The sequence below is a fragment of the Croceifilum oryzae genome (genome assembly GCF_030814315.1).
Lineage (GTDB): Bacteria > Bacillota > Bacilli > Thermoactinomycetales > Thermoactinomycetaceae > Baia > Baia oryzae.
The window spans coordinates 1-230,686 of record NZ_JAUSUV010000005.1 but is presented as its reverse complement, the minus strand read 5'-3'; the positions used below and the strand labels follow the sequence as shown (position 1 = coordinate 230,686).

The 230,686-nt window shown below is 41.7% G+C and carries 202 protein-coding genes, 1 tRNA gene, 6 pseudogenes, 2 riboswitches and 2 other annotated features (1 of these 213 cut by a window edge); of the genes and pseudogenes, 72 read left to right on the top strand and 137 right to left on the bottom strand.

Annotation, left to right across the window (positions count from 1 at the left end; translation table 11 throughout):
• From J2Z48_RS07140 to hemL, 8 genes are all read right to left on the bottom strand, one after another.
• Positions 1 to 980: the 5' portion of a cytochrome P450 gene (locus J2Z48_RS07140; protein ID WP_307252200.1), read on the bottom strand. It extends 247 nt beyond the left edge of the window; only the first 980 of its 1,227 coding nucleotides appear in the window; its start codon is at positions 978 to 980; its stop codon lies beyond the left edge, outside the window.
• 144 nt (positions 981 to 1,124) lie between these two features.
• Positions 1,125 to 2,507, bottom strand: coding sequence for a UDP-N-acetylmuramate--L-alanine ligase (murC, locus tag J2Z48_RS07135; protein WP_307252198.1), 1,383 nt, complete (start codon positions 2,505 to 2,507; stop codon positions 1,125 to 1,127).
• A gap of 25 nt (positions 2,508 to 2,532) precedes the next feature.
• Positions 2,533 to 3,837 carry a bifunctional folylpolyglutamate synthase/dihydrofolate synthase gene (locus tag J2Z48_RS07130; RefSeq protein WP_307252196.1) on the bottom strand — a complete coding sequence of 435 codons (1,305 nt, stop codon included), beginning with the start codon at positions 3,835 to 3,837 and terminating at the stop codon, positions 2,533 to 2,535.
• Positions 3,838 to 3,998: 161 nt separating this feature from the next.
• Positions 3,999 to 6,650, bottom strand: coding sequence for a valine--tRNA ligase (locus tag J2Z48_RS07125; protein WP_307252193.1), 2,652 nt, complete (start codon positions 6,648 to 6,650; stop codon positions 3,999 to 4,001).
• 39 nt (positions 6,651 to 6,689) lie between these two features.
• Positions 6,690 to 6,943: a binding site (T-box leader), on the bottom strand.
• A 77-nt stretch (positions 6,944 to 7,020) separates the two neighbouring features.
• Entirely contained in the window at positions 7,021 to 7,182 is a 162-nt protein-coding gene (locus tag J2Z48_RS07120; protein WP_307252190.1) for a hypothetical protein, read from the bottom strand.
• 392 nt (positions 7,183 to 7,574) lie between these two features.
• On the bottom strand, positions 7,575 to 8,798 hold the full coding sequence (locus tag J2Z48_RS07115) for a YutH/CotS family kinase-like spore coat protein (protein WP_307252187.1): 1,224 nt from the start codon (positions 8,796 to 8,798) through the stop codon (positions 7,575 to 7,577).
• Between the two features lie 40 nt (positions 8,799 to 8,838).
• Positions 8,839 to 9,819, bottom strand: a complete 981-nt coding sequence (locus J2Z48_RS07110) for a LysM peptidoglycan-binding domain-containing protein (protein ID WP_307252184.1) — start codon at positions 9,817 to 9,819, stop codon at positions 8,839 to 8,841.
• A 169-nt stretch (positions 9,820 to 9,988) separates the two neighbouring features.
• On the bottom strand, positions 9,989 to 11,275 hold the full coding sequence (gene hemL, locus J2Z48_RS07105) for a glutamate-1-semialdehyde 2,1-aminomutase (protein ID WP_370872903.1): 1,287 nt from the start codon (positions 11,273 to 11,275) through the stop codon (positions 9,989 to 9,991).
• Between the two features lie 201 nt (positions 11,276 to 11,476).
• On the opposite strand from hemL, the gene J2Z48_RS07100 reads away from it, so the two are divergent.
• Positions 11,477 to 11,845, top strand: a complete 369-nt coding sequence (locus tag J2Z48_RS07100; protein WP_307252182.1) for a hypothetical protein — start codon at positions 11,477 to 11,479, stop codon at positions 11,843 to 11,845.
• A 51-nt stretch (positions 11,846 to 11,896) separates the two neighbouring features.
• Here the strand turns inward: J2Z48_RS07100 and hemB are convergent, their stop codons facing one another.
• The 5 genes from hemB to hemA form a co-directional block, all read right to left on the bottom strand.
• Positions 11,897 to 12,883 (bottom strand): porphobilinogen synthase, encoded by a 987-nt coding sequence (hemB, locus tag J2Z48_RS07095; RefSeq protein WP_307252179.1) that lies wholly within the window; start codon positions 12,881 to 12,883, stop codon positions 11,897 to 11,899.
• A gap of 326 nt (positions 12,884 to 13,209) precedes the next feature.
• Positions 13,210 to 14,028, bottom strand: a complete 819-nt coding sequence (locus J2Z48_RS07090; RefSeq protein WP_307252177.1) for a uroporphyrinogen-III synthase — start codon at positions 14,026 to 14,028, stop codon at positions 13,210 to 13,212.
• Between the two features lie 15 nt (positions 14,029 to 14,043).
• Complete coding sequence (hemC, locus tag J2Z48_RS07085) at positions 14,044 to 14,958, bottom strand: hydroxymethylbilane synthase (protein ID WP_307252175.1); 915 nt, start codon at positions 14,956 to 14,958, stop codon at positions 14,044 to 14,046.
• Positions 14,959 to 14,986: 28 nt separating this feature from the next.
• Complete coding sequence (ccsA, locus tag J2Z48_RS07080) at positions 14,987 to 15,796, bottom strand: cytochrome c biogenesis protein CcsA (RefSeq protein WP_307252173.1); 810 nt, start codon at positions 15,794 to 15,796, stop codon at positions 14,987 to 14,989.
• Positions 15,797 to 15,819: 23 nt separating this feature from the next.
• Entirely contained in the window at positions 15,820 to 17,172 is a 1,353-nt protein-coding gene (gene hemA / locus J2Z48_RS07075; RefSeq protein WP_307252171.1) for a glutamyl-tRNA reductase, read from the bottom strand.
• A 335-nt stretch (positions 17,173 to 17,507) separates the two neighbouring features.
• On the opposite strand from hemA, the gene J2Z48_RS07070 reads away from it, so the two are divergent.
• Together J2Z48_RS07070 and map are read left to right on the top strand one after the other, a co-directional pair.
• On the top strand, positions 17,508 to 17,978 hold the full coding sequence (locus tag J2Z48_RS07070; RefSeq protein ID WP_307252169.1) for a hypothetical protein: 471 nt from the start codon (positions 17,508 to 17,510) through the stop codon (positions 17,976 to 17,978).
• A 14-nt stretch (positions 17,979 to 17,992) separates the two neighbouring features.
• Positions 17,993 to 18,751, top strand: a complete 759-nt coding sequence (gene map, locus J2Z48_RS07065) for a type I methionyl aminopeptidase (protein ID WP_307252167.1) — start codon at positions 17,993 to 17,995, stop codon at positions 18,749 to 18,751.
• Between the two features lie 43 nt (positions 18,752 to 18,794).
• Here map and J2Z48_RS07060 read toward each other — a convergent pair whose 3' ends face one another.
• The 10 genes from J2Z48_RS07060 to tig all read right to left on the bottom strand — a co-directional run bounded on the left by J2Z48_RS07060 (position 18,795) and on the right by tig (position 31,360).
• Positions 18,795 to 19,565 carry an ABC transporter permease gene (locus J2Z48_RS07060; protein WP_307252166.1) on the bottom strand — a complete coding sequence of 257 codons (771 nt, stop codon included), beginning with the start codon at positions 19,563 to 19,565 and terminating at the stop codon, positions 18,795 to 18,797.
• Entirely contained in the window at positions 19,558 to 20,493 is a 936-nt protein-coding gene (locus tag J2Z48_RS07055) for an ABC transporter ATP-binding protein (RefSeq protein WP_307252165.1), read from the bottom strand. The genes J2Z48_RS07060 and J2Z48_RS07055 overlap by 8 nt, the downstream gene beginning before the upstream one ends.
• A 13-nt stretch (positions 20,494 to 20,506) precedes the next feature.
• Positions 20,507 to 21,607 (bottom strand): D-alanine--D-alanine ligase, encoded by a 1,101-nt coding sequence (locus tag J2Z48_RS07050; RefSeq protein WP_307252164.1) that lies wholly within the window; start codon positions 21,605 to 21,607, stop codon positions 20,507 to 20,509.
• Positions 21,608 to 21,979: 372 nt separating this feature from the next.
• On the bottom strand, positions 21,980 to 22,597 hold the full coding sequence (gene yihA / locus J2Z48_RS07045) for a ribosome biogenesis GTP-binding protein YihA/YsxC (RefSeq protein ID WP_307252162.1): 618 nt from the start codon (positions 22,595 to 22,597) through the stop codon (positions 21,980 to 21,982).
• Positions 22,584 to 24,920 (bottom strand): endopeptidase La, encoded by a 2,337-nt coding sequence (gene lon, locus J2Z48_RS07040; RefSeq protein ID WP_307252161.1) that lies wholly within the window; start codon positions 24,918 to 24,920, stop codon positions 22,584 to 22,586. The genes yihA and lon overlap by 14 nt, the downstream gene beginning before the upstream one ends.
• Positions 24,921 to 25,078: 158 nt before the next feature.
• A complete protein-coding gene (gene lonB / locus J2Z48_RS07035; RefSeq protein ID WP_307252160.1) occupies positions 25,079 to 26,761 on the bottom strand; it encodes an ATP-dependent protease LonB in 1,683 nt (560 codons plus the stop codon).
• Between the two features lie 61 nt (positions 26,762 to 26,822).
• Positions 26,823 to 27,962, bottom strand: a complete 1,140-nt coding sequence (locus J2Z48_RS07030) for a lipid II:glycine glycyltransferase FemX (protein ID WP_307252159.1) — start codon at positions 27,960 to 27,962, stop codon at positions 26,823 to 26,825.
• Positions 27,963 to 28,114: 152 nt separating this feature from the next.
• The gene (gene clpX / locus J2Z48_RS07025; RefSeq protein ID WP_307252158.1) at positions 28,115 to 29,383 is read right to left on the bottom strand and encodes an ATP-dependent protease ATP-binding subunit ClpX; all 1,269 of its coding nucleotides are present in this window, start codon (positions 29,381 to 29,383) and stop codon (positions 28,115 to 28,117) included.
• A gap of 22 nt (positions 29,384 to 29,405) precedes the next feature.
• A complete protein-coding gene (gene clpP / locus J2Z48_RS07020; protein ID WP_307252157.1) occupies positions 29,406 to 29,984 on the bottom strand; it encodes an ATP-dependent Clp endopeptidase proteolytic subunit ClpP in 579 nt (192 codons plus the stop codon).
• An 83-nt stretch (positions 29,985 to 30,067) separates the two neighbouring features.
• On the bottom strand, positions 30,068 to 31,360 hold the full coding sequence (gene tig, locus J2Z48_RS07015; protein WP_307252275.1) for a trigger factor: 1,293 nt from the start codon (positions 31,358 to 31,360) through the stop codon (positions 30,068 to 30,070).
• Positions 31,361 to 31,758: 398 nt separating this feature from the next.
• Between tig and J2Z48_RS07010 the strand changes: the two genes are divergently transcribed.
• The 4 genes from J2Z48_RS07010 to J2Z48_RS06995 all read left to right on the top strand — a co-directional run bounded on the left by J2Z48_RS07010 (position 31,759) and on the right by J2Z48_RS06995 (position 35,885).
• Positions 31,759 to 31,986 carry a hypothetical protein gene (locus J2Z48_RS07010; protein WP_307252156.1) on the top strand — a complete coding sequence of 76 codons (228 nt, stop codon included), beginning with the start codon at positions 31,759 to 31,761 and terminating at the stop codon, positions 31,984 to 31,986.
• Positions 31,987 to 32,109: 123 nt separating this feature from the next.
• On the top strand, positions 32,110 to 33,213 hold the full coding sequence (locus tag J2Z48_RS07005; RefSeq protein ID WP_307252155.1) for a GerAB/ArcD/ProY family transporter: 1,104 nt from the start codon (positions 32,110 to 32,112) through the stop codon (positions 33,211 to 33,213).
• 6 nt (positions 33,214 to 33,219) lie between these two features.
• Positions 33,220 to 34,749, top strand: a complete 1,530-nt coding sequence (locus J2Z48_RS07000) for a spore germination protein (protein WP_307252154.1) — start codon at positions 33,220 to 33,222, stop codon at positions 34,747 to 34,749.
• Complete coding sequence (locus J2Z48_RS06995) at positions 34,746 to 35,885, top strand: Ger(x)C family spore germination protein (RefSeq protein ID WP_307252153.1); 1,140 nt, start codon at positions 34,746 to 34,748, stop codon at positions 35,883 to 35,885. The genes J2Z48_RS07000 and J2Z48_RS06995 overlap by 4 nt, the downstream gene beginning before the upstream one ends.
• A gap of 94 nt (positions 35,886 to 35,979) precedes the next feature.
• Here the strand turns inward: J2Z48_RS06995 and J2Z48_RS06990 are convergent, their stop codons facing one another.
• Positions 35,980 to 36,918 (bottom strand): pyridoxal-phosphate dependent enzyme, encoded by a 939-nt coding sequence (locus J2Z48_RS06990; RefSeq protein ID WP_307252151.1) that lies wholly within the window; start codon positions 36,916 to 36,918, stop codon positions 35,980 to 35,982.
• A 189-nt stretch (positions 36,919 to 37,107) separates the two neighbouring features.
• Between J2Z48_RS06990 and J2Z48_RS06985 the strand changes: the two genes are divergently transcribed.
• The 4 genes from J2Z48_RS06985 (at position 37,108) to J2Z48_RS06970 (ending at position 39,614) form a co-directional block, all read left to right on the top strand.
• Positions 37,108 to 37,464 carry a PadR family transcriptional regulator gene (locus tag J2Z48_RS06985; RefSeq protein ID WP_307252150.1) on the top strand — a complete coding sequence of 119 codons (357 nt, stop codon included), beginning with the start codon at positions 37,108 to 37,110 and terminating at the stop codon, positions 37,462 to 37,464.
• Positions 37,448 to 38,116 (top strand): permease prefix domain 1-containing protein, encoded by a 669-nt coding sequence (locus J2Z48_RS06980; RefSeq protein ID WP_307252148.1) that lies wholly within the window; start codon positions 37,448 to 37,450, stop codon positions 38,114 to 38,116. Before J2Z48_RS06985 ends, J2Z48_RS06980 begins: the two co-directional genes overlap by 17 nt.
• A 72-nt stretch (positions 38,117 to 38,188) precedes the next feature.
• Positions 38,189 to 38,890 carry a TraR/DksA C4-type zinc finger protein gene (locus tag J2Z48_RS06975; protein ID WP_307252146.1) on the top strand — a complete coding sequence of 234 codons (702 nt, stop codon included), beginning with the start codon at positions 38,189 to 38,191 and terminating at the stop codon, positions 38,888 to 38,890.
• A 184-nt stretch (positions 38,891 to 39,074) separates the two neighbouring features.
• Positions 39,075 to 39,614 carry a hypothetical protein gene (locus J2Z48_RS06970; protein WP_307252144.1) on the top strand — a complete coding sequence of 180 codons (540 nt, stop codon included), beginning with the start codon at positions 39,075 to 39,077 and terminating at the stop codon, positions 39,612 to 39,614.
• Between the two features lie 107 nt (positions 39,615 to 39,721).
• On the opposite strand, the gene J2Z48_RS06965 is transcribed toward J2Z48_RS06970, so the two are convergent.
• The gene (locus J2Z48_RS06965) at positions 39,722 to 39,940 is read right to left on the bottom strand and encodes an endonuclease V (protein ID WP_307252142.1); all 219 of its coding nucleotides are present in this window, start codon (positions 39,938 to 39,940) and stop codon (positions 39,722 to 39,724) included.
• 61 nt (positions 39,941 to 40,001) lie between these two features.
• Positions 40,002 to 40,212: a binding site (T-box leader), on the top strand.
• Between the two features lie 39 nt (positions 40,213 to 40,251).
• Here J2Z48_RS06965 and argS point away from each other — a divergent pair.
• A complete protein-coding gene (argS, locus tag J2Z48_RS06960; protein ID WP_307252141.1) occupies positions 40,252 to 41,931 on the top strand; it encodes an arginine--tRNA ligase in 1,680 nt (559 codons plus the stop codon).
• A 653-nt stretch (positions 41,932 to 42,584) separates the two neighbouring features.
• Here argS and J2Z48_RS06955 read toward each other — a convergent pair.
• The 11 genes from J2Z48_RS06955 to murG form a co-directional block, all read right to left on the bottom strand.
• A tRNA-Arg gene (locus tag J2Z48_RS06955) sits at positions 42,585 to 42,661 on the bottom strand.
• A 90-nt stretch (positions 42,662 to 42,751) separates the two neighbouring features.
• Positions 42,752 to 43,261 carry a metallophosphoesterase family protein gene (locus tag J2Z48_RS06950; protein ID WP_307252139.1) on the bottom strand — a complete coding sequence of 170 codons (510 nt, stop codon included), beginning with the start codon at positions 43,259 to 43,261 and terminating at the stop codon, positions 42,752 to 42,754.
• A gap of 286 nt (positions 43,262 to 43,547) precedes the next feature.
• Positions 43,548 to 44,171, bottom strand: a complete 624-nt coding sequence (locus tag J2Z48_RS06945; protein WP_307252137.1) for an XTP/dITP diphosphatase — start codon at positions 44,169 to 44,171, stop codon at positions 43,548 to 43,550.
• A 1-nt stretch (position 44,172) separates the two neighbouring features.
• Positions 44,173 to 44,916, bottom strand: coding sequence for a ribonuclease PH (gene rph, locus J2Z48_RS06940; RefSeq protein WP_307252136.1), 744 nt, complete (start codon positions 44,914 to 44,916; stop codon positions 44,173 to 44,175).
• 119 nt (positions 44,917 to 45,035) lie between these two features.
• Positions 45,036 to 46,106, bottom strand: a complete 1,071-nt coding sequence (locus J2Z48_RS06935) for a GerMN domain-containing protein (RefSeq protein ID WP_307252134.1) — start codon at positions 46,104 to 46,106, stop codon at positions 45,036 to 45,038.
• A 115-nt stretch (positions 46,107 to 46,221) separates the two neighbouring features.
• Complete coding sequence (gene racE, locus J2Z48_RS06930) at positions 46,222 to 47,055, bottom strand: glutamate racemase (RefSeq protein ID WP_307252133.1); 834 nt, start codon at positions 47,053 to 47,055, stop codon at positions 46,222 to 46,224.
• 103 nt (positions 47,056 to 47,158) lie between these two features.
• A complete protein-coding gene (locus J2Z48_RS06925) occupies positions 47,159 to 47,602 on the bottom strand; it encodes a MarR family winged helix-turn-helix transcriptional regulator (RefSeq protein WP_307252132.1) in 444 nt (147 codons plus the stop codon).
• 185 nt (positions 47,603 to 47,787) lie between these two features.
• Positions 47,788 to 48,078: a DUF2642 domain-containing protein gene (locus J2Z48_RS06920; RefSeq protein ID WP_307252130.1), complete on the bottom strand. Its 291-nt coding sequence runs from the start codon at positions 48,076 to 48,078 to the stop codon at positions 47,788 to 47,790.
• A gap of 103 nt (positions 48,079 to 48,181) precedes the next feature.
• Complete coding sequence (locus J2Z48_RS06915; RefSeq protein ID WP_307252128.1) at positions 48,182 to 49,186, bottom strand: agmatinase family protein; 1,005 nt, start codon at positions 49,184 to 49,186, stop codon at positions 48,182 to 48,184.
• Positions 49,183 to 49,935, bottom strand: a complete 753-nt coding sequence (locus tag J2Z48_RS06910; RefSeq protein ID WP_307252126.1) for a hypothetical protein — start codon at positions 49,933 to 49,935, stop codon at positions 49,183 to 49,185. The genes J2Z48_RS06915 and J2Z48_RS06910 overlap by 4 nt, the downstream gene beginning before the upstream one ends.
• A 39-nt stretch (positions 49,936 to 49,974) precedes the next feature.
• A complete protein-coding gene (murG, locus tag J2Z48_RS06905; protein WP_307252124.1) occupies positions 49,975 to 51,048 on the bottom strand; it encodes an undecaprenyldiphospho-muramoylpentapeptide beta-N-acetylglucosaminyltransferase in 1,074 nt (357 codons plus the stop codon).
• Between the two features lie 485 nt (positions 51,049 to 51,533).
• Here murG and pabB point away from each other — a divergent pair, with 485 nt between their 5' ends.
• On the top strand, positions 51,534 to 53,237 hold the full coding sequence (gene pabB, locus J2Z48_RS06900; protein WP_307252122.1) for an aminodeoxychorismate synthase component I: 1,704 nt from the start codon (positions 51,534 to 51,536) through the stop codon (positions 53,235 to 53,237).
• Positions 53,238 to 53,461: 224 nt separating this feature from the next.
• Here the strand turns inward: pabB and J2Z48_RS06895 are convergent, their stop codons facing one another.
• Complete coding sequence (locus tag J2Z48_RS06895) at positions 53,462 to 53,764, bottom strand: hypothetical protein (protein ID WP_307252120.1); 303 nt, start codon at positions 53,762 to 53,764, stop codon at positions 53,462 to 53,464.
• Between the two features lie 239 nt (positions 53,765 to 54,003).
• Here J2Z48_RS06895 and J2Z48_RS06890 point away from each other — a divergent pair, with 239 nt between their 5' ends.
• Entirely contained in the window at positions 54,004 to 55,326 is a 1,323-nt protein-coding gene (locus J2Z48_RS06890) for a tetratricopeptide repeat protein (RefSeq protein WP_307252118.1), read from the top strand.
• 261 nt (positions 55,327 to 55,587) lie between these two features.
• Here the strand turns inward: J2Z48_RS06890 and pstB are convergent, their stop codons facing one another.
• The 4 genes from pstB to J2Z48_RS06870 form a co-directional block, all read right to left on the bottom strand.
• Positions 55,588 to 56,340: a phosphate ABC transporter ATP-binding protein PstB gene (gene pstB, locus J2Z48_RS06885; protein WP_307252116.1), complete on the bottom strand. Its 753-nt coding sequence runs from the start codon at positions 56,338 to 56,340 to the stop codon at positions 55,588 to 55,590.
• Positions 56,341 to 56,351: 11 nt separating this feature from the next.
• Positions 56,352 to 57,209, bottom strand: a complete 858-nt coding sequence (gene pstA, locus J2Z48_RS06880) for a phosphate ABC transporter permease PstA (RefSeq protein WP_307252114.1) — start codon at positions 57,207 to 57,209, stop codon at positions 56,352 to 56,354.
• Positions 57,209 to 58,081, bottom strand: coding sequence for a phosphate ABC transporter permease subunit PstC (gene pstC, locus J2Z48_RS06875; RefSeq protein WP_307252272.1), 873 nt, complete (start codon positions 58,079 to 58,081; stop codon positions 57,209 to 57,211). The genes pstA and pstC overlap by 1 nt, the downstream gene beginning before the upstream one ends.
• 162 nt (positions 58,082 to 58,243) lie before the next feature.
• Positions 58,244 to 59,179: a PstS family phosphate ABC transporter substrate-binding protein gene (locus J2Z48_RS06870; protein WP_307252112.1), complete on the bottom strand. Its 936-nt coding sequence runs from the start codon at positions 59,177 to 59,179 to the stop codon at positions 58,244 to 58,246.
• Between the two features lie 195 nt (positions 59,180 to 59,374).
• Here J2Z48_RS06870 and J2Z48_RS06865 point away from each other — a divergent pair, with 195 nt between their 5' ends.
• The 4 genes from J2Z48_RS06865 to J2Z48_RS06850 all read left to right on the top strand — a co-directional run bounded on the left by J2Z48_RS06865 (position 59,375) and on the right by J2Z48_RS06850 (position 63,057).
• Positions 59,375 to 60,028, top strand: coding sequence for a DUF4004 family protein (locus tag J2Z48_RS06865; protein ID WP_307252110.1), 654 nt, complete (start codon positions 59,375 to 59,377; stop codon positions 60,026 to 60,028).
• Positions 60,025 to 60,738, top strand: a complete 714-nt coding sequence (locus J2Z48_RS06860) for a hypothetical protein (RefSeq protein ID WP_307252108.1) — start codon at positions 60,025 to 60,027, stop codon at positions 60,736 to 60,738. The genes J2Z48_RS06865 and J2Z48_RS06860 overlap by 4 nt, the downstream gene beginning before the upstream one ends.
• A gap of 184 nt (positions 60,739 to 60,922) precedes the next feature.
• Positions 60,923 to 61,354 carry a MarR family winged helix-turn-helix transcriptional regulator gene (locus tag J2Z48_RS06855; protein WP_307252106.1) on the top strand — a complete coding sequence of 144 codons (432 nt, stop codon included), beginning with the start codon at positions 60,923 to 60,925 and terminating at the stop codon, positions 61,352 to 61,354.
• 68 nt (positions 61,355 to 61,422) lie between these two features.
• Positions 61,423 to 63,057, top strand: coding sequence for an MDR family MFS transporter (locus tag J2Z48_RS06850; RefSeq protein ID WP_307252104.1), 1,635 nt, complete (start codon positions 61,423 to 61,425; stop codon positions 63,055 to 63,057).
• Between the two features lie 121 nt (positions 63,058 to 63,178).
• Here J2Z48_RS06850 and cshA read toward each other — a convergent pair whose 3' ends face one another.
• From cshA to J2Z48_RS06810, 7 genes are all read right to left on the bottom strand, one after another.
• Positions 63,179 to 64,831: a degradosome RNA helicase CshA gene (cshA, locus tag J2Z48_RS06845; RefSeq protein WP_307252102.1), complete on the bottom strand. Its 1,653-nt coding sequence runs from the start codon at positions 64,829 to 64,831 to the stop codon at positions 63,179 to 63,181.
• A gap of 197 nt (positions 64,832 to 65,028) precedes the next feature.
• A complete protein-coding gene (locus J2Z48_RS15740) occupies positions 65,029 to 66,423 on the bottom strand; it encodes a peptidoglycan DD-metalloendopeptidase family protein (RefSeq protein ID WP_370872897.1) in 1,395 nt (464 codons plus the stop codon).
• Complete coding sequence (locus J2Z48_RS06830; RefSeq protein WP_307252100.1) at positions 66,390 to 66,959, bottom strand: hypothetical protein; 570 nt, start codon at positions 66,957 to 66,959, stop codon at positions 66,390 to 66,392. Before J2Z48_RS06830 ends, J2Z48_RS15740 begins: the two co-directional genes overlap by 34 nt.
• Positions 66,952 to 68,730, bottom strand: coding sequence for a hypothetical protein (locus tag J2Z48_RS06825; RefSeq protein WP_307252098.1), 1,779 nt, complete (start codon positions 68,728 to 68,730; stop codon positions 66,952 to 66,954). Before J2Z48_RS06825 ends, J2Z48_RS06830 begins: the two co-directional genes overlap by 8 nt.
• 187 nt (positions 68,731 to 68,917) lie before the next feature.
• Positions 68,918 to 71,257: an RNA polymerase recycling motor HelD gene (gene helD / locus J2Z48_RS06820; RefSeq protein ID WP_307252095.1), complete on the bottom strand. Its 2,340-nt coding sequence runs from the start codon at positions 71,255 to 71,257 to the stop codon at positions 68,918 to 68,920.
• 279 nt (positions 71,258 to 71,536) lie between these two features.
• Positions 71,537 to 72,310, bottom strand: a complete 774-nt coding sequence (locus J2Z48_RS06815; RefSeq protein WP_307252092.1) for an ABC transporter ATP-binding protein — start codon at positions 72,308 to 72,310, stop codon at positions 71,537 to 71,539.
• Between the two features lie 192 nt (positions 72,311 to 72,502).
• Positions 72,503 to 74,557 (bottom strand): serine hydrolase domain-containing protein, encoded by a 2,055-nt coding sequence (locus J2Z48_RS06810; RefSeq protein ID WP_370872896.1) that lies wholly within the window; start codon positions 74,555 to 74,557, stop codon positions 72,503 to 72,505.
• 245 nt (positions 74,558 to 74,802) lie between these two features.
• Between J2Z48_RS06810 and J2Z48_RS06805 the strand changes: the two genes are divergently transcribed.
• On the top strand, positions 74,803 to 75,318 hold the full coding sequence (locus J2Z48_RS06805; protein ID WP_307252089.1) for a GNAT family N-acetyltransferase: 516 nt from the start codon (positions 74,803 to 74,805) through the stop codon (positions 75,316 to 75,318).
• Positions 75,319 to 75,523: 205 nt separating this feature from the next.
• On the opposite strand, the gene J2Z48_RS06800 is transcribed toward J2Z48_RS06805, so the two are convergent.
• The 4 genes from J2Z48_RS06800 to J2Z48_RS06785 all read right to left on the bottom strand — a co-directional run bounded on the left by J2Z48_RS06800 (position 75,524) and on the right by J2Z48_RS06785 (position 81,139).
• A complete protein-coding gene (locus J2Z48_RS06800; protein WP_307252084.1) occupies positions 75,524 to 77,488 on the bottom strand; it encodes a S8 family serine peptidase in 1,965 nt (654 codons plus the stop codon).
• A gap of 169 nt (positions 77,489 to 77,657) precedes the next feature.
• A complete protein-coding gene (locus tag J2Z48_RS06795) occupies positions 77,658 to 78,140 on the bottom strand; it encodes a dihydrofolate reductase (RefSeq protein ID WP_307252081.1) in 483 nt (160 codons plus the stop codon).
• Positions 78,140 to 78,976: a thymidylate synthase gene (gene thyA, locus J2Z48_RS06790; protein ID WP_307252079.1), complete on the bottom strand. Its 837-nt coding sequence runs from the start codon at positions 78,974 to 78,976 to the stop codon at positions 78,140 to 78,142. Before thyA ends, J2Z48_RS06795 begins: the two co-directional genes overlap by 1 nt.
• Before the next feature lie 372 nt (positions 78,977 to 79,348).
• Positions 79,349 to 81,139, bottom strand: a complete 1,791-nt coding sequence (locus J2Z48_RS06785) for a M3 family oligoendopeptidase (protein WP_307252077.1) — start codon at positions 81,137 to 81,139, stop codon at positions 79,349 to 79,351.
• Between the two features lie 164 nt (positions 81,140 to 81,303).
• Positions 81,304 to 81,472: riboswitch (SAM riboswitch) on the top strand.
• A gap of 86 nt (positions 81,473 to 81,558) precedes the next feature.
• Here J2Z48_RS06785 and metH point away from each other — a divergent pair.
• Both metH and J2Z48_RS06775 read left to right on the top strand, forming a co-directional pair.
• The gene (gene metH, locus J2Z48_RS06780; protein ID WP_307252074.1) at positions 81,559 to 85,017 is read left to right on the top strand and encodes a methionine synthase; all 3,459 of its coding nucleotides are present in this window, start codon (positions 81,559 to 81,561) and stop codon (positions 85,015 to 85,017) included.
• A gap of 15 nt (positions 85,018 to 85,032) precedes the next feature.
• Positions 85,033 to 86,889, top strand: coding sequence for a bifunctional homocysteine S-methyltransferase/methylenetetrahydrofolate reductase (locus J2Z48_RS06775; protein WP_307252072.1), 1,857 nt, complete (start codon positions 85,033 to 85,035; stop codon positions 86,887 to 86,889).
• 92 nt (positions 86,890 to 86,981) lie between these two features.
• On the opposite strand, the gene J2Z48_RS06770 is transcribed toward J2Z48_RS06775, so the two are convergent.
• From J2Z48_RS06770 to J2Z48_RS06755, 4 genes are all read right to left on the bottom strand, one after another.
• Positions 86,982 to 88,886, bottom strand: coding sequence for a DUF7948 domain-containing protein (locus J2Z48_RS06770; RefSeq protein WP_307252070.1), 1,905 nt, complete (start codon positions 88,884 to 88,886; stop codon positions 86,982 to 86,984).
• Positions 88,887 to 89,055: 169 nt separating this feature from the next.
• A complete protein-coding gene (locus tag J2Z48_RS06765; RefSeq protein WP_307252067.1) occupies positions 89,056 to 90,180 on the bottom strand; it encodes an RNA-guided endonuclease InsQ/TnpB family protein in 1,125 nt (374 codons plus the stop codon).
• A complete protein-coding gene (locus J2Z48_RS06760) occupies positions 90,173 to 90,778 on the bottom strand; it encodes an IS607 family transposase (protein ID WP_307252065.1) in 606 nt (201 codons plus the stop codon). Before J2Z48_RS06760 ends, J2Z48_RS06765 begins: the two co-directional genes overlap by 8 nt.
• A gap of 327 nt (positions 90,779 to 91,105) precedes the next feature.
• Positions 91,106 to 91,921, bottom strand: a complete 816-nt coding sequence (locus J2Z48_RS06755; RefSeq protein ID WP_307252063.1) for a squalene/phytoene synthase family protein — start codon at positions 91,919 to 91,921, stop codon at positions 91,106 to 91,108.
• 148 nt (positions 91,922 to 92,069) lie between these two features.
• Here J2Z48_RS06755 and J2Z48_RS06750 point away from each other — a divergent pair, with 148 nt between their 5' ends.
• The 5 genes from J2Z48_RS06750 (at position 92,070) to J2Z48_RS06730 (ending at position 98,573) form a co-directional block, all read left to right on the top strand.
• Positions 92,070 to 92,771 (top strand): response regulator transcription factor, encoded by a 702-nt coding sequence (locus J2Z48_RS06750; RefSeq protein ID WP_307252061.1) that lies wholly within the window; start codon positions 92,070 to 92,072, stop codon positions 92,769 to 92,771.
• Positions 92,768 to 93,754: a sensor histidine kinase gene (locus tag J2Z48_RS06745; protein ID WP_307252059.1), complete on the top strand. Its 987-nt coding sequence runs from the start codon at positions 92,768 to 92,770 to the stop codon at positions 93,752 to 93,754. Before J2Z48_RS06750 ends, J2Z48_RS06745 begins: the two co-directional genes overlap by 4 nt.
• A gap of 160 nt (positions 93,755 to 93,914) precedes the next feature.
• Positions 93,915 to 94,679: an ABC transporter ATP-binding protein gene (locus J2Z48_RS06740; RefSeq protein WP_370872894.1), complete on the top strand. Its 765-nt coding sequence runs from the start codon at positions 93,915 to 93,917 to the stop codon at positions 94,677 to 94,679.
• Positions 94,654 to 96,615 (top strand): ABC transporter permease, encoded by a 1,962-nt coding sequence (locus J2Z48_RS06735; RefSeq protein WP_307252053.1) that lies wholly within the window; start codon positions 94,654 to 94,656, stop codon positions 96,613 to 96,615. Before J2Z48_RS06740 ends, J2Z48_RS06735 begins: the two co-directional genes overlap by 26 nt.
• 29 nt (positions 96,616 to 96,644) lie before the next feature.
• Positions 96,645 to 98,573, top strand: coding sequence for an ABC transporter permease (locus J2Z48_RS06730; protein WP_307252051.1), 1,929 nt, complete (start codon positions 96,645 to 96,647; stop codon positions 98,571 to 98,573).
• A 75-nt stretch (positions 98,574 to 98,648) separates the two neighbouring features.
• Here J2Z48_RS06730 and phnE (J2Z48_RS06725) read toward each other — a convergent pair whose 3' ends face one another.
• The 4 genes from phnE (J2Z48_RS06725) to J2Z48_RS06710 form a co-directional block, all read right to left on the bottom strand.
• On the bottom strand, positions 98,649 to 99,455 hold the full coding sequence (gene phnE / locus J2Z48_RS06725) for a phosphonate ABC transporter, permease protein PhnE (RefSeq protein WP_307252049.1): 807 nt from the start codon (positions 99,453 to 99,455) through the stop codon (positions 98,649 to 98,651).
• Complete coding sequence (gene phnE, locus J2Z48_RS06720; protein WP_307252047.1) at positions 99,452 to 100,234, bottom strand: phosphonate ABC transporter, permease protein PhnE; 783 nt, start codon at positions 100,232 to 100,234, stop codon at positions 99,452 to 99,454. Before phnE (J2Z48_RS06720) ends, phnE (J2Z48_RS06725) begins: the two co-directional genes overlap by 4 nt.
• Positions 100,235 to 100,251: 17 nt before the next feature.
• The gene (phnC, locus tag J2Z48_RS06715) at positions 100,252 to 101,004 is read right to left on the bottom strand and encodes a phosphonate ABC transporter ATP-binding protein (RefSeq protein ID WP_307252045.1); all 753 of its coding nucleotides are present in this window, start codon (positions 101,002 to 101,004) and stop codon (positions 100,252 to 100,254) included.
• Between the two features lie 91 nt (positions 101,005 to 101,095).
• Positions 101,096 to 101,998, bottom strand: coding sequence for a phosphate/phosphite/phosphonate ABC transporter substrate-binding protein (locus J2Z48_RS06710; protein WP_307252042.1), 903 nt, complete (start codon positions 101,996 to 101,998; stop codon positions 101,096 to 101,098).
• A 155-nt stretch (positions 101,999 to 102,153) separates the two neighbouring features.
• On the opposite strand from J2Z48_RS06710, the gene J2Z48_RS06705 reads away from it, so the two are divergent.
• A complete protein-coding gene (locus tag J2Z48_RS06705; protein ID WP_307252039.1) occupies positions 102,154 to 103,743 on the top strand; it encodes a bifunctional metallophosphatase/5'-nucleotidase in 1,590 nt (529 codons plus the stop codon).
• Positions 103,744 to 103,941: 198 nt separating this feature from the next.
• Here J2Z48_RS06705 and J2Z48_RS06700 read toward each other — a convergent pair whose 3' ends face one another.
• Entirely contained in the window at positions 103,942 to 104,433 is a 492-nt protein-coding gene (locus tag J2Z48_RS06700; protein ID WP_307252038.1) for a DinB family protein, read from the bottom strand.
• Between the two features lie 23 nt (positions 104,434 to 104,456).
• A complete protein-coding gene (locus tag J2Z48_RS06695; RefSeq protein WP_307252036.1) occupies positions 104,457 to 105,299 on the bottom strand; it encodes an MBL fold metallo-hydrolase in 843 nt (280 codons plus the stop codon).
• Between the two features lie 423 nt (positions 105,300 to 105,722).
• Between J2Z48_RS06695 and J2Z48_RS15735 the strand changes: the two genes are divergently transcribed.
• Positions 105,723 to 107,603 carry a S8 family serine peptidase gene (locus tag J2Z48_RS15735; protein WP_370872892.1) on the top strand — a complete coding sequence of 627 codons (1,881 nt, stop codon included), beginning with the start codon at positions 105,723 to 105,725 and terminating at the stop codon, positions 107,601 to 107,603.
• Between the two features lie 77 nt (positions 107,604 to 107,680).
• Here J2Z48_RS15735 and J2Z48_RS06680 read toward each other — a convergent pair whose 3' ends face one another.
• Positions 107,681 to 108,064, bottom strand: coding sequence for a MerR family transcriptional regulator (locus J2Z48_RS06680; protein ID WP_307252035.1), 384 nt, complete (start codon positions 108,062 to 108,064; stop codon positions 107,681 to 107,683).
• Positions 108,065 to 108,250: 186 nt separating this feature from the next.
• On the opposite strand from J2Z48_RS06680, the gene J2Z48_RS06675 reads away from it, so the two are divergent.
• Complete coding sequence (locus J2Z48_RS06675) at positions 108,251 to 108,994, top strand: SDR family oxidoreductase (RefSeq protein WP_307252031.1); 744 nt, start codon at positions 108,251 to 108,253, stop codon at positions 108,992 to 108,994.
• Between the two features lie 49 nt (positions 108,995 to 109,043).
• A complete protein-coding gene (locus J2Z48_RS06670) occupies positions 109,044 to 109,220 on the top strand; it encodes a hypothetical protein (protein ID WP_307252029.1) in 177 nt (58 codons plus the stop codon).
• Positions 109,221 to 109,434: 214 nt separating this feature from the next.
• Here J2Z48_RS06670 and J2Z48_RS06665 read toward each other — a convergent pair whose 3' ends face one another.
• Positions 109,435 to 110,802: a helix-turn-helix domain-containing protein gene (locus tag J2Z48_RS06665; protein ID WP_307252027.1), complete on the bottom strand. Its 1,368-nt coding sequence runs from the start codon at positions 110,800 to 110,802 to the stop codon at positions 109,435 to 109,437.
• 244 nt (positions 110,803 to 111,046) lie between these two features.
• Here J2Z48_RS06665 and J2Z48_RS06660 point away from each other — a divergent pair, with 244 nt between their 5' ends.
• The 4 genes and pseudogenes from J2Z48_RS06660 to J2Z48_RS06645 all read left to right on the top strand — a co-directional run bounded on the left by J2Z48_RS06660 (position 111,047) and on the right by J2Z48_RS06645 (position 113,578).
• The gene (locus J2Z48_RS06660; RefSeq protein WP_307252025.1) at positions 111,047 to 111,328 is read left to right on the top strand and encodes a hypothetical protein; all 282 of its coding nucleotides are present in this window, start codon (positions 111,047 to 111,049) and stop codon (positions 111,326 to 111,328) included.
• Positions 111,329 to 111,954: 626 nt separating this feature from the next.
• A pseudogene (locus J2Z48_RS06655) lies at positions 111,955 to 112,200 on the top strand (matrixin family metalloprotease); the annotation flags it as partial.
• An 18-nt stretch (positions 112,201 to 112,218) separates the two neighbouring features.
• On the top strand, positions 112,219 to 112,902 hold the full coding sequence (locus J2Z48_RS06650; protein WP_307252022.1) for a hypothetical protein: 684 nt from the start codon (positions 112,219 to 112,221) through the stop codon (positions 112,900 to 112,902).
• An 82-nt stretch (positions 112,903 to 112,984) separates the two neighbouring features.
• Complete coding sequence (locus J2Z48_RS06645; protein ID WP_307252019.1) at positions 112,985 to 113,578, top strand: hypothetical protein; 594 nt, start codon at positions 112,985 to 112,987, stop codon at positions 113,576 to 113,578.
• 65 nt (positions 113,579 to 113,643) lie between these two features.
• Here the strand turns inward: J2Z48_RS06645 and J2Z48_RS06640 are convergent, their stop codons facing one another.
• The 4 genes from J2Z48_RS06640 to J2Z48_RS06625 form a co-directional block, all read right to left on the bottom strand.
• On the bottom strand, positions 113,644 to 114,051 hold the full coding sequence (locus J2Z48_RS06640; RefSeq protein WP_307252017.1) for a hotdog fold thioesterase: 408 nt from the start codon (positions 114,049 to 114,051) through the stop codon (positions 113,644 to 113,646).
• 375 nt (positions 114,052 to 114,426) lie between these two features.
• A complete protein-coding gene (locus J2Z48_RS06635; protein ID WP_307252014.1) occupies positions 114,427 to 116,196 on the bottom strand; it encodes an ABC transporter ATP-binding protein in 1,770 nt (589 codons plus the stop codon).
• 65 nt (positions 116,197 to 116,261) lie between these two features.
• Positions 116,262 to 117,506: an FAD-dependent monooxygenase gene (locus J2Z48_RS06630; protein WP_307252012.1), complete on the bottom strand. Its 1,245-nt coding sequence runs from the start codon at positions 117,504 to 117,506 to the stop codon at positions 116,262 to 116,264.
• A 34-nt stretch (positions 117,507 to 117,540) separates the two neighbouring features.
• On the bottom strand, positions 117,541 to 118,503 hold the full coding sequence (locus tag J2Z48_RS06625; RefSeq protein WP_307252011.1) for a hypothetical protein: 963 nt from the start codon (positions 118,501 to 118,503) through the stop codon (positions 117,541 to 117,543).
• Between the two features lie 179 nt (positions 118,504 to 118,682).
• Between J2Z48_RS06625 and J2Z48_RS06620 the strand changes: the two genes are divergently transcribed.
• Positions 118,683 to 120,596, top strand: coding sequence for an ABC transporter permease (locus J2Z48_RS06620; protein ID WP_307252010.1), 1,914 nt, complete (start codon positions 118,683 to 118,685; stop codon positions 120,594 to 120,596).
• A 77-nt stretch (positions 120,597 to 120,673) separates the two neighbouring features.
• Here the strand turns inward: J2Z48_RS06620 and J2Z48_RS06615 are convergent, their stop codons facing one another.
• Positions 120,674 to 121,258: a DUF3238 domain-containing protein gene (locus J2Z48_RS06615; protein ID WP_307252007.1), complete on the bottom strand. Its 585-nt coding sequence runs from the start codon at positions 121,256 to 121,258 to the stop codon at positions 120,674 to 120,676.
• Between the two features lie 129 nt (positions 121,259 to 121,387).
• On the opposite strand from J2Z48_RS06615, the gene J2Z48_RS06610 reads away from it, so the two are divergent.
• On the top strand, positions 121,388 to 121,810 hold the full coding sequence (locus J2Z48_RS06610) for a MarR family winged helix-turn-helix transcriptional regulator (RefSeq protein WP_307252004.1): 423 nt from the start codon (positions 121,388 to 121,390) through the stop codon (positions 121,808 to 121,810).
• Between the two features lie 39 nt (positions 121,811 to 121,849).
• Here J2Z48_RS06610 and J2Z48_RS06605 read toward each other — a convergent pair whose 3' ends face one another.
• Positions 121,850 to 122,578: a MerR family transcriptional regulator gene (locus tag J2Z48_RS06605; protein WP_307252001.1), complete on the bottom strand. Its 729-nt coding sequence runs from the start codon at positions 122,576 to 122,578 to the stop codon at positions 121,850 to 121,852.
• A 109-nt stretch (positions 122,579 to 122,687) separates the two neighbouring features.
• Between J2Z48_RS06605 and J2Z48_RS06600 the strand changes: the two genes are divergently transcribed.
• A complete protein-coding gene (locus tag J2Z48_RS06600) occupies positions 122,688 to 123,317 on the top strand; it encodes a DUF2238 domain-containing protein (protein ID WP_307251999.1) in 630 nt (209 codons plus the stop codon).
• On the opposite strand, the gene J2Z48_RS06595 is transcribed toward J2Z48_RS06600, so the two are convergent.
• From J2Z48_RS06595 to J2Z48_RS06560, 8 genes and pseudogenes are all read right to left on the bottom strand, one after another.
• Positions 123,286 to 124,131 carry a 1,4-dihydroxy-6-naphtoate synthase gene (locus J2Z48_RS06595; protein WP_307251995.1) on the bottom strand — a complete coding sequence of 282 codons (846 nt, stop codon included), beginning with the start codon at positions 124,129 to 124,131 and terminating at the stop codon, positions 123,286 to 123,288. The genes J2Z48_RS06600 and J2Z48_RS06595 overlap by 32 nt on opposite strands.
• A gap of 3 nt (positions 124,132 to 124,134) precedes the next feature.
• Positions 124,135 to 124,791 (bottom strand): futalosine hydrolase, encoded by a 657-nt coding sequence (locus J2Z48_RS06590; RefSeq protein ID WP_307251993.1) that lies wholly within the window; start codon positions 124,789 to 124,791, stop codon positions 124,135 to 124,137.
• A 226-nt stretch (positions 124,792 to 125,017) separates the two neighbouring features.
• Positions 125,018 to 125,788 (bottom strand): annotated as a pseudogene (locus tag J2Z48_RS06585) (TylF/MycF family methyltransferase); the annotation flags it as partial.
• 98 nt (positions 125,789 to 125,886) lie between these two features.
• Positions 125,887 to 126,804 carry an O-fucosyltransferase family protein gene (locus tag J2Z48_RS06580; RefSeq protein WP_307251990.1) on the bottom strand — a complete coding sequence of 306 codons (918 nt, stop codon included), beginning with the start codon at positions 126,802 to 126,804 and terminating at the stop codon, positions 125,887 to 125,889.
• 144 nt (positions 126,805 to 126,948) lie between these two features.
• Positions 126,949 to 127,044, bottom strand: a pseudogene (locus J2Z48_RS06575) (helix-turn-helix domain-containing protein); the annotation flags it as partial.
• A gap of 65 nt (positions 127,045 to 127,109) precedes the next feature.
• Positions 127,110 to 127,775 (bottom strand): hypothetical protein, encoded by a 666-nt coding sequence (locus tag J2Z48_RS06570; RefSeq protein WP_307251987.1) that lies wholly within the window; start codon positions 127,773 to 127,775, stop codon positions 127,110 to 127,112.
• Between the two features lie 110 nt (positions 127,776 to 127,885).
• Entirely contained in the window at positions 127,886 to 129,352 is a 1,467-nt protein-coding gene (locus J2Z48_RS06565; protein ID WP_307251985.1) for a recombinase family protein, read from the bottom strand.
• On the bottom strand, positions 129,345 to 129,530 hold the full coding sequence (locus J2Z48_RS06560) for a hypothetical protein (protein ID WP_307251983.1): 186 nt from the start codon (positions 129,528 to 129,530) through the stop codon (positions 129,345 to 129,347). The genes J2Z48_RS06565 and J2Z48_RS06560 overlap by 8 nt, the downstream gene beginning before the upstream one ends.
• A 155-nt stretch (positions 129,531 to 129,685) precedes the next feature.
• On the opposite strand from J2Z48_RS06560, the gene J2Z48_RS06555 reads away from it, so the two are divergent.
• Positions 129,686 to 129,844: a hypothetical protein gene (locus J2Z48_RS06555; protein ID WP_307251981.1), complete on the top strand. Its 159-nt coding sequence runs from the start codon at positions 129,686 to 129,688 to the stop codon at positions 129,842 to 129,844.
• 66 nt (positions 129,845 to 129,910) lie between these two features.
• On the opposite strand, the gene J2Z48_RS06550 is transcribed toward J2Z48_RS06555, so the two are convergent.
• Positions 129,911 to 130,741 (bottom strand): undecaprenyl-diphosphate phosphatase, encoded by an 831-nt coding sequence (locus tag J2Z48_RS06550; RefSeq protein ID WP_307251979.1) that lies wholly within the window; start codon positions 130,739 to 130,741, stop codon positions 129,911 to 129,913.
• Between the two features lie 160 nt (positions 130,742 to 130,901).
• On the opposite strand from J2Z48_RS06550, the gene J2Z48_RS06545 reads away from it, so the two are divergent.
• Positions 130,902 to 131,402, top strand: a complete 501-nt coding sequence (locus tag J2Z48_RS06545; RefSeq protein ID WP_307251977.1) for a GNAT family N-acetyltransferase — start codon at positions 130,902 to 130,904, stop codon at positions 131,400 to 131,402.
• Between the two features lie 58 nt (positions 131,403 to 131,460).
• On the opposite strand, the gene J2Z48_RS06540 is transcribed toward J2Z48_RS06545, so the two are convergent.
• From J2Z48_RS06540 to J2Z48_RS06525, 4 genes and pseudogenes are all read right to left on the bottom strand, one after another.
• Positions 131,461 to 132,519, bottom strand: coding sequence for a monodechloroaminopyrrolnitrin synthase PrnB family protein (locus J2Z48_RS06540; RefSeq protein WP_307251975.1), 1,059 nt, complete (start codon positions 132,517 to 132,519; stop codon positions 131,461 to 131,463).
• Between the two features lie 106 nt (positions 132,520 to 132,625).
• Positions 132,626 to 132,727 (bottom strand): annotated as a pseudogene (locus tag J2Z48_RS06535) (phosphotransferase enzyme family protein); the annotation flags it as partial.
• A 59-nt stretch (positions 132,728 to 132,786) separates the two neighbouring features.
• Positions 132,787 to 132,984 carry a helix-turn-helix domain-containing protein gene (locus J2Z48_RS06530; protein ID WP_307251973.1) on the bottom strand — a complete coding sequence of 66 codons (198 nt, stop codon included), beginning with the start codon at positions 132,982 to 132,984 and terminating at the stop codon, positions 132,787 to 132,789.
• A gap of 240 nt (positions 132,985 to 133,224) precedes the next feature.
• Complete coding sequence (locus J2Z48_RS06525) at positions 133,225 to 134,400, bottom strand: GNAT family N-acetyltransferase (RefSeq protein ID WP_307251971.1); 1,176 nt, start codon at positions 134,398 to 134,400, stop codon at positions 133,225 to 133,227.
• A gap of 315 nt (positions 134,401 to 134,715) precedes the next feature.
• Between J2Z48_RS06525 and J2Z48_RS06520 the strand changes: the two genes are divergently transcribed.
• Positions 134,716 to 135,378, top strand: coding sequence for a CatA-like O-acetyltransferase (locus J2Z48_RS06520; protein WP_307251969.1), 663 nt, complete (start codon positions 134,716 to 134,718; stop codon positions 135,376 to 135,378).
• 493 nt (positions 135,379 to 135,871) lie between these two features.
• On the opposite strand, the gene J2Z48_RS06515 is transcribed toward J2Z48_RS06520, so the two are convergent.
• Complete coding sequence (locus J2Z48_RS06515; protein WP_307251967.1) at positions 135,872 to 137,068, bottom strand: M24 family metallopeptidase; 1,197 nt, start codon at positions 137,066 to 137,068, stop codon at positions 135,872 to 135,874.
• Positions 137,069 to 137,262: 194 nt separating this feature from the next.
• Here J2Z48_RS06515 and J2Z48_RS06510 point away from each other — a divergent pair, with 194 nt between their 5' ends.
• The gene (locus J2Z48_RS06510) at positions 137,263 to 138,831 is read left to right on the top strand and encodes an alkaline phosphatase family protein (protein ID WP_307251965.1); all 1,569 of its coding nucleotides are present in this window, start codon (positions 137,263 to 137,265) and stop codon (positions 138,829 to 138,831) included.
• A 20-nt stretch (positions 138,832 to 138,851) separates the two neighbouring features.
• On the opposite strand, the gene J2Z48_RS06505 is transcribed toward J2Z48_RS06510, so the two are convergent.
• Positions 138,852 to 140,267: an amidase gene (locus J2Z48_RS06505; protein ID WP_307251964.1), complete on the bottom strand. Its 1,416-nt coding sequence runs from the start codon at positions 140,265 to 140,267 to the stop codon at positions 138,852 to 138,854.
• A 164-nt stretch (positions 140,268 to 140,431) separates the two neighbouring features.
• On the opposite strand from J2Z48_RS06505, the gene J2Z48_RS06500 reads away from it, so the two are divergent.
• From J2Z48_RS06500 to lepB, 6 genes are all read left to right on the top strand, one after another.
• A complete protein-coding gene (locus tag J2Z48_RS06500; RefSeq protein ID WP_307251962.1) occupies positions 140,432 to 141,142 on the top strand; it encodes a hypothetical protein in 711 nt (236 codons plus the stop codon).
• A 165-nt stretch (positions 141,143 to 141,307) separates the two neighbouring features.
• A complete protein-coding gene (locus tag J2Z48_RS06495) occupies positions 141,308 to 141,613 on the top strand; it encodes a winged helix-turn-helix transcriptional regulator (RefSeq protein WP_307251959.1) in 306 nt (101 codons plus the stop codon).
• A 60-nt stretch (positions 141,614 to 141,673) separates the two neighbouring features.
• Positions 141,674 to 141,922 (top strand): DNA alkylation repair protein, encoded by a 249-nt coding sequence (locus J2Z48_RS06490; RefSeq protein ID WP_072335347.1) that lies wholly within the window; start codon positions 141,674 to 141,676, stop codon positions 141,920 to 141,922.
• A 162-nt stretch (positions 141,923 to 142,084) separates the two neighbouring features.
• Positions 142,085 to 143,629, top strand: a complete 1,545-nt coding sequence (locus J2Z48_RS06485; RefSeq protein WP_307252266.1) for a fumarate hydratase — start codon at positions 142,085 to 142,087, stop codon at positions 143,627 to 143,629.
• A gap of 131 nt (positions 143,630 to 143,760) precedes the next feature.
• Positions 143,761 to 144,660 (top strand): DUF1002 domain-containing protein, encoded by a 900-nt coding sequence (locus J2Z48_RS06480; RefSeq protein ID WP_307251953.1) that lies wholly within the window; start codon positions 143,761 to 143,763, stop codon positions 144,658 to 144,660.
• 138 nt (positions 144,661 to 144,798) lie between these two features.
• Complete coding sequence (gene lepB, locus J2Z48_RS06475; protein WP_307251950.1) at positions 144,799 to 145,368, top strand: signal peptidase I; 570 nt, start codon at positions 144,799 to 144,801, stop codon at positions 145,366 to 145,368.
• A 578-nt stretch (positions 145,369 to 145,946) separates the two neighbouring features.
• On the opposite strand, the gene J2Z48_RS06470 is transcribed toward lepB, so the two are convergent.
• Positions 145,947 to 146,666 carry a YebC/PmpR family DNA-binding transcriptional regulator gene (locus J2Z48_RS06470; protein ID WP_307251947.1) on the bottom strand — a complete coding sequence of 240 codons (720 nt, stop codon included), beginning with the start codon at positions 146,664 to 146,666 and terminating at the stop codon, positions 145,947 to 145,949.
• A 203-nt stretch (positions 146,667 to 146,869) separates the two neighbouring features.
• Between J2Z48_RS06470 and J2Z48_RS06465 the strand changes: the two genes are divergently transcribed.
• Positions 146,870 to 147,640 carry a YidC/Oxa1 family membrane protein insertase gene (locus tag J2Z48_RS06465; RefSeq protein WP_307251945.1) on the top strand — a complete coding sequence of 257 codons (771 nt, stop codon included), beginning with the start codon at positions 146,870 to 146,872 and terminating at the stop codon, positions 147,638 to 147,640.
• 60 nt (positions 147,641 to 147,700) lie between these two features.
• Here the strand turns inward: J2Z48_RS06465 and sdhB are convergent, their stop codons facing one another.
• The 3 genes from sdhB to J2Z48_RS06450 are packed head-to-tail and all read right to left on the bottom strand — an operon-like array spanning position 147,701 to position 150,881.
• Positions 147,701 to 148,453 carry a succinate dehydrogenase iron-sulfur subunit gene (sdhB, locus tag J2Z48_RS06460; RefSeq protein WP_307251942.1) on the bottom strand — a complete coding sequence of 251 codons (753 nt, stop codon included), beginning with the start codon at positions 148,451 to 148,453 and terminating at the stop codon, positions 147,701 to 147,703.
• Entirely contained in the window at positions 148,450 to 150,213 is a 1,764-nt protein-coding gene (sdhA, locus tag J2Z48_RS06455; protein ID WP_307251941.1) for a succinate dehydrogenase flavoprotein subunit, read from the bottom strand. Before sdhA ends, sdhB begins: the two co-directional genes overlap by 4 nt.
• A 17-nt stretch (positions 150,214 to 150,230) precedes the next feature.
• The gene (locus tag J2Z48_RS06450; protein WP_307251939.1) at positions 150,231 to 150,881 is read right to left on the bottom strand and encodes a succinate dehydrogenase cytochrome b558 subunit; all 651 of its coding nucleotides are present in this window, start codon (positions 150,879 to 150,881) and stop codon (positions 150,231 to 150,233) included.
• A 200-nt stretch (positions 150,882 to 151,081) separates the two neighbouring features.
• Here J2Z48_RS06450 and tatA point away from each other — a divergent pair, with 200 nt between their 5' ends.
• Positions 151,082 to 151,252, top strand: a complete 171-nt coding sequence (tatA, locus tag J2Z48_RS06445; protein WP_307251938.1) for a twin-arginine translocase TatA/TatE family subunit — start codon at positions 151,082 to 151,084, stop codon at positions 151,250 to 151,252.
• Between the two features lie 28 nt (positions 151,253 to 151,280).
• Here the strand turns inward: tatA and J2Z48_RS06440 are convergent, their stop codons facing one another.
• The 3 genes from J2Z48_RS06440 to J2Z48_RS06430 are packed head-to-tail and all read right to left on the bottom strand — an operon-like array spanning position 151,281 to position 153,839.
• The gene (locus J2Z48_RS06440) at positions 151,281 to 151,553 is read right to left on the bottom strand and encodes a hypothetical protein (RefSeq protein ID WP_307251936.1); all 273 of its coding nucleotides are present in this window, start codon (positions 151,551 to 151,553) and stop codon (positions 151,281 to 151,283) included.
• 45 nt (positions 151,554 to 151,598) lie between these two features.
• Positions 151,599 to 153,095 (bottom strand): phytoene desaturase family protein, encoded by a 1,497-nt coding sequence (locus J2Z48_RS06435; RefSeq protein WP_307251934.1) that lies wholly within the window; start codon positions 153,093 to 153,095, stop codon positions 151,599 to 151,601.
• A gap of 24 nt (positions 153,096 to 153,119) precedes the next feature.
• Positions 153,120 to 153,839 carry a lysophospholipid acyltransferase family protein gene (locus J2Z48_RS06430; protein ID WP_307251931.1) on the bottom strand — a complete coding sequence of 240 codons (720 nt, stop codon included), beginning with the start codon at positions 153,837 to 153,839 and terminating at the stop codon, positions 153,120 to 153,122.
• A gap of 306 nt (positions 153,840 to 154,145) precedes the next feature.
• Between J2Z48_RS06430 and J2Z48_RS06425 the strand changes: the two genes are divergently transcribed.
• Together J2Z48_RS06425 and J2Z48_RS06420 are read left to right on the top strand one after the other, a co-directional pair.
• Positions 154,146 to 154,709: a DUF4309 domain-containing protein gene (locus tag J2Z48_RS06425; RefSeq protein WP_307251929.1), complete on the top strand. Its 564-nt coding sequence runs from the start codon at positions 154,146 to 154,148 to the stop codon at positions 154,707 to 154,709.
• Positions 154,710 to 154,755: 46 nt separating this feature from the next.
• Positions 154,756 to 155,322, top strand: coding sequence for a DUF4309 domain-containing protein (locus J2Z48_RS06420; protein ID WP_307251927.1), 567 nt, complete (start codon positions 154,756 to 154,758; stop codon positions 155,320 to 155,322).
• Between the two features lie 83 nt (positions 155,323 to 155,405).
• Here J2Z48_RS06420 and J2Z48_RS06415 read toward each other — a convergent pair whose 3' ends face one another.
• From J2Z48_RS06415 to J2Z48_RS06390, 6 genes are all read right to left on the bottom strand, one after another.
• Positions 155,406 to 156,569 (bottom strand): sugar ABC transporter permease, encoded by a 1,164-nt coding sequence (locus J2Z48_RS06415; RefSeq protein ID WP_307251925.1) that lies wholly within the window; start codon positions 156,567 to 156,569, stop codon positions 155,406 to 155,408.
• The gene (locus tag J2Z48_RS06410; protein ID WP_307251923.1) at positions 156,566 to 158,089 is read right to left on the bottom strand and encodes a xylose ABC transporter ATP-binding protein; all 1,524 of its coding nucleotides are present in this window, start codon (positions 158,087 to 158,089) and stop codon (positions 156,566 to 156,568) included. The genes J2Z48_RS06415 and J2Z48_RS06410 overlap by 4 nt, the downstream gene beginning before the upstream one ends.
• Before the next feature lie 228 nt (positions 158,090 to 158,317).
• A complete protein-coding gene (gene xylF / locus J2Z48_RS06405) occupies positions 158,318 to 159,364 on the bottom strand; it encodes a D-xylose ABC transporter substrate-binding protein (protein WP_307251921.1) in 1,047 nt (348 codons plus the stop codon).
• 114 nt (positions 159,365 to 159,478) lie between these two features.
• Entirely contained in the window at positions 159,479 to 161,032 is a 1,554-nt protein-coding gene (locus J2Z48_RS06400; RefSeq protein ID WP_307251919.1) for a response regulator, read from the bottom strand.
• Positions 161,007 to 162,476 carry a sensor histidine kinase gene (locus tag J2Z48_RS06395; protein WP_307251918.1) on the bottom strand — a complete coding sequence of 490 codons (1,470 nt, stop codon included), beginning with the start codon at positions 162,474 to 162,476 and terminating at the stop codon, positions 161,007 to 161,009. Before J2Z48_RS06395 ends, J2Z48_RS06400 begins: the two co-directional genes overlap by 26 nt.
• The gene (locus J2Z48_RS06390) at positions 162,463 to 163,470 is read right to left on the bottom strand and encodes a sugar ABC transporter substrate-binding protein (protein WP_307251917.1); all 1,008 of its coding nucleotides are present in this window, start codon (positions 163,468 to 163,470) and stop codon (positions 162,463 to 162,465) included. The genes J2Z48_RS06395 and J2Z48_RS06390 overlap by 14 nt, the downstream gene beginning before the upstream one ends.
• A gap of 165 nt (positions 163,471 to 163,635) precedes the next feature.
• Here J2Z48_RS06390 and J2Z48_RS06385 point away from each other — a divergent pair, with 165 nt between their 5' ends.
• Entirely contained in the window at positions 163,636 to 164,166 is a 531-nt protein-coding gene (locus J2Z48_RS06385) for a hypothetical protein (RefSeq protein WP_307251916.1), read from the top strand.
• 22 nt (positions 164,167 to 164,188) lie between these two features.
• On the opposite strand, the gene uvrC is transcribed toward J2Z48_RS06385, so the two are convergent.
• Positions 164,189 to 166,015, bottom strand: a complete 1,827-nt coding sequence (gene uvrC / locus J2Z48_RS06380) for an excinuclease ABC subunit UvrC (RefSeq protein ID WP_442342007.1) — start codon at positions 166,013 to 166,015, stop codon at positions 164,189 to 164,191.
• Positions 166,016 to 166,224: 209 nt separating this feature from the next.
• Between uvrC and J2Z48_RS06375 the strand changes: the two genes are divergently transcribed.
• From J2Z48_RS06375 to J2Z48_RS06360, 4 genes are all read left to right on the top strand, one after another.
• Entirely contained in the window at positions 166,225 to 167,160 is a 936-nt protein-coding gene (locus J2Z48_RS06375; protein ID WP_307251912.1) for a hypothetical protein, read from the top strand.
• Between the two features lie 376 nt (positions 167,161 to 167,536).
• A complete protein-coding gene (locus J2Z48_RS06370) occupies positions 167,537 to 168,616 on the top strand; it encodes an efflux RND transporter periplasmic adaptor subunit (RefSeq protein ID WP_307251911.1) in 1,080 nt (359 codons plus the stop codon).
• Positions 168,613 to 169,314, top strand: a complete 702-nt coding sequence (locus J2Z48_RS06365; RefSeq protein ID WP_307251909.1) for an ABC transporter ATP-binding protein — start codon at positions 168,613 to 168,615, stop codon at positions 169,312 to 169,314. Before J2Z48_RS06370 ends, J2Z48_RS06365 begins: the two co-directional genes overlap by 4 nt.
• The gene (locus J2Z48_RS06360) at positions 169,311 to 170,513 is read left to right on the top strand and encodes an ABC transporter permease (protein WP_307251907.1); all 1,203 of its coding nucleotides are present in this window, start codon (positions 169,311 to 169,313) and stop codon (positions 170,511 to 170,513) included. The genes J2Z48_RS06365 and J2Z48_RS06360 overlap by 4 nt, the downstream gene beginning before the upstream one ends.
• A 90-nt stretch (positions 170,514 to 170,603) precedes the next feature.
• Here the strand turns inward: J2Z48_RS06360 and J2Z48_RS06355 are convergent, their stop codons facing one another.
• From J2Z48_RS06355 to J2Z48_RS06340, 4 genes are all read right to left on the bottom strand, one after another.
• On the bottom strand, positions 170,604 to 170,765 hold the full coding sequence (locus J2Z48_RS06355) for a hypothetical protein (RefSeq protein WP_165873732.1): 162 nt from the start codon (positions 170,763 to 170,765) through the stop codon (positions 170,604 to 170,606).
• 70 nt (positions 170,766 to 170,835) lie between these two features.
• Positions 170,836 to 172,260, bottom strand: a complete 1,425-nt coding sequence (locus J2Z48_RS06350) for an NAD(P)/FAD-dependent oxidoreductase (protein WP_307251905.1) — start codon at positions 172,258 to 172,260, stop codon at positions 170,836 to 170,838.
• Between the two features lie 204 nt (positions 172,261 to 172,464).
• Complete coding sequence (trxA, locus tag J2Z48_RS06345) at positions 172,465 to 172,779, bottom strand: thioredoxin (RefSeq protein WP_307251903.1); 315 nt, start codon at positions 172,777 to 172,779, stop codon at positions 172,465 to 172,467.
• Positions 172,780 to 173,030: 251 nt separating this feature from the next.
• Positions 173,031 to 173,975: a DMT family transporter gene (locus J2Z48_RS06340; RefSeq protein ID WP_307251899.1), complete on the bottom strand. Its 945-nt coding sequence runs from the start codon at positions 173,973 to 173,975 to the stop codon at positions 173,031 to 173,033.
• Positions 173,976 to 174,335: 360 nt separating this feature from the next.
• Here J2Z48_RS06340 and J2Z48_RS06335 point away from each other — a divergent pair, with 360 nt between their 5' ends.
• From J2Z48_RS06335 to purK, 3 genes are all read left to right on the top strand, one after another.
• On the top strand, positions 174,336 to 174,581 hold the full coding sequence (locus tag J2Z48_RS06335) for a MerR family transcriptional regulator (protein ID WP_307251896.1): 246 nt from the start codon (positions 174,336 to 174,338) through the stop codon (positions 174,579 to 174,581).
• 147 nt (positions 174,582 to 174,728) lie between these two features.
• Positions 174,729 to 176,066: a type I glutamate--ammonia ligase gene (glnA, locus tag J2Z48_RS06330; protein ID WP_370872891.1), complete on the top strand. Its 1,338-nt coding sequence runs from the start codon at positions 174,729 to 174,731 to the stop codon at positions 176,064 to 176,066.
• A 327-nt stretch (positions 176,067 to 176,393) separates the two neighbouring features.
• Positions 176,394 to 177,656, top strand: a complete 1,263-nt coding sequence (purK, locus tag J2Z48_RS06325; protein ID WP_307251895.1) for a 5-(carboxyamino)imidazole ribonucleotide synthase — start codon at positions 176,394 to 176,396, stop codon at positions 177,654 to 177,656.
• Between the two features lie 528 nt (positions 177,657 to 178,184).
• On the opposite strand, the gene J2Z48_RS06320 is transcribed toward purK, so the two are convergent.
• From J2Z48_RS06320 to J2Z48_RS06290, 7 genes are all read right to left on the bottom strand, one after another.
• A complete protein-coding gene (locus tag J2Z48_RS06320) occupies positions 178,185 to 178,676 on the bottom strand; it encodes a hypothetical protein (RefSeq protein ID WP_307251892.1) in 492 nt (163 codons plus the stop codon).
• A 159-nt stretch (positions 178,677 to 178,835) separates the two neighbouring features.
• Positions 178,836 to 179,243, bottom strand: coding sequence for a hypothetical protein (locus J2Z48_RS06315; RefSeq protein WP_307251889.1), 408 nt, complete (start codon positions 179,241 to 179,243; stop codon positions 178,836 to 178,838).
• Positions 179,244 to 179,419: 176 nt separating this feature from the next.
• Positions 179,420 to 179,950 (bottom strand): class IV adenylate cyclase, encoded by a 531-nt coding sequence (locus J2Z48_RS06310; RefSeq protein ID WP_307251886.1) that lies wholly within the window; start codon positions 179,948 to 179,950, stop codon positions 179,420 to 179,422.
• 107 nt (positions 179,951 to 180,057) lie between these two features.
• Positions 180,058 to 181,044, bottom strand: a complete 987-nt coding sequence (locus J2Z48_RS06305; RefSeq protein ID WP_307251884.1) for an electron transfer flavoprotein subunit alpha/FixB family protein — start codon at positions 181,042 to 181,044, stop codon at positions 180,058 to 180,060.
• Positions 181,045 to 181,062: 18 nt separating this feature from the next.
• Complete coding sequence (locus J2Z48_RS06300; protein ID WP_307251882.1) at positions 181,063 to 181,842, bottom strand: electron transfer flavoprotein subunit beta/FixA family protein; 780 nt, start codon at positions 181,840 to 181,842, stop codon at positions 181,063 to 181,065.
• A 34-nt stretch (positions 181,843 to 181,876) separates the two neighbouring features.
• A complete protein-coding gene (gene fadR, locus J2Z48_RS06295; RefSeq protein WP_307251880.1) occupies positions 181,877 to 182,476 on the bottom strand; it encodes a fatty acid metabolism transcriptional regulator FadR in 600 nt (199 codons plus the stop codon).
• Between the two features lie 147 nt (positions 182,477 to 182,623).
• Positions 182,624 to 184,330, bottom strand: a complete 1,707-nt coding sequence (locus J2Z48_RS06290) for a long-chain-fatty-acid--CoA ligase (protein WP_307251878.1) — start codon at positions 184,328 to 184,330, stop codon at positions 182,624 to 182,626.
• Between the two features lie 218 nt (positions 184,331 to 184,548).
• On the opposite strand from J2Z48_RS06290, the gene J2Z48_RS06285 reads away from it, so the two are divergent.
• A complete protein-coding gene (locus J2Z48_RS06285; RefSeq protein WP_307251875.1) occupies positions 184,549 to 185,802 on the top strand; it encodes a BaiN/RdsA family NAD(P)/FAD-dependent oxidoreductase in 1,254 nt (417 codons plus the stop codon).
• A gap of 39 nt (positions 185,803 to 185,841) precedes the next feature.
• On the top strand, positions 185,842 to 187,239 hold the full coding sequence (locus tag J2Z48_RS06280; RefSeq protein WP_307251874.1) for an RsmB/NOP family class I SAM-dependent RNA methyltransferase: 1,398 nt from the start codon (positions 185,842 to 185,844) through the stop codon (positions 187,237 to 187,239).
• A 96-nt stretch (positions 187,240 to 187,335) separates the two neighbouring features.
• Here the strand turns inward: J2Z48_RS06280 and J2Z48_RS06275 are convergent, their stop codons facing one another.
• Positions 187,336 to 188,517: a multidrug effflux MFS transporter gene (locus tag J2Z48_RS06275; protein WP_307251872.1), complete on the bottom strand. Its 1,182-nt coding sequence runs from the start codon at positions 188,515 to 188,517 to the stop codon at positions 187,336 to 187,338.
• 221 nt (positions 188,518 to 188,738) lie between these two features.
• Between J2Z48_RS06275 and J2Z48_RS06270 the strand changes: the two genes are divergently transcribed.
• On the top strand, positions 188,739 to 188,939 hold the full coding sequence (locus J2Z48_RS06270; protein WP_307251870.1) for a hypothetical protein: 201 nt from the start codon (positions 188,739 to 188,741) through the stop codon (positions 188,937 to 188,939).
• Between the two features lie 70 nt (positions 188,940 to 189,009).
• On the opposite strand, the gene J2Z48_RS06265 is transcribed toward J2Z48_RS06270, so the two are convergent.
• The 6 genes from J2Z48_RS06265 to kimA all read right to left on the bottom strand — a co-directional run bounded on the left by J2Z48_RS06265 (position 189,010) and on the right by kimA (position 196,102).
• Positions 189,010 to 190,293, bottom strand: a complete 1,284-nt coding sequence (locus tag J2Z48_RS06265) for an MFS transporter (protein ID WP_307251869.1) — start codon at positions 190,291 to 190,293, stop codon at positions 189,010 to 189,012.
• 99 nt (positions 190,294 to 190,392) lie between these two features.
• On the bottom strand, positions 190,393 to 190,986 hold the full coding sequence (locus tag J2Z48_RS06260; protein ID WP_307251867.1) for a TetR/AcrR family transcriptional regulator: 594 nt from the start codon (positions 190,984 to 190,986) through the stop codon (positions 190,393 to 190,395).
• A gap of 137 nt (positions 190,987 to 191,123) precedes the next feature.
• The gene (locus J2Z48_RS06255; RefSeq protein ID WP_307251865.1) at positions 191,124 to 192,698 is read right to left on the bottom strand and encodes a M2 family metallopeptidase; all 1,575 of its coding nucleotides are present in this window, start codon (positions 192,696 to 192,698) and stop codon (positions 191,124 to 191,126) included.
• A gap of 26 nt (positions 192,699 to 192,724) precedes the next feature.
• Positions 192,725 to 193,732, bottom strand: a complete 1,008-nt coding sequence (locus J2Z48_RS06250; protein ID WP_307251862.1) for an aromatic acid exporter family protein — start codon at positions 193,730 to 193,732, stop codon at positions 192,725 to 192,727.
• Positions 193,733 to 193,889: 157 nt separating this feature from the next.
• Entirely contained in the window at positions 193,890 to 194,204 is a 315-nt protein-coding gene (locus tag J2Z48_RS06245) for a YbjQ family protein (protein ID WP_307251860.1), read from the bottom strand.
• 68 nt (positions 194,205 to 194,272) lie between these two features.
• A complete protein-coding gene (gene kimA / locus J2Z48_RS06240) occupies positions 194,273 to 196,102 on the bottom strand; it encodes a potassium transporter KimA (RefSeq protein ID WP_307251857.1) in 1,830 nt (609 codons plus the stop codon).
• 8 nt (positions 196,103 to 196,110) lie between these two features.
• Positions 196,111 to 196,249: riboswitch (cyclic di-AMP (ydaO/yuaA leader) on the bottom strand.
• 152 nt (positions 196,250 to 196,401) lie between these two features.
• Between kimA and J2Z48_RS06235 the strand changes: the two genes are divergently transcribed.
• Positions 196,402 to 196,983 carry a GNAT family N-acetyltransferase gene (locus J2Z48_RS06235; RefSeq protein ID WP_370872890.1) on the top strand — a complete coding sequence of 194 codons (582 nt, stop codon included), beginning with the start codon at positions 196,402 to 196,404 and terminating at the stop codon, positions 196,981 to 196,983.
• 154 nt (positions 196,984 to 197,137) lie between these two features.
• Here the strand turns inward: J2Z48_RS06235 and J2Z48_RS06230 are convergent, their stop codons facing one another.
• Positions 197,138 to 199,492 (bottom strand): endonuclease MutS2, encoded by a 2,355-nt coding sequence (locus tag J2Z48_RS06230; protein ID WP_307251855.1) that lies wholly within the window; start codon positions 199,490 to 199,492, stop codon positions 197,138 to 197,140.
• 188 nt (positions 199,493 to 199,680) lie between these two features.
• Between J2Z48_RS06230 and J2Z48_RS06225 the strand changes: the two genes are divergently transcribed.
• Both J2Z48_RS06225 and J2Z48_RS06220 read left to right on the top strand, forming a co-directional pair.
• Entirely contained in the window at positions 199,681 to 200,019 is a 339-nt protein-coding gene (locus J2Z48_RS06225; RefSeq protein WP_307251852.1) for a phage holin family protein, read from the top strand.
• A gap of 99 nt (positions 200,020 to 200,118) precedes the next feature.
• Positions 200,119 to 200,568: a 2-thiouracil desulfurase family protein gene (locus tag J2Z48_RS06220; RefSeq protein ID WP_307251851.1), complete on the top strand. Its 450-nt coding sequence runs from the start codon at positions 200,119 to 200,121 to the stop codon at positions 200,566 to 200,568.
• On the opposite strand, the gene J2Z48_RS06215 is transcribed toward J2Z48_RS06220, so the two are convergent.
• Positions 200,559 to 201,296: a hypothetical protein gene (locus tag J2Z48_RS06215; protein WP_307251849.1), complete on the bottom strand. Its 738-nt coding sequence runs from the start codon at positions 201,294 to 201,296 to the stop codon at positions 200,559 to 200,561. The genes J2Z48_RS06220 and J2Z48_RS06215 overlap by 10 nt on opposite strands.
• Positions 201,297 to 201,621: 325 nt before the next feature.
• Here J2Z48_RS06215 and J2Z48_RS06210 point away from each other — a divergent pair, with 325 nt between their 5' ends.
• A complete protein-coding gene (locus J2Z48_RS06210; RefSeq protein WP_307251848.1) occupies positions 201,622 to 203,298 on the top strand; it encodes a DNA cytosine methyltransferase in 1,677 nt (558 codons plus the stop codon).
• Here J2Z48_RS06210 and J2Z48_RS06205 read toward each other — a convergent pair.
• The 13 genes from J2Z48_RS06205 to J2Z48_RS06145 form a co-directional block, all read right to left on the bottom strand.
• Entirely contained in the window at positions 203,295 to 205,067 is a 1,773-nt protein-coding gene (locus tag J2Z48_RS06205; RefSeq protein WP_307251847.1) for an AIPR family protein, read from the bottom strand. The two genes, J2Z48_RS06210 and J2Z48_RS06205, sit on opposite strands and share 4 nt — an antisense overlap.
• A complete protein-coding gene (locus J2Z48_RS06200) occupies positions 205,064 to 206,113 on the bottom strand; it encodes a PD-(D/E)XK motif protein (RefSeq protein WP_307251846.1) in 1,050 nt (349 codons plus the stop codon). Before J2Z48_RS06200 ends, J2Z48_RS06205 begins: the two co-directional genes overlap by 4 nt.
• Positions 206,110 to 208,851: a Z1 domain-containing protein gene (locus J2Z48_RS06195; protein ID WP_307251844.1), complete on the bottom strand. Its 2,742-nt coding sequence runs from the start codon at positions 208,849 to 208,851 to the stop codon at positions 206,110 to 206,112. The genes J2Z48_RS06200 and J2Z48_RS06195 overlap by 4 nt, the downstream gene beginning before the upstream one ends.
• A gap of 1 nt (position 208,852) precedes the next feature.
• Entirely contained in the window at positions 208,853 to 210,340 is a 1,488-nt protein-coding gene (locus J2Z48_RS06190; protein WP_307251842.1) for an ATP-binding protein, read from the bottom strand.
• A 147-nt stretch (positions 210,341 to 210,487) separates the two neighbouring features.
• The gene (polX, locus tag J2Z48_RS06185) at positions 210,488 to 212,236 is read right to left on the bottom strand and encodes a DNA polymerase/3'-5' exonuclease PolX (protein ID WP_307251841.1); all 1,749 of its coding nucleotides are present in this window, start codon (positions 212,234 to 212,236) and stop codon (positions 210,488 to 210,490) included.
• A gap of 143 nt (positions 212,237 to 212,379) precedes the next feature.
• The gene (locus J2Z48_RS06180; RefSeq protein ID WP_307251840.1) at positions 212,380 to 212,691 is read right to left on the bottom strand and encodes an alpha-helical endospore appendage domain-containing protein; all 312 of its coding nucleotides are present in this window, start codon (positions 212,689 to 212,691) and stop codon (positions 212,380 to 212,382) included.
• Between the two features lie 130 nt (positions 212,692 to 212,821).
• Positions 212,822 to 213,124 carry an alpha-helical endospore appendage domain-containing protein gene (locus J2Z48_RS06175; protein ID WP_307251839.1) on the bottom strand — a complete coding sequence of 101 codons (303 nt, stop codon included), beginning with the start codon at positions 213,122 to 213,124 and terminating at the stop codon, positions 212,822 to 212,824.
• 199 nt (positions 213,125 to 213,323) lie between these two features.
• Complete coding sequence (locus J2Z48_RS06170) at positions 213,324 to 213,833, bottom strand: alpha-helical endospore appendage domain-containing protein (RefSeq protein ID WP_307251838.1); 510 nt, start codon at positions 213,831 to 213,833, stop codon at positions 213,324 to 213,326.
• An 88-nt stretch (positions 213,834 to 213,921) separates the two neighbouring features.
• Entirely contained in the window at positions 213,922 to 215,016 is a 1,095-nt protein-coding gene (locus J2Z48_RS06165) for a tetratricopeptide repeat-containing glycosyltransferase family 2 protein (protein ID WP_307251837.1), read from the bottom strand.
• A gap of 34 nt (positions 215,017 to 215,050) precedes the next feature.
• The gene (locus J2Z48_RS06160; protein WP_307251835.1) at positions 215,051 to 216,409 is read right to left on the bottom strand and encodes a glycosyltransferase; all 1,359 of its coding nucleotides are present in this window, start codon (positions 216,407 to 216,409) and stop codon (positions 215,051 to 215,053) included.
• Complete coding sequence (locus tag J2Z48_RS06155) at positions 216,396 to 217,562, bottom strand: glycosyltransferase family 2 protein (RefSeq protein WP_307251833.1); 1,167 nt, start codon at positions 217,560 to 217,562, stop codon at positions 216,396 to 216,398. Before J2Z48_RS06155 ends, J2Z48_RS06160 begins: the two co-directional genes overlap by 14 nt.
• Before the next feature lie 28 nt (positions 217,563 to 217,590).
• A complete protein-coding gene (locus J2Z48_RS06150) occupies positions 217,591 to 218,625 on the bottom strand; it encodes a hypothetical protein (protein ID WP_307251830.1) in 1,035 nt (344 codons plus the stop codon).
• A 5-nt stretch (positions 218,626 to 218,630) separates the two neighbouring features.
• On the bottom strand, positions 218,631 to 219,056 hold the full coding sequence (locus J2Z48_RS06145) for an alpha-helical endospore appendage domain-containing protein (RefSeq protein ID WP_307251828.1): 426 nt from the start codon (positions 219,054 to 219,056) through the stop codon (positions 218,631 to 218,633).
• A 155-nt stretch (positions 219,057 to 219,211) separates the two neighbouring features.
• Between J2Z48_RS06145 and J2Z48_RS06140 the strand changes: the two genes are divergently transcribed.
• On the top strand, positions 219,212 to 219,571 hold the full coding sequence (locus J2Z48_RS06140) for an alpha-helical endospore appendage domain-containing protein (RefSeq protein ID WP_307251826.1): 360 nt from the start codon (positions 219,212 to 219,214) through the stop codon (positions 219,569 to 219,571).
• 96 nt (positions 219,572 to 219,667) lie between these two features.
• On the opposite strand, the gene J2Z48_RS06135 is transcribed toward J2Z48_RS06140, so the two are convergent.
• On the bottom strand, positions 219,668 to 220,759 hold the full coding sequence (locus tag J2Z48_RS06135) for a tetratricopeptide repeat-containing glycosyltransferase family 2 protein (protein ID WP_307251824.1): 1,092 nt from the start codon (positions 220,757 to 220,759) through the stop codon (positions 219,668 to 219,670).
• Between the two features lie 188 nt (positions 220,760 to 220,947).
• On the opposite strand from J2Z48_RS06135, the gene J2Z48_RS06130 reads away from it, so the two are divergent.
• Complete coding sequence (locus J2Z48_RS06130) at positions 220,948 to 222,309, top strand: glycosyltransferase (RefSeq protein ID WP_307251822.1); 1,362 nt, start codon at positions 220,948 to 220,950, stop codon at positions 222,307 to 222,309.
• Positions 222,310 to 222,577: 268 nt separating this feature from the next.
• The gene (locus tag J2Z48_RS06125) at positions 222,578 to 223,588 is read left to right on the top strand and encodes an ETX/MTX2 family pore-forming toxin (RefSeq protein ID WP_307251820.1); all 1,011 of its coding nucleotides are present in this window, start codon (positions 222,578 to 222,580) and stop codon (positions 223,586 to 223,588) included.
• Positions 223,589 to 223,698: 110 nt separating this feature from the next.
• On the opposite strand, the gene J2Z48_RS06120 is transcribed toward J2Z48_RS06125, so the two are convergent.
• The 4 genes from J2Z48_RS06120 to J2Z48_RS06105 all read right to left on the bottom strand — a co-directional run bounded on the left by J2Z48_RS06120 (position 223,699) and on the right by J2Z48_RS06105 (position 228,438).
• Positions 223,699 to 225,153 carry a BglG family transcription antiterminator gene (locus J2Z48_RS06120; protein ID WP_307251818.1) on the bottom strand — a complete coding sequence of 485 codons (1,455 nt, stop codon included), beginning with the start codon at positions 225,151 to 225,153 and terminating at the stop codon, positions 223,699 to 223,701.
• Positions 225,154 to 225,396: 243 nt separating this feature from the next.
• On the bottom strand, positions 225,397 to 226,266 hold the full coding sequence (locus J2Z48_RS06115; protein ID WP_307251817.1) for a glycosyltransferase family 2 protein: 870 nt from the start codon (positions 226,264 to 226,266) through the stop codon (positions 225,397 to 225,399).
• Positions 226,259 to 226,915: an acetyltransferase gene (locus J2Z48_RS06110; RefSeq protein WP_307251815.1), complete on the bottom strand. Its 657-nt coding sequence runs from the start codon at positions 226,913 to 226,915 to the stop codon at positions 226,259 to 226,261. The genes J2Z48_RS06115 and J2Z48_RS06110 overlap by 8 nt, the downstream gene beginning before the upstream one ends.
• Positions 226,912 to 228,438, bottom strand: a complete 1,527-nt coding sequence (locus J2Z48_RS06105) for a glycosyltransferase (RefSeq protein ID WP_307251814.1) — start codon at positions 228,436 to 228,438, stop codon at positions 226,912 to 226,914. The genes J2Z48_RS06110 and J2Z48_RS06105 overlap by 4 nt, the downstream gene beginning before the upstream one ends.
• Positions 228,439 to 228,656: 218 nt before the next feature.
• Between J2Z48_RS06105 and J2Z48_RS15820 the strand changes: the two are divergent.
• The 3 genes and pseudogenes from J2Z48_RS15820 to J2Z48_RS06095 form a co-directional block, all read left to right on the top strand.
• Positions 228,657 to 228,926 (top strand): annotated as a pseudogene (locus J2Z48_RS15820) (alpha-helical endospore appendage domain-containing protein); the annotation flags it as partial.
• A 91-nt stretch (positions 228,927 to 229,017) separates the two neighbouring features.
• Positions 229,018 to 229,161 carry a hypothetical protein gene (locus J2Z48_RS06100; RefSeq protein WP_307251813.1) on the top strand — a complete coding sequence of 48 codons (144 nt, stop codon included), beginning with the start codon at positions 229,018 to 229,020 and terminating at the stop codon, positions 229,159 to 229,161.
• A gap of 57 nt (positions 229,162 to 229,218) precedes the next feature.
• Positions 229,219 to 230,686: pseudogene (locus tag J2Z48_RS06095) on the top strand (hypothetical protein); the annotation flags it as partial.

The window sequence follows — 230,686 nt, the reverse complement described above, 5'->3', positions numbered from 1 at the left end:
TGAGATTCGTCACGATTTGCGGAGGCGATCCAAGCAACCACCATCTGTCCTTGTTTCATCTGATGCCCAAAAACGTCGGTATCTTGAGCTACTCTGCGATCCATGGTGACCAAGAATCGAAAACGGAGTACTTCTTCGACTAGCTTGGGGACCAGTGACACGTCTTTACGTAGCTCTTGGTAAATCCCTGGTTTGTCAAATAACATGGAGTAAAATATGTTTGAAATGAGCGTGGTCGTGGTTTCATTTCCGGCACCTAGTAATCCAATCCCTGATTTCACCACTTCTTCATCTGTTAATTTTTCACCCTCTAACTCCGCTTGAACTAGGTCAGAGAGAATATCGTTTGCAGGGTTGCGCCGCTTTTCTAACACAATCGGATATAAGTATTCTTCAAACTCCTTCATCGCTTGTACTTTTTTGGCCGCGATATCATCAAATAACTCCTTGGCGTAAGGGAGAAAGAGGATGTTAGACCACGCTTTAAATAGCTCTCGATCTTTTGAAGGAACTCCGAGCAAATCTGCAATCACAATGATTGGCAGTGGTATCGCAAGTTTTTCTACAATATCGACTGTCGTTTGACCTTCTAACCCGGCAACTAGTTCATTTGCCAGGGATTGAATTCGCGGCTTCCATTCGTTAATGCTTCGTGGTGTAAATGCTTTTGAGAGCAATGCACGGCGACTGCGGTGTTGCGGAGGATCACAGCTGTTTACATTATTTCGTTCATCATTTCGATTACGGGGTATCGGAATTAAGCTTCGTTCTCTTTTATTCGAAAATAACGCATGATCAAATAGCACACGCTTCACATGGTCATATAAAAAAACATTCCATACTTCTTGTTCTGGGTCATAAAAAACGGGACTCTTTTCGCGCATTTCTTTGTACCATGCGTAAGGTTCCCATTGTTCTTCCTTCGATTTTAATTTGGTTATCTCTTGCAAAAGGATGGCTTTACGTATTGATGCTTCCATAAGAAAAACCCCCTCACATTTATTTTACTTACTTAACTAATTATAGCATAACGAATGTAGAAATATTATACTATCTAATTAATATTCAATTATTTTTTGCAGAAAAAAAGCACTATCCAATAGATAGCACTTTCTTACGCATGATTACTGTTCAAATCGCTTATGTAGCTCTGGAACCAAGCCATGAGACACGCGCCAAATGTCACCTGCGCCCATGGTGATTACCAATGTTTCCGGCTGAACTGATTCCGCAAGGTAGGCGATAATCTCATCAATAGATGCCATAAACCGGGTATTTGGATTACTATTTTCGACAATCAGCTTTGCTAAACGCTCTGCCGATACGCCCGGAATCGGCTTTTCCCCTACTGGAGCATACAGTGTATGAATAATCACTTCATCCGCTTCTCCGAAGGCTTCGCTAAATTCCTGCATCAGATGGTAGGTACGGGAATATCGTTGGGGCTGAAACACACAAACGATCTTTTTACCAGAAGCTTTCGCACCTTTGAGCGTCGTGATAATCTCTGTTGGGTGATGAGCATAGTCATCTACAACTAAGACATCATTTACTTCATCAATCATCTGGAAACGTCGTTTTGCTCCCTGACACTCCGAGAGGGCCGCGGCTGCTTGTTCAAAAGCTACTCCCAGTTCGAGGGATGTAATCATAACCGCAAGTGCATTGGCGATATTATGCCGTCCTGGAACGCGAATCGTCACGTCGCCCAGCTCATGACCTTGATGAACAACAGTAAAGGTGATCGCACAGAACTTCTCACGAATATTTACTGCACGATACTCGGCATCCGGATGGTCAATTCCATACGTAATGTACTTTCCTTTTACGCGCTCCGCCATGCTTCTTACATGCTCATCATCCCAACATAAGATGGCTGCTCCCTCTGGACGTACCTGACTCAAAAACTCCCGATACGCTTGTTTCAAGTTTTCAAAGTCACCTTGGTAGTGTTCAAGATGGTCCGGCTCAATATTGGTCACGACAGCGATATGCGGGAAGTATTCGAGGAAGGAACCATCACTTTCATCCGCTTCTGCTACAACAAATTTACTTTCGCCAGCCTTAGCATTACTTTTTAATCCAACTACTTCTCCACCGATGATGTATGTTGGATCTTGGCCACAGATCTCAAGGGTTTGCGCAATCAAGGAAGACGTCGTTGTCTTGCCATGCGCTCCGGCCACAGCGACCCCGGTTTGATCATTTAACAAACGTGCCAACATCTGCGCACGATGGATCACTTCAATTCCTTGTCGCCTTGCTTCTTCAATCTCTGCGTTATCTTGAGCGATGCTGGTAGAGTATACGATTAGCTCCGCACCGTTTACATTTTCTGCTTGATGGCCCATCGTTACTTCCGCACCGCGCTCTATTAACCTCTCTACTAAAGAGTTCGCCGCAACATCAGAGCCAGACACAGGAAAGCCCATATCGAGTAGGACGCGTGCAATTGCACTCATACCGTACCCACCGATCCCAATAAAATGTACTCTTTTTTTCTCCACTTGGGTCACCAACCTTTTCTACATTTTATGATCTTACAAAATAAGGGCGTACTTCTGAAATGAGATATAAGGAACCTGTAATGACGATCACATCGTCCGGATTTGCTTGATTCATCGCTGATTGAACCGCATCCAATGACTTTTCGAATGCTTGAATCGAGCCAGTGAAATAAGGTGTTAACAAGGTAGCTAACTCATGTGCTTTACGTGAACGTGGAAAGTTTGGGATTTCCGTTACCATGATTTCATGTGCTATATCCACAATGGGTTGGTATATGTCCATTTCTTTATCTTGTAGGGAAGCCAACACAAAGCGGATTTTTTGATGTGGATATGCTTGCGTAAGAGATTTTACTAGCGACTGAATCCCATCTTGATTATGGGCACCGTCTAGTATTACCAACGGTTGGTCCTGTACTTTCTCCATACGCCCAGGCCAACGAACCGTTTCAAGTCCTGCTCTAATGTGGGCTTCTTCCACTACTGTTATGTACCTGCGCCGAAGAATGTCAATCGTCATAAGTGCCGTTGCCGCATTTTGAAACTGATGAATCCCTTGTAAATCAAGAGAAAGGTTCGTCAGTCTCTCATAGGGACTCGTAAAAGAAAACATTTGCTTATGAGCTGTGCATTCTTCTATTTCATAGGAAAACTGTTTATGTAATTGGTAAATGGTAGCCGACTCACTTTGCGCAACCTGATGAATCACGAGTTTCGCATCTTCATCTTCCACGCTACATACAAGTGGAACTCCGCGCTTAATGATCCCTGCTTTTTCGCGAGCGATATCTGGTAACGTGGAGCCTAAAAACTCCTTATGATCATATCCGATGCTCGTAATGACCGATACCAGCGGGTGTACTACATTGGTTGAATCCCAGCGTCCACCCAGTCCAGTCTCCCAGACCACGAACCAAGGGCAAGCCTCTAACGCAAAGTAGCAGATCGCCACAAGTGTCCAAAATTCAAAAGGAGATGGAGCATTTCCTTGCGCGACTAATTCTTCTAGATGAGGAAGCAACGTATTGCTCCACTGGACAAAGGATACCTCGGAAATGCCCATGCCATCTACTTGAATTCGTTCGTTCCACTCTAAAATATGTGGAGATAAAAATACTCCGACCGAGTAGTCACCCTCCCGCAAGATAGAAGTGATCATAGCACCCGTGGAGCCTTTTCCGTTCGTACCTGCAATGTGAATCCATTTGCACCGACGCTCTGGATGTCCGAGTTTCTCCAGTACCCACTCCATACGCTCCAAGCCCGGTTGAATCCCCATTACACAATGCTGATCCATCCAGTCATGAACTTCTTTGGCTACTTTAAACAACTCTTTCGCTTCCTTCCTCTTAGATCTTTGCACGCTCAGCATTGATCTATACTCAGTCCATTTTGCAACGGAATATACGTTTCGTCAACAGAAGGAACAGGGTAGGAAACCGATCCTACCCTTCTTCCCTTATTGCCGATGAAGCTCTGTTTGTAAGTTGTTTATTGCTGTAATTCGTTTAAACGTACTTGCACCTTTTCACGTTTTTCGAGGTAGTCTTTCTCTTTTCTCTTTTCTTCTTCCACTACATGATCAGGAGCTTTGCTTACAAATCCTTGGTTAGAGAGTTTCTTCCGAACTCGATCCACCTCAGAATTTAGCGTAGTTAGCTCTTTTTTCAACCGATCGATTTCTTGATCGATGTCAATCAGACCAGCAAGTGGAATAAAGATTTCCGCTCCTGTTACAACAGCACTCATCGTCTTCTCTGATGTCTCGGCAGTCGTGGAAATCGTTAATTTTTCTGTTTTACAGAAATGGCGAATGAACGATTCTCCTTGTAAAAGGAGTTTTTCGGTTGATGCATCGCTTGGACGAATGATCAATTCAATCATCTTGCTCAGTGCCACATTTGCCTCAGCACGGATATTTCGAACGTTTCGGATTACCTCAATCAACAAAGCGATTTCCTCTTTCGCTTCAGGGAATCGTAGCTCAGCTTGTTCTTCTGGCCACTTCGCCGTAACGATGCTTTGTCCCTCATGAGGGATTTGTTGCCAGATTTCCTCCGTAACGAACGGAATCATCGGATGCATGAGACGAAGAATCTGATCTAGAACGTGGCAGAGAACGGATTGAGCTGTTTTCTTTGCCGCTTCGTCATCGCCATATAAATGCAATTTTGCTAGTTCGATATACCAATCACAGAAGTCGTCCCAAACGAATTCGTATAAAGCACGACCTGCTTCGTTTAATTGGTACGATTCTAGATATCCGGTAACCAGGCCGATGGTTTCCTGTAGACGAGTCAGAATCCATTTATCTGCTGTACCTAGATTACCTGATAGATCAATATCTTGAACTTGGAAATCTCCTAGGTTCATAAGCACAAAACGGCTTGCATTCCAAATCTTATTGATGAAGTTTCTCGCTTGCTCTACACGCTCGATACGGAAACGCAAATCTTGCCCAGGAGTGGAGCCTGTGGATACCATAAAGCGCATCGCATCCGCGCCATACTGCTCGATTACTTCAAGCGGATCCACACCATTTCCTAAGGACTTAGACATTTTCACGCCGTTTGCATCCCGAACTAATCCGTGAATCAATACATCTTGGAATGGTTTCTGATCTGTAAATTCAAGGGCAGTGAAAATCATACGTGCTACCCAAGGGTAGAGAATATCATGCCCGGTAACTAAAACACTGTTAGGGAAATAACGCTCTACATCAGCCGTTTTTTCAGGCCAACCCATCGTGGAAAATGGCCAGAGTGCCGAGCTAAACCAAGTATCCAGCACATCATCATCCTGACGGATATCGGTGCCCTTACATGACTGACACTGAGTCGGGTCTTCATACGTTACCGTCATCTCTCCGCAGCTATCACAGTACCAAACTGGAATACGATGTCCCCACCATAATTGACGAGAGATACACCAATCGTGAATGTTTTCAATCCAGCGAACGTATTGATGTTCAAAGCGCTCCGGAACAAACGTTACCTTATCCTCACTCTGCTGAAGCTGAATCGCCCGTTCAGCAAGAGGTTTCATCTTCACGAACCACTGGGTAGATAGATACGGCTCGACAACCGCATCGGAGCGCTCACTATGCCCTACTGAGTGAATATGCTCTTCAATCTCTACCATTACGCCTGATTCTTGTAGATCTTTCGTGAGCTGTTTTCGACATGCAAAACGATCCATGCCTTGGTATTTTTCTGCATTTTCATTCATGGTTCCCGATTCATCCATCACCACAATTTGTGGTAAGTCATGACGGAGACCCATTTCAAAGTCATTTAGATCGTGGGCAGGTGTAATTTTCACAGCTCCTGTTCCAAACTCTCGATCTACATACTCATCCGCGATAACGGGGATTTCACGCCTTGTGATCGGTAAGATCAGCATTTTCCCGATCATATTTTGGTAACGCTCATCCTCAGGATGAACAGCAACTGCTGTATCGCCGAGCATCGTCTCAGGTCTTGTGGTAGCTACTTGAATGTAACCAGAACCATCTTTCAACTGATAACGCATGTGGTGTAGTGCACCTTTGATCTCTTTATGAATTACTTCTACATCAGAGAGCGCTGTACGTTGTGCTGGGTCCCAGTTAATGATTCGTTTACCGCGATAGATTAACCCTTTGTTAAACATATCCACGAACACTTTGCGAACCGCTTGAGATAAACCTTCATCTAAGGTAAAGCGTTCTCTTGAATAATCCATCGAGAAGCCCATTTTGCTCCATTGTTCACGAATCGTTTTCGAGTAGTGATCCTTCCATTCCCATGACTTTTCTAAAAATGCTTCCCGACCGAGATCGTGGCGGCTAATCCCTTCTTCGCGCAGTTTAGCTTCCACTTTCGCTTGAGTCGCAATTCCTGCGTGGTCCATGCCTGGTAGCCATAGGGTATCGTATCCCTGCATCCGCTTCATCCGAATCAACACATCTTGTAGTGTAAAGTCTAGGGCGTGACCCATGTGTAGCATCCCCGTAACGTTAGGGGGTGGCAAAATGATACTGTAGGCCGGACTATTTTGATCGCCTGAAGGTCGAAACAACTCATGTTCTAACCAAAATTGGTATCTTTTTTGTTCTACGGATTTCGGGTCATACTTCGTAGACATTTGCATTTCTTTTTCCATAAACTCAGCTCCTTTAAAAAATAAAAAACCCTTCATCCATCAAAGGACGAAAGGGTTGTTTTTCGCGGTACCACCTTTGTTCATAAGCATAGTATCCAAGCTTATGCACTTAGGGCCTGTTAACGGATTGGCTTCCGGTCTACCTTACTTGTGGCATGTACAAATAACCATCTGTTCAGGCAAACAGCTTTCGGGCGACGTTCGATCTAGGTTCCTTAGGAAATCTCTCAGCCGGTGGATTTCCTTCTCTGATAGGTAGTGCTAGATCTACTCTTCCCGGTCATAGCTTGTCGATATGAATCTTTTGTACAATATTCTAACGTGAAGTCAAAGGTGAGTCAAATGATATATCTATAAATTCATCATTATATTATCCATGTATTCCAAAGGTATGCTTCACGTGATCGATCATGCCTTCTGGGTTCGCTAGAAAGGTAAACAACAACATTACACTTAGTAGCATAAACGCTAAAAATCCGATAAATAAGGCTCCACGATAAAATTTGGAAGCAAACGTCTTAACAAAACTCAAAATGGAATCTCCTCCCACAAAAAACTGGTACGTACATTTTAACATATTTCTTATTCTCTACGTTTTCCTTGTCCATGTCTAGACAAACCACAAAATCTACACAATATTGGTTCATATGGTATTCAACCAGTACATTTTATGACAAACTGCATATCTTATCGGATATACAAGCAAAGTTTCCCTAAGGAAACATTGTAAGCAGAGACCACAATTAGTACAACAAAAAGTTTTTTCACCACAAATATAGAACAGGAGGAGACATGATGTGGGAAGCACTTTTTCTAGCTCTCTCCCTCTCTCTACCCGCCAAATTTATTCGTCGCGCAGTGGATCGCAGGTCAAAAGAGAAATAGAGAATGAAGGAAAAGAAAAACCCCGGGGATTCCCAAGGTTTAGTCTCTATCAATGTCTTCTGGATCTATAGCCGGCTCAGTTTCACCTTGTGAAGACGGCTTCGTTTCCATTGTCGCCTTTGTTTCTTTTATTGGTTTTGTTTCCTTTATTGGCTTTGTAGCCTTCGTTGGCTTTGTTCCCCTTGTTGCCTTTGGCGATGTTTTCGCCGCTGACTTCGTTGACTTTTTAGCTGATTTCGTACGTTCTGTTTGGGGTTCGGTCTTCCATAATCGTTTCACCACATCAAATAGCGCATGCATCTGCTGTATTTTGTTTTCTAATTGAACCACAGCATCACTTTCACTCATGATTCTCGGCTTATCATAATACTTATGCGCGAGGCGCAATACGTTCTCCGGATAGGAGAGGAAAATGGATAGTAGTTTCTTTTCTTTCGGACTGAGTGGATTTTCAGACTCATACACTTCTATTAAATGCTGAATTTCTTCAGGGTCCATGTTTCTATGTTGGAAACGACGTAAAAATACTGCTAGATCGCGGACAGGAGAATCGATTTCCGCATCATCAAAGTCAATCCAATAAAATTGCTCATCATCGCGAACCACATTGGACGGGTGTAGGTGCCCATGACATAAAGTATATCTAGGAGGCACACCCGATTCAGCCTCTACGAAGCGTTCCAATCCCTTAATCGCAAATGTAAACAATCGGTCTACCAAATCAATTTGTCCTACGTATACTTTATCAAAAGGAGACTTATATTCTCGATTTTGCACGATTTCCTGATATTCGCTTAATTTAGCTTGATAGCCTTTCCATCTGTCAATCTGCTCTTGCTCTACCTGCTTCGTTCGATCTACATGTTCGCTTACAAGTGGTTCTGCTTGTTTGTGGAAAATCGCCAATGAACGCACAAGTACTTCCGGATTATAGTCGAATTCTTGCGGTTCCTGAGGTTGTGTCCAAGGGGTTAGATACCAACATTTCCCCTCATGCTCGACAAATGTTTCGTTCTGCTCCGTCTTCTGGCACGAAAGTAGATTGGGATAACCTGAATCATGAATCTGATCCGTAATATCATGAATCAAAGCCAGTGTATCCGCTGATTGAGAAGTCGATTTAAGAGCAAACCATCTCTCCCCATCAAATACCTGCCACACGTTTCGTGGCCCTTTTTGAACATGTTGGGGCTTAAAGCGAAACTGTTTACATACCTGTTTAATGACGGAACGTTCGTCCCGATTATTTTTTTCTTGATTCACATCTTCCCTCTCCTTCTTAGGAGGTTACAATCAGATTTCCTTAATCTGTACTTGGGATACAAACAATCTGCCCTTCTTCTAGTTGCTCGGAGTTCAAGTGGTTACAGTGTTTGATTCGAGAAGAAGATACTTGATATCGATCCGCCAAAGAATCAACCGATTCTTCTTTTTGGATAATGACGAGGCGCATCGCTGTAAAGGTTTCTGGTTTTTTCCCTACTAACCAATAGGACCATTCATTTACATTCTTTTCAGACTCATCTAGCTCAAACTCATCTGGTCCCAGATCTGGGTCCCCTCTTCCATCCATCATTTCAAGATCGTTTGCCGCAAAACGCCGCTCTAATTCTGGCTGTCTCGCTTCGTCTGGAAAAGGATAGATGTACTCTTCTTCTGGTTCGTATTCGGGCTGCATCGTCGGACGTCTTTCATTCCGATATCTCGATCTGGATGCTTCTCTTTCTAACTCATATGGATTCTGACGATCTTCTATGTCTGGATGATAGTGAGTAAATAACTCTTGTTCAGAGAAATTGTCTTCTTCTGACACTTCACGCTCTGATTGTCCGGATTGTGCTTGGAAGAACGGTTGATTCTCCTCTAGCATCTCATCTTCTTGATGCGTTTGCGGTGAATGTTTTCCGGATGAAACTCCATCAATGAATAAAATCGCTTCAATCTGCAATTCAAACGGAGACATAATTTGATAATCAAATGATTCTACTTCTGCTGATACATTGCCAATATCAGCCCGATCTGCGGGTAGCGTAATTTCCACAGGGATTACATACGAAATGCCCTCTGGTTCCTCTGCTATGGATACTTCCGAATCATCTGACTCACCTACATAGCTTCCGTTTAAGCGCAGGTAGCCTTGAATCCTCACATGGTGACCTTCATCTAATATCTGTACATCTGGAAATAAGTCCAATTCAAGTACACGAACAATGCCGAGTTGTTGTGGATGCAGGCTCACTTTTTCTGAGATATCAAAACGAAGTTGGTTATATTGATTTTCCACTTTTCTAAATTCCCTCCCCAAACAATCTGTCCATACCAAGAATGGAATGTTACTGTATCTATATGCGACACTCTTTGCTATATACCGATTTTCGGGTGGGGAGTTATTTTCATAGAAAATAGACTAGGATTGGATCTCCTAGTCTATTACAGCTTGCTTTTCTATTTCACTAGAGTTGTTTTAACGCATTTCGATTTGCCTCAATCGTACGGGCAATTTCTTCTTCCGAGTGAGCTGTGGAGACAAACATCCCTTCAAACTGGGAAGGAGGTAAAAATACGCCTTCCTCTAACATCAAGCGGAAGTACTTCGCAAATCGCTCTGTATCTGCTGTTTTCGCTTGATCATACGAGGTTACTTTTTCGCCTGTAAAGAACAGACCCACCATGGAACCCACACGGTTGATATGGTACGGGATACCGATCTCTTCTGCATTTTTACGGATTCCTTCCGCTAGACGAGCTCCTTTTTTATCTAGCTCATCGTATGCTTCTGGCGTCATCTGCTCAAGCGTGGCAATCCCTGCTGCCATCGCTAGAGGATTCCCAGACAGAGTTCCTGCTTGATAGACAGGACCTACTGGGGCTACCATCTCCATGATCTCGCGCTTCCCACCGTATGCACCAACTGGCAAACCACCGCCGATCACTTTCCCCATCGTGGTTAGATCAGGAGTAATATGGTAGAGTCCTTGTGCAGAGTGGTATCCTACACGGAACCCTGTCATCACTTCATCAAAAATCAGTACGATGCCGTATTGATCACTCAAGGAACGTAACCCCTCTAAAAACCCTGGAGCAGGTGGCACTACACCCATATTCCCTGCAATCGGCTCTAAAATAATGGCGGCAATATCATCGCCAAATTTTTCACAAGCCAATGCTACGCTCTCTAAGTCATTATAAGGCACCGTAAGAGTGTGTTCAGCCGTTTGTTCCAACACGCCCGGGCTATCTGGAAGACCTAGTGTGGCGACACCCGATCCTGCTTTAATCAGCAAACTATCTGAGTGTCCATGATAACTACCTTCAAACTTCAAGATCTTGCTACGTTTCGTGTAAGCACGAGCAAGACGCAAAGCACTCATGGTTGCTTCTGTACCCGAATTCACCATGCGAACCACTTCTACCGAAGGCATCCGTTCGACGACCATCTGAGCCATCTGAGTCTCCAGTTCCGTTGGAGCACCAAAACTAGTCCCTTTTTCTGCTGTATCCTTAATAGCTTGTACAACCGTGGGATTCGCATGTCCTAAGATGAGTGGACCCCAAGAGCAGATGTAATCGATGTATTCGTTTCCGTCTACATCAGTCACCCTTGACCCTTTTCCTTGTCCAATGTATACAGGATTCATCTTCACTGATTTAAAGGCACGAACAGGGCTATTTACACCACCTGGGATGATCTTAACTGCTTCTTGAAAGTGACGGATGGAGCGTTCAAATTTCTTCTTGATCTTCTTCACTCCCTCTCTTGTTGTCTTATGTAGAACCATACTTCTTAGTATTGTAACGCAAATAGGATAAAAACACACCTATTCACTATGATTTCGTCATTTCACGCACGTTTTTTGTAATAATTTGGGATTAAATAAGAGGTTATTTCATTTTTAGGTCGAATTTTGTACTCTACAGCAGATTGGAAGGAGTCCACAACGATGGATGAGTACAAATCCATATTAAATAAAATCTTAGAAGCTGTGCAGATTCACCATGCAAAGTTCGATAGTTTGGAGCTTCGCATGGCTAGGATAGAAGGCAAGATTGACGGACTTGAGATGCGCTTAACGAATGTGGAGGAGCGCTTAACGAATGTGGAAGAGCGCCTGACGAACGTGGAAATTCGCCTTACTGACGTAGAGGAGCGCCTCACTGACGTAGAAGAAAGCGTAAAAATCCTTAAGGGAGAGTTCAGCGAGCATCAAGTACGACTAGAGCGCTTTGAAGTAAGCCAACAAATTCTCGCCCAGAAAATATTTGCCCATGATACTGATATCCTGCACATGAAAAAAAGATTTTTCTCATAAAACGAAGCCCCTAGGTCAAATGCCTGGGGCTTCGTCTCGTTAAGAGAATACCTACACTGTATAGCTTCCTTCTTTTATCCAACGCGCTACATCCTTAGCATGGTATGTTAGGATCAGCTCAGCCCCAGCACGTTTAAAGCCGACTAACATTTCCATGACCACTTTTTGCTCGTCAATCCAGCCATTTAGTGAGGCTGCTTTGATCATGGAGTATTCCCCACTTACATTGTAAGCTACTACAGGTAAATCAAAATTTTCCTTTACCCGATAGATCACATCTAAGTAGGCAAGTCCTGGTTTCACCATTAATAGATCCGCGCCTTCCATCACATCAGAAGTTGCTTCTCGCATCGCTTCTCGCGTATTGGCTGGATCCATCTGATAGGTACGACGATCTCCGAAAGAAGGAGTCGAATGGGCCGCATCTCGGAACGGACCGTAGAAACTAGAAGCATATTTTACCGCATAGGACAGAATCGGAATATGCGGAAAGCCTGTTTCATCTAATCCTTGACGAATAGCCGCTACAAATCCATCCATCATGTTAGACGGTGCAATCATATCAGCTCCTGCCTCTGCTTGAGAAACGGCTGTTTGTACTAATAGTTCCAATGCTTTATCATTCAAGATTTCGCCATCTTCAACCGGTCCACAATGACCATGGTCTGTATATTGGCATAAACATGTATCGGCAATTACATACAATTCTGGAGCTTCTTGCTTAATGAAGCGGATCGCTTTTTGTACGATTCCATGTTCATGATATGCCTCACTTCCGCAGGAATCTTTGGTGCTAGGCACTCCAAAGACAATCACAGAAGGTAAACCCAATTCGACGATTTCATTTAATTCATTTTTCAATTGATCGAGCGAAAAGTGAAATACTCCGGGCATGGAAGGGATTTCTTGTTTGATGTTTTCGCCTTCTACGATGAAGATAGGGTAAATTAGGTCGCTTGTATGTACATGATTTTCGCGGATCATGCGGCGAATTTGTTGGTTAGCACGAAGACGGCGATGGCGTGAAAAGGTGTTCATGTGTGGATCCTCCTGTGGCTTTTTATTCTAAATGTTAAACTCTATGATTTAAAAAGATCAAAACCTAGGCTTGTTGAGTGGCGCAGTCCCGGGGCATGTATCGATCCACAGCTCAAATAATGAGCCTGCGAGGATCTGTGCGAGTTTTGCACCTGCCCGAGCGAAGGATGGCGAAGCGGACTTCCCTACATCTTCCCAGGATTGGTATTGAGCCGTGATCGAACAGATTCTCCTGCCCTCGATCACGAATAGATGAATGAGATAAATAATCGATATAACTGGATTTAATAGCGCTAATAAACAAAAGTCATCAGCTTATTGCTAGATTACTTTGCTATTTTTAATACTGCCTGTACCAGTCCCTCTATCGTATATGGCTCAGCGATGGCAGCAACGTTTAACCCTAGCTTCCTGGCTGCGTCGGCTGTAACAGGACCGATGCAGGCGAGCTGAGTAGTGGATAGTAAGGCTTGTACATCTGGACGTATGGACTGCATGACTTTGACGAAGTTTTGTACGGTGGAAGAGCTAGTAAATGTGATGATATCAAGTAGCCCTTGTTCAAGATAACGGGCAACTCCTTCAGCATCCCCAGTATCTAACTGAGTCTCATACAAATCGACTTCCACGACCGTACATCCTACTTGTCTAAGCGCAATCGGTAGTATTTCCCGGGCAAGGTTGCCACGTGGTAATAACACCTTTTGACCAGGCTTTACCATTCGTAACAGTTGCTCAATCAAATCTTCTGCTCGAAACGTAAGGGGAACTAAATCTACTTGTACCCCCTTAGCTTCAATGACTTGAACGGTTTTAGGTCCAACTGCGGCAATTCTACACCTGCCGATCTCACGAATATCCAGTTGCAACTCACGAAGTCTTTGGAAGAAAAACTCGGCTCCATTCACACTGGTTAGCACGATCCAATCAAAATCAGCGACTTCCTGCAAAGCAGCATCAATCTGACTTAAATCAGAAGGCATCACCATACGAATCATCGGCATCTCGATAGGTTCGCCGCCTAAGTCTGCTATTTTTTTCACCAGCCCACTGCTCTGACTACGAGCACGTGTCACTAAGACTCGTCGTCCGGAGAGTGGTTTCTGCTCCAACATAGGTAGATGTTCTTGAATCGAATCATTCATCTAGAACTACCCCTCTCACACCGAAACGGAAGCCAATAGCTCATCTGCCCCTAATTCAATTAATCGATTCGCAAGCTCTCGGCCCATCTTCATTTCGTTTTTACCAATAATGGTATCGGCAATCATTTTCTTACCGGTCGGATCGCCTACTAATCCTTTTAGGTGTACTTGTCCTTCGCAAATCTGAGCATATGCCGCTATAGGTAGATGGCAACCGCCATTGAAAGCTTGAAGAAATGCCCGCTCTGCACGTACTGCCCTAGCTGTCTCTTCATGATTGATTTTCGCTAATAAAGCACGAATTTCACGGTCATCTTCTCGACATTGAATCGCAAGCGCACCTTGCCCAACTGCTGGTAACATCGTCTTAACGGAAATCAATTCTGCGATATCCTCTTGCCAAGAAATCCGATTCAAACCAGCCGTCGCTAGGATGATGGCATCAAATTGGCCATCGTTCATCTTCTGTACACGAGTATCAATATTGCCGCGAATCGACTCCACTCGTAAATCAGGACGAATCGCTAAAACCTGTGCTTGTCTACGCAAACTGCTCGTCCCAACGATAGCACCGGAAGGCAATTCCTCGAGTGTGGACCCGTCTCGCGATAAGAAGCAATCCCTCACATCTTCCCGAACTGGAACTGCACCAATCGTCAGTCCTTCCGGCATTTCAGCAGGTAGATCTTTCATACTATGAACCGCTAAGTCAATTTCTCCGTTTAAAAGGGCACTTTCGATCTCTTTGACAAATAGACCCTTCCCGCCTACTTTGGATAAGGTCACGTCGAGGATTTTATCCCCTTTGGTTACGATTTTTTCTAATTCAACTGTAAGGTTCGGTTCCATCTCTTTTAAACGATCTATCACCCAATTGGTCTGGGTCATCGCAAGTTTACTTTTTCGTGTGCCGACTACGATGGTTCTCATAGCGCGTAAGCCTCCTGTTCCAAACCCTCTAGACCCAATGGTGAAAGCTCCATCTAGAGAGTAGTACGTTCCCGATCATAACCAGTATGGCAACTAAATTCCACCAAGCTAATCGCTTTCCCTGCCACCCCACCCGACGCCACTGCCATAAAATCAGGCTGTACACTATCAATGTGAGAAGGGAAGCGATCATTTTCGGATCTATCCAGACAGATGGCTGGACGACCTGAATCGCCCAAATCCCACCGAGTAGAAGCGAAACAGCCAGACAGGGAAGCCCTACAATGAGAGAACCTGTTGAAAAACGCTGTAAGCTGCCTAGACTCGGGAGTTGCGTAAGGAAACGATTCCATTGTTTCTTTTTCAATAAAAAACTTGCTATATAGTATAAAAAAGCACTAATGCTTGATAACGAAAAGGCAACATAGCCGATGATAGCGAGAGAAATGTGGACAAAAATCAGCTCTGAAACCATAATCACTTCTTTTTGAAATGGCACACCTCGTACAAAAAACAACTGCACCGCTAACACAATCAGACCAACAGAGCTAATCGTCATGAAAAATATATCGAGCTTTACGATATGTTGATAATATAATGCAAACGAAATAAGAGCCCATGTATAAAGGAGGATCGGATCAATCTCCGAAATCTGTGGCCACGTTCGCCATATTTCCATCCCGATCAAAGACAGCTCAATTCCCCAAACCATAAATAAAAGCGCAGATGAAGCGATCGTTGCCCTTGGATTTGGCTTAATTAAACCAGCAAATCCAAATAGTAAACTGAGCATATAGGAATAGATTAGAAAGTCATATAACCAACGTTCAGCAAGCAAATCCCCTCATCCCCTTTCCTGTGTTATGAGGAGATCGAAATCGTTGTTCTGAGAGTCTCCGCTACATCCGCTTCTGTTGCTTTTTTTTCGCACGTATCCCCTGTTTTTTGGAGTTCATTTTCCAATGCAAAGAGATGGACAAACAAGTCCAATGCCTCTTCTTTTTGAGGCGTTACGGCCAGTTCTTTCATCCTCACAATGGGATCACGTAGCATCTGATTAATAATGCTTTTCGTGTGCTTATTTAGCACTCGACGCTGGTGCTCTGTCAACTCAGGAAGCTTCCGTTCGATCCGTAACAACGCCTCTTCTTGAATGGAAATCGCTTTTTCACGAAGGGCTGTAATCAGAGGAACAACGCCAAGTGTTTGCAACCATTCGTGAAATTTATCACACTCAAGCTGAATCCAAGCCAACACTTTATCTGCCTCTTGGTGACGCAATTTCATATTTGCCTCTACAATGCCATGTAAATCATCAATATCATAGAGGAATACTTGATCTAATTCATGAACACTTGGTTCAATATCCCGCGGTACTGCGATGTCGATGATAAATAAAGGAGTACGCCGATTCTCTACCACAGGTGCGATCATCTCTTTGGTAACGACAGCCTCTTTCGCTCCCGTTGAGGAGACAACTATATCCGCCTCCACTAGAGATGGTAGAAGCTGATCCCATGGACGTGCTTCACCATGAAAACGATTTGCTAACTCTTCCGCTTTGGCTAACGTGCGATTAATCACAATCACACGGGCGGCTCCATTGGAAGCAAAATGTTTGGCAGTCAGTTCCGTCATCTTCCCAGCACCTACTAGTAAAATCGTCTGGTTTTGGAAGGATGAAAATAGCTTTTTACCCAGTTCTACTGCTGCATAGCTCACCGAAACCGCATTTTGGCCGATTTCCGTTTCGGAGTGCACTTTCTTTCCAAATGTAACAGCTTGTTTAAAGAGCATATTAAATACCGTACCTGTCGTACCAATCTCTTGGGCCTGTAAAAAGGCCGTTTTCATTTGACCTAAGATTTGCGTTTCACCAATCACGAGTGAATCTAATCCACACACAACTCGAAATAAATGATGCACAGCCTCTTGATCCTGTTTTATATATAGATGTTCTTGAAATTCTTCTTTCGGTATGCGAAACCAACTCTCCAAAAATGCCTTGGAGTAGTACTCTCCAGTATGAAGTTGATCCACTACTACATATAACTCCATGCGGTTACATGTACTAATGATCACACATTCTAGAATACTTTTCATATCTCGCAAGCTTCTTAAAGCCATGGCAAGACGATCTTCTTGAAAAACGAGTCGCTCTCGTAACTCCACAGAAGCTGTCTTATGACTAAATCCAATTGTCAGTATATGCATGATCTATTTCACTCCAATCTCTACAACTTCCCATTTAACAGAAGAAGAGATCATAAAACCATTCAAAACGTTCATAAAAACCAAGACATATTATAACATACAGCGCTTCAAATCTCTCTTCATTTCCTGTGAACATTTTGAGCATCAACACAAGTAGACTACACAACCCGATCCGAAAAGACCCTTTTGCACCTATTCTTTATACATTATTTTTCCAATAAATACTAATTCTATGCAGTCTCTTTTCTGCTCGAAGCCTCCTCTTATACTCTAGCAAGTAAAAAATTGTGATAAGATAGGAAGATAAATTCTAATACGTCAGAGGAGAGTTTCCCATGCAAAAAAAAGCCATTGGATTCATCTTGGTTTTAGCTGGTGGGCTATCACTCGTCATCGAAACGAGAACAGCAGCTATTAACACCTTGATTACATGGCCTTTTCTATTATTCCTTTTAGGTTCCATTTTGGTATTTATTTCTTTTTTGCAAAAACAGTCCCAATTAACTGTAATTGGCGGAATTATTGCGGCAATCGGCTTATCCGTATGGGGATTCCGATATGTTCCCAGCTGGCCTAGACATTGGAGCATTTTGATGTTGATGGTCGGGGTTGTAGTTTTTTTACAATACATGCAGAATAAGAATAATATGACTCTCATGATTTCCATCGTCTTATGCCTAGCAGGTTTTTTTGCCAATCCGGTTGTTGCGGATATTTCTTTATTTGCCCCGATTGCGCATACACTAAATACATACTGGCCGATACTCATAGTTGGATTGGGACTCATGTTTATCATGAAGAGATAAGGATGTGATTGAGATTGAACCAACTCATCAAAATAAAAACCCCCGAACAAATTGAACGAATGCGGCGTGCGGGTATCATACTTGCTTCTTGCCATAGACAGATAGCGAAACTTATCAAGCCCGGAATTAGCACGTGGGAGATCGATGAATTTGTAGAGCAATATCTCACAGAACACGGGGCTACTCCCGAACAAAAGGGATATATGGGTTACAAATACGCTACCTGTGCATCCATAAACGATGAAGTGTGCCATGGGTTTCCACGAAAAACGAAGCTTCTGGAAGGAGACATCGTTACCATTGATATGGTAGTAAACCTCGATGGTTGGCTCGCAGACTCTGCTTGGTCCTATGCCGTGGGGAAGATTTCACCCGATGCAAAGCGACTTCTTAAACTGACAAAGGAATCCCTCTATCGCGGAATTGAAAAAGCACAGATTGGCAATCGCATCGGGGACATCTCCCATGCTATCCAAACGTTTGCAGAAGCGAATGGTTTATCCGTGGTACGCCCCTTTATCGGTCATGGAATCGGAAGTAAGATGCACGAAGTCCCCGAAGTCCCACACTTTGGTCCCGCTGGTAAAGGTCCTATCATCCAAGAAGGCATGACCTTTACCATTGAACCTATGCTGAATTTAGGCAAACATCATGTACAACTCATGAGCGACGGCTGGACAGCTAAAACAGTAGATGGTAGCTTATCAGCTCAGTATGAGCATACCCTTGCCATTACGGCTAAAGGGCCCATTATTTTAACGGATCAAGGCTAACAAAAGGCGAAGTCAAATAGAGACTTCGCCTTTTGTTTCTATACTAAGCCGTAACATCCCGCTTCTGAAACACCCAGAAACTAACAATGAGAAAGAGGATTAGATGCACCAATAAGACGCTACCCGAAGCAATGAATGGCTTATAGACCCCGAACATATGCAATTCACCACCGTGCATATACCCTTCTGTAACATTGGAATTGGCAAAAATCGTAAACTGAAACCATGTTGCCTGAATGGTATTCATAGAAGCCAAGAAAGAGCCCACATAATAAGCCACGATCGTTACACCAAAAGCTGCACTTTGAATCCGAAATAAAGTTGCAACCATAAATGCCATAGTTGAAAAAACCATAATTTCATAATAAGACACAACTAATAGTTCAGGAACAGAAAACCATTTTCCCGAATCTGTCTCGATTCCATAACTAGGGATATTACTGAGCATAGAAATGAGAAACCCTATAAGCCCGATTAATTCAATCAATATAATAGTAAACATCTGTACTGTAAGCCATTTGGCAAGCAAAATTTTCCAACGACTACGCGATCGAATTAATAATAACTTGATCGTCCCTTCTGAATACTCTGATGCTACAATGCCGCCTGCTACCGTAATGGCAAAAATGGCTATTAAAAATCGAAAGGAAACAATTAACTGAGGGTAATCACCCGAACTAAATTCACTCCATGGCTCGTATGAAAGTGTAAGTACAAGAAATAATAGAAGACCTGCACCCATCATAATCCATGTACTTAAACGACGGTATAACTTTATATTTTCATTCATAATGAGTCTCCAAACCTTATTCAACTGTTCTCCCTCCTGTCATCTGTAAAAATTGGTCTTCTAACGACTCCTCTACTATTTGAATTTCAAATACATCTATATCATTTTGGACTAATCGTTTATTTAATTTAGGTATCTCCACTACAGGAAGCGTAATTACAAATCCATTTTGATCAAACTCTACAGCATAGTCAGGATATGTGTGTGAGAGTAAATCACGAACTTCTTCCGCGGCAGAAGACAACTTAAACCTCACTTTACGAGTCGTGCCTTCAGTTTCCTCCTCTTCATGGCTGGAAATCTGCTTCGTCCCAATGATCTTTCCATTTTGAATAATGACGATCTGATCACACAACAGCTCCATCTCAGATAACAAGTGACTAGAGACAAGGATCGCTAAATCATGTTGATCCGCTAGCTCTTGTAAATGACTTCGGAGCTCTTTGATTCCAGCAGGATCTAAACCATTATTCAGTTCATCTAAAATCAGGACGCTCGGTTTATGTAACAATGCTTGCGCCAAACCCAATCGTTGTCTCATTCCGAGTGAGTAGGTTTTTACCTTCTCATGAATTTTTCCCTCTAGACGAACCATTTTCACTACTTCATCGATTCTTTCAAGAGGAATATCATCGCTCATTCGCCAAAACAATTCCAAATTTTGATATCCCGTTAGATGTTTGTATAATTCTGGATTTTCTACGATGGCACCTACATGACGAAGTGCCATCTCCAATTCTCGTTCTATATGATGGTTTTGAATCACAATGTCACCGCTAGTTGGCTTCATCAAACCAACTAACATCCGAATAGTAGTCGTCTTACCAGCACCATTTGGTCCTAAGAAACCTACAATCTCACCCGGATACAGTTCAAAGGAACATTGATCGATAATGGTTTTATCTTTGATGACTTTGGTCAGATTCTCAATCTTTACCACTGCCTGCTTCATTTCTATCCCTCTTTTACTCATCCAGACTGGTTATCAAGGATTGCTTCTCATCATAACGTTCAATAGCTAATTGAACCAAACGGTCAACTAACTCTGAGTATGGAAGGCCTGTCTCTTGCCACATGACAGGGTACATACTAAACGGTGTAAATCCTGGTAGCGTATTAATCTCGTTAATTAGAATTTCCCCGTTATCTTTGCGAAGGAAGAAGTCTACACGAGATAAGCCTGCACAATCCAAAGCTTGATATGATTTTATGGCCATTTCTCGGATTTGTTTCGTCTGTTCTTCGGTAAGTTTGGCTGGAATCTCCATCGCAGACTTACCATCGATGTATTTTGCTTGGTAGTCATAAAAATCACCGGATGAAATGATCTCACCGGGTAGAGAAGCTTGTGGGTCATCATTTCCAAGCACGGCTACCTCGATTTCACGGGCGGGAATAAACTCTTCGACCAACACCTTGCGATCATAAAGATAAGCCAACTCCATCGCTTTCTCTAACTCACTGCGATCATTTGCCTTCGAGATTCCTACGCTTGAGCCTAAGTTAGCAGGCTTCACAAAACAAGGATAGCCGAGCTTCTCTTCGATCTCATCGAGAACTGCTTCCTTCTGCTTAAAGAAGCGACTACGCAGATAATAAACATATCCACCCTGTGGTAAACCTGCTGAAGCAAATACCATCTTCGCCATAACCTTATCCATCGCTACAGCCGATGCGAGAACCCCTGCCCCCACATAAGGCACATTTGCCATCTCAAACATTCCTTGAATCGTTCCATCTTCCCCATATGTACCATGTAAAACCGGAAACACAACATCCACAAACTCATTCGTCAGTGCAGGTAATTGCTTTCCTTTAGCAATATTCGTAACAGCTGGCAATTGAGATTGTAGTTGATCCAGCTTCTCAGCACCTAGACTCTCTTCTAACGCTGGAAAAGAAGTCGTTCCAACCTGCCATTCTCCCTCTCTCGTAATCCCGATAGGAAGCACTTCATATTTCTCTAAGTCCATCGCCTTCATCACCGAAGCCGCGCTAATCAACGACACCTCATGCTCTCCCGACTTTCCACCATAAACGACAGCCACTCGCAACTTCTTCTGCATGTTTCATCCCCAGCCTTTCTTTATGTAGTTTTAATTTATTTATCCATCAAATTCATCTATCCGTTTTACAGAAGTTTATAAGTAAGTCCAAATCTTTTCATCTTAATCCCCTCAACAAAAGGCTTGTTCATTAACCAGTAAATGAGAATGTACTAGGGGCAATGTATCTGACCACTGCGATGTTAGTAAGCCTGCTTAGCGCAGTCCTTCGAAGCAAGGGCGTTTTGTGGCAATGTTTGAGCGTTCTTTGCGAGTTTTGGCCACTTGCCCGAAGCATCGATAGACGAAGCGGACTTGCTTTTCACATCTTCGCAGGCTTACTATTTGAGCTGTGGTCAGATACATGCCCCGGGACATCCATACCTAGCTTAATTAATCAACAGACCCAATCCCTACATCCTCACCATCACTCACACGCCTCATAATCTCTCCCCAAAGCTCATCTCTCCCCACCTTCGTCTCCGAAGAGAAAAGAATCACCGGATCACTCGGCAAAACATTCAACGTTTGCTTAACTACTTTCAAATGCTTCTGCCAATGACCCTTGGTAATCTTGTCCGCTTTCGTCGCAACAATGATAACAGGGATATTATGATGCTTTAAAAATCGATACATCGAGACATCATCCTGCGATGGAGCATGGCGTAAATCAACGATCTGGATAACCGATCGTAACGGCTCACGCTTAGTGAAATAAGACTCCAACATTCGTCCCCATGCAGCACGCTGTACCTTGGAAACTTTAGCATATCCATAGCCAGGTACATCTGCAAACATCACCTTATTATTCACCGAGAAAAAATTAATCGTTTGTGTCTTCCCTGGTTTCGAGCTGGTATGAGCCATTTTCTTTCGATTAATCATGGCATTGATCAAAGATGATTTACCAACGTTGGAACGCCCAGCCAGAGCAATTTCTGGCAGGGCGTCTTCTGGATATTGACTTAATTTAACTCCACTTGTTATAAAATTCACTTCAATTATCTTCATTAGGATCCCTCACAAGCGCGATTTTCAACACTTCATCCATGTGTGAAACCGCAGTAAACGTTAACCCTTTCTTAACGCTCTCTGGTATTTCGGCAATATCTTTTTCATTATCTTTTGGAATGATGATATGGGTCATGCCCGCTCGGTGTGCACCTAGGGCCTTCTCTTTCAATCCACCAATCGGTAGCACCCGCCCACGCAAAGTCACTTCACCCGTCATCGCCACAAATCGTGAAACCGGGATATTGGTCAAAGCAGAAACCAAAGCAGTCGCCATTGTAATACCTGCAGACGGACCATCTTTCGGAGTCGCTCCTTCCGGCACATGAATATGAATATCATTCTTCTCATGAAAATCAGCTTCCACACCTAGCTCGTTCGATCGTGAGCGGATGTAGCTAAAGGCAGCTTGAGCGGATTCCTTCATCACATCGCCTAATTGACCGGTCAGAGTGAGACGCCCTTTTCCTGGATATAACGAAACCTCTACTGCCAATGTATCGCCACCGACTTCTGTCCAGGCAAGACCCGTTGCGACGCCCACTTGGTCTGCATCTTCTGCTCGGCCAAAACGGAATCTCTCTGTTCCCAGATACTGTTCCAAATTTTTAGGTGTGATGACCACTTTCTTCTTCTCACCCGCTACAAGTTGCTTCGCAGCCTTACGACAAAGCGTACCCACCGTCCGCTCTAAATTGCGCACGCCAGCTTCTCTCGTATAGTTACGAATCAGCTTTATAATGGTATCACCATGAAGTTGTAACTTCTCTCGGGATAGTCCGTGGTCTTTCAATTGTTTCGGATATAAATATTTTTTCGCAATCTGCTCTTTTTCCACCTCTGTATAGCCGGAAATCGTAATAAGCTCCATCCGATCTAATAAAGGTCTTGGAATCGTACTGATTGAATTGGCTGTTGTGATAAACATCACTTTGGATAAGTCATAAGGAACTTCCAAATAATGATCACTAAAAGTAGAATTTTGATGTGGATCCAGTACTTCTAGTAAAGCGGCACCTGGATCTCCACGGAAGTCCATAGCCATCTTATCAATCTCATCCAGAAGAAACACAGGATTGCTAGAACCTGCTGTCTTCATCCCTTGAATGATCCGACCCGGCATGGCCCCTACGTAAGTACGACGATGTCCACGAATCTCCGCTTCATCACGAACTCCGCCTAAGGATATACGGACAAATTTGCGGTCTAGAGCTCTGGCTACAGAGCGAGCGAGCGACGTTTTCCCTACCCCAGGTGGTCCAACTAGACAAAGGATCGGCCCCTTCATCTCATTCACCATCTTTTGAACAGCTAGGTACTCTAAAACGCGTTCCTTCACTTTTTCTAAGCCATAATGATCTTCATCTAGCACTTTTTCTGCTTTTAACAAGTCCAAATCATCTTCTGTAAATGAATTCCATGGGACATCCAATAACCATTCGATATAAGTGCGAATCACTCCGCCTTCTGCCGAAGAAGTAGGAATTTTTTCGAGTCGATCTAATTCCTTCTCCACTTTTTCTAGAACGTCAGGAGGAAGATCGGCTTCTTCCATCTGGTCACGAAGCTCTTCAATTTCCCCAGCGCGGCCTTCTTTTTCACCTAGTTCTTTTTGAATCGCTTTCATCTGCTCACGGAGATAATATTCTTTTTGCGTTTTCTCCATTTGACGTTTTACACGACTACTTATTTTTTTCTCTAATTCAAGAACTTCTTTTTCATTATGGAGGAATCCAAGCAATTTCTCTAAACGAGCCTTCACATTGGCTTCTTGTAAGATTTCTTGTTTATCAGCCATCCGAATTGGAAGGTGTGAAGCAACCAAATCAGCCAAGCGGCCTGGTTCTTCGATATCTGATACAACCGAATGGGTCTCGGCCGATATTTTCTTTGTTAGACGTAAGTATTGTTCAAAATAATCGAGAACCGATCTCATAAGTGCTTGTAAATCAACACTTTCTTCTACCTCGTCCTCTATGGTGATGACCGATGCCTGTAAATACTCATCTTCATCTTCCAAACTCATCAGTCGAGCCCGTTCTAATCCTTCAACTAACACACGAATAGTACCATTCGGTAGCTTCAACATCTGTCTAACTTTGGCAACAGTACCAATATCATAAAGATCCTCGCGAGTAGGGTCCTCTAATTGAGCATCCTTTTGTGTAATCAGGAGGATTTGACTATCTTCCACCATAGCCTGCTCTAAAGCTTGGATCGATTTCTCCCTTCCCACGTCCAAATGAATTACCATACTTGGATATACCAGTAATCCTCGGAGTGGTAGAAGCGGCAGGTTACGTTCCTCTTCTTTTCCAGCCATAAATGCACCTCCACTTGCTGTCTGTACAAGGCACCAAACTTTGTACGATTTTATCCTATTCGATTTCTTTTGTCTATGACAAAGCAAAAGCCGGTACTCCCGAGTATTTCTTAGCACCGACTTTATACCCCATTCATCCAAAAAAGCGACCTATCTTCTTAAAAGGCAGACGTTGTCCAGATCCCTTGAGGATTGGGCAGAATCAAGGATTCCGTTTCTTCTTGGACAACTGGCTGAAGCGCATGCTGGAACACTTCTTCTAAGAGTTGGACAGGGATTACCTCAACCCCTTCCATTCTCTCTAAAATATCCTGCATATTCTCCAGAGGAATGATTACTTTCTTCGCCCCTGCATGCATCGCTGCTTCAACTTTCGCGATCACACCGCCAATTGGTTTTACCTTCCCATGAATCGAGATCTCTCCCGTCATGGCTACTTCGTTACTAATTGGAATTTCCTTAACGGCTGAGTAAATCGCCGTGGCGATAGTGATACCCGCCGATGGACCATCGATGGGCGTTCCACCTGGAAAGTTAATATGAAGATGGTATTCATCCGGATTAATATCGGTGCTTCGCAAAACCGTAATGACATTTTCTACCGAACCACGGGCCATACTTTTACGCCTTATGGTTCTTCCGCCACCGCCCATTTCTTCTTCGTCCACTACACCTGTAATTTGAAGCGAACCCTTTTCTCCCGGAGCCACAGGAGTAGAAGTAACTTCCACTTCTAAGATCAGTCCCATATTCGGTCCATGCACCGCAAGACCCGTTGCCAATCCCACTTTCGAGAATTCAGGCATCCTACCGTCTGGGCGCGGGCTTAACTGGCTACTATGAACCACCCACTCCACATCTGCCTTTGTAATCATACCACGACCCTCTGTCATCGCGACACTAACTGCCGTTTGCACCAGATTGACTGCATCCCGCCCATTCATAGCATAACGAGTAATCACTTGAACCGCATCTGGATGATATGCGAAGCAGACCCGCTCCAATGCTTGCGTTGCCACTCGTTCAATCTCGCCAGCAAGCAGAGGACGGAAAAATATTTCCACACAACGGGAACGAATTGCAGCCGGAATCTCTTGAGGTGTACGAGTCGTTGCTCCAATCAGTCGAAAATCAGCTGGTAACCCATTTTGAAAAATATCATGGATGTGGCTCGGTGTGTTTGAGTCTTCTGAGCTATAGTAAGCACTTTCTAAAAATACCTTGCGATCTTCTAATACCTTCAATAGCTTATTCATTTGAATCGGATGAAGCTCCCCAATTTCATCAATAAACAATAATCCGCCATGGGCTTTCGTCACCGCACCTGGTTTAGGCTGTGGAATCCCTGCCATCCCCATGGCTCCTGCACCTTGATAAATCGGATCATGCACACTACCGATTAGTGGATCAGCAATTCCTCGCTCGTCAAAACGAGCAGTAGTCGCATCCATCTCCACAAATTTAGATTGTTCTCCAAACGGAGAGCAGGCAAGTCCCTTCGCTGCTTCCAATATCACACGTGCAGCAGCCGTCTTTCCTATCCCTGGAGGTCCATAAATAATGACATGTTGAGGATTCGGTCCGCAAATAGCCGCCTTGAGCGCTTTTATTCCATCTGTTTGCCCCACTATCTCTTCCAAACTAGCCGGTCTTGTCTTCTCTGCAAGCGGAACCGTAAGCTTCAATCTACGTAGTTTTGCTAATTTCTCCAGTTCTTTTCGTGATTCACGATCAACCGCACTTTTGCTCGTTTGTTGATTCCGTAACAAGTTCCAAAAATAAACACCAATAATAATTGAAAACACAATTTGTAATACCATCAGCAAAGCAGTAAAACTCATACTCGTCCATTCCTTCCCTGTTTTACATACAGTTAGTATGACCGTGGAAGGAAAGGGATATTTACCTTTTTTTCATATACATATCAAAAGCCCAGTGAAGCATTGGTATTACTGGATAATCCCACTCACCCATCAGTTCACATGCATCACCTGCATACCCTAATCGGAAACGTAACATTTCAAATAGAGGATCTTTATCGTTGAGCTTCGTGCTAATTCCTCGGAAATCATACATTTGATCGCCTCGTTCATAGCTATCTGCAATCATCTTCCAACGCAACAAATAACTCGCAGGATGATCTGACTTCCCTAATTTGGCGCTATATATTTCTTCCGTATGTCCTCTTACATGAATCGCTAAACACGCAGCTAGTAATTGTTTATCTTGAACTGCCATATAGAGACGAATCCGTTCGGGACACTCCTGCCGAAGTGCTCGAAACATCTTTTCAAAATATGTACTTTGTCTTGCCTGCGTCTGTTCTTGTTGTGCCGTATGTGCTAGAAGATGGTAGAAATCTTCAAAATCTTGTTCCGTTCCAACTCGTACTTCTACCCCTTCCCACTCAGCTTGATTAATTTTCTTCTGCCAAAGCGGATCGAATTCGGAGAACAGGTCGTCCAATGACTTTCCGGACAACCGCAAACGAAACACATATTGTGGTTGAACCGAATCAAAACTATCAACAACTGTGTTTTGTTGCCATCCCATTTCATTTAACTCTTGTTGGATAAATTCAACACTGTTAAAAGTGGTGTCCGAAACCAAGTCTGTAAATCGTTTGTTTTTTATGCCATGGGTTTGGTACTCGAATATTCCTTCTTTAATGGAGTGACTTGACCAGGTTCGCTTAATTAAAGGTGGGTCCATCTTCACACTAAAAACATGTCGACTTTTTAAGTGTGTAAATAAGGGAGCAAACCAATCCTCTAACTTATAATCCTGTGAAAACCAATCAATCAGTGGTCCGCGAGGTATGTATGCTAAATATTTATTGATTCCAGGAACTTTCCGATATAAGACTACAGCAGCACCTACCAGATGCGCGTCTTTCGAATACCATCCCAACAATTCACTCGACCATCTCATCTCTGTCTTTAAATCAGCCCATGATGGATACTGTAAAAAGTTCCGATAAGGATGACTATCTGCAAACTTCACAAATCGCTTCCGATCGACTAACGAAATCTTCAACAACACGAGGTACCGTCCTTTCAAAGAGGATAACTTTTATAGATTCATTTGCTAATTAGTGAACTATCTATATTTATGTAAACTATTTTAACATAAAAAAAAAGAAAGATGTCAGAAAGAAAGCACCCACCTAAAGGCAGATGCTTCTATCACATACGTTATGCACTTTCTTCTTTTTTCTTGCTAGACTTCCCATCTTTAACGGTGTATAAGGTAGGCTTCGTCTTATCGATAACCGTCTCTTTTGTGATCGTACACTTCTCAACATCTTCGCGAGAAGGTAATTCGAACATCACATCAAGCATGATCGATTCGATGATAGCCCGAAGACCTCGCGCACCTGTTTTCCGCTTAATCGCTTCTTCTGCGATGGCCTGAAGTGCGTCTTGATCAAACTCTAATTTCACCTGATCTAGCTCTAGTAGCTTCGCGTACTGCTTCACTAAAGCATTTTTAGGCTCTGTTAAAATTTGAACCAAAGCACCTTCGTCTAGCGGCTCTAAGGTAGAGATCATCGGCAAGCGACCGACAAACTCAGGGATGAGTCCGAACTTTAATAGATCCTCCGGAAGGGATAAACGCAAGTATTCACCTGGCTTCAAATCTTCTACTTTCTCTTGATCTGTTCCAAAGCCGATTACTTTTTTCCCGATCCGACGCTTAATGATTTGCTCTAAGCCATCGAAAGCACCACCACAAATAAATAACACATTGCTTGTGTCAATCTGGATGAACTCCTGATGAGGATGCTTCCGACCACCTTGTGGAGGTACGCTAGCAACTGTACCTTCTAAAATCTTCAAAAGTGCCTGCTGAACACCTTCACCCGACACATCACGTGTAATGGAAGGATTTTCAGACTTACGAGCAACTTTATCAATCTCATCTATGTAGATAATCCCTCGTTCTGCCTTCTCCACATCATAGTCAGCAGCTTGAATTAACTTGAGTAAGATATTTTCCACATCTTCCCCAACATACCCTGCTTCCGTAAGTGAAGTTGCATCCGCAATCGCAAAAGGCACATTGAGAATACGAGCCAATGTTTGAGCTAGCAAAGTTTTTCCGCTACCTGTAGGCCCGATCATCAGAATGTTACTCTTTGATAGCTCTACATCATCTGACTTTTGAGAACTATTTACTCGCTTGTAATGGTTATAAACCGCTACAGAGAGCGCCTTCTTCGCTTGATCTTGCCCAATTACGTATTGATCTAGAATCTCACGAATTTCGAGGGGCTTCGGAAGATTCTTGAGGTCAACTTCTTCTTCACTTCCAAGCTCTTCCTCTACAATCTCATTACAAAGCTCGATACACTCATCGCAGATATAAACACCTGGACCTGCTACCAGCTTACGAACTTGATCCTGAGATTTCCCACAAAAGGAGCACTTTAGCTGTCCTTTTTCTTCGTTAAACTTAAACATCCAGATCACCCCTTTCTGATGATTACCGGGTGATTACCTCGTCTACCAAGCCATACTCTTTGGCTTCTTGAGCATCCATGAAGTAATCGCGGTCGGTATCCCGTGCGATTCGTTCGATTGGTTGTCCGGTTTGAACCGACAAGATCTGGTTAATTTGTCTCCGTGAACGCAAAATCCAGTCTGCATGAATCTTTATGTCTGAAGCTTGACCACGCGCTCCACCAAGAGGCTGATGAATCATCACTTCACTATTCGGGAGAGCAAAACGTTTTCCTTTTGCTCCAGCTGTGAGAAGAAATGCACCCATACTTGCCGCTAGTCCAATGCACATCGTAGATACATCGGGCTTGATGAAGTTCATCGTGTCAAAAATTGCCATTCCAGCGGTTATCGAACCACCAGGAGAGTTTATGTACAAATGAATATCTTTTTCTGGATCTTCTGCTGCTAAAAATAGGAGTTGAGCTACTACCAGATTTGATACATCGTCGTCAATCTCCGTACCCAAAAAGACAATGCGATCTTTGAGGAGACGAGAGTATATGTCATACGAACGTTCACCACGGTTCGATTGTTCTACAACCATCGGTACGACAGGCACAGTGTCCACCTCTCTTATATGTATTCTTATTTAGAAAACAAGGCACGTATGCACTGCGCCTTGTTTTCCTCTCCCTAATTCCATTATGCCGTAACTTTGCTGTTCAATACAAGTAGGTCCACAGCTTTCTTCAAACGCAACTGCGAGCGAACTTGTTCGATGCTACCTTGAGCTTCTAAAAGTGTACGGATTTCTGCTGCATCACGCTTCATTTCTTCAGCCATGATTGCAATTTCTTGATCGATATCTTCTTCACTTACTTCGATATTTTCAGCTTTTGCTACTGCTTCTACAACAAGATCAGCACGTACTTTCTTCTCAGCATCCGCTTTAAATTGCTCTTTCAATGTCTCTACGGATTGTCCAGTGAACTGAGTGTAGAGCTCCAAATTCAATCCTTGGTAGGAAAGATTTTGTTCGAAGTTACGAAGCATTTGATCCACTTCACCGTCAACCATAACAGATGGAACTTCTACTTCTGCGTTTTCAGAAGCTAAGTCTACTACCGAAGTACGGATATAGTTTTCTTTATCCTTCTCAGCACGATCAGCCATGTTTTTCTCTACATCTGCTTGTAATTCAGCAAGTGTTTCGAAGTCGCTTACATCTTGTGCAAAGTCATCGTTCAACTCTGGTAAGTTTTGGCGTTTCATTTCATGTAGTTTCACGCGGAAAGTAGCTGCTTTTCCAGCTAGATCAACTGCATGATACTCTTCTGGGAATGTAACTTCAACATCCTTTTCTTCACCAAGACCCATGCCCACAACTTGATCTTCGAAGCCTGGGATGAAAGAGTTTGAACCGATATCAAGAGAGTATTGCTCCCCTTTACCACCTTCGAAAGCCACACCATCCACAAAGCCTTCAAAGTCAATAACTGTACGGTCGCCTTGTGCTACAGTGCCTTCTTCAACTGGCTCCCAAACCGCTTGTTGTTTTTGCATACGAGTCAATTCTTCTGTTACCGCTTCAGCTTTTACAGAGAAGTCTTTTTCTGCTACTTCAAGACCTTTGTAGTCGCCTAGTTTTACTTCTGGTTTCACAACAACTGTTGCTTTGAAGATAAGGGCTTGGCCTTGCTCCAATTGTTCGATATCCACCTCTGGACGATCTACTGGTTCAATTCCTGTTTCTGCTACTGCTGCTTCATACGCTTCTGGCAATAAAATATCAAGTGCATCTTGATAGAGAGATTCTACACCAAAACGTTGTTCGAACAGAGCACGAGGCACCTTCCCTTTACGGAATCCAGGTACATTCGCTTTCTTTACTACTTTTTTAAAAGCTTGGTCCAGACCTTCTGCAACCTTTGTAGAATCTACTTCTACCGTAAGTACTACCTTATTTGCTTCTACTTTTTCAAAACTTGCTTTCATCATTAGCAACCTCCTGCAATCTATTAAGTAAGGAATCACTTTTCCTTGGCATGCCGCTTCTGTATGCAACGCAACCACTATATTATATGGCACAAAACCCCTTTTTTGCAACAGAATCTGATGGCGAACTCCCTACTCTCTCATAGTGAATCTATTCTACTACAGAAACCAAGCCCTGAGAAGGCAGAGCTACTCTAATGACCCTTGATCGAATTTCGAAAAATTTTCACTCCGAAAACCTCTCACTTAATAGTATAATGAATGCATATGAATTAAGTAGATAATCTGGTTAAAAAGGAGTGATTCCCATTAAACGCCCATCCAGCAAACCAACTTCTAACTTCGAAACAGTAGATTTAGAGCTCACTCTTCTACAAGATGAGCCTGAGGAGGAAATCATGATACAACCCACTCAATCCGTACAACAAACTCTATCCAAGGGTGATTCAAAAGAGAAAATCCATGAAAAGATTAAGCATGCTTTAGCTCTCATCGATCAAAGCTTTGGAACAAGCGTACAATTATATGTAAAAGATGAAACAGGAAACAAAGATCTAATGAAGCAATTACTTCACATTGAACAAGAACTACGTGACATTCAAAAATTAGTAGATGAAACAAAATAGAACGATACATACATAAAAAACCTTCGATCGGTACATCCGAAATCGAAGGTTTTTTATGTATATAAATAAAATTTACCATTTTAACAAATGATAAAGGCATCATCTAATGAGGAGATGTCGTGCATGGATCGCCAAAATTCCATTTCTATCGTTCATATGTCCATGATAGGTCTCGTCGCAATTGGATTCAAAAGTCATGTCCTTGTAATCCCACCACTCATTCAAACAGCAGGCAGAGACTCTTGGATGACTCCTATCATCATCCTTGCTGTAGCTTTGCTATGGGCACCTCTATTACTGTATATACATAAAAAAACACAAGATCAAAACCAATCATTGTTCCTTTGGCTGAGAAGTCATATCGGAAAAATCCCTACCTATATCATTTCAACCCTTATTCTGCTCGAATGTATGTCCATTGTCTCTTTTGCCTTGAACGATACCATTGTTTGGACTAGTATATCCTACCTCCCATCCACACCTAATTATTTCCTTACAGTGATATTGGCAACTACCTCTTTTTACTTAGCTCTCAAAGGACTACGAACTCTCGCCGTCGTCAATTTTGTGCTGATCTTTGCCATTGTTGCATTCGGTTTTTTCGTCAGCATTAGTAACCTACAAGTAAAAAACTACTCATTACTCATGCCTTTTTTAGAAAATGGAATAAGACCCGTTTTAAAAGGAACGGTCTATCCAGCTTCTGGCATAGTCGAAATGGTTATCTTTATTTTGCTTCAACATAAGGTCAAAAAACCATTAAAATACAAACACCTTGCGTGGAATATCGTCCTCCTATCTTCCTTAGCAATCGGACCTCTTATGGGAGCGATCATTGAGTTTGGCCCGAAGGAAGCAGCACGCCTACGATACCCAGCATTTGAAGAGTGGGGACTTGTTCAGCTTTCGGAATTCATTGGGCACCTTGACTTTTTATCTATTTATCAGTGGCTATCAGGGGCCTTTATCCGGATCTCCTTATACCTGATTATCATTTCAGAGCTTTTCCCACTGCAAAAGAAAACCACACGAAAATATATCATGCTTGGCGTCATCACACTTTCCACGATTCTCGTTTGCATAGGAGCAAGCGATACTATATTTTACAAATGGGAAAAAATACTATTTCTTCCCTTAACAGCTTATATCTTTTTTTCAATCTCTCTTATATTAGGGGTAAGTGTATGGCTGGGTAGTAAAAAGTCTAAGAAGAAAGCTCAGGGGTGATTTCATATGAAATTTAGTTTTAGAAAAAAGCAAACCAAAAATAAAGCCCTTAGCGATCTATTAACGGACTCCCATCCAAAACAAGAGCCCCTTAATGAAAGCACCTTACGTAAACTATTTCAGAAATGTCCCGATGTTCACTTTCAAGAGTATCAATTTAGAGAACCTGCTCAACGGATTCTACTCATCTTTTGCTCCGGCATGGTGGATCAAGATAAAGTAAATCAGCTGTTACTAGATCGCATCAATCAATTTTTACATACACTAGAACCTCACGACGAAATTACGGATTCTCTTATACAAGAAGCGTTACATGTACCCAATGTTCAAGAAGTCCACCTTGCTAGTGAAGTCATATCTGAGGTATTTTCTGGGAAATCACTACTCTACTTTGAAAATACAGATTACCTTTTTTCGACTAATCTATCGAAACAACCGCAACGTAACCCTGAAGAAAGCAAAATGGAAGTAACGATTAAGGGGCCACGTGATAACTTTATTGAAGATCTCACGACCAATATCGCACTCGTTCGCAAACGCCTCAAAACCAATTCCATGTGTGTCGAATTTTTCGAAGTGGGAAGGCGTAGTAAAACAACGATCTCTCTTCTATACATGGATGATATCGCTAATCCAGATTTACTCGAAAACATCCGAAAAAAAATTGATGCAATCGATATTGATGCCATTTATGGTGGAAATCAGCTTATGGAGTTAATCGAAGATAACGGGAATCTCTTCCCACTCCATAACTATACGGGTAGACCAGATTTTGTCGTTCAATCCCTTTTGAGCGGGAGAGTTGTGATCCTGCTCGATGGTGTTGCGTATGCCATCATTATTCCATCTAATATCTTATTACAGTTAAAAACAGCAGAGGATAGCGAATACACAGCTATATACAGTTCCTTAGCAAGATTTCTTCGATTTATAGGAGTTTTCATAGCCACACTTCTCCCATCATTTTGGGTAGCTGTAACCGGATTCCATCAAAACCAAATTCCTTTTGCCTTATTGACCACTATTATTGAGTCACGAATGGGAGTCCCCTTACCTATCCCACTAGAAGCTCTCTTGATGTTGATTTTGTTTGAATTATTTCGTGAAGCTGGCTTACGACTTCCGATTGCGATCGGTCAAACATTAAGTGTAGTAGGTGGACTTATCATCGGCGATGCCGCCATTCAAGCAGGTCTAACGAGCCCCGTAACCGTAGTCGTCATCGCCGTTTCGACCATAGCTACCTTTACTCTTGTGAACCAGTCTATCATCGGTGCAATCAGCATCTTACGCGTTCTTTCTCTCATCTTGGCATCCATTTTTGGTTTATTTGGCTTCTGCCTTTCGTTCTTCTTCATTTTGATTTACTTGGCCAGTCTACAAACGTTTGGCTATCCTTATTTAGACATCGCGACTCGGGCGAGCTTTTCTCATTTCATGAAATCGTTATTCCGTCTCCCCACCAATAAATACATTAGTCGTCCACAGGAGTTTAGCCCCAAAGACCCGACAAGAAAAGGAAGCGACAAAGGATGAAAAAGAAATTATGTCTCATGATGGTTCTCCTCTTGTTATTCCCACTAACACTTACGGGTTGTTGGGATCTAAATGAGCCTGAGCAAATGGTATATGCCAACGGGCTGGGTGTTGATTTTAAAGATGGCGTTTATACCGTCTACTCCCAACTGTTTGATCTCGGAACGTCTGGAAAATCAGATCAAGCCCGTCCCTCCAGCCCCCACGGGGAGATCATCTGGGGAGAAGGACGAGACGTGGATGAGGCCGTTTTTAATGTCTATAAATCAAGTGATCGAAAAATATTTTGGGGTCATCTCTCTTTTGTCATTATGACAGAATCGGCTATCAAGCATGGAGGGCAACAGGAGCTTGTAGACATGCTGGACCGTTTCGTGGAAATTCGTTACCATCTATGGTTTTATGTTAGCCATGCACCTATTAGGGATCTTCTCGTAGCATCCAATTATCCATCTAGTTTAGATAATCCCAAAACGATCTTTGAGCAGGGCTCATTTGTGAAGCCCGTTACCATGCGAGAAGTGATTATTAAACTAGATGAACCGGGACATGAGGCAATTATCCCGACGGTTAGCATTACGCCGAATCGGATTGAAGAGAAAGAAGAAGTTACATCTGGTATTCGCCTTCACGGGGTTACCATTATCACAAATCATGGGTATAAAGGATTTTTAACCGAGGACGAAGGAGTTGGGCTTAGATGGCTAACCAATAAAACCAAACGTGGACAGATTTCCATACACAAAGATGGAAAGCCAGCCGCATCCATTATCGTCCAAAAGCTAGACACAGATATCGTTCCATCTGTCAAAGGAAACCAAGTACAATTTGATATTAAAATCAAGGGAACGGCCGTTGTAAGTGCACTCTATCAAAAAGTAGATCTTGATTTTTTAAATAAAGAGATCGCCAACAAAGTAGAAGAAGAAGTCATGCTAACCTACAAGGAATCGATGAAGTTTGATACAGATATTTATCGACTTTCTGAAAAGCTGTACCGATCAGACGTAAAGTCATGGAAAAAAATTGCACAGAATGGAAAGCTCCCACTAACCAAAGACTCCATTCATTCTATGGAAGCAAAAATCGATCTCCATTACACCAATCAGTTGCATCTGATCCCTTCATTAGAATAGGGCACGTATCTGCCCGATGGATTCCACTCTATCAGATATAAAAGACGGACTCCTTTAGGGAATCCGTCTTTTTATATTGGTTACATCCCGCCTCTTATAATTCTACATTCCCACCACTGAGAATGACTCCAATACAACTTCCTTTCTCTATCTGAAATTTGCGGAACATAACAGCAGCCAAAGCAACTGCGCTTGATGGCTCGATAACGATCTTTAAACGAATCATCGCAAATCGCATCGCAACTTCGATCTCCTCTTCCGATACCGTCACCACTTCGTGAACCATCTGCTGGATAATCGGGAAATTCCTCTCCCCTACCTGCTGGGTTCTAAGTCCATCTGCGATCGTATTGGGTGGATCGATTCGAACCCTTTCCCCTTGAAGCATCGACATCCTTACATCATCGGCCCCTTCAGGCTCCACACCATGAATCTTCACACGTGGGTTCATGCCTTTTCCTGCAAGAGCTGTCCCCGATATCAGCCCTCCACCACCTACAGGGGTAACCAAATGCTCTAGAAACGGATGCTCCTGCATTAACTCATAGGCTGCTGTTCCAGCTCCTGCAATAACATCAGGATGATCAAACGGCGGGATAATCGCCATCCCGTGTTCCTCCGAATACTGAGATGCAATCACTTCTCGGCTTTCCTTATGACGATCAAAAAAGAGCACATTCCCTCCGTAATTTTGCACAGCCTCTATTTTTATATCAGGGGTATCATTTGGCATCACAATGGTCGCTTGTACATCAAGGATTTTACACGCAAGAGCTACTCCCTGTGCATGATTCCCTGAAGAAAACGCAATCACACCTCGCTTTTTTTCCTCCTCTGATAATTTACTTAACGCATTATAAGCACCTCGAAATTTAAAGGCTCCACCTCGTTGGAAATTTTCACATTTTAAATAGACTTGTTGCCGAGATAATTCATTTAACACTCTAGAAGTTAGTACAGGGGTACGATTGGCTACTCCACGGAGTCGTTCGACTGCATCAATAATGTCGTGGAAAATGATCGATTTATTCATTCGACCCGCTCCTTTGGTAGATTTATTTATTATTTTATCTGAACCGAATCGAAAGGGGAATGAATTTATATTCATCTTATCTTGTTGACAAACTAAGATAAGATGTCTCTTACACATATACATGTTAGAGAAATTACTTTGACAGACATATATATGTGTGTTACATTGTATATCGCGAGGTGAATAACTATGGGTAAAACAATATCAACGGATCTGATTCGAGGCCATACAAGTACCATCATTTTAAATGTGCTTCAGCAAGGGGATAGTTACGGATATGAGATTTATCAAAAGATCATCCAGCTTAGCGATCATAGATACGAACTAAAGGAAGCAACGCTATACTCCGCCTTTCGAAGATTAGAGCAGGACGGATATATAAGCTCCTATTGGGGTGATGAAACACAAGGCGGCAGGCGGAAATATTACCGAATTACAGATTCCGGTAGAGATTTTCATAAACAAAGCAAAGATGAGTGGAACATAGCCAAGGAAATTTTAAATCAATTAATCGAAGGAGTGATTGATCTTGAAGATTCGAAATAAAACACTCGATCATAAGATACAGGAATACCTAGATCGCCAATTTGAAGAGATCAAAGAGACACAACACCTCTTTGAGACTAAAGAAGAGTTATTTATGAATCTAAAAGAGCGGTCAATGGATTTAATCAAAAATGGTAAAGAAGAAGAGGAAGCTTTTCAGGAGGCTATCGTTTCAATGGGGAATTTAAGTAGTTTAGCTGAAGAAATGCGCCAATATGGAGAAGATCCAGTCAAACAATCTATTTATTCCCGATCGCAAGAGCGAGTTTCCACCATGGGAATTGTGATAGGAGTACTATTAACGATTTTTGGTTTTTGTAACTCTGCAATGGTGTTTTTTATGAGCCGTCCACTTAATGTCGTAGTAGGTTCTGGCTTCCTATTCATTATGCTTGGGATATCGCTCATCACCTATAGCGTGCTCACAAGAGAAACCCAATCCCGATTTGCTATGAACAAAATCCGTGCATTGCTTTATACAGTTGCCATCAGTACCATTATATTCGGTTTTTTTACATCCGCTTTTAGCTACAGTAGTACCAGAAAAGTATATGTCGCCATTGCTGCTTGTATGGTCTTTGTACTAATTGGAGTAGGTATGTACTTGTACCTAATGCTTACCGAAAAAAGTCGCCTGAAAGAAAATAAATAAGGTACAAATTACATGCTTTTGCCTTCCTTCGCACATTCTAATCCTAACAAGTGTGAGGGAAGGTTTTTTGATATGATAAACAACCAACAGAAAAAACAACTTCAAGGGCTTCTAGAACAAGAACAGTTAGAATTACAAAAGCGATTCGAAGAGCATGAGCACTACGGATTAGAAAATTCAATGAATGAATCAATCGGTGAATTATCCGGTTATGACAATCATCCAGCCGATCTGGGATCAGAGCTATTTGAGCGATCCAAAGACTTAAGCTTACATGATATGGACGAGCACCATTTGCAAGATATCCAAAATGCCTTATCACGCCTAGAATCCGGAGATTACGGTCAGTGCGCCGTATGCCATCAAGAGATTCCGTTTGAACGTTTAGAAGCCGTTCCATGGACCAAATATTGTGTCGAACACCAGCCTGAGCAACATTCCTCCATCCGTCGACCTATCGAAGAACAAGTACTTCACTCACCCGAGCATACATTTTTAGATCAGACTGACTATAACGCCTTTGACGGAGAAGACGCATGGCAAGCAGTCGAACAATACGGTACATCCAACCCACCCGATTTCTTTCGAAATGGAGAAGATTACAACAGTCTATATGTAAACAACGATGAACAACGCGGATATGTCGATTTAGTCGAAGCAGTCGCAATTACCGATATCACGGGACACGTAACCGGATTTGCCGAGATCACTCACAACGATGCCTATCGTAAGCTGGAACAAGAAGAAGCTGGATATGATGATGAATGGATGTAGGAAAGCTCCTACTCCATGAATTAAAGCCCACATTCCCCCTGACCATTTTTGGAGCCAAACCAAACATGGTCAGGGGGAATAGACCTAGCTAATGAAAACATTTGCAAGTAACTGTAGTATGAACCTACACTCAACCATGTTATCATCAATCCTGTTTGTTAACTTATACAGGAGTGGATGATACATGAAAGCAAAACGTTTTATAGCAGGATTAATCGCTTGTAGCGGAATGTTCACTGGAATGGGGCTGACTCTTCCTTCGTCAACCTATGCTGCTACCAACACGGCGACAGCTTCTCTCTCCCAAGATCCTAAAGCAGATGAATATACCGTGATATCGAATGCGGTAACTGAAAACTATTTTTTGGATTCAACTAATAGTAAACCATTGGCTTTCTTTACACCAAAGAATCCAAATGGCTCTGAGGATCCGTTCCCAGTTCGTCTTAGAATTACAACAAGCCATTTAGACGTAGGCACACGGAAGGCTTCTCGTTGGCAAATGTTCAGAGAAGTAACAAAAGAACCAAAATCCGTTATTAATCTTTCTCCGAATTATATGGTAGGAAATGGAGAAACGAAAGAATATATCGTGGTGGTAAGACCAGGTAAATTAACCTACCTAAATGCTAATAAGCTGACGGGGATCGAAGGTAAAATTACGGGTACGATCACGATTGACTATATAAAGTTTAAAGACGAAGAGCCTGCAGCAAAAAAATAAGGTTAGTGGACAACGACTCACCATTTTGAAGTGGTGAGTCGTTGTTTAGTTAAGAAGCCAATAAACTACATTTATCCCATTTTGTTTCCTTATTCCCCTTCCTTGACTTAACCACATAATAAACGAACGCCAAAACACTCGATATTACATATCAACTCTAGTGATTTACCATCTAAAATGACAACTGCTGCGACAAGTGTATCTTTATGATCACAATAAGCAACATCAACACCAGCGATGTACTGAATATTGTTAAGTTGATCATTTGTAGTTACTAGTTTTGATAAACTTTCTTGAATTTCCAAAGCTGATTTTTCATCTAACAATAAGGGGGAATCCTTTACTTCCCTATTTATATCTGATAAGATGCTGTTACAATTTGATACTGTTAAATCAAAGACTGAGAGAGTAAATAGAAGGGCTTTTTCCAGCGAGCTAGGGACGTTGCGAGCCTAGTAAACACCTTCATTGAACCGCACTCATGAGTTGTTACGTTGAACTACAGTAGGCGTATCCGGGAATCATCCCGTTATCGATAGAGTGGCAATTTATTTATGTTGCAACTGGAGTGGTACCACGGGAAAAACTCGTCTCCTTTATGGAGATGGGTTTTTTATTTATTTAGGGAGGAATGACGATGGATATTAAAAAGATGGTACTTCAAGCACTTGAGCAAACATTAAAAGATCATTGGACTGACACCGAATTCACAGTAGAAAAGCCCAAAAACCCTGACTTTGGCGATTACGCAATCCCATGCTTTCATTGGGCCAAATCATTCAAGCGATCCCCACAGGATATTGCACAACAATTAACTCCAGCTATTCACCATCCTCTCTTTTCAAAGGTGACAGCCGTAGGTCCTTACATCAACGTTTTTCTAGATAAGACCTATGTCAGCAAAGAAATCATCCATCAAATCATCACATTAAAGGAAGCATTCGGCTCTAATTCAGATGGTCAAGGAAGCAATGTAACCATCGATCTATCTGCCCCGAATATCGCAAAACCATTCTCCATGGGACACCTTCGATCGACCGTCATTGGTAATGCCATTGCGAATCTAGCAGAAAAGAACGGGTATACCCCTATCCGTATCAACCATTTAGGCGATTGGGGTACTCAATTCGGAAAATTGATCGTTGCCTATCTGAAATGGGGTAGCGAAGAACGTGTAAAAGAACAACCCATTTCAGAACTCCTAAGCCTGTACATAAAATTCCATGATGAAGCTGAGAAACATCCTGAGTTAGTCGACGAAGGTCGTCGTTACTTCAAAATGCTCGAAGATGGAGATCCGCAAACTCGTTACCTTTGGAACTGGTTTCGGGAAGAATCCTTACAAGAATTCTTTCGCATCTACGATTTACTAGGTGTCTCATTTGACCACATACAAGGGGAAGCATTTTATAACGATAAAATGGATGAAGTTGTCGAAATCCTCAATAGGAAAGGACTACTTGAATTAAGCGAGGGTGCACTTGTGGTAAAACTAGATGAATACGATTTCCCACCTTGCCTCATTCAAAAATCAGATGGAGCCACCATCTACGCCACTCGTGATCTTGCCACTGCCTTATTTCGGAAACGGAACTTTGACTTTGCTCGATCTTTGTACGTAGTCGGAAGTGAACAATCCTTGCATTTTAAGCAAGTAAAACTAGCCCTTCGTAAAGCTGATTTCAAATGGGAACATGAAATGGTTCATATTCCTTTTGGGATGATGCTACAAGATGGTAAGAAAATGTCTACAAGAAAAGGTAGAATTGTATTGTTAGAAGAGGTTCTAAACGAAGCAATCGATCTCGCACATCAAATTATTAGCGAGAAGAATCCTACCCTCGAAAACAAAGACGAAGTGGCCAAACAAATCGGGATTGGAGCCGTTATCTTCCAAGACTTGAAAAACTTCCGAACCAACGATGTTGATTTCTCTTTTGAACAGATGCTTAATTTTGATGGAGAAACAGGGCCATATTTGCAATATACCCATGCCCGTTGTCACTCACTGTTGCGTAAAGCCGGAAGCTTCATTCCTGAAACAAGTTACCCTATCACTGAACAGGAGGCATGGATCATCATCTCCCACTTAACTCGTTTTGATGAAGTAGTGAAACAAGCTTGGGAGGATTATGATCCATCGAAAATAGCTCGGTATGCATTAGATCTAGCACGTCATTTTAATAGCTACTATGCAAAAGTACGAATTCTAGATTCAGAAGATCGAGATGCGCGTTTGAGCCTAGTGTATGCTGTGGCGACTGTGATTGAAGAATGTTTAAGAGTCTTAGGCATTAAGTCTCCACCATCAATGTAAAAAGTAGAGGATCTCTTCATCCAGTTTCACTTCGCTCGTCTATCAAGTTTACTCTCAATTCCTCCAATCCTCAGCCCCTTCTCTTCTTGTGAATCGTAAATCCACAAAATGAGAAGGGATCACACCAAGACATTCCTATTCTTTTTTGAGACATGGATTTTAAAATATTCTCGTTTTTTCCTTTTCATAACTTACGATCATAGTATTTCACTAGAGTACATAGGCATATTACTAGGATAATTCCTTTAAGACAAAAAAGTCCTCCAGAAAGGAGGAATAGTATGATCACTTTGATGATCCTAACTATTATAGCCAAACTCGCTGTTAAGTTATTGAATAAAAACCGGGTCATATTAATTATTATCATGAAAAAAAATTGGATCCCAGCGCGAAAGTAGTTATTGTATTACTCTCGTGTTTTTATTTACGTGTATAACAAAATAAAGAATTGACTCCTAAACACTATATGACCAGAGTTTGTGCTATATGTAGACACAAACTTACTAAATATCGTTATCTCCTTCAACAACAAAACTCCGTTTAACCAAATACTGCTAAATCACTACCTACTTAGTCGTTCTTTTCACAACAAAAAAACCTACACCATTTTTGGAATAGGTTTTTTCTATGTAAGGGTCTAACCCCAATTTCATTGGCATCCCAGGAGCGATTCGAACGCCCGACCGACGGCTTAGAAGGCCGTTGCTCTATCCAGCTGAGCTACTGGGACACAGTTATGATTCCATTCGCAAGTAAGTATGATTATACAGGGTTAACGGCTACCGTGTCAACGAAAAAGTGAAGAAAATAGGCTATTTCTTCACTTTTTCAATTGATAAGTTCCACCGCGTTCATTAATCTGAGTACCATCTACTTGGTGGTAGGTGACCTGGATCTGCTGATCTGTACCGATCGACAACACCGAATAAGTAGGGTACGCAAAGCCTCTCGCCTGCTTGATGCTTCCCGGATTAATGTACAGCCGTTCGTCCACTTGATCGCATACTGGATAATGAGAATGCCCGAAGCAAACGATCTGCGCATCTTTTTCCTCAGCCCGATATTTGAGCGGTAAACCAGATTGGCTCACTCGAAACAGATGCCCATGTGTGACATAGAAACGTAATCCATCTACTTCATACGTATCCTCTTCAGGAACCCGCTCCCAATCACAATTGCCTCGCACCACCGTTAAAGGCACATCAGGTAGCTCGATCAAATCCGTACAAAAGTCACCACAATGGATCGTATGATCCGGCTTCTCTCGTTCAATAATTTGTTGAAGTAAATCTTTCTTTCCATGAGAGTCACTTGTGATTAAGATCTTCATTCCAACTATCCCATCTCTCGTAAAAAATATCAGGGCTGTTAAATGGAATAAGGGTAATGTATCTAACCACTGCGATGTTAGTAAGCCTACTTAGCGTAGTCCTTCGAAGCAAGGGCGTTTTGTGCCAATGCCCCGCGCTCTTTGCTAGTTTTGCCACTTGCCCAAAGCATCGATAGACGGAGCCGGACTTACTTTTCCACATCCTCGCAGGCTTACTATTTGAGCTTTGGTCAGATACATGCCCCGATGCCATCTAGTACCGTACCTACCTAATTAATCAACACCTCTACGAAAACGAATACGTCTCCTTCAAAAGCTCAACCAACTTCTTCGTCGCAATCGAACGATGACTAATCGCTCTCTTTTCCTCACTACGTAACTCCGCCATCGTTTGCTCACGCTCCGGCATATAGAAAACAGGATCATAACCAAATCCATTTTCCCCTCTAGGCTCATGAGCAACGACGCCATGACATTCTCCCCGCACAAACTTAGACTCTTCTCCCGGTACAGAGAGTGCCATCACACATACATAGTAAGCCCCACGATCCGAACCAGAAATCGACTCCATCTCGTGAAGCATTTTTTGAACATTTTGCTGGTCGGTGCTTCCCACTCCTGCATACCTGGCTGAGTACACACCCGGCGCTCCGTCCAAAGCAGGAACCACGATTCCCGAGTCATCGGAAAGAACTGGTTGCCCTAGCCAACGAGAGATCGTTTCCGACTTTTTTATTGCATTTCCTTCAAACGTATCTTGATCCTCTATTATTTCAGGCGCATCAAGGAACTCATCTAATCCTTTAACCCCAATCCCCAGCTCTTGCTCAAACAAATCACGAAACTCTTTTAGTTTATGCTGATTTTGGGATGCAATCAGTACGTAAGGATATTGCCATGCTTTTTTCATCTTATACTCCAACTCCAACGTAAGAAGCATGTTCACCGAGCGCATCCTTCTGTAGTTGAATGAGTTCTGCGATCCCTGCTTTGCCTACCTCTAATAGTTCCATAAGCTGTTCACTACTAAACGGATTTGATTCGCCTGTACCTTGAATCTCTACGAACTTACCTTGCCCTGTCATAATAAGGTTCATATCAACGACAGCGCTCGAATCTTCTTCATAACACAGATCGAGGCGAACGTCTTTTCCGACCACTCCAACACTGGTAGCAGCTAGGAAATCCTTAATAGGAAACTTGGAAATCGTGCCCGCTTGTTTCAGTTTCGCTAATGCATCTACTAACGCCACAAAAGCTCCTGTAATCGCAGCGGTACGTGTCCCACCATCTGCTTGAATCACATCGCAGTCGATCCAGATCGTACGCTCACCAAGCGCCTTTAGATCAATAACCGAGCGCAATGTACGTCCAATTAGACGCTGGATCTCCATCGTTCTGCCACCCAGTTTCCCCTTGCTCGCTTCACGGATCGTACGTTGTTGAGTAGCTCGAGGTAACATCGAATATTCGGCTGTAATCCATCCCTTGCCCGAATTTCGTAGAAACGGCGGAACCTTCTCTTCTATAGATGCCGTACAGATCACGCGAGTATCCCCCACGCTAATCAATACGGAACCTTCAGCCGATTTTATGTATGGACGAATGATTTCCACTGGTCTTAGTTGATTATTTTCTCGTCTGTCTAATCTCAACAGCATATCCCTCCAAATCCTAGATTTCTCTAGTATAGCATAATCAAATGGTACGCTCACAAAAAAGAGGATGCTCCGGCTTACAAAGAAACCAAGCATCCCCCCTGATTTTATGTTACTCACATCGAAACTGCATTAATCTTCTCCGGGCGACTAACAGGCTCCGAAAGTTTCTCTCCCTTAGTCATCGTACTCGTACTATCCTTCCCGTTCACTAGAAACTTCACTGTTTTCGCAGCTGTATTTTCCGTTAGAGAAAGGACAATCATATCAATCGCATTTTGAGAGCCCTTGTTTTGCGCACTAAACTGTAAGAGTTGTTCTCCGAGGTCGGCCGTGACGGTGTCTCCTTTTAGGGCGACATTATTTACCGTTAACGTACTATCAATAGCGCTAAGTAGCTTCGATTCTAATTCCGGTCCTCTAACTAGTTCTTGAAGAGCCGATTTCGCACGGTTGTCCGCACGGTTAATCATCCGGGTAACCGGAACATAATAGATCGTACGATCCTCTGACTGAGCCATGAAATACAGGGTAACAGGCATGCTTTGGGACATATCGACTCCCTTAGCCACTTCTAAGTTGATCCCATCTTGACGGGAAAGCCCTTGTGTTTTCATCTTACTTTTTGCTGCGTACGGCTTACCTTCCACGTTTAGATTAACCGTTTTTGCATTTCCAAATTGAGTAACCGTCCACGTAATCGCACTAAAGATGTGCTCCTCTTTCTTGGCATCATACTTGGTAAATTCTTTACTAAAATCAACGGTTGCGACTCCATCTTTTAGTTGTACGCCCTTGATCTTGGTTCCTTTCGGGAGTGCACCTTGGAAACCTTTAGGGACCATTGATTTTGCTTGATCTTCTACTAGATAAGATAATGCTTCACTGCTATCTTTTAGCTCTTTTGAAAGTGTATAGGGCACCACATAACCCGAGTCGGTTAAGAAATACAGTTCAGAACCTTTCACGGCTTTTTTATCCTCTTTTTTCTGGCTGGTTTTATTCTCTTTATCCTCCGATTTCGGATCCGCTGGCGGTGTTGTGGTTACGACACTAGACGCTTGTTCCATTTTCTTAGCCGCATCGGCTGGCGGTGGATCGACGGGTGCTATTGCATCTTTATCTTTACCCATACATCCAACCAATAAAAACGGTACGATTAGGGCTGCACATAATTTTTTATTCATCTTTCGTTCCTCCTACAGGACAAGTATTGATATATGTATACGAGGAGGAACTGTTTTTAGGACAACTATTTTCAAAAAGAAAAAAGCCCATGATATGACCTATATCATGAACTCTTTACGGCATTCGAACTTCTTTTGATGGAAAATGAATCAGATCAGATGATAACTTTACATGTTCCACTCGAACAATCTGACCTAACCAATCTTGCGCAATGGCTTGGAACGATCGTGGATCTCCTGTAGTAAAAAAACGATGAAATGATTTTCGCTCCGATAGAAGCTCTTGATATTGCAAAATGGTACTTAACTCCACAGCTGTCTCCTCTGCCGAGCTAATTAATTCAACGTGCTCAGGAAGTACCTTCTTAAAAGAAGATGTCAACAATGGATAGTGCGTACAACCTAAAATCAATGAATCATATTCTTTCTGCTCAAATGGACGAAGAGCTTGTTCCACAACCTGATCGGCAAGTGAAGTATTTCGCCCACCACTTTCGACTAAAGGAACTAATGTAGGACACGCCAAGCTGTGCACGGTGAGGTCTGGATTGAGTCGCTTGAGTGCATGCTCATAAGCTTTACTCTGAATGGTACCAACTGTACCGATCACTCCAATTTCTCCCAGCTGAGATGCTTTAATCGCAGCCCTTGAACCCGGCTCAATCACTCCGAGCACAGGGAGCTTGATATGCTTCTGCACCTCAACTAACGCAGCAGCCGTCGCAGTATTACAAGCAATGACAATGGCTTTAAGTGGGTATTGGAGAAGATAGTCTATGATCTCAAAAGTGAATTGGCGTACTTCTTCTGTTGATCGAGGTCCGTATGGACAACGAAGAGTATCACCAAAGTAGTAAACCGTCTCTTTGGGTAGTTGCCTCATGATTTCTTTGGCAACGGTAAGCCCCCCTACTCCAGAATCCAAAACTCCAATCACATTACGATCCATAGTCCCACCTCCTTTTTACAGTTCCCTTAAAGTATCATGATATGATCGATAATGCTAGTCTGCTCAAATATATGCAATAAAAAGGACCCCTTTTCGCAAGGGGTTAGACTTTCATTTTATCAAATAAAACCTGTAGGTAGTCTCTCATAATTATAGCGCTTTCATTCGTTTCATTTTCTAATACTTGTGCCAAATAGGCTCTACGTGCTGCTAAAACCTCATTAATTACCTCTTTACCGTATTCCAAGAGACGAATGCGAACCACACGGCGATCCTTCTCATCACGGATTCGTGCAACCAACTTGTTCTTCTCCATCCGGTCAATCAAATCGGTCATCGTACTACAAGCGAGATACATCTTGTTACTAAGATCCCCAATCGTTAGATCTCCCTCTTCATTTAACCAAAGCAAGGCATTTAATTGGGGTGGAGTAATGGGGAAATTGTGTAAAATTTCACGCCCATGGCGCTTTACAATCACACTAATTTCGCGTAATAGACGTTCAATCTCGTTGACAGTCTCGGGTGTAATAGAATGTTCTTTCATAAGGCTCCCCTTAATATTATATTCCGGCTCTAACTGCAAGTCATTGCTTGCAAGAGCTACGACTATTTTAACAAAAGATCATCCTACTTACGAGAGATTTAAGTTTCCAAAGCAAAAGCTCCCCTACAAATGAGGGAAGCTCTTGCTTTAGAGACTGAGATTTTTTACATTCAAGCAAGTCATTATTAGCACTTTGGCTCAGGCATAACAACACAAACCGTTTGCAGACGAATGTAGCATACACATTGACCTTCACAAATCACAAGATGATCGCGTTTTACTTTTAGTAATTCGCCTCTGTATTTTCCGCAAGTTGTGGTGATACATACTTTTCGTCCACACAGACATCTTAAAGCCTCGTATAGGTATGGTTCTACTATCTCCATCCGGCTATAACCGTGTACCTGTTCCATCGGCTTCTTCGGCATTGGCATTGGTCTGTATGGTTCCCGCTTTACATCATAATTGTTTTCCATGGACATATCCTCCCCTATGTTTAATCACATTCATGTTATGTGACTAGGGTACATCTGGACTGGGATAATGCCCATTTTTCGCAAAATTTTTTTAAAAAGCTTCCTATAGTATCTCTTGCTTCTTCCGTATACAAAAGCCACTCAAAAAAGTCATCATCGTATGGACCGCTGCTCTTACCGTCATCTCAGCAACATCTTTTCTTGGATCCACACATACGATGTCCATTGCTTTTACCAATGGATGTTGTGCTGCTTCATAGATAGCAGAGAATAGCTCATCTGTCCGCATCCCACCTACTGTCGCAGCGGCAACACCTGGTGCATAGGCTATATCGAGAACGTCCATATCCACCGTCAAATAAATCGTATCCACTTCTTGTTCGAGTTGCTTTAAGGCACGCTGAATAGTTTCCACCATCCCAGCCATACGCGCTTCTCGTAGCGGAATATAGTGTACACCTTTTAACTGAGCATAATCTCGCAACGATTTCGTATTATAAAATCCATGTAAGCCGATATTCCAGACATCTGAGCCCTTTATCGCTTGGTTCTCAATTAAATTACGGATCACAGTACCATTACTAGGTCCGCTGGTAAGAGGACGAAGATCAAAATGCGTATCTAATTGCAAAATCCCAATTCGCTCGCCAGGATGCGCCCGTTTCCATCCCTTCACGAGTGGAGCGGTAATCGAATGATCTCCGCCAACTGTAATCGGGAACGTCTGCGGAAATTGCTTACGTAGCAAGGTCATAGCCTCTTCAATTCGCTGATGATTGATTCCAATATCAGTCGTATGCTGAATCACATCCCCCACATCTACTATACGAAGAGGGGATAAATCAAGATCATAATCTACATGATACGGAACAAAATATTTCCACATTCTACGAAAAGCTTCTGGATGCTCACTCGCAGCTGAAGCACTGATGGAAGATCTTGATAGCGGAACGCCTAGCAATGTGACATCCCAATTTTGCGCTTGGGATAAGTCCATCCAATCTTCGTTCTTGCGAGAAAAAATCCAATCACTGACACGCTCCACCGTATCCGTTTCTCTCCAATGAAAAGGTGGTATCTCGACTACTTCCGAAAGTTGATGTTTCAATTATGTCTCTCCTCATTTGGTCCCATTGTAGTTGGATTTAAAGGGTCTGAGCCCTGTCCCCATGCGGGAGGATATGGATCTGCGCGATTTTTTCGCTTCTTTATAAACCAGATAATTCCCACTATCAAAACAATCCCTATTATACCAAGTGTCACGATAACCCATAGATTGATCACCGAAACTTGTACTTGGATCGGCTTTTTATTTTTCAAGTCCCATACTAACGTGCCATCATCTTCAACTCGATCCGCATTATGAGAGTCTGGTTTTACAGGCAACGTTAACTTGAACTTGGAGTTTATCATCCCAGCAAGCTCTCCAGCATTACTGAATGCCGTCCCCATTTCCTGCTTATTTAACTGGTATGTAGTAAACAGAAGGCCGTTCTCTTTTACAAACTTTACACCTTCAGAGTTAGAATCTCCCTCTCCCATTAAGGCCCACTCTTTTGGATTCGCTACATCTTGAATATTCTTGGTAAAAGCAAAGCCATATTGACCAGCTTGATCCGTTATTTTTTTCTGAAAGCCTTTCTTCTCAAGCTCTTTAAACGGACCCTCTTCCTCGGACCCTACTGCTTCTTTCAATTTACCCCATACTTGTTTATCCGTTGTCATGACCTTAAGTTGAAATGTGCCTGTCCCATCACGGTTGACGGTGGCATGAAGATCTGCATCCACACAGCCGACTAACGCGAACATCATCAAGACTAATATAAAAAGAAGCCGAAATTGTCTCCCGATCCGCATGAAAATACCTTCCCTTTCTTACTACTTATTAACGAACTCCTACTTAGCAAACGACTGAATCATCTCGGTCACTTCGCGAGCCGTACAGGTCAACTTTTTTGCTTTCATGTTTTCAATAAGCTGATCCCGCTTCGCCCAAGTGCTCATGACCGCGTCTAAAAAGGTATCGTTGGCTAAATCTTCTTCCATTAACACTTCAGCAATCCCCTGTTTCGCGAATAAACTCGCATTTAAAATCTGATCCCCACGACTTGCCGCACGTGATAACGGAATCAAAAGCATGGGTTTATGTAAAGACGCAAATTCAAAAATAGAGTTAGACCCTGCACGTGAAACAACTAGATCAGACATCGCCAGCAGGTCAGGCAATTCCCAGCTCACATATTCAAATTGTCTGTAACCAGGTTTCCGTAGTAACGATTTATCCATAGCGCCTTTTCCTGTGATATGTACGATCTGGTAGGTTTGTAATAATGCATCGAGATTCTCTCTGACCACTTGATTGATCTTCTGGGAGCCCATACTTCCACCCATCACTAACAAGACAGGTTTACTCGACACAAAATCGCACAGGATAAGCCCTCTTTTGCGATCCCCACTAAATAATTCCTCACGGACAACTGCCCCTAGATATTCACCCTTACTTCCTTTAATATGTTTCTTTGTCTCTTCAAACGTGGTACAAACCTTACTCGCAAATGGCATCGCAATCTTATTTGCTAAGCCTGGTGTTAGATCGGACTCATGAATAATAATCGGCACCCGATTCATCCAACCACCCAATACAACTGGCACAGAAACAAATCCGCCTTTTGAGAAAATTACATTGGGTTTGAGTTTTCGTATCTTTCGGTACGCCTCCCAAATCCCTTGCAACACTTTAAACGGATCTTTTATGTTTTTCAAATCAAAATAACGACGAAGCTTCCCCGTTGTCACAGGTTCATATGGAACATTCTCCAACTTTCCAATTAGCTCCCGCTCAATCCCATCATGAGAACCAATGTAAGAAACCTCCCACTCATCTTCCTGAAACTTCGGAATCAGTGCCAAGTTAACCGTCACATGCCCCGCCGTTCCACCGCCCGTAAACAGCACCTTTTTTTTCTTCATAATTCTCTTAGATTCCTCTCGTAAATATAAGACGTAGAATAATTGGACACACAGAACAAAGGCGTCCATTGAATGCATCTACTGTAGCACAAAAAAAATTCCAATGTAAGATCTCATAGGAAGAAGCAATGAAATGTATACAAATCAGATCAAACGTACACTATTAATAACTCTTATTCAAACACAATTGTTATATGGAGTAATCCCGGGGGCAGATACATTGCCCCTAATTCACTTCTAAATTTACTGGCTTAATTAACAGGTTTGGTTTGAGTAGGTGTGTTTGATGGTGACTGTGGGCAGATACATGCCCCGGGATTACTCCAAACATCTGCCCCAACTAACACCTATACCAAACAAATCAACGCCCATTTTGTGATATACTCATCCCTAATAAATCTATTCTCACTCTCATCCTAAACCAATGTAAGGTGTGACTCATCCTGACACATTCATCCCCACAACTTTTATTTGAGTTTCCCGATTTGCACGGAAAAAGCAAGCCCCTAACCTTTTTAAATCCTACTCACATCGTAACCGCCTATTCATTAGAAGAAATCAATCCTGCCCTTCATCAGCTTCAGAATTATCTGCAAGCAGGATTCTATGTAGCAGGCTGGCTTTCCTATGAAGCTGGAGCCGTCTTCGTATCAAGCGATATCAACCATACGAGTGAAGTTCCTTATCTGTGGTTTGGCGTGTATGACAAGCCCTTAGAAGGAGACTTCTTACATCGACCGCTCCATCCCGTTCGTCATCTTCCCTGGCAATCTACCATTTCCAAAGAGCAGTATCATCAAGGGATTCAGACGATTAAAGAGGAGATTGCGAAGGGCAATACCTACCAAGTGAACTATACCCTTCGAGTAGAAAGTCCATGGAACCATCCAGATCCACTCGCTTTTTATCGACAGTTAACAGATGTACAGCAAGCATCTTATACATCCTATATCGATACGGGACGCTTTCAAGTTCTCTCTGCGTCTCCAGAGTTGTTCTTCCGAATTGACCAATCAACGATCACAACTAGACCGATGAAAGGAACGATGGCTAGAGGGAGAAATCCAGAGGAAGACCATCAAAACAAAGAATGGCTCGCAAAGTCTGAAAAAAATCGAGCAGAAAACGTCATGATTGTGGATTTACTTCGTAACGATCTTGGAAAAATCGCCCTGCAAGGTACGGTTGAGGTCCCAGCGTTATTTTCAATTGAAACCTACCCAACTCTATTTCAAATGACATCTACGATTACGGCTAAACTAGATAAAGGGGCTACACCTCTAGAGATTTTCCAAGCCTTATTTCCATGTGGCTCTATCACAGGTGCTCCGAAAAGAAGTACGATGCAGATTATCGATACAATCGAAGAAACCCCGCGCAATGTATACTGTGGAGCCATCGGATTCTGGACTCCTAAAGGGGATGCAATCTTTAATGTTCCCATTCGTACCGTTCTGATCGATCAAGAAAAACAGCTTGCTACCTACGGGGTCGGTGGGGGGATTACGTGGGACTCTACTGCTGAAGAAGAGTATGAGGAAGTCCTCATGAAAACGGCCATTCTCCAAAAAGCAACTCCACCCTTCCAATTAATAGAAAGCATCTTATTAAAAGAAGGGCACTATTGGCTAGCTGATTTACACGAAAAACGAATCTCTTATTCTGCTAAAACCTTAGGCTTCCCGTGTGATCTATCGATCTATCAAACCCATTTAACACAGTTTGCTCTTCAGCATCCTCATGAGCATTGGAAAGTTAGAATTACCTTAGATCATCTCGGTCATTGGGAGATAACAGGGGAATCAATCCAGCCCATATTAGAATCACAATCAATTGGACTAGCTACTACTCCCATCTCTCGAAACCATCCCTATCTCTATCACAAGACAACCGAGCGAGCGATCTATCAGTTTCATAAACAAACAAAACCAGACTTATATGATGTACTACTATGGAATGAGCAGGGTGAGCTAACCGAATTCACGACTGGTAATCTCGTTCTTGAAATGGATGGTATTCACTACACTCCCCCCATTTCTTCCGGTCTCTTAAACGGCACTTTCAGGCAACAACTTGTCCAAACGGAACAAGTGATAGAGAAAGTGTTGTATAAAGACGATTTGGTTAACGCTACCCAAGTCTGGCTCATTAATAGTGTCCGTGGCTGGGTGCCTATTCATTTGGAGTAGAAAAATCACCCTAGTGTAGTGTAGCTGAACAAAGCCAACTGCTCATGATCACATGAAAGTTGGCTTTGCTCATATTTATCGTAACTTGGAAAACCTTCTCACCATGTACAAACATTTCATACTCCGTGATAAAAACTCAGAATAAAATGAAAAATGTATAGCGGGTTTCCCAAAGGTATTTTCAGTTCTTCAGTTTCTGCTTTCTTTTTGTGATAAATCATGACTTAAGCAAAAATATCGTAGAATCTTCCTGAGTAAATGTGAATTCCATCATCAAGGTCAACTTGCATAAAATCAAGGAACGTAAACTCTACTTCTTGACCATTGCCCAAATGCATCTTCAGTCTTCTCGCTCTTGTATTGACAGGATTATCGACAGAACACGTGAGTGTCATTTCATCCTCGTCCTTGTGGATCGATGGGTAGACATATTCGGCTTTCAGTACCTCCACTTGAGCCCAACGTTTCAAACCATACAAAATCGGTTCTACTTCACTCGCTTTTCCTTTAATCTTCACTTCTACCACAATTCGATCTCCTTTCACAATTTGTTATATTTCGTAGCGACAAGTCCATCATGCCATAGTATAATTATTTTGACCAATAATGAAAATTCTGTAAGAAATATAGATTAGGAACATTTCCTCACTCTTACACTATCTAAAAAAGTCTTTCAGAGTGAAAATGAAGCAAATAGATGAAACTTAACCTTTTGAACATTAAAATCATAAAATACGACAAGAAATTTTTTTCGGGAGGAACTGACATGAAAGAGTATATCTATATTCATGCAGAGCTAGGAAAACAGATCCGTTTAGCACGTAAAAAAAAGAGTTTGCGACAAGAAGATCTAGCAGACGACTTAATTTCCACTGGAACCATCAGTAAAATTGAGTGCGGCTCTCATCATATCGGTAAAGAAAAACTTCAATATCTGTGCGATAAACTAGAGATCGGCTTTGATACTCTCTTACATACAGAAGAACGCCAGGAACAGCAACAGCAGCACTTAAACGATCAAATCGTGATGATGGGCATCGAAATGAAGGGAACCATCGATCCGGAACTTAGCTGGGAAGAGATTCGTACGCTGAAGTACACCAAAGATGACCATCGAATCTGCAACGTTACCTATCTACGTGGAAGATATTATGAGTATAAGAAAAAATGGGATTATGCTCGGCTAAACTACCAGCAGTGCATCGCTCTTCTCGATCAACACAAAGAACTGCATCCTACCAATCTAGCGTCCATTTGCTATTATGCATTGGGTAGAACGTATTATCTTGATAATCAAGTAGAAGAAGCGTTGCAACATACCATAGCCGCTGAACAATGCTTCCATCCGAATGGTGACAAAGCACATATGATCCATTTCTTCAAAATTGCAAAAGCCATCTACTTAGAGCGGCTCAATGTAACAGAGGAAGCCTATGTTATTATCAACGAATTATGGGAGCAGAAAGAGCAAATTGATAGTAGCGAGGTATTGTTAAATTTGTACGAGGTACGAGCCCGTCTCTTTAACAGAATGGAGCATTACGACAAGGCTATTGAGTGTGCGTTAGTTGGCATTGAAAAGGCAAAATACAACTATGCCTACGATCGCCTTTGTGAGCTATGGACCGTACTCGGCGATGGTTTGACGAAAAAAGGAGTGTGGTCAGATGCAGAATATGCATATGGTTGCTCTCTTCAATTGGAAAGCAAGTTAAAGAAAAAACAGCCCATTGTGGTAGCCAATACCAAACTGGGCCTTCTCCATTTAAATCGTGGGAATATCGCTGAAGCTGAGGAAGTCCTAAAAAGAGCGGTAACTCTTGCTTCTTCGACAACAGATGCGATGGATTATGTCGAGGCCCTCATCATATATGGAGAATGTCAGTACGTTCAAAAAAAATATCCAAAGGCAATTGAATGGTGGGAAAAAGCCCTAAAAATAGCGGAAGATAAAGGGTTATCTAAGCATAAGCGAAGAATCCTGATGAAACTCGCAAATGTATGCGCAAATTATGACAAAAAAAAATATCAATTTTATATTGACAAATTCTTACGAATCTCCGTACAATTAGAGACAAGTAAACAGTAAGTATAAAATTTTCCAGTTGTACAAAATGCTGTTTATGTCAAAGAAGGAATTTGTTTGACAAATCATGCCAATTACGCACTGATTTTTCGTCAAATTCTGTTATTTCTATCATCTATTTTACCAATAGGAGTTGATGGACATGTTGTTCACTTTCGGTGACCCACCATTAGAGTAGAATATTCAGATCTATTTAAATAGGTCTTTTAAAAAAAGGATTTGCTCATCCTCCCCATTTGTAGGACAAGCAAATCCTTATTTCTCTTATCCAAAACGACCTGCAATATAATCCTCTGTCCTTTGATCAGAAGGTGTATGAAATATTTTTTCCGTCGTATCAAATTCGATTATTTCTCCTTGTAAAAAAAAGGCCGTATCATCTGAAATTCTAGCCGCTTGTTGCATATTATGCGTTACAATGACAATCGTATACTGTTTACGTAACTCTCCGATTAGCTCTTCAATCTTAGCCGTTGAAATCGGATCAAGCGCTGAAGTCGGTTCGTCCATCAGCAAAATTTGAGGATTTACGGCCAAAGCCCGCGCGATACAAAGGCGCTGTTGTTGTCCACCCGATAATCCATAAGCTGGCTTTTTTAAAATATCCTTTACCTCTTCCCAAAGGGCTGCTGCTTTCAGACTCTGTTCAACGACCTCATCTAGCTCTTTTCGATCCCGCATCCCGTGAATCCTCCTACCAAACGCGACATTATCATAAATACTTTTGGGAAATGGGTTTGGCTGTTGAAAAACCATCCCGATGTTTTTACGCAGATTTTCCACATTTACATCTGCATGGTAGATGTTTTGCTCCGCTACTAAAATTTCTCCCTCAATGTGTACACCTTGAATCATGTCATTCATTCGATTTAAGGTTCGTAAAAAGGTAGACTTTCCGCAACCCGATGGACCGATTAACGCTGTAATCGACCTCTCGTTAATCTCACCCGTAATATTTTTCAAAGCGTGATGTTTATCATAATATAGGTCAACATTTTTCATTTGGATGATAGACATAGATAGACCTCCTAGTATCGCTTTTGATATTTATTTCGTAAGTAAACTGCCAATAGATTCATTGTAAGAAGGACAACTAAAAGAACAATAATTCCAGCCGCCGCAATCGCTCTAAAATCATCTTGCGGGCGAGAAGTCCAGTTGAAAATTTGGATAGGTAACACGGTAAATGGATCCATTGGAGATGCTGGAACAAAAGCGACAAACGTAAGAGCTCCTACTACGACAAGGGGGGCTGTTTCACCAATCGCACGAGATAAAGCTAAAATGACACCTGTTAAGATATTGGGAAGCGCAGTTGGGATTACTACACGGCTAATAGTCTGCCATTTGGAAGCACCTAGTGCATAAGAAGCATTTCTCATATGTTGCGGAACGCTGCGAATGGCTTCTTGTGAAGATACGACAATAATGGGTAAAACGAGTAACGACATGGTAAAAACTCCTGCCAGTACAGCCTGTCCTAGCATGAGCCCCTGGACAAATACGGCTAATCCTAAGATCCCGTAGACAATCGATGGGACCCCAGCGAGATTATGAATATTCACTTGAATTAAACGTGTAAACCAACTCTTCTTCGTATACTCCTCTAAATAAAGCGCTGTCCCCACTCCTAGGAAGAAAGCAATCGGACCCGTTAGTAGGACAATCCAGATGCTCCCGACCAAAGCCGCCGCCACTCCTGCTTTTGCTGGGAAACGCGAAGAAAAGTTAGTAAAGAAATCCCAATTTAGCCACCCTGCACCATCCGCCACGATCCGATAGAGGAGTACACCTAAGAACGCAATTCCAAATAAGGTAGCGCAGAGGAAAGCTATTTTTGCAAAACGATCCGTTATTTTTCGAATTCTCCAATTCCCTTGCCCCATCAATACTCCTCCTTAAATCGTCTCTTCAACCACTGGGCAATCAAATTAATGAGGAAAGTTAAAATAAATAAAGTCATTCCAACCGCAAATATGGTTTTATATTCAATCGAGCCATGTTGGATATCACCTAAGCTCACTTGGACGATATATGCCGTCATCGTTTGCACGCTCTCCAACGGATTCAGCGTCAATTTCGGAGTTGCACCAGCCGCAATCGTCACAATCATCGTCTCCCCAATCGCGCGTGAGATCGCAAGTACAAAAGAAGAGATAATCCCAGAGAATGCCGCCGGAACCACGACTTTCCTCGCTACCTCTAATCTTGTTGCACCTAGAGAATAAGCTCCGTTTCGCAATGATTTCGGAACGGATACCATCGCATCTTCACTAAGTGATGCCACCATCGGCAAAATCATGATTCCTACCACGATACTGGCACTCAAGGCATTGAAAACTCCCATGTCTGGAGAGATCACGCGAAGAAGCGGAGTAACAAAGGTTAACGCAAAATATCCATAGACGATCGTGGGAATTCCCGCCAATACTTCTAAGATAGGCTTTATCACTCTTCTAACCCGATCGTCTGCATATTCACTCAAATAGATGGCTGTCATTAATCCTAACGGTAACGCGACAAGCGACGCACCTAACGTAATCAGAACAGATCCACTTAAGAGCGCTAAGATTCCAAAATGCTCTGGTTTAAATAGCGGGGTCCATTTCGTATCTGTCAAAAAAGCGAGCAGTGAAACGTCTTTAAAAAAGGAGAGTGTCTCTACTAACAAAACCGCCACGATCCCAATCGTCGTCAAGATCGAAACCATGGCACAAAGGAATAAAATGGACTTAACGACAAAATCCTCTCGATTCATCCGTTTCTTTTGGACAATCCCTGAGGTTTTTTTCTGCGACTGATTTTGGGTTGAACGATTCCTTGCATTTTTTAATACCGCTTCATTCATCTTCGTACCCACCTCCTTAGGAATAGAAATGTGACGCCTTGGATTGACGCCACATTCTTCCTTGCTATTCGATTAATTTACTTTACTCAATCCAGCTTGGTATTCTTCTTTCTTCAGCGGTACATAATGGACAGCTTTTGTAAGCTCTTCGGCATTCTCGACGTAGTACTTCACAAAGGATTTTACTTCTGGTTTTTGGAGTGAAGTTTTACTTACATAGATGAATAAAGGCCTAGAAAGAGGCTTGTAAGAACCATCTTTAATCGTTTCCATAGTAGGCGATACAGTCTTTCCATTACCTGTCTCAATCGGTACTAGTTTTAATTCCTTCGCGTTCTCCTCATAGTAAGAGAATCCGAAGTAACCTAGACTGTTTTTATCTCCTTTTACTCCCGTTACTAAGACATTATCGTCTTCGCTCTGGTTATAATCAGGGCGACTCTTCTTCGCTTCACCTACAATGGCTTCCGTGAAATACTCAAATGTACCCGAATCCGTTCCAGGACCATATAATTTAATGGGTTCCGCTGGCCAGTTAGGTCGAATATCCTTCCATGTCTTCACTTTGCTGTTTGGTTCCCAGATTTTCTTTAACTCAGCTACTGTTAATTTATCCACCCATGTGTTTGCTTTGTTTACCACAATCGAGATGCCATCATATGCGATCGGAATCTCTACGTAATCCACCTTATTGCTAGTCGCCTGTGTTTTTTCTGCATCTTTAATCGTGCGTGATGCATTGCTAATATCAAGATCCCCTGCTACAAACTTCTTAAAGCCACCACCTGTACCGGATACTCCAACAGTTACCTTTACATTTGGATTCGCTTTTTGAAATTCTTCAGCCACCGCTTCAGTGATCGGAAACACCGTACTCGATCCATCTATCTTGATACTACCTGACGCTTTCGTTGCACCTGCGTCTTTAGCTCCCTGACCACAACCTGTTAATGTGGAAACCGTTAATGCCACCGCAACAAAAGCCAAGCCTAGTTTCTTCAAACTCATGGATGAGCCTCCTAAAAGAGATTAATTATTCACAAGCACATCCTAACAAGTCACTTTTGATATATTATTATGGAATTGTAAATGTTTATTAAGAACTACAAAGGAGCTTGTCCCCGTGACGAAATCAGTATCACCTTAAAAAAAATTGCATAACGTAACAGTGTTATGTTACATTGTTTTTAGGAGGGGAATCGTATGGAACAAGAACTGATTTCGAAGAAAGATTTACTTCATGAAGCTGATATCTCGTACGGACAACTTTATCGATGGAAACGAAAGCAACTCATACCGGAAGAGTGGTTTATACGTAAATCTACATTTACTGGGCAAGAAACGTTTTTCCCTAGAGAGAAAATTCTGGAGCGGATCGAAAAGATCAAACAACATAAAGACGACCTCTCTCTAGACAACTTGGCACAGCTTTTTACAAAAAAAGTAGATGAAGAGCCTCATTTCCAAAACATCTCCTTATCTCACTTACTTTCGAGTGAAATGATCTCACAGGCAACCCAAGATCTCTGTCAGCTTGAATTAACCAATGTAGACATTCTCCCGTATCCACAAGCTTTTACGCTATTTGTGATCGAGGAAATATTATCGTCTGGTTCTTGTTCATTAGAAGAAGCAAAATTGATTCTAACTTTGCTTCGTGATCAGGAAGAAGGTTTCATTCATAAGCCGTTTGCCCTGTTTGTAACGCGTAAGTTGGGCGTGGCTACCGCTATCTTGCTCCATCAACACGATGAGGTTTATTTTGACTCCGCTAGTAAGATCATCACGAATTTATCTCTAGATGAGTTACAAGAACGATTTAAACAAAAATTACTTACACACGGAGGGATCTCATGAATACAGAACGAAAACCACGATTATCCATTAGTGGAGCGGCAACGGTTGACGGAGGAAAATATCAAGAAGTAAAAATTGCGGGACAAGGCACGATCAACGAAGATCTAGATACGATCCAATTAACAGTGAATGGTCACTTGGAAGGTCTCCGAGATATAGTCGCCGAATCGATGACTGTAAATGGGAGATTGGTAACACAAAGAGATTTATCCGCCAAAAAAGCTCGGGTAAACGGACTCGTCAAAGTATGGGGTGATTTACACACACCTCAACTGCGAATCCACGGAGAAGTGGTCGGTAAGAAAAATCTAACTAGCGAATCCATTCATATCTATGGCTCCCTAAAACTAGACGGCGACTGTAATACAGATTCGTTTACAGGAAAAGCGCAGTTTCAAATAGATGGATTATTAAATGCAGACCAAATTGACATTGGTTTATATGGAAGCAGCTCTGCCAAGGAGATCGGCGGGGAGAAAATCATTATTAAAAAAGGGAGAAAATGGGATAAACTCCTTCCTTGGCTACAATCTGAGCTAAAAGTGGAATGTATTGAAGGAGATTATATTGAACTAGAAAATACACAGGCCAAGATTGTCCGTGGAAAGCAGATTATCATTGGTAAAGATTGCACCATTGATCGGATCGAATATCAAGACTCCTATACTGCTCACACCGATTCCAAAGTAGGAGAAGCTGTAAAAATATAGTCCATATGGAAGAAGAGTCTCATGTATGATCGAGACTCTTTTTTTGCTTTTTACATAAACAAATTCTCATTATGGAAAAATACTACTTGACCAAATGGAGTTACGCTTATAATATATTTAAATGCAGTTAATCATTAGTGATACTGAATAGTTATATATATATAATTAAATGGAGGTCGTAATATTGAGCCACACGGAACTTCAATTGGATCGGATTTTGAAGTCCCTATCTGTCTTTATGGATAAGATTCGATCAGAGATGACCCATTTCAAAGATTTAAACCTAACGACCCCCCAATTTCACGTTCTGAAATACCTCTTAACAAAAGGTCCTACGAAAGTGAAAGAGTTAGCAGAAAAAATGGATGTCAAACCGAGCGCGATAACAGTTATGATCGATCGCTTAATTCAAAATAATTACGTAGTACGTCATCATGACTCTGATGATCGGAGAGTGATCTATATTAGTGTAACGGATGATGGCAAGAGGGTTCTTCAAACCATTAAAAAAAGGCACAAAGCCACCCTACAACGGTATTTAGTTCATCTAGATAAACAAGAACTAGAAGCCTTTGCCGACACATTTGAAAAGCTCTCCGAACTACCAACCCAATAAAAAATGATCAGAAGTAGCTAAAAACGGCATACTTTGATCAAATGACTCATATGAAACGAGGTTATCCAATGGAAACTGAACTGGAACAAAAAAACTCACATGAACAAGGAAAGAATGGCTTATTAATCGCCGGGTTAATTATTGCTATGCTATTTGCTGCATTAGACGGAACGATCGTCGGGACAGCTATGCCCCGCATCGTAGGAGAGCTAGGTGGGCTTAGTTTAATGACCTGGCTAACCACCGCCTACATGTTAACATCAACCGCCGTTGTCCCGATCGCAGGTAAGCTTGCTGACTTACTGGGTCGTCGTGCTATTTATGTTACCGGGTTAATCATCTTCATGGTTGGTTCTGCCCTATCTGGTTTATCACAGACAATGGAGCAATTAATCATTTTCCGTGCGATCCAAGGGATTGGCGGAGGCGTCATGATGCCGATGGCTATGATTATCATCGGGGATTTATTTTCTGGTAGAGAACGTGCGAAATGGCAAGGGATTTTTGGTGGATTGTATGGTCTATCCTCCATACTCGGTCCCCAAGTCGGTGGATGGATTGTCGACTACATGTCGTGGGAATGGGTTTTCTACATTAACCTCCCAGTCGGCATTCTAGCTACTATCTTCATCGCTCTCGGTTTGAAAAAGCATAAAGTCTCAGGACCGATTTACTTTGATATCCCTGGGATGCTGACGATGATCATCGGGGTTGTCAGTTTACTATTAGCCCTAACATTTGGTGGAAAAGATTATGCATGGGGATCATGGCAGACGTTAAGCTTATTTGCACTCGCTCTGGTCTCTCTTATTGCCTTTGTCTTGATTGAATTACGTTCAAAAGACCCTATTTTACCGGTCCGCTATTTCCGAAATCGTGCATTTGTCACACTGAACGGAATCGGTTTCTTCATGGCAGTAGGTATGTTTGGGGCTGTTATGTTCGTCCCTCTCTTCATGCAAGGGGTAGTGGGTGTAAGCGCCACGGATTCCGGAACCATCATGACTCCGATGATGATCACGATGATCATTACGAGTATTCTCGGAGGACAATTGGTCCAGAAAATCGGGATGAAGCCTCAAATTTACGCAGGCATGCTCATTATGGCCATCGGCTTTGGACTATTGATGACCATGAATCTAGAGACGACGAAATGGATCGCTACCGGTTACATGATGATCATTGGCCTCGGAATTGGTCTGGTCATGCCTTTATTAACACTTGGATTACAAGAAAGCTTCTCCAAAGATGAGCTAGGGGTAGTTACTTCTTCCAGCCAGTTCTTCCGTCAAATCGGGGGGACATTTGGGATGACCATCTTGGGTGCTGTAATGAATGCGAGAACCTCTGATTTACTCAAATCAAACCTGGTTCCCACTTTAGAAAAGCTACCTGCTGGAGCTCATGATTTTGTAACAAACATGGAAGCAATGATCTCTAAGGATGCTCAGAGCATTTACTCCATGCTATTTAGCCCGGAAGCACTTAACAAGATTCCAAAACCGATCTTGGATTCGATTGTTCCCATCATGAAGAGTTCCATGGTCGAATCACTGCATTCCGTCTTCTTGTGGGGGCTCGTATTCATCGTACTTGGTGGTCTTATCACCTTCTTCCTGCCAAAAATTAAGCTTTCTAATGAAGCACGAAGCAAAAAACAAGAAGAGAACTCCATTAAAGTAGATCCCGAGCCTGTGAAGTAATCGATCATCCGAAAAAAGTCAGCTTTCCATTAGGAGAGTTGGCTTTTTTCATATACTCAAACTACATAAAAAAACAACCAACTCCTCTATCAAGGAATTGGTTGTCTCTATTAAACAAAGACTATCTCGATTTCACTTTGCCACGATCAGATCCCCCGCGTTTGCCACCGCCAGAGAACTTACCGCCACCTTTGCTACTACCTTTAAAGCCGCCTTTGCTGCTTCCACCCTTACTGCTACCGCCTCTGTAGCCACCTTTGTCGCCGCCTTCACTTCGAGAGCGGTTCGATGAAGAGGAACGTCGATCCCCAGAAGAAGAACCTTCTGAGAAACTACCTTCATTATAGCTAAAGCGATTGCGATCGTTTCTTGGCTTACCACCGAATGAACGATCTCCGCCACCACGGCGATCTCCACCACCGCCACGACGACCACCGCCACCACCACGACGCATTGAGTAATGATCATCGCTGATTTGGACTGGTGTTTTATCTGGTTCTCTGGTCAACAGTTTTAGAGCCGCTGATAGTAAGGTCACCGAATCGTTGGACTCTAATAGCGCTTCTGCTGATTCGATATAAGAAGTAATCTCTTCCTCTTTCTCAGCAATCTCAAGGAGACGTTGTACCGCTAATCTTTGTTGGCCTTCCACCACTTCATGAATCGTCGGAACCGACAAGCGGTTCATCTTACGCTTCGTTTGTTGTTCAATCATACGAAGATGATCCATTTCACGGAAGCTAGCAAACGTAATCGCCATTCCTTCTTTCCCAGCACGGCCTGTACGCCCGATTCGGTGAACATAGCTTTCTGAGTCTTGAGGGATATCAAAGTTATAGACATGGGTAACGCCCGAGATATCCAAACCACGTGCTGCTACGTCGGTGGCAACCATGATATCAATCGTTCCTTCTTTGAAACGACGAATCACTGTATCACGACGTGCTTGAGAGAGATCCCCATGGATGCCTTCGGCGGAGTAGCCACGTTTGGTTAATCCCTCTGTAATTTCGTCTACACGCTTCTTAGTGCGTCCAAAGATAATCGCTAACTCTGGAGATTGAATATCAAGCAGATTACATAATGAATCAAACTTTTGTTTGGGTGCTAGTTCGATATAGTACTGTTCGATACTAGGCATGGTTACTTCTTTTGCTTTGATCTTGATCTCTACAGGATCAATCATAAATTTAGATGCCAAGTTACGGATACGTGGAGGCATCGTTGCAGAGAATAAAAGAGTTTGACGCTCAGACGGACATTCTGATAAAATCGCTTCAATCTCTTCCACAAAGCCCATTTGCAACATCTCATCAGCTTCATCCAACACAACCATAGATAGGTTTTGCAGACGAATCGTACGGCGACGCATATGGTCTTGCATACGACCTGGCGTAGCTACGATAATTTGTGGATGCTTCTTAAGAGAACGAATTTGACGATCGATCTCTTGACCACCATAAATCGGGAGTGCGCGCACTTTTTTTGATTGACCTACTCTATTTAACTCTTCCGCTACTTGAATCGCCAATTCACGAGTAGGAGTCAGGATCAAGGCCTGTACGTTTCCGGAATCAAGGTCCATTTTTTCTACGATTGGAATACCAAATGCCGCAGTCTTCCCCGTCCCAGTTTGTGCTTGGCCTAACACATCTCGACCCGCGAGTGAGACTGGAATCGTTTCTGTTTGGATAGGAGTTGCCTCTTCAAACCCCATCTGATGTACTGCTTGCAATAGCTCGGCACTTAGACCGAGTTCACTAAACTTTGCCAAGGATTAATAATCCCCTTTCAATTTACCATATATTCATACGAGCTTATTAGTTTCTAGTTTTAGATATCGTCCGCTCTTATACTTCCTAGAAGCTAAGAAGTTGTATACAATGTATCATAATAACACAGTTATAGTACTGAATGGAAAAGAAAGATGTAGAACCACTTATTTTTCCCTCAAATGAGAGCCCTACTCATTTACACTTTCTTCCCAATATACTGCATCGGGTCCTTTGGAGTTCCATTTATATGAATCTCAAAATGCAAATGCGGCCCCGTCGAATTCCCATCGCTCCCCATACTTGCTATGCGCTGGCCTTTTTTCACCTGATCTCCTACTTTCACCAGAATATCGCCAGCATACATATGCGCATACAGAGAAGAAAGCCCATTCCCATGATCAATGACCAAATAATGTCCATACCCACCAGGATCTGATTTTACGGATGTAACTTTTCCGTCTAGCACACTATAAACAGGAGTTCCTTTTCGGTTCGCAATATCAATCCCTTTATGCGATCTCCCCCAACGTGGGCCAAATCGGGATGTTACCGTTCCTTCACACGGCCAGATCATCCCCACCGATGTATGAGTCTCACTCATCTCCGTCGAAGGACTTGTTGAACCCGCCTCTTTGGTTGGTTTGGCTTCATTTGAAGTAATCTTCCAAACTTCTTGTTCATAAGCCTTCGCTTGATTCTCTACTCTTTCGATAAAAGCCCAATTGGATTGAATGGAGTAGGCCGCACAGGTCAGCGAACCTCGATTCGGAGTATGCATTGCTAGCTCTTTCATACACTTATTGGAGTCACCCGCTTGATCCATCTTAACGCGTGCTTCTTTTAAACGGTTAGCTAACTCTTCAATCTCCTTTTTTTGAGCCTCTTCCTTAGATAAGGTTCCCTTTCCTCCATACTCCTTATACAATCCAGGAACTTTTTTTACATAGTTTTGTGTTTCTTTGAAGGGAGGAACTCCTTTATGCTTTTCCACATTTCCCTCTCCTGCATTATAAGCGGCTAACGCTAACTCCAGATTCCCATTGTACTTTGTTAATAGCCGGGAGATCATCTCCGTTCCCGCCATCACATTGGAAAGGGGATCTAGACAAGTCGTATCAGGATCAAGGCTAAATGCTTTACAGTTTACCGGCATTAGCTGCATAAGACCACGCGCTCCAGCGGATGATTTTGCTTTCGGATTCCAATTACTCTCCTGCTGGATAATAGCACGAATGAGCGCTGGATCTACTGAAAACTTTTGAGCTGCTGATCCGATCTCCATCTCAAATTTACTTACTCGTGGAAGCATCACTTCTTTCGTCTTAGGAAGATTTTGATCTAAGGCAGCTAAATATGCCCAAGGAAGCTGATGTCGATCGGCGATTTCTTTATATAAAAGCATTAAAGCAGGATCGATTCCAAATGATCGGGCCGTTTCTGTTTCTTTTAATCGAGCGATAACCGAATAAATAGTAACGCTTGTAATCGTTATGAAAGTGATGAAAGGAATTACGATGAGTGAGCAAATGATGATCCATTTCCATGATGGTTTCTTGATCAAGGCGATTCGTCGATGGATACTACTTTCCATATTCCTTCCACCTTTCTCACCTGAATCTGAACGATGCCTTCTACTTTCTCACCCCGAAGCACACCTGCAACCAAAAAGCTCCAATGATCTGTATCCAACGGACGAATCGATACCACCTTGATTTTCTTCCAAGACACAGGCTCGAGTGGCAAGTCTAAATTTCCATGCATCGATTGGTAAACAGGCGTTGTGACCCATTGTGAGAGCTTCTGTAGGCGTTCTTCATTTGACTTCATCGGTTGATGAAGAATCGAAAAAACCTGGCCTGCTACTTTCCCAGCTTCTTTCTGCACGTTGTGATCTTGACTCAGATCAATCACAACATCTAGCTCAAATGGAGAATCGATCAGAAGCTTGGATGCTTCCTTGGATTGTTCTTTTAAAGGAGCGGAGCTAGGGGTTTGTTGGTTTAACCACCAACCTCTCACCATGGCCACGAGACTGATTAAAACGATCAGAGCAGTTAGTATCAAGACAAAAGGAGCCCTGTTTGAAGCTCCTTTTTGTCGCTTACTCTTTGTCCCGTGCTCATTCATCTATATGCCTCTGTGGAGGTGCCTCAGATAAAGAATCTTGCTTGCGAATGGCCTGTTTCTTTTTCCACTGCTTAATTCGAGCTCCCATGCTGGAGCTTTTTCGAGCACTCCTTAAAGCGATAACAGAAGTCCCTTCACTAGTCATGACAGGAAGATTAATCTTCTCTTCCCTCGTACCACGATTCCAATGGGCTCGTACATTTTTCCAAAGAGTGATCCAATTCGGCTGTGAAATCTCAATTCCAACTAAGCTTTGAAGTTGTACTTGGATTTCTTTCATGATCTTCCAAACAGCTAAAAAGCTAGCTAAAACCAAAACATTGCGCATCAAAAAGGTGACTAGGTAAGAAAATTCACCATCATCCGTTATGGGAATTCCTTGGATGACAATAAACAAGGTAATCGCGATTCCCAAAAGGGCGGCAAATAAAACTCTCATAAAGAGTGCATATAAGATCTGCCACAACCATCTAGTCACATCGCGTAAGCTTCTTCCCGGGATAGTAGAAAACACAACAGGCACCAACAACAACAGCACCCTACCAATCGCCAAGAAAAACCAGTGGAGAAGCTTCCAACTAAATAAGAATAATAAAATGGCAAAACTGATACCCACTAACAAGATAAAAAAGCTATACCCGAAGCGCTTCATAACCCCTGCGCTCGTCACCATTTTAAATTCCTCAGACTGGGCAATTCCCTTTTCAACATCTACATATTTCGTACCTGTTTGTTGATTGGTATCTTCGTTATAGCCTGTAAACCATTCTTTCCGTTTTGAATCAACATCTCCGCCATAACTAAACAGTTGACCAATATTCTTCTGACCAGCTTCTACTGATCCAAACTGAAGGACAAGATATGGTTTATAGTAAAACTCAGCCCATAGGGCAGAGGAGACTTTTTGAATCGCCTCTTTTTTTGTTTTTTCTACTTGCTCCTTTGTGGGCTTTGAAGCGCTTTTGTCTTTCTCTGGAGTGAGAGACAAGAAGCCAGCTAATGTATAATCACTCGCTTTGCCTGTAATATTACTTACCTGCGATACAACTGCTGGAATCTGAGTAAAAAAGTAAGAAGCACACGTCAAAATAAGTAGGTTCCGAAAGAGTAATGACACTCCTTCTTGATTACGACGACGAAGAAACTTCCATAACGCTACTAAGACCACGAGACCCACTAACCACGGGAAGAGCCCTCCCCATAAGAAAGAGTCAGATTTGCCCAATACATCCTTCATCGAACCCGTCATATTCGTCATAAGCTCTAAACGATAGCTAAACGTTAGTATGTAGATAACGGCATAGATGAAGATTGTATATCCGTACCAGACTAAATTAAGAAAAAAAGTGAATCCCTGTTGGAACCCTTCTTGAAACAAGCTACTTGTATCATTAGCACTTACTTTTTTCCCTATGTAGTCAAATTTGAAATACGTGGACGGACATTCTGCAAATTCACCCGTAGGTTCTTTACAAGCATTGGGAACATTCGTCGAAGGGGTTGGTGTCGATATTGATGAATCTGGAGTCGTTTGGGTTGCTGGGCTTGTTGGAGTTGCCGGGGTCGCGGGACTTGTTGGAGTCGTTGAACTCGCTGGAGTTGCTGGACTGGCCCCCCCTGAAGAAGGACTTGGAGGATTCTTAGACTCCGTAGCCGGCTTGTCCGTCTGTGCAAAACCATAACCTACATCCAAAAAAGAAACTGCAAATAACATCAAAATCGGGAGAAGTAAGAGGATTCCCAAACCTACGAACTTTCTTTTTTGCTTCACTGGATCACCTCTCAGATACTTCTAACTATCTTATTCATCTTAAATACTATGATTAAAATAGGAAACATAAACATTGTACAAATTGGAGATATTTTTACAATATCACTAAAGAAATGGAAACAAAAGAGTCAAAAATGAGAAAATAAAAAAACACTGCCCGAAAACAGTGTTTTATCGCCACTCTTCCCTATTCATTACAATGTGATCTTTTATATAAATCCTTATTCACTCCAGCCAAAAACCGACTTACTTCGCCTAGGCTACATAGGTACAGCTCATGCATAGCCCTAGTACAAGCTGTATAAAAAAGCTTCCTCTCCTCGTCCCGATGATAGCATCGATCGGAAGCATCATACAGAATCACAGCATCAAACTCAATCCCTTTTGATAAATAAGTGGGAATGATAATGATCCCTTGTGCAAAGGATAGCGTAGCTTTCTTAATCAAGGAGACTGGAATTTCATCTTGAAGCTTCTCAAATACTTGTTCACATTCTTGGTGATCTTTACAAATAATCGCAATGGACTTATGTCCTCGTTCCTGAAGTTCCGTAATCCATTGGTAAATCTGTTGATGATGCTCTTGTTCATCCGAAACCTGCGTTAAAGTAGGCAGTCTACCAGGTCGATCAAATGGCTCGATCTTCTCCCCACCGTTTAACAATTGCTGGGTAAACTCCCCAATCTGCTTCGTCGAACGATAACTCTTCGTTAAAACGAATTTCTCAATATGTTCCCCTTCAAATAAGGCACTGATCGGCTCAAAGCCTACTCCATCCTCTGTATGTGCGTAGATGGATTGATTCAGGTCTCCTAGAATCGTCATCTTGCTCCGCGGAAATAGTCGGCGTAGAAAGGCATATTGGAACAGAGAATAGTCTTGCGATTCATCAATAAAGACATGACGAATCTTCGTGTTGATTTGGAAGCCTTGGAGAAGCGCTTTAAAATAAACATATGGAGTCGCATCTTCATAAGGCAAGGTTTTACTATCTAATCGTTCCACTGTCTGTTCCGCAATATCCTGGAACTTCGAACTGAGCTCTCGCTTGGTAAATAGTTGTCGATATGTCCCTAATGCATCAACAAAAGTAAAGTTCTCAATTCCTTTTCGGAGTGGCTTGGTCAAATCCCGTAGCAACAACTGGGCAAGTAATGTACGCTCCCGATCAAAGTCATCAAACGTAGAGTCAGTAAAGCCTTTTTCCTTCTGCAAGCGTTGGTGCACCCGATAGTACGCCTCGTTATCGAGTAATTCAATCTCTTCATCCACCCAATCTGCTTTACGCTCACTCACTTCAAACTGGCGCAACTGCTTTTGAAGCCACTCCGCAGTCAATTTCAATCGATTGGGAATCGGCAACTTCCGCTCATAAGCATAAAAATGCTTTTCTATATCCGACTTCGATACTATGATTTGATCTCGGAACGCTAGGTCCTGGAACTGCAAATCTTTTTGACCCAGTTGCTCCATATATTGCTCCATAAGCTCTAAAAATGACATACTCGCTTTCCAGCGAATCCCCGCCATCCGGGTTTGGTAGCCAGCTTGATTCGTTTGCGATAATGTGTACTCCATTAAGCTAAACGGATCCTCCACCTCCAAGTCCCCTCCAACTTGGTGCTCTAAATACTCTTGGAATGTGGTTTGTTGCATGTTTTCTTCTCCCAAATCAGGTAACACCGTTGCAATGTAACTATTAAACATCGCATTGGGAGAGAAGAGTAGAATTTGGTCCGCACTCAAAGTATCTCGATGCCGATACAGTAAATAGGCGACTCGTTGTAGGGCCGCAGACGTTTTCCCACTGCCCGCCGCACCTTGGACAATGAGAAGCTTACTTTTTTCATCTCGAATAATCTGGTTTTGCTCACGTTGGATCGTTCCCACAATGCTTTTCATTTGCGAATCCGAATTTCGACCTAACACTTCTTGAAGCAATTCGTCCCCAATCGTAACCCCTGTATCAAACATACTTTGGATTTGTCCACGACGAATCAAAAATTGCCTTTTCAGCTCCATATCGCCTGAAATCCGTCCATCTAAAGTCTGATAACCAGCCGGACCCGGCGTATAATCATAGTACATGCTGGAAATCGGAGCTCGCCAATCGTAGATGAGGAATTCATCGATTTCATCATCATAGAAAGAAGCGATCCCGATATAGATTGCCTCTGTCTCTTGCGTCACGCCACCTTCTGTTTCGCGAAAATCAATTCGTCCAAAATAGGGATTATCCTGAAGGCGACGAAGAATTTTCCCCTGTTTATGCATGAGACGATGAGATCTCTCCCGCTCAGACAAAACCTCTGCTTGCTGTTTCATACTAGCCGCCGTTTCAATCGCATCGTCCGGTCCCTCAAAGTTAACGGAAACATCTTCCCAAAATCGATTTCGAATATCCACAATCTCTGAGCGCACTCCGCCAGCCTCTTCACTTAGAGATTGATCCTTCTTTCTCACTTTCTCTGTCACTCGTTCTACTCTATCTTGCTCTTGATTCCATTCAGGATGATTCTTCTTCATAACATCCCTCCAAAAAAAGTTTGTGATAAACAGTTGACAACTCCATTTTTAACTGATAAGATATAATAGAGTAAAACCATAGTAAAATGATTAATCCAATTTATTGGCATTTCTCATTTTACTATGGTTTTAGTTGTGAATCAAGATTTATATTTAGCACAAAGAGTCCTGCCCTTCATCATCAGGCAGGACTCTTTGCGTATGGATTGTCGGGTCTTTAGCTAATCGAAGGTGCTACTTAGGAATTAAGCAGAGTACGCACGTGCATTTCGTTTGACATTATGAAACGCGAACGGACGAAAGTTCAGATGCAGATCCCCCTAACAACGACAACATGTCAATCATTTCTTGGAAAAATGTGTGTCGATTCTTTCCCTGAACAATCTGATTTACTAACTCCCCATCCTTAATAAAGACAACACGATGACAATAACTCGCAGCTAGTGCATCATGGGTAACGAGCATCGTAGTCGTTTGATCCGTTCGATTGATTTCCGCCATCATTTCCATCACGTTACGCGCTGATTTCGAATCTAAGTTTCCTGTTGGTTCATCCGCAAGTAGTAATGAAGGTGAATGGATAATGGCACGAGCGATGGCTACGCGTTGACGTTGGCCTCCCGATACCTCATATATTCTCTTCTTCAATATATCGGTAATAGAGAGCTTCTCCGCTACCTCTTCTAACTTCCGATTCATCTCCCGAAACCCATTGGTATCTAAGGTAAGCGGCAGAACAATATTCTCACCGATCGTTAACGTATCGAGCAAATTATAGTCTTGGAAGACAAAACCTAACTCCCGACGACGAAAAACAGCCAGATCATTTTTCTTTAAACGAAAGGGTTGTTTTCCATTAATATATACCTCTCCTGATGTTGGAGCATCAATGGTGGAGACCATATTAAGCAAAGTTGTCTTCCCGCTTCCCGACGGTCCCATAATCCCAACAAACTCGCCTTTTTCCACCGTGAGATTCATATTTGATAACGCTTCATATATGACTTTTCCAGTATAAACTTTGGTTAGGCCGTCCACTTTTAGCATATCCATTGCTACGCCTCTCTTCCTACTACATAATGGATTACTTTAGCAAATGGATTCAGGTGAATCTAACGTTTTAGCTTACTCTATCTTACAATTTTGTAATATTTCTTTTAAAAACAAAAAAATGGGATCCATCTAGTTGCGGATATCGCAATTTGTATGGGAAATGGCTGAGAGTCAGTTGACTAATACGAAGTATTAAGCACTTATTGTTATTGTAAATTTCGATCCTGGCACGCCGGCAAATACGATCGTCCCACTCTTAGGCAGAGCCACTTTGTTATTGCCGCTGACGATGGAATAATGGAGGGGATACTCTCCCTTTTCATCATATACTGCAAAAGAGCCTTGCTGTGGAAGCTTGACCGTCATTAATTTGCCTTCAGTCCCTGACGGGATGGTGAACCATTGGGCATGTCCATTCGCCGGAACTGTCACCCTGAACTGAGTCTCCACACCGATCCGTTTTACATACATTTCGCTTACAAGTATCTGCTCGTTTAGCCTCAAATATTCGATACCGTTTTCCATGTAGAATTGGGCTTCGATCGTATCCCTACCTGATAACCCTGGGATCTGGATCTGACTCACCGCCGTATTCGGACCCGTAATCTTTTTATCCTGCCAATAGCCTCGAAGACCATCTGTTAGGCTAATCTGGATGGACAGGTTCCCAAAAAAATAAGATTCGGACGTGTATTTTTCATTCACGATATAGTACTTAGCGTGTTCTCGCTTTGCCCAATATTGGATCGTCTCCTCAGGGAGCACGTTCTCTTCCAATTTCTCCGCTTCATATCCTGAAAAAGCTAACTGTCCAAACCCTGGCAATGATTCATAACTTCTTTTCCACAAATACGTGCGTCCGTTCCTCTCGGTAACGAAGCTAATCTTGGAGGTTCCTCCCTCATTGATAAAGCTTCCATCCGAAGTATACCAATACTTCGTCTCCACATCCGCTGGAATAGACAGCCCTCCATCTTTATTGATCTCTATCCGGAATTGCCGATCATTGCTGGCGTAATATCCTGCTTGCTTCAATACGTCTTGAGGTATCTGGGTCTTTATGGGCTTGCCGAATGATTTGTTTGACTTGATACTCTCGATTTCTCCCTTCTCCTTAAGTGTTTGTAGCAGCAATTCACTTGCCAGCAGTTGATTCGTTACACTATTACCGCCGGATGATAACACAGCAGTTGCCACCTTTTTCTCAGGCAACACGATCAAAGAAGCAGCATATAATGACAAGTCCCCACCCTTGCTCAAGCCCTTTATTCCATAATCATGGAATGGGTACATCTTCACACTGTCCCAACCCAGACCGTAATTACTACAATCATCAACGTCTTCCGGCCAAATGCCTCTCTTGTATTCCTCCTGCTCCATCGCCTGAATCGATTTTTTAGAAAGAATATAGTTGGCTTGTCCCATAAATATTTGCGAGAATCGCACCATATCTTCTGCCGTGGAAAAAATCCCTCCTGAGGCGATCGCATTCACAAAACTATTGGGAAGCTGTCTTGGATATTCCGGAACATGTAAATCAGGAAACTTTTTTCCTTTCAAATCGTCCTGTGGCGTCTTTGTATCACTCATCTGCAAATATTCTGTAAAATAAAGATGTATAAACGAAGTAAAGCTCATGCAGCTGACTCTCTCAACAAGAATCTCAGCCAGTGTAAAGCTACTATTGCTGTACACCGAGAATGCTCCGGGGTCCGCCTTCAGGGTCTGCTCAGATAATATCTGCAGAAATGTATCATGGGCATACGTATCATTGTCTCCGAACAAAGTTTCATTCGTAGATCCAGTACCTCGTAGACCGGAGGAGTGATTCAATAGCATGCGCGGAGTAATGTACTTATATCGTCCGTCCTTCATCTTGAAATCGGTTACATACTGGACGACGGGGGTATTGAGATCGATTTTCCCTTCATCTACCAATCTCATGACGGCAGCGGAACCAAATACTTTGCTGACTGAGGCGATACCGTACAATGTATCATGGGTCACTGGCTGATCGAGCTTACCAATCTGTCCAGACAATGTGATGTTTCCATTGTCAATCAGCGCATACTGTACACTAGATGTTTCAGTGGAATCGAGTAGCAATCGAGCCTTCTCAGCAGCCATTTTTCCTAATATATGTTTGTTCACTATTTTTCCCCCTTCTCGTTCTGGTTGATCAATAGAACTTACTTTGGATGTACAGAAAATCGCTCCCTGTACCTCTATACTATTCAAGCAGATCATTTTCAACTATCGAGGTCGATTACATGAACATTACTTATTTGTAAGGTTGATTACATAGTAGTAAGCCTATGAGTAGTAATGGAACCAAAATTGGGAATAAGCATTACTGACAATAAAGTACTCAAGGATAGAGGAAAAGCGAAAAAAGAAGTTCCTTTCAAAAGCTTACTATACCTTTTTTGGGGGGTTGGGCAAAAACACCTGATATGTTTATAATACTTACAGGAAGGTAGGTGCAATTGCTTTTGAAAATCCTTGATACAGAACGTCTCATCCTTCGCTTTCAAACCACCGAGGATGCCGAATTTATCCTAGAACTTGTGAATGATCCCTCTTGGTTGAAATTTATAGGTGACCGAGGAGTTCGAACCATCGAAGACGCAAAGAATGATATATTAAACGGACCGATTCAAATGTATAAGAAGAAACTTGGTTTAGGATTTCTGTTAGTAGAGCGTAAAGAGGATCAAGCCCCTATCGGGATTTGTGGTCTCATTAAAAGAGAGTCCCTAGAAGATATCGATATCGGATTTGCCTTTCTCCCCCAGTATCGAGGAAAAGGATATGCCTATGAAGCTGCCGCAAGCGTAATGGCATATGGAAAAGATACATTAGGGCTAAGTCGCATCGTAGCAATCACTAGACAAGAAAATCATCATTCTATTAAACTCCTAGAAAAGTTGGGGTTGCAGTTTGAACAATTGATTCAACTGCCCAATAATCCGGAAGAAATCGTTCTATTAGCATGGAACAGACAATAAATATAACAAGCTCCCTCTATAGTTAAAAAATAAATAAATGAATGTAAGTTTACACAGCATGACGATCACTCGTTCACTTTAGAACGGGTGTTTTTTAATTGGTCCAACCCTTTCTTAAGAGATATTTTTATATAAAACCCCAACTATCTGTACGTACAGATAGTTGGGGTTGAGAAAGAATCCATTATTTTTGGATACCATCTGTTCAATCAATCGTTAATGGGATTGACTGTTGATAGGATCGCTTATTAAATTGCGTCTGGAGAATTAATTCATATGTTCCCTTTGGAATCTTTTTGTTATGGATATCGACTCCATTCCATCGAAACTGTTGATAGCCTCTTGGCGCATGATTTTTTTCCATTAAAATAGCCGAAATGGGCTGATTATCAGCCGTTTGACCTTTAATCGAAATCGTTAACTTTTCAGCAGAAAAGGGAGTATAGTACTCTACTACATACGGAAGATTCTTCGTGGACATTTCATACTCTCCGTATATCGTCCCAAAAGAATAATCTTTCGGATCTACTACTGCTAGATAAGGAATACTTATTTGCTTTTTCCCTTGCACGAGAGAAATCGTCCCGACATGCTTGCTAATCGGTAGAGAAGTGTCCACTTTAAATTTCACTGGAACGGTCACTGTGTCATGGGCAGGAATCGTAATAGAGTCAGGTATTTGAATTTCGGCTTTTCCTTCCAACAACTGATTTTTGGCAACGAAGGTTTGGCTATGATTCGATACATTTTTGATTTTCAATGATTGTGTAATAGTCTGAATACCCGTATTAGAATTCAAAAATCCAAAGCTCAAATTATTCGTTAAGGGTAGTATCTCTGCTTTCAAAGCTTCTGTGATATCAATTTGCCCTGACCCTTGAACGAATGGACTTGCAAACTGATTATTTCGATCCTTAACCAGCTTTGCGGTACTAGCGAGGGCTCCTCGTATCTCAGATGGGGACCAGTCAGGATGTGCTTGCTTCAATAATGCGGCTGCACCGGCTACATAGGGAGAAGCCATACTTGTTCCCGATATCGTTTCATACCCTTTGTCCGGACCATCGGCCATATCCATTGGGAATGTACTTTTAATTTTTGTTCCTGGGGCAGCGAAATCCGGTTTAATCTGCCAAGACCCTACGGTAGGACCACTCGAACTATTCGAGGCGATTCGTTCTTCCTTATCCTCCAAGACCGTAATTACTTTCTGCTCCTTACCCGCTTTCTCTAATAATTGGACTTCTTTTTCCCTAGTAAAAAAATCTTCAGGCACTTTATTGTCTGTAGTGGCTCTTTTACTACTTAGGCCCGCGTCTTGTTTCTTTTGTTCCTGGCTTCCACTTGTCGTTAAAAGGATTGCCGCGACACTCTTCTTTCTAAGATCTGGTAATAATTGGGATTGGTGCTTGTCATCTATGTTAGCTACTACCATCTTATCTGCTAGATCTTGCTTTTGGATGGTATCTAACGTAAGAGTGGATAAATGGATCGTAGGGTACTTACCTGGTTTTGGATTTGAAGAATCACTATCCAGCCCGAACTCGATATCTTGTGATCCACCGGGAACACTCATCATCGTCCGACTTATTCCCTTTTGTTTCACATTTCCTACGGTAATCGCCTCAGGTGTACTAGCCAAGCTGGTGATCATCCACGGATCCGATCCAGCATTTCCAGCTGCTGTTACAACGGTGATATTCTTATCGATCGCTTTTTGAATGGCTTTATTGATGGGTGTATCGGTTCCATAGTAAGGAATCCCCAACGATATGTTGATCACTTCTGCACCATCCGTGATGGCTCGATCAATCGCTCTGACTATTTCGTTGGTACCACCTTTCGATCCATCCCATGCACGATACACGAGTAGCGAAGCTTCTGGAGCGACTCCTTTTATTTTCCCATTTGCGGCAATGATACCCGCTACATGGGTCCCGTGTCCCGCCGTATCCTCTGGATTATCATCGTTGTCAACGAAATCATATCCTCCTAGATAATTCTTCCTTAAATCTGGATGATCCTTATCGATTCCAGAGTCAATTACCGCTACTTTTACTCCCTTTCCCGTAAACTCTTGGGGCGTATCTTGGATTTTGGCATGACTATAAGAGCTTATACAAGTTATAGCCATCGTTAAGCTAAGAGATGCAACGATGCTTTTTTTCATCTTTCTACAATCCTCTCCACTATGATTTTAAATCCATCTTAGCAGTCAGGATCTTCTAAACAATTGAATTAGCTTACAGAAACCTTACAATTATTTAAGCTTTCTCATACAGGGGTCATAGTATAAAAAAGAGCCTTATCCTCATCTAGATAAGACTCTCTTGGTTTCACTATTTCACTTTTTCATAGATATAGAAAGTACAATCATATGCGTTTTTATCATCTTTCGCATGATGCTTTCGAGAGACTTCTTCCCACTCCCCGGGCAGATCAGGTAAATAGGTATCCCCTTCAAACTCATGCTCAATCACCGTAATATAAGCTCTTGAAAGATACGGGGCAAATAGTCGATAGATTTGCTCTCCACCAAACACAAATGCAGGCTTATCGAATGAGATGTTCATCGCCTCTTCAAATGTCATCACTTCACAGTCAGGAATGACAAGGTCTTTCTCCCTTGACAGGATGATGTTTCGACGATTAGGCAGAGCTCGTCCGATGGAGTCGTATGTTTTTCTTCCCATGAGGACGGGATGCCCAGTGGTTAATTCTTTGACATTGCGTAAGTCAATCGGCATCGTTCTGCCCCAAGGCATTCCTCCGTCATTTCCAATGACTCCGTTTAAACTTCTAGCAGCAATTAGATAAAACATTATTCAGCCACCTCCAACCTCAATGTTGGACCATGCTGGTAATCGATTAATTGGAAGTCATCGATGGTAAAGTCATAGAAATTCTTGATTTCTGGGTTTAACCATAGCGTAGGTGCCGGATACTCCGGAAGGGAAAGCTGTTCCTCTGCTGATTCGATATGGCGGTCGTACAAATGAGCATCGTCGATATGGAAATGTATATTTCCGATCTCGATTCCGGTCACTTGAGCCACCATCCGTTGGAGGACATAATATTGGAAGTAGTTAAAGGGTCCGCCTACTAAAATATCATTGCTCCGAATCTTAACAGAGAGATGTAATTTACTGCCTTTTACCATCCAATGCGTAGACCACACACACGGTTGCAACGCCATATCATCTAGGTCTTGGATATCCCATAACGTGGTCATAATCCGCCGAGAACTAGGGTTATGGCGCAGCGTATGTAACAAGTAATCCACTTGGTCCACGAGAGTGCCGTTCACCTCACGACATTTTTTTCCCAATTGATAGCCATACGCCTTCCCAATCGTTCCATCTTCCCGCTTCCACTTCGACCAGATCCCTACCCCTTGTTTTTCGAGATTGTCAACGTTGTTGTCCTTATCTCTCCAAATCCAGAGGAGTTCACGAATCGCCGTTTTCCACGCTACCTTTTTCGTTGTAAGAATCGGGACTTCCTGATTCTCAAAGAGGAGACTCGGATTCATGACACTTTTGCTGTAGGCTGATTCTCCATCATCCCACTTAGTCCTTACGTCTTGATCCGTATCCCATAGGCCGTTATCGAGAATATCTTGAACGAGTTGATTGTAAATTTGATCTGCTTGACTCAATGTAAAACGTCCTTTCACTCTAGGTCGGGGTTGTTGATTGGCTGTTTATTAAGTTATTAGGTATCGAGGGCAGAAGAGTCTGTTCGATTACGGCGATGTTAGCGATCCTACTTAGCGTAGCAATCCATAGTGTAGGGCGCTTTTGGTGCAATATGTTTGAGCGTTCTTTGCGAGTTTTGCACCTGCCCTAGCGAAGGTTGGCGAAGCGGGCATCCCTACTTCCTCGCAGGATCGGTATTGAGCAGTGATCGAACCGACTCGCCCGCCCCCCCCCGATTATCGTTAATCAACAAACTCGCCCCTTTTCTACCACTATCATACTCCCTGACAGGTATAGAAAAAAGGGCGAGCTTATCTGTTAACTATTTCCTCTTATTCATTCGTAAGAGCCAAGAACTCTTCCACATCAGCCGCTACTAAATCAAGAGCATCTTGCCAGAAGTCCGGCTTCGTGAGGTCAACTCCGAGATGGCGAGAAGCTAATTCTTCTACGCTCATGCTAGCGGTATCTTTCAATAGGGAGTCGTATTTATCAGCAAAAGATGGACCTTCTGCTAGTGCACGGGCATAGATTCCGGTAGAGAATAGGTAACCGAATGTATATGGGAAGTTATAGAAAGGTACATCAGTTCCGTAGAAATGAAGTTTAGAAGCCCAGAAAGTTGGATTATACTCACCGAGTAGATTGATAAAAGCATCTTTCTGTGCTTGCTCCATTAATTCGTTTAGGGAATCTTTGCTTACGGGACCGTTTTTACGAGCCGCGTAGAACTTCGTTTCAAACAAGAAGCGTGCATGGATATTCATACAAAACGCGATAGCCGATTGGATTTTCTCCGCTAAGAGGGCTACTTTTTCCTCTTTATCGGTCGCTTTGGTGATCGCTGCATCGATGACGATCATTTCGGCAAAGGTCGAAGCCGTCTCCGCTACATTCATCGCGTATCGTTGCGCTAACATAGGCAAGTCTTTCATCACATATGTATGATATCCGTGACCTAATTCATGAGCCAATGTGGACACACATCCAGGCGTCCCAGCAAATGTCATAAAAATACGAGATTCACCTTTATTATTTTCTGGGAAGTCGGTCATGAAGCCACCTGGGCGTTTTCCAGGACGATCTTCTGCCTCGATCCAGCGATCCTCAAAGTTCATCTTTGCAAACTCAGCCATTTGAGGGTTAAATTGCTGGAACTGCTCGGTAATAAACGTAGCCGCTTCATCAAAGCTTACTTTGCTACTACCAGCTGGTAGAGGTGCGTCTACATCGTACCAACTTAACTTGTCCACGCCAATTATCTTCGCCTTGCGTTCAAAGAACGGGGTCAAACGATGCTTGTTTTGACTAATGGTTTCCCACATGGTAGTAAGGGTTTCTTCTGACATACGATTCATCTCGAGTGGTTCTTTTAAGATACTATCCCATTTACGGTGTTTGTATAGAGCAAGACGATATCCAGCTAGATTGTTTAAAGCGAGAGCGATCAATTCGGATTCATTCGTCCATGCCGCTTCCCATCTCTCGAAAACGTCTTTGCGAACTTCACGATCTGGACTTTGGAAGCGTGTAAACATCTGCCCGACAGATAGCTTCTTCTCTTCTCCATCTTCTTCAAATGGAATTTCCATACGGCCTACAACCGAGCTATACACATCGCTCCATGCATGATAGCCACTTACACTCAAGTCGCCTACCAATTCTTCCATCGCCGGATTCAATTTATCTAGAGAAGCTTTGCGCTTTTCTGCCAAGTTAAATGCGATTCTTTCGATCTTGGCATCGCTGATCAAAGCGGTAAAGCTTTCATCAGACAGCTTGGCTAGCCCTGCTTCTAAAACAGTGGAAGCGGCCAATAAATCAGCATGAATCGCTTGAACGTGACCTCCCAAGTTTTTAGCTTTATCATCTTTTACATTGGCAGAAGTTAAACAGTCAACGAATGAATATGCTTGTAAGGTTGAACTCATCAGCTTTTGATAACGAGCTAATAGATCGTGCCAAACCTCTACTCCTGCGTCTTCTTTCATCGATTCCAATTCTTTTTTTAATGCTGGAATTTCGCTTTTTAATTGTTCCAATAGTTCCGCAAATGCAGACGAAGAACTACCACCTTCAAAAAACACATCCAAATCCCAATTCATTTCATATTTTTGAGTCATGAATAAAATAACCCCCACCCGAATATTTTTGATATAGAAACATCTTAAACCCATTGTAAACCTTTCATAGGGAAAGTGCACTATCTATGCCTAATATGTTGACATCTATTTAAAAACTACATATACTAAAAAGGCAAAGTTTTCCCAAAATTAAAAACCGAATATTCTTATCCAGAGCGGCGGAGGGACTGGCCCGATGATGCCCGGCAACCAATTGAATGCTTACGATTTGATCCAACTTGTTGATAAGCCTTATTTATCGACAACTCGATCAGAGCAGTAAGCTTTGATAAGGTGCTAATTCCTGCAGAGAAATTCTCTGAGAGATGAGATCCCAGGATGTTGCTTACTCAACGCCTTTCATCGATCAGAGATGAGAGGCGTTTTATGATGCGATCGATTCCAGAGAGGAGCTAACGATGGTGAAAAGTGAACGACCTACTTTATCCGAACAGTTACAGCACAAAATTTTGATTCTAGATGGTGCGATGGGCACGGTACTACAACAAGCTAATTTGACCGCAGAAGATTTTGGAGGAGAGAGTTACGACGGGTGTAACGAAATGTTAAACCTGACCCGTCCTGATCTGATTCATTGGGTACATGATTCCTATTTTGAAGCGGGAGCAGACATAGTCGAGACCAATACATTTGGTGCTACCTCAGTCGTTCTAGCTGAATATGATTTACAAGATAAAACAGACGAGATTAATCGAGAAGCCGTACGGGTTGCTGTGGAGGCACGAGATAAATGGTCCACGCCAGAGTGGCCTCGCTATGTAGCTGGCGCGATTGGACCCACGACGAAAACATTATCTGTTACAGGAGGCATTACCTTTCAAGAGCTGGCTGACTCCTATTATGAACAAGCAAAAGTATTGATCGAAGCAGGGGTCGACACCCTTTTGATCGAGACCTCACAAGATACTTGCAACGTAAAAGCGGCCGGAATCGGTGTACGACGTGCCTTTGCGGAATTAGGAAAAGAGATCCCGATCATGATTTCAGGCACCATTGAACCAATGGGAACCACACTAGCAGGGCAAAACATCGAAGCGTTTACCCTTTCACTAGAGCATCTGAAACCTCTTTCGATTGGGTTAAACTGTGCGACGGGACCGGAGTTTATGAAAGATCATTTGCGCACATTATCTGCTTTGACTACCAGTTCTGTAAGCTGTTACCCTAATGCCGGCTTGCCCGATGAAGAAGGACGCTATCTCGAAACGCCCCTCTCCCTTGCTCAGAAGTTAGAAGATTTTGCAGATGCGGGTTGGTTAAATATTGTTGGCGGATGCTGTGGAACGACACCTGATCACATTAGAGCGATCGCCGAGAAGATGAAAGGAAAGAAACCAAGGGTCCTCTCTCCACCACACGGACCTGCTATTTCCGGCATTGATCCAGTATTTCTGGAAGCGGATAATCGCCCCTTACTCGTAGGCGAGCGAACCAATTCCATCGGCTCTCGAAAATTTAAACGGTTAATCACCGAGGAGAAATTTGATGAGGCATCCGACATCGCACGCCGTCAAGTAAAAGCAGGCGCCCACGTCATCGATATCTGCCTCGCTGACCCTGATCGCGACGAAACATCCGATATGGAACAATTTTTGCCCTTTGTAACCAAGAAGGTGAAAACGCCCCTCATGGTTGACTCTACCAGTTTTGAAGTAATGAGTCGGGCACTTACGTTTATCCAAGGAAAGTCGATTTTAAATTCGATCAACCTAGAAGACGGCGAAACCCGTTTCCGAGAAACGATACCGTTGATCAAAAACTTTGGAGCGGCTGTTGTCGTCGGAACGATTGATGAAAAAGGAATGGGCGTAACGAGAGAGCGCAAATTGGAAGTAGCAAAGCGGTCCTATCAGATTTTAGTGGATCAAGAAGGGATACTGGGTCAAGATATCATTTTTGATCCGCTCGTCTTCCCTGTCGGAACGGGAGATGAACAATATATCGGCTCTGCACTTGAAACAATCGAAGGGATCCGCTTGATTAAAAAGGAACTCCCCGAATGCGCCACGATCTTAGGGGTCTCCAACGTTTCCTTTGGTCTTCCGCCTGCAGGCCGCGAGGTGCTAAATGCTGTGTTCCTCTATGAATGTACCAAAGCGGGCTTAGACTATGCCATCGTAAACACGGAAAAATTAGAGCGATATGCCTCCATCCCTGATCATGAGAAAAAACTAGCAGAAGAGCTTTTACTCCGTACAAATCACGATAATTACGAGGCTGTACTCGCCGAGTTTACTGCTTATTATCGTGGGAAAGTGCTTACGGATAAAAAGCCGAGTATGGAACAGCTACCTCTAGAAGAACGACTAGCTCGCTACGTCATTGAAGGAAGTAAAGATGGACTCCTTCCCGATCTAGAACTCGCTTTAGCCCAATGGGAGCCATTAGAAATTATCAACGGACCTCTTATGGCTGGTATGGATGAAGTAGGGAGATTATTTAACGACAATCAATTAATCGTCGCAGAAGTATTGCAAAGCGCAGAAGTGATGAAGGCATCTGTCGCCTTTCTAGAGCCTTTTATGGATCGAACGGATTCTGTTAGGAAAGGAAAGATCATCCTCGCTACGGTAAAAGGCGATGTTCATGACATTGGGAAAAACCTCGTGGAGATCATCCTAGCCAATAATGGCTTTGAAATCATTAATTTAGGAATCAAAGTCCCGCCTGATCAAATCATCGAAGCTGCCCGTCGCGAAAAACCAGATGCGATTGGACTATCTGGCTTACTGGTCAAATCAGCTCAACAGATGGTGACAACCGCGCAGGATCTCAAAGATGCGGGTATCGATATCCCGATTCTAGTAGGCGGAGCGGCTCTCACTCGTAAATTTACCGAAACGCGAATTGCTCCTCAGTATCAAGGTTTGGTTCTCTACTCAAAAGATGCGATGAACGGATTGGATCTCTGTAATCAACTCGTTAATCCCACTGGGCGAGATCAGCTAGAGCAACAGAAGCAAAAACAAGAAAGCGAACAAAAAACAGAGCAAAAACCTACTTCCGCACCCATTGTTTCGACACCTGTAAGAAGTACAGTTGATCCGCGTCCAGAATTGTTTTCCCCTCCCGATTGGGAACGCCATATCTATCGCGAGCTTCCGCTTTCCGAATTACGACTTTATCTGAACGAACAAATGCTATTTGGACATCACTTGGGTCTAAAAGGAAATGTAGAAAAGCTACTGGCAGAAGGCAACGAAAAAGCGGTGGAATTGAAAACCATTTGGGAAGAATTGTGGACGGAAATCGTGAAGAACAACTGGCTCCAGCCAAAAGGCGTGTACCAATTCTTCCCTGTCCAGAGTAAAGAGAACCAAGTCTTCCTATATGAAACCAATCAGTTAAACTCGCAGGTTAAAGAACAGTTTCTCTTCCCTAGACAGACAAAAGACCCTCATCTATGCCTATCCGATTTCGTCCGTGATGTCTCTACGGGTGAAATGGACTCTATGGCCGCATTTGCAGTCACGGCTGGCTTAGGCGTAAGACAGCTCGCTCAGGAGTGGAAAGAGCAAGGCGAATACCTTCGCTCCCACCTGTTGCAAGCAACCGCTTTAGAGATCGCGGAAGCATGTGCCGAACGAATCCATGAGATGATTCGCGCCAGATGGGGATTCCCAGATCCAGTCGATTTTACGATGAAACAACGCTTTGGAGCACGTTATCGTGGTATTCGTGTTTCGTTTGGCTACCCTGCGTGTCCAGATTTAGAAGATCAACAAAAATTATTTACTTTACTGCAACCGGAGGAACTCGGACTACAGCTAACGGAGGGATTTATGATGGAACCCGAAGCATCCGTCACAGCTATCGTCTTCTCCCATCCACAAGCTCGTTACTTTAATGCAATCTAGACAGGAGGAAATCAGATGAAGAGAATGGGAATACTTGAATATCTGAAAAATCATCTTGTAGTAGGGGACGGAGCAATGGCAACGTACCTCTATCAACAAGGAGCACCTGTTGGAACCTGCTATGAGCTCTACAACCTCACCCATCCCAAAATGATCGCCGATGTCCATCAAGCTTATGAACAGGCTGGTTCTAAGCTCATCACAACCAATACGTACGGCGCAAACCGGGAGCGTCTCGAGCGCTACGGATACGGGCATAAGGTAACCCGAATCAATCGAGAGGCTATTAAAATCGCACGTGAATCCATCCAATCGGATACGTATATCGCCGGATCTATTGGCTCGATTGTCGCAGGACGCGTGACCCAATATGACTCAGATGAATATCACGATCTATACGAGGAACAAGCGACCGCCCTGCTCCATGCAGGGGTGGATATCATCTTACTGGAAACGTTTATGGATCTACAGGAGCTACTGATCGCTATTAACGCGATTCGGCCGCTCACAGATACCCCCATCGTGGCCCAGCTCTCGCTTCTGGAAGTCTCTCGTACCCGAGATGGGCATTCTCTTACGGATGCTTTTGCGCAACTACAAAAGCATGGCGTGACGGGGGTAGGGTTAAATTGTCGGATGGGTCCACTTGAGATCATCCGTGCCCTAGAAAAAACGATCGTCCCACAAGATCTCCTCATCAGTGCCTTCCCCAATGCTGGACGGCTCGGTGAGAGTGACGGTGAACTTCGTTATAAATCGGCTCCATCCTATTTTGGTGAAACTGCTCATCTCCTGATTAATCAAGGGGTTTCCATTATTGGCGGTTGCTGTGGAACGACACCTGAACACATTCGAGAAATTGCCCAAATCGCACAAAACCAAAATCCCGTCACTCGAATCAATCCACCTGTAGTGCCGGAAGCTTGCGAAGTCCTTTCACAACCGCCTAAGCGAACAGAATCAACGGTTTTAGAAAAAGTCGCCCAAGAAAGAACGATCATCTGTGAATTTGATCCGCCAAAAGACTTAGATGTCCAAAGTTTCTTACTCGGTTCCCAAGAACTTTATAAATCCGGTGTCGATGCCATCACACTCGCCGATAACTCCCTCGCCTCCGCACGTATGAGCAACCTTGCCTTAGGTGCACTTCTCAAATCTCAACTAGGAATTGAACCACTCATCCATGTATCCTGTCGGGATCGAAACTTACTCGGCCAACAATCGCACCTGATGGGCTTACATGCCTTAGGGATCGATCAAATTCTCGTCATCACAGGAGACCCTACTCGAATCGGAGATCTACCGGGAGCTAGCTCCGTCTACGATGTCACCTCATTTGAGCTCATCAGCATGATCAAACAGATGAATCAAGGTCTTGCCTTCACAGGGCGCTCACTCAAACAACAAGCCCAATTCATTGTAGGAAGTGCTTTTAACCCTCACGTGAGGCAAATTGAATCTGCCGTCACTCGTCTAGAGAAAAAAATTCAAGCAGGTGCGGACTATGCTATGACTCAACCCATCTACGATAAACAGACCCTCATCAAAGTGTACGAAGCGACTCGCCATCTAGATATTCCGATCTTCGTCGGCATCATGCCGATTACTGGATATCGAAATGCCCTCTTCCTACACAACGAAGTCCCTGGTATTAAAATCGCCGATGATGTAATCCGCCGCTTTGAATCCATCACAGATCCTGCTGTAGCTAGGCAAGTTGGGGTGGAAATAGCCAAAGATTTGCTCGATACTGCCATGACCTACTTCCCTGGAATCTATCTCATCACCCCCTTCTCCTATTGGCCTATGACAGTCGAATTAACGAGATACATTCGTGAAAAAGACGCACGTGCCGCTCAAGATAGTGCATAATGGGTTACAGAACCACGAAGAAGGCTGATCCCTGCCCACAGAGATCAGCCTTCTTTGTTTTGCCTATATCCCTATTTGTCAACATAAAGAGGCTATTTCAGAGACTGAAACACCCGAACCAACACAGATACTTTCTCTACAAATGGATCAAGTAGGGAGGTGGCATCTGTTCGAATCCGCATAGGACCTACTCTCTGAGGAATCAGGCGTACCCGAACAAAGCGAGATTCTCCGACAGGGATGGTTCCAAGATTGACTGTTTTTATATCAGCTGTTTCGATCGAGGCCGCTTTGGTCACATGGGCTGAGAGGATTCGTACATGCGGTGGAACCTGAATGTGGAACTTCACATCTGATGCATCGAGGGGCCCCTCATTCGTAACCCTGAAGGCACCAGATATAATTTGACCTACTCTAGCTCGCTTTGGAAACGGTTTCGTTTCTTGTTCTCCAATAGTGATATTAGCGGGTATAGCATGCACTGTAGTGGAGGCGGAGGCACTTTCGGCTAAGAATACCAGATTCCCTCCACTTGGATTCAGCTTTGTCACAAATACATCTTGGTCTCCTGCAAGCTTAGGTTGGAAGCCCCCTGCTGTAACAGGAAAATTAGGTGAATTCGTGCCACCCGTCACATACGCATTGCCTGCTCCATCCACCACAATCGCACTTCCTACATCAACCCCACTCCCACCTAGATACGTGGAGTAAACAAGCCCGCTTCCACTCGTATTTAATTTGGTCACAAATGCATCCTGTCCCCCTGCATTGACAGGTTGAAAAGCTCCACGCGTAGGGAAGTCCGTCGATGTTGTAGAACCTGTCACATACGCATTGCCTCCCGTATCCAAATGAATACCTTTACCTACATCATCTCCACTTCCTCCTAGATACGTAGAGTATATCAAGCTATTTCCCAGTGTATTTATTTTAGTGACAAAGGCATCAGACGCCCCACCTCCATAAGCCGTTTGAAAGGCTCCTGCCGTAATGGGAAAGTCTGTCGATGTAGTAATACCTGTCACATATGCATTGCCCGCAGCATCGATGGCAATCGCATTCCCATTGAGATTAAAAGCCTCATCTCCACTTCCACCCAAATAGGTAGAGTAGATTAGGCTACTTCCATTTCGGTTTCGTTTCGTGATAACGAGATCTTTGCCCCCTGCATTGGCAGGTTGAAAAACGCCCGGAGTAGTAGGGAAATTCGTAGAATTGGTAAAACCAACTACATATGCATTTCCTCCAGCATCAACGGCAATCCCTTGTGCTTGATCGTCTCCACTTCCTCCTAGATACGTAGAGTATATCAACACAGAATCTATGACGAGTAGAACATGCGGATTATATTTGTCTATGTGAAAACCGATGACTCTCTGCCCTATATCGTTAGTCGAAAGAATAAAACGGCTCTCTACTTCCTTTCGCTTGCCGCCTATCTCCTGATAACAATAAGGCTTTTTCTCTACCATTGTTCCATGACAAGTATGAATATGCAGATTCCCTTCCTCATCTATCGTAAGTTCATCTGCTCCTTCATATATCCACTGAATCTGCGATACATCACCGCCCGGATGGACAAGGAAGTCATACTTAAATTGACCTGAATCCCCGTAGAATACAGAATCAATCTGAGTCCATACATTTTCGTACACGACTTCCCGGTACGTAGGTAAATCCTTGATCCATTGACTCGGATCATTGCCAATAAAATAGTTTACTCTTCCTTCTTCTAATCCTCTTACGTATCTTTTAACCTTGCGATGGATATCTAAAAAGCGAAGAGCCAGTGTATAACCCCGTCTCTCTTCTATAGAGTCACGTTTTCCAGCCTCTATCCAAGATAAGCAGACTCCTTCTGAAGTAAACGAATAATGAAATCCCCTATTGGTCCCATAAAACAACGCATTCGAGTCCACTTGACCTTGATTCGGGATAAAGTAGAGTGGCAGTTTCCCGTATGTTTCGACCATTCTCGGATTCGCTACAGTTACCATCGTCTTCCGTTACGAAAAACTTATAAAACTCTACAAAGAGTTAATGTTTTCTTCCTGATTCATCGTGTCCTGTCTCGCCACATGCACGCTACTACAGTTTGCTGTAACACTCCACAGGCGTAAATTCCCGTGTAACTCACGGTACATATTAGCATCGTCTTGTAGGTGACTAAGATGCTAATTTAGCTAAGTTGATGGACGCGTTGAGATCGCGATCCATCTGCAACCCACATTCACAGCTCATCATCCGATCTGATAGCTTCAAATCCCGATGGATTTGACCACACTTGGAACAGGTTTTACTGGATGGATACCAGCGATCAGCCACCATAAGATTTACGTTATACCAGTTACATTTGTATTCCAATTGCCGTCTAATCTCATGGAAATTGCATTGTTGAATGTGACGAGCGAGATGTCGATTCTTCATCATTCCTTTGACATGTAAGTCCTCGATCACAATATGAGATGGCTTGGTTTTCACGATCTCGCTTGTCATCTGATGGATGTAGTCTTTTCGGATATGATGAATACGACTTCTCAACTTAGCGACTCTTTGTTCGAGCTTGATAAGGTTGCGTGTTTTCCGATAACGGTCTCCCTCCTTATTTAGGTGGTATTTACGAGAAGCTTTTCTCTGCAACCGTTTGAAACGCTTCTCTAATCGTTTGATTTTGCTTCCTTTATGGATGTTTTGATAATGCTTTCCGCTACTGACAGTAGCGAGTATTTTAATGCCTAAGTCAATCCCAATCGGTTCACCGATTGATACAGAATGATCAATATGGTCTGGAACCTCAGCGGTAATGGACACGTACCAGTCGATCCCTTCTCTGCTAACTCGGTAGGAGAGAGGCTTAAATTCTTCAGGTAAGTAATCTCTTTCTGCCAACCGTACCCAACCGATTTTCTCTAAACGAATTCGCTTTGGTTCAACTTTCACCTTATGAGGGTCTTGATAGAAACTCCACTTTGATCGCCTACGGCTTTTGAATCGTGGAAATTGAGCTTGTTTTTTGAAGAATCGCCTAAATGAATCATCACAGTCCTTAATCGCTTGCTTGGTAATGTTGTTGCTAAATCCATATAGCCAAGCGTGTTCTCCTGATTGCTTGAGCATCGTTAGATGTTTCCTTAAGTCATATTGACTGTAGCTTTTTCCTGTTTCTTCATAATGGGCTTTCTTCTGGTTGAGTGCCCAGTTGTACGCCCATCGTGCCACATGTGCCGATTGCTCCATCTGGGTTCGTTGTTGGTTATTCGGCTTTAGACGAATTCGATAAGCTCTAATCACGGCTAGTCAACTCCTTTACTAGCTTCTTAGCCCGATTTGCTCTCTTTCCTTGTAATCTACAACTAAAAGCGGTAACGATTTGTACCAAGTCTTCAACAAGTTCCTGCTCCTCTGTGTTATCTGTATGGTCGATAATTTCAATCTCGCATCCGTACAGAGAAGCCATATACTCCACTAGTTCAAAGCCAAATCGTAGCAGTCGATCTTTATACAAAACGACAACCTTATCAACATCCCCCATCGTGATACGATGGATGATCTGTTGCAAACCTTTCTTTGTGTAGTTAATCCCACTACCAATATCAGAAATGATTTCAAAAGGTTTACCCTGAGCAATTAAATATTGTTGCATGTTCTCAATTTGGCGATCTAAATCATCTTTTTGCTTCTGACTAGATACCCGACAATAACCGATAGTTTTCTTATCATGAGTCTGTTCTTGTTTTCCAAGATACTCACGCAACTGGATCTCACTATAGTAACGATAACCACTCTCTGTTACGTTAGCAGGTATAAAAATCCCTTGCTTATGCCAATTTCGGAGTGTTTGTTGGGTAACTCCTATTTGCTTGGCAAACTTTCCAATTGAGTACATCATTGAAGCCTCCTTACTACAGAACATCTTCAGGATAACTGAAAGAATATAATGTGTAAAGAGATTTTTATAAACTTTTATAAACTTTGTCTAACTGTTCTTTAGCCTCCTTTATCAACCGTATCGTATAAGCAAACCATGTCCTTGTAGAAGATTATGTTGGGTACATCGTTTTGGTGAGTTCGTCTATCGTCTATCGCCTATATAAAACACCCTTATCTAGGAAAATGGGCTTTCCCTGTCAACATAAAAAAATCTCCTCGAATCTGTATATCGTTTCATACACAGATTGAGGAGATTCGTTTTATGTTGACAGTGCCCAAACAGGTCTTACTTCGAAGAAACAATGGCGCTTTCCACTAGCTCCACTACCGCTTCTCTCGTTAGCTTCTGATTTCCGAGCTCCATAGCCCGTAGTGTACCTAAAGCAAGCACATACGGAATCCGGCAAAACTCCCAAATCTCGCGAGTTTTGATACTTTGGATATAATAGTCGGCAAGCTCTAACTGCTTTCGCGCATAGTCATATAAATCATCCATCTTCCAGCCTTCAGGTAAATAATCTACTTCCCGCGCTAAATCTTCTTCGCGATTCCGAATAATATTGACCGTTTGGAGTCCGCGACCGAAAGCGACAGCCAGATTCGTATCACATTGCGTACCATCGTGCCATTTCCAAATCTCATTTAATAGCAGACCTACTAATCCGGCTACGTAAAAGGTATACTCATTCAAATCAGCCACATCGCGAATATCCCAGTGACGATCACACCATTTCGCCATTCCATCTGCCATCACAGCAGTAGCGCGGTACACTTCTATATGTAACTCTTCCGGACATAGTTCAAGCCACTCCGGCAGAAGAAGTGTTACTTCAGGTAAAATAGAACTCCATGGCTCAAATAAGCGCCTTATATCATCCGCATGAAAAGGTTCACGTAGAATCAGACTAACACCACGTAGTAATTGAATCTTAATCTCTTTGTTTAAATCAGGATGGTCTTCGATCTCATCAATCGCACGCATAGCGAGATAGGCTGATGTAACCGCTTCTTTCAAACCATCTGGTAATCTAGTAATTGGAATAAAAAACGTTCGACTTGTTAACTGTAATACCTCTAATGCCTTGTCCATTTCTAGGCCCATACCTTGACACCTCCGATTAATCATATTTATATTTTACCAAAACGATCGATTTCTTGCGTATTTAGTATAATAAAATATTAGATTCACTACAAAACGAAGTTAGAACGATTCGCGACAACTATTCTGTGCCAGTAAACGGGGGATATCGATGTATAAGATTATGATCGTAGAAGACGACATCAAGATCACGGAATTGCTACAGTCCTATATCGAGAAATATGGTTATGAAGCTGTTATCACGACCGAATTTGATCATGTCTTAACCCAGTTTAAAGAAATGAATCCTGATCTAGTTCTGCTAGATGTCAATTTACCTAAATACGATGGATACTACTGGTGTCGTCAGATTCGCGCCCTATCTACATGTCCGATCCTCTTTATCTCTGCCCGCTCTGGAAAGATGGAGCAAGTAATGGCACTGGAAAATGGAGCCGATGATTATATCACCAAACCCTTTCACTTTGAAGTAGTGATGGCTAAAATCGGGAGCCATCTCAGACGAAACTATGGCACCTATGCTCATAAACAAGGGGAGCGAGTCATCGAACTCTCTGGACTTATACTCCAGCCAGAGAGACTGGAAGTAAGCTTTCATGATAAAAAAATAGAACTAAGCCATAAAGAAACCATTTTACTCCAAACCCTAATGGAACGCCCTACCCGAATCGTAAGCAGGGACCGTCTACTTGAGAAACTGTGGGATGGAGAAACATTTATCGATGCAAATACGTTAAACGTGTATATGACACGTACGCGTAAAAAGCTCCAAGAACTAGGGATTCCCGATGCGATCGAGACCGTAAGGGGAGCTGGCTATATGTTAAAGGTAACGTGGGGGCAAGTAGAATGAGGCTCTTTCTACGGGATCACCTCCCTCTCAGTATCCTGGCCATCATTCAGATGCTGCTTACCTTTTTTATCTTTTGGCTTGAAGATGTAGAGAAGCTATCTCTCTTGCTCTATCCCATTATCTTAAACAGCGCCATTTTACTTACATATCTAATTTACCGTTTTATCAGTCTACGCTCCTTCTATCATCGCCTATCCAAACCAATCGAGACATTAAATGAATCGGTACAAGCAGTCGGCTATGCCCCGATGGCAGAGAAACTAGATCAATTATTAAACATCCAATTTCATCATTACCAAGATGGCTATATCCACTACAAGCAAAAATTGAGTGACCACATCACCTTTATCAATCAATGGGTTCACCAGATGAAAACACCCATCTCTGTGATCGAGCTTACCATTCAAGATGAAGATGCCCCGATCTTCACAAGCATCCATGAGGAGTTAGACCGCTTGCGAGAAGGGCTAGAGATGGTTTTATATGCTTCTCGTCTAGACGAATTTGAGCATGACCTCCATGTTGAGTCCATCTCGCTACAACCTCTTGTGAGGGAAGCAATTTCAAGTCACAAACGCCTATTTATCCGCAATCAAGTTTATCCCGTTGTCCAAATCGCTCCAGAGGTAAAGATATACTCTGATGAAAAATGGCTGGAGTTTATCCTGAGTCAGTTGCTTACGAATGCTGTTCGCTATTCGGCTGGTTCCGGGGAAGAAGTAGTGGTATCGGCTTACATGAAAGGGGAGCGAGTTGTACTTGAGATAACCGATCACGGGATCGGGATTCCCTCGAAGGACATCCGTCGTGTGTTTGATCCTTTTTTCACAGGGCAACATGGGAGAGAATATCGAGAGTCGACTGGCATGGGGCTTTATCTGGTGAAGGAAATCTGTAAGCGGTTAGACCATCAAGTAGAGTTGGAATCCCAAGTGGGTGCGGGGACAACGGTACGATTATTTTTACAGACGGTTGAGATGTGAAAATGGAGAGACGGCAACCTATCACGGGAGCCGTCTTTCGTTCGTCTATCACAGAACCTTACAAAAAAGTAAGATTGGTTAAGCTAATTCGTTAGAAACAAATCTCCTTCTCCGATAAAGTATGAATCATCCAATCACAACCCATGGAGGGGGAATGTACATGTTACAAGTAAAACAATTAAACAAAATCTACAGCGGAAAAGTAGCAACGAAAGCGCTCGTCGACATCAACCTTACGATCGAGCAAGGGGAATTTGTCGGGATTATGGGACCATCGGGAAGTGGGAAAACGACATTACTAAACATGGTTTCAACAATCGATACCCCTAGTTCTGGCGAAATCTATATCAACGGCAAAAGCCCGCAGATCCTGAAAGCAAATGATCTAGCTCGGTTTAGACGAAGACATCTCGGTTTCGTGTTCCAAGATTTTAATTTACTCGATACACTCACCATCGCAGAAAATATCGTATTGCCCCTGACACTCGACAAAAGAGGTCTACGGGAAATGGACCAAAAATTGAAAACAGTCGCGAAGAAACTTGGCATCGAAGAGATCTTAAAAAAGCGTACCTACGAAGTTTCAGGTGGTCAGAAACAACGTGCTGCGATTGCAAGAGCGATGATTCACTCCCCGTCCCTCCTATTAGCCGATGAACCAACAGGGTCCCTTGACTCCAAATCATCTCGTACGGTTATGGAGATGCTAGAGATGATTAATCAAACCGAAGGAACAACCACGATGCTCGTTACGCATGATCCTTTAGCAGCAAGCTTCTGTCATCGTGTCGTCTTTATCAAAGATGGTCAGCTCTATAACGAAATCCATCGTGGTGATAACAGACAACCGTTTTTTCAAGAAATCATCGATATGCTTTCCTTCCTAGGAGGGAACAATAATGAACTTTCGTCAGTTCGCGTTTAATAATGTCCGTCGAAACACTAGGGCTTACTCGGCTTACTTCTTAAGTAGCTCCTTTGCCGTTATGATTTTCTTTATGTATGCGGTATTTATTTTCCACCCTGATATTGCAAAATCTGTGGGAGGACAAGAAATTCTATATGGGATGAAAACCGGAGAATATGTAGTCCTGGTATTTTCATTCTTTTTTATTCTCTATTCAACTAGCTCCTTTCTAAAAGTGAGAAGTAAAGAGCTTGGTATCTTAACGATTCTAGGAATGCAAAAGAAGCAATTGCATCGTCTCATCTTCACCGAAAATATGATCATTGGTTCTGCGTCGATCCTTACAGGCATGATAAGTGGGATATTTCTATCGAAACTTTTCCTTCTAATGGGGGCAAAAGTCGTAGACATCAAGGAACTCCCACTTTATCTTCCTATGAAAGCGATTGGACTTACGATTGTTTCCTTTTTGCCTTTATTCATCATCATTTCGTTGGTGTCATTATTTTTGATTCGTAAAAAACGTGCCCTTGAATTGTTAGAAGGCACAAGCAAGCCTAAGACAGAACCGAAAGTCTCCATTTTACTTACTTTTCTCTCTCTGGCTTGCTTTACCTGTTCTACGCTCTACATTGTCATGAAATCAAAGTCATTTATCGAGTCTGACATTCTTCAAGTAGCTGGCTTAGTATGCATTGGAACCTATTTCTTCTTTCACCAGCTCTCTGGAATCGGTATTCGCTTATTAAAACGGAGTCGTGTGTTCACTTGGAAGGGAACTCGCCTCCTATGGACTTCAGAGATGGCTTATAAAATCAAGGATAACTCGCGAATGTTTTTTATGATCACCGTGATGATGACAGGGGCCTGTATATTTGTTAGCGGATTTATCGCACAAGATCAAGAGTTAAAAGAAGAATTTATGAAGAGTAATCCGGATGTTATCTATCAAACTCCATTTGGAACTCCTCCCGAATCTGAACACTATGAAAAAAGAAAATGGTATACAGACGTAGTGAGAATAGAGAAAGAATTTAAAAATTCAGGAGTTACATTTGATAAGGTGGTTACTTCCAGTTTCCCTATGGTCGATTTTATTGAGCAATCTGTGGCGCTGGATGTAAAAAGCCAATCTAGCTATAACCTTGGAGCAGTAAACAAGGTGAGTCTAAAGCAAAATGAAGCGATTATGATCCATGTACCAGGAAAAAACACACAAGAAGATTCGGGTAAAATCATCCAGAAACTCAGCCTTCCTCAGAAAGATATCTATCTAAACGTAGTGGAACATCTAGGGAAAGGGTATCCGAATGAAGTGATTGTTTCAGACTCCCTATACAATGAATTAAGGAAAAATGGCATTTCCCAATACGGCAAAACCGTAGGTGAAACCATAACAGTCAAATACTCAATACCTGATTGGAAAGCAAAATCCAATTTATCTTTCGGGGAACCCGTTGAAATTCAACTAGCCAAAGAATTTCATAGTTGGGAAACTAGCGAGGGGCAAAAAACAGAAAGTTTCGAGGGGTATATTACCTCACGTGCACAATCGTATCTATTCAATAAATCTTCGAATAGCGCAAAGATGTTCATTATGGTATTCATCGCAGCGATCTTCTCCATCGCCTCTGCTAGTTTCATCTACTTCAAACTCTATACTGAATTAAGGCAAGATCAACGGATGTATCACAGCCTATCGAAAATCGGAGTCAATAGTAAGGAAATGAAGCATTCCGCTACAATTCAAATCGCTACCTTGTTTTTTCTTCCATTCTTTATAGCAGCACTGGAGACGATCATCGGCCTGCTACTCATGAAAGAGCAAATGGAGCTACAAAATGTCTTTATCCCTTCACTTATGGGGACTGGAGCCTTTTTCATCGCTCAACTAATCTTCTTCATCATCGTTCGTTATCGTTATGTGCAACAATTAAAACGTGTAATGGTATAGTCCAGATCATCTTTTAGGAGGGAATCGCTATGAACTTTCGTCAGTTCGCACTTCATAACACTAGACGAAACGCAAGAGCTTACTTGGCCTACTTTTTATGTAGTTCGTTTTCCGTCATGATTTTTTTTACCTATGCGATGTTTATATTCCATCCTGACATAGCTAGAAATGATTTAGGTAAAAATACGAAAATCCTACTACAAGCCGCTGAATTTGTAGTATTTGGCTTCGCTTTCTTATTTGTACTCTATTCGATTAGTTCCTTTTTGAAAGTGAGAAGCAAAGAGTTCGGTATCTTAACCATACTAGGAGCACAGAAGAAACAGTTAAATCATCTGATCTTCTTCGAAAATATGATCATCGGTTCCATTTCCATCCTAGTTGGAATCGTAAGTGGTATTCTCCTCTCCAAACTTTTTCTCTTATTAGGGGCAAAAGTCATAGATATAAAAGAACTACCTCTCTATTTTCCGATCGAAGCGTTTGGATTAACGATTATCGCCTTTCTAGCGTTATTTATCATCGTTTCATTTATTGCTCTTTGGTTGATTCGTTCCAACCGCACCCTTGAGTTATTAATGGGATCGAGCAAACCAAAGAAAGAGCCTAAAATCTCAGTCCCCTTAGCCCTCCTGTCAGTATCTTGTATGATCGGTGGTCTACTGGTTATGTACCTACCTCAATTTTTTACAAGTACCATGATGCTGTCATTCCTAGGCTTAGGAATCATCGGAACCTATTTCTTTTTTACGCAGTTCACAGGTGTCATCATTCGCCTACTTAAGAAAAATCGTTCCTTTTTTTGGCGTAATACCCATCTCCTTTGGATTTCTGAGATGGCGTATAAAGTGAAAGATAATGCGCGCATGTTTTTCATGATCACGATTATGACGGCGATGGCCTGTTCAGCTATTGGATTCTTTGTAGCTCGTAATCAAGAGGCAGTAGAACGGTTTATGAACTCGCCCCAATACTTTGACTATTTACCAGATACGGTATATGGAGTATCTCCTCCGTATCAAGAACGCGATTGGTACCGTGATGTAGAAAAAATGGACCAAGAGTTTAAGAAAGCCAATGTGAAATTTGATAAAGCCATTACCTCACAAATAGATATTTCATTTAAGGAGCTAGCCCCTGAACGTAGCTCCGTTATAAGCCAGTCTGAGTATAACCAAGAGGTACGCTTGATGGATAAGCAGGAGGAGATAAAACAACCTCTTAAGCCGAATGAAGCAATAATTAATAAATACTATTTAAAAGAAAAGAAAGACTTAAAGAAACTTAGCCTAGATAAAGGAAATATCGAGCTAAATATCATAGGTGCAAGGGGCCGATTTGATATCGTTGTTTCCGATACGACCTCCCAGCAGTTAAAAAAATATAGTAAATCGGAAAATACAACCGTTCGCTACCATGTGCCGGAATGGGATTACAAGAAAAATGGTTCTAAGTCACTCGATCTCCTCTTAAAGAATTCGTCGGAAATTGAAATCGCTAAAAATCTAAGAGATTTAGAACTAAAAGGCGATCGCTCCCTCAATACACGTGGACTTGCATATCTGAGGGATAAAGCAGAGTCAAACACCTCTTTATTTATCTTAGTATTCATCGCAGCGATCTTTGCAGTCTCTTCAGCCAGCTTTATCTACTTTAAGCTCTATACTGAATTAAAACAGGATCAACGTATCTATAACGGCTTATCGAAAATCGGGGTCAGCGCCAAAGAGATGAACAAATCAGCTACCATCCAAATTGCGATCTTGTTCTTCCTTCCGATGTTCGTAGCCACTTTAGAAACCGTAATCGGTCTTATAGTCCTAAACAAACACTTTGGATATAAGCATATGTTTGTCCCTTCTCTCATCGGGGTCAGCGCCTTTTTCATCGCTCAGCTTATTTTCTTCCTCCTCGTGCGTTATCGTTACATCTTGCAATTAAAACGCGCGATGGTGTAAATGTAAAAACAAAAAAGAAGCACGATTTTTCCCTACATGATAAGGGGATCGTGCTTCTTTTTTGATTCGAACCAACTATACTAATTTTCTACGGATACGCCCCGAGATAAAGTCGATTAATGTTACCATAATAATGATCCCTAACAAGATAATTCCGACTCGATCCCAATCACGGCTATGCATGGCAAAGATCATCGGTGCACCGATTCCACCTGCGCCTGCGATACCAAGAATCGTAGCCGAACGAACATTAATCTCGAAACGGTACAGAGCGAGGGAAAGGAATTGTGGAACAACCTGCGGAACCACAGCAAACCAGAAAGACTTCATCCCGTTAGAACCCGCCGCCGACATCGCTTCCACAGGTCCCATGTCAATCTTCTCAATCTCTTCCGAGTTTAGCTTCCCTAACATCCCAATCGAGTGTAGCCCTAGTGCAAGTACTCCACAAAATGCACCCGGTCCAACCACTTTTACAAATAAGAGTGCCATTACTAACTCTGGGATGGTACGAACAAGGCTAAGTACAATCTTCCCAGCGCCTGAAAAAATCTTCCAGCGAATAATATTTTTCGCTGCCCATATGGAAAAAGGAATACAGAAAACGACGGAGATAAACGTACCCAAGAAAGCAATGGCTAAGGTTTCAATCATCAAAAACGTGAGATCCTCTCCATCACCTTTATACACATACGACCAGTCGGGATGAATAACCCCATCTATAATCGCTCGTGAGGTCTCTGACGCAGTGTCTTTAATCTCTATATTCGGCATACTAGCAAACGCCCATATACAGATCAATACGAAGATGGAAACAGATCCCCATCTAATAAGGCGCTGCTTTACTGGCGTTTTCGGTTTTTTAACGTCTACTATCTTCATACCAGTCTCTCCCTTAACTTCGTACTAATCCAATCGATGATCACTACCACGACAAACATAGCTAAGACAATAGTAGATAGCTTTTGATACTCTAAAAAACCCATTACTCTTTCATAATTAATCCCAATTCCACCTGCACCCACATAACCTAGAATAGCCGCCGCGCGAACATTAATCTCAAAGGTGTATAGCACATAGGATGTAAAAGAAGCAAGAACTTGCGGGATTACGGCAAAGCGTATCCAAACCAGCTTTTTAGATCCTACTGCTGTCATTGCTTCAAGAGGACCTGAATCAATCGTCTCAATGGACTCATATAGTAATTTTGAAATGATTCCCATAGAGAAAAATGCAATGGCAAGAATCCCCGGAATCATTCCCATTCCAAAGATGGCCACGAATAAGGCAGCAATCAACAACTCTGGAATGGCACGAATAATATTTAGGATAAAACGGGCTGGAATCGTAACCCATTTACTAAATAGATTGTTTGCCGCTAGAAAAGCGACCGGAATCGATAAAATCGCACCTAACAAAGTCCCGATGAATGCCATTCGAATCGTATCCAGTACCGGAGTAATAATGGGTTCAAAGTAGCTCCAATCCGGACTAGCCATCTTCACTAAAATCGATTGCATATTAGGTAAGCCTGAAATCAGATCTTCTATATATGCCTTTGTATTAACTGAACTCGCATAAAACAGGATGAATAACAAAACCGCCGTGAGCAGGTGTTTCGTTTTTCTTGGCTTTTTTAGTGATGCCATCTGTTGCTCCATCGAAAGTCCCTCCCCTCTTAGTTCATCTTCTCTAATTGACGACCGTAAATCTCTGAGAAGCACTCATCTGTCGCTTCTTCGACTGGTCCGTCAAATACGACTTCGCCATCACGTAATCCGATGATACGAGTCGCATATTTACGAGCAAGATCGACATAGTGAAGGTTTACAATCGTGGTAATTCCATCTTGTTCATTAATGTGCTTTAAGTCATTCATCACTTGCTCGGTTGTCAGCGGATCAAGGGATGCAACCGGTTCATCTGCTAAAATTAACTTCGCCTTCTGTGCAAGTACACGTGCAATCGAAACCCGTTGTTGTTGACCGCCAGATAACTCATCCGCACGAGAGTAAGCCTTTTCGAGCATATTCACTCGGTTTAAGGCTTGAAATGCTAATTCCTTATCTTCCTTTGGAAACATTCCTAGCAACATACGAAGAGTTCCATGATATGCGACACGACCGGATAATACATTGCGCAGTACACTGGATCGCTTTACTAAGTTAAAATTCTGGAAAATCATTCCGATGTCACGGCGCATTTTCAGCAATTCTCCCCCACGAGTCGCTGTAATCGATTTCCCATCGATTAGGATTTCTCCTTCTGTAATCTCATGCAGACGGTTTATCGAACGCAAAAAGGTAGATTTTCCTGCACCGGATAGACCCACAATAACAATAAATTCCCCTTTTTCTATCTTAAGATTGATATTTTTCAGGCCTTTGGTCCCATTTGGATATGTCTTCGATACATTTTTAAATTCGATCATACTGCTCTCTCCCCTATTCGCATAAAAAACGACAACCAAACAGCTTGGTCGTCGTTTTTCTCTGGCTGCTTCACTTGAAACAAATTTTAAATTAATCTTTCTTTGCTTTTGTTTCATACTCACGAACGGATTCAAATTTGCTGTCGTCCGTCTTCACATAGCCTTCATGTGTATAGATACTACGGAATACTTCTACTGCCTTTGGATCATTTGATAGATCGAGGAAAGCTTGTGTTACTTTATTTTTCAACTCTGGGTCAATATCAGGGCGTACCGCTACCGTATCATTCGGAATCGGTTTCGTTACATAGATAACTTTTGTTTTTGCAAAAATATCTGGATGCTCTTTCTTAAGAGTATTACGAGCATCTTGGAACGTAGCCGCTGCATCCACATCACCGTTTAACACAGATAGAAGTGCTTGGTCGTGACCTTTAAGTGTAATTGGTTTCACGTCTTTTAGTGGATCAACGCCTGCTTCTTTTAACTCAACTGCAGGCCATACATAACCAGCAGAAGAGGTTACATTTTGGAATGCGATCTTTTTCCCTTTTAAATCAGCAAGCGATTTAATCGGTGAATCCGCTTTCACAACATACTGCGCTTTATAGTATTCTACTTTGTCTTTCGTAGGTGATCCATCTTTCTCGTTTACACCATAACGAAGAGATTGTAGGATGACATCGGCTGCTTTTTTTTCCTTCGCTAGAACATAAGCAGAAGGTGGTAGGAATCCAACATCTACCTTCTTCGAAGCCATCGCCTCAATAATTGTTGGATAATCTGTAGATACTGAAACTTTCACCTTCATACCAAGCTTGTCCCCAAGCATTTTTTCAAGAGGTTTTGCTTTCGCTTCTAGAGTCTCAGCACTTTGAGATGGTACAAACTGGACATTCAATACCTTCTCTTCATCTTTCGGCTTTGTACAACCTGCCATCACACTGGCTGCGACTACGAGGGAAAGGCCGCTCGCCAGAACTTTCTTCATCATGAATGGATACCCCTTTTCAAATGTGAATGAATAATGTCCTCTGATATAGTATCATGTTTTCATACAATCATCAAAAGGATTTGTATGTTAATTGATAATAAAATGTTGAATATATGTAAAAAACATCTTATTACTAAGAAACAACGGAGGATACTATGGAAAACAATCAAAGTAAAACATGTCAAATTCTTGTGACGAGTGATGTTCATGGAACAGTTCTACCTTTTCACTATGGCAATAAAGCCCCTGCTGAATTCGGCTTGGCTAAAATCGCAACCAAAATTCAGGAGTTGAAGGATAAAGAGCCTAATACTTTTATCCTAGATAATGGGGATAGCATCCAAGGAACTCCACTCACCTACCATTATGTCAAAATGAACAAAGAACAATCGATTCACCCGATTCCCCTACTTTTTAATCATATGGGTACGCATGCTGCGATTATCGGGAATCATGAATTTAACTATGGGACAGATGTCTTAAAGCAAGTCGTGCTAGAATCTCAGTTTCCATGGCTCAGTTGTAATATCTTAGACGAAAAGACAGGGGAACCAGCCTTCGGAACTCCTTATCTCATCCACACATTCCCAAACGGCATCCGCATGGGCATCATCGGCGCTACCACCAGCTATATCCCAAACTGGGAAGAGCCTCAGCATATTCAAGGGCTTCATTTCGCTGATCCGATTGCCGAATTGACGAAATGGGTTGAGGTAGTTCTTGAAAAAGAGACCGTTGACTTTATCGCTGTTTCCTACCACGGTGGATTTGAACGAGATGTAGTGAGCGGTGAACCAACTGAGCCTCTCTCTGGTGAAAATGTCGGCTATGAAATCTGCTGTCAAGTAGAGGGAATCGATCTTCTCATCACCGGACACCAACATCGTCACATTCCAAGCGGCAACATCAACGGTGTGCATATCATTCAACCAGGAAGCCACGGAAACCTAGTAGGACAAGTCGAGCTAGAGTTTGTGGAGGTACAAGGGGATTGGCGACTCTTCCAAATCAAGAGTAGGCTCCACGATTTAGTAGGAGTAGAACCTGATGCGGCGATCGTCCAGATGACGCAGCCCTACGAACAAGAAACACAACTATGGCTCGACCAGCCGCTCGGCAGTATCGAAGGTGACATGATCGTACACGATCCAATGCTAGTGAGAACAGGGGATCATCCGCTCATCGAATGGATGAACCATGTGCAGATGGAGTTGACTGGTGCAGAAATCTCCAACACAGCTCTATTTGACAATATAAGCCCTGGGATGCCTAATAACGTCACGATGAGAGATGTTGTAGCCAACTATATTTATCCCAACACCCTAAAAGTATTACGTCTCAAAGGAAAAGACATCCTAGCAGCCCTTGAGCAAACAGCCACCTATTTCGCCCCTTATAACGGCGAGCAAATCGAGGTGAATCCGGCTTTCCTAGAGCCTAAACCACAGCATTACAACTTTGATATGTGGGAAGGGATCGAATACGAGATCAATATCAGCAAGCCTTTCGGCGAGCGCATCACCAAGTTAACTCGTAACGGGAAGCCATTCGATCTAGAGCAAGAGTACGAAGTCGTGATGAATAACTATCGTGCCGCGGGTGGGGGCAATTACTTTATGTTCCAAGATAAACCTGTCGTTCGTGAGATTCCGACTGAAGTATCAGAGCTTCTAGCAGACTATTTCCAACAAAAAGGAACGATTCGTGCCACGTTGAACCATAACTGGAAGGTAGTCGTAGAATAAGAGAGTGAGAAAGTGATAGAAAACGGTTTAGGAGGTTTGTTCCTAGACCGTTTTTGTTGATGATGTTGGTATTAGTGTGTCCCGGGGCATGTATTTGACCACAGCTCAAATAGTGAGCCTGCGAAGATGTGGAAAAGCAAGCCCACTAACATCGCAATGGTCAGATACATTGCCCCTATTCCACCTAATCAGTTCTAGTTATTTTTGTGCTATTGCCTCTTTAACCTCCCGAATCTGGGCTAAGTGGCGTTGTTCATGGAGAGCGATGAACTCGATGTATTGCTTCAGATTCATATCACCTAGCGCTGGATGAGGCATAGATCGCTTGCTCAATTCTTCTTCATCATGCTCCTCTATAAAAGCATGAGTTCGTTTCCGAGTTTGCTCTAACTTCTGTATGAGCTCTTCCTTTGCGTAGTAATCCTTGGTTGGCTTCATTGAATCGGGTGCTGGGGCTTTTCTGGATCGATCTGCTATGAAGTGAATCGGCTTATCTGGAATATTCGTTACTTCGTGCCCCTTCGCCAATTTGGAGATCATAGATACAATAAAACCCTCAGCTAGAATGAGGTGCTCTAATACTTGCGCGATACTCCATGCAGAAGGATCCGGCTTCATGTTATATTGCTCATCGGAAAGGGGCTGTAACTCTTCTAACAAAGCGGTACGAACCTGTTCTAAATGAGTCATCCAACAACACTCCATTTCATTTTTTAAGTTGTTTTTGCAAGGAGATACTCTTTCATTTTCGCTATATTCTCGTCATGACTTTTTTGAATAAAGTCATTTGGTGGGATACAGATTCGATCACGAAGTTCGTTTAGCCGATCTTCATCCGCATCGAGGGCTACTTTTTCTAGCTCGTCCAAATAGTAATGACTCTCCTGCAAACGCCTCTTCATTTCCACACGGTCAGAAGTCGCCAAGCCGTGACCCGGAATCATCCAGTTTATCTCACCTTGAATCTTCTCCCACCAATGTATCACTTTGGATACAGTTTGTTTATAGTCAGCTACTGAATCGATCAAAGGAAGTTCTACATCAGAGAAATGATCGCCCATGATCCACACACCATACGTATGTAGATAAAGCATAGCCCCGTCAAATGTATGCCCTGGAGTAAGATAACAAGTTGCCTTGGTCTCACCTAGTTGAATCTCTTGTCCATCTTCTGTAATGACAACCTCAATCTCCGGAAATATCAAAGGGTACTCTCTCTTTACATAATGATTTCGATCAAACTGCCGAGTTCGTTCTAGTTCTAGCTCTCGCTCTTTCTCCGGGTACATTTTCATCGAAACACTACCGATCTGAATCGCATCCGCAAATAGCCCCGCGGCAATGATATGATCGTAATCGGCATGCGTATAAAAAATGTATAACGTTCGATCTCCCTTTACTTGATCTACATAATCACGAATCGCTTGAACTTCCTCAGGAAACCAAGTCGGATCTACCACTAATATGAAATGCTCCCCGACCAATACAGTCGAATTCGTTTGATAAATCATACTCGGAAATATTTTTAACCGTTCAATCGTATTCTCATCTGCCATTCTTCAGCCCCTCTCTACCTTTTAATCTGTCCACTAATACCCATTTCATATTAGTTTGAAACATTGCCTCTAAATATCTAAAACAAAAAAATTAAAAAATGAATAATCAACCATTTACATCTCATTCATCTTCATGTAATATTCTAAATAGAAACACAATTAAATCTACATGAACTGCGAACATGGTTTAGAAACAGCGAGGTCTTCAAATGAGAACCATCTAGCCTATCCAGTGACCGAAATTACTTTAACCTATTAACGCATTAATTTTTCACAAAATTAATAAAGTTTAATCTCGTCATGTCCTCACTCATGCGAATCGCTGGTTCCCCGCCTTGCTCCTGTTTAGTAGATGCTTTATGCCGCATGTTGCTAAGTCACAAACCAACAAACAAAACCCACTATGGGAAAGGGGAATGTAAGATGAAGAAGGGGTACAAACGCGTAGGCTCGATGGTAGCCGCGGTAGGATTAGCGCTCTCTTTACTCGCTCCCACTACCGTAAGCGTACAAGCAGCTCCTGTTAGCAAAGCGGCGGAAGTAGCCAAGAATTCGATCATCGTGAAGTTTAAGTCAAATATCAGCACCTCCAAAAAAGCAAGTCTCCTAAAGACAAAAAATGCAAACGTACTCTCTGAGAATAAAAAACTTGGCTTCCAAGTCATTAAGATTCAAGATCAAACGGTGAAAGAAGCAGTTGAGCAATACTCGAAGATGCCAGAGGTCGAATATGCAGAACCGAACCAACTGGCACATGCATTCTGGACACCAAACGATCCACAATATAGCTCCGCTCAATACGGACCACAAAAAATGCAAGCCCCTCAAGCTTGGGATGTAACCAAAGGTAGCAGCAGCACTCTTGTAGCTGTTGTGGATACTGGAGTCCAAGCGAACCATGAAGATTTAGCTGGCAAGGTAGCCGCCGGCGGACACGACTTTGTCGACAATGATGACAATGCCGATGATGGTCAAGGACATGGTACCCACGTAGCAGGAACCATTGCCGCCACTACAAACAACGGCATCGGTGTAGCGGGTGTAGCTCCTGATGTAAAGATCTTGCCAGTACGTGTATTAGACAGCAACGGTTCCGGTACTTATGAGTGGGTGGCAAATGGTATCACTTACGCCGCTGACCACGGTGCTAAAGTTATCAACATGAGCTTAGGTGGCTCTGGTAGCTCACAAGCATTGGAAGATGCCGTAAACTACGCATGGGGTAAAGGTGTAGTGATCATGGCTGCTGCTGGTAATACCCCCAGCACTGCCCCAAACTATCCAGCTTACTATGCTAACTGTATCGCTGTAGCAGCTACAGATAGCAATGATGCAAAAGCATCCTTCTCCACTTATGGTGACTGGGTAGATGTAGCCGCTCCTGGTGTAGATATCATTTCTACCAAAATGGGTGGCGGTTATATCAAATACAGTGGTACTTCAATGGCAACTCCTCATGCCGCTGGGGTAGCAGCCTTAGTCGCTTCTCAAGGGAAGAGCCACACAGAAGTGCGTGAGATCCTTGAAGGCACAGCTGACCAAATCGCAGGAACAGGTCCTAACTGGAAATACGGTCGTCTAAATGCTTACCGCGCTGTAATCAATGATCGTAATGATGGCGGTGGCGGCGGAGACAAAGAAGATACCTTCGAGCCAAACGATACCTTAGCTAATGCTTACGGCCCAATCAACTCTGGCAAAGCATACGATAGCTACATCTTCACCAACACCGATGTAGACTACTACAAATTCAACGTAGGTACACCTGGTGCAGTCAACATCAGCTTAGCTAACCTACCTGGTGACTATGATCTCTATCTCTACAACGCTTCTGGAACAGAACTAGCAAAGAGCATGAAAGGCGGAAACAACCCAGAAGCAATCGCGTATAATGCCACTGCAGCAGGAGTCTATTATGTCAAAGTAGTTGGATTTAGCGGTGCCTCCAGCAAAACACAAGCTTACAAACTAACCGCTAACTTCCCAGCAGGAGCTTCCTGGCATGAAGAAGACAAACGTTTCGATACCAAACACCCTTATGGAAACAGTGTCAGCGAAAACCAAACTTACACCAAAGCTGGCGCTCAAAAAGTAGCTCTTCACTTCAGCAAACTTGAAACAGAAGCAAACTACGATTTCGTTCATATCAAAGACAAAGCTGGCGCTACCAAAGCAACTTTCACTGGTACCAAAAATGATTTCTGGGTAGAAGTAGATGGCGACACCATCACAGCCAACCTCGTTTCTGACTGGATCATCACGAAGTATGGTTACACCATCGACAAAGTGAAGTACTATCAGTAATTCAGTAAGAAAAACGAAAACCAAGGGGATTAAATCCTCTTGGTTTTTTCGTGTACCCAATCAAGGCATATCCCCCATCATCCGCGATCTTTTTGTTTAAATTCTCTTTCCTTCAATTCATAGATAGCTGCTTTATAACTTATGATTTCTAGATATTTTAGATCCTCCTGAATTTTATCCTGAACCTTTGTTTTATGTTGTAGGATCATCTCTTTCCTCTGCGATATCGTCTCATCCCCTAGCTCATTTAGCTCCAGATACTTCTTTATGTCGGAAATAGGCATCCCTGTTAATCTAAGAGAACGAATAAAATGTAATACCTCCATATTTTCATCGATATATACTCGTCGTCCTCTGGAGTCACGAGATATATTTTTTAACAACCCTTCCTTCTCATAATATCTGAGTGTGTTGGCTGTTATGTTTACATTCTCCACTACATAATTCATAGAGTATGACATTAGAATTGCCTCCTTTTGATTATAGTTACTATAACTTAAGGAGCGCATCAAAAAGAAGGATAAACTTCAATAACCTTGTTGATATAATGATTTTTTGCACAGAAACTTATGTGTTGACTTATAGTTAGAATAACCTATTACACTACAGGAGTAGCTCGATGGAATGATTTTAAAGGAGGATGTTTTATGTCAGATATACATATAAAAGACAAGGTCGTTGTGATTACCGGTGGAAGTAGTGGGATGGGAAAAGCAACTGCCATCTTGTTAGCACAACGAGGCGCTCATGTTGTGGTTGGTGCACGAAGAAAGCAAAGCCTTGAAGAATTGGTCTCTTCTATTAACTCTAATGGCGGTTCCGCAAATTATCAGGTAACAGACGTGACAAACCGTGGTGATGTGGAAAATTTAGTACAACACGCTGTTCATTCCTATGGAAAAGTGGATGTCATCATAAACAATGCTGGAATTGGACCGATTTCCCTCCTCGACGATCTACGGGTAGAGGACTGGGAACAGATGATTGACGTAAACATCAAAGGGGTGCTGTACGGGATCGCTGCAACGTTGCCTATTTTCCGTAAGCAGGGCTTTGGACATTTCATCAATATCGCTTCCGTTTCAGGACTTAAAGTTGTACCCAAACAGTCCGTGTATGCAGGCACAAAGTTCGCTGTGCGTGCTATTTCTGAAGGATTGCGCCAAGAGGCCGGTGATAAGCTTCGCGTAACGATCATTTCACCCGGCTTTGTCGACACGAACTTTGCCGACTCTATGACAGATGAGGAGACGAAGGCCCAGATCATCAGCGCAAGGGATCAAATAGCGATCTCTCCAGAATCGATTGCCCGTGCGATCGCATTTGCAATGGAGCAGCCGTCCGATGTGGATGTGAATGAGATTGTTGTCCGCCCTACTGCACAGAGTTAGATTGCTTTCTGTTTGATTGGGTAAGTATTGGGGCTGTTCTGAGGTAAGCGTGTCCCGGGGCATGTATCTGCCCACAGCTCAAAAAGTGAGCCTGCGAGGATGTGAAAAAACAAGTCCGCTTCGTCTATCGATGCTTCGGGCAAGTGGCAAAACTCGCAAAGAACGCTCAAACAAGTTGCCACAAAACGCCCTTGCTTCGAAAGACTACGCTAAGCAAGCTCACTAACATCACTGTGATCAGATACATTACCCCTATTCCACTGGTATTTTCTGGTTAATCAACAGGCATAAAAAATCAATCAATTAACGCTTTTCTCATACAAAAAGAGCCTTTCCCTGATGGTTGGCTCTCTGTCGGTCAAATATAACTACCATTTAAACTATGATTCGGGTGGATCATGATGAAACATACCATCACCTCCAAGTCTTTAGTGACCAAATTAATCCTCTGGCGGATCATGATGAAACATGCTAGCACCTCCTAAAACAGTCTTAGAAGCCATAAGTTGCAAAAATTGATCAATATATTTCTTCTGTTCCATATCTTTAGAACGAAGGGATAGTTTCGACAATAACATTAATAGATGCGCTGCTTCAATGTCAATAGATAGTGTATTAGCAATAGCCAAAGCTTGCTCTAGGTTTTTTGTTGCTTTTTTATCCTTTTTAATATGATAATACAGCTCCCCAAGAGCTCGCAAAGCTTGACACAATCGATAATCATCTTTTTGCTCTTCTCCTAGACAAACTGCTGTGCGTAAGGACTGTTCGGCGTCTGCATATTGCTCCTGTTTCATCTGTAAGATGCCAAGATTAGTATAGGTAGAGATAGCTACATACCCCTTTGAAATTTTGCTTTCCAAACATCTCGCAAGTTGATAATAACGCGTGGCCATATCGAGATTACCTAATTTGGCATGAGATTCTCCCAAAGAGGAAAGAAATTCGAATTTCCGATCACTGTTATTATCAACCCGCGCTAGTTCTAGACCTGTTTGAGCGATAGGAATCGAATCCATATGTCGATTCAACTTATTCAGTAATTCGACTCGTAACTGATACAAGTTCAACTTTGCATCGGATGAAATGGAATATTTTTGGTGTTCACATGTTTTCTCTACTAAAGACAGCGCCTGGGAATAATATTTCATCTTGTCCCATACAGAAGCTTTGTTAATACATAACAAATAGAATAAATTGGTTCGCTCTCCTTCTTCATAGAAGCTTGCAAATCCCTTCTCGATGTATCCTAGTGCCTTTTGTAGTTTGTTGTCATAGTTGCACAACCGACTAATCTGGTAACAACAAGCCGTTACTAAATTCGTATACCGCAAGTCTGGCTCGACTTCTGCCATCTGGATTCCCTGTTCGAAGTAATGGAGGGCTTTTTCTCGTTCATCTTTCCTTAAAGCACATCTTCCGCGTAGGTAGGGTCCGTAAGCGTATAGGATGGGTTCGTCTTGATTGATGTGTTTGTAGATTTCTTCTGTTTGACGAAGTGTTTCTAAGGCAGTGTCGGGATTATCCATGATTTCGACTTCGATGGTTTTAAGTAGTTCTTCTAATGAATAGTTGATCGTTTCAACGGAAGGTTCTTCGTTTATGTCGTCGATATCGATTTCTAGGATGGTACAGATTGTTTCGAGCTTGGCTCTGTTGAATTGCTTGTATCCGGCTTCTAAGGCACTTAGCGTCGAGGAACTGAAGCCTGCTTGAAAGGAAAGTTCCTCTTGATTCATACCTTTTTCTCTTCTCTTCTCTCTGATACTATTTGCTAGTTTTCCAGAGACAAAGATTTTCTCCTTCATCTTACACCCCTAATCAAAAAAAATTTCGCAAAAAACTCTCATCTTTTCGACCTCTTTTGAAATCTTGGGTGATATTGTAGAAATCCACATCGGTGTTCATTCGGTCGACAGGTTCCGTCAGGAAAGTTTCTACTATATTGAAATGGGTAGAAAATATTGCCACCATTTGTCACTATTATTGTAGCCTAGTACAATCAACTTGTGTAGTATATATTCACAAAATTTCGATAAGGGATGGGAGAATATGTTACGTTTTCACATACGGGCAACGTCTTTAGATAAGTTGAAGTCCTCTGCTTTAACTTTAAAGCAACTGTTTGAACTACAAGAACAACGCATTACCGAATTATCCGATTCCACGGAGGCAATCTACTTGGCCGAGCGTCGAAATACAGAACGAACTCTTGTCATGACAACTGATCAGCCAAAACCGATTTTGCTACCAAAACAAACTTGGAGAAAATTTAAAATGGACGACTCTACCACCATCTTTGTCGGGAGAGGCTTTGATATATTCACTGACTAGCTCACTCTTCCTCCCTCTCGGACAAACTTCGATGATATCTACATACTACACACCACTCTATCTCATGCGTTAAAAGATCTTTCAAAGGAACATGATGCGCAGATTGTTCCCCAGTAACCCGTCGCTAGAATCACGAATCTAGTTGTTCTCGGATTTGACCTATCATTTCTTGCAAGTAACCCATTATTGGTACTAAACACAGGTGAGGCAGATAACAGATGCTCCTCCCCTGTGTTTCTCTTCAAAATGACTCTTAAATTAGAGGTGAATTGGGAATGTACAAATGGTTATCCAGTTTGTTCGTGCTTATTTTATTTCTCTCTGTGCCAACGTCAACCCCAGCATATGAAACGTGGGATCAATTTCACCTTGAAAAAGGAGTAGGTAACAGCGGTAAAAACAAACAGTACTACTTTATCCATAGTTCAGCTAAACCCTATAATTCATTTTATCCAAGATGCGTGGTCAGATTGGATCTATACAACAAAGCGTCTGGGAATCTCCACTCCTATTTCCTTTCGACAGACGACGAATCAAAGCAACAGTGTGATTGACATCATTACCTTTTTGGCGAGAAAGATGATGGGTACGCGGAGACACAGCATTTTGATTTTGGAAATACATCTGAGGGGCCTGAGCATGTAGAGCCATGGAATGAAAATTGGGATTACGCACAAATCAAAATAAATGTACCCGAGTACAAGCAACTCAGCTCCTATAACAAAAAAGGAACCATGGCACACGAAATTGGACATGCTATGGGCTTGGCTCATACGATGACCAAAACGTCTGTTATGACCCAATTAGGTCACGGTCGTACGGTAAACTCTGCGCAAACCGATGACGTAGCAGGTATCAATTATCTTTACTAGAGAAGGGAGTTGAAATTTATGTACAAAGTATCTGCTTGGTTCGCAGTAATCTTTTTGCTTTTCGGAATAACTGGGTGTGATTCAGAAACAAAACCTCTCTCAATAGGGGATCATAAAACGACTCAAGATATACCTAAGTCTGTTACCCATGTTAAAGTTCAAGCCACGATGGATGTAGGGGAAATCTATGACTCAGTCGAAAAGTTAACTCAAGAAGCCAATATTGTGGTTCAAGGAGTTGTACAAAACCACGAATTCTTTCAACGAGAAGAAGTAGCTCGTACAAAATCTACTGTGAAGGTAACAAAAGTGATTAGCGGAACGGTTGCTGTGGGAGACATCGTTACCTTTGTAGAGCTTGGCGGGATGCGTACCAAAGGGGACATTGCAAAAAGCAAGCCTGATAAAATCCGTATTACATCTGGGCACGAAAATGATCCGGTTCCTGTGATTTACAATGGTGTTCCATCCATGAGGACAGGAGAAGAGTATTTGCTATTTGGTAGGTTAAGTTCTAGCAAGATTCTTCTCCCACAATCCTACTATACTTGCGTAGGTGCATTTCAAGGAAAATTCCAACTAGATGGCAAGAAAGCAAAGCGCCTTACAGACCGTATGCACGGAGTAGATCGGGAGGCTTTTCCAACTTTAGAAATGCCGCTATCGCACTTAACCACAAAGGTACAAGCTGTAAAGCATTAACTTTCAATCAGGCTATCGATTGATCAAGACAGACCCAACACTTGGCTAATGGATAGTTCTACTTTTCTATAGGAGGATCAAGATGCGAAAATTGCCTTCCTTACTAGTAGTTAGCTGTTTGTTTCTCGGAATAACTGGTTGTAGTTCTGAAAAAGAAGCGGAACCACTCCAGAAGCCTAACTCTGTGACGGAAACATCATTTCCAACTGATCGCCAAATTTCGGCTACACCTGAATTTGTAGAACACTATAAGTCCGTGGAACAGTTGAGTAAGAAATCGGACATTGTCGTACAAGGCGTTGTACAGGATCGAGACTTTTTCCAATCTGAAGGTAGAGAGCACGTGTCCTCAAAGGTAAAGGTAACAAAGGTGCTTAGCGGAGATGGGAAAGTAACCGCGGGAGATGTAGTACCCTTTGTAGCCACTTATGCATTAGATACGTTCCGGGAAGATGATGAGGTTGTGGTATTTGGTATATTTCAAAAGAAAAATGAACACTATTCCCAAGACCACTACAACTGCATAGACTCATTTCAAGGGCAGTTTTTAGTTCGAGATAAGAAAGTAAAACGGCTTACGGACACCCTGCGTAATGAAGTAGACCGAGAAACGTTTCCTACTTTGGAGATGGATTTAACACAGCTAACCATGAAAATACAATCAGTCAAGAAATAGATCCCCTCACTAAAAGGAACCTAGGCCCTCCTGATCATCAGAGGTCTAGGTTTTTCGATCTTTCTCTATTTTGGACTGATAATCGCCATCGTACAACGCGAAATACAGAGCAGATTCTTTTCTTCATCTACAATCTCAATGTTCCACACCATGGTAGTACGCCCCTCATGAAGTACCGTCGCAATCGCGGTCACGATCCCATCTTTTTTCGAGCGAATATGATTGGCGTTAATCTCTAAACCAACCGTTCCTTTTCCCAAAGGTGCCACTTTGAAATACGCCCCGATGCTAGCCGCAGTTTCAGCTAAAGCCACAGATGCCCCACCGTGCAAAAGCCCCATTGGCTGCCTCGTTTTAGGACCTACAGGCATAGTGAGAACCACCTTACTCTCACCTAATTCGATTAACTGGATATCAAGTGCTTCTATTAAAGTTCCTTTTACAAACTCTTCCCACTCCGCTCGGTTTGTCATAGACTTCACTCCTCATGTTATGTAAAAATCTCTCGCCAAAAAGATACTTACTATACAGTATAAAATAAATTTACTGAAATGAATACTGAATCAGCATCCATTCACTAGGCTTGTTGTTAACCAATAATGGAAAAAGACTAGGGGCAATGTATCTGACCACTGCGATGTTTGGGAACCTACTTAGCTTCGAAGGACGAAGCGGACATTCTCCACATCTTCGCAGGTTCACTATTTGAGCTGTGGGCAGATACATGCCCCGGTCTATATCCAATAGGCTAATCAACAGTCTCCACTCCCTCTCACACTTTTCATCAACAAAAAGAACTGCCTCCATTTATTCTGAAGGCAGTCCAGCTCTTACACGACATTCCAACCTTACTCAATCGAATCCTTTATCTCCCAACGAAACTGCTGCTCCACCAAACGCTGATACAGCGAATGACTCTGCAGCAATTCCTCATGCGTTCCGATTCCAGTCAACGTCCCTTTTTCCAGCACCAGAATCCGATCCGAGTCCACCACCGTCGATAATCGATGAGCGATAATCAACGTCGTTCTACCCTGCATCAAGTTTTGCAACGCATCCTGGACCACCTTTTCCGAAGTGGAATCCAGTGCCGAAGTCGCCTCATCTAGCATGAGAATCTTCGGATCATGCAAGATAGCTCGCGCGATAGCGATCCGTTGACGTTGGCCACCCGATAGCATAATCCCACGCTCGCCTACTTGAGTATCAAACCCATTTGGCAGATCTCGAATAAATTCAGCCGCGTATGCCAGTTCCGCCGCACGGATGATTTCCTCTTCCGTCACTTCCCGTTGCATCGCATAGCAGATGTTTTCCCGTATCGTTCCTGCGAGTAGAGGACTCTCTTGCGATACATAGCTAATACAACTTCTCCACTCTCTAAGATCGAACTCCTCTAAAGAAGCATCCCCAATCCGAATTTTTCCCGAGCTCGGGTGATAGAAACGCTCTAAAAGCGAAAAGATCGTCGTTTTCCCACTTCCACTCGGTCCCACAATAGCCGTTACTTCTCCAGGCTCAATGGTAAAATTAACATCGTGTAGTACCGCCTCATGATCAAGGTAAGAGAAGCTAACATGTTCAAAACGAATCGGTAAGGTAGGATTTACATTAGGCAAATCGCTTTCCTCCGCAGGCATCTCTGGTTCACGGTCATGTTCTAGGATTTCAATGATCCGCTCCGTTGCTCCCATTGCTTTCTGCAAGCTTGTAAAGAAACGCGTTAACATCGTAATCGGCATCAAGATTTGGAACAAATATAAGATAAAAGCTACCAAATCCCCTGCCGTTAAGTCTCCCGTCGAAACACGATACCCTCCGTATCCGATGATCACTACTAACATAAACATCATCACGAAGCCCATTAGAGGTTGTAAGATGGCGAATATGCGAGCTTCTTTCAGCCCTATCTCAAACAGATGATCGATGCCTTGATCTCCATTTTTCCGTTCTACGGGTTCACCCACGTAGGCTTTCACCAAACGGATTTCTGAGATCACTTGGGTAATGGTGCTGGTAAACTCAGCTGTTTCCGTTTGGAGACGCTTCGAAACCTGTCTCATCTGCTTGCCCAGTGGTCGCATGATGAGAAATATGACGGGTACGGCACTTAGCATCACGAGTGTCATCGACCAATCTAGGTACAGCAAGATAGATAGAGAGCCAATAAGTGAGATCATCCCCGTAAAAATAGACACAAGCTGATTACTGATCAATTCCTTAATCACAGCCGTATCATTATTAATGCGGCTAATCGTCTCACCCGAACGATTTTGATCAAAAAAGGAAACGGGCAAATGAAGCGTTTGTTTCCAAATTTGCTTTCGAATATTGGCTACTACTTTCTCTCCTAGGTACGCCAGATAATAGGTAGAGACTCCGCCCGCAATCCCTTGTACTAAGAAAGCGGCTAGTAAAAACCAGATAAATTGGTATTGAAAGTGATCTAGTGAGATGACATCCACCAGATTTTTTGTAAAAAGTGGAACGATGAGGCTCGCGACAGTCGAAAGCAGACTGAGAGCTAACACTAAAACGATCATCGCTTTGGGCAACGATTGTAGGTTAATCAGCCCCATAAACTTCTTCATATCAATTTTTCTTTTTTGTGATTCCATATGACTAGGTTCACTCCTTTCAAGAAGAGGATCATGTTCAAGTGAAGAACTCCTTGCTCAATCAATCATTCTTTATTTTTAAATCGAAATCGCTCATTTATATGGATATCTTTCGGTAAGGTCATCATTTTCTTCAATACCGTCGTGGCAATAGGCGTACGAGTAAATAATGCGAGTAAATAGGGACGTAATGCATTTAGAATGGGATGTCGATTAAATAACATCCGCCCCATCCGCATCTGGATTTGATGAATCATACGGATCTCTGAATCACGTATTTGCTGAACACGCCTTAGCGAGCTGGCAGATACATCGTTTTTCTTTAGCGAATCATAGATCGCCTCAGCGGCAATGGCTGAAGTGGTAACAGCTAACGATACGCCGATAGCTCCTGCTGGTGAGGAACAGTGTGCCGCATCTCCAATCAATAAACAACCATCCTGTGCCCACTCTTTCACATACTGAGTCTTCGCTTGTAAGGGAAAAAAGGAACGAAAGCTGGTAACCGTTTGTAAAAAGGGATGAAACGCTGAAGACATTTCCGCCAAATCTGCTTTAAATGATTCGATCCCTTCTCGTTGGACCTGCTTCCATCTCCCACTTCCCAGAACGATCCCGACTTGTAGGAGATTTGGGTATTTGGGTAAGGTTAGGTAAGGATATTTATCTGTCATATGAAATTGCAATACATCTTGTGGATTCTCAGGTTGATCAATATTAAACCAGATGATATCGCCAGGATAATCCTCATATTCGAGCTGGAATCCACCTAATCGGCGAATCGTAGAAAATCGTCCGTCAGCTCCAACGGTTATTTTTGCTCGAATTTCCGTTCGTTCCTTGTGCTCTGTTTCGATCACAACACCTGTTACGCGCCCATTTTCACGTAGCAACTCTTTTACAGATGCATGAAACTTCATGTGAAAATAAGACGAGTCTTTCATGTAGTCATAATAAGCTTGTAATAATATTGGTTGTGGTGTCCAGATAGCGTAAGGGATCTCAGGGATAAATCGATGAAAGGCAAACTCCCCTAACTTTCGCCCCTTTTTGAAAAACGTACCCGCTCTCACTTGGGCATGTGGAAGGCTCTCGATATAGGAACGCATTCCAAGTTTCTCCATTAACTGCAAGAATCGGGGTTGTAACACCTCACCCCGATATTCGCGATCAAAATTCGCTTGGCTTTCTACGACCGTTACATTGACTTCAGCTTGAGCAAGCATCATTCCGAGTACCATACCTGCTGGCCCACCGCCCACAATCACTACATCTGTTTCGATGATTTCCGATTTCTCACGCTCGTCCATCCTAGATCGCTCCTCACAAGAGATTACCGATTGCCTAGCGATACCCATTATATACATATGTTCGACTATAAGAACCTAGATTACCAAAATAAACTTCCATTAAATGGACGGGATCTGTTGCCATTTCGCCTGCCTCAACAGGACCATCGTTGGAATCATTCCATTTCCATGCTGTGTTCGCAGCATTATCTTTACCGTTATCCCCCTTAAATGTCCCCCAACTAGCAAACGTATCTGGATCAAAACGATGATCCCATAGACCACCCGGAGCAAATGTATTGACCAATGTGTACTTCACAGAGCGATCATTTCCACTGGATGGCGCTTCTGATGTCTGGCGATCTGGGTAATAGACAACTCCATCTCCGCCAGGAAAGTTCTTTCCATTCCAATTATAAATTCCGTGTCCCTTCGCATCTTGGTAAGTAGTCGGACGACTCACTCCGCCGTAATCCACCATGCGAATGCTACCATCAATGTTTTCCTTCCCATCTGTCAACTGGCTTCCAGCTGGTGTATACGAATAAAAGTCATTGTGATAAACCGTTACCATTCCTTCTAACTTACCGTGAGGGGTACCATCTTTCCTTACAATCATCATCGCGCCTTCTGCATCATTTTCATGTGTGTCCAGCCCAAAATCAGGATAATCCACCCAATCACGAGGATGATAAAAGGTATAGATCAAGAAGTAATGGGACTGTGTCTCGGTAACCGAATAGGTAACGGATCCCTTGAGACGACTCGCATCATCGTCCTGATGCTCCCAGTTATTATTCATCACCCAATCACCATCATAATTCATAGCCGTGATGTAATCTGCATCCGCATCCGTATCATCCGTATCCTGATAATGAACCGGTGCCCAACGATACGCCAAATCCGTATAATCCGGTGCAGCGAGGACAGAAACGGAAGAAATCGGACTTGCAACGATCATCACTGTCAGTAGCATCATGACGAAATACTTCATGTAACCCACAGAACCATTTTTCATAAACTCATTTCATCTCCTTTTCTCATTACAAGCTCACTTCGGTTATCTAATTTTCCGATCAACCTTACAATCTTTTAAGATTCATATAAGGTTGATCGATACTTTCTGCCATATATACATGATACATTATTAGCCACATGCACATAGTAAAAGAGGTGTAATTTTAGGAGGAAATCGACATGAACTTTGGTCAATTTGCATTTAATAACGTTAAGCGAAATAGACGTGCCTACTCAGCCTACTTTTTGAGTAGCTCGTTTGCAGTTATGATTTTCTTTGCCTATGCTCTATTCATCTTTCACCCGGAGTTGGCAAAGTCAGACCTAGGGGATCAGGCTAAAATGGGAATGACCGCAGCAGCCTATGTGACCTTTGTCTTCTCATTTTTATTTGTTCTCTATTCGATCAGTGCTTTTTTGAAGATCAGAAACAAAGAGTTTGGGCTCTTGACGATCTTAGGGGCACAACGAACACAGATTAATAAGCTGATTTTCCTAGAAAATATACTAATTGGATTTGCTTCCATTGTGACCGGAATTCTCGGTGGGCTCCTTTTTGCAAAGCTATTTCTCTTATATGGATCTAGTATTGTAGAGACAGAGCTTTCCATTTACCTACCGTTAAAAGCGATGGGCCTCACGATAATGGCTTTCTCCGCTCTCTATATTGTAATCTCCTTTTTGACCCTTTTCTTCATCCGTCAAAAAAAGGTGTTGGAATTATTAATGGGGACAAGCAAGCCGAAGAAAGAGCCGAAAGCACATATTCTGCTCGTTCTTTTATCCATCGTTTTAATCGTTACTGCATACTATTTATTGAGCAAAAGCTTTAATACGGTCCTTTTGGCCCTCACAATAGGGATTATCGGAACGTATCTCTTCTTTACTCAATTTAGTGTGTATGTGATGCGTCTATTGAAAAAAAATCGCTCTTTCTTCTGGAAAGGTACCAGAATGTTATGGATTTCCGAGATGGCTTATAAGATAAAGGATAATGCACGAATGTTTTTCATGATTACGATTGTGACAGCGATGGCTTCTGTGGCAATTGGTCTTGTCCAGTCATTCGATTATGTAGCGAAAAGTTCTTATAAAGAAAATGCCTTTGCTATTACGTTCGATGTTTCAAAAGAGGACAAGAACTGGAAAACAGATATGCAGAAAATTGATCAAAAATTAGAGAGCTCGGGGATTAAGTATGATAAGGTGATTGCTACATTAGATACGATCTCAGTGACTGACCGTAATTTCATGAATGTGACGAATGAATCGAGTTATCGTCAGATAGCTAAGGTGCTTGGACTAAATGCTTCTCATAACTTAAAACCGGAAGAGGCTATCTATATCGCTTCTAAGTCAGATAGACTCGGAATACAGGCAGGACAAAAACTAGAGAAGTATCAGATCGTGGAGCGAGTCGATAAAAGGATTACCGCTTATCTTCCTCTTTTAGTTGTAAATGATGAAGCCTATAAACAGATTCAAGCTAGTCCAGTAAAAGAAAAAGGTCAATCAACAGAGAAGATATCTGTATACTATTCGGTTCCAGCTTGGTCCGGAGCAGAGCCTCCCCGTACAGATTCTGATCAAGTGAAGATTAGTAAAGAGATCCAAAAGTTACAGAAGAATGTTACGGGTCAGGAAGACTCTATTTCCACTCGAGCGGGTGGTTATATCGAATTCAAACATTCAACTAGTTTGCTTAGTTTTATCTGTGTCTTTATCGCAGCTGTATTCTCTCTTGCCACTGCCAGCTTCCTGTATTTCAAGCTATATACCGATCTAAATCAAGATCAGCAGATCTATCATATGCTTTCCAAAGTTGGTCTAAGCACGAAGGCAATGAGACGGACCTGTACGATCCAAATTGCGATGCTGTTTTTCATCCCACTCATCGTTGCAGGATTAGAAGCTTTGATAGCTCTACAAATTTTAAATAAAGAGATACTTGGGCATCTTTCTTTATGGGAAATGCTTACACCTTCCTTAATCAGTATATCTGGATTCTTCGTTGTCCAGTTCATCTATTTCCTTATCGTTCGAATACTATATCTGAAGCAACTAGATAAGGTTATGGTAAAATCCGGAAAGTAAGCGTAATAGGGTTGTCTGAAATACATTCAGCACAACCCTATTTATTTTGTTTATATAACAATTAAAAAAGGCAACTCCTATGAGATCACCTTATGAAACTTGTATTCCATATCGCCATCCAAAGTTGCTGGTGTATCGCCCGTCTGCCTAAAGTCATGAGTATAAATTTCTACAAATGGGCCAAAGTCCGTCTGCTTATAAAATTCATAGCAAGGGAATCCATCATGCTCTCCTGTCATTTCAACTGTGCCATCCTTTTTAACATATACCGTTAATAAATAGTCAACGGGAGGTACATCGTGCAATGGGTTTCCAGCGCTTGCCGTCATCTGGAAATGAACACCCTCTTCTTCACATATCGGATTGATATACTTAATCTTTTCAGTGCTTGCTCTCCCTTTTCTATAATGAAAAGAGCCATCTGGATGAATTAATCTTTCTGCGGTGATACCTGTACTCTCATGTGAGAAAATCTCTCTCTTTTCAAAATCCACGACTACTTCTTGTTCGATTCTAGAACGAAACATTCCCCCAGCGTAAGGTGTAAACTCTCGGGAATCGCCTTCAAATTGAACCATATTTTCTGTCTCACCATCTGGTCTCGGTTCCGTCCAAGACATAGGAATAAATACACTTGCTCTTATTTTAACAATGTTAGCCATATAAAAAGCCTCCATTTATTCTCAGTTTTCAGTTCATATGTAGTCAACTTGATTGACTACATATGACATAGTACACTTATTAACACATTTAGTCAACCTAATAGACTAACTGGATAAGGAGGCTTCTACATGAGCGATTCGGATCTTGTATCCCTATTGTCCACATCTTTTCAGACCCTAATCGATAAATTACACGAGAGACTATCGGAGCTAGGATTTCATGATATCCGGCCTGTACATGGATACATGATTAAATATATCGCATTGCACGATGGGGCTACAGGAATCGAACTAGCGGACCATCTAGGGATTACCAAGCAAGCGGTGAGCAAAATAGTCGATTATCTAGAGGAAAATGATTATATACAGCGAAAACCTCATCCAACCGACAAACGAGGAAAAATCGTTGTTTTAACCGAACGTGGTCGAATCGTCATGGAAGCAAAAGAAAACATCCTGAACGAGATCGAACAACATTTGATCGATAACATAGGCGCTAAGCGACTGCAAATGATAAAAGATGATCTAGCAAGTGTCATTCGTAAAACATAGTCAAAGAACTTCTCCCTAAAAAGGAAGAAGTTCTTTGCTCTATTTTCTCTGACGGTCTGCATAAACTCCCATTGCCTCGCGCATAAACATAGCTAATCCTTCACCAAATCGATCAATGTTTTTCGTAAATCGCTTATCCGATACATACATCTCTCCTAAGGATCGAAATGCTTCTGGTGTATAGTTGCCAAAGCTCTGTAGCAGATCATACCACTTCGCAATAGCCGATTGTGCCTCTTCCGAATCTGGGGACATATGCCGTATACTTGCTAGAGAGAAATAGAGATCATTCATCTCTTTTTGTATCTTTGGACCCATCTGAGCCACTTTTTCATTGGACCGATTCACCGCTTCATCTCCCCAACGTTCCCTTGCTTCTCGTTCATATGGATTCGAACGAAAATCAAATCCCTCAAACTTTTCTTCTGTTGTCATTTGAATCTCCCCTTTATCGTGTTGAATCGTCTTCTCCACAGTTTGGATCATTTTATCTAGACGGTTCCGTTTTTCTAATAATGTTTGGTGATGCATTTGCAGTGCTTCCTGTCGATCAAATGTGGGACTATGAACGATTTCTTTGATCGTTTGCAAGGAGAAACCTAACTCTTTAAAAAATAAAATTTGCTGGAGCAACTCTAAGTTTTCATTAGAGTATAGGCGGTAACCTGATTCCGTGGTCTCATCTGGAACAAGCAATCCAATTTCATCATAATGATGGAGAGTGCGCACACTCACTCCCACTAAGTCAGCTACTTCTTTCACTTTCATGAATGATGCTCCTTTCTGTTTCCAACTATAAAGTATTACGTAGCGAGAGAGTCAACACGCATTCGATTGGAAATAATACTTGATAATTAAGAAGAAAAGGGGGAAAAAGATGAATCGGAAGTGGGTATTGGGGATTATGTTATGTATTTTATCTGGAGTACTCATCTGGTCTGGGATTCAACCCGTTCAAAAATCACTCTGGTTTTATGAATCAGGACCATCCGTACTCCTAGTTCTCGCCTTACTTATTACATACCGTCGTTTTCCGCTTACTACTTTGACCTACACGATTACATTTATCTCGTGCATCATTATGATGATCGGCGCTCACTATACGTATGCAGAAGTACCGTTTTTTGAAAAAATAACGGAAACATTTCATTTTTCAAGGAATCATTTTGATCGCTTTGGACACTTTTTCTTTGGGGTGAATGTTGCCGCTTTTTTGAGAGAGATTTCCATACGGACCAGCAAGATTAAGGGGAAGAAGCTGTTCCCCATCTGGGTACTCAGTATCACATTAGCTCTCAGTGCGGCATATGAACTATTGGAACTACTCTTTGGGTCTCTGTTTACCGAAAATGTGCAAGAATTTATGGGGTATCAAGGGGATATATTTGACTCTCATTGGGATATGGTGATGGCTCTTTTGGGAGGAATAGCATTGTTATTGTTAAGTAAATGGCATGACCGACAAATTGAGTCGGTCACGGGTAAAATGGCTGGAAGAGATGATTAGGCATTTCGGGTACTAATCCTTCTTTTGCCGCTCTTCCTAGCAATGCTTCAATTGCCTGATATCCCTCTATACCTAGATTCGCACTAAACTCATTTACATATAGATTGATATGAGCCTTCGCAACCTCTAGATCCATCTCTTGAGCCAACTGAAGGATGTACTCTCGCGAAGCTTCCGGGTGCTCCCATGCATACTGAACCGATTGCTGAATGGTAGAAGCAATCCCTTTTATGTCTAAATCACGACGTGCAATAATGGCTCCCAGCGGAATCGAAAGCCCTGTATCCTCTTCCCACCATTCACCAAGATCCTTTACTAATTGTAGACCAAATGTCGGGTACGTAAAGCGTGCCTCATGAATCACCAAGCCAGCATCAACTGCCCCATCCCGCACAGCAGGCATGATCTCATGAAAAGGCATAACTACAATCTCGCCTACTCCACCTGGAACATGTTCAGCAACCCATAATCGAAACAGTAAATAAGCCGTCGATCTCTCACTCGGAACTGCTACTCGTTTGCCTGATAATGAGCTACTTCCTTCTTCCTTTTGCCCATTTACCAGTACCAAAGGACCACAACCTCTACCTAACGCTCCACCACATGGCAACAAGGCATATTCATGTCGGACCCATGGCAGAGCCGCACAGGAGATTTTTAACACATCATACATAGTAGACTCAGACGCCCAAGTATTCGTTTTATCAATATCAGCATACGTAACATCCAGTTTTGGGGCTCCTGCAATTAAGCCATGCACCCAAGCATGAAAGATAAATGTATCATTTGGACAAGAAGAAAATACCATTTTCATCGACTATAGCACCTCTTTACATTTTGCAAACGCTTCTTCTAACATCCATAAAGCATCCTTTAATTTCCACGCATTACGATCACGAGGACCCACTAAGTTGGAAATCGTACGAATCTCACACACAGGGATATTCATCTTTCGCGCCGCTGTAGCGATCCCAAAACCCTCCATCGCTTCCGCTCGCGCCTCCGGAAATTCTCCTGCTAACCGTTTGGCAGTCTCTGCTGTACCCGTTGTCGTATTCAGGGTAATGATCGGACCCATCGAAACTGGAGCTTCAGCCTGCATGAGCGTTTGGTAGATCCGTTTCGTCATCTTCTCTTCTACTTCTATCGATCCCGAGCCAAATCCTAATTCATCGATGGAGATAAATCCGTTTGGTGACTCTGCTCCCAAATCGCCTGATCGTATTTGATCAGCGACAACGATATGACCCACCTCAGCTCGTCCAACAAATCCACCCGCCACTCCTGCGATGATCACGAGATCAAATGGATTCTCACTCTTTACCAATTCAAGTGTCGTTTGAACGGCTGATGTGACAGGTCCCACTCCCGCAGCGATCACTTTCACTCTCTCATTTTCTCGTCCGATCCCGCGAAGAACAGCTTCTCTCTCTACTTCTACAGCGGTTACGATCAAAATTCGTGGTGTGTGCATCCCTGACAATCTCCTTCATTTTTTATTCTCTCTACCATACCATAAATAGGATTTCATTTTTTCAAGAATACACGACTAAAGCCCCCTGCTATCACATAGTAGGGGGGCTAGTTGTAATGAAACGACTCATTTATCAGAACCTGTATATACGATTGTGACCTTGAGCTAGTTCCGTTGGCCGGTTTACTTCTATCTCTGTTGGGCGAGCCACTTCTATCTCTTTGGTTTTCTTCCAAAACGCACTACATCCATCAATGCCTATAAGTGATTCAGTGATGTTAAATTTATTTCGGAAATCATGCACTGCTTGTTGGCACATAGGTACGGTGTAATCGTCAATGATAACATATCCACCCACAGACACCTTATGATATAAATTCACAAGAGCATCTGTTGTAGAAGAGTACATATCGCCGTCTAATCTTGCTATCGCGATTTTTTCAATTGGCGCTACAGGTAATGTATCTTTAAACCAACCCTTTAAAAAGGTGACTTGACTATCTAGTAAATCGTACTTTTTAAAATTCTCCATTACTTCTTCCACGGAAACTCTTAAAAAGTCTACTTCATGAAGTGTTAGACCCGCATCACCCGGATACTGTGGATCAGGGGCAGGTAATCCTTCAAACGAATCAGCAACCCAGATTTTCCTATCTGTAATTCCATGAGATTTCAAAAAACCTCTCATAAAAATACAGGATCCACCCCGCCAAACTCCTGTTTCTACAAAATCGCCCTCAATATTTTCATTCATTACAGCATTCATACATTGATGTAGAAAATTCATACGCTCCCTGCCAGTCATACTATGAGCAATAGGAGGCCAGTCTAAACCTCTTTGTCTATTTTCCTTTGTAGGAGAGATAGGAGCATTTTTTGCTATATCAAGAAATTGTACATATCTATGTTCATGCTCAAGATAGATCTCAAAAAGAATTGCCTTTTTTAACAGTTCTAGATATAATTCTCTGCTCGCTTGCTCTGTACTAACAGACATACTTAAAAAACCCCTCTCACTCATGATAGATAATAAATATGCGGGAAAATATACCGATAGTACTGGCAACGGCTATAGCTATAGAATCATAGAGCTAGCTAAGCCATTCCCGTTAACGAAAGACGAGGGAACCAATCCTCCCAACATGCTTGGTAATCAGGATGTAAATTTGTGAAGTGTTGATAATGACGAATATAAGCCGCTAAGTATGAAAATGAAGAAGAATGTGGTCCTATAAACAAAGGAGCTTTGGTACATACCAACCAGTTTACCAACGCCTGTTGCTCTAAGTGCAACTCATCAAACTCTTTCTGTAATTCTGGGTTTTCTTTAAAAATAACGTCTTTATTTACAGACGCTAAACTAGGATTTATTTCTCTCAACTTATCTATTAGAAAATCATACTCGTTAGTCTGTATTCCAGAAGAAACATAGATAGCAGATATGTTTTTAGTACAAGAGAAAAAGTTCATAACATGATCAAATTGACCTTGTCGAATTACTTCTAATTCAGGTTCTCCTATATCTTCAAATGACAATAAATCTCTTTCGATGCGCAAATGGGTAGCAGTCCATAGAGGATAACAAGACATTGAATCAATGATAAAATTGGACAACCTCATTACTTGCTTGGTCCAAGGAATCATATTTGCAAATAATAGACCTAATTCTTTTGATTCCTCTTGAGTCATTGTGCGTCTAAGAATTCGATTACAGGTAATGAGTGAATCCGAATCGAGTATACGGACTTCTTCTGCCCGTTTCACGTTAATCTTTTTATCCTTAAGTATTTCTGATAAACATTCTACATCTATGAATGAGTCCACTTGAATCGGTTTAAAGGAAGGTTGGACTGTTAAATCAGGAGAATTTCTTGTTTGAACATCACTTAAAATAAGACAAACTTCTACTCCTTGATTCTGATAAAATAACGCTTCCCCTATTGCTCTAAAAATAGCCATCAGTTGATTGCAAAGCCCTTCGTTTCCCTGAATTGAATATTGGACATACAGCATCAATAAATCTCCCCTCTTAAGTAAAAAACTTGTTAGTAATCTTATTCCATTTTAAGTAAGCTTATTCCATACGCATACTTAAACCCCCTACTATGTACAATGTAGGGGGTTTGGCCAAGCTTGATCCGTTTCTCCATTGGAAAATCAGATCTCTAACTCACCCAATCTCACTAGATCAACGACAGCCTGAGAGCGACCTTTTACATTGAGCTTTTGCATGACGTTACTGATGCGTAACCTTTGCAAACTATTGCTCACAGAAAACTGGATTGATCACATTTGAGAAACTGGAGTATATCCACTTCTTACTGATTTGGTCCCCAACCATCATGCTCACCTTTGATGGTCATATGACCTCTACAACCGCGCTCCGACTCACAGCTAAGACCAAATTGATAGTTACCATTTAGCTCTCTTGTGATCACTTTCGTATCTCTACCCACTTCGCCTTCCTCGATTTTCTTACCATCCTTATCGGCGATGAAGTACTTGAGCTTGTTTCTGAAACCGAATCCATCACTGTCCACTTTCACCGTATAGTTATCTTTTCTGAGGAAAACATTTTCCGTATGCTCTTTTTGCCCTTGCCCAATCTCAATCCATTTATCCCATTGGTCGGTCGGAGTTAACGTCATAGCACCTTTACATCCACGATCCTCTCCACAACGAAGACCTAATGTATATCGTCCACGATCCTTGAACGTCTTAGATACAGTAGTGGAACTTCCTCTCTGAATCTTCCCTTCTGCAACCTTCACACCATTACTTTCAATGAAATATTCAACCTCCGAGCGGAAGGAGTCATTTTTCACTTTTAAATCATACTCCCCGCCTCTCATAAAGACCTGTTCCGTATGCTCTTTCTCATTCATACCAAGCTCTGTACCGATCGGATCAGCAGCCAATACCATGCTACCCATAGAAGATACTGCTAATGCAAATGCAAACGTTACTGAAAGCTTTTTCAACATATCATGTTCACTCTCCATATATAAATTTACACTAGTTAAGATTCTATAAAAATTCAGAATATCCTTCTTTTGTGGTGAAAATATGTTTTTAATGTTGTTTTAAGTTTATATTAAGGACATTCAAAGCGATATACTATATCAACCTCTAGATTTGGATGGAGAATAACGACTTCCACTAATGTCTTAAACACATGTAATAAGCTCTGACCCTGTTCCTCCATTGTATCAAATGCTTCTTGGACTCTTCTAACCTCCCTAATTCGATGGTTTTCTTGTTGAAATAAGTTGATCTGTTTTTGTAAATAGTGGGCGTTTCGATCCAACTCGATCCGCTTCGCTTCAAACTCATCTTTCGTGATGAATTGATCCAAATATAGATCAAGTAATTGCTGGCTTTTGGTCTGTACAGATTGGAAAGATTTTTCGAATTCCCTTCTCTTTTTTTCATAGTCACTAGATGGATAGTGTACAAAATGTAACTCCAGTAATCTCCCCTTTTCGATCAATCGATTCCTTATAAAACTCTTCATTTCTTCGTATGTGATGGGCTTATGATTCACACAACCAGTAGATCCAATCCTTCTATATCTCGAGCATTTTAAGTATCGATAATAATTTTTTTCACCTGTACTAAGAACCTTATGTGATTGAAGAATAACCATACTAGAACCACACATACCACACTTTAAAATACTACGTAGATCGTTCCATGGAGTAAACTTCCTCTTGTCCTTGTTCGTAAGATTGGGATTTGCTTGTTCCCATTCCTCCCGCGTAATAATCGCTGGATGTTGTTCGCGAAACCATATCCATTGTTCAGGAGTGTTTCGAATCTGCTTTTTACGCCCACTTACTTTTATACTTGTATACTGATTTAAAATAAAATCCCCGCAATAGATGGGGTTCCCAATTAATCTCTGTATAGACGTCATCTGCCATTGATTCCCCTGCTTAGATGGAATCCCCAGGAAGTTGAGCTCCTTGGTAATTCTCTTAAATCCCCAGCCTTGGTTGTACCAACGAAATATCATCTGGGCGACTTTTGCCTCTTCCTCTAGAATCTGCAACTTCCCATCTATTCGAACAAATCCATATGGAATTCTCCCAATATGCTCGCCTCTACGAACTTTTGCTGCTAAAGCGGCGGATACCCCAGCCGATAACGTTCGACTATATTGAGCCGAAAAAAGAGACCATAATTCAAATGCCATATCATTTTTACCAGCTTTGTGTGAGTCATATCCTTCTTCAACTGAGATAATCCGGACATGATGGGCGATAAATACCTCCCGAATTTCAAGGGAATCCTTAAGATCCCTCGCCAAACGACTAATGGATTTAAAGATCACCATATCAATCTCTTTCTTCTTAGCTTGCTGTAAGATTTGCTGGATTGCAGGACGTTCTAAGAAAAAGGTTCCACTAATCCCATGGTCTTTATAAATACAATTCTCATCCCATTCAAATCCTTGCCTTTCTAACCAGTTACGACATATATCAATCTGGTTTTCAACCGATGAAATTTGCTCATCTTTCTCTGTGGACACCCGAACATACACAGCAATCTTCTTACTCACTGTCTCTAGTCACCTTCTTTTGGTCGGTGTACTCCCTCATCACAGAGTCATATTTGGAGCCTACCCGTTGATTCGATTCATCTGGTGAGAAGAATGGCGAGAAGGCTTCTTGAAATGCTTGAAAAATATCTTTCGTTCCATATGTTTCGTTGCCCCATTTCGGCCTGTACTTCTTCAAGTTCATCACCCCTGTATTTCAAGCTATGCAGAAAGTACAGGGATACAAGCCTATTTTTAAGCAAACAATGATTACATTTGTCAGATGACGGGTACTCTTTCCATATGATAAATTATAAGTAAATACAGGCGATAACAAGTATAGGAGCGGTAAGAATGGATAAGAATACAGGTTGGGGGATGCTTCTCCCTGGTTTTATATTATTAGGTTTGGGTATCGGAATGGCACTGGGGAATACAGGAGCGGGAGTTCTTATCGGGGTAGGCGTGGGTTTCATCTCTACAGCCATTATCCAAGGCATGAGATCTAAATAGAGCGGTAAATCTTTGCAAGATAAAAGCCAAGCTTGAGTGTCGTTCAAGCTTGGCTTTTCATAATGCCTATAAAAAGAAGAAGTAAATAATCGCTGCCAGTACAATTCGATAGATAGCAAAGGGCACCAGCTTAATCTTATTAATCAACTTTAAGAAAAAGCGAATCGAAATTAACGCGAAGATAAACGCACTAATAAAACCGACAATGAAAAATGGGAGAGCATCCATGGTAAAGGAATCCCAATGTTTCACAAGAGAAAGCGCACTTGCTCCAAACATCACAGGAACCGCCATAATAAAAGTAAAGTCTGCTGCTGCACGGTGGCCAAGTCCCAGCAATACTCCACCTGACATCGTCGATCCTGAACGAGAGAAGCCAGGCCATAGAGCAATACATTGAAATAATCCAATCCCAATCGCATGCTTGTATGTAATTTGATCCACTGTTTTCACTTTCGGTCTACTTGGACGAAACCAATCCGCGGCTAGCATCAGAATCGCTCCTGCTATTAAGCCAATGACAACAGTTTTAGCAGTAAATAGATGCTCATCAATATAACCATTAAATAAGAAGCCTAGTATTGCCGCTGGCATCATTCCCACAATCACATGTTTTAAACTGAGCTTATATCCCTGCTCGGCATCTTCTGAGCGATCTTTTTTCAAACCAAGCAAATTGAAAAATCTCTCCTTAAATACGATGACTACCGCTAAAATAGAACCTAACTGAATCACCACTTTAAACGTGTTTGCCACTTCAGGAGAAAATAGTTTTTTTGATTGAAAAATCATATCATCAACAAGAATCATGTGTCCTGTGGATGATACAGGTGCAAACTCCGTTAATCCTTCTACGATTCCTAGTACAAACGCTACAAAAATATCCCACAAATTCAAGCTCACCTTTCTAATCAAGAAATGATAGAATCATATACTCTATATGTAAGACAACCAATAAGACTATATTGATACATATTTCATGCTATGTCACCTAAAAATTGTGAAAGATAGGTGTCATGACATGGTAATATGAAAGAATGTGGAAATGGAGGCCCGCATGAAATTGATTGATTTATCACTTGATTTAGCTAAAACTACACCACCCATTCTATCTTCCCTCGACCCCATGTACCATTTCTTCACTCTATCTTCTGAAGAGAATACGGAAGAAGTTCGGCAAAAGCTCTATCATTTAGTACGTGAGGGAGTGTTAGATGACCCTGGACACAAGTCGGGTGACTTTGAAACGTATGAGGATTTTATAAAGAACATCTATCTCCATCATTACTGGAAACATAGAGAAACAACCTTTCTCGCATCCCATAACGGCAAATGGATTGGATTAACCACACTCTCCATCCATGGGCATAAGGGTCATAATGGTTTAACTGTTGTCACGAAAGAGTATCGAGGCACTGGAATCGCGACTGTGTTAAAACAAAAAATGATCCTCATTTGCTTAGAGAAAGGCATTCAATCTATCACCACTCATGTTGCTAGTACAAATAATCCTATGCTTGCTATCAACTGTAAATTAGGTTTTACTGAACCTTCTTAGTCACAAGGCATACATGATTGTTTGTTATGATGCTTTTTAGTATTTGTTGCATGATCGTCTATTCTCTCACCTGTGCAAATGCTTTGCGAACATCTGCTTCTGCTCGTTTCACAATTTGAATCCGTTCTTCTAGAAATTCATCAAAAGGAAACCCACCTGTTCCAAATTTCACATTGGTATCTTGCTTACGAATATATCTCGTGACAAGTCCTTGGTGTACATAGCGGTAAATTCTCATATACTTGTATATTTCCATGAGAAGATCCAATTCCTCTCGATTCGTGCCATTCGTCTTTTTATACTGTTGGATGAATTTTTCTTTTAAGGATGGGAGTCGCTTTGTTTGTATGATTTTGAGTCTTTCAATTGGCTCTAGATAATCCATCAATTCATTCGTAGTATCTAGATAGCGGTCATCGGCACTACCAATCCCAATATCCAAAAGAATGATATTAGCCAGATGAACACCACTCGGGGCATTTAACATCTTCCCCTGTATCTCAATAGGGAAGAAATACTCTCGAAAATACTTGATAAAAAAGACTGGGTCGACAGATTGATGAACGTGTTTATTCTCATCAATTAGTTTTTTAATACATTCCAGAATAATTGATAAACTTTCACCCTCATTCATCTGTTCATTCGTTGTTTGTAACCGAATCAGATGATCGACAGCTGGCATGAGTGCTTCATCCGAACGTTGGTGTTGGCGAATAAATCCAATCTCACTCTCATGACCTGTAAAGGTCCGCAAAGCTTTCTCTGAATTATGGGTTGCATACGAACAGTAAGTATCCCTTGGCACCACGCCTGTTGTGGGTGATAAAAAGCAAAGTGAATCATAGATAGAGCCTAGTTTTTCCACCGGGATCCCCGCACGTAAACAACTAACTAAATATATTCCTAAATCCCCCATACTACGGATCCTAGCCTCAAATGGGGCGTAAAAGGCAATGGTATGAATGGTATGAAAATCTGGAAATAAGGTAAGCCCTTTCGCAACCAGCTCGAATTCGTCATTCATATTATGCTTTGGTAACATTTCTACTACATAATGACTAAACTCCCCTAAAGGGAACAGAGGATCTACTGCTATCGATAAATTCGCTCCACTCATTGGGGTAACCTCCCTTTACATACTGTATTATTAGTACATGTTTATGTAAGAGAATCTTATTTTATGGCAACTATCAGTGACGCTCAAGAAGTTATGGGCAATTCCGCTTTTTCTCAAAAGGTACGGAAGGAAACCACTGAACCATATAGAGAATAATGGAGATATCATTCATGAACCAGTTGTAACCGACATCGTCGAAGTCAAAGGCATAGCTCTGGTTTCATAGTGTACTTACCTCCATAGAAATATGATCCAAGATACATAAATTTAAAAATACTTTGTCATAAAGATTATTTGTCTTATTTTGCAGAGGGTACACATGACGTTGGAGATGTGGTTGCGTACGGTTTTCTCACTGATGAAGAGCTGCCCAGCTATTTCTTTGGTAGTTTTATCTTGTACGAGCAGTTCGAAAACTTCCCTCTCCCGATTCGTCAACAAGGGTTTGCCTTTTTGATTAGTCAATTGGTTGCCACCCTTCCTTGTTCGAGCACTAACAACACGAGGGTCAGGGATTCAGTCAAAGTATAGTATGAACGAGCTTACGATTGAGTGAAGCACGGATGAAAAAATAGGCGGGTCTTTCTGACTTACCCTCAAATGCAAGCCATTTCATCTATGCACTGCCATCGTATGCAGAAGACTTGGGTGAAGTGAAAGGAGAATGTAAAAAAACAAACTCATGGAAGAGTTTGCTTGTTCTAATTAGAAATAATCAATCATATAACTATGTGTTTCAGGAACTAAGCTCTCAAGCACTGCAACCGCCTCTGGGGGACCTTGAATCAATCCTAACTCAAACATCTCATGCGGACGTTTATATCCAAACAAGACCGCTGACAGTGTGTTAATGGATAGTTGAACACAGCCTTCTTCCTCGTCACATGAATCCTTTGCTTGTACTTCCTTATTTCCAATCACAAATGTACGTTCATTCCACGGTGCGAAAGGATCCGTTATCTGCAATTTTACTTCTTTTCCTTGCGCCACATCCCATCGAAACGGACAGTAAGCAAGAAATTTCTCCACATCCACAATCCGCACCATACCATACGGTTTTATCTCCGTACGAACACAAGGATCTTTTAGTAAGTATAGGAGTGGATCTCTCGAATGAGTATGAATCTCGATCTCCTTCACCATTGAATCATGTTGGCAAACGAAATTCCATAACCCTCTCCTAGCCTCCTCCGTTAATACTACTAGCTCCTCCACAACGAACTTTCCGTTTTCGATACCGTAAAGTATGTATCCCTGTGGTACCTTTTGTTCGTCGTAATAAAGCGCAATTGTACCTTCATCGTACTCCTGAAGCCATCGATCTGTATGGCGGACAAGCTTCCCTGAAAACTGTAAGGCATACTGATGATAGACTTGTTCAATTTCCGCATGATGCTCTTCTTTGGTGAAGCGTCGAATCGTTCCTTCTGCTGGGACAAGTGGCTGAAGATCATGCTTCGTCAATTTAATCGACAACAGATTGCAGAGAAGCTCCCATCCATATCGACGATAGAAATCTACTTGAAAAGGATGAAGAACCGAGACAGTCATCCCTCTTTCTTTCATTTCTTTCAGACAATGAATCAGCATATCGCGCACATAACCTTTGCGACGATATTCGGGATACGTCGCTATCCCTGCAATGCCACCCATCTCAATGATTTGCTGATGATACGTAATCTGAAAGGAGATGAGATGTGCTTTCGCAACGATTTCTTGTGTATATTCATCCTCAATGGCATAGATAGAATGGTATTTTCGATACTGCTCCATTCTCTCTTCTATCTCATCATCTGCAACTTTATATTGAAATGCGTATTCTGATAGTTTCAAAGCATCTCGATATCGATCTTCGGTAACTTCAAACACGTTATTTGACATAGGATCCTCCATTGATATGTATTACTTTCATTTTATTGTAAATTATTTATTAAAATGAAAGAGATGATTATTGGTATATATAAAAAAATATAACATTCTGTCTCTATACCCTTTTTCTACTAGAGTGAATCCTATATACTAGATATATTCTTTTTTAAAACATAAGAAACCAGTACTTTTAAGTCGCTAGAGTTAGATAACTATCATAGAAAGCCCGGAACACGTATCGGACCACAGCTCAAATAGTAAGCCTGCGAGGGATGTGAAAAGCAAGTCCGCTTCAAAGATAGTTTTACTAGAAAGGGGCTTATCTATATGAAAACCATTAATCGTGAAACTTGGAAACGCGCGAAGCATTTTGATTATTTTCGTAAGCTGGACATGCCACATTTCTGTACGACGGCAAATGTGGACATTACCCGTTTTCGTGTGTGGTGTAAGGAAAATGGTTTCCCATTCTTTTTAACCATTACCTATCTAGCTAGTCGAGTAGCGAATGAGATTCCGGAATTCCGTTATCGAATTCGTGGGGAAGAAGTAATTGAACACGAAGTGGCGCATCCATCTTATACCATCATGACAGATGAAGGTGTATACGATTATTTAACCGCCCCACATCACCCGGATCTAGCTACCTTTATTAAAGTAGCTCATGAATTGACAGAGAGAGCAAAGAAACAAGTGCGTCTAACAGACGGAGTCGGTCGGGATGATGTACTCTACTTCACCAGCATGCCTTGGGTCTCATTCACCAGTTTCATGAACCCGATCTCCCTATCTCCCGTTGACAGCATCCCTCGAATCGCTTGGGGCAAATACTTTGAAGAAAACGGACTCGTCAAAATGCCCCTATCCGTCCAAGCACACCACGCCCTCATGGACGGTGCACATATCGGGCAATACTTCTTACTATTTCAAGAGTACCTAGATAATATGAACTCCTGCGTTACGAAAAACACCTATCTATTCAACAGATAATGTCAACCTCTCTCGCAGGCTCATTATTTGAACAGGACTGTTAATTAAGCAACGTCTGAGCCGACTAAAGGCACTGCGAAGGAATTTGAGTCCACTTTTTAGCATAGTCTTCGTAGCAAAGGTGTTTCGTGGCAATGTCTGAGCGTTCTTTGCAGGGTTTTGCCACTGAGAGGGTGAATGCGGCATTCCTCATCCCTTGCAACTCACTCTTGGTGCAGGACTGTTATTAATCGATAGCGGAACAGACTAGGGGCTATGTATCGGACCACCGCGATGTTAGTAAGCCTACCTAGCATAGTTATTCGAAGCAAGGTTGTTTTGTGGCAATGTCTGAGCGTTCTTTGCGAGTTTTGCCACTTAACCGAAGCGAAGAATAACGAAGCGGCCTTGCTTTTCCACATCCTCGCAGGCTTACTATTTTGAGCTGTGGTCCGATACATAGCCCCGGTCTCTCTCCAATATCTAGCTAACAACATCCAAACCCTTCCCACATCTACAACTCTATCTTCATAATCTCCTCCGACGTAACCGACAACGACACTAACCCATCCGCAGTCACCACATACGTATTCTCAATCCCAATTACACCTTGTTCCGGGAACGTAAATTTCGGCTCAATCGCAATCACCATCCCCTCTTCCAACGGCTGACTAAAGCCTTTCGCTAAAATAGGCAACTCATCTAACTCAATTCCAACCCCATGTCCTAAGAACTTAGCCTGATCTGCACCATAACCCATAAAATAGTCAGATAATCCAGCATCCTTAGCCATCTCTAACGAAGTTGCATATAAATCTTGCCAGCGGGCACCCGGCTTACCCTGCTCCTCCACCTTCCGTAAAATCGAGCGTGCCACCTCGTATGCCTCCAGGATCGGATCTGATAATTCCCCTATGACCGCTATACGGGTTTGATCCACCATATAACCCTCTACAATCATGCTCACATCAATCAAAATCGGCTCGTTTGCCTTTATTTCACGAAAACTAGCTCCCTGTGGAGACGCTGTGCTCACACCAAGTCCCCCTGCTGGTCCATCAAAATAAGTAGGTGTAGAAGCAGAAGCACCTGAAGCAACCATTCCCAAAGCTAGCTCCTGATTAAATCCACGCATACGCCATAAATTGATATTTCCTTGTAAACGAAACTCGTACTCAATCCTCGCCACTAACTCTAACTCCGTCATACCTATCTGTAGCCATGAAGAAACTTTCTTCAATGTATCGTCTAAGATTTGTGCTGCCTGCTTAATTTGAGTTAACTCATACGCAGATTTCACACTACGAATATGGCGAATCGCAAACGAGACATCCACCATTTCTGCTTCGCTAAACAATTTTTGATAAAAATGAGCTGTTGCATAAGGCAAAACATCCAACTCGAATCCAATTTTATGTATCGAACCATACCGCTCTGTTAACACAGCCCCTAGCTCTCTCAATCTCCCCAACGGCTGAACCTCAACATGTGCTTCAAACTCAGCCCGATCAACACTCTTCTTCACATATAGAACAGGTTCCCCAGACTTAGGTATATAACAAAGAGCATTTTGCATCGTTCCCGTAAAATAATACAAATCCACATTTTGCGCTAACAACACGCCATCAATCTCGTGCTCCTGAAGATAACTTTGTAAACGATGAATACGTTGTTCAATCTCAGACTTAGGTACAAGCGGAAGTGTATGCATAATCTAATTCTCCTTTATAAATAAAATCATCAATGAAAACAAAATATAAACTAGTGGTTCTCTTGCCCTCGATCATCCAATATCCCTAATCAACAGCGCTCACAATCAAATCCATTCTCTCCCCCTTGCATATTTCTCCCTCATTCATCAAACCCTACTTACTAACCATGTTAAAAGAGCGGAGTGTATCACAAATGCTAACCATCATCTTCATCATCATTGGACTCATTCTCATTTTAACAACCCTAATACGCATAGCACAGAAAAAACGAGCAACTTTATCAGCTATTTCTAAGCCTGAAATTCCGGAAGGAACAAAACCCGTCATTATGATCATCATCGATTCTTTAATGGACGCACCCCTGCAGGATACCATTCATGTAGATAAAGCTCCCGCGCTCCAGTTTTTAATTCAAAACGGCACCTACTATCCGCGCATTGTCTCATCTTTCCCTACGATGTCTGTCGTCATTGACAGTACGTTACTGACGGGTTCCATGCCGAGTCAACACGGAATCTATGGACTCTGCTATTACGATGAAAACACGAAGCAATTCTGGAACTTTGGAACTGGGGCAAAAGAATCGATTGCGTTTGGCGTAAAACGGGTTTTGACAGCAAGTATGATGATGTTTAATCAACGACTGCTGAGCAAAGAAGTACGAACCATTCATGAAGAAATCCCATATGATACCGCTTCCATAAACGCCGTTGTCTATCGAGGAAACACGGAACATCAGATTCACTCCCCATTGTTTGCTTGGATACTTGGGCTTCTTCCGAGGAAAGTACGGACTATGGCTCCTACAATCTTTTCATTTGGTTCCATGCATCCCATCTCGTCTCGTAGTGAACCGGGTGGAGCAATCGCTCGATTTGGTATGAATGATCGATTTACAGCCATGGAAATGCAATCCTTAATCCAAACAGGACGTGTTCCCATCTATTCCGTTCTTTATTTTCCGGGAAATGACGACCAAGTTCATCAACATGGAATTGCTACGATTAAAGGAATTGAAAAAGCAGACTCAGAAATCCAGACTATCTTAAATACATTTCCTACATGGGAGGAAGCAATCTCTCGTTATACCTGGATCGTCCTTGGGGATAGCGGTCAAACGAATACTCTGCCTAGTTCCCAGAGTGCCTATATTCATATAGACACAACGCTTTCCCATTATCCAATCAAGCCTCCCAATCTAGATAAACCTCGTGAGAGTGATCAGATCGTCCTAGCCGTCAATGAACGTATGGCTTATGTACATATCATTGATCCGTCACTTTCTAAGGTAGACATCGCAACAACCTTGCAATCCAATCCAGACCTTGATTTGGTCGTTTGGAAAGAAGAAAATACGTACCAAGTTATAAGCGGCACTCTCCCAGGGAAGCTCCAGTTCGAAAAAGAAGGACCTTATCTAGATGAATACGGACAATCTTGGCAAATAAGCGGGGATCTTTCTCTTCTTGATATCACCTTATCAGAAGATCAGACCACCATTCAATACAACGCTTATCCCGATCCCTTCTATCGATTAGTAAGCGCTCTACACATCTCCGAAAATGCGATCATCGTAACGGCTACAACGGGCTGTGAAATCGTCTATGGAAGCTCCCCCACACATAAAGGTGCCTCCCACGGCTCCCTTCACCATCTGGACTCCCTCGTACCTATGATCGTAGCCGGTACAACCGAATCACCACGCCACAATCGAATCGTTGACCTAAAAGAATGGATGATTCGCCTTACGAAAGCAAATTGACTATTTTATCATCCCTTTCATCACAATTCACAGCGCTTGTATCCACGAAATGATTGCTCAATCTCGTAACCTGCTTGGAATAGTGCTGATTCTTGGCCATTCGCGGTAATAAATTGGATGGAAATAGGCATTCCGTCCTGATCTTCTCCGACTGGGATGACAAGGGAAGGGAGAGCAAAAGTATTCGCATATGCTACGTATGGCATATATTGAAGAAATGTCTTTCTGATCGAAAAAATCTCCCGATATACTTCACCATGGTTTGGAGCTGCTGAATGATAAACAGGGAGAACTAAGATTTTCTTCTGTAGGAATTGATGTACTTCTTGTCTAGCTTTTTGCAAATCCTTTTTTAGTTGGTTCCATTCTGCAGGATTTGGTTTAAATAACTGCATACCCATTAACGCCCATGTTAGATATGGATGCAACGGGGTTTCTACTCCGAACACACTGCTGGCATATTGCTTATAGATCGTGAGCCATTTCCCATTCGCGATCAGCTCGACTACCGTCTTTCCACCATCATACGACATGATCTTCTGCCACCACAAAGCCGCTTTCCCTAGATGGAGGACTGGTTCGAGATGAACTGTGTTATGTAGCTTTAGATGTGCTCGGAGCTCGTCAATCAAAGAGATAGTAGTTTGTGACATCGGAAAAGTGGTTGAGAGTTGCGGGGCAATGTATTCGAATTTATCTAGCTCCATTTGAGTTATTGGGTGATCTGCAATGATACTATGAATCAACTCTGTGTCTTTTACTGATTTAGCTAGTGCTCCCAAGCCTATCATGGAAGATTGAGTCGTTTCTTCAAAAAGTGGATAGTGCCCTAACGGATTTACTTGATTTTGACCCGATTTAAATCCAACGACACCGTTAAAATGAGCTGGAAATCGAATAGACCCTCCTATATCCGCCCCAATTCCAACTGCGGCCCCACCAACCGCAATTAGAGCAGCTTCTCCTCCCGTAGAACCACCTACTGTCCTCGTTAGATTCCAAGGATTATTCGTACGTCCATATAAAGCGTTATCCGTTTCTTGACATAGGCAGAGCGAGGGTGTATTTGTCTTTGCCAAAATGATAGCCCCTTCTTGGCGTAACTTTTTCACCATTTCTGCATCTTCCCCATCGATCTCATTTTTTCGAAAAGGGAGGCCTCCAGTTGTCCTCATTCCTGTGACGGAGAAACACTCTTTCATACTAATTGGAACTCCAAATAATTTCCCCTGTGCCGTCCCATCTGCAATCGCTTGATCACATGCCTTCGCTTCTTTCCTAGCCTCATCAAAACGATCCTCAACCACAGCATTTATTTTAGAATTAACCTGTTGAATGCGTTGAATATAGATATTCGTTGCGCCTTGTGAGGAGATCTCACGATGTCTTATTTTTTTTGCTAATGTAGATGCGTCGAGTGAAAGAATATCTAACAAATAAAACAACCTCCTATAGAATAAAAAAGAATATATTTATCAACTGTCATTCTATAGTACCAAAACATTCTGCCTACTTTATATAATTCACTACCAAGAATAAGACAAGCAAATCGAAACATAGAAATGATACAGATTCTCTACGAATTGGAAGGAGAAATAAAATGAAAAACCAAACCCTCCATCAACGAACCTTTTTCCATCTCTCCTCTATTAATCTGGAGAACACATACCCCTTACTAGATAACAAAATCATTGCTTGGATGGACTTAAAACAAGACCCTTATTATTCATTCATCCCACCAGATCAGATAGAATTGTACGTCGAAACATCCATCGCTTGTGGACGAAACGCCGCACAGCCGTACCTACACATCCGATCGTATGCCGATTGGATCAACCTCTTACTCAAACATAAAATCAAAGTTAGTTTCCTCTCAGAACCAGAACATGACCGCTGGATAAGAGCCCAATACACCCCCAAATCAAAAACCATCCAAATATATCGTTCTTCTATCGAACAACTCCACTCCTTTTTCCTTGCTATGGATTATTCGATCTATAAAGAAGATCTGATAATTTTACATCTCGCCCATGAATTTTACCATTATCTGGAGGAAAACTACAAAATGAGAGCCGACCTCCAAGTACCTAAGGTGATCGTCAAGAGATGGGGCCCTTTTGTATGGAAGAAAACGATTTCCAGAACAAGAGAGATTGCTGCACATACCTTTACACAAACGATATTCGGAATTCCTTGGTCCCCTTACCATCTAGATATCTTTTTACAAGAACATCACAAAGGTACCAGTAAACCGGATTTACGCCTTCTTTTCCATAGATGGAGACAAGAGCATAGTGAACATCAACCATAGTGTAAAACCATATATTTCTTTTTGGTCTTTTTTAGTCAATTTTGGTATACTGACATGTAAGTAACTAAGTAATTAACTTATAAAAAAGAAGTGTACGGATCTATGATTCCATTTGTACAAACAAAATTATTGAAACCATTATATAAATGGGGGAGGTGAGCTTTTATGAATCGTTGTATTTGTCCTAAATTTGAAGCAGCCATTGAAGTCCTAGCTAAAAAATGGACAGGCCTCATTATCCGTGTCCTAATGGACAAAACATGTCGTTTCCGAGATATTCGTGAGCAAATCCCCCAAATGAGTGAAAGAATGCTTGCAGAAAGACTAAAAGAACTGGAAGCACAAGGAATTTTGGTTCGGAATGTGTATCCAGAAACACCTGTGCGTGTAGAATATGAGCTATCCGATAAAGGACGCTCCATAGAACCCATTCTCGATGAGATTCAACACTGGGCCGAGCGCCACCTGTGAATAATATCTTGATCTACGGGAAACCTAACTTTGGGCAATCTCTATGTGGAGGCGGAAATTATGTCAGCTCCTTATCTATGTCCGAAGTGTGGTACCAACCGAAGTCGTTTTAATGTAATTGAACAGATTCCTCAATCCGTTCGACTCGATATGCATACAGGTGAGATCATTGAATATATCTCACAGTCTGATCCCATACAAGTTCAATATCATGGGGATCGATATCGAGTTCAATGTGGAGTATGTGGTCTCATCGAAACGGAAGAAATGTTCCTCCGATTCGCAGAAAGCCACCCATTGTCCACATAAAAACACCCCTATCGATACACTTTTTCTTGTTGAAATTGTGTCGGTGGGGGTGTTTTGTTTTGGTAAAATCAAGATTAGCCTAAAAATCAGCACTACTTTTCTATATAATAGAACTGTAAAGCAACGGACAGACATATGATGGAAATAAAAGAGGGATATATGATGAAAGCTTTTAAAGACTCAATCTTACATTTAATCACGGAAACATCCACAAACTTACCACCGGACGTTCGCCGTGCAATCCAATCCGCAACCAATCGCGAAGATGCAGGCACTCGTTCTGCACTTGCTCTAGGCACAATCACCGATAACATTCGCACAGCAGAAGAAAATGTTTCTCCTATTTGCCAAGATACAGGAATGCCAACCTTTATCTTGCACGTACCCGTAGGAGCAAATCAAATCGAGATGACTCAAGCGATTCATGAAGCAATCACCATCGCCACCAAACAAGGGAAACTACGCCCTAATTCTGTAGATTCCTTAACAGGTGAAAACACAGGCGATAATCTGGGTCATGGGACACCTGTTATCCATTTTCATCAATGGGAAAAAGATGAAATCGATGCTCGTCTCATTTTGAAAGGGGGCGGCTGTGAAAATAAAAACATTCAATACAGCCTACCTTGCGAACTAGAAGGACTCGGTCGTGCCGGACGAGACCTCGACGGCATCCGAAAATGCATTCTTCATGCTGTTTATCAAGCTCAAGGCCAAGGATGTAGTGCTGGTTTTATCGGCGTTGGTGTCGGCGGAGATCGTACGACTGGTTATGAATTAGCAAAGGATCAACTTTTCCGCTCGGTTGACGATCAAAATCCAAATGCTTCTTTAGCAGAACTAGAAACTTATATCGTAGAAAAAGCAAACACATTGGGTATTGGGACGATGGGCTTTGGAGGCAATACAACTCTTCTCGGTTGCAAAATTGGGTCCATGAATCGTCTTCCCGCTAGTTTCTTTGTTTCGGTTGCCTATAACTGCTGGGCGTTTCGGCGTCAAGGTGCCCTAATCCATCCAGAAACAGGGGAAATCATCGATTGGATCTATCGCGACACTGCCACAAAAGAAGCAGAAGAAGCTCCAGTCAAACCAGAGAAAAAAGAAGCCTCTCCAACAAATAATCGTGAAGTCGTTCTCACTACGCCGATTTCAGAGGAGCAAATCCGGGATCTAAAGGTGGGCGATGTCGTCATCATAAATGGCCTCATTCATACTGGTCGTGATGCGCTACATAAACATCTAATGGATCACGACTCACCAGCCGACCTTACTGATGGAGTAATCTATCACTGCGGACCTGTCATGCTAAAAGATGAAAGCGGAACGTGGCACGTAAAAGCTGCAGGCCCGACAACCAGTATCCGTGAAGAGCCGTATCAAGCAGATATCATCAAGAAATTTGGGATTCGTGCGGTGATTGGGAAAGGCGGCATGGGACCTAGAACGTTGGCTGGTCTAAAGGAACATGGAGCTGTATATCTCAATGCCATTGGTGGAGCCGCCCAGTACTATGCACATAGTGTAAAACAAGTGGAAGGCGTAGACTTTATGGAATTCGGCATTCCAGAAGCAATGTGGCATTTACAGGTAGAAGGATTTGCCGCGATTGTAACGATGGATTCACACGGCAACAGCCTGCATGCGGATGTGGATAAAACTTCCTTGGAAAAATTATCCTTATTTAAGGATCCGGTGTTTAAGTAAGAAAGGTTTGTGGAAAAGACAGGAGAAGTCGAACGCTCCCCTTTTTTCACATCATAGCGTTCGAAAGATAATATCGTATGTTAGCACTTTTTTGTATTTCATCTAAAATCTTTTATAGGAGGTACTTCATTATGAAGTTCTTAAAAAAGTTGTCGATCATGCTGGTAACAGGGTTAACAGCCTTTACCTTAACTGCGCAAAACTTTTCATTTGCTGATGCGGTAGCGGGGGAAACGGTGGTCACATTTGGTCAAGACCTATCTGCGGCTGATAAGCAAACGCTTATGACAGAGATGAAAGTGGATGATAAAGTTAAGCAAGTATCCGTTACGAATCAAGAGGAACACACCTATCTTGGCAAATATCTTAGTAAGGCTGTGATTGGGAATCGTGCCCTTTCGTCCGCTAAAATTACATTGACCGATTCGGGTAAGGGAATCGCGGTTAAAACCAATAATATTACCAGTATCTCCCCTGCTATGTATGCAAATGCTGCTATTACAGCTGGGGTAAAAGACGCTGATATCTATGTAACAGCTCCTTTTAAAGTATCAGGCACGGCTGCACTCACAGGGATCATTAAAGCCTTTGAAAAAGCAACCGGACAAAAAATCGATGAAAACAAAAAACAAGTAGCGAACGAAGAGATGGTTCGCACACAAGATATAGCCGAAAAAACAGGAATCACAGGTGACAAAGCAGCTCAGTTTATCAACCAGGTTAAAAAAGAGATTGCAACCGAAAAGCCAAAGACAGTCGATGATTACAAGAACATCATTGTCAACGTGTCCAATCAATTTAACATCAATCTCGATCAAGCGACCATCAATAACCTAGTTCAATTCTCGCAAAACTTCAGTAGCTTAAACATTGACTGGGGTGCGATTAGCGGTCAGTTGGACAAATTACGTGGAGACATCTCGAAGGTGTTAACTTCAGATGAAGCCAAAGGATTCCTTGATTCAATCCTAGAAGGAATTGCCAGTATCTTCCGAGCCATTGCAGACTTCTTTAGTTCTTTATTTAAATAAGAGCGCCCATCCGACTAGCCTTACACGATAAGGCTAGTTTTTTTCACAAAAAACACTTACCACAAAGGTGCCGATTTGATTTACAATGAATGTAATAAATAGCCCCGTGGCAGATGAAGGTAATGGAGGGCATAACCTATGCAGAAAATCGTAAAACAATCTTTTTCTTGGGTCTTTTCGATCTTGCTCGGAATCGTAGTCGCGCTCATCCTAAGTATTTATGTAGTGCAACCAACGAAAGTTCTAGGAAAGTCAATGGAACCAACACTTCACGAACAAGAACAAATTATTATCTCGAAACTACCTAACACATTCAACTATCATCCAAATTATGGTGAAATTGTGATTATTGATAGCCGTGTATCCCAAAAACGCTCTTTTAAAGATGATCTGTCTGATAATGGATTGGTACGTTTACTTACTGGGAATCACAGCGATAATATTTGGATTAAGCGAGTAATCGGAAAACCTGGGGATGTCATAGACATAAAAGACAACCAGCTATACCGCAATGGTGAAAAACTGAACGAAACGTATATCAAGGAAGCAATGAATTCCACTAACCCTGTAGAGGTACAGTTGCCTTATACTGTACCAAAAGACTCTGTCTTTGTATTAGGTGATAATCGAAACCATAGTCGAGATAGCCGAAGCATAGGGGCTGTTCCGATCGATCATGTGTTGGGTGTAGCATTGTTTACCAAATAGCCACCTAAAACCAAAACAGCAATCTTTTCTCTCATGAAAAGATTGCTGTTTTGGTTCTTAAAAAATCAATACCACACCAGAATTGAACTCAAATCTAATGATATAAATAAAAGACTATTAGCTTATATGAGAATAACCTACCTTTACTAGATTAGATCTGCTACAGCCAAAACAAAAAAGCTAGGAATAAGCACCGCCCCTAGCTTGAAAATAGTCACTTGTTATGCAGTTGTCTATTCATCATTAGCACTCTGTTGGTGGATCTGCAAACAAATACATCGCGAATTCCCCTTTCGTCTATCTTCAAGTACCAAAGTTCGACATTTATAGACAATATTCCTTCTATTATAGATAGAAAATATTTATTAAACGATTATTTCGTATAACCGAAGTCTGGTGGCTCTGCAATTCGATACACGTCTTTCCCTCCTCCTATCAAGGCTGGCTAGCACCTATCATTCTTTGTTACGAACTATTATTCGACATTAACTGACAATGTTCCTTCAGTATGTATAGAAATATTTATTAAACTTACATAAAAAAACAGACCTTGCGTTACAAAAGGTCTGCTTCTCTTATTATTCGCCTGCATCCACGTTATGGTACACTTGTTGAACATCCTCTAAATCTTCCAGTGCATCTATCAACTTATCAAATTTAACTTGAGCTTCTTCTGATAAAGTGATCTCATTTTGCGCCAGCATCGTTAGTTCCGCCACAGTAAAGTCGGTAATACCTACATTTTTACATGCTTCTTGTACTAAATGGAATTGATCCGGCTCCGCATAAACAATCACAGATCCTTCTTCCTCTAATATATCACGGACTTCTATATCTGCTTCCATTAATAGCTCTAGTACTTCGTCTGCTGTCTTTCCTTCTATTCCAAAGACTGCGGTTGCATCAAATAGATAGGATACGGAACCATTTACGCCTAAATTCCCGTCAGACTTGTTAAATTTCGCGCGAACATCAGCGGCTGTCCGGTTTACATTATTGGTAAGTGTATCGACGATCACCATGGATCCATTTGGCCCGAAGCCTTCATAGCGAAGCTCTACATAGTTCTCCTCGGCTCCACCTTTTGCCTTTTCTAGCGCGCGGTCAATGATTGCCTTTGGCACATTATACGTCTTTGCTCGCTCGAGCACGACTTTTAACGCACGATTCGCTTGTGGATCAGGTTCACCCTGCCTAGCAGCTACATATATCTCACGACCAAATTTGGCATATACACGACTTGTATTCGCATCTTTGGATGCTTTTTTCTCTTTGATGTTATTCCATTTACGACCCATTTTGTACCTCTCTCCTACATTGAATCTAGTAACTTTCCCTATTATACAACATTTTCCCTCGATTTGATTAAATGGCTATTGATACGGGGATACAAGTTAAGGGAGGTCAGGTGAATAAATTAAATACCTTTTCTTTGCTTCATATAGTAAAATAGCACCATACAAATCTAGATTCGTTCTGCCATTTGAAGGAGGCAATACATTTGAGCAAGAAAACACGCAGTCTATTCGCAATCGGAATGATGATACTCGTATTAACGGGTTGTAGTACAAACAAGACACTAGACCCAACACATAGCTGGTGGGATCGCTATTTCGTTGTCCCGCTATCTGATTTACTCGATCTATTACATAGCCTAATTGGATCGTACGGGCTTGCCATCTTAGCCCTTACCCTGATCATCCGTTTTGCGATCCTGCCTATCGCATGGAAACAGCAAAAGAGCATGATGGGCATGCAAAAAATCCAACCCGAACTAACACAGTTACGAGAAAAACATAAAAAAGATCCTCAGAAGATGCAACAAGAAATGATGCGTCTTTATCGCGAAAATAATGTAAATCCAGCAATGGGTTGTCTTCCTTTGCTTTTACAAATGCCTGTCTTTTTCGCGTTGTACCAGTCCATTATTAAAAATCCTCACCTATCTGGTGCAGATTTCTTATATTTGAAGCTAGGAGCGGCAGACCCCTATCATATTCTTCCTATTCTTGCGGCAGCAGCTACATTTCTACAAATGCACATCTCTACCCAACAAGCTAGCCCTTCTGCAGTAGAAAACCCGCAAGCACAGATGATGCAATCGCAGATGAAAATGATGAAGTGGATCTTCCCCGTTTTCACTCTCATCGCAACAATGAACTTCCCATCCGCGGCAGGTCTGTACTGGTTCTTCTCCAGTAGCTTCTCCGTTGCACAAACCATCTGGTTTAATAACTATAAAAAGAAATTAGAGTTGGCTGATCAGAAGTAAGCAGGAAAAGAAAAAGACACGATCCGACGATCGTGTCTTTTTTATTGCCACTCATTTCAGTTAGAAGTTCAACCACTTTTTAAACATATGTTTCGTTGCAGCACGGTTCATGGTTCCAATCGCTTTGGTAAGCGGGATCCCTTTTGGACAAGCACGTACACAGTTTTGCGAGTTACCGCACTCTTGCAGTCCTCCATCGGAGATAAGTGCCTCCATCCGTTCTTGTGCACGCATCACACCAGTTGGATGAGAATTCATCAAAGCAACTTGTCCCACAGCAAAAGGTCCGACAAACGATGACTTACCACTTACGTTTGGACATGCTTCCATACATACTCCGCATGTCATACATTTCGATAGCTCATAACGCCATTGTTGCTCCTCTTCCGATTGACGAGGACCAGGACCTAAATCATGGCTACCATCGATTGGAATCCAAGCTTTCACTTTCTTCAAGGCATCAAACATGCGACCACGATCAATGATCAAGTCACGCAATACTGGGAAGGTGTTCATTGGCTCGATGCGAATCGGCTGCTCTAGGTTATCAATCAATGCTGTACAAGATTGACGTGGACGACCATTGATAATCATCGAACAAGCTCCACACACTTCTTCCAAACAGTTGGATTCCCAGTTAATCGGCGTTGTTTTCTTGCCCTCTGCATTGACAGGATTCCGCTGAATTTCCATAAAAGCAGAGATTACGTTCATATTCTTACGGTATGGAACCACAAACTCTTCCTTATATGGGTTTTCGTTTGGACCATCTTGACGGGTCACAACTAAGCGAATGGTTTTTTGCTCACTCATTTGCTTCCGCCCCCTTCTTTTGCCACGTCATAACGGCGTGGGCGCGGCTTAATTAGAGAGGTATCAACGTCTTCATACTCTAGCACTGGGCCATTTTCCGACCATTTTGCTTTGGTTGTCTTGAGAAAGTTTTCATCGTCACGATCTGGGAACTCTGGCTTATAGTGAGCTCCGCGACTTTCGTTCCGGTTCAAGGCACCCAAGGTAATCACACGTGCTAACTCAAGCATATTCCATAACTGGCGAGTAAATGGAGCCGCTTGGTTGTTATTTCGGAGCGTGTCCACCATGTTTAGATTCTGGTAACGTGCCATAAGCTCTTGGATCTTTTCATCCGTTTTTTGTAGCTTATCGTTGTAGCGAACAACGGTCACGTTATCTGTCATCCACTCACCCAATTCTTTATGAATTTGGTATGGATTTTCAGTTCCATTCATTTTAAACAGCGCGTCGTATTTATCTGCTTGCTCTTTCTGAGCCGCTTCAAATACGGTAGAACTGATGTCATCAGAAGACTTTTTCAAGCCGCGCACATATTCAAGTGCTTTCGGACCTGTCACCAAGCCACCGTAGATCGCAGACAACAAGGAGTTCGCACCTAGACGGTTCGCACCGTGATACTGGTACTCACACTCACCTGCTGCAAATAGACCTGGGATGTTTGTCATTTGGTTATAGTCAACCCATAAACCACCCATCGAATAGTGAACAGCTGGGAAAATCTTCATTGGAACTTTACGTGGATCTTCACCCATGAATTTCTCATAGATCTCGATAATCCCGCCTAGTTTCACATCCAATTCATGCGGATCTTTGTGAGAAAGGTCTAGGAATACAACATTTTCTCCGCCTACTCCAAGCTTATCATCTACACAAACCTTAAAGATCGCACGGGTTGCGATATCCCGTGGAACGAGATTTCCGTAAGCAGGATACATTTCTTCTAAGAAATACCAAGGTTTTCCGTCTTTATCGTAGGTCCAAACACGACCACCCTCACCACGAGCAGACTCTGACATCAGGCGAAGTTTATCATCTCCTGGAATCGCAGTCGGGTGAACTTGGATAAACTCACCATTTGCATAGTAAGCACCTTGTTGATACAAAGCAGAAGCAGCGGTACCCGTATTAATAACGGAGTTTGTGGATTTTCCAAAGATAATCCCTGGACCACCTGTCGCCATAATAACCGCATCAGCAGCAAAAGATTGAATCTCTCCTGTGCGTAGATCTTGTGCTGTAATCCCGCGACATACACCTTCGTCATCAATAATTGCTGATAGAAACTCCCAATGCTCGAATTTCTCAACACGGCCTTCTGCTTCATAACGACGAACCTGCTCATCTAACGCATATAGGAGCTGTTGACCAGTCGTTGCCCCGGCAAATGCAGTACGATGATGCTTGGTACCACCAAAACGACGGAAATCCAAAAGACCTTCTGGTGTACGGTTAAACGGAACACCCATACGATCCATCATATAAATAATTCCAGGCGCTGCATCACACATTGCTTTAACAGGTGGCTGGTTTGCTAAGAAGTCCCCACCATAAATACTGTCATCAAAGTGTTCCCAAGGAGAATCTCCTTCCCCTTTGGTATTTACAGCACCATTGATCCCACCCTGTGCACACACAGAATGAGAACGCTTAACAGGAACGATAGAAAAAATTTGAACCCTAGCTCCTGTTTCGGATGCTTTCATGGCAGCTGCGAGACCTGCGAGTCCGCCACCGACAATGATAATTTTTTCATTCATCTTGGACTAGCTCCCTTCTACTTCAGTGCCAAATGTTGGAGGAAATCAGCTTTCGAAAAAGCCACCAAAGCAGAGATTCCTAAATATGAAACCACTACAAATAAGAAAGTAAAGATTGCAAATGAAACTCTTTGTGCTCTTTGTCCAACAGTGACTCCCCAAGTAATAAGGAATGTCCACATGCCATTACAAAAATGAAAAACAGCTGACAATACAGCAATGATATACAAAGTAAATGTAACATTGTTGGATATGATTTGAGCAAAATCACGTGTTAGCTCAGTTGCTGTAGAGCCATGTAAGGCTACTTGCAGACGAGTCTCCCATACATGCCAGATTACGAACACTAATGTGATCACACCTGTAATTCGTTGTAGGACAAACATCCAGTTGCGGAATGTCCCAAAGCGCTCCAGATTGTTTTTCGCCTGAAAAGCGATGTACAATCCGTATACACCATGATAAAGAAGTGGCAAGAAGATAAAGAAAACTTCTAACAAGGGTAGAAACGGAATCCCCCATAGCCATTCGACTTGCTTGATAAATTCTTGTGGACCTTTTGTCGCAAGATAATTTGTGTACAAATGCTCAAGCAAAAAAAATCCGACCGGTATTACGCCAAGCAAGGAATGTAACCGACGGTTAAAAAAACTACGCTGACTGCTCACTTTTGCGCCTCCCATCCATAATGGTTCGCAGTGAAATTTATTTTATTACAAAGCGATTGATTCAACGCTATTAATTTTACTCCCAAGTTGCTAGAGCGTCAAGAAACGACTCGATTCGCCAGCCCCACAACCTTCCTTTTACATCTCCTTCGTTCTGGACTATAATGGCGTTGGGTACACATGACAGGAGTTGAAGAATTATGATAAAGCCATTAGGTATCTTAATCTTAATCGTCGTCGCACTTCTCCTCTGGGGTCCAAAAAAAATACCTGAATTAGGTAAAGCCGCAGGAGAAACGATTAAAAACTTCCGTCGCTCTCTAAATGGAAGCGACAAAGATGACAACGAATCAAACAAGACTCATTCATAGAGACAGTGAAAGCGATCGTTCTACCTGATTAGGCAGAACGATCGCTTTTTTGCTTTCGATGCATCCATTTCGTTGTAAGCCAAATGGTAAGGAAACATATACCAGCAGGAATTCCTCCAAAAAATAGAAAAATGCCCCATTTTCCTGCATCTATATAGAGAGGGGCAGAGATCAACATAACAACGAAAAGACTTACATATCTCCATCTAAACAAGTACTTAGTTAATAAAAAGCCCATAAGGAATCCGATAAAGAGAAGAAACAACCAGAACCCGACAATCACATAAGCCAAACCTTCCATTTATCAAAACCTCCCCTTTTAAGGAACAGCCCGATTAAGGAATGCCTATACATTCACTTTCATTTTATGCTCTGCATCTTGTTGTACCATCTTCGCTATGGTAATCCCACTGAGCGCAGCCATTGGAGCCCCACCTGTTGGGTGTGTTGAATCGCCTGTGTAATACAATCCTTGAAAGCGACTCTCTTTCATCGAAGGACGCAAAAAAGCTTTTCGGCCATGTAGCACAGGCCCATATAAGGAACCTTGCCACGCACCAGACATCGCCTCAATCTCTTTTGGACCATATAACTGCTGAACTTCAATCGAATCTTCTAATCCCTCTAGTCCCCATGTACCTTCTAGCTGATAGATTAGCTCATCCCGATATTGATAATATCGCTCAAACCAGTTCTCATCTCGTTGATTCCCTACATTAGCAGGAACATGAACCATAACCGATAGATTACTTCCTGCGCCCTGTTTGGCTCGCTCTGGCTCTGTATAGCTAGAGTTGCAAACAGAGATTGTAGGAGAATAAGACCATTGTTTTTGCTCAAAAATATCGATATATTCACGTCCAGAATCAACTGGAAAAAAGCGATTATGGTGATGAAGATGAGGCCATTTCCGATCTGTACCTAGTAACATTAAAAAGCTAGATAGTGTAGGCTCAACTCGCTCCGTTTTCCGGTATTTTTCTGGATATAGAGATGCCTGCATCGTTCGTATATCTACATTTGAAATGACAAAATCCGCCGTAACATCATCGCCGTTTTCCAATAGAACTCCACGAACTTGTCCATTTTCGGTCAGCACTTCGTCTACCCCAGACTTCGTACATACATGTACTCCCGAGTCCTCTGCCAGACGAGCCAACGCCTCGATCAGTCGATAGTTTCCACCCTCGACATAGTGGACTCCTTGAACCATCTCCACATAAGCAGTAAACGCCATCGTTGCCGGAATCTGATAGGGAGAGGAACCCATTTGAGTAGCATAGCGGTTCATCATCGCTAGAAGTCGCGAATCCTCAAAATAGCGTTTATGAAATGAGTCCATCGTTTGAAAAGCATGAACGCCAAATAACGCCTTCGTCATGCTCGGATTAAGAAAACCCTTCCATTCCATAGAAGACTGCTCGAGAAGAAGCTCTTCTACCACTTCATACATTCTTTTTGTTTCATGTAGGTATGCGACCAGACTTTGCCGATCTTCTGGACATAATTCCCCCATCTGATGAGCCATGTACTCTGGATCTGCCGTAAGATCAATAAATTTACTATCTAGAAAAAAATTTCGACTATTGATCATAAGCGGGAGAAAGCGGAGCTCTGGATCGAGCGTACAGTGGGCCTCACGATATACTTGTTCAAAAACCCACGGCATCGTAATCGTAGAGGGGCCAAAGTCAAATTGATACTCACCCATCTGAATATCCCGTAACTTTCCACCTAATTTCTCATTTCGTTCGAGGAGAGTGATTTCAAATCCTTGTGCAGAGAGAATACTAGCCGACACAAGCCCTGCAATTCCTCCACCAATCACTACACCCTTTTTCATAAAATCATACTTCCCTTCCTGATTTCACCGTAAAATCATCTTTTCAAATAATTTAAAAGCGCCCCAATACGTTTTCATCCATGGTTTAAAATTCTTAGTCTGACATGAAATGACTTCTTTACGGAGATGATCCAATCGAGTTTGTAATGCTTCTTGGGCGATTCGTGTAGCAATTTTCCTTTTTCGACACTCCTCGTCCAGCACTAAGGCATTGGTAATTCGAATATATACAGAGGGTTTTCGATTCCCATCATAGGTGTAATAAAATAGAACCGGAACCACTTGTAGATCATACATCCGCTCCACAATTGATCCAAGTCCACTCATCAGTTGAATCGGACGAATCTCTTGATGCTGCATTTCTCCTTGTGGGAATAACCATAATGCTCGATTAGCCGCCTCTGACAAGAGTTGCACAGAATATCGAAGCGATCGTTGAACTTCGGCAGTCGAATCTGGATTCATCGAAAATCCACCTAATTTACGAAAGAAACGAAATTCCTTTTTTTGTCCTTTTGGAGCCATCATCGCATACATATCTTTCTTTAAAATGTCCCCATTTAACTGCAGTACAAGCAAGGGATCCCACCAATTACTATGATTTGCGATAAAAAGAGTAGGTCGTCCTTCCTCCATTCTCCCACTATCATCCAGATAGATTTGCTCGAAAGATCGGCGTAACAACCAACGATTGTACATACGATAAACCTTAATAAAGCTTCTGCTCTTATCTGCTGAAATCAAGTCCGCGCCTCCACTCTAAGAAGATCATACCCTTGTAGCAGACTTACGATTGTCACTACTACTCCTAGTTTATACCGAAATGCCATATCAATAAATAAAATTCCCAATCTTTAAAAATAAAATCTATCTACTACTAATACGTTTCCATCTATGAATTTATTTATTTCATTATGCCATATACCATTATAAAGATGTTTCTTATAAATGAACTTAATTCGAATCCAAATCTCAAAAAAGTCCCAATTTTAGCTGTATATTTGATAAGCTTATATCATGTTCATCAATTCCGTCAAAGGAGTGACCACTATGGACCACAAAACCTTCCCACCAACCCTAAAAATAATAGGCGTTGTCAGCGCCCTTTTCCTTTTAACAGCATGTACTCCAACCAAAACAGACAGTTCATCTCCTATCTCAAAACCGGAAACAACACAGTCACCATCATCAGATCCCATTACCTCTTCACCTATCGATAAACTGATCATAAATGCCGAGCAAGGTAGAATCCTTGAGCCTTTCCAAGCCAAACTAGGAGCTCGGAAACAGGAAATCGAATCCGCTCTAGGAAAACCGCAAGCCAATTCTTCCCATGCCGAATACTACAGCTATGATCTCGAAACGCATCAGATCTACTTCTCATTTCAACAAGATATAGTCTCCTCCATCATGTATCGTTGGAAGCAAGGAACTTCTATTCAATATCAAGATGTAATCAAGAAACTAGGCGAAACCAGCCGTATCATAAAGGGAAGAGGGATGATTAATCTAACCTATACCCTCAAATCTTCCACAGTCACGTTTGTTTTTCCTATGCACAAAAACCAAAATGAACAAAAACTTAGCCAGTACTCGATTCATATCACTCCTTAGTGATATAATTGATTTAAGATTCTCATAACATTCTAAGGGGAACAAGATGAAGAAACTATTTACTTATAGCATAATCCTGTCTACTGCCTTAACCATAGCCGGATGCTCTTCAGACAAAACACCAAGTGTACAAGCTAATCAACCCAGTCAAACATCTGAGCAAAAAGAAGCCGCATCGGAACCTAGCACAGAAGTGCCTACCTTTGATGATAATAGCCTTCTTACCATAAAAAAGCTCACCGAATCGGGCAAAGGATTTAATAGCGGCGAATTCGGAATCGGCTCTTCAATCGAAGACATCCAAAAAAAATGGGGCAAACCCAGCGCCAGTCCCAACTCTTCTAGCAAAGATTCCACCTATACATATAACAACAAAGCGACCGAGTTCAAAGTCACAGGAGGGCAAATCACCACCATTAGCTACTACGCCTCCGACTTAATCCAATTCACTTCCAAAGATATAATCAGTAAACTCGGCGAACCAACCAACAAGCAAGAATCTGAAACAAAAACTATGCTCACCTATCAGATGGGGGGCTATAAGGTTGTCTTCATATGTCAGAACAATGGATCCGATGAGTATAAGCTACAAGCCATTGATGTGATGAAATGATAGATTTATCTTTGGGATTTGTGGTACAGAAAAGCCCTCAATAATTTGAGGGCTTTTGGGCTTGTTTTATTCTATTTTATCAATTAACTATGCTTCGCCTTACTTCTACTATAAATATCAAACCATACAGCAAACACCAAAATTGAACCCTTTACAATCAACTGCCAGAACGAGTCGATGTTCAAGATACTCATGCCGTTATCCAAACTCGCCATAACGAGTGCCCCGATCATCGCTCCAGGGATAGTACCGACTCCTCCCATGAGGCTGGTCCCACCAATGACACATGCGGCGATGGCATCAAGCTCATACATGGTACCGGCACCAACCGTAGCAGCGTTTACCCGTGCGGTGAGGATCAGTCCTGCTACTGCGGCGAGGGTATTACATAATACAAAGATCAACATAATTTTTCGTTTGACGTTAATCCCTGATAAAACTGCCGCTTCGGAGTTCCCACCAATCGCGTACACTTGGCGTCCAAATACGGTTTTCTTCGCGATAAATGTAAACAAGATCGCTAGGAAAATGACCACCATAAAAGGAATCGGAATCCCTTGGTATGCGTTCATCACGGAAACTACGATCAAAATCAAGGCGCTGATTCCAAGCCATATCACGCCAGTCACCCATGCTGGAGAAACAGAAAAACCAAATTTCATTCTGGATTGACGTTGACGAAGTAGGAAAATCCCTGCTAGTACAATCGCAACTCCAGCGACGATATATCCCATAAATGGAAGAATAAATCCCTGTCCGAGTGCTTTAAAACTCTCTTTTAAAGGGGCAATAGTCTCACTCTTGGTAACCCCTTGAAGCGCACCACGGAAAATCATCATCCCACCTAACGTGACGATAAAAGCAGGAACGGCCCGATACGCGACCCACCATCCTTGGATCAAACCAATGAGAGCTCCTAGTAAAATCGTTACAATCACGACGGGAACCGTGTCCCAGCCGTACCAAACATGCAGGATTCCAGCGATTCCACCCGTTAATCCCACAAGAGAACCAACGGATAAGTCAACTTGACCTGCTACTAATACGAGCACCATTCCAATTGCTAGAATGGAAGTAACAGACATCTGAACAAATAGATTGGAAAAGTTACGGGCTGTCAAGAAACTATCGTCCATAATAGCAAAAAATGCCCAAATCGCGATAATGGCAATAATCATAGAATACGCTCGTACATCTAAGCGAAATAAATCTTTATTAAATTTAGTTGAACCTGTTTTCGTTGTCATGTCTGGTTCCCTCCTGTCGCTGCAGTCATAATTCGTTCTTGTGTCGCATCTTCCGCCTTCCATTCAGCGGTAATTGTGCCTTCCGCCATAACGACAATGCGATGACTCATCCCTAAAACTTCTGGCAACTCGGAGGAAATCATCAAAATCGAAACTCCCTCGCGTACCAACTCATTCATAATTTGATAGATTTCATATTTCGCCCCGACATCCACGCCACGGGTTGGTTCATCTAAAATAAGAACTTTTGGCTTTGTCATCAACCACTTACCCAACACGACTTTTTGTTGATTCCCACCACTTAATGTCCCCACTACTGTCTCTAGCGAAGTAGCTTTTACTCCTAGCTTTTGAAAATAGGACATAGCTTGAGAGACTTCTTTACTAGAATCAATTCCCGACCAACTTGATACTTGTTTCAGGCTTGGCAGCGTAATGTTATCTTGAATGCTTCGCTCCAATACCAGCCCTGTTCGCTTACGATCTTCTGTTACCAACGCAATCCCGTGGGCGATGGCGTGTTCTGGTTGTTTAATGGTAACGGGTTTTCCCTCTATTTTTATAGAGCCTGTCACGCGACCCTCTAATGCTCCGAATAGACTCATCGCTAGCTCCGTACGGCCTGAGCCCATTAACCCTGCAATCCCTACAATCTCACCCTTCCGTAGTTGGAAAGAAACATCGCGGATGATTTTCTTGTTCGGATTTTTACGGTCCGTTACGCTATAGTTCGCAAGCTCTAGCACCACATCACCAGGAGTCGATTCTTCACGAGGAAAACGGTCTTTTAACTCTCGACCTACCATGAGAGAAATCACTTGGTCCTCGCTTACTTCATCGATCGATTTCGTCGCAATCGTTTTCCCATCTCGCAAAATTGTCACCGAATCCGAGATAGAAAAGACTTCGTTTAGCTTGTGAGAGATGTAGATACAGGAGACTCCACGTTCCCGAAACTTCCGCAAGATATCGAGTAAAATCTCAACTTCTTTTTCGGTTAATGCCGCTGTTGGTTCATCTAAAATCAAGATCTTCGCATCTTTCGAAAGTGCTTTCGCAATCTCCACAAGTTGTTGTTGACCAATTCCCAACGTCCCTGTTACGGTCTCCGGATGAATATTGGACAACCCTACTTGCTCCAGCCAGTAAGCCGTTTCTTGATGCTGACGAAGAGCATCGATGACCCCAAACTTCGCATGCTCTTTACCAAGAAATAAATTCTCTGTCACAGACATCTCTTTCACCAATGCCAGCTCTTGATAAATGATAGCAACTCCCGCTTTTTCAGCATCTTTAATCGAACGAAACGTTTGCTCCATGCCCTCAATCTCAATAGAGCCCTCATATGAACCGTACGGATATACACCACTTAGCACTTTCATCAAAGTCGATTTCCCCGCACCATTCTCCCCGCAGAGTGCATGGATTTCGCCTTTCTCCACTTGAAACGTCACACGATCCAGTGCCTTAACGCCGGGGAACTCCTTCGTAATCTGCTTCATCTCTAAGGCGACCGTCATCTTATTTTCTCCCCTCCTGATAGAAAATGTGGAACATCTCTGCTCCACACGTTCATGAAATTGCATGATTTTTACTTTATCTATCAAGTGAATCAATTAAATACAAAGATTTAAATCAAACTCTAGATTCCAAGTTCCGGGGCAGTGGAGATGTCTGTTCGATCACCAGCGATGTTAGCAAACAGACTCTCTCAGCCCCGATCATCCAATAAACATCATTAACATGCCTTACTTTTTATCAATATCCTCTTTCTTATGGAACCCATCCGCCACAACCGTAGCATCAATATTTTCCTTCGTCACCACAATTGGATCCAACAAAATAGAAGGAATATCTTTCTTACCATTGTTCACAGTTTTATCCGTTGTTACCTTCTCACCCTTTGCCAATGAAACAGCTAACTCCGCCGCTTTTTCAGCAATCAGCTTAATCGGTTTATAAACCGTCATCGTTTGTGTACCTTCTACGATCCGTTTAATCCCTGCCAACTCCGCATCTTGACCGGATACAGGAACCTTACCCGCCAATTTTTGTGCAGTTAATGCTTGAATCGCACCACCAGCAGTACCATCGTTAGCTGCCACAACTGCATCGATTTTATTCTGGTTAGCCGTTAAAGCATTTTCCATATTAGCAAGTGCATTTGCTGGATCCCATTCTTTCGTCCATTGATCATAGACAATTTTAATGTCACCTTTATCAACCAATGGCTTTAGAACTTTCATCTGACCTTTTTTAAATAGGTGAGCGTTATTATCCGTATCTGCACCTTCGATTAACGCATAATTTCCTTTAGGAGCTTTCTCCACGATCGCTTTCGCCTGCATTTCTCCAACACGTTCGTTATCAAAAGAAAGGTATAAGTCCACATCAGAGTTTTTAATTAGTCGATCATAAGAAAGTACTTTTACGCCCTCTTTATGGGCTTTTTCTACGATGGCTGCAGCTACTTCCGCATTATGTGGAACGACAACAAGTACGTCTACTCCTTGGCTAATTAAGTTCTCAGCTTGAGAAATCTGCTTCGCGTCATCGCCATTTGCCGCTTGTACCTTTACCTCGGCTCCTAATCCCTTCGCCTTGGATACAAAAATATCGCGGTCTTTTTTCCAACGCTCTTCTTCCAATGTATCTAATGAAAAACCAATCACCGTCTTACCATCATCTTTTTTCAACTTGCCACCTTGATCAGCGGCTGGTGCTCCTGTGCTACATGCTGTAACAGATAGAGCAAAAGCACTCAATAAGCAAAATGCTTGGATTTTTTTAAACATCTAGATCGTTCCTCCTTTACTTTCATAATTTGACTGTATCACGATGGAAAGCGTTTACATCGTGAAACATTCTTCACTTTTTTGTTATTAGTAGCATTTTTATTTAAATTGTTTTCATTTTTTATCTCGATATTGTGAAGGAGAGAATCCGCATGTTTTCTTAAACACCCGACTAAAATAATTCGGATCATGATAGCCTACTGCATAAGCAATCTCCTTAAAGCTGAAACCTCCTTGGCGAATATACTCTTTTGCACGAGAAATACGGCATTGGGTCATATAATCCACATAGCTAATCCCAAACTCCTCTTTAAAACACTTACTCAAATAAAATGGACTCAACTGAACTAACTTCGCAAGTTGTTCGAGAGAAAGATCTTCCATAAAATGTTCCTCTATGTATTTCTTTACTTGATCAAAGACATCATATTGAGCATTTTGTTGAAAGCGTTGGTACGCAACATCCAGTTCTTCTATTTTCACTCTCGCTTCTTTCCACAATTCCATATAGGACTTTCCACGCAAAAAAATATTAGTTGGTACTTCTTTTACACCCATTTCATCTAACAAATGAATTAATAGAAGAAAATGGCCGTATAAACGTTGCTTTGCTTCTTCCAAAGGAGTTTGTCTTTGTTCGATCGCAGATAACAATAAAAACATAATTTCCTTAGTATCCTGCCACCTTTCATTACGTATCGCTTCAATTAATTTCCGTTCATACCGTAACCTCTTGTCGTCCTCACCCTGTTCTCTAGACAAGTCATCATAGAATCGAATGCGGTATCCTTGACCCATCCCTAGATCCGAACAAGCCATCAAAGCCTCTTGATACGAGATACGTAAGTCATCAAGTCCAACCTTCGCACTCCCAACTCCCAACCCTATATCCAACCGAGGATGACGATGACTGATTCGACGAATGTGTTCCATCAACTTAATCGCCTGCCGTCGCTCTTCTCCCTTTCGATGAAAAAATAAAAGGGGGAGAATATGCCCCGAAACACTCCCCACCATCATGTCATCACGACCACGAAGTTCCGCTTGCATTTCATTTATGAGATTCTTAGCAGATAAATCCTGCTGGTCCTGACCTTCTTCCGACTGTATACTCACCATGATAACCGAAGCTGGAGGATGAACGGCTACTCTCATAAGATTTGACATCTCTTCTAAATCGATCGCTTGTATTTGATCGAAGAGCAGGCGTGAGACAAACTCCGATTCAAGAATAGGTAAGACTTTTTGAATTCGATTATCCGTCTCCTCCTGTGATTCTAGGCGCGACCGCTCTTGATTGATCTCCTCACATAACGTTCGAATCGTCTCCACAATCACTTGTACCTTACTCGGCTTCAGTAAATAATCTTTTACTCCTAGTCGAATCGCCTGTTGGGCAAAGGTAAACGTATCGTAAGAAGACACAATCACCACTTTTGTAGTAGGAAACTTCTCTTGAATCTGCTCAATCGCTTCTAAACCATTGATCCCCGGCATCTGGATATCCATCAGCAATAGATCTGGTTTCATCTGCTCGGTTTTCTCAATTGCTTCACGACCATTTCCGACAGTCGCAACCACTTCCACTTGAGCTAGATGAGTGGTCAATATTTTCTCCAACGCCACCCGTTCAATCTCTTCATCATCTGCGATCAAAATCCGAATCATCCAGCTCTCCCCTCTCTTCTAAAGAAGTAGGTATGAAAATCGTAATCGAAGTTCCCTTCCCAACCTCACTCTGTATCTGTAAGAGATCCTCTCTGCGATAGTACAAATGAAGCCTACGAATCACATTGGATAAGCCCACACTTCCTGTTTGCCCTTGCGCGACAGGCACTCCTTTCAGGATTTGTTTGACCCGATCTGGTGACATTCCTACACCATCATCAGCCACTTCCAACTGCACGCCATCCTCCACCGCCCGTACACCAATCGAAATCGTTCCTCCTTCTTCCTTTGACTCAATTCCGTGAATGAATGCATTCTCGACTAGAGGTTGTAAAAGAAAACTAGGTACGGGTACATGTAAACATGCTGGGTCTATCTTCTCTTCACCCTTTAGTCGATCTGTAAATCGCGCTTGAAGAATTGTCATATAATTACGGATCATCTCAATCTCTTCTGCTAACGTGACTTCTACATCCGCTTTGGCCAATTGGTACCGCATCAACTCGGCAACCGTCGTAATCAAATCACTCGTCTCATACGATCCTTCTAGATATGCTTTTTTGGCTAATGTATTTAACGTATTGAATAGAAAATGGGGCTTCATCTGATTTTGTAAATTGCGCCATTCCATCTCTTTTAATAAGTATTGATACTCCTTTACCTCTTGCTCTAGCTTCCCTTTCGCCTCTAACTCCTCAAACGACTGCTTCACACTCACTCGCATCTGATCGAAAGTTTGAGCGAGAAAGGCTGTTTCATCATTAGACTCCACTTTAATTGGCTTGTCATAGACCCCAGAGGAAATAAACGTAGCACCCTTTGTTAACGTAGCAATGGAACGAGTGATCCCGCGTGAAACCCAATAGGCACAGCCAAGCAATATGACCATGATGATGAGAAATCCTTCCCAGCCTACTATTTGCAACTCCTTTGATGATTGGATCATTTGCGCATACAGTCTTTCATGAATTGTTAGTTCATGCTCTAATAAGGAAAGAGTAGTTTCCGTGATAAATGACCGCTCTTGCTCGGCTTTACGATAAAACCCAGTGGCATCATCAGAGCGTTCCTGTTGATGCGCTTGGATAGACAAATCAGTACTTTCAATAAAGCTATCAATCAAATGGGTATAATCACTCACACCTGCTAGATTCTCATCGTTTTGTAGACGTTTGACCTTACTTTGAGCCTGTCGAAGTAAGCTTCGAGTTGATACATAATTTTCTTTCGATTGCTCCGATCCATCGTGTAGAAGATCATTCGTTCGAATCAGCAATTGCTCTGATTGAACAGCGACTTGTTGAAAAATCAAATATCGTTCTAACACCTGGTTATATTGTTGTAAAAATAGTTGATGAAAGTACTGAAACATCAACCAAAACAGCCCAAAAACAAGTAATAAACAACTAGCTGATAACAGTATTTTCCCCTTAATGCTCTTCATTGCGGAACCGGCTCCCCGTTGATGTCTCCAAATTCGAATCTGTATAAACATGACTTGGCAATGGCAACTGCTCTCCTTTAATCCAAGAAAGAAGATACGTTATGCTTTCCACGCCCATCTTTCGAGGATTATCTACTACCACAGCCTGTACTTGCCCTTTTGCAAATAAATCCGTCAATTGCGCAACATCTTGAAACGTATATATCTGAATCTTATTTAATCCTACACGTTGCTCGATCACACGAATGACCGCTTCTAGTTCCTCTCCCTTTGACACTATGATCGCATCCAAATTTGAAGTTCTATTTAATAACTCATGGACTTGGCGCATGGTTTGCGCCGTCCCATTTCTCTCAGAAGAATCATATATTTGTTTCACAACTTGCATATTCTTCTGGCTTGCTAAACTTTGCTCCACACCTTTTATCCGTAGCATCGCTACTGTTTGATCGGATGACTGACCAATGATACCCACAGTTGGATTCGACTTTTTGTCTAAATCAACCCGAACCTTGTCCCCTAGGAGACGCCCTGCCGTTACATGATCAGATCCCACATACATCTTACGAAGCGAATTAGGTACATCTGTGCCAATTAAAATAACTGGAATCCCGCTCTCTGTCGCTTGGTTAACTGCTTGTATAAAAGTAGGATCATCGATACCCATCGCAATAATGCCGTCTACTTTGGCCGAAGTAACCTTCTGTATATCTCGTGCCATCTCCAATGCATTTCCTCGATACCCTCCATGCACTTCTACCGTAACTTGTTGCTTCTTTGCTACTTCTTGGATACCTAACTGTACCTCTTTCCAATACAAATCACGTATAGCGGGAGAAAGCAAAGCGATTCGTAACGTTTCTTTTCCAGGTGAAGCTGGTTTATGAATCTGCTGTAGAGATCGATATGTATGAGTAAGCTGATAGACAGGTAGCAAAATCAATATCACACATGCTAGACTAACTACACTTATTAGAATGGTTCTTTTTTTCATGTTTCCTCCACTCAATAAAATTAATTAACTACAGAATACATGATTTATCAACAAATTAATGATTTTTTATTTTTTATGGTTCTAAAACATCATATAGCGAAATATACAGTATATTGTGTTTCTAAAAACACAAATGAACATGGGATAGGGAGTTGATCTGTTTTTATGAAAAAGACTTGGTTATACAGTCTGATTGCCGCTTTACTCTTCACTGTAACCTTTGGATTCTCCACAGCTAATGCCTCTTCAGTGAAGCAAGGACGACTCGTTGTAAATCTAGAAGCAGACACAAGTGTAGGGAAATATCAAATTGTAGATACAGATGGAAAAACTTACACATATGCCGACAGACAAAGTTATGAAGCAGCCGAACAAACGTTTAAAGCAAAGTGGGCTATTGCATCTAAGAACGTGATTGGGACACTCGCTTCCGATTATGCTACTGAGTCCTACCAACACGACTCCTTCAGAGGTTGGAGCTATGCAACACCCGTTGGCTATTCGACTAACTTTAACACCAGTATGTACAATGATGCTGTTTCTTCTATTAAAACTGCACGTAGAAGCTCTGGAACCCAAGTTTGCTACCATCAAAGTGGTGGTGAGCCTTGTAAAACATTTGGTCCAGGATTAGACATCTCCTATGTAGGAAATGGTTGGAATGATCAAATCTCATATGTAAATGTATATCGTTAATCCATAAAAAAAGCAGAGCCTATCAATCCGGTAGGCTCTGCTCTCCTTTTTCCCTTAATACCTGCATAATCGTTTTCGCTAATTGGTCCCCGAGTCCTGCTTTGCGGAAATCCTCTAGACTCGCGCTCCTCATCTCATCGACCGATCCAAAGTAACGGTAAAGTTGCTGTTTCCGCTTTTCTCCTACACCCGGAATCTCATCGAGAGCCGATTGAATCATCGATTTCCCTCTAGATTGGCGATGAAACGTGATCGCGAACCGGTGAACTTCTTCTTGGATTCGCTGGATCAGATAAAATTCTTGTGTTCCTCTGCGTAAATCAACTGCATAAACAGGATCACCATACAGCAATCCAGCTGTTTGATGCTTCTTATCCTTCACCATCCCAGCAATCGGGACATACAATCCTAATTCATTCTCCAGCACATCACTCGCAGCGGACATTTGTCCTTTTCCACCATCCACTAAAATCAAGTCAGGTAACGGTAGATTCTCTTTTAACACTCTCGTATATCGTCTGCGAATTACCTCACGCATCGTTCCATAATCGTCGGGACCATCGACAGTACGAACCTTATATTTGCGATACTCTCTCTTCTCCGCTTTCCCATCAATAAATACAACCATTGCTGAGACTGGATCTGCCCCTTGAATATTGGAATTATCAAATGCCTCGATATGCCTTGGTAATCCAATATTTAACGCTTCCCCTAGGTTACGAATCGATTCATCCGTCTTCGCCTGATTTCTCTCTAGTAATTGAAAGCGTTCTGATAAGGCAATTTTGGCGTTTTCCGTTGCCATCTGTACGAGATTTTTCTTGATTCCCCGCTGAGGAATACGAACCTTCACACTTGGAACCAATTGAGCCACTAGATCAACATCTACTCCAGCTGGCAAGTGAATCTCCTTCGGTAATACAGGCGACTCATGATAAAATTGCCCTACAAAGGTAAGAAAATCCTCCTCGGCTTCCCCATAGTATGGAAAAATCGATACTTCTCGCTCAATCAATTTCCCGCGACGTATAAAAAAGACCTGTACACACATACAACCTTTATCTACATAATATCCAAATACATCTCGATCAATATGGTCTTGAATCATCACATTTTGCCGTTCCATCGTCGCTTGGATATCCTGTATCAGATCCCGTAATTCCTTAGCACGCTCAAACTCCGTCGCTTCTGCCGCTTCTTCCATCTTTTGGCGGAGCTCCTTTTGTAACTCTGGATAGCCACCACCCAGAAAACGCGTGATCTTCTTCGTAATCTCCTCATAGCTCTCCGGCTCCACCTCATATTCACAAGGAGCTAGACACTGGTTCAGATGATAATAAAGGCATACTCGTTTAGGGAGACTGTGACATTTTCGCAGTGGAAATAAACGATCCAGCAGTTTCTTCGTCTGTTGAGCAGCACCTGCATGGGGATACGGACCGAAATATTTGGCTCCATCCTTACGCACCTTCCGGGTCACTTCCAGACGTGGATGTTTCTCTTTCGTTAGTCGAATATAAGGATAAGACTTATCATCCTTTAACATCACGTTATACCTAGGGCGATGCTTCTTAATCAGATTTAATTCCAAAATCAGCGCTTCCAACGGACTATTCACAACGATATATTCGAAATCAACGATATCCATGACGAGACGTTGTGTTTTCGCATCATGAGAACCCGTAAAATAGGAGCGCACACGACTCCTTAGACTCTTCGCCTTACCCACATAGATGATCTCTTGATCTGCATTTTTCATCAAATAACAGCCAGGTTGATCGGGTAGTAAGGCCAGCTTATCTTTTAACAACGACACAAACGCCCCTCCATACTGTAGTAAACCGTACATCTGTTCTATACAAAACATTTTAACATGTTTCCAAACAAAAAAATCAAAATAAAAGCGAAATACTCGTTTCAATCTATCTAAAATAAGGAAGGATAATCCTTGTAACACAATGGACAAACTTCTTAAAGTTATATTACAATACTACATGCAATTATTCTTTACAATTAAAGGAGGTGCTGTCTATTAGTGGAGTTCCCTAATAGACACATATGGATATCTTAAAAAAACACGGATTTAAACTTTTTGCTGGATCGTATCTAGGTTTTCTTACTTTCGGGGTCATTACCCTCATCGTCTCACTCATCTTCTTTGGGATTATGGGAACAAGTCTTTATCAAGCATTTGATCTGAACCAATTAGATCTATCGAATCCTAATCCTGATATAGCGACCCTTTATCAGCTGATCGAACCACTCGGCTATGCTTTCATTATCACACTTGTTTTTATGTTCCTCATTTATTTCATATCTACTGCCCTTTTCACTGCTGGGATGACCAGTGCAGTAAATGAAGCTGTATATCAAGATCAATCAAGCACAACTAGTTTTCTTACATATGGCTTTAAGAGATTTTGGAAAATGCTAAAACTGTTGCTTGCCTATTTTGTTGTGCTTTACATCCCTCTTATGTTAGTAGATTCACTGATATCTGTTATCTCAAGCCACTCTCCTGCACTCGGACTTCTATTATTAATCCCATACTATATCCTAACCATCCTACTTCATGTCTCAATGGTACATGGGATCATCCTTTATCTACAAAAAGATTTACGGGTGTGGACAGCAGTAAAGGCAGGATTTCAAACCCTTACCCGTGCATTTGGTCAAACCTTCCTCAGCGGTATATTATTGCTAGTCCTATCGATCGCAGTGATGATTGTGTTTGGAATCTTGGTCGTACTTAGCCTTTTCATAATGGGTACTGCTTCAGAACCAAATCCATTCTTCTTTTTACTGATGATTCTTGTAATCGGTGTGATAGCCATTATTGTAATTCCACCTATTTCTATAATCTATCAATTAATCATCACCAAACGTCTCAAAGAAATAATCGAGCCTCGCGTGTTTGGTAATCATTCAGAAACGCAGCAGCAAGCTTCAAATGTAGACTCCGATTTAAATTCAAACCAATCGGACAAAGAGTAACCGGCGAATAAGAGAACTTCTTTTGTTGTGAAGTTCTCTTATTTTTTATTGGTTATAAAAATAATTTCAATAATTAAATGTATCTAATATAGACGTATTTCTACAATGTGTATTAAGATATTTAATGTTATTCATTCTCATTTATCGAACCAACCGAATAACCCCTTCAATTGGGGATAATGTAACAAAATGATCCTTCTTTATAGGAAGCGCGTCCGTTTACAAACATAACCTCTCCTGAACAAACGTTTGGAAGAGGTTTGTTTGATAAGGATAAGCATATTTTGTTGCATTAGAGGAAAATTAGGATGATCAATAAATAAGTGAACTGGGTAAAGAGTGATAGTTACATATTTCATCATCATAGGAGGTCATCATGAAGAAAAAAGCATGGATTTGGATAGCAGTGGTAGCTGTTATTGGGCTATTAGTAGGGATTGCTATCTTACAACAAGGGAGTCAAAAACCCGATGTGCAAGTAACGACGTTGCAAGAACATACCATCCAAGAAAGTTTCATGACAACAGGCTCATTGACTCCATCTGACGAAGAAGCAATCTTCTTACGACCAGAACAAGGAGAGTTAAAGAAAGTTTGGGTAAAAGTCGGAGACAAAGTTAGTAGAGGGGATAAGTTGTTAGAATATAAAAATCCCGCTTTCACAACCGAGCGCGATCAAGCCGATCTGCAAGTGAAATCAGCAGAATTAAAATTGAAGCAACTTAATACTCAAAAAAGCACAGGCTCAGGTACCAAGACAAATATGCCACCTAGCGGAGAAAATCTCAATCAACAAATCGAGCTTGCCAAGCTGGAAGTAAGCCAAGCTAAAAAGCAATTAGATATCGTGAAAACCAAAATAGCCAACCTGGTTGTCAAAAGTAAGGAAAACGGCGTAGTGGCTCAAGTAAATGAGGATAACAGTAGCCCTGCAAATACAAAACCAATCGTCGTCATTGCCACTGTAGACAAGCTGAAAATCAAAGCAACGATTTCTGAATACGATGCTTTAAAAATAAAAGAAGGACAAGAAGCCACGGTTAAGAGTGATGCCATCCCAGACAAGACATGGAAGGCGACAGTCTCACAAGTAGGGCTCCTACCCGAAAACAATAATACAAGCGGCTTACCAAATGAGAAGGCTCAAGCGGCCAACTATCCAATCGAGCTAGCTCTGAATGATCAAGTCCCTATGAAACTCGGCTCACAGGTAGTCGTAAACATTATCTCTTCTTCTAAGAAAGCAATGAGCGTACCACAAACAGCCGTCCAAGAGGATAACTCACAAGCATTTGTATTTGTTGTGGAAAATGGGAAAGCGATTCGGAAACCTGTCAAGCTGGGAGCAAAAGACGACAAAATGGCTGAAGTCGTATCCGGAATCTCGGCAACCGATAAAGTCATCGTGAAACTACCTTCGAACATTACATCCGGGATGGATGTGAATAGTAAATGATCAAGCTGACTGAAGTTTGCAAGACGTACCATTCTGGAAAATTACATGTACCCGTCCTACAAAGCATTAACTTCCATGTAAACCAGGGTGAATACGTTGCGATTATGGGTCCTTCTGGTTCTGGAAAATCCACATTGATGAATATAATTGGCTGCTTAGATCGCCCTACTTCAGGAAGTTACCAAATAAACGGGAAAGAAGTTTCGCAAATGGAGGATTTGGAATTAGCGAGAGTACGGAATCGCATGATTGGATTTATCTTTCAACAATTTCAGCTTTTACCTCGACTAAGTGCACAAAAAAATGTAGAACTTCCTCTTGTTTATGCTGGAATTTCAAAAAGTAAAAGAAGTATCCAAGCAGTAGAAGCACTTCGAAAAGTGGGCCTTGCGGACAGAAAAAGCCACCGACCCAAAGAACTATCAGGTGGTCAACAGCAACGTGTCGCTATCGCGAGAGCCCTTGTAAATGATCCTCATGTCCTCTTAGCAGACGAACCAACTGGAGCGTTAGACACCAAATCCGGACAAGTCATCTTAGAATTATTTGATGAACTCCATCAAGAAGGGCGAACCGTTGTCATGATTACACACGACCCTGAAGTGGCAAAAAGAGCCCAGAGGCAGATCATCATTCGAGATGGAGAAATCATCGAAGATTCCATGCCCTCTCATGGAATAGGACGGAGGTCGCTATGAGTATATGGGAAAATCTAAAAATGGCGCTAGATTCCATTGTCTCTCATAAACTTCGTTCGATTCTAACGATGTTAGGGATTATTATTGGTGTTGCTTCCGTCACGATTATCGTAGCGATTGGTCAGGGAGGAACCCAGCAATTAACGGAATCATTTACAGGTACTCAAAACTCGATTAACTTGATGCCGAAATCAGATAATGAAGCTGGCGGATTTGCAATCCCCAATCCAAATGAGAAAGTTTTTACCGAGAAGGATATTGAAAGCCTCAAGTTGGTTCCAGGAGTAAAACAAGTACTAACAACAGGTTCCTCTATGTCTGATGTTCAGTACCAAAAAGAAAAAGCATCAGGAACCTTTGTGATCGGCTTTAGTAATCCGTCCTATCTAGAAATGTCCAATGTAACGATTGACAAAGGAAGATCATTTCAAGGAAGCGACTTTCAAAGTAGCAATGCAGGGGCCGTTATTACGGATGGAGTAGCAGAAAAGTTATTTCCGAACGAAGACCCCATTGGAAAGATTATTAAAGTAGCCTCAAAGCCGATTACCGTCATTGGCGTCACAAAGCCTTCCAAAGGAATTGGCTCTTTTATCAAAATGAATGAGGTGTTTCTCCCTTCCCGAACATGGAAAAGTGTGTTTGGGGTGATGCAAATCGATTCGGTAACACTACAAGTAGAAAATACCAACGATATGGAGAAGATTGGAAAGAAAGCCGTCCAAGTTTTAAATCAAAATCATAGTAAAAAAGATGGCTATGAAGTCCAAAACCTGCAACAAATTTCAAAAGGAATTGAAGAAGTCGGCAATATCATGACTCTCGTCATCGGTAGTATCAGTGGAATCTCTCTCTTAGTTGGGGGGATTGGTGTGATGAACATCATGTTAGTATCTGTGACCGAACGAACAAGGGAAATCGGAATTCGTAAGGCATTGGGTGCTTCACGAGGAAACATCTTAATCCAATTCCTAATTGAATCGATTACACTATCGTCAATAGGTGGAATCATAGGTCTTGCGATTGCTGGACTCGTCACTACCATTCTACAAGCCTTAGATCTCTGGCCTGCCCAGATCTCATTGCCAGTAGCTCTTGGTAGCATCCTATTCTCGATGTTATTCGGGGTCGTATTCGGACTTCTTCCAGCTAACAAAGCGGCGAAATTAAATCCAATTGATTGTTTGCGTCATGAGTAAAGGTAAACAAGCTAATAATCAACAACAATCAGACCCGTTCAACTGGTAACATAAAAAACGAGCCTCCCCGAAGGAAGCTCGTTTTTTATGTTATAACGATAATTCTTGTCGTTTATATAGTTGATGTAGTAACGATTGAGTTGCCATTTGATCCATCCGCTTTTGAACCAGTAATTCACGAATTAAGTAATAGGCCGTTTCCACATCTTCTTCTGGCAATAGGTCTACCAATGCGTGGATTTGGTCTCTCATAGTATTCACGTCTCCTTAATACTATCTTAGCGCATGATCCCAAATTTGTGCAATTGGTAGAAGCGACAAATTATCGATTTAGATTTTGAAGAATATGGCGAGCTACATGTACACCAGCGGCCGATGCTTGAGCTAAGCCACGGGTAATCCCAGCTCCATCTCCAATGGTATATAGCCCTTTAATTGTTTCCGTTTCAAAGTGATCATTTATTTTTGGACGAGCACTGTAGAATTTCGCTTCCACACCATAGAAAAGGGTATGCTCATCTGCAATGCCTGGTGTTACTTTATCTAGAGCCTTAATCATCTCGATTAAGGAAAGCATTGTGTTGTAAGGAAGAACAAGCCCTAGATCGCCTGGTACAGCTTCTTTTAACGTTGGCTCTAAAAATCCTTCTTGGATCCGCTTCGGTGTAGAACGTCTACCTTTATAGATATCGCCTACTTTTTGTACGATCACCGACCCGTTCGAAAGGTCATTAGCACGGCGGCTAACCTCTTTCGCAAACTCAATGGGTTTGTCGAATGGATCTGTAAACGTATGAGATACCAGCAAAGCGAAGTTGGTATTTTTACTACCCAGCTTAGGATCCTTATAGGAGTGACCATTTACAGTCATCACACCTGAATGGTTTTCTACAACGACATGCCCACTTGGATTGGAGCAGAAGGTACGAACGCGAGTCCCGACTGAAGTATTGTAAACAAATTTTGCCTCATACAAATACTTGTTAATTTCCTGCATAATTACATCGGAAGTCTCTACACGGACACCAATATCTACTTGGTTATTCATCATCTCCACGCCATTGCGTTTCAAAATATTACTCAGCCATTCGGAGCCGTCTCTACCCGGACCGATAATGACACGATCCGCTGTATATTCATCTCCATTTTTCACACGAACTCCACGGATCACTTTGTCCTCAATGATCAAATCGTCCACATATGTTTTAAATAAGAAATCCATTTTACTTTCCATCGTCTGGAATATATTCTGGAGGATTTTTAAGTTTTCTTCGGTTCCCAGATGGCGAACGCGCGCTTTTAATAATTTAAGTCCTGCTCCAGCTGCTTTTCGCTCGATTCGACGAACATCATCTGTCGTTGGGTCCGTAATGACAGTCGTACCACCATGTTCAAGGTTAATAGAGTCTACATATTCGATTAGTTCCATCACTTTAGAAGGAGGCAAATAATCCTGCATCCAGCCACCAAACTCTGTCGTTAAATTAAATTTCCCATCACTATAGGCGCCAGCACCACCCCATCCAGCCGTAATCGAGCAAGCTGGTAAGCATCCTGCATACTCTTTCTTCTTAGTTGCAGGTGGACACTTTGTAATTTTATTTTCTAAGATTGGGCAACGTCGTTGACGAATACTATGCCCTTTATCAATAAGGAGTATTTTTAAGTTAGGGTTACTTTTTGATAATTCATAAGAAGCGAATATTCCGCTCGGTCCAGCTCCGACGACAATCACATCATAATGCATACGGATCTGCCCCTTTCATTAATTTCTATTATGTTCGTTTTTCATGCAGACTTAAAAGATCAGCCCGATGTATCGTAACATAGATTTTATATAAAAGCGAACTATTTTTATTTAGATATTATATTCATTCGTGTTTCGATCTGTTTATTGAATAATCAAACATTTACTTCTAAATAAAAGGCTCCCATCGGGAGCTTTTATCATTTACTTCACCATATCCAAAATAGCTTCTTTTGGTTGTACACCAGATACCTTTTTCACTTGCTCGCCATCTTTAAAAACGATCAAGGTAGGAATCCCCATCACACCATATTTGGTAGCAAGATCTGGATTGTCATCCACATTTACTTTTACTACCTTTACATCTGATCCTACTTCTGTGTCTACTTCTTCTAAAATCGGCGCAAGCATGCGGCAAGGTCCGCACCACGGAGCCCAAAAGTCTACTAAAACAGTACCTGTTCCTTTTGACTCAACTTTTTCACCAAAGTTTTGTGTATTTAATTCAGCGATTGCCATCGTTGAAATCTCCTTTCGAAGTCAGCAAAATCGTCTAAAGAATAGCCTTTTAGAAAGCTATCTCCACTATGTAGTATACCACTCTCTCGAAAAAGTTCCAACTGTTTCGTCAGGCGAAATAAATAAAATGAATACAATCATTTATAAAAACATCTCATTCTATGTCATAGATCCTTACAACAATTATACAAGTATGATCTCGAGAGAGTTTGCAACCTGTTTTACGCTTGTCCTGATACAGGTAAGACAACTTAAACAGAAATAATCTTATCCTTCTTCATTGTATCTTTATTTCGAGGCAAATAGCTTAGCATCAGCACTGTACCTACAACACAGGCTGCCCCAAGATATTCAAATCCTCCTATCTGATGATGCAACCAAAATACCGCGACAATCATGGAACATAATGGATCCGACATCCCTAATAACCCAGTATGTGTAGGAGAAAGATATCGCAAACTATCTAAGTATAAAACAAAAGCACAGACCGTCCCAAATACAATTACAAACAATAAAAAGAAAATCGACTTCACAGTAAATTGTTGATCTCCTAAATTCCATGGTTGCTGGAATGGAGTTATACATATGCCTGCTATCAGCATTCCCCACCCTACTGTAAGAATGGAACCCCATTTTTCAATCAATCTCTGCGGATAAATCACATTGAAAGCCGCTGCAACAGCAGAGACAAGCCCCCATATCAATGTAGATTTACTCGTTTGAATACCTGATAAATTCCCATTTGTGACTAATAGAAACATCCCTACCATCGCTAAGCTTAATGCCATCCATTCATTCATAAATGGAAGCCGTTTCATCCGATAAGCAACATACAACACGATAAATATCGGTCCTAAATACTGAAGCAAAGTAGCTGTAGCCGCATTCCCTTCACTAATCGCAACATAAAATGCATACTGCACACCAATCATGCCACATACGGCGAAGATAACAATCCGTATAATGTTTGATCGATCTCGAAATATAGAAAATATAGATTGTTCTTTATGAGTCAATTTATACAGCAAAAGTAGTAGCCCACCTGAAAGAAACAGTCGAATATTTACAACCCAACCAGGTTGGAAGTGATACTTCTCAAATAGCATCTGCACGACTGCTCCAGACACTCCCCACAATGCTCCTCCAGATAAAACCATTAGTATCCCAATCCATGTTTGCGAACTCGCTTTTTTCATCGATCCCATCGCCTTCTATTTATGAATAAAAATATACTAACATAGTATACTTTTAATTAAAACAATATAATTACATCCCTTGGCACAAATGAAAAATACCTCTTTTCCGTGATTATGAATATTACATATGTATGCATATTTATAAAATCTGCATATTTTTAATCTCTGTATATTTAAACTCTATGTAGAGAATGAGTATTTAAATAAACAGTCCGATTTATTGTATTAATGTAAGGATGATTGTACATAAAAAGTTTTTATGTTAACTTTTCTAACATGCATTGACATGTATAATAACACGGCATAAAATGAGTTTCATTGGATCGCCTAACGCCGTCTGCTGAAAGGGGGACCGTTATCATGAATGATGAGATGCGGCGAAAAATACCTTTTTTTTCAATTGGACTCGTAACAAGGTTGACTGATCTAACGCCACGTCAAATTCGTTACTATGAGCAACAGGGTTTAATCCATCCTGAGTGTACAAATGGAAACCAGCTCCTATTTTCCTTCAACGATATAGAACTCTTATTAGAAATTAAATCGTTAAGCGAAAAATCAATTAACTTTGCAGGTGTCAAGGAAAAGCTCGAGCTGAAATCATGAAGGTGAAGCAAGAATTGTCCGAACGAGAGCCACATCAGCTACTCTAATGCGATCTTGCATCTAAGCTAGGTCGTTACTTTTCAAGTCTACGGTTAATTCTCGCGTTTTTCGCAACTAATGTAACTACTTTAAAGGGGAATGATGAATATGACACGATTTACGAAAGAGGATATTTTAAAACAAGTGGTTGAACTAAATGTTCAATATATCCGTCTTCAATTTACCGATTTACTTGGAACTATTAAAAATGTAGAGATTCCACGTAGCCAGTTGGAAAAAGCTCTTGATAATAAAATGATGTTTGATGGATCTTCGATTGAGGGATTTGTTCGCATCGAAGAGTCCGATATGTATCTGTATCCAGATCTTGATACATGGGTCGTGTATCCATGGATTGCAGCAGGCGATTCAAAGGTGGGGGCTCTTACTTGTGATATCTACAACCCAGATGGCACCCCGTTTGCAGGAGATCCTCGCGGGATTCTTAAAAAAGTGATGGCAGAGGCGAGAGAGCTTGGCTTTACTTCCTTTAACGTGGGACCAGAGCCAGAATTCTTCCTCTTTAAAACGGATGAAAAAGGGAAGCCAACTCTTGATCTAAATGACCAAGGTGGTTACTTTGACCTAGCGCCACTTGATCTCGGAGAAAACTGCCGTCGTGATATCGTGCTTACTTTAGAGCAAATGGGCTTTGAGATCGAAGCTTCCCATCACGAAGTGGCTCCTGGACAGCATGAAATCGACTTTAAATATGCGGATGCAATCCAAGCAGCAGACCAAATCCAAACATTTAAATTGGTTGTAAAAAATATAGCTCGTAATCATGGCTTGCATGCAACCTTTATGCCGAAACCACTATTTGGTGTCAATGGTTCTGGTATGCATTGTCATCAATCCCTATTCCGTGGAAATGAAAATGCTTTCTATGATGAGAGTGATGAGCTAGGCTTATCTGAAACAGCACTTCACTATCTAGCAGGAATCTTAAAGCATGCTCGTGCTTTTACAGCTGTAACCAACCCGCTAATCAATTCGTATAAGCGTTTGGTGCCTGGTTATGAAGCGCCTTGTTATGTAGCTTGGTCGCCGAAAAACCGTAGTCCGCTAGTTCGTGTACCTGCTTCTCGTGGTCTCAGTACCCGGATTGAGGTACGTTCTCCAGACCCAGCGGCAAACCCTTACCTAGCACTCGCTGCGATGCTAGCTGCTGGATTGGATGGGATTAAGAACAAGCTAGCTGCACCTCCACAAACAGATCGCAACATCTATGTGATGGATGAGCAAGAACGTAGAGATGCGGGGATTGATAGCTTACCAGCAAACCTATTCGAAGCAATTCAAGAGCTTCAAAACGATTCGGTTATCGCAAATGCACTCGGTAAACATGCACTTAGCCACTTTGTGGAAGCAAAGAAAATTGAATGGGACTTATTCCGCACCACCGTTCATGAATGGGAACGTGAGCAATACATGTCTCTCTATTAGGACCCACAGTACCTAAAGAAGAAAAATACACGATCAGAGAGAAACGAAACCCTTCTGAAAAACACAATCAGAAGGGTTTCGTTGCGGTTTTTTTAAGTTCATTTCCTTATTATAACAATTTTAAAAAACGTTATTGACACGAAATTCTACTTGTGTTATATTAATTTCACAAAATTAAATTTTACAAAATACAAATGAAATGTGAATGGGATACGATTCAAAACTTATACACTCCCTCTCCTATCCGTTTGTATGTAAATTTCAACGAAGAGATCAATAACGCCGAGAGATGATCGCGAGCGTGTGGTAAAGGATAGGTGATCTGTCATGAAAATGCAATCTACACAATTAGAAAACTCCCTACTGAATAGTCTTTCGAAAAAAGAGTCCAGTTTTACTTTAGGACACTCAAGTAATCCTTCTCCAATCGTTGTTCCCGGACAGACGATTGGAATGCTAGGCGGTGGTCAGTTAGGTCGCATGATGATCCTAGAGGGACGTAGATTAGGATATCGCTTCGTTGTATTAGATCCTGCTAGCGATTCCCCAGCAGGACAAGTAGCAGACGAACAGATTGTTGGAGCGTATGATTCCCCTATGGCAATAGAACAACTTATGGAAAAGTCCGATCTGGTTGTATATGAATTTGAAAATATAGATCCTGATACGGTTCGAATGATTGAATCCATAAAGCCCTTACCACAAGGAAGTGACCTGCTTTGTTGGACGGGACATCGAGGTCAAGAGCGGAAAGTATTACAAGATGCACAAATCCCAATTGCTTCCTATCAGGTTGTGACATCGAAGGCAAAGTTGGTTGAGGCGATTGAGCAAATAAAACTTCCGTGTGTCTTGAAAGTACTGACAGGGGGATACGATGGAAAGGGTCAATGGGTAATTAGTACCCTAGACGATCCGTTTCCTCCCGCAGAAATAATCGAAAAGGGAATATTAGTTGAAAAATTTGTTCCTTATGTAAAAGAGATTTCAGTCATTGTGGCTCGAGGTATTTCAGGCGAGATGGAGGTTTACCCACCCGTTATGAACATCCATCGGAATCAAATTTTACACATGACGATTTCTCCAGCTCCTATTAAAGAAGGAATTCGCGAGAGAGCGGAACAAATTGCATATCGATTGGCTAACCAACTTCAATTTGTTGGAGTGCTTGCTATTGAGATGTTTGTCCTGGCGGATGGGACTATTTTGGTAAATGAATTATCGCCTAGTCCACACAATTCAGGGCATATTACGATGGATACCACGAACCCTTGTCAGTTTGAACAGTTCATGCGTGCGGTAACTGGACTTCCGCTTCGTAAATCGGTTCGAAAAAACACTGGAATTATGGTAAATCTATTAGGAGAGCATCAAGAGGCTTTCTTTGAGCAATTTGCGAAGTTACCATCTTGTGCAAAAGTCCACTTGTATGGGAAAAGTGTTGCCCGAGTTGGTAGAAAGATGGGACACATTAATTTTGTTGGGGATTCGTTATCAGATTTGCTAGAGCTGATTAACGAGATGTCTATTTGGGAGCCACTAAGCGGGCAAGAATGGGAAGCTTTTGTGGCTATTGCTAACATCAAGTAGAAGGTAGGAATGCGTGGGCACTTTGCATACGCTTCTAGAAGCCTTTTCGCAATCGTAGTAAGGATAAATCACCGAGATGGATCAACCGCTGGTGGTAGCGGTTGATCCCTATATTCAGGATATACGGTTTTTACACGTTTGCGTAAAACGACTGACAGTCAGCCAACATCACGAACCCCCTGTTATTTGTCTGCGAGCCTCCCTTATATAAGCAATGATTATTACCAATTTAGTTTAAAATTGGATTCTTACAAATACGTAAGGAACTTGAAAGGTAAATCGCTAGGAACAAAGGTAAAATCGGAGTAAAGTAAAGCTAACAACAACAAGGGGTGAAAAACATGAACGTGATCAAAACAGTTGCAGAAGTGATATTCAATGTTCTGATTGGTAATGAGAGAGGAGAGGCGGCATCTAAAAAGTGAACATAGTCAACAACCAAACATGAGAGACATTCTAGATAAAAAATAGAATGTCTCTCTTTGCTTACACGTGAACTAATCCCAAAACCCAGCAGACCCGTCGTGTTTAGTTTTTGATTTCAGATAAACTACCCTTACCAACGGTATAGTAATAATTTTCAATGGGACTGTGACCTGTCGCTCCAGAAAAAAGTCGTATTTGAATATCGGTAATGTGGTCGCCATTGAAATCTTTAAATTTCACGCTTGGCTCATACCCACCGTTGCCCACTTCCACCTTTACTTTTTTGTGACTTTTCCCGTCTACAACACGAAGATACAATTTTTCATTCCAACCGTCCTGCATAAACTCTTTTTGCCCAATGAGTGTAATCACATCTTTTACTTTATCTCCTGTAACATCTCTTTTAAATTCAGCGATGGTATACTGCATGTGTTTTCCAGAACCCACAGAAAGAATCTCTTTGTTAACGACCTTTTTTTCAGCTACTGGTGCCGCAGAAGCGTGAGGAGTAACATTAAAACCAGCTATCGCAAGCATCCCAGAGACCATTAAAACTCCACTTTTCAACCATACGTTTTTACACTTGTTTTTCATGATTTCCCTCTATTCTATATTTTTATATTACTTAATTAATAGTATACAGATTGTCCCATTAAAAGAAAACAAAATATTCATATCAAATAACGACATGAAAAAACGCTATTCCATCATATTGAAGACTGAGGAAATAACGTTTCTGGCTTTTTTGAATATCTAGGGAAAGATAATATCTAGTTGTCCAAATATGCTTGCAGAGGAAAGTTCATCTTTGATATCTACGTTATATCGACCCGTTTTCATATTAGTAAAAGTAGATTCCCCACTACTTAAGTTATGAAAAGTGGTACAAGCTTTTGTTTTCTCATTGCACAACCGAACCCACAGCTTCGAATAGTCAGTAAATTTTTTGATTCCAGAGCCAGTTTTGCTATAAAGAGGCTTTACAAGTTCGATCTGAATACTACTTCCATTATTCTCATTGCCAATAAAGCCATCCCACTTTCCATCTTCTGTTTGGAAAGAATAGCGTGGGACACTTGCGCTTGCGGAGCCTACTCCCACTGCAAAAGCAGTCACAGCAGAGATTGCACACACACTTAAAATGGAAACCGTTTTATTCATTTATTTCGCCCTCTTTTCGGAAAAGCAGAATAAAAAAACTTTTATCAAGTTTAAAATATCACTTGTACTACTGTTTGTCTAGCAAGATTGAAGAATATTAAAGTAAAAATAACAGTTTAAACTATAGAAGCAAAGGACTGTAGACTCCATCACAGTCTACAGTCAAGAAATTCACTTTAAAATCGGAGATCTGATATAGAATTAAGATCAATTCCATATTGTTTATATATTTTTATCGTGTTCTCCCCTGTTAATTGAGACTCTACATATCCGAGTAAATGAGCAACTTCGACGACTTGTTCTTTTGAGTCTGATTCTATCTCCAGATAAGGCGGAATCATCGGCCATTCATCAATTTCCAAGCGAACTCCGTTCAAAATAAAGCTTGTCCGACGATTTTCTTGATAGGACTTAGCGGTATATCCTAATTTCTCCAAAATCCGATTCGTAATCTCGAAATCATCTACTATCGTCTCAAGCTCATGGGTTCCATCAATTCCGTCATGAACGATTTCTTTAATGGTTAAAGTGGACTCCTTCCCGTTGTCCCTAAGACGCACCCACTTAGATAAGTCACCCGGGATAATGTCGTACACATAGCGTCTCATAAAAAATTCACCTAGCTTTTCGCCGCCTAATTCTAGGATCTGTTCGGAGAGATCTTGTGGATTGATTTCAATTACCTTTGCTTCAAATTCGATGGACATTACGACTTCCTCTTCTGGAATCTTCTGAAATTATATCGTTGGATTCTCTTTTTGAAAACAAAAAAGACTGTAGACCCAATTACAGTCTACAGTCCAAGCAAAAATGCCTATTTCCCTACTAGTACCTTCTTCAATTCTTCTGTCAACATCGGCACCACGACAAACAAGTCGCCTACGATTCCGTAGTCTGCTACTTGGAAGATCGGTGCTTCTGGATCTTTATTAATCGCGACGATCGTCTTAGATGCAGACATACCAGCCAAATGCTGAATCGCTCCGGAGATTCCAGCGGCGATATAGAGGTCTGGTGTTACCACTTTACCCGTTTGACCGATTTGGAGAGCGTAGTCGCAGTAGCCAGAATCACAAGCACCACGAGAAGCTCCAACTGCACCGCCTAGTAAGTCAGCTAATTCTTTTAATGGAGCAAAGCCATCTTCGCTCTTCACACCACGTCCACCTGATACGACAACTCTTGCTTCGGAGAGGTCCACACCATCCGTTGCTTTCTTCACAACTTGCTTTATGATGGTTCGTAATAAGGTTGGATCGAAGTCTACAGATACTTCTGTCACAGTTGCTGTGCGAGCAGTATCTGCATCGAGTGCCACGATATTATTAGGACGAAGGGTAGCAAATACGGTTTCGTCCTCTTTAAATGCCTTTTTCACAAATGCTTTTCCGGCGTAAATCGGGCGAGTGAAGGCCAATTCGCCATCTATTTCTTCTAAAGCGGTTACATCGGAAACGAGACCGAAACCAAGACGTGCCGCAATTCGCGGACTTACGTCTTTTCCGACTGCTGTATGTCCTGTGAAAATTGCTTGTGGTTCTACTGTTTCGATAATTTTCTTTACTGCTTGGAAATATGCATCCGTTGTATATTGATCCAATTTCGAATCTGTTACCACTACTACTTCATCTGCACCATGATGTGCAAGTGCATCGACGTGATCTTTGGCAAAGCTGCCCAAGACTGCTGCTACTACTGTGCCACCTTGGCTTGCAAGTCGTGCTGCTGCTAAGCTCTCAAAAGCCACGTTACGAAGTTTTCCTTCACGAACATCTGCTAGTACGAGTATTTTTTTGCTCATGTTGATCCCCCCAGGTCTTTAGATCACTTTCGCTTCGCTCTTTAAAAGTTGAACGAGCTCTGTTACTTGATCAGCAAGTTCTCCTTGTAGGATTTTCCCTGCATCTTTCTTAGGAGGTAAGTAGATTTCTAATACCTTTGTTTTGGCTTCCATCTCTTCTTCCTCGATATCAAGATCATCTATTTCTACTTCTTCTAATGGTTTTTTCTTCGCTTTCATAATCCCTTGTAGAGATGGATAGCGTGGCTCATTTAAGCCTTGTTGAGCGGTTACAAGAAGTGGGAGTTTCGATTCAATGACTTCCATGTCTCCTTCAACATCTTTCTCAACCACTACATTTTCACCATCTACCGTTAACTTCGTAATCGTGGAGATATGAGGTATATTTAAAAGTTCCGCTAAACGTGGACCTACTTGTGCAGAACCATCATCTACTGCCATCGCACCCGCAAGAATGATATCAAACTTAAGCTCTTGCTCTTCAATCGTTGCTTTGATGATTTTAGCGATACTATGCTCATCTAAGTCACCATCAAAATCTTCCGTATTAATCCATACACCTTTATCTGCACCCATGGCAAGCGCTTTACGCATCGAAGCTTCTACGCGCTCTGGACCAACAGTTAAAATCGTTACTTCCCCGCCATGTTCTTCCTTTAACTTAATGCCTTCTTCCACGGCATATTCATCATAAGGGTTAATCACGAATACTGCGCCATCTTCTACGACCACACCATTTTCAATCGTGATCCGCTCTTCGGTGTCAAACGTTTGCTTCAAACAAACTAGGATATTCATGAAGAGATCCTCCTGTGCTTTTGATAGATAACGCTTACATCTCGCGCGTCTGGTGACCAATCCCGTGTACAAACAACTCTAAGATTGGCTCCACTTGGGAGAGCAAACTATATTTGCGATCGTTCATGATCCAAGATGTCACAGTCTCATCAATGGTGCCAAAGATTAGCTTGCGAGTCATACGAACATCCAGATTCGAACGATACAAACCTTTTTTTATCCCATCTTCGACGATCCGGTCGATCATATCCAAATATCTCTTTAGAATCTGTCCAATTCCTTGGCGAACTTCTGGATTTGATTGACGCAATTCGATTTGGGTTACAATCGCAAGTTCACGATCACTCTCCAAATACTCAAAGTGAAGGCGAATCAGTTGATGTAACTGTTCAACTGGTGAATCGAAGTGCTGAATAGCTTCCTCCGCCTCGCTGATAAATGAACCCATTTTCTCGCTAAATAGAGAGATCAGCACATCGTCTTTGTTTTCAAAATAGAGGTAGATTGTACCATCTGCGACTTTTGCCTCACGAGCAATCTTCGAAACCTGCGCATTATGATAGCCAAATTCTGCGATAACTCGCACTGCAGCATCGATGATCGCTTCGTATTTTTCACCAGTCCGTTTCGCCATGGGATCGAAATTCCTTTCTGCAATAGACAATAATGAATGATTATTCATTCAATATCATTGTATGGATAAATAAAACGTTTGTCAACGCACACGGAAATGAAAAAACCTAACATCATATCCATTCCGGATGCTAGGTCACACATTCATCTAATTGGCCTCTTTTATCTCTTCTTCGTATTTCTTCTTCTCTTGCTCTTGAAGGACACGACGGAGAACCTTGCCAACAAATGTCTTGGGTAACTCATCACGGAATTCATATAAGCGTGGGATTTTATACTTTGCTAGTTTTTCACGGCAGTACTGATCTAATTCCTTTTCGGTCAATTTGATTCCTGGCTTTAACACGATAAATGCTTTCACCGTTTCGCCACGATATGGATGAGGAACCCCTACGACTGCTGCCTCTTGAATACCTGGGTGTTCAAATAGAACCTCTTCCACTTCACGTGGGTAAATATTATATCCCCCTGCTATAATCATGTCTTTCTTTCGATCCATCACGAAGAAATAGCCTTCTTCATCCATACGAACAATATCACCTGTACTGAGCCAGCCATCTGATGTTAAAACTTTCGCTGTTTCGTCCTCACGATTCCAATATCCTTTCATTACCTGAGGACCTCGAACCTGAAGCTCTCCAACCTCACCCACTGGCAGTTCTTCACCCGTTTCCGAATCGACTACTCTCGCTTCCGTATCAGGCCATGGAATCCCAATAGTCGATGATCGAACACGATCCCATACTAAATTCGAGTGCGTTACAGGAGATGTTTCTGTCATCCCGTAACCTTCAATCAGCCTACCCCCTGTTAGCTTTTCAAATTTTTCTTGTACCTCTACGGGAAGCGCCGCCGATCCACTTACACAAGCATCAATTGAAGAAAGATCATACTTTTGAATGTTAGGATGATTAATGATAGCCACATACATCGTAGGCGCACCAGGGAACAAAGTAGGACGCTCTTTTACAATCGTCTTCATGATCATGTCGCAGTCAAATCGGGGAATCAGAATCATGGTCGCCGCTTGATACATGGCATAGTTCATGACCACCGTCATCCCGTACACATGAAAAAACGGAAGAACACCTAAGATTTTTTCCGTTCCACGTTTCACCTTGTATAACCAATAGGATGCCTGAATGCTATTTACAATGAGATTTCGATGGGTCAGCATAGCCGCTTTTGAAAGACCCGTCGTTCCGCCTGTATATTGAAGCAAGGCTACATCATGGATCGGATCAATCTCTGGTGGAACCACTGGAGTTGGAAGCGCTTTCGTGATTAAACGCTTAAAAGCATGTGTATCATGATCGTACTCATGAGTCAGTTTAATGCCGTCTTTCCACAGTGTGAGTGGATAAAGCACATTTTTTGGAAAAGGTAGATAATCCTTGATACTGGTAACAATCACACGTTTTAACTGAGTCTTTGATTTTACATTTTGGACTTTTGGTAACACTAAGTCGAGACATATGATGGTTTCGGAACCTGAATCAGTTAGTTGATGCTCTAATTCCCGTTCCATGTACAGCGGATTTGTCTGGACAACGACCGCTCCGATAAACAGCGCTCCATAATACGCGATTACGGCTTGTGGACAGTTTGGTAACATGATCGCAACACGTTCTTGGGGCTTAACGCCAAGCTCTTTTAACGAGTTAGCAAAACGATACGATTCTTCTAATAATTGTTCATAAGTAAGTTTCTTACCCATAAACTGAACCGCATCTCGCTTAGGAAAATCCCTTGCGGCATCGATCAAGAATTGGGTTAGTAGTACATTTGGATAGTCAATGGTTGATGGTACGGTCGATGGATACTGTTTGAGCCATACTTTTTCTGCATACGACATAGGGACCCTCCTGTCATGAATGAGTATTCACGTCATCCATCCGATTTCCTTATTCTTATTTTAGCTAATTTTTATATGCTTTTGAATCACTTTATTAAAAAAAGAAGTTTTTTTGATCGTTTCGTGTGCTCCCCTTCCCAATTTTCATGGGGTCTTCTACAATAGGGAAAGTTAGGAAAAGCTAAACATAGCTACGTTTTACCTCAAAGGAGCGCGATATGAAATACGATGTGATTGTCATTGGTGGTGGTCCTTCTGGCTTGATGGCCAGTGCCGCCGCTGGGATGCATGGGGCTAAAGTGCTCCTACTTGATAAAGGAGATCAGCTGGGGCGTAAGCTTGCGATCTCGGGTGGTGGACGTTGTAATGTCACCAATATTAAAGATATAGATGAACTCATCCGGTTTATTCCGGGAAATGGACGATTCCTCTACAGTGTCTTTTCTGTATTTAACAATTGGGATATCGTACACTTCTTTCGTGAGCTGGGCGTTGAGTTAAAAGAAGAAGATAATGGTCGAATGTTTCCCGTTAGCGATAGTGCTAAATCTGTTGTACAAGCATTAATTCGAAAAGTGAAAGAAGGCGGGGCACAGATTCGTGTGAATACTCCAGTCCGGCAAGTCCTCTATCAAGATGGACAAGTAACCGGTGTAGAGAGTATGAGCGGAGAGATTTTTCAGGCGAATCAAGTAATCATAGCGGTCGGTGGTAAATCGGTTCCTCAGACTGGTTCCACAGGCGACGGATATGCTTGGGCGGAAGCTGCAGGGCATACCATTACTGAATTATTCCCGACAGAAGTGCCCCTTACCTCTGAGGAACCTTGGATCCTTGATAAATCGATGCAAGGATTATCATTACGAGATATCACCGTTACCGTTTGGAATGCAAAAGGAAAAAAATTAGTAAGCCATGATGGTGATCTGCTCTTTACCCACTTCGGACTCTCTGGTCCAACTGCTCTTCGTTGTAGCCAATTTGTCATCAAGAATCTCAAAAAATTTAGCGCTCCAACTACCTTGCTTACCATCGATGTAAAACCAGAGGATACGGTTGATGAGATAGAAAAAGAGATTCACAAACGGGTCGACGAAAGCCCAAAACGGGCATTCCGTAATGCATTAAAAGGATATCTCCCCGAAAGAATAATCCCTGTACTATTTCAGATGGTAGACCTTTCGGACACTTTAAGTTGTACACAAACCTCCAAAGAAGTTCAACGGAAAGTAGCTGAATATATTAAAGCTTTCCCTGTTCAAGTCAACGGAACTCTACCACTTGATAAAGCTTTTGTCACGGGGGGTGGAGTCCATATTAAAGAGATCGATCCACGTACGATGCAGTCTAAGATCATGTCTGGTCTCTATTTTTGCGGAGAAATCTTAGATATCCATGGTTACACAGGCGGCTATAACATCACTTCTGCCTTATGTACTGGATACGTAGCAGGAAAAAGTGCCACCGAATAGATTGAAACACTTACATATATAGAAAAGAGGGGAGTCTATATGTCTCCTACTATTCCATCCGTTTTCCTAGAACAGATGAAAGAGCGACTACAAGATGAATATGATGCCTTCCTTGCTAGTTATGAACAAGCACCGGAAAGAAGTTTTCGTGTCAATCGATTACGCACCACACCCGAAGAGCTAGTAGCAAAACTCCCTTTCACCACACTGGAAAACGTACCTTGGTGCCCTGAAGCCTATTACTATCAACACGAGGTAGATCGCCCCGGCAAGCACCCTTTCCATGCGGCAGGCGTGTACTATATCCAAGATGCCAGTGCAATGTCTCCAGCCGAAGCGCTTGAAGCAAAGCCCGGGGAAACGATTTTAGATCTCTGTGCCGCTCCAGGAGGGAAAACGACGCAAATCGCATCCCACATGCAAGGAGAAGGAATCCTAGTTGCGAATGAGATTGACGGCAAACGAATCAAAGTACTTGTCGAAAACCTAGAGCGCTGTGGAGTCTCCAATGCAGTTGTCCTAAATGAAGATCCGAATCATCTTACCGATCGCTTCCCCCAATTTTTTGATCGCATCCTAATTGATGCCCCTTGTTCAGGTGAAGGGATGTTTCGCAAAGATGACGAATCAGGAGAACGTTGGAGCCCCCGCCTAGTTGAAAAGTGTGCCGAGCTACAGATGGAGATTCTACGCGCAACGGCCCCGATGCTAAAGGACGGAGGAAGACTCGTCTACTCCACTTGCACCTTTAACCCGATGGAGAATGAAGAGGTAGTTGCTTCGTTTCTCGCAGAGTTTCCTGAATTTCAGCTCATTCCAGTTCCACAGGCAAAGCATTACCAACCTGGTCGTCCTGATTGGATGGAGAAACCAGATCCGCGATTAGCTCTTGCCGGTCGCCTATGGCCTCATCATCTGCGCGGCGAAGGTCATTTTGTGGCTGTACTTCAAAAAGGAGTCTCAGAAACCTCCCGTAAAACAAAAATAGGAAAAGCCACATCCATCCCAAAAGATCGGAAAAAGCTTTATGATGCATTTGTTCAAGATCATTTACTCGATTCTTCGTGGATGGAGGGGGAGTTTACTCTATATGGAGAGCATCTCTATCGGACACCATCTGGCTTTCCCTCTCTGAAAGGATTAAAGGTAGAACGTCCTGGAATGCATCTAGGCCAGATTAAAAAAAGTCACTTTCAACCCTCCCATGCCTTCGCTCTCGCCTTACAAAGTGACAAGGTAAAGCGTATACGTAATCTCAGTTGGAACGGAAATGATTTACTCCTCTATTTACAAGGCGAAACGCTGCCCGATCAACAAAGCGGTTGGACTCTTGTCACAGTTGACAACTACCCACTCGGATGGGGGAAGGCTTCTGGTGGACTGCTAAAAAATCATTATCCCAAATGGCTACGTTGGGAAAAATATCGCACGATTTAACACAAAAATGACGGTAGACAAAATCCATCTTCGGATAAAGTCTACCGTCATTTTCTTTCAAATAGTAAGCTCATGGAGATGATCCATCTCCTCGTATTAATAGCTATTTCCTTTTCGTAAGGTACTCGTCGTTCCAACAAAGAAATAATAGCAACTTAGTGAACAGATCCCGCATATTGTTGTGATGATTCCTAGTGGCACAACCGTATACTCGCCGGCAATGCCTACAAATGGTGCGACTAGTCCACCTAACGTGAGTGAAATCACGCCTAAGACAGCCGCTGCACTACCTGCTGATTTCCCTTGGTTTTCCATCGCTAGTGAAAAACCTGCTGTCGCAACAACACCTACACTTGATACAATAAAAAATAAAGGAACTAAAATCACATAGAGTGGAGCCTGATTTAAGAAAGCGACTAATAGCACTCCACCGCCTGAAGCAGACATGATAATTCCCGCCTTAAATAAAGACCGCTCCGAAAATCTCCCTGCCAATTTACCCGTTATCTGACTCGCGATCATAATCCCTACACCATTAACCGCAAAAATAATACTAAATGTAGTCGCAGTTCCATGATAGATGTTCTGCACCATAAAGGATGAGCCCGATATATAGGCAAACATCGAAGCAAACACTAACCCCTGACATAGTGCATAGCCCATAAAGGTGCGATCTCGTAAAATTCGAGAATAGCTTAGTAAGGCTGGACGAACTCCGCTTACAGCACGATTTTCCAAAGTAAGTGTATCTGGGAGACCCCAAACGACAATACCAAACATAGCAAGCCCAATGATACTTAGTACTATAAAGACGCCTTGCCATGGGGCAAAGCCCAATAATTGGGCACCCATAATAGGAGCTATAATCGGCGCCAGCCCGTTGATTAGAGAGAGTAAAGAAAAGAACCGCGTTAACTCAGTCCCTACATACAGATCGCGAACTACTGCACGTGAAATCACAAGCCCCGCCGAAGCAGTCAACCCTTGGAAAAATCGCAACAATACAAACATCCCAATCGATGGACTCCATATACATAATAAAGATACGATTCCATATGATAATAGCCCGATTAACAGGGGCTTCCGCCTCCCGATCATATCACTAAGTGGACCCATAAATAATTGTCCCACACACATCCCAATTAAAAAGAGCGTAAGGCTCATTTGAACCAATGATGGACTTGCATGAAATTCATTTGCTATCTCTGGAAATGCTGGTAAATACATATCAATAGATAAGGCTCCAAATGCAGAAAGCCCACCTAAAATAATAGCCATTCTCCAACGTCTGGAAGAAGACTTCTGATTTTGATTATTATTCTCAATGAATGTTTCGATGATAGTCTCCTCCTTATTAGTCACCTATTAAGATTACTACGGAAACCGAAAAACGTAAATGAAAAGTAGACAAAAAGAGACCACTTTTTGTTCGCATTTCTAGGTTTTTCGCATAGAAATATATGGAAATCATTATCTCCTATTGGAAGGTTGACACAAATATGAAACGTAATGTAGTACAGAAAAACGAACTGTATCCACATCTCCAGCTATCTATGGGAATGATCGATCCAGACTATGTACACATTAATCATTTTTTACAGGAAACAGAAGATGAGTTAGATGTTTCACCTATTCAGGAGGTTAAAGAAGAAGAAGCTTCTCCACGTATCCAAGTTCGTTTTCATTCTAGACAAGAGTGAAAAGGGTGGATTCACAGTTATGTGAGCCGCACCCTTTTCAAGTCGTTCATTTACACTTCAATCATTATGTCTATTCTTTCTCGGCTTCTGTTTCTACTTGAGCAACCTGTACGAAATCCGGTTTCGGAGCCGCTAGTCGGAGAAGTGGTAAGAGGAATAATACACCAAGTAACATCAGTATCCCTGAGATCTGATAGATCCATACAAGGGACATACTGTCCTTTAAAAAGCCTGTGATACCCATCATGACGACCGTCGCTCCAATAAAGAGTGGGGTTAGAATACCGTTTACTCGGCCAATAAAATCGGATTTGGTATGTTGCATAATCATCGTATTAATCCCGATCTGAATAACAGGCATACCCATACCTGCAAAAAACTGGGCGATTAGCGTTAACCATAGTACCTCCGATAAACCAGAAAGTGAAATGACGACCGCATTTAACACAAGACCCATCACCAGTAATCGTTGAGGGGATATCTTCTTAGCAGCGAAGATCGCTACAGCCCCACCCACCAACATTCCAATACCATTCACCATAATTAACCATTGGAGATTTTCTTTTGGTAAATGCAATTGTTCGGTCACAAGGAAGATTGCCAGAGGTTGAATCAGCCCTATCGAAGTCCCTGCCATAAAGAACGTTCCACCCAAGGAACTCAAAACCTTGCTGGAGAGAACATATTTAATACCTTCTTTCATCTCTTGAAGAAGAGACGATTGGTTCTCTAATTCCTCTTTTACCTCTGGATCAGCAGGCAGGAAAACAAGTGCCATCGCTGAAAGTAAAAAGGCAATCACTGTAATACTAATCGCTACATTAATCCCAAAATGTTGGAAAACAAGTGTCCCTAAAACTGGACCGAAAATCATAAAAATAGAAAATAGTGATTGATACAGCGACATTCCTGATTGCATATGCTCTGCTGGCACATGAATCTTAAATAGTTTCATTCCTGATGGCTGCGAAAACTGGGAGAGAATCGCTGAAAATAACATGGCAAAAAAGAGGACTTTCCAAGTAAAAAACAAGAGCGCAATTAAGACGAAAAAAATCGAGATGGCGCTTAAAATATCACACCAAATCATCGTCTTCTTCGGTCTCCAACGATCGGCAAATGTCCCCCCAACAAAAGAGAACAGGAAAATCGGAGCAAACTCAGCCACAGAGATCATCGACACTGCCAATGGATCACCGTTGGTCTGATCCACTACATAGAGCAAAATAGAATAATTTCGAATCCATATGCCGATTTGTAAAAACAATCCCGAAACCAGAATCGCTTGGATAAAACGATTTCGGAAGAGGGAGCTCATTTTGGGTGATGAGACGTTTTCTTGGTAGGTATCCATATTCTACGTCCTTTTCTGATAAGATAAATTCCTTCATCAAACAAGTGGTCAGCTTAATAGAGAAAGCAATGATGTTCTATTTTACTATTTCTTACTTTACTATTTTTTCTTAGCAATTCCTTCTAGGAAAAAGGTAACAGCACTTCGGTACAAGTCTTTCATTTCTTCGATACTCATTTCATAAAAAGAGAGCGATAATCCCTCTAATAGAGCACGATAAGTACGAGCTAGTAGGTAAACATCAGCCGATACAAACTCTTCCTGCTGTATCCCTTCTTGAATGATCTGTTTGAAGATTTGAAATGTCCGTTTTTTTATCTCCAGAGCTTCTTCCATTACTTCTTTCTTCCCCCACTCTTTGGCTGAAAATTCCTCAGATGCCTTTAAAAGTGGGTTTCGAAAATCTTCTACATAAAACTCAGTGAAGCCGTACATTTTATCAATCACATTGGTATACTGGTTGCTTTTTTGTTGCCATTTTGAAGTCCATTCTTGTGCATTCTTCTCAACAATATAGAGAAACAACGTTTCTTTACTTTTAAAGTGATAATATAAACTTCCTTTGCTGACACCTGATTCTCGACAGATATCACCAATCGAGGTAGCTATATACCCTTTTTTAATAAACAATTCTCTCGCAATCATGGCAAGCTCTTGCTTTGTTTTCTCAGCATCATACCTGCGGGAAACCATAAATCAAAACCTCCTACAAAAAAACCGACCGTTTGGTTTATTTTAGCTAATTACATCTCTGAAGTCAATAAAAAAAGAAAGATATCCATGCCGTATCGGAATACCTTTCTTATTTCGCACTAAGTAGTTCCTACTGGCTACTTCACAAATTGAGTAACAAAATGAGTTGGATTCAACGTTTCACCAGTAGCATTTTCAATTAGTTTAGACCATCCATGCCGATCACCGGGGAAAAAGACTTCTTGTAAGAACCAGTTACCAACCTCTTTGTTAAAGTAGTCCGAGCTTACATATTGCTTGATATATTGATCAAATTGGGAAGCCGTCAGTTCCCCCAGTAGATAATTTTGATAGTACGCTGGTGCAATCGTAAAGTGAATTTTAGAAGCCCAATGTGGCTCGTCTACACGGTTAGGTGGCTCCACAAATTGAACTTCTTTTACTATTTCCCACCATAATTTGTTCAGATCTTGGTCTGAATCGCGATAAAGCTCGCGTTCAAAACGGACAAAGGTAATAACCCAGCGAGCCGTAATCAACATCTGACGTTGCTGCATCTTCGCTAAGCCAGGTAGAATTTTCTCTAATACATCACCGTCTACATGGGCAATCACCGACAACCATTCACGATTCTTCACAAGGCGGCCGAAGAACATCGCCACAGCTTCCGTCGTGAAGATGTGGGCGTGTGTGCGTAAAAGAAACGGAATTTTCCGATCGATATATTTGTCATATACCGCATGGCCATATTCATGGAGCATCGTTTCCATCCAATACTGGTTATCATGAATATTGCATAATACCCGTACGTCCCCTTCTCGATCCATATCGAGACAGAACGCATGCTGATTTTTCCCTTCACGTTCATAGAGATCGCTTTTAGCCAGCATATCGCGAATCTCCATCCCCATCGATGTAAATGTATCAGCAGTCCATTTCTCGATATTTCTTCCTTTTAAAAAAGGGCTTACATCCGCTCCCGGTACAACAGGTGCATCTTGGAAAAAGGGATCTTTATAATGCCAAGGTTGCAAATGTGCATCAGCAGATAATCCATATTGGCTACGCAACTCGTCATCGATTTCATCTTTCATTGCTTGGAAAGGACCATCTGTTAGCTTCTTTAGATCATCAAAAATCGTGAAAACCTCATCACGATCTAATTCTTGCAATTCAAATGACATTTGATGAAAATCTTCAAACCCTAAACTTTGTGCTGCTTGATTACGTACACGAACTAACTCTAACAATCCAGAGGCTACCTCTTGCCCGATCGCCTTGCTAGCCTGCCATACCTTCTCACGCAAAGCTACATCTGTACTAGTGAGAAGAACTTGACGTACTTGGTTCTCCGTCCACTTCTCTCCGTCCACCGTAGCACGAAACGTATTAAAAATATTGCTTAACTTAGAGGATAATGTAACCATCTCTTCTAAAGTCTCAGCAGGGAGCTGATTTTCGAGTGCCGATTGATATAGACGTTCGTATTGACGTCGCTCGATCGAACCCTCTGGAGCTAGCTCCATCTTTTCTTTCAGTACAGCAAATCGTTTGGGATCCGAACAATATAAACGATACTGTGATTCAGCTTGCACCTCTTTATCCTGCCAATCTTGTGAACCCGTTGTATTTACCATCCAGACAGCTTCTGTCATCGCAGCGGATAGTTTTTGTAAATGGTTATTTTCTTCCTGTAAAAAACGATCCGTCATTCTTCTATCCCCTATTCTCTCTCGCTTTAGTTAGGCGATGGGTCCATCTTCTTAGTTGTTGATTTGTCAGATGAATCGGGAGTTGCTTTCTTTTTGGACAATGCTTTTTTGATAATGAGATAACGTTTCATTTCCCCAACAAAGAAGTACAAACAAGCCCTCGTTTCGAATTCGATACGATCTACTGGGAGAGGTTGCTCGCGAAACTCTCGCTTCATCTGCTCCAGTCGCTCTAGATAGATGTCCGCTGTATTGCCAGGGTGTATCGCATCTGCTAACTCTTCCAAAAAGCCAGCAATCTGTTGGCTTTGGTCGCATGTATGATTCAACATGGATACGGTTGGCATAATCCGTTCCATGATCTCGAATTGCTTCTCCCTCATTTGGAAGTATCGGTACATGGCTTTTTCTTCTTCTGCACTATGATTCTCGATATTATGTAGTGCCACTTCTTTCGCTTCTTTGATCCATTCTGCCGTTTCCATCAATTCTTTTCCATCCCAATTGCTTTCACCATAACGTAGATAAATCGCCATCTCCCGAAAGATCCGCTTAAAATTTTGTTCAATCTTACGTTGATACTCAAGCAGTTTCTTTTCCGAGCTAGGCATATAGCTATTCGCTATAAATGCCACTAAAATCCCGATTACGATAATCCCTAATTCATTTACAATGACATGCCAATCGATATGTTGCAAAGTGTATAAATGAGAAATGATGACTGAGGCAGCAGGAATCCCTTCTTTTGCCTTGAGCCCTACCATAACTGGAAATGTGATCAATAATAAAAGCGTAATCGTCCATGGGTGATATCCGAAATTTTCAAAAATCAACCAACTAATGATTAAGCCAATTACACTGGTCAAAAAACGCTCCCATGCTGTTTCATACGAACTCTTCCGAGTTTGTTTGATACAGAGGATCGTAATAATTCCAGCACCAGCGTAGAAGTCAAGATGTAAAGATTGTGCAATCGCAATCGCAACACCTGCACCAACCGCACTTTTAATCGTACGGTAGCCAATTTTAAACACTTTTTTCACCTCAATCGTAATAATACGAATGTACCCTATTTACCTACAATACACAATCACATTGTGACGAAAGCATGAATTGCTCCTAACCCAATTGAAAAATGACTTGAGTATCAGCTGAATACTCAAGTCATCTCTATAAAATGCATCAAACCATCTATTTATTGATTCTCACAGCAGTTCCTGTGGCGATACACATCAACATACCACCAATGGTTTCAAAATCCAAGTCCACACCAATAACAGCATCTGCTCCCTTACGACGCGCTTGCTCTTGCATCTCTTGTAAAGCGATTTCTCTTGCTTCCGCTAGCTTTCCTTCATAGGAACCGCTTCGTCCGCCAAAAAAATCCGTAAGCGAAGCCATAAAGTCACGAACCACGTTTGCACCTAAGATGGTTTCACCACTTACAACACCCATATACTCTGTCACTTGATATCCTTCTAGCGTGTTTGTTGTCGTTACTAACATGGGAAAGCCTCCTGTAGTTAAAATGAACTATCTTATTCATTCCCATTTGTTCATCTTTCAAACTGCCATTACTTTTTCAACTGATACGGCACAATTGTGATATGCACGTTTTTCACTTTGAGCAAGTACGCAATGATGAGCAAACCAGATTGGTTATGAAGCAATCGATGCCACCATTTCTTCGTTACAAACTGTGGCATAATAACGGTCATAGAAGAGCTACTTTGGTCCGCTTTCTCCCTCATCGCCTCTAGGAAATCACCTAGCGGTTTGATAACGCCACGATAAGGAGAATACACCGTAATAAGCTGGACCCCTGTTTCCCATTCTTCCCAATCCTTCTTCATTTTTTCGATGCTTTCATGGCTATAACCGATATAAACCGCTACTGCATCTTCCGATATAGACTTCGCATAAAGTAATGATTTTTCCACTACAGTAGTGATCCCAGATACAGGGATGATCACCAAATTACCTTTTTTGGCTATGCTCATTACTTTCACGGAATCATCAATCCGTAATTGCTCCGCTACAGCTACATAATGTCGATGGATCTGATGGAAAATCAATACCACAACTGGAACAAAGATTAAGGAAAGCCATACTTGACCAAACTTCGTAACGAAGAAAATGGCTAAGATGAGATAACAAATCAGCGCTCCTAATAGATTGACTAAGAATCTCCAGCCCCAACCTTTTGGCTTCGTTCGAATCCATTTGAAAATCATCCCTGTTTGGGATAAGGCAAAGGGGATAAATACACCCACTGCATAAAGTGGAATTAAGCTCTCTGTTTTCCCCTTAAATATGATAATCAAGAAAATCGAAGCCATTCCTAAGGTAATAATCCCGTTGGAATATCCCAAGCGATCTCCTCTAGCGGTAAATGCTCTAGGCATATACTTGTCTTTTGCCAAGTTATAAGCAAGGAGTGGGAACGCTGAGAATCCTGTGTTTGCCGCTAATACTAAGATTAATGCGGTTGTAGCTTGGACGAAATAATACATGAATTCTCTTCCAAAGATGGACTCGCTTAACTGCGACATAACGGTTTCTTTTCCAGAAGGAGCAATTCCATACCAATATGCTAAAAAGACAATTCCAGAGAAAAGTACCGCTAAAATAATCCCCATACATGTTAAAGTGAAGGCTGCATTTTTAGGGGCAGGTTCTTTAAAGTTTGGAATTGCATTGGAGATCGCCTCTACTCCTGTTAAGGCCGAACATCCAGAGGAGAATGCCTTTAGTAGTAAAAAGAAACTAATTCCCATTACAGGTGTCCCAATCGAGGTGTGTGCAGTGGTGGGTGCATGTCCGGTCAGAATCTGATAGATTCCTACAATGATTACAACCACAAGGGCTAGGACAAATAAATACACAGGATACGCCAAGATGGAAGCTGATTCAGTGAGTCCTCGTAAATTTAATAAGGTAATGAGTGCAACTAACAAAATAGCGATGTGCACCGTATACGGATGAAGCACAGGGAATGCAGAAGTAATGGCATCTGTCCCTGCTGAGACACTAACCGCAACGGTTAAAATATAGTCAACAAGCAAAGAACCTCCAGCTATCAAACCATAATTGGTCCCGAGGTTTTCTTTTGCCACCATGTAAGCTCCGCCGCCACTTGGGTATGCATAGATAATCTGTCTGTACGACAGAATCAGTACCGCAAGTAAGACTAACACTCCAATTGCAATCGGAATCGAATACCAGAAAGCAAGTACGCTGATCGTGGCAAGGACAAGCAAGATTTGCTCAGGACCATACGCAACAGAGGAAAGTGCATCCGAAGAAAGGATCGCTAATGCTTTTAAATTATTAAGCTTTTGATCGTGTAATTCATTTGACTGCAAAGGCTTTCCGATTAAAAATCGTTTCAACTTATAAAACATGTTTTTCCTATTCCTCCCATTAGCACTTACGAGGTTAGCTGACGGATTCGGGTTATGAGAGTAACCCTACCTTAGATACTCCTAAGGATTCACCCCAAGATTGGTTCCCCCGCTCCTTTTAAAAGACGGATTAAGTGACTAATTCCTTTTATTTAAGTTGTAATTCGCTTATCATACTCCGAGCAATTTGAGTTGTAAAGAGTAATGTTTTTGTTTTTATTTAGGTATACTTATATTTTTTAATGAATCATAATTAGCTTATCCCAATAGGGATTTATTTATAAAAAGAGGTGGACAGAATGAACATACAACTTGATGGAAACACAGTCTCCCTACAACCGATGAAAGAACAACACTCGAACGACTTGTATCAAATCGTAAAATCAAACCCAGCTATCTGGACTCATATGACCAGCACGATGGAATCGGAAGAAGACATGCTTAAGCAGGTTACACATGCCCTTAATGCCCAGCAGTGTGGACAAGAGATCCCATTTGTGGTTTGGCATAAGGAATTAAATCGAATCGTAGGAAGTACACGCTTGTATAACATCAAAGCAGAAGCCCGAACGTGCGAATTAGGATTCACCTACTATGCCACTGAAGTACAACGGACCGCTGTGAATACCGAATGTAAATTGTTACTACTCCAGTATGTATTTGAAACGCTAAACATGATTCGTGTGCAGATTACAACCGATCTACTTAACGTAAAATCCCAGAAAGCAATTGAACGGATTGGCGGAACGAGAGAAGGCGTTCTCCGAAATGACCGACAGTTGCCAAATGGGCGAATCCGAGATGCTGCCATATACAGCATTTTGGATCGTGAATGGGATACCGTAAAAGAGAAACTGCATACGATGTTGCGTGCCTATTAGAATGACCCTCGCATCAAACAAGACACCCTCTTTAAAGAAGGTGTCTTGTTTGATTAAGCATATTTGATAAACCAATAAATCCCTACCGCCAGAAAGGCTAGCGCAATGGGAATCAAGATCTTGGGAAGATGTTCCATCGGGTTCGTTCGCTCCTTTACTGAATCTCGACAACGGTTACACCTGAGCCGCCTTCACCCATACTCCCGAGTCGAAACGATTTCACGTTACGGTGGGAACGGAGGAATTGTTGAACACCTGTGCGGAGAGCTCCAGTTCCTTTTCCGTGAATGAGATGAACCTGTTTATAGCCTGCTAAGACCGCATGATCGAGATAACGATCAATCTCCATAATAGCTTCCTCTACGAGATGCCCTCGCAAATCAAGCTCCGGGCGGACATCTGCTTTACGGCTGATGGAAGAAGTGGATTTGGGTGGTTGATGCTGCGGTTTACTTTCCCGCTTCTCTAGTTGATCCCGTTTTAGCTTCATTTTCAAAGCACCAATTTGCACTTGAAATTCCTTGTCGCTTAGTACTTCTACAATCGTGCCTTTTTGACTCAAACTAGCAACAAATACTTCATCCCCTACTGCTAACTTTTCATTAGACTTCTTCGCTGAAGCTCTGCGGTGTAACTCCAGATCCGGTACAGCAGTGCCTAATCGTTTGCGTGTTTCAATCAGTTCATGCTCTTTCAATTCCTGTGGACGAGCCTTTGCCCATTCACGAAGTTGCTTTAATACCTCATCTGCTTCACGTTCGGCATGACTGATGATTTGTCGTGCCTCAAGTCGAGCCTTTTCACGAATCTGCGCTTTTTCCTCTTCCCAAGCCTGCAACTTTGTCTCAAGGCCTTGATAAATTTCTTCTGCCTCGGCTCGTAATCGGTCTGCATCTAGTCTCGCGTCTTCTGTGGCTTTTCGCTCTGAAGTAAGAGTGGTAATCATCTCCTCTAAGCGATTGTCATCACTGGAGATATGCGATTTAGCATCTTCAATTAAGTAGGTTGGAAGCCCTAAACGCTTGGAGATCGCAAAAGCATTACTTTTCCCCGGAACTCCTATTAGCAGGCGGTAGGTCGGCCGAAGCGTCTCCACATCAAACTCTACACTTGCATTTACCGTACGTGGGTGTGTATGAGCAAATAATTTTAACTCACTATAATGTGTAGTAGCCACTACTGCTGAACCCACTTTAATACAGTGCTCTAAGATCGAGATGGCAAGCGCAGCTCCTTCTGTCGGGTCTGTGCCTGCACCCAGCTCATCAAATAAGACCAAGCTCTCATGATCGATCTTCCCTAAGATCCGGATGATATTCGTCATGTGAGAGGAAAAGGTACTTAAACTCTGTTCAATGCTTTGTTCATCCCCAATATCAGCAAATACTCCACTATAAATGGGCATCTGGCTCTCTTCTTCTGCTAAGATGGGAAATCCAGACTGCGTCATCAAGGCAAAGAGTCCGATGGTCTTTAAGCTAACGGTTTTCCCACCTGTATTAGGTCCCGTAATGATAATTGCTTGATGAGCTTGTCCCATCTCCACATTAATCGGCACCACGGTATCCTTCGCAATAAGCGGATGCCGTGCTTTTTTCAAGACAAGCGCTCGATCTTGAGATAACTTCGGTACAACTGCTTTCACTGCACGAGCAAACTGTGCTTTTGCTACTGTAAAGTCCAATTGGGCTAAAATATCTAAGTTTAAGCGTAGTGGTTCAACCAATTCTGCAATCATCTGCGTGAGTTGATACAAAATCTTTTCTACTTCCCGTTCCTCTGCTAACTCTTGTTCTCGTAACTGGTTATTCAGCTGAACAACTGCTTCTGGTTCAATAAACAGAGTCGCTCCAGACGAAGATTGATCATGTACAATCCCATGAAAAGATCCGCGATACTCTGCTTTTACTGGGATCACATATCGGTCATAACGCTGCGTAATAATGGATTCCTGTAGCATTTTCTGGGTATTGGAATTCCGAAGTAGATTTTGTAACGTCGACTGAATGCGAGAACGAATTGTTCCGATCGCTTGACGAACACGTCGCAACTCACTACTGGCGGAGTCCCGCACAAAACCTTGCTCATCGATACTATTGGCAATCTCCGTATCAATCTGTTCCAAGCTTTCAATCTGCTCCGTTAACCCACGCAAACGAATAAGTGGTGCTATTTCTTCATCCAACTGTCGGAGCATCGCCTTGATCTTACGTCCAGCATGAATCGTACTTCCAATATCCAGTAATTCGGCTTCGTTTAATAATCCACCAATCTCTGCTCGGCGAACAAACGAACGAATATCACGAATTCCACCAAGTGTGATATCTCCCTTCAGACGAAGAAGTTCGATTCCCTCGGAGGTTATATGTAGACGCTCTGATACCTCTTGCCAGTCATCAGAAGGCTCTGTTTCATCAATAAGAGACTTCCCCAAATTAGAGGAAGCGTAATATTTTATCATTTCTTTTACTTCCATAAACTCTAATGTCTTCTGTGTCCAATCTGACAAAACCGTGCACTCCCTTCAAGCAAACAACTTTAGTATATCATTTTTCCGTTCATTTTCATGACAGCTTAACATAATTCCTTACCCATAATCGAATGAGATCAAACTCATGTTCATCTCCTATTTTCTTATGTTTGAAAAAGCATTATCTGTGCATACTAAAGGCAATCATGTATTAGGAGGATGGGATCATGATTCGTCATATCGTTCGTTTTATCGTATCAGTCATCGTTTTAATGATTGTTGCCGCTTTGGTTCCAGGTTTCAGAATTTCTGGCTTCGGTACCGCTATTATCGCTGCCCTATTTATCGCTCTTCTCGGTTGGTTAATGGAAATGCTGTTTGGAGAGCGCATTTCACCGTATGGCAGAGGAATCGTTGGGTTTATTAGTACGGTAGTCGTACTATATATTACATCCATGATCGTAAACGGCTTTGAAATTGGTATCTTTAGTGCAATTGTGGCGGCACTTATCATCGGGATTGTCGATCTTTTTTCGCCCACCATCAAAGATCGTGTAGATTCATAAGATACCTAGGTATAAACAAGGCTTGGTCCACGGACTAAGTCTTGTTTTATGATGCACTCTGTCTGTATCATGAAAATGATCGAAAAAGGGGTGTAGCGGGTGATTTTGATTAGTGCTTGCTTAGCGGGAGTTCCTTGCCGATATGATGGCAAAGCAAGTTTAGCTGACATCGCACAAAAATTAGTAACCGAAAAAAAAGCAATCTATGTATGTCCAGAAGTCTCTGGAGGACTCTCTACACCTAGGGATCCAGCAGAAATTGTAGGAGGATCTGGTGAAGATGTCTTGGACGGAAAAGCAAAAGTTATCACAAAATCAGGTGAGGATGTCACAGAACAATTTATCGCCGGAGCAAATCACACTCTAGAGCTAGCTAAAAAAGTTGGTGCCACGATGGTTATTTTAAAAGAAAATAGCCCCTCCTGTGGAAGTTCATTTATCTACGACGGAAATTTTCAAGGAAAGAAGGTATCTGGGGACGGTGTGACCAGTGCATTGCTAAAAAGGCATGGTTTTCAAGTTGGATCGGAATACGATCTCTATGAGTAAAATAGCCATTTGATTGTTAACCCAATGAGCAGTAGCCAATACAAATCCAACAATCGATAAATCCATAAACGGTCCAAATACCTGGTCACCAGTACCATCGCTAGGGTTGCAAACGTAAAAAACCAACCATAGTTATCATGATCCAACGCCCATATCGCTCCAAAACAAGTCGCCAAGATGGCAAGTAGCATCTGCCAATGAAGAGAGATTCCCACCATTTGAAGTGCAAATAATTTTGAAAGATCTGGTTCCGTCATACGTAACACTTGGTAGTCGTACTTCTTTTGTACTTGCATCGCATTGACTGCGTATTCTTCCATTTGAAGCGCCATTCGCTCTAAATAACTCCTCATTTGATGGCTTAACCAAAAGCTGCCTATCACCCACCCTAATTGCGAAAACCAGGATTCTTTTTTCCAGACCAGAGTCGCTTGGATCTGGACTTGATCTCCTTTTTGTTCTAATTGAAAATTCTCTTCATAATAACTAGCTCCCTGTTTTCGGTAAAGAACAAAATGATCCGGCTCATTTCTCATGATTTGTGTATAGGCACGCTCCCGAAAAAAGGATTCGTGATTTAGAAACAAACCTCGACCACCCGCTTTTTGATGATCATAAAAAAACAGTGTATACAACTGCGTAGTAGGGCGAAATGGATTCGTCAAATACTCCCTTATCTTTTCAAGTGGGGCCGTCACAAGTAACTCCATCTGATATCGAAATTGCAAGATAATCTCATCCTTTTATTATTTTTCTTTCAATTAATAAGATTAAGAGTACACGGCATCGCTCTATTATAGTCAAAATCAACCCATTTCGGCTACCCCGTAAACACAGAATGGCTCACTTCCATGACACGATCATAGAAGTAAGCCATTTTGTTCAACGTTTCTCTCTCATGTAAATCTATTATCTCAATTGTAGAGCGAAGACATATAGATTACAATTTTTTACTCTATCGCTACTATCGTTATCGCCTTCTTTAACTTATACTGTATATTATGTAATCAATTCTTATGGCATTTATCATACTTTTTCTTTGAGGTGAATTTGATGCAAAAACTCAAAGTGCTAGATTTATTTGCTGGCGCTGGAGGTCTTAGTCTTGGATTTAAACAAACAAATGCCTTTGAAATTATCATGGCGATCGAGAAGGATAAACATGCGGCTTCCACTTATAGAAGAAATAACAATATACAAGTGGTAGAGGAAGATATTCGCAATTTGAACTATGTCAATATAGACCCCTCACAATCAATTGATGTTATTATTGGCGGACCACCTTGCCAAGGATTCTCAAATGCTAACCGCCAAAGAAATGAACTGATATCGGGAAATAATCAGTTGGTAAAAGAATATGTTCGGGCTATAAAAGAGATTTCTCCTAAAGCATTTATCATGGAAAATGTACACTCCATGGCATCCAAAAAACAAAAATTTTTCTTGGTAAATGATAAATATAACGACATATCCACACTGGGTATCGAAATATATAATGAAGACATATTGATAGGACACGCTGGAGAGTATGCGGAAAAGGTTTATGAGTTATTGATAGATTCTATATGTAAGAACAAGCAAATATATCCTTTTATATTATCACCTGATTTAACTGCCAAGTTAAATTCTCTAGTACGGCATTATAGGAAAAAGAATGAATGCGCGAGATTCTTTAATCATCAAAAAAATCGAACTTTTATCGAAAAGCAAATTCGATCTTGGGAGAGTTTATTTTATACATACAAACCCTTACAATCATTAGTCACTGATTCTAAATCACTTTTAATTAATTGTCTAAACAGTAATGGCGATGATCAAAAATTAATAGCAAATATTGTATCTCTCTTAGAGATAAACCAGATTTTTAGTAGAGGAAAAGAAGCTCAAGAGGAGAATATCGCAGTTAATGACTACAAGATTTATAGAAAGAAAATCTATATCTCTGTACAAACTTACACTGTCTTTGAATATCTCAAAGCAACTTTTTCAAAGTTAGGATATGAAATACATTATGGCACTCTCAATGCTGCACAGTTTGGTGTCCCTCAAATCCGACATAGATTTATCGTCATTGGTGTGAAAAAACAATTTGCTCAACTTCCTGTCGTACTCCCGGAGCCTATTTTACAAAATCCAAAAGACTTCTTTACAATCGAGCATGCAATAAAAGATTTAGAAATTCTCACACCTACCCAAGATATAACATCAGAACCTATCTTAAAATCGTTATCACAAACACCAAACATTCTAAAAAAATACCTAAATAGCAATACTACCATGTTATGTAATCACATATATACCAAAAGTAGAGACATTACCCAACAAAGATTTTCTCAACTTAAACCTGGTCAAAATTTTCACGACTTAGATGAGGAGCTAAAATCTACCTACTCTGATACATCAAGAACTCAAAACACTATTTACAGACGTTTAGACTACAATGAGCCTTCTCCTACTGTAGTAAATGTACGTAAATCTATGTGGATTCATCCTTCACAAGATCGAGCCATAAGTATACGAGAAGCAGCTCGACTCCAGTCCTTTCCCGACTATTACATCTTTGAAGGCCCAAAAGACTCTCAATATCAACAAGTAGGAAATGCTGTTCCACCATTACTAGGACGTGCTGTAGCTGAGAAAACTCTTAATTTGTTAGGCTATAAAGTAAAGGAAAGTTTATCTGACCTAATAACTATGAAAAACAAAGAAAACCAGGTCCATCGTACTTAATGGATTGGTTTTCTTTGTTGAATGATCTTTTTTAACTCTTCACTGTAATTATCTTTATAAGAGTCCCAGCACTCCTTTCTTTTACACCATTGTGTAATATTAGTTCCTTTAATAGGCGGATTGGTAATATGCCTCCATGTGAAATCTGCAATGATTTTCATCTTCCTTTTTTTTTCACTATCTATTTCCTGTAATGCCCAAATACTAAGGAAATCCATCTCTCTATCGACTAAGTGCGATAGCATTGAAATACTATAGGTTACAACATTTGCTTTGTAGCCACCAAAATTACGATTCTTTACTATATCATCGCAAGAATTGAAAAGGATCGACTTCGCAACTAACATTTTATAATAATTAGCGTCAATAGATATTGACTCTTTGGTAGATAAATCCATATATTCTTTAAAAGTGGCTTCTCCTCCTTTACTTACAGTATATGGCTTTTGTTCCCAGGACATGATATATTTAGCCAACTGTGTTTTTGTAATAACTTGTGACTTAGGATTTTGTTCTTTGAATGCCTTTTTTCGGCTAACTGTAGATTGACGGTTTAGTTCTACTAAATACTGACCCTTGGCACGCTCATAAAACCATTTCGTTTGAGATTTTCTGCCCTGAGGATCGGGTACCCAAATAGTTCGAGACAAGTTTTCAAGATCAATATGAATTGGATGATTTGCTTGCAAATCTGACAAAGATATTCGATTTTGTGTATTTGCACACTGCGAGATTGCAGAAATCATCTCGTCAAATTTCTCCTCTTGCTTGATTACGGACATCTTTATTTGCACACTAACATCATCTAGCTTATTTCTATCTTTCCATGCTTGGTAAAGAGAAGCTGTAGTTTGCCCTCCATTCACTATTTGCCAGCCCTTTACTGTAACCACCTTATACAGGTTTAATCCCTCTTTCACAGGGACAAGACTAACCTCTTCAGCTACTGTAGAAATACCATTATTATAAGCCATAAACATATAGCTCTCATTTTGGAGTGTTTTCTTTATCCCTTTATTCACGCCACCTCTTGCCTGTAGAAATGAACGCACATTACGCTCAACTAACCTTTGCCCCCATACTTCATATGCCCGAGCCAGTATCTCTCCAGAAATATATCCAACATAGCAGTCATACACATTACTACTAGATTGATCTGGAACCATCATTAACTGAAAGGTTTCACCTAGATCTTGTTCAAAATTAATTTCTATTTTTTTCATTCCCTGACTTTCATCAACAAGTTGATATAACCTCTCGATATCCCAAACATATACTCTTACATCAGGGAATTGTGTGGATATTGTAATTAAATCATTACTCTTATAGTTAAGATTGGTCAAAAGATAGATATCTAATTGACTAACCTCTGTATAGATGTTCTCTATTAGATCGGCTAGTGCGTATGCTTTTTCAAATTCATTTATCTCCTTCTTCAGTCCAATTGAAGATTCTTCAAAAAATTTTAAAGCTCTTCTAGCTAGACGCTCGGCATTACTTTGACTAATTGTACCCCTCGCTTTTTCCATATCAAAGCTGGCAACACACAAGGAAAGCCGCTTACTTTCTTCATGATAACAGTAACCATTTACTTTTATTCCCTTTGCTTGCTTCTGATAAAAACTAGATTCTATTTCTGGCAAAACACCATTATCCGACAAATAAGAACACATTTTTTCCACAAATGCCATTTCAGTTGGCTCACTTCTCCTTATACTTTCCTCTACTACTTCCTGAATAAATCCAATAGAAAATTCTTCTAAATTCATAATATTTTCTCCTGTAATTGTCGAATTAGAGTTTCTTGGCTTGTTTCAAAAGGCATACAGCTATCTAATAAAATAGTATACTTTACATGGTGAACACCATGAGGAACTTCGGAGCAAGTAATTCTGGGGAAATCATCGCCTACATGAAATAAATGCTCTCTCACAATGATATATCCAATTTGCTCATACTTTTCAAAATGAATATCAAGAAAACCAGCTTGCACCAACCTGGTATCAAGAAGATCCAGCATGATTGGCCAATCCGTTAAGCTATTTCGTATCTTTGCAACCAACTGATTCAAAGTAGACCCAGATGCATTATCCTTTAACACCCTTAGCATCACAACACTTAAATATAAATTTTCTTGATTATCAGCAGATAACTGTCTTTCATTTGAAATATGTATATAACTCCCTTTATTTGTGTGATCTACTTTAGATGTCTTAACCTCTATGCAAAGATCGTTCACCATAATATCTTTATCTTCCTTATATGGTCCCCTCCAAAATCTAATAATGGAAGGAGAAACTCCCTTCTGTATCAAGTCCTGAAGTACATATAATTCACCAAATAGACCTTGTTGAGCTTCGATTGATAATCCTTTAGCTTCTTGATTACTAAAAAAATAATGCCATTGTTCCAAAGTCTGTTGAAGTGATTGTAACATATTATTCTTATTTTTAGCTTTAACTATGCGAGTATAAATATTTGCAATTAAAGACTCATATATTTCATGATCACTTTTTGTCTCTTGTTCAACAATAACAAACCATTGCCCTTTAAGATGCAGAACTTGTCCTAACTGCTTTTGATAAATCTTTACACCATTCCAGCATGGTAGGCTTTCCATTCTGTCTTTTGTAAGCGGAAAAAGGACACTAACCAGTAGCATCCTTCTTTTTTCATAAGGAGAAACTCCAATAAAAATAGAGAAATCCCCTTTATCTTTAAGTAGACGGACTACTATTTCATCTGGAAAAAATTTTTTATGTGGACTACTTATCTCTGTATCAATCCCATCTAAAATCTTTCTAATGTCTATCAAATCATCACATCCTGTTCTATTGACCTATTGATAACATAGCCATGTTCATCAACAGCATCTGGGGACTCACTTTCTGGAAAAGAAATTGCAATAGCAATAGGAGTTTGCTTTTTATCCAGATTCATCCCCTCAAACCTTTTTTTGTTTCTATGAATAGGATATATCAACAATATTCCTTCTTTCGGATCACGTAACTTTCTACACTGTTTTGAAGATGCAACTGGGCTCTGTTGCTTATTCTGTTCAATTTCCTCTACTCTCATATACTGTTCTTCTGTAAAATCAAAATACTCATGCCCCTTAGAAGTTAGCGTCTTGATGGATAAGAAACCTTCTTTTCCATATTCATTTTTAGGAATACCTATTCTTTCAACACCGCAACCAACTTTCACTTGGTTATCAAACTCAAGCTCCTCCTCGTCATTTGAGTTGATCAATACCACGGTCCAGCTCGTCAATTCATTCTCTACAATTCGTTTGGAAATATACTCCTTTAACATTTCACTATTAACCCTTGAAACAGAAGACGCTGTCTGATATTCATTTAAAAAGTCAATTAACAAATATCCATCTACCTTCTCCCAAAAATAATGCTTTGTCTTACCTACCCGCCTATTTGTATCAGGGTTCGTTTCGTATCTTGTTGTTAAACGGTGGATAAATTGACTAGTAGCATTAAAGTTTTTTTCAAAGAAACTTGAATGCTCTTCGAATACCGTTGTCTGAACTAATTCTCCACTATACGATGTCTTATACTTCTCAGCAGTTCTCATCTTCATCTCATTAGTGATGAGCATATCCGGATGAGTATTAATTTTTAATGCATATTGTTTTGGCGTTGCACCGATAGAAGCCATATATTCTAATTGCCCGCGCAACTCCTCAGTCGCATAGGCAATATGACTAAACCAAGTAGCTAATTCATATGTGGTATAAATACGACATAAATCGAAATATCCATCTCTATAACCAAACCATCTTCCCATTTGCATAAGAGTATCATACATTTTACTTGTCCTTAGATAATAGCTTACTGTCAGTCCCTCTAGAGTTAATCCTCTTGACAACTTATCTCCACCAATTGCTATTACTACTAAACCTCTATCCATATGCTTCCGGTAGTCAAGCACATCCTGGCTTCCTCCATTAATTTCTTTCAATTCTATATCATCTAATACCAATAATATTTCACTGCTTACACATTCCCAATTAAAAGTGTTACCACCGTGTTTGTGATATCGAGATGTAGATATGTAATCTTCTTCATAAAGAAGATTAATTTCTTCCAAATACTTACTAGATCGGCCCATATATTTGATCTCAAGTTGTATTACTTGTAAGTAATCTCCAACTAGATTGTAAATGTACTTTTGAACATTTGGGTATCTAGTTACATGTATTAGCATAGAATTATGCTTCTTTTCTTGACCACGCAACCTTCTTATAGCTGTAGAAAGAATGAAAGCATGTATACTTTGTTTCAAAGAAGATGGGAGATGTGAAGGGATATGATCTTTTTTATGTTTACTAGGTAGAAAGTCATCATCCTGTTCAATTGTCCGGACCAAACTAGGTTCTTCCTCTCCTTCTTCCTCTGCATAAAGATTGAAGTAGTCGTATGAACCAATATAGTTTGATGGCTTAGGCAGACTTATAATGAAATCTCTAGGAAACAGATCCTGTCCATGTTCTTCCGTGCTAACAGATTGGTCAATAAAGATGTTAGCAAAGGGGGTTGCTGTATAGGCTACATAAGCCCTTTGTTCAAAAGTATTATATATCTGACGAATCAAACCATTTATTGTAGACGGGTCACAATCTTCAATCACTTTATCATTTTCGTCATAAATTGCCGCAGTATTTACAGATGCCTGATCTGCTTCATCATCAATAATCAAAAGAGGAAGACTTGGAACAGTTTTATAAGAAGCCTCGGCACTCGCAAATCTGGCAAGTGAATTTTTATGTCTCAAATAAGAAAGCAAATTTCTTAATACAGATACATTCTTTTTCACCACCAGCAAAAGTGGCTGTTGACTATGATCTAGAGTAATACCTACATTTTTAGAATTAAAATCTCCATTGTTGAGACGTGTAGTTAAAGAAGCAATTCTTTTTTCATTTGGTTTAAATTGCTTACCAACACCAATAAATTCGTTCTGTTCTGTATCCCAACCTAAAACTTCTTCCTCTAATCTAGCCTGTGTCTGACTTCGTAAATTATTATGTAGTCCTGCCAATACAACTATAATCTTGTAACCCGCATCGAAAGCCTTATTAATCAAGGCTGTATAATTAGCTGTTTTTCCAGATTGAACATAACCAACTACTAGCCCCCGACGATCAAAGCTATTCTCTGTTTCAATAGGGTCCTCTAATAATCCCAGTATGGTATCAGTAGTTTTATCAATTGATTGCACAACTTGAGCTGGCCATTCTTTTTCCATTTCCAAATAGGATCGAAATCCTGACCAATACTTCCAAACAATGCCATCCTTTTTCTCTTCTAACCATTGTTTATGATCAATATCATTCTTGTTTCTCAATACACCACTCATACTAACTGTTACATTAAAGCACATTCTTATATCTTGTAGTAACTGTTCTTTCTGCTCTACATTAAGAGGAAATACACCTGTCGCTGTTTCTATCGCCACTTTAATACAGTTATCTAAGTCAGATAGATCTGTTTGGTTTTTTAATATCATCAATACTAACTGTCTTGCATCTGTAAACATGCTAAATGACCTCCTTCAATAGTTTTTCAATACTTTTTTGAGAGTAAACTGTAAAATCGGAGAACTGCAATATCTGGTTCACAATTCCATTATCAGAAATACCTTGCTCCCTTAAAAGCTGGATGACCGAGTGCATTACTATTTTATGATTCTCGGCTATTTCCTGTAGTTTCTCTATTTGACCAGTGGCTAACGTATTAGGTGCATAAGAAATAATATTGGACGGGCAATATTCCTGAACGTAAAACAAGTACGTTTCAAGTGCTTCCTGTGTAATTCTTTCCGCTTCAAACACTTTTTTAAACAAAAGATTATGTCGATTGAGAATAAAGTGTAGTTTTCCATTTCTAAATACTTGTTCCCAAACATACTCTATTTCCGTAGATAATTCGTTCCCCTTACTTCGAAAATATGAACCTCTGTAGTAAAACACCTTATAGGAAGTACTTCTTGCCTTCTCCCCTACTTTTTTAAAAATGTCGACTAACTCTTGGGGAGGTCTCGCAGTAGATTTCTTGATGTCGATTTGCCAATGAAAATCTACTAAATTACCTATATCTATTTTAATTCTCCCTAATTTATAGGATTCCTCCTTAGAAAATAAACCTAGCCAGCCACCCGCAACCAATAATCTCCTATTTCTATAAACATAGAAACCTTGTTGTTCAAACCACCCCTTTACTCCACCAGCTATTCTATAATTTTCTTTACTAAGCTTACTATGATGGGGAAGTACATATGGCTGAATGACTACCGTATCACCAGCCACTGTCACTCTCTCTTCTGGCATTTCTTGTGTAGCCATTTCAGTTGTTAGAAATGGGTCCCAAGAAACCAGCTTATGATTGTTCAAAAGTATAGTAATAGGAGTTTGGCTTTCCAAAAAGCGATGAAATACCAACTGTAAATGATCTTCAACATCCTTTATGTGCCTTAAAAACTTCTTTTGCTTTCGATATGTAACAGGTAGACTAACTATTTTATCTAATTTTTCAATCAATACAACAGTCCCCGAATGCGATTGTATATCTCCCATGACTTCTCTAGACTCCTGTGTAATCTCCTTTAATAAAGTCCATTGATTCGTTTCAGCAATAACATCAATATCCCAACATCTAGAAAATAATTGACTACCTTGTTTAGTCATTACTGTTAACTTCTTTCCAATAGAAAAAGACGCTGTTTTTAAACCCATTCCAAATCTACCTAGATCCTTTGGATTTCTCTTTTCATTTGGATTTTTAGATCCAAGCCTCATTGCTTGAACAAGCTCTCCTTCATTCATTCCACATCCATCGTCCTCTATTCTTATATAACTTTTTCCTTCATTCCATATAATATCTATTTTGACGATATTTGCATTAGCATCAATACTATTATCTACTATGTCTGCAATGGCTGTCTCTAAATTATATCCAATGGAACGTATAGATTGAATAAGAGGAGTTGCATCTGGAATAGCAATTTCAAACTGATCAGTAGTTATCAATATATATCACCTTTTCAGCTTATTTTTTTTATTATACCATTAACTTAAGATTCCACATCAGAAGAAGTGATGTGGAATCTTTTTATAAGATCACATTCTAAGAATGTTTTCGTCTTTTCATTGAAATTGGTAGCCAGAATTTTTCTGCTAATCTATCTCCTTTCTCATTTTTCTTTTTTCTTGCAACCATTCTTGTAGTTCATCCAGCCCCATCGTATTAATCACATCTGGCTTCGTAAGCCATGCACGCTTAGCAGTGGAGATCCCTAATTCAACGCGTGAAAGATCAGGAACTGAGTGGGCATCGGTGTTAATGGAAAAAGTAAGACCGTACTCATCTTTCGCCTTTTTTAGCAATTCATCATTTAGGTCTAGACGACGCCCATTAGCATTACACTCGAGGATCGTCCCTGTGTCTTTAGCAGTCTGGAAGATATGATCAAAGTCTAGGTCATATGCATCTCTTTTAAATAAGACTCTGCCTGTCGGATGGCCAATGATATGTACATATGGGTTTTCCATCGCTTCTATCAGTCGCCTAGTTAAGGTGTCACGATCCTGCTTCATCCCCGAATGAATGGAGGCAATGACGACATCCAACTCCGCTAATACTTCATCAGGAAAGTCCAACCGCCCATCTGGGAGAATATCCATCTCCGTTCCTCTTAAGACGGTAATCCCTTCCACTTCTCGATTTACCTGTGCAATCTCTTCCCACTGCTCACGAAGCTCTGCAATCGTCAAGCCATTCGCTACTTGCAGAGACTGAGAATGATCCGTGATCGCGATATATTCATACCCACGTTCCTTTGCCGCTTCTGCCATCTCGCGTATACTATGAGCACCATCACTATAGCGAGAGTGCATGTGAAGATCACCCCGATAATCGTCTTGTTGTAACAGAGCAGGGACTTGATCTTGCTCCGCTGCTTCCATCTCTCCACGGTCTTCTCGTAGTTCTGGCGGCACATAAGCTAATTTCAAATGGGCAAAAAAGTCTTTCTCCTCTTTGAACGTAATCATTTCTTCAGCGTCATCATGGTAGATGCCATACTCACTCACTTTATATCCCATCTGCTTGGCACGTTGCCGAATCCGAATATTATGCTCAGCAGACCCTGTAAAATGGTGGAGAGCACTTGCATACTGTTCCCTTGTCACCAAACGGAAATCAACGCTAATCTGGATTCCTTCGACATCCACTACTACACTTACTTTGGTAGATCCCTTATTAACCACCTCTTGCACAAATGGAAGTTGTACAATCTGATCCGCTACTTCTTCCGGATGAGTCGTTGCGATAACGAAATCAAGATCTTTTACCGTCTCTTTTCCCCTCCGCAAACTTCCTGCCACACTCATCTTCTGAATAAACGAAAGTGTGGTAAGCTCCCTCTCAATCACCCTTGCTACCTGAAGGGCATGGACCCGTAACACTCGCTCAGAAAGTTGTGTGAAATTCTTTACTGCCTCTAAGATCTTCTGCTCTTTCTTCGCTCCAAATCCGGTCAACACCCGAATTCGTCCTAATTCCGCAGCCTGCAGTAATTCGTCACGACTCGTAATCCCTAATTCCTTGTATAATGTATAAATCGTTTTCGGACCAACCCCTTGCAGCGAAAGTAAGTCAGGAAGACCTTGTGGTAATTCATTTCGCAGTCGTTCTAACTGCGAAGAGTGGCCTGTCTCTACGATCTCCACAATCACTCCTGCAGTCCCTTTTCCCACTCCTGGCAACTCTAATAAACGATCTAAATGATCCGCAATCGCATAACGACTCGCCTCTACAGCACGACCTGCTTTTCGATATGCAGATACTTTAAATGAATTTTCGCCTGCCAGATCCAGATAATCAGCCAGTTGGTTTAGAATACGAACTACTTGTTTGTTATCCATAGACTCCACTCCTAGATCGCTCTTCTGAATAAAAAGATGATAATCATCTCGAAAGCATTCGTTATAAACTAGATAAATCCTATTGTAACCAGAAAAGGATTAGAGGTGAAGGTACCATCTTGACGAAAAAAAAAGAGCCCCTTTTATAAGGGACCAAGATCTAAATTTAAAACGCTCTCTAGCTTTTCTTGCAGAATCCATTCTTTTCTTCTCAATTCACGTATTGTATCGCGAACACTTGCATTTAAAAGCAGGAGATCACTAATTGTAGGCTTCTGTACCGGCGTAATACCCGGTAGAGTACCTAGTATATACTGAATCTTTTCACCTTCTGCGTTGATAATATGACTCAATCCTAGCTCTTCTAACGCGATCGAAGCGAGTAGTAAATTAATCGCATCATCTCGCGTGATCGAAATTACAGGAGAAATATTCGGTATATTTGCCTGAGACATTTTATCACACCTCCAACCCTCTTCATCTTTCTTTCTCCCCTACTTTATTCACCATGGGCTGGATGTGTGCCCATAGCCCACAAAAAAAAGAAGAGGTTCTCACCTCTCCTTTAAAGTAAATCTATATCACTTACCCTATCATCCGCAGGACATTCTCTAACTTTTCCTGCAAGATCCACTCTTTCTTCTTTAAGGTACTAATCGTTTGACGAACGCTATTGTTAATGGCTAATAGCTCTGCTAACGTAGGGGTAAAGGGTGTTGTCACTCCCTCCAGAGTACCTAGTACATACTGGAGCTTCTCACCCTCCGCATTCAGAATATGGCTCAGGCCCAGCTCTTCCATGGCTATTGAAGATAGAAGTAACGTAATCACATCTTCGCGCGTAAGTGTAATTGTGGGGGTAATGTTTGGTATATTCGCTTGGGACATGGTAACACTTCCTCTCCATTTTTATTTGTGTAATGCCGCTTGAGCTGGATATAAATCTTCTTCTCCCTTTTACTCTATTCTGTAGATTCTAAAATGCGTGGACGTAAGTCTTATAGGTCCCATAGACACTAAACGCAAAAAAAGGCAGGAACTACCTGCCTCCATGCTTCCCATATCTCATTCACAGCCCACCTAAATATCATGGTAAGATTCGATAAATCCTACGATACCTTCCTCTCGATACGGGCTCCTTCCTTGGTGCTAGTTGCGCATATCCTCTTAGACATTTTTTCCTGCTGTAAATTCCAGTTCCTCTTGCTAACCGCACAGCCTTTTTCATTCTTTTGAATAGTGGGGTCTTTCCTACCATTCTCCACTGGAAACAAGGCACACATATAGGACTCCATGAGGTATCATTGTCTACGATACTATCTAGTTTTCCTTGTAAAGCCCATTCTTTTCTCATCACTTCTCGAAGTGTCTCCAGAATACTTCGATTCACCATCAACAAATCAGTAATCGTAGCAGGTTTCTCTGGAGTAATTCCGGGTAAGTTCCCCAATATATACTGAAGCTTCTCTCCTTCAGAGTTAAGAATATGACTTAATCCTAACTCCTCTAAAGCGATCGAAGAGAGAAGAAGCGTAACAGCATTCTTTCGAGTGATAACAATCGTTGACGTGATATTTGGTATATTTGATTGCGACATAATTACACACTCCCGTCCATGATTCATATACAAACAGTAACAAAAAGGCGAGTCGCATGGACTTGCCTTTTTGTTACCCGCAATCATGTCATCTATCCACGGTATGCAAGGATGTGTTTACGTTTTTCGCATGACTGACCAACCTATTTTTATAATACTCTGCTTGACTATTGTGGAAGTCTGCTTGATCCTTCTCTCCTAATTTCTCATAGCAGAAAGCAAGTTGCTGGTGAGGAAGCCATGTATGGTACGTAGCATCTGCAACCGAGAATGAATAGGCATCAGATAAAGGCTGCGTGTAGGCTATTTTATACCAAAAAATAGCTACTTCTAGTTGCCCTGTCTTTATAAAATGCTCTCCCATTCTACAACTAAAAGCAGGATATGGCATATCAAGAGAAAGGGATTGTAAAGTAAGTTCCAATTCTTTTTCTGGTTGATCATTTAATACATAACAAGTAGCTAATTTGTGATAGATAAACATATTATTTTGCAATGAAACCTCAGGATGGTCCCTAATCAACTCAAAATACTTAATCGCATTTGGATAATCCTTATGGATCGTGCATTCTCGCGCATAATTAAACATATCAGGAACGCTTAATTTGTGACCCCTCACAATATTTCGTTCGTAGATCTCTAGATTTCTACGTGACGGACGTCGATCCTCATATCGTGTTTTTAGATCTTTTGTATGGGTTACAACGACATCCGAAATGGCATATCGATGTTCACCATGAACCGTAATATCCTCATGGACAATTCCTCCCCATTCGGCGGTTAAACCTCTTTTTACCAGTCTAATTCGAGTTGTATGAGATTCTAAATTGTCCGACGGAAGGAAATACTTCATATAAACAACATCTATTTCTTCTGAGAGGGATTTTTTTAGATGCTTAAACTTCTCTATTTCTTTTTGCTCCACGATATCATCCGCATCTAACCAAAAAATGTAATCTTTTGTTGCATATTGAAAAGAAGCATTTCTAGCAGCAGAAAAATCATCGATCCATTCAAAGTCATATACGCGATCCGTCCACTTCCTAGCAATCTCTTTTGTTCGATCAGTCGATCCTGTATCCACAATCACAATTTCATCCACTACATCTTTAACGGAAGACAAGCAAGTATCTAGATTTTTTTCCTCATTTTTAACGATCATACATAAGCTAATTTCAGCCACTACATTCCCCCCCTTATCCAGAAATACGATCTTCCTATTTCTTAACCGCTTGTAAGAGGATCTGAAGGCAACTTGCATGTTCTGTTACAGGAAACGCATAGCCGTGTTGCTCTCCTAAATTCTTTAATTCGGATAAAAACTGCAGAAGATTCGCATCGACTTGAGAGTGTGTATAATCCTGCTTCTCAATTGTAAATAGATCAAGAGAACACAATGACTGGACCGTGCTCGGAGTAAACGATCGAAGGTGTGTGTAACTAACTCCATTTCCTTGCAAGTAATAAAGCTGACTATTTGCATGTACCATATTAGGGACACAGATAATCAGAGATCCACCCGACTGAAGATATGTAGCAAATCGTTGGACAACCCCCCATGGATCTGTTAAATACTCCAAAACATTAGAAAATACAATGGTATCAAAAAAATTATGAGGATAACTATCCTCCATACTTTCTACATCCATTACTTGAACATCATGGTAGTAGGCATTTGCAAGATTCGCTGCAATTGGAGATATTTCAATTCCATATAGTTCACAGCTTTGCCTATTTAACAGTTCCGCACCTAATGTTCCTATTGAACACCCCACATCTAGCACTCTTTTCGATGAAGGCGAAATCATATGTAAAATTTCGTAGCGTGGGAAAAGTTGTTCAGGAGGAATGTGCCATTTATCCATATAACGCTGACGATTTACATGATATAAGTGTTGAAAACTTAAATCTGGATTTCCATTAAAAGTCGCATGACCAAAATGGTGGACAAATGAATCAATGGCAATCCACAGTTGATATCCTTTTTGCAGAAACTTCAAAGATAAATCATCATCCTCAAAATTCCCGGATATAAATTGCTCGTCAAACCAGCCAATTTCATCTAATACCGTTTTTCTAGCTAACAGACAGAATCCAACTAGACGGTGTACTCTCTTCGCTCTTCCTTGGTTTACTAAACAATATTTCTCTGCAAAATCATCTAGCTCATCTACTGAATGATAGCTTGCCGGAACTAATTGTGCGCCACTTACATAATTGCTGACAGGTCCGATCATGCCGATCTTGGGATCTGCTTCAATTCGTTCTAATAAAGGTGCAAACCAATTTTTTGTGACAATCACATCATTATTTAAAAAGAGAATATACTCCCCCTTTGCAATCGCCCCACCTTGATTACAACCCTTAGCAAATCCTAAATTTTTCTCGTTTAAAATGATGCTTACATTTGGCAAGCTTGTCAAATATCGAACCGTATCATCACTAGATCCATTATCCACAAAAATCAACTCAAATTGATCTCTTGGAGTATGTCGATAAATACTTTCAACACATCGTCTTGTAAAATCCAATTGATTGTATGTCAGAATAACAATACTAACCTTAATCGGAAACACTTCCTTCCATGTGGCTACTAGCCACAGACACTGATTGATCTAATCCTACTTTCTCCTGTGAAAGCAACCGTTGTAGCTCTTGTATGGCAGGCTCGTAATGATTTGATTGTTCAATTGCCATGCGATATGCCGCAATAGCCTCTTTTACATTTCCTCGCTTTTCCTGACATCTTCCAATATAGTAATTAGGATGGAAACTACCAGCTCCTTTAAGGACAAGATGGAGCGTGTGTTCCTCTCCTAACTCCAAACAGTGGTTAAATACCTGAATCGCTTCCTCATACTCCTCTCGTAAAAAGAGAATAACACCCTTATAAAAATGCAAATCTACATAATCGGGATAAATCTGAATTACTTTCTCAATCCCCGGCCAAGCTCCTTCATGGCTACCTATCAGTAATAAAACAGCGTACTTCAGTTTATAGATCAGAGAAGGTGGAACCTGCTTATCCCTGACAAATCCCCGGATAGACTCATTTACATATTCAAATGACTCTGTATACTTTTCTGCCCGATAGTATTCACTAGCAATATGGTAGTCTACCCAAGGGCTATATCCTTCCTTCTGCTTTTCTTTCTCTAGCATCCGAAGATTTCGTTCTAGTTTGTTCTTGTTCTCCACAAACGGATCTGTATATCCGTAATGATGAACTCGAATAGGGAGAATGGTTACTTCCGATATACCTCCTAGCACTTCCGTCACATTTAATTTCTCATGAATTGCGTTTTCAAAACGAAATCCCATATGGTTTCGGAATAAACGATGATGTGCTAATAAGAAAGCCTGATCTGGATCCGGCGGGAAATTTCCGAAATAATTGACAAGCTGAATCAATAATATGTGCTCTTCTGTATCTAAAGATTCTCTTAATTTAGAAATATCCTTCTGATCCACCTCTTCATCTGCGTCTAGCCATAAGATCCAATCACTTTTCGCATGTTTAAGACCATAGTTACGAGCATCCGCAAAATTTTCGTTCCAAGTATATGGGAGAACCGTTGCACCATAAGATTGGCAAATCTCAACTGTTTGATCAGTAGAACCCGTATCCACAATAATCATTTCATCTACGACATGATGAATACTCTCTAAACACTGTCCAATCCACTTCTCTTCATCCTTTACAATCATACATAAAGAAAGAGTTTGCATAATGATCGAATGTCCCCTTTCGTTTATACTAAGATTTATGATTTAAAACGATACGTATTCCAGTCCTTGACCAATTAATTTCCTTCTTACGATGGTCCACTGGATAAGCTGTTTTGGGCTTTTCCGTATATTTCGGTTTAGGTATCGGCTTAGGTTCATCCTTTGGAGTAGTAATTTCTATCTTCTGTTTAGCTTCTTGCTCCGATGGCTTAGAAAAGCCTCTATCCTTTATGAACTTCTTCCATAATGGAGTTTTTTCATTTTCTATCACTGGAGTCTTTTCATTTTCTAAGGAACTCCTCTGTTTCTCTTCCTCGATAGACGTCTTCTGTGAGTTTCGCTTCTCATCCTCGCCAAATTTCGTCCATGATGATACAGACGACACTTTCGCATTCTCTACCATCTTTTTCTGGATACCCTGCTTCCTATCTTCTTCATATTTCTTCCATGACGATCCCTTCACACTCTTTACAGGCTTCGACTGAATGATCTCCTTATCGCCTTCTGGCGGTTTCGTCCATAATGATACCTTTCCCTTTTCAACTGACTTCTTTTTGGTTTTTTGTTTACGTTTTTCGATGAACGGAGTAGGTTTTGAACGGTCCGACTTTGTCATAAGTGTACTAGGTGGATAGGACGTACCTTCTTCCTCTAGCTCCTTCTTCAAAATTTGATATTCCTTGTACCTTTTTAATTCATCCATGATGCGATCCCAAGGATACTGCCCTTGATATCGCTTGTTTTTTTTTCGTATTTCCATTATTAACTTCTCATAATTATTGTAAAATTTATTAGAAAATAAAACCTCTTGATCTAAATCCTTCCAATAAAGCGAATAGCACTCTTTTTTTCGGAGCAACAAAATCCTGAGTTGATTTACCAATACAAATAATGATTCCGGTCGATACGGAGCAATATCTACTTTTCGTGACTCGAGTGCTTCAATAAATTGAACAAATATAAGCAAGTAATAAATGGTTGCTTTCTCTAATTGACCCATGGCAATCCAGCTCAGCTTCTTTACTTCCTCTTCTGTTTTTCTTTTCTTCTCGGACATCTCCATATGGATTACTCCCCATCGTAAAACTCAAAAGGAAAATGATTTTCCTGACTCTCCAAGTCATCGAATTCATATATATCATTATGAAAATCATATGTATCTTCTTTTGGATAATGCCCTTGTTTTTCTCCTTTTCGCATTCGCTGGGTGCTTAGATGAATCACACCTTCCAACTTTCGATACAATAGCCAATCCTTCATCACCGTAATATCTGCTAACTTCTGAATATGTTGATTAAAGTTTTCGATATCCTGGTTTGAGGGGTTGGTTGGGAAATCTAATTGCCCACCTATAAATGCTTTAATTTTCTTTGCTTCAGAATGAATAAGATGGGAAAGAGCTATCTCTTCCAATGCAATTGATTCTAATAGGTCAATAATAACTTCAGAAAACTGCGGTCTATGTGGCTGTTCTGGAATCTCTGGCATGCTCATCTAATCATCCCCCCTCTACTCCTTACCTACTTTATGACTATAAATGATATTTATTCGAACTTCTGATTAAATTAGTCAAATAGAGAATGAAAAATATCTTAACGAATATAGTGAATCAAGACAATTACTTTTTGGCAGTGAATAGAGGTGATTTTTTGTCTCAACCTAATATCCCAAATATTACTCCGATTATCGAAGTTACCACCCATCAAGCCATTAACTTACTACTATCTTCCATCGCGATGGAAGAGCTCGCCCATGCCCATATTGTGAATGCAGAAGCAGAAAAAATTCAATACGCACTTGGAACTCTCCACGATGGCAACGATTGTGATCCTCACCATCGCAAAACCACTCTCACCGAGTTACTCTGTATTAATGATTCGGTCGACAAAATTTTAGAAGATGTTATCTATAAAGAAATGCTACTCCAATTTAAGTTCCATAAAATCTTATGTCTAATTAACAATAAACATGTTTTCGATTGTGAGGATACTATATGCTTTGAGGAGTAGCATTCGTGGTAAGAGTTCGACACTCTAAAAAGGGAAGTCCGCTGTTTCTAGTTGAGGTAGAAACAGCGGACTTCCTTTTTTAAGTACACGAGTGCGCTAGTATGCTGATGGAACGATTTCCTTTTTTAGAACATTGGAAAAATATTCTCTGTTCCCAATCACAATCGGATCTTTCGGACGCAATTTAGCTGCTTGCTCATTATAATAACATGCTTTCTCATGCTCACCAATCTTGTCGTAGCTAACACATAATTGCAGGAGAGGAACCCATCCTGTATACGTATCTGTCCGTATTGCTAGGAGACCGTGATCCTTGCATTTAATAGCTTGATCATACCAATAAATCGCGGCCACATAGTTTGTCTGTTCGAAAAAATAATTACCAACTCGACAACAGGTTTCTGAGCGTGGGGCATCATAACGTAATGCTTGGAAGAGCCAATCCAACATTTTTCCTTTTTCTTCAAAATGAGCATACAAGTCAGCTAATCGGTGACAGGCACGAATATTATCCTCTACCCATCCTTGTTTTGAATCAATAAACTCGGTATATTGTTCTATTGCTTTTCTACGCTTTTGGTGATCAAAGAGCTCATTAGCATAGTAATACATATCTCGAGGGCTAAAACTCTTCCCTTTTGCAATCATATCTTCGAATATCGTAATATTACGATTACTATCATGCCTCAATGATGCATGCGTGATCGCCATATCACTATCTATTAAATTACCGTGAATCGCTAGGTACTCATGCACACAACCAATCCAGCGGAAATCTTTTTCTCTTTTGACGAGCCTATATCTTCTAGAACTACCCGTAACATTCCCCGCATCGTCTGTTGCTAAGATATATAACATCGAAACAGCATCCGTATTCCTATTCAATGATCTTTTTAAAATGCGTAATTTTTCTTGATCTTCTGGTTTTAAAATATCATCTGCATCCATCCATAAGATGTACTCCCGAGTAGCCTGGGCAAAAGCAAAATTTCTAGCTGCAGAAAAATCATTAATCCATTCAAAATCAAAAACTCGGTCCGTATACTCTCTAACAATCTCTTTCGTACGATCCGTCGATCCAGTATCTACAATTACAATCTCATCTACTATTCCTCTTACTGTGTCTAAACACCGACCAATCACATCTTCTTCGTTCTTAACAATCATGCACAAACTGATCGATATCATCCAATATCATCTCCTTACATAGTCGACTTTCACTTCAACATCTATATGCAAATGCCTAATAAAAAGTACAATAAAAGCGGTTTTCATCCACCCAGAAAGCCTTTATTTTTTTTGATTCCTTTTTTTATTCTATATACGTATTTTTTTCATATAAGAAAATATATATCTTTTCTGTGAGGAGTGATCATGTGGAAAAACTTTATGAACAAATGGAAACTAGTAATAATCAAATGACAAATCCTAGTAACACCCATATTTCACGAGTCCTAGATATCGGGTGTGGGGAAGGAAACTTAGGAAGCATATTAAAAAATCATTTTGGGACAGAAGTATATGGGATTGAAATATCATCCCATTTGGCAGAAAAAGCCGCTGGAAAGCTAACAGACATTTTATGCGAGGACATCGAAACTTGTTCGCTTCCCTACGAACATGAGTTTTTTGATCAGATCATATTAAGCGATATTCTTCAACATCTCCATGATCCATGGGCTACCTTAAAGAAAGTAAAACCTTACTTAAAACCATCTGGAACCGTAGTTGCCAGAATCCCCAATGTAGCCCATATTTCGATTCTGATGGATCTTTTAGAGGGTCGCTGGGAGTATTCAGAAACTGGGTTACTTGATGAAAAACATCTTCGCTTCTTTACACGTCAAGAGATCGTATCCTTGTTTGAAAAGGCTGGCTACGAAATCATCTCTATCAAAAACATGACACGAAGTTCTGAAGTCCATGAAAACCTAATTGATCGTTTAGACACCGTAATGTCAGACCTAAATATCGGAAACCCTCATTTTTCAGAAGAATCCCGTATCCATCATTATGTCATTGAAGCCAAGAAAGGAACCAACATCACACCCAACAAGCAAGTAGATGAAAATTCCTTTTTATTTGTCACTTGTGTCGACGATGAAGAAGCCTATCAAAAATGCCAACATCACATTCAACAACTAATGCTCCCAGAAGGATATCGTTTTGACTATTTCCAAATCCGTAAGGCTACAAACATGGCACAAGCCTATAATGTAGCAATCAACCATCCGGCAAAATATAAGATTTACATTAAACAAAACACATTTATCTTAAACAAGAATTTCCTTCACGATTTATTAGATTTGTTTCATACCCATCCAAAGTTGGGCTTAGTGGGAATGATTGGAAGTGAAACAATACCATCGAGTGGTGTTTGGTGGGAATCACCCGATCTCATTGGAAAACTAATTCATTGCCCTGATGACCTATATCAAGTTGTATCTCATTCTATGAAAATGGATGCACCTTATACTCCCGTTCAAGCGATGGATGGTTGCTTAATGGCAACCCAGTATGACGTACCATGGAAAGAAGACTTATTTGATGGATCGCATTTCTACGATTCCTCTCAAACGCAAGAGTTTATACAGAGCGGCTATGAGGTTGGAATTCCTTATCAACATGAACCGTGGTGTTTACATAGTGGACGCCATCTTTTTACCCTTCAAGAGGGCGATGAGGGTTACAAGCGGAATCAAAAAGCCTTCCAAGATACCTATATAAATAGGATGTAGTTGGCAAATCTCTTTACAAAAAATGATTTATCATCCAAAAAGGAACTTTATTCTTCTCGAATAAAGTTCCTTTTTGCTATAACGATATTTAGTCAGTTTGTAAGGGTGATTGTCTCAACCATCTGATTTGACCTTTACTAAAAGTCAAATTTAACATATACCACTTTACGAAACTCTTATAATGTAATATCTAAGCTCATTGGCCATACAATGGCGTTCTAGAACAATCGAGCTGATAGAAAAATACAAAAAGGAAGTGGTTTCAGTTATGAAAAAAGGTAGAAAATTAGTCATTGGGGTACCACTTGCATGTATGTTATTTGCAAGCCCCATCTCCGCTTTTGCAGCACCAAGCTCAACCTCAACACCGAAAGCTCAGACTAAACAGAACATAAGTACCATTCAAAACAAAAATACCGACGGGCTCAGATTTTCGATAGAAAAAAGGATTGTACATGCCCTAGCTAATCGAGATCATACAAACTATGCTGCCATTAATGGAAGATCTCCTGATTTTAATGGACTTAGATACAGTTACACAGGTGATCAGTTTAGTACCACTGCAAAAGCAGACTCATACACGGATGCAGGGGACCTAGAACTATTAGTTTACCGTAATGCCTCAGATCGTGATCAAACTCAAAAAACAATAGAAAAACAAGTGAAAACATCTGAAAGTTTTACTTATTCTAATAAAGAAGGAGCTAAGCTGGGTGCATCAGTAAAGGCCAAAGTAGATGTACAAATTCCGTTTGTAGCTGCGGGTAGTACAGAGGTAACTGCAAGCACTGAGTTTTCATATGAACATACAAGCTCAAATACGTCTACTAAGGATACGAATGTTATTTTCCCAGCACAAAGTGTCATTTGCGCAAAAGGATATATCACAAAATATATAGGTAAAGTACAGAATGCAACTTTCTCAGGCGTACTTTCTGGAAGAGCCGAGGTAGAAGGTAACGTATCGATCAATGTTGCCAATCTCGGTACAGGCAATGAAGAAGCAAAAACCATCTCGATAGCTGATGTATTTAAATATAGTAAAGATCTCCCAGGACCTGGTGCTCCCGGACCTGGACCAAGCTATGGTTATGATTACGATGAGCAAAATAATAAAGTTTTTGCTACAGTAGATTCTCCATACAGTGGCGTAGGTGGACATTATCAAACAGTTGATGTAGAAGTAACCCCGATTGGAAAGAACGCTACACCACGTAAAATGCCATTAAAAACCTACGAAGATCGAGTGAAAAATGGTACACTCAAAGAATTATTTTAATACAATTAGAAGGCCCTAAAAGTAGGAAGCGGTAGCTAATAGTTGCTGTAATCGTAAAGAAAACCCAAAGGCAGAGTCTTCAAGCAGACTCTGCCTTTGGGTTTTCTTTTTCACATACTCTCCTCTCTATCTATTCCCTTATCTAAGAATTCCTTGATACTATCTAACTCTCTCCTGGTTGGGATTACCGATATTTGAATCACTGGGATATCCATTCTCTCTAATGGAACAGTTGTGACAATACAATCCACATCAAGTTTTTGAATATCATAGGTCTGAAGATCTAACACTTCTTCCGGAACAATTAATAATTCTTTTCCAAACTTGTCATATAGTACTCCTTGTATATAACGCTTCCACAAGACGCTATCACCTAAATATAATAATGCTTTTTTGCAATAGGCTTGTGATAAATGAAAAGAAGCTTCTAATTGTAACGTAATCGCAAGTATATCTTCTTCATTGACACAAGGAAGAAGAGAGTATTTCTGTACCCACTTTGTATAGACCACACCCACTTTTTGAAAGGTTACATGATGTTTTCGTTTGACTTGTTCATGCCAATCAGATATCGGGGAAGTGATGGTAGGTATAAACAGATTGCGATACGAAACTTGTTTAAGATACTGTAATAAATAAAAAAGAAGCTCTTCATCTTGATGAAACGCTACACCAAACTCTCGTTCTAGTTCTTCCACCAATTCTCGAACACATCGATAAACAGTGGAGGCACCTTCATCATAATGCTGTAAGATTTCTTGTTTATAGTGGTTTCGGTTCAAATAGACAAACATACAGCAATTGACTGCAATGGTAATTAAAACATAATCCACTTTTGTAAGTGGTATACCACATAGAACCGGAGAAACTGCTTTGATTTTGTGATAAAAAGGCGTTTCAGTTACAAGCGCCTTATATACGGGCAATATCCTCATGACATGACCTTGGTTTTTTCGTTGTACATAGATCGCCAGTAAATAGGCCAGTCTCTGCTTATAACTCGGATAAAATTGAATGTCTAACTTCCGTTCGATCTCAGATATATAGGAAAAAACTTCTACCTGTTCAGGAAATGGCCACTCCTCCCATGTATACGTTGTAAAATACAATTCATATAACATATATACGATATGGGCTTCTTCCCCTACAATGCATAATGGTCTCTTATGTAGTTTTAATTTAAAATGGTCTAAATAGCGTTGAACACGCTGAAGAACAATAGATAAGGATGGCACTTGCACATACAGCGCATCAGCCAACTCTGCAACCGTACGGACATCTCCTTTTAACAGTTGACTAAGCACCCGAAACTGCATATCCTGCTGTTTAAAAAAAGAATACATACTAGTATGAGAAGAATGTGGTGGTTTATATAGCTGGACTCCCTTCCCTTTGACAGCCTGTATCTGCCAGTCTGAAGGTAGATGGTCTTTCAGATAAGCTAAGTCACGTCGAACCGTCTTTACCGCGCACTGCACATGACAGGCAATTTCTTCTAATGTATGCCATTTGGGATCTTGTAATAGGACCTTAATAATTTCTTGTTGTCTATGGTGGGTAAACATAATCACACGATCCTCTTCTAAATTAGGATAGAAATGGAAAATCTCCTTTCTTTTATTATTTATTATAATCAAGATGGATCAAGAATATATAACGATTTACCGACGATTATTATAACTCTTTGAAGATAAGAGAACCCCCGTTAAAAGCTAAGATAAGCTTTTAACGGGGGGAATGAGCTGGAAAAATAATGATATTATTCAGAGTAAATCACCTTTTTAATGAATCAACATCTGCTTTTATCGTTACAAGGATGACAAGATCCCATCAATTCGTTCAATATCCTTTGTAAATGCAGGGTAGCCACTGATACGATCACGATAGCTTCCGAGAGCCATTTGGTATAGATGATCACTATCCAAAAAACCATCTTCGCGGGAAGCAATCATCAGATCCAGCCATTCACTAAATAAGTTTGCTCCTAACGTCTCATTGTTCTGATTTGGATGAAGACGAAAATAGCTCAGAGCATCTGTAATGTAAACAGCCTTCCCTTTTGATAACAGCGATAGCCAAGCAGCCATATCATTCAAGAGTACGTATTGTTTTCCTTGGTAGAAACCGTAACGATCGATCAAATCACTTTTTCGAAATAGTACAGTTGTAGGCTCTCCAATCACATTTAAGCAATGTGATAAAGCATAATTCCCAAGCATTTTCCCATCCATAACCCGATCTTCTTGATATAGTCTTTGTGTAGCCCAGATGGGGGGAATGTGCGCTCCTTGTGCATCAATGGTTTGGCGATAAGAAGTAACAAGGGTAATATTTTCAAAGCGGAGATAGTAAGACATCATTGCAGCAATTTTCTCTTTATGAAATACATCATCATCCATCAAATAGTTAATATACTCGCCTGATGATAAATCAAAGCATTTATGCCAGTTCCCAATAAATAAATTCTCTTCGTTTTTAAAATAACGAATCTGCGGAATATGATAGAAATCGGCAGCTATCATCTCACTCACTCGATTATCACTACTATCATCGCAAATAATGACTTCGATATTCGGATAAGTTTGATCTAAAATAGAGTTTAAAGCGATTTTTAACGTATCTGGCCGATTGTAGGCAGGAATTAATACACTAACTAATGGGTACGATTCTCTACTCATCCCCTACCCCTCTCTCTTTTTTAAAGTGCGCTGGCACCCCAGCATATAGGACTCTGTCAGGAACATCTTGATGGACAAAAGCGCCACCTCCCACCATCGACCAAGCTCCAATTTCTATTTTTTCTCGAACCGAACAACCAATTCCCAGATAAGCTCCTTCTTGAATCACCACATGACCTGCAACATTTACTCCAGGAGCGATGGTTACATAATTTCCTATCTGATTATCATGACTTATATTTGCTCCTCGATTAATAATGACAAAATCACCAATCTCAACTCGCGTCGTTAAAATAACCCCCTCACAAATAACACTACCCACTCCAACATGGCTTCTCTTAGAGAGGTAGACAGCTGGGTGGATAAGAGAGGGAGCTATCGAAAACCCTAATTCTATCGTTTTTCTAGAAAATCGTCTTTTTAAAGCTGGATCTCCTACACCTGCACATACAATTTCAACATGATTTCGTCTCGATAAAATATCCGTTAAGTCTCCTAAAACAGGAATCCCGTCTATGATGCTCCCCTTCATTTCTAGACGTTCATCCAAAAAACCTACTACTTCGCATCCAATCTGTTCACAAAGGTGGTTTACTTCACGGGCATGCCCACCACATCCCCAAATGACCAGTGGCTTTGTATGATTCATGATTTCGGGAGAATGACCGTTTTTTTAGCACACGAAGCACACAACTTCGCATATTGGATACACGACTCCAATGATTCTTCTGAAGTCATAGGCCACCATCGAATAGCCCCGCTCGGAGCATGAGACGCAAAAAATTCAACATCTGGGTGAATATCACCTATGATGATCACTTCAAACTCCTTAAAATTCGTCTCCATTCCATTTTGTAGAGTCTTAAGTAAATTTGTATGATCCTCTCCTTCGCACGGAGACAAAAATGGAAAAATCAAAGAAACTCGATTTGGATCTTCATCTACTACATAGGCTAATTCCAGTGCTGGGCTATCGGCTGGTCGGTTCCAAATCCGTTCATAAGGCACATGTTCTAGACAAGGCGCGTCTATGTCTTCCATTCTGCTATTGATTCGCGGTCGATAATATTGTTCTAATTGTCCACATAATATCTGGATTTGGCGATTTCGTATAAAGGTAGAATTATTTCCACCTTCATTGCGATACTGCAAATAAAGCAATCCAGGAATTCCTAAATACTTTGTACAAAGAAACGTTCTAACTAATAAATCATAGTCATCTGCTACCAAAAGCTCTTCTCGATGACCTCCAATCAGATGATAGCAATCTCTCGTCCACGCTCGGGGATGATTAGGCAACCCTACCAAATGACGAATCGTAGTCCAGTTTAAGCTAGAGTTTTTACATACATTTTGCCATCTCCCCAGCTCATGCACCCAAACTCGATAATATAATCCATATCCAAAGCTAAAATCCCAACCATACCAATGCGGCTGATACGTATCCTCATGCAACTCCGCATTCTCCCCATAAACAAAGCCGCATTCGGGGTGGCGTTGTAGCGCCTGCACTATTTTCTCCAAAGCATCAGGAGTTAACTCATCATCATGATCTAACTCTACTAAAATTTCACCCGTACATAGTCCTGCTGCATATCGTTTCACTGCCCCAATATACCCACTATGAGAATCTTGACGATACCTTCTCACCCTTGAATCTTTTAAAGAAAGTAAATGCTGTTGATACGTATCCTCCTGATCATCGGAATCATCCACAATGACCCATTCCCAATTTTGATATGTTTGCTTTAAAAGAGATTCGTATGGTCTCAAAATCCTCTTTTGGGACTTGTAGCTGACAGTAAAAATCGATACTAGAGGAGTTTCGGAAGAAAAGGTGGTAGGTGGTATTTCCCTATTTTGAGGAAGAGGTTCTGTACCACGTAGCCAACAGTAAAAGGCTTGTTGCGGAGTAATTTCTTCTACAGAATGAAAATGTAACCAGCGTTTCCGCTCATGGAGAGGCAAATGACAAAGAGCTGGAAATAGGGATGGATCACTACCAACCGAGAAAAAAACCCTTGGTTGTTTGAAATTAAAATGGAGTTCATCTTTGGCGTTATACACTTTAATTGCGATACTTTGCTCATTACAATCATTTTTCAACTTATCTAGATTGATCTGCTCCGAGATCACTAGATGAATCGTTAATATAGGTGGATGATCAGACATACCTCTCGCCTCCTCAAAACTATCTCGTAATCCATAAATGAAAAATAGGATTAAGACATACTGATCTCCCTACATCCTTATGTACAAATAATGAAATTATTACTTGCTCCCCTCTAGCAAATTGGGGACCACCCTTAGTTCTTTATATAAAAATCACAATATATCGACTAATGAATATAGTAATGGTGATAGAAATACACATCGGGGGTGTTTAAGCTATGTGGAACTCCGATTGGCCTCCTATTACTCCCTTCGACCGTGAAGAAGCTATTAATTTTCTATTACTCTCTATTGCTTTAGAAGAATTAGCTTTAAGCCATATTTTGAATGCCGAAGGGGAGAAAGTACAGTACGCTCTCGGAACACTACCCGGTATTACATCCCCACCTACATCCATTAACGAATTGCTTCAAATAAACGAAAGCGTCAATAATACCATTCAAGAAGCTACCTTATTAGAAAGGGAACTAAACGCTAAGCTGAAGAAAGCATTGTCCATTCCTATCTCAATTGGACCGACTGGACCAACGGGCACGACCGGACCAAGTGGAGGACCTCCCGGACCTCCTGGACCTTCTGGTGCTACAGGGTCGACTGGACCTCAAGGACCTCAAGGACCGACTGGACCAACTGGAACTTTTGCTACAGGTGATCTCTTATTTTTTGTTCAAGGAAACACAGGAGCAAGCGGAAGTGCTCAAATGGGCTTTGGAGATATACTAAACTTTGTATCCAATACACTAGAAATTTTGGTAACACCTGGTTCCGCCGTTGTAAGGCTTGAAGTCCCTACAGGCCCTAACGGACCAACGGGCACTACTGGGGCCGCTGGACCTCAAGGTAATACTGGACCAACTGGATCGACAGGACCTACTGGACCTCAGGGACCCCAAGGACCGACTGGGCCTCAAGGACCCCAAGGACCCCAAGGACCTCAGGGACCTACTGGACCTCAAGGACCTACTGGACCCCAAGGACCCCAAGGACCGACTGGGCCTCAAGGACCCCAAGGACCTCAGGGACCGACTGGACCTCAAGGACCTCAAGGACCTACTGGGCCTCAGGGACCCCAAGGACCTCAGGGACCCCAAGGACCTCAGGGACCCCAAGGACCTCAGGGACCCCAAGGACCTCAAGGACCGACTGGGCCTCAAGGACCCCAAGGACCTCAGGGACCGACTGGGCCTCAAGGACCCCAAGGACCTCAAGGACCTACTGGGCCTCAGGGACCCCAAGGACCTCAAGGACCTCAGGGACCGACTGGACCCACAGGGCCTCAAGGACCTCAGGGACCGACTGGGCCTCAAGGACCCCAAGGACCGACTGGGCCTCAAGGACCCCAAGGACCTCAAGGACCTCAAGGACCCCAAGGACCTCAAGGACCCCAAGGACCCCAAGGACCTCAAGGACCTCAAGGACCCCAAGGACCTCAAGGACCTCAAGGACCTCAGGGACCCCAAGGACCTCAAGGACCGACTGGGCCTCAGGGACCCCAAGGACCTCAAGGACCTCAGGGACCCCAAGGACCCCAAGGACCGACTGGGCCTCAGGGACCCCAAGGACCCCAAGGACCTCAAGGACCGACTGGGCCTCAAGGGCCAACTGGACCCACAGGACCCCAAGGACCTCAGGGACCTACTGGGCCTCAAGGACCCCAAGGACCTCAGGGACCCCAAGGACCTCAGGGACCCCAAGGACCTCAAGGACCCCAAGGACCTCAAGGACCTACTGGACCCCAAGGACCGACTGGGCCTCAAGGACCTACTGGACCCACAGGGCCTCAAGGACCCCAAGGACCCCAAGGACCTCAAGGACCGACTGGGCCTCAAGGACCTCAAGGACCTCAAGGACCTCAAGGACCGACTGGGCCTCAGGGACCCCAAGGACCTCAAGGACCTACTGGGCCTCAAGGGCCAACTGGACCCACAGGGCCTCAAGGACCTCAAGGACCTACTGGGCCTCAGGGACCCCAAGGACCTCAAGGACCCCAAGGACCCCAAGGACCTCAAGGACCTACTGGGCCTCAGGGACCCCAAGGACCTCAGGGACCCCAAGGACCTCAAGGACCCCAAGGACCGACTGGGCCTCAAGGACCTCAAGGACCTCAGGGACCCCAAGGACCTCAAGGACCCCAAGGACCTCAAGGACCTCAGGGACCTCAGGGACCGACTGGGCCTCAAGGACCTCAAGGACCTCAGGGACCCCAAGGACCTCAAGGACCTACTGGGCCTCAAGGGCCAACTGGACC

What these genes read in the sequence shown, in the direction of transcription:
- J2Z48_RS06555 (WP_307251981.1), top strand. Translation starts at nt 129,686, where the DNA reads ATGGATAAGAATACAGGTTGGGGGATGCTTCTCCCTGGTTTTATATTA.
- J2Z48_RS06830 (WP_307252100.1), bottom strand. Translation starts at nt 66,959, where the DNA reads ATGAATGAGCACGGGACAAAGAGTAAGCGACAAAAAGGAGCTTCAAAC.
- J2Z48_RS06680 (WP_307252035.1), bottom strand. Translation starts at nt 108,064, where the DNA reads ATGTCATACTCTATGAATTATGTAGTGGAGAATGTAAACATAACAGCC.
- J2Z48_RS06910 (WP_307252126.1), bottom strand. Translation starts at nt 49,935, where the DNA reads ATGCGGATCGGGAGACAATTTCGGCTTCTTTTTATATTAGTCTTGATG.
- J2Z48_RS06730 (WP_307252051.1), top strand. Translation starts at nt 96,645, where the DNA reads ATGAACTTTCGTCAGTTCGCACTTCATAACACTAGACGAAACGCAAGA.
- J2Z48_RS06605 (WP_307252001.1), bottom strand. Translation starts at nt 122,578, where the DNA reads ATGAAAGTGAAAGAAGTAGCTGACTTAGTGGGAGTGAGTGTGCGCACT.
- J2Z48_RS06425 (WP_307251929.1), top strand. Translation starts at nt 154,146, where the DNA reads ATGGACCACAAAACCTTCCCACCAACCCTAAAAATAATAGGCGTTGTC.
- J2Z48_RS06285 (WP_307251875.1), top strand. Translation starts at nt 184,549, where the DNA reads ATGAAATACGATGTGATTGTCATTGGTGGTGGTCCTTCTGGCTTGATG.
- uvrC (WP_442342007.1), bottom strand. Translation starts at nt 166,015, where the DNA reads ATGTACGGTTTACTACAGTATGGAGGGGCGTTTGTGTCGTTGTTAAAA.
- lepB (WP_307251950.1), top strand. Translation starts at nt 144,799, where the DNA reads ATGCAGAAAATCGTAAAACAATCTTTTTCTTGGGTCTTTTCGATCTTG.
- J2Z48_RS06205 (WP_307251847.1), bottom strand. Translation starts at nt 205,067, where the DNA reads ATGAATTTAGAAGAATTTTCTATTGGATTTATTCAGGAAGTAGTAGAG.
- J2Z48_RS06415 (WP_307251925.1), bottom strand. Translation starts at nt 156,569, where the DNA reads ATGACAACGAAAACAGGTTCAACTAAATTTAATAAAGATTTATTTCGC.
- J2Z48_RS06385 (WP_307251916.1), top strand. Translation starts at nt 163,636, where the DNA reads ATGAAAAAGACTTGGTTATACAGTCTGATTGCCGCTTTACTCTTCACT.
- J2Z48_RS06865 (WP_307252110.1), top strand. Translation starts at nt 59,375, where the DNA reads ATGGAACAAGAACTGATTTCGAAGAAAGATTTACTTCATGAAGCTGAT.
- J2Z48_RS06350 (WP_307251905.1), bottom strand. Translation starts at nt 172,260, where the DNA reads ATGCATTATGATGTGATTGTCGTCGGAGCTGGACCGAGCGGAATATTC.
- J2Z48_RS06735 (WP_307252053.1), top strand. Translation starts at nt 94,654, where the DNA reads ATGAACTTTCGTCAGTTCGCGTTTAATAATGTCCGTCGAAACACTAGG.
- J2Z48_RS06770 (WP_307252070.1), bottom strand. Translation starts at nt 88,886, where the DNA reads ATGGTAACTGTAGCGAATCCGAGAATGGTCGAAACATACGGGAAACTG.
- J2Z48_RS06290 (WP_307251878.1), bottom strand. Translation starts at nt 184,330, where the DNA reads ATGTCGTATGCAGAAAAAGTATGGCTCAAACAGTATCCATCGACCGTA.
- murG (WP_307252124.1), bottom strand. Translation starts at nt 51,048, where the DNA reads ATGAAGAAAAAAAAGGTGCTGTTTACGGGCGGTGGAACGGCGGGGCAT.
- J2Z48_RS06785 (WP_307252077.1), bottom strand. Translation starts at nt 81,139, where the DNA reads ATGACTCAAAAATATGAAATGAATTGGGATTTGGATGTGTTTTTTGAA.
- J2Z48_RS06635 (WP_307252014.1), bottom strand. Translation starts at nt 116,196, where the DNA reads ATGGAATCACAAAAAAGAAAAATTGATATGAAGAAGTTTATGGGGCTG.
- J2Z48_RS06860 (WP_307252108.1), top strand. Translation starts at nt 60,025, where the DNA reads ATGAATACAGAACGAAAACCACGATTATCCATTAGTGGAGCGGCAACG.
- J2Z48_RS06260 (WP_307251867.1), bottom strand. Translation starts at nt 190,986, where the DNA reads ATGGTTTCCCGCAGGTATGATGCTGAGAAAACAAAGCAAGAGCTTGCC.
- J2Z48_RS06480 (WP_307251953.1), top strand. Translation starts at nt 143,761, where the DNA reads ATGAAGTTCTTAAAAAAGTTGTCGATCATGCTGGTAACAGGGTTAACA.
- J2Z48_RS06315 (WP_307251889.1), bottom strand. Translation starts at nt 179,243, where the DNA reads ATGAATAAAACGGTTTCCATTTTAAGTGTGTGTGCAATCTCTGCTGTG.
- J2Z48_RS06695 (WP_307252036.1), bottom strand. Translation starts at nt 105,299, where the DNA reads ATGGCAGATGAGAATACGATTGAACGGTTAAAAATATTTCCGAGTATG.
- trxA (WP_307251903.1), bottom strand. Translation starts at nt 172,779, where the DNA reads ATGGCAATCGCTGAATTAAATACACAAAACTTTGGTGAAAAAGTTGAG.
- J2Z48_RS06525 (WP_307251971.1), bottom strand. Translation starts at nt 134,400, where the DNA reads ATGTCAAATAACGTGTTTGAAGTTACCGAAGATCGATATCGAGATGCT.
- J2Z48_RS06420 (WP_307251927.1), top strand. Translation starts at nt 154,756, where the DNA reads ATGAAGAAACTATTTACTTATAGCATAATCCTGTCTACTGCCTTAACC.
- J2Z48_RS06850 (WP_307252104.1), top strand. Translation starts at nt 61,423, where the DNA reads ATGGAAACTGAACTGGAACAAAAAAACTCACATGAACAAGGAAAGAAT.
- J2Z48_RS06500 (WP_307251962.1), top strand. Translation starts at nt 140,432, where the DNA reads ATGAAAAACCAAACCCTCCATCAACGAACCTTTTTCCATCTCTCCTCT.
- J2Z48_RS06320 (WP_307251892.1), bottom strand. Translation starts at nt 178,676, where the DNA reads ATGAAAAACAAGTGTAAAAACGTATGGTTGAAAAGTGGAGTTTTAATG.
- phnC (WP_307252045.1), bottom strand. Translation starts at nt 101,004, where the DNA reads ATGATCGAATTTAAAAATGTATCGAAGACATATCCAAATGGGACCAAA.
- clpX (WP_307252158.1), bottom strand. Translation starts at nt 29,383, where the DNA reads ATGTTTAAGTTTAACGAAGAAAAAGGACAGCTAAAGTGCTCCTTTTGT.
- racE (WP_307252133.1), bottom strand. Translation starts at nt 47,055, where the DNA reads ATGGATCGTAATGTGATTGGAGTTTTGGATTCTGGAGTAGGGGGGCTT.
- J2Z48_RS06435 (WP_307251934.1), bottom strand. Translation starts at nt 153,095, where the DNA reads ATGAAAAAGGGTGTAGTGATTGGTGGAGGAATTGCAGGGCTTGTGTCG.
- J2Z48_RS06800 (WP_307252084.1), bottom strand. Translation starts at nt 77,488, where the DNA reads ATGAAAAAAAGCATCGTTGCATCTCTTAGCTTAACGATGGCTATAACT.
- J2Z48_RS06275 (WP_307251872.1), bottom strand. Translation starts at nt 188,517, where the DNA reads ATGGCTATTATTTTAGGTGGGCTTTCTGCATTTGGAGCCTTATCTATT.
- J2Z48_RS07050 (WP_307252164.1), bottom strand. Translation starts at nt 21,607, where the DNA reads ATGCAGAAGAAGTTGCGAGTGGCTGTCGTTTATGGTGGAAAGTCGGGA.
- J2Z48_RS06195 (WP_307251844.1), bottom strand. Translation starts at nt 208,851, where the DNA reads ATGTTTACAGATGCAAGACAGTTAGTATTGATGATATTAAAAAACCAA.
- J2Z48_RS06935 (WP_307252134.1), bottom strand. Translation starts at nt 46,106, where the DNA reads ATGAATAAAAAATTATGTGCAGCCCTAATCGTACCGTTTTTATTGGTT.
- J2Z48_RS06170 (WP_307251838.1), bottom strand. Translation starts at nt 213,833, where the DNA reads ATGTCGCAATCAAATATACCAAATATCACGTCAACGATTGTTATCACT.
- J2Z48_RS06390 (WP_307251917.1), bottom strand. Translation starts at nt 163,470, where the DNA reads ATGAAAAAAAGAACCATTCTAATAAGTGTAGTTAGTCTAGCATGTGTG.
- J2Z48_RS06510 (WP_307251965.1), top strand. Translation starts at nt 137,263, where the DNA reads ATGCTAACCATCATCTTCATCATCATTGGACTCATTCTCATTTTAACA.
- argS (WP_307252141.1), top strand. Translation starts at nt 40,252, where the DNA reads ATGGATATTAAAAAGATGGTACTTCAAGCACTTGAGCAAACATTAAAA.
- J2Z48_RS06145 (WP_307251828.1), bottom strand. Translation starts at nt 219,056, where the DNA reads ATGAGCATGCCAGAGATTCCAGAACAGCCACATAGACCGCAGTTTTCT.
- J2Z48_RS06990 (WP_307252151.1), bottom strand. Translation starts at nt 36,918, where the DNA reads ATGAATAAATCGATCATTTTCCACGACATTATTGATGCAGTCGAACGA.
- phnE (WP_307252049.1), bottom strand. Translation starts at nt 99,455, where the DNA reads ATGAAGATAGTAGACGTTAAAAAACCGAAAACGCCAGTAAAGCAGCGC.
- J2Z48_RS06235 (WP_370872890.1), top strand. Translation starts at nt 196,402, where the DNA reads ATGAACATACAACTTGATGGAAACACAGTCTCCCTACAACCGATGAAA.
- J2Z48_RS06180 (WP_307251840.1), bottom strand. Translation starts at nt 212,691, where the DNA reads ATGTCTCAGGCAAATATACCGAATATTTCTCCTGTAATTTCGATCACG.
- J2Z48_RS06595 (WP_307251995.1), bottom strand. Translation starts at nt 124,131, where the DNA reads ATGAAAATGGTATTTTCTTCTTGTCCAAATGATACATTTATCTTTCAT.
- J2Z48_RS06970 (WP_307252144.1), top strand. Translation starts at nt 39,075, where the DNA reads ATGAAAGCAAAACGTTTTATAGCAGGATTAATCGCTTGTAGCGGAATG.
- J2Z48_RS06365 (WP_307251909.1), top strand. Translation starts at nt 168,613, where the DNA reads ATGATCAAGCTGACTGAAGTTTGCAAGACGTACCATTCTGGAAAATTA.
- J2Z48_RS06920 (WP_307252130.1), bottom strand. Translation starts at nt 48,078, where the DNA reads ATGGAAAACAATTATGATGTAAAGCGGGAACCATACAGACCAATGCCA.
- J2Z48_RS06520 (WP_307251969.1), top strand. Translation starts at nt 134,716, where the DNA reads ATGAAAACCATTAATCGTGAAACTTGGAAACGCGCGAAGCATTTTGAT.
- lonB (WP_307252160.1), bottom strand. Translation starts at nt 26,761, where the DNA reads ATGAGTTTTACTGCTTTGCTGATGGTATTACAAATTGTGTTTTCAATT.
- J2Z48_RS06650 (WP_307252022.1), top strand. Translation starts at nt 112,219, where the DNA reads ATGTACAAAGTATCTGCTTGGTTCGCAGTAATCTTTTTGCTTTTCGGA.
- J2Z48_RS06760 (WP_307252065.1), bottom strand. Translation starts at nt 90,778, where the DNA reads ATGATGTACTCAATTGGAAAGTTTGCCAAGCAAATAGGAGTTACCCAA.
- J2Z48_RS06150 (WP_307251830.1), bottom strand. Translation starts at nt 218,625, where the DNA reads ATGGAGATGTCCGAGAAGAAAAGAAAAACAGAAGAGGAAGTAAAGAAG.
- lon (WP_307252161.1), bottom strand. Translation starts at nt 24,920, where the DNA reads ATGGCTGGAAAAGAAGAGGAACGTAACCTGCCGCTTCTACCACTCCGA.
- J2Z48_RS06995 (WP_307252153.1), top strand. Translation starts at nt 34,746, where the DNA reads ATGAAAAAGAAATTATGTCTCATGATGGTTCTCCTCTTGTTATTCCCA.
- hemA (WP_307252171.1), bottom strand. Translation starts at nt 17,172, where the DNA reads ATGCATATACTGACAATTGGATTTAGTCATAAGACAGCTTCTGTGGAG.
- J2Z48_RS06630 (WP_307252012.1), bottom strand. Translation starts at nt 117,506, where the DNA reads ATGGACGAGCGTGAGAAATCGGAAATCATCGAAACAGATGTAGTGATT.
- J2Z48_RS06400 (WP_307251919.1), bottom strand. Translation starts at nt 161,032, where the DNA reads ATGATTCGGATTTTGATCGCAGATGATGAAGAGATTGAACGGGTGGCG.
- J2Z48_RS06360 (WP_307251907.1), top strand. Translation starts at nt 169,311, where the DNA reads ATGAGTATATGGGAAAATCTAAAAATGGCGCTAGATTCCATTGTCTCT.
- J2Z48_RS06335 (WP_307251896.1), top strand. Translation starts at nt 174,336, where the DNA reads ATGAATGATGAGATGCGGCGAAAAATACCTTTTTTTTCAATTGGACTC.
- J2Z48_RS06795 (WP_307252081.1), bottom strand. Translation starts at nt 78,140, where the DNA reads ATGTTTTATCTAATTGCTGCTAGAAGTTTAAACGGAGTCATTGGAAAT.
- J2Z48_RS06775 (WP_307252072.1), top strand. Translation starts at nt 85,033, where the DNA reads ATGAAGAGAATGGGAATACTTGAATATCTGAAAAATCATCTTGTAGTA.
- J2Z48_RS06225 (WP_307251852.1), top strand. Translation starts at nt 199,681, where the DNA reads ATGATTCGTCATATCGTTCGTTTTATCGTATCAGTCATCGTTTTAATG.
- J2Z48_RS06645 (WP_307252019.1), top strand. Translation starts at nt 112,985, where the DNA reads ATGCGAAAATTGCCTTCCTTACTAGTAGTTAGCTGTTTGTTTCTCGGA.
- J2Z48_RS06705 (WP_307252039.1), top strand. Translation starts at nt 102,154, where the DNA reads ATGGAAAACAATCAAAGTAAAACATGTCAAATTCTTGTGACGAGTGAT.
- J2Z48_RS06675 (WP_307252031.1), top strand. Translation starts at nt 108,251, where the DNA reads ATGTCAGATATACATATAAAAGACAAGGTCGTTGTGATTACCGGTGGA.
- J2Z48_RS06600 (WP_307251999.1), top strand. Translation starts at nt 122,688, where the DNA reads ATGAATCGGAAGTGGGTATTGGGGATTATGTTATGTATTTTATCTGGA.
- hemC (WP_307252175.1), bottom strand. Translation starts at nt 14,958, where the DNA reads ATGAGAACCATCGTAGTCGGCACACGAAAAAGTAAACTTGCGATGACC.
- pstC (WP_307252272.1), bottom strand. Translation starts at nt 58,081, where the DNA reads ATGAATCGAGAGGATTTTGTCGTTAAGTCCATTTTATTCCTTTGTGCC.
- J2Z48_RS06580 (WP_307251990.1), bottom strand. Translation starts at nt 126,804, where the DNA reads ATGCTGTATGTCCAATATTCAATTCAGGGAAACGAAGGGCTTTGCAAT.
- sdhB (WP_307251942.1), bottom strand. Translation starts at nt 148,453, where the DNA reads ATGAGTGAGCAAAAAACCATTCGCTTAGTTGTGACCCGTCAAGATGGT.
- pstA (WP_307252114.1), bottom strand. Translation starts at nt 57,209, where the DNA reads ATGGGGCAAGGGAATTGGAGAATTCGAAAAATAACGGATCGTTTTGCA.
- yihA (WP_307252162.1), bottom strand. Translation starts at nt 22,597, where the DNA reads ATGAAGATAATTGAAGTGAATTTTATAACAAGTGGAGTTAAATTAAGT.
- J2Z48_RS06750 (WP_307252061.1), top strand. Translation starts at nt 92,070, where the DNA reads ATGTATAAGATTATGATCGTAGAAGACGACATCAAGATCACGGAATTG.
- J2Z48_RS06490 (WP_072335347.1), top strand. Translation starts at nt 141,674, where the DNA reads ATGTCAGCTCCTTATCTATGTCCGAAGTGTGGTACCAACCGAAGTCGT.
- J2Z48_RS06945 (WP_307252137.1), bottom strand. Translation starts at nt 44,171, where the DNA reads ATGAAAAAAGCATGGCAATATCCTTACGTACTGATTGCATCCCAAAAT.
- J2Z48_RS06395 (WP_307251918.1), bottom strand. Translation starts at nt 162,476, where the DNA reads ATGAAGAGCATTAAGGGGAAAATACTGTTATCAGCTAGTTGTTTATTA.
- phnE (WP_307252047.1), bottom strand. Translation starts at nt 100,234, where the DNA reads ATGGAGCAACAGATGGCATCACTAAAAAAGCCAAGAAAAACGAAACAC.
- J2Z48_RS06660 (WP_307252025.1), top strand. Translation starts at nt 111,047, where the DNA reads ATGTTACGTTTTCACATACGGGCAACGTCTTTAGATAAGTTGAAGTCC.
- J2Z48_RS06985 (WP_307252150.1), top strand. Translation starts at nt 37,108, where the DNA reads ATGGGTAAAACAATATCAACGGATCTGATTCGAGGCCATACAAGTACC.
- J2Z48_RS06950 (WP_307252139.1), bottom strand. Translation starts at nt 43,261, where the DNA reads ATGAAGATCTTAATCACAAGTGACTCTCATGGAAAGAAAGATTTACTT.
- J2Z48_RS06610 (WP_307252004.1), top strand. Translation starts at nt 121,388, where the DNA reads ATGAGCGATTCGGATCTTGTATCCCTATTGTCCACATCTTTTCAGACC.
- J2Z48_RS06370 (WP_307251911.1), top strand. Translation starts at nt 167,537, where the DNA reads ATGAAGAAAAAAGCATGGATTTGGATAGCAGTGGTAGCTGTTATTGGG.
- J2Z48_RS06975 (WP_307252146.1), top strand. Translation starts at nt 38,189, where the DNA reads ATGATAAACAACCAACAGAAAAAACAACTTCAAGGGCTTCTAGAACAA.
- J2Z48_RS06410 (WP_307251923.1), bottom strand. Translation starts at nt 158,089, where the DNA reads ATGACGGTCGCCTTAGAGATGAAGCAGATTACGAAGGAGTTCCCCGGC.
- tatA (WP_307251938.1), top strand. Translation starts at nt 151,082, where the DNA reads ATGATAAAGCCATTAGGTATCTTAATCTTAATCGTCGTCGCACTTCTC.
- J2Z48_RS06300 (WP_307251882.1), bottom strand. Translation starts at nt 181,842, where the DNA reads ATGAATATCCTAGTTTGTTTGAAGCAAACGTTTGACACCGAAGAGCGG.
- J2Z48_RS15740 (WP_370872897.1), bottom strand. Translation starts at nt 66,423, where the DNA reads ATGGAAAGTAGTATCCATCGACGAATCGCCTTGATCAAGAAACCATCA.
- J2Z48_RS06540 (WP_307251975.1), bottom strand. Translation starts at nt 132,519, where the DNA reads ATGAGTGGAGCGAATTTATCGATAGCAGTAGATCCTCTGTTCCCTTTA.
- J2Z48_RS07055 (WP_307252165.1), bottom strand. Translation starts at nt 20,493, where the DNA reads ATGAAGCAGGCAGTGGTAAAGATTGAGAATCTGACCAAAGTCATCAAA.
- J2Z48_RS06310 (WP_307251886.1), bottom strand. Translation starts at nt 179,950, where the DNA reads ATGTCCATCGAATTTGAAGCAAAGGTAATTGAAATCAATCCACAAGAT.
- hemB (WP_307252179.1), bottom strand. Translation starts at nt 12,883, where the DNA reads ATGAACACCTTTTCACGCCATCGCCGTCTTCGTGCTAACCAACAAATT.
- J2Z48_RS06440 (WP_307251936.1), bottom strand. Translation starts at nt 151,553, where the DNA reads ATGGAAGGTTTGGCTTATGTGATTGTCGGGTTCTGGTTGTTTCTTCTC.
- J2Z48_RS06815 (WP_307252092.1), bottom strand. Translation starts at nt 72,310, where the DNA reads ATGGATATGCTAAAAGTGGACGGCCTAACCAAAGTTTATACTGGAAAA.
- J2Z48_RS06755 (WP_307252063.1), bottom strand. Translation starts at nt 91,921, where the DNA reads ATGGGCCTAGAAATGGACAAGGCATTAGAGGTATTACAGTTAACAAGT.
- sdhA (WP_307251941.1), bottom strand. Translation starts at nt 150,213, where the DNA reads ATGAATGAAAAAATTATCATTGTCGGTGGCGGACTCGCAGGTCTCGCA.
- tig (WP_307252275.1), bottom strand. Translation starts at nt 31,360, where the DNA reads ATGAAAGCAAGTTTTGAAAAAGTAGAAGCAAATAAGGTAGTACTTACG.
- xylF (WP_307251921.1), bottom strand. Translation starts at nt 159,364, where the DNA reads ATGTTTAAAAAAATCCAAGCATTTTGCTTATTGAGTGCTTTTGCTCTA.
- J2Z48_RS06175 (WP_307251839.1), bottom strand. Translation starts at nt 213,124, where the DNA reads ATGTCCCAAGCGAATATACCAAACATTACCCCCACAATTACACTTACG.
- J2Z48_RS07070 (WP_307252169.1), top strand. Translation starts at nt 17,508, where the DNA reads ATGCAAAAAAAAGCCATTGGATTCATCTTGGTTTTAGCTGGTGGGCTA.
- fadR (WP_307251880.1), bottom strand. Translation starts at nt 182,476, where the DNA reads ATGGCGAAACGGACTGGTGAAAAATACGAAGCGATCATCGATGCTGCA.
- glnA (WP_370872891.1), top strand. Translation starts at nt 174,729, where the DNA reads ATGACACGATTTACGAAAGAGGATATTTTAAAACAAGTGGTTGAACTA.
- J2Z48_RS06745 (WP_307252059.1), top strand. Translation starts at nt 92,768, where the DNA reads ATGAGGCTCTTTCTACGGGATCACCTCCCTCTCAGTATCCTGGCCATC.
- J2Z48_RS07010 (WP_307252156.1), top strand. Translation starts at nt 31,759, where the DNA reads ATGATACAACCCACTCAATCCGTACAACAAACTCTATCCAAGGGTGAT.
- J2Z48_RS06495 (WP_307251959.1), top strand. Translation starts at nt 141,308, where the DNA reads ATGAATCGTTGTATTTGTCCTAAATTTGAAGCAGCCATTGAAGTCCTA.
- J2Z48_RS06120 (WP_307251818.1), bottom strand. Translation starts at nt 225,153, where the DNA reads ATGTTTACCCACCATAGACAACAAGAAATTATTAAGGTCCTATTACAA.
- J2Z48_RS07100 (WP_307252182.1), top strand. Translation starts at nt 11,477, where the DNA reads ATGGATGAGTACAAATCCATATTAAATAAAATCTTAGAAGCTGTGCAG.
- pstB (WP_307252116.1), bottom strand. Translation starts at nt 56,340, where the DNA reads ATGTCTATCATCCAAATGAAAAATGTTGACCTATATTATGATAAACAT.
- J2Z48_RS06280 (WP_307251874.1), top strand. Translation starts at nt 185,842, where the DNA reads ATGTCTCCTACTATTCCATCCGTTTTCCTAGAACAGATGAAAGAGCGA.
- J2Z48_RS06245 (WP_307251860.1), bottom strand. Translation starts at nt 194,204, where the DNA reads ATGTTAGTAACGACAACAAACACGCTAGAAGGATATCAAGTGACAGAG.
- J2Z48_RS06110 (WP_307251815.1), bottom strand. Translation starts at nt 226,915, where the DNA reads ATGAATCATACAAAGCCACTGGTCATTTGGGGATGTGGTGGGCATGCC.
- J2Z48_RS06640 (WP_307252017.1), bottom strand. Translation starts at nt 114,051, where the DNA reads ATGACAAACCGAGCGGAGTGGGAAGAGTTTGTAAAAGGAACTTTAATA.
- polX (WP_307251841.1), bottom strand. Translation starts at nt 212,236, where the DNA reads ATGGATAACAAACAAGTAGTTCGTATTCTAAACCAACTGGCTGATTAT.
- J2Z48_RS06485 (WP_307252266.1), top strand. Translation starts at nt 142,085, where the DNA reads ATGAAAGCTTTTAAAGACTCAATCTTACATTTAATCACGGAAACATCC.
- J2Z48_RS06625 (WP_307252011.1), bottom strand. Translation starts at nt 118,503, where the DNA reads ATGAAAAATGGTTCTGTGGGTTACATGAAGTATTTCGTCATGATGCTA.
- J2Z48_RS06870 (WP_307252112.1), bottom strand. Translation starts at nt 59,179, where the DNA reads ATGAGTTTGAAGAAACTAGGCTTGGCTTTTGTTGCGGTGGCATTAACG.
- J2Z48_RS06135 (WP_307251824.1), bottom strand. Translation starts at nt 220,759, where the DNA reads ATGATATCGATCAGTTTGTGCATGATTGTTAAGAACGAAGAAGATGTG.
- J2Z48_RS06355 (WP_165873732.1), bottom strand. Translation starts at nt 170,765, where the DNA reads ATGAGAGACCAAATCCACGCATTGGTAGACCTATTGCCAGAAGAAGAT.
- J2Z48_RS06890 (WP_307252118.1), top strand. Translation starts at nt 54,004, where the DNA reads ATGAAAGAGTATATCTATATTCATGCAGAGCTAGGAAAACAGATCCGT.
- J2Z48_RS06925 (WP_307252132.1), bottom strand. Translation starts at nt 47,602, where the DNA reads ATGAAAGAACATTCTATTACACCCGAGACTGTCAACGAGATTGAACGT.
- J2Z48_RS06810 (WP_370872896.1), bottom strand. Translation starts at nt 74,557, where the DNA reads ATGATCTGCTTGAATAGTATAGAGGTACAGGGAGCGATTTTCTGTACA.
- J2Z48_RS07005 (WP_307252155.1), top strand. Translation starts at nt 32,110, where the DNA reads ATGGATCGCCAAAATTCCATTTCTATCGTTCATATGTCCATGATAGGT.
- J2Z48_RS06740 (WP_370872894.1), top strand. Translation starts at nt 93,915, where the DNA reads ATGTTACAAGTAAAACAATTAAACAAAATCTACAGCGGAAAAGTAGCA.
- J2Z48_RS06255 (WP_307251865.1), bottom strand. Translation starts at nt 192,698, where the DNA reads ATGACGGATCGTTTTTTACAGGAAGAAAATAACCATTTACAAAAACTA.
- J2Z48_RS15735 (WP_370872892.1), top strand. Translation starts at nt 105,723, where the DNA reads ATGAAGAAGGGGTACAAACGCGTAGGCTCGATGGTAGCCGCGGTAGGA.
- J2Z48_RS06115 (WP_307251817.1), bottom strand. Translation starts at nt 226,266, where the DNA reads ATGAGTAGAGAATCGTACCCATTAGTTAGTGTATTAATTCCTGCCTAC.
- J2Z48_RS06470 (WP_307251947.1), bottom strand. Translation starts at nt 146,666, where the DNA reads ATGGGTCGTAAATGGAATAACATCAAAGAGAAAAAAGCATCCAAAGAT.
- J2Z48_RS07125 (WP_307252193.1), bottom strand. Translation starts at nt 6,650, where the DNA reads ATGGAAAAAGAAATGCAAATGTCTACGAAGTATGACCCGAAATCCGTA.
- J2Z48_RS06700 (WP_307252038.1), bottom strand. Translation starts at nt 104,433, where the DNA reads ATGACTCATTTAGAACAGGTTCGTACCGCTTTGTTAGAAGAGTTACAG.
- J2Z48_RS06210 (WP_307251848.1), top strand. Translation starts at nt 201,622, where the DNA reads ATGCAAAAACTCAAAGTGCTAGATTTATTTGCTGGCGCTGGAGGTCTT.
- J2Z48_RS06340 (WP_307251899.1), bottom strand. Translation starts at nt 173,975, where the DNA reads ATGAAAAAAGCGAGTTCGCAAACATGGATTGGGATACTAATGGTTTTA.
- J2Z48_RS06515 (WP_307251967.1), bottom strand. Translation starts at nt 137,068, where the DNA reads ATGCATACACTTCCGCTTGTACCTAAGTCTGAGATTGAACAACGTATT.
- J2Z48_RS06375 (WP_307251912.1), top strand. Translation starts at nt 166,225, where the DNA reads ATGGATATCTTAAAAAAACACGGATTTAAACTTTTTGCTGGATCGTAT.
- J2Z48_RS06155 (WP_307251833.1), bottom strand. Translation starts at nt 217,562, where the DNA reads ATGCAAACTCTTTCTTTATGTATGATTGTAAAGGATGAAGAGAAGTGG.
- J2Z48_RS06545 (WP_307251977.1), top strand. Translation starts at nt 130,902, where the DNA reads ATGAAATTGATTGATTTATCACTTGATTTAGCTAAAACTACACCACCC.
- J2Z48_RS07000 (WP_307252154.1), top strand. Translation starts at nt 33,220, where the DNA reads ATGAAATTTAGTTTTAGAAAAAAGCAAACCAAAAATAAAGCCCTTAGC.
- J2Z48_RS06125 (WP_307251820.1), top strand. Translation starts at nt 222,578, where the DNA reads ATGAAAAAAGGTAGAAAATTAGTCATTGGGGTACCACTTGCATGTATG.
- J2Z48_RS06265 (WP_307251869.1), bottom strand. Translation starts at nt 190,293, where the DNA reads ATGGATACCTACCAAGAAAACGTCTCATCACCCAAAATGAGCTCCCTC.
- J2Z48_RS06620 (WP_307252010.1), top strand. Translation starts at nt 118,683, where the DNA reads ATGAACTTTGGTCAATTTGCATTTAATAACGTTAAGCGAAATAGACGT.
- J2Z48_RS07090 (WP_307252177.1), bottom strand. Translation starts at nt 14,028, where the DNA reads ATGAATGATTCGATTCAAGAACATCTACCTATGTTGGAGCAGAAACCA.
- J2Z48_RS06665 (WP_307252027.1), bottom strand. Translation starts at nt 110,802, where the DNA reads ATGAAGGAGAAAATCTTTGTCTCTGGAAAACTAGCAAATAGTATCAGA.
- J2Z48_RS06270 (WP_307251870.1), top strand. Translation starts at nt 188,739, where the DNA reads ATGAAACGTAATGTAGTACAGAAAAACGAACTGTATCCACATCTCCAG.
- kimA (WP_307251857.1), bottom strand. Translation starts at nt 196,102, where the DNA reads ATGTTTTATAAGTTGAAACGATTTTTAATCGGAAAGCCTTTGCAGTCA.
- J2Z48_RS06590 (WP_307251993.1), bottom strand. Translation starts at nt 124,791, where the DNA reads ATGCACACACCACGAATTTTGATCGTAACCGCTGTAGAAGTAGAGAGA.
- J2Z48_RS06615 (WP_307252007.1), bottom strand. Translation starts at nt 121,258, where the DNA reads ATGGCTAACATTGTTAAAATAAGAGCAAGTGTATTTATTCCTATGTCT.
- helD (WP_307252095.1), bottom strand. Translation starts at nt 71,257, where the DNA reads ATGAAGAAGAATCATCCTGAATGGAATCAAGAGCAAGATAGAGTAGAA.
- purK (WP_307251895.1), top strand. Translation starts at nt 176,394, where the DNA reads ATGAAAATGCAATCTACACAATTAGAAAACTCCCTACTGAATAGTCTT.
- J2Z48_RS06105 (WP_307251814.1), bottom strand. Translation starts at nt 228,438, where the DNA reads ATGTCTGATCATCCACCTATATTAACGATTCATCTAGTGATCTCGGAG.
- J2Z48_RS06570 (WP_307251987.1), bottom strand. Translation starts at nt 127,775, where the DNA reads ATGTTGAAAAAGCTTTCAGTAACGTTTGCATTTGCATTAGCAGTATCT.
- metH (WP_307252074.1), top strand. Translation starts at nt 81,559, where the DNA reads ATGGTGAAAAGTGAACGACCTACTTTATCCGAACAGTTACAGCACAAA.
- J2Z48_RS06305 (WP_307251884.1), bottom strand. Translation starts at nt 181,044, where the DNA reads ATGAGCAAAAAAATACTCGTACTAGCAGATGTTCGTGAAGGAAAACTT.
- J2Z48_RS06710 (WP_307252042.1), bottom strand. Translation starts at nt 101,998, where the DNA reads ATGATGAAGAAAGTTCTGGCGAGCGGCCTTTCCCTCGTAGTCGCAGCC.